Annotated in this window: 207 protein-coding genes and 1 tRNA gene (1 of these 208 only partly in view); 89 read left to right on the top strand and 119 right to left on the bottom strand. The window is 71.8% G+C overall.

Features of this window, described 5'->3' with window-relative positions; translation table 11 throughout:
• Window positions 1–128: 128 nt before the first annotated feature.
• Window positions 129–1,091, bottom strand: a complete 963-nt coding sequence (locus ACIBTU_RS15270; protein WP_399126585.1) for a heme o synthase — start codon at window positions 1,089–1,091, stop codon at window positions 129–131.
• A gap of 372 nt (window positions 1,092–1,463) precedes the next feature.
• Here ACIBTU_RS15270 and tkt point away from each other — a divergent pair, with 372 nt between their 5' ends.
• The 5 genes from tkt to pgl are packed head-to-tail and all read left to right on the top strand — an operon-like array spanning window position 1,464 to window position 8,069.
• Window positions 1,464–3,551 (top strand): transketolase, encoded by a 2,088-nt coding sequence (gene tkt / locus ACIBTU_RS15275; protein ID WP_399126586.1) that lies wholly within the window; start codon window positions 1,464–1,466, stop codon window positions 3,549–3,551.
• A gap of 34 nt (window positions 3,552–3,585) precedes the next feature.
• Window positions 3,586–4,704: a transaldolase gene (gene tal / locus ACIBTU_RS15280; RefSeq protein WP_399126588.1), complete on the top strand. Its 1,119-nt coding sequence runs from the start codon at window positions 3,586–3,588 to the stop codon at window positions 4,702–4,704.
• Between the two features lie 4 nt (window positions 4,705–4,708).
• Window positions 4,709–6,238, top strand: coding sequence for a glucose-6-phosphate dehydrogenase (gene zwf, locus ACIBTU_RS15285; protein ID WP_399126589.1), 1,530 nt, complete (start codon window positions 4,709–4,711; stop codon window positions 6,236–6,238).
• On the top strand, window positions 6,235–7,293 hold the full coding sequence (gene opcA, locus ACIBTU_RS15290; protein WP_399126590.1) for a glucose-6-phosphate dehydrogenase assembly protein OpcA: 1,059 nt from the start codon (window positions 6,235–6,237) through the stop codon (window positions 7,291–7,293). The genes zwf and opcA overlap by 4 nt, the downstream gene beginning before the upstream one ends.
• The gene (gene pgl, locus ACIBTU_RS15295) at window positions 7,290–8,069 is read left to right on the top strand and encodes a 6-phosphogluconolactonase (RefSeq protein ID WP_399126591.1); all 780 of its coding nucleotides are present in this window, start codon (window positions 7,290–7,292) and stop codon (window positions 8,067–8,069) included. The genes opcA and pgl overlap by 4 nt, the downstream gene beginning before the upstream one ends.
• A 58-nt stretch (window positions 8,070–8,127) precedes the next feature.
• On the opposite strand, the gene ACIBTU_RS15300 is transcribed toward pgl, so the two are convergent.
• The 11 genes from ACIBTU_RS15300 to uvrC all read right to left on the bottom strand — a co-directional run bounded on the left by ACIBTU_RS15300 (window position 8,128) and on the right by uvrC (window position 20,395).
• On the bottom strand, window positions 8,128–8,634 hold the full coding sequence (locus ACIBTU_RS15300) for a DUF2087 domain-containing protein (protein WP_399126592.1): 507 nt from the start codon (window positions 8,632–8,634) through the stop codon (window positions 8,128–8,130).
• 56 nt (window positions 8,635–8,690) lie between these two features.
• A complete protein-coding gene (gene pgi / locus ACIBTU_RS15305; RefSeq protein WP_399126593.1) occupies window positions 8,691–10,346 on the bottom strand; it encodes a glucose-6-phosphate isomerase in 1,656 nt (551 codons plus the stop codon).
• Window positions 10,347–10,502: 156 nt separating this feature from the next.
• Window positions 10,503–10,838 (bottom strand): RNA polymerase-binding protein RbpA, encoded by a 336-nt coding sequence (locus tag ACIBTU_RS15310; RefSeq protein ID WP_003976875.1) that lies wholly within the window; start codon window positions 10,836–10,838, stop codon window positions 10,503–10,505.
• Window positions 10,839–11,068: 230 nt separating this feature from the next.
• Window positions 11,069–11,299, bottom strand: coding sequence for a preprotein translocase subunit SecG (gene secG, locus ACIBTU_RS15315; RefSeq protein WP_399126594.1), 231 nt, complete (start codon window positions 11,297–11,299; stop codon window positions 11,069–11,071).
• A gap of 124 nt (window positions 11,300–11,423) precedes the next feature.
• Window positions 11,424–12,212, bottom strand: a complete 789-nt coding sequence (gene tpiA, locus ACIBTU_RS15320; protein ID WP_399126595.1) for a triose-phosphate isomerase — start codon at window positions 12,210–12,212, stop codon at window positions 11,424–11,426.
• A gap of 6 nt (window positions 12,213–12,218) precedes the next feature.
• On the bottom strand, window positions 12,219–13,430 hold the full coding sequence (locus ACIBTU_RS15325) for a phosphoglycerate kinase (protein WP_399126596.1): 1,212 nt from the start codon (window positions 13,428–13,430) through the stop codon (window positions 12,219–12,221).
• Between the two features lie 129 nt (window positions 13,431–13,559).
• Entirely contained in the window at window positions 13,560–14,567 is a 1,008-nt protein-coding gene (gene gap, locus ACIBTU_RS15330) for a type I glyceraldehyde-3-phosphate dehydrogenase (protein ID WP_399126598.1), read from the bottom strand.
• Between the two features lie 692 nt (window positions 14,568–15,259).
• A complete protein-coding gene (whiA, locus tag ACIBTU_RS15335) occupies window positions 15,260–16,249 on the bottom strand; it encodes a DNA-binding protein WhiA (RefSeq protein ID WP_399126599.1) in 990 nt (329 codons plus the stop codon).
• Window positions 16,240–17,277 (bottom strand): uridine diphosphate-N-acetylglucosamine-binding protein YvcK, encoded by a 1,038-nt coding sequence (yvcK, locus tag ACIBTU_RS15340; protein ID WP_399126600.1) that lies wholly within the window; start codon window positions 17,275–17,277, stop codon window positions 16,240–16,242. The genes whiA and yvcK overlap by 10 nt, the downstream gene beginning before the upstream one ends.
• Complete coding sequence (rapZ, locus tag ACIBTU_RS15345) at window positions 17,274–18,284, bottom strand: RNase adapter RapZ (protein WP_399126602.1); 1,011 nt, start codon at window positions 18,282–18,284, stop codon at window positions 17,274–17,276. The genes yvcK and rapZ overlap by 4 nt, the downstream gene beginning before the upstream one ends.
• 35 nt (window positions 18,285–18,319) lie before the next feature.
• Entirely contained in the window at window positions 18,320–20,395 is a 2,076-nt protein-coding gene (gene uvrC / locus ACIBTU_RS15350) for an excinuclease ABC subunit UvrC (protein WP_399126603.1), read from the bottom strand.
• A 101-nt stretch (window positions 20,396–20,496) separates the two neighbouring features.
• On the opposite strand from uvrC, the gene ACIBTU_RS15355 reads away from it, so the two are divergent.
• Window positions 20,497–21,528 (top strand): LacI family DNA-binding transcriptional regulator, encoded by a 1,032-nt coding sequence (locus ACIBTU_RS15355; RefSeq protein ID WP_399126604.1) that lies wholly within the window; start codon window positions 20,497–20,499, stop codon window positions 21,526–21,528.
• Between the two features lie 171 nt (window positions 21,529–21,699).
• Here the strand turns inward: ACIBTU_RS15355 and ACIBTU_RS15360 are convergent, their stop codons facing one another.
• Entirely contained in the window at window positions 21,700–23,325 is a 1,626-nt protein-coding gene (locus tag ACIBTU_RS15360) for a glycoside hydrolase family 32 protein (RefSeq protein ID WP_399126605.1), read from the bottom strand.
• Between the two features lie 199 nt (window positions 23,326–23,524).
• On the opposite strand from ACIBTU_RS15360, the gene ACIBTU_RS15365 reads away from it, so the two are divergent.
• From ACIBTU_RS15365 to ACIBTU_RS15375, 3 genes are read left to right on the top strand one after another with little or no spacing between them, the layout of a single operon-like run.
• Window positions 23,525–24,940, top strand: a complete 1,416-nt coding sequence (locus ACIBTU_RS15365) for an ABC transporter substrate-binding protein (RefSeq protein WP_399126606.1) — start codon at window positions 23,525–23,527, stop codon at window positions 24,938–24,940.
• On the top strand, window positions 24,937–25,866 hold the full coding sequence (locus tag ACIBTU_RS15370) for a carbohydrate ABC transporter permease (RefSeq protein ID WP_399126607.1): 930 nt from the start codon (window positions 24,937–24,939) through the stop codon (window positions 25,864–25,866). Before ACIBTU_RS15365 ends, ACIBTU_RS15370 begins: the two co-directional genes overlap by 4 nt.
• A 23-nt stretch (window positions 25,867–25,889) precedes the next feature.
• On the top strand, window positions 25,890–26,789 hold the full coding sequence (locus ACIBTU_RS15375; RefSeq protein WP_399126608.1) for a carbohydrate ABC transporter permease: 900 nt from the start codon (window positions 25,890–25,892) through the stop codon (window positions 26,787–26,789).
• Window positions 26,790–26,856: 67 nt separating this feature from the next.
• Here ACIBTU_RS15375 and ACIBTU_RS15380 read toward each other — a convergent pair whose 3' ends face one another.
• Both ACIBTU_RS15380 and ACIBTU_RS15385 read right to left on the bottom strand, forming a co-directional pair.
• Window positions 26,857–27,288: a Rieske 2Fe-2S domain-containing protein gene (locus ACIBTU_RS15380; RefSeq protein ID WP_399126609.1), complete on the bottom strand. Its 432-nt coding sequence runs from the start codon at window positions 27,286–27,288 to the stop codon at window positions 26,857–26,859.
• Window positions 27,289–28,005: 717 nt separating this feature from the next.
• Complete coding sequence (locus ACIBTU_RS15385) at window positions 28,006–29,436, bottom strand: glycoside hydrolase family 32 protein (protein WP_399126610.1); 1,431 nt, start codon at window positions 29,434–29,436, stop codon at window positions 28,006–28,008.
• A gap of 275 nt (window positions 29,437–29,711) precedes the next feature.
• Between ACIBTU_RS15385 and ACIBTU_RS15390 the strand changes: the two genes are divergently transcribed.
• Window positions 29,712–31,091 (top strand): oligosaccharide MFS transporter, encoded by a 1,380-nt coding sequence (locus ACIBTU_RS15390; RefSeq protein ID WP_399126611.1) that lies wholly within the window; start codon window positions 29,712–29,714, stop codon window positions 31,089–31,091.
• A gap of 128 nt (window positions 31,092–31,219) precedes the next feature.
• Window positions 31,220–32,161: a carbohydrate kinase gene (locus ACIBTU_RS15395; RefSeq protein ID WP_399127005.1), complete on the top strand. Its 942-nt coding sequence runs from the start codon at window positions 31,220–31,222 to the stop codon at window positions 32,159–32,161.
• Window positions 32,162–32,342: 181 nt separating this feature from the next.
• Here ACIBTU_RS15395 and uvrA read toward each other — a convergent pair whose 3' ends face one another.
• On the bottom strand, window positions 32,343–35,384 hold the full coding sequence (uvrA, locus tag ACIBTU_RS15400; protein ID WP_399126612.1) for an excinuclease ABC subunit UvrA: 3,042 nt from the start codon (window positions 35,382–35,384) through the stop codon (window positions 32,343–32,345).
• Between the two features lie 289 nt (window positions 35,385–35,673).
• On the opposite strand from uvrA, the gene ACIBTU_RS15405 reads away from it, so the two are divergent.
• The 5 genes from ACIBTU_RS15405 to ACIBTU_RS15425 all read left to right on the top strand — a co-directional run bounded on the left by ACIBTU_RS15405 (window position 35,674) and on the right by ACIBTU_RS15425 (window position 39,698).
• Window positions 35,674–36,399, top strand: coding sequence for a maleylpyruvate isomerase family mycothiol-dependent enzyme (locus tag ACIBTU_RS15405; protein WP_399126613.1), 726 nt, complete (start codon window positions 35,674–35,676; stop codon window positions 36,397–36,399).
• A 9-nt stretch (window positions 36,400–36,408) separates the two neighbouring features.
• A complete protein-coding gene (locus ACIBTU_RS15410; RefSeq protein ID WP_399126614.1) occupies window positions 36,409–37,065 on the top strand; it encodes an MBL fold metallo-hydrolase in 657 nt (218 codons plus the stop codon).
• A 133-nt stretch (window positions 37,066–37,198) separates the two neighbouring features.
• Complete coding sequence (locus ACIBTU_RS15415) at window positions 37,199–38,071, top strand: ABC transporter substrate-binding protein (RefSeq protein ID WP_399127006.1); 873 nt, start codon at window positions 37,199–37,201, stop codon at window positions 38,069–38,071.
• Entirely contained in the window at window positions 38,068–38,949 is an 882-nt protein-coding gene (locus tag ACIBTU_RS15420) for an amino acid ABC transporter permease (protein WP_399126615.1), read from the top strand. The genes ACIBTU_RS15415 and ACIBTU_RS15420 overlap by 4 nt, the downstream gene beginning before the upstream one ends.
• A complete protein-coding gene (locus ACIBTU_RS15425; RefSeq protein ID WP_399126616.1) occupies window positions 38,946–39,698 on the top strand; it encodes an amino acid ABC transporter ATP-binding protein in 753 nt (250 codons plus the stop codon). Before ACIBTU_RS15420 ends, ACIBTU_RS15425 begins: the two co-directional genes overlap by 4 nt.
• A gap of 40 nt (window positions 39,699–39,738) precedes the next feature.
• On the opposite strand, the gene aroQ is transcribed toward ACIBTU_RS15425, so the two are convergent.
• From aroQ to ACIBTU_RS15465, 8 genes are all read right to left on the bottom strand, one after another.
• A complete protein-coding gene (aroQ, locus tag ACIBTU_RS15430; protein ID WP_399126617.1) occupies window positions 39,739–40,212 on the bottom strand; it encodes a type II 3-dehydroquinate dehydratase in 474 nt (157 codons plus the stop codon).
• Between the two features lie 84 nt (window positions 40,213–40,296).
• Window positions 40,297–41,397 (bottom strand): calcium:proton antiporter, encoded by a 1,101-nt coding sequence (locus ACIBTU_RS15435; protein ID WP_399126618.1) that lies wholly within the window; start codon window positions 41,395–41,397, stop codon window positions 40,297–40,299.
• Window positions 41,398–41,492: 95 nt separating this feature from the next.
• On the bottom strand, window positions 41,493–41,813 hold the full coding sequence (locus tag ACIBTU_RS15440) for a hypothetical protein (protein WP_399126619.1): 321 nt from the start codon (window positions 41,811–41,813) through the stop codon (window positions 41,493–41,495).
• 129 nt (window positions 41,814–41,942) lie between these two features.
• A complete protein-coding gene (locus ACIBTU_RS15445) occupies window positions 41,943–42,932 on the bottom strand; it encodes a TerC family protein (protein WP_399126620.1) in 990 nt (329 codons plus the stop codon).
• A 241-nt stretch (window positions 42,933–43,173) separates the two neighbouring features.
• Complete coding sequence (locus ACIBTU_RS15450) at window positions 43,174–45,081, bottom strand: TerD family protein (protein WP_399126621.1); 1,908 nt, start codon at window positions 45,079–45,081, stop codon at window positions 43,174–43,176.
• A 10-nt stretch (window positions 45,082–45,091) separates the two neighbouring features.
• Complete coding sequence (locus ACIBTU_RS15455; protein WP_188339566.1) at window positions 45,092–45,670, bottom strand: TerD family protein; 579 nt, start codon at window positions 45,668–45,670, stop codon at window positions 45,092–45,094.
• A 148-nt stretch (window positions 45,671–45,818) separates the two neighbouring features.
• Window positions 45,819–47,951 (bottom strand): excinuclease ABC subunit UvrB, encoded by a 2,133-nt coding sequence (uvrB, locus tag ACIBTU_RS15460; RefSeq protein WP_399126622.1) that lies wholly within the window; start codon window positions 47,949–47,951, stop codon window positions 45,819–45,821.
• Window positions 47,952–48,023: 72 nt separating this feature from the next.
• Window positions 48,024–48,875 carry an MHYT domain-containing protein gene (locus tag ACIBTU_RS15465; RefSeq protein WP_399126623.1) on the bottom strand — a complete coding sequence of 284 codons (852 nt, stop codon included), beginning with the start codon at window positions 48,873–48,875 and terminating at the stop codon, window positions 48,024–48,026.
• A gap of 272 nt (window positions 48,876–49,147) precedes the next feature.
• Here ACIBTU_RS15465 and ACIBTU_RS15470 point away from each other — a divergent pair, with 272 nt between their 5' ends.
• The 3 genes from ACIBTU_RS15470 to ACIBTU_RS15480 all read left to right on the top strand — a co-directional run bounded on the left by ACIBTU_RS15470 (window position 49,148) and on the right by ACIBTU_RS15480 (window position 52,072).
• On the top strand, window positions 49,148–50,032 hold the full coding sequence (locus ACIBTU_RS15470) for a glycerophosphodiester phosphodiesterase (RefSeq protein ID WP_399126624.1): 885 nt from the start codon (window positions 49,148–49,150) through the stop codon (window positions 50,030–50,032).
• Between the two features lie 78 nt (window positions 50,033–50,110).
• Window positions 50,111–50,686, top strand: coding sequence for a methylated-DNA--[protein]-cysteine S-methyltransferase (locus ACIBTU_RS15475; RefSeq protein WP_399126625.1), 576 nt, complete (start codon window positions 50,111–50,113; stop codon window positions 50,684–50,686).
• A 183-nt stretch (window positions 50,687–50,869) separates the two neighbouring features.
• Entirely contained in the window at window positions 50,870–52,072 is a 1,203-nt protein-coding gene (locus tag ACIBTU_RS15480) for an MFS transporter (RefSeq protein ID WP_399127007.1), read from the top strand.
• Here the strand turns inward: ACIBTU_RS15480 and ACIBTU_RS15485 are convergent.
• Window positions 52,059–52,436, bottom strand: coding sequence for a cupin domain-containing protein (locus ACIBTU_RS15485; protein ID WP_399126626.1), 378 nt, complete (start codon window positions 52,434–52,436; stop codon window positions 52,059–52,061). The genes ACIBTU_RS15480 and ACIBTU_RS15485 overlap by 14 nt on opposite strands.
• Before the next feature lie 217 nt (window positions 52,437–52,653).
• Between ACIBTU_RS15485 and ACIBTU_RS15490 the strand changes: the two genes are divergently transcribed.
• Together ACIBTU_RS15490 and ACIBTU_RS15495 are read left to right on the top strand one after the other, a co-directional pair.
• Complete coding sequence (locus ACIBTU_RS15490) at window positions 52,654–53,559, top strand: pseudouridine-5'-phosphate glycosidase (protein ID WP_399126627.1); 906 nt, start codon at window positions 52,654–52,656, stop codon at window positions 53,557–53,559.
• Entirely contained in the window at window positions 53,556–54,497 is a 942-nt protein-coding gene (locus ACIBTU_RS15495; protein ID WP_399126628.1) for a carbohydrate kinase family protein, read from the top strand. The genes ACIBTU_RS15490 and ACIBTU_RS15495 overlap by 4 nt, the downstream gene beginning before the upstream one ends.
• Before the next feature lie 185 nt (window positions 54,498–54,682).
• Here ACIBTU_RS15495 and ACIBTU_RS15500 read toward each other — a convergent pair whose 3' ends face one another.
• A complete protein-coding gene (locus tag ACIBTU_RS15500) occupies window positions 54,683–55,483 on the bottom strand; it encodes a class I SAM-dependent methyltransferase (RefSeq protein WP_399126629.1) in 801 nt (266 codons plus the stop codon).
• A 179-nt stretch (window positions 55,484–55,662) separates the two neighbouring features.
• Here ACIBTU_RS15500 and ACIBTU_RS15505 point away from each other — a divergent pair, with 179 nt between their 5' ends.
• From ACIBTU_RS15505 to ACIBTU_RS15515, 3 genes are all read left to right on the top strand, one after another.
• Window positions 55,663–56,790 (top strand): magnesium and cobalt transport protein CorA, encoded by a 1,128-nt coding sequence (locus tag ACIBTU_RS15505; protein WP_399126631.1) that lies wholly within the window; start codon window positions 55,663–55,665, stop codon window positions 56,788–56,790.
• 62 nt (window positions 56,791–56,852) lie between these two features.
• Window positions 56,853–58,472 (top strand): serine/threonine-protein kinase, encoded by a 1,620-nt coding sequence (locus ACIBTU_RS15510; protein ID WP_399126632.1) that lies wholly within the window; start codon window positions 56,853–56,855, stop codon window positions 58,470–58,472.
• Entirely contained in the window at window positions 58,400–59,275 is an 876-nt protein-coding gene (locus tag ACIBTU_RS15515) for a PQQ-binding-like beta-propeller repeat protein (RefSeq protein ID WP_399126633.1), read from the top strand. The genes ACIBTU_RS15510 and ACIBTU_RS15515 overlap by 73 nt, the downstream gene beginning before the upstream one ends.
• A gap of 34 nt (window positions 59,276–59,309) precedes the next feature.
• Here the strand turns inward: ACIBTU_RS15515 and ACIBTU_RS15520 are convergent, their stop codons facing one another.
• Both ACIBTU_RS15520 and ACIBTU_RS15525 read right to left on the bottom strand, forming a co-directional pair.
• Complete coding sequence (locus ACIBTU_RS15520; RefSeq protein WP_399126634.1) at window positions 59,310–59,729, bottom strand: CBS domain-containing protein; 420 nt, start codon at window positions 59,727–59,729, stop codon at window positions 59,310–59,312.
• Between the two features lie 132 nt (window positions 59,730–59,861).
• Entirely contained in the window at window positions 59,862–60,494 is a 633-nt protein-coding gene (locus ACIBTU_RS15525; protein WP_399126635.1) for a uridine kinase, read from the bottom strand.
• An 86-nt stretch (window positions 60,495–60,580) separates the two neighbouring features.
• Between ACIBTU_RS15525 and ACIBTU_RS15530 the strand changes: the two genes are divergently transcribed.
• The 3 genes from ACIBTU_RS15530 (at window position 60,581) to ACIBTU_RS15540 (ending at window position 63,594) form a co-directional block, all read left to right on the top strand.
• Window positions 60,581–61,309 carry a DUF2293 domain-containing protein gene (locus tag ACIBTU_RS15530; RefSeq protein ID WP_399126636.1) on the top strand — a complete coding sequence of 243 codons (729 nt, stop codon included), beginning with the start codon at window positions 60,581–60,583 and terminating at the stop codon, window positions 61,307–61,309.
• Between the two features lie 208 nt (window positions 61,310–61,517).
• Window positions 61,518–62,003 carry a DUF1772 domain-containing protein gene (locus ACIBTU_RS15535; RefSeq protein ID WP_399126637.1) on the top strand — a complete coding sequence of 162 codons (486 nt, stop codon included), beginning with the start codon at window positions 61,518–61,520 and terminating at the stop codon, window positions 62,001–62,003.
• Window positions 62,004–62,103: 100 nt separating this feature from the next.
• On the top strand, window positions 62,104–63,594 hold the full coding sequence (locus ACIBTU_RS15540; protein ID WP_399126639.1) for a glutamate synthase subunit beta: 1,491 nt from the start codon (window positions 62,104–62,106) through the stop codon (window positions 63,592–63,594).
• Window positions 63,595–63,621: 27 nt separating this feature from the next.
• On the opposite strand, the gene ACIBTU_RS15545 is transcribed toward ACIBTU_RS15540, so the two are convergent.
• Entirely contained in the window at window positions 63,622–63,894 is a 273-nt protein-coding gene (locus ACIBTU_RS15545) for a DUF397 domain-containing protein (protein ID WP_399126640.1), read from the bottom strand.
• Window positions 63,895–64,764 carry a helix-turn-helix domain-containing protein gene (locus ACIBTU_RS15550; RefSeq protein WP_399126641.1) on the bottom strand — a complete coding sequence of 290 codons (870 nt, stop codon included), beginning with the start codon at window positions 64,762–64,764 and terminating at the stop codon, window positions 63,895–63,897.
• A 361-nt stretch (window positions 64,765–65,125) separates the two neighbouring features.
• Here ACIBTU_RS15550 and ACIBTU_RS15555 point away from each other — a divergent pair, with 361 nt between their 5' ends.
• Both ACIBTU_RS15555 and ACIBTU_RS15560 read left to right on the top strand, forming a co-directional pair.
• Window positions 65,126–65,527 carry an ATP-binding protein gene (locus tag ACIBTU_RS15555; protein WP_399126642.1) on the top strand — a complete coding sequence of 134 codons (402 nt, stop codon included), beginning with the start codon at window positions 65,126–65,128 and terminating at the stop codon, window positions 65,525–65,527.
• Window positions 65,528–65,640: 113 nt separating this feature from the next.
• Window positions 65,641–66,078: a hypothetical protein gene (locus ACIBTU_RS15560; protein ID WP_399126643.1), complete on the top strand. Its 438-nt coding sequence runs from the start codon at window positions 65,641–65,643 to the stop codon at window positions 66,076–66,078.
• Window positions 66,079–66,097: 19 nt separating this feature from the next.
• On the opposite strand, the gene ACIBTU_RS15565 is transcribed toward ACIBTU_RS15560, so the two are convergent.
• A complete protein-coding gene (locus ACIBTU_RS15565; RefSeq protein WP_399126644.1) occupies window positions 66,098–66,787 on the bottom strand; it encodes a DUF899 domain-containing protein in 690 nt (229 codons plus the stop codon).
• A gap of 226 nt (window positions 66,788–67,013) precedes the next feature.
• Between ACIBTU_RS15565 and ACIBTU_RS15570 the strand changes: the two genes are divergently transcribed.
• Together ACIBTU_RS15570 and ACIBTU_RS15575 are read left to right on the top strand one after the other, a co-directional pair.
• A complete protein-coding gene (locus ACIBTU_RS15570; protein ID WP_399126646.1) occupies window positions 67,014–67,865 on the top strand; it encodes a trypsin-like serine peptidase in 852 nt (283 codons plus the stop codon).
• Window positions 67,866–67,943: 78 nt separating this feature from the next.
• Window positions 67,944–68,498, top strand: a complete 555-nt coding sequence (locus ACIBTU_RS15575) for a 2'-5' RNA ligase family protein (protein WP_399126647.1) — start codon at window positions 67,944–67,946, stop codon at window positions 68,496–68,498.
• Here ACIBTU_RS15575 and ACIBTU_RS15580 read toward each other — a convergent pair.
• A complete protein-coding gene (locus tag ACIBTU_RS15580; RefSeq protein ID WP_399126648.1) occupies window positions 68,489–69,277 on the bottom strand; it encodes a nucleotidyltransferase domain-containing protein in 789 nt (262 codons plus the stop codon). The two genes, ACIBTU_RS15575 and ACIBTU_RS15580, sit on opposite strands and share 10 nt — an antisense overlap.
• A gap of 107 nt (window positions 69,278–69,384) precedes the next feature.
• Here ACIBTU_RS15580 and ACIBTU_RS15585 point away from each other — a divergent pair, with 107 nt between their 5' ends.
• A complete protein-coding gene (locus tag ACIBTU_RS15585) occupies window positions 69,385–70,185 on the top strand; it encodes a hypothetical protein (protein WP_399126649.1) in 801 nt (266 codons plus the stop codon).
• Here ACIBTU_RS15585 and ACIBTU_RS15590 read toward each other — a convergent pair.
• Entirely contained in the window at window positions 70,139–71,149 is a 1,011-nt protein-coding gene (locus tag ACIBTU_RS15590) for a glycoside hydrolase family 6 protein (protein WP_399126650.1), read from the bottom strand. The two genes, ACIBTU_RS15585 and ACIBTU_RS15590, sit on opposite strands and share 47 nt — an antisense overlap.
• 92 nt (window positions 71,150–71,241) lie before the next feature.
• The gene (locus tag ACIBTU_RS15595) at window positions 71,242–72,717 is read right to left on the bottom strand and encodes an NCS1 family nucleobase:cation symporter-1 (RefSeq protein ID WP_399126651.1); all 1,476 of its coding nucleotides are present in this window, start codon (window positions 72,715–72,717) and stop codon (window positions 71,242–71,244) included.
• A 194-nt stretch (window positions 72,718–72,911) separates the two neighbouring features.
• On the opposite strand from ACIBTU_RS15595, the gene ACIBTU_RS15600 reads away from it, so the two are divergent.
• Entirely contained in the window at window positions 72,912–73,568 is a 657-nt protein-coding gene (locus tag ACIBTU_RS15600; RefSeq protein WP_399126652.1) for a GntR family transcriptional regulator, read from the top strand.
• A gap of 49 nt (window positions 73,569–73,617) precedes the next feature.
• On the opposite strand, the gene ACIBTU_RS15605 is transcribed toward ACIBTU_RS15600, so the two are convergent.
• Window positions 73,618–74,196 (bottom strand): TetR/AcrR family transcriptional regulator, encoded by a 579-nt coding sequence (locus ACIBTU_RS15605; RefSeq protein WP_399126653.1) that lies wholly within the window; start codon window positions 74,194–74,196, stop codon window positions 73,618–73,620.
• 94 nt (window positions 74,197–74,290) lie between these two features.
• Here ACIBTU_RS15605 and ACIBTU_RS15610 point away from each other — a divergent pair, with 94 nt between their 5' ends.
• Entirely contained in the window at window positions 74,291–74,737 is a 447-nt protein-coding gene (locus ACIBTU_RS15610) for an anthrone oxygenase family protein (RefSeq protein WP_399126654.1), read from the top strand.
• A gap of 41 nt (window positions 74,738–74,778) precedes the next feature.
• Here the strand turns inward: ACIBTU_RS15610 and ACIBTU_RS15615 are convergent, their stop codons facing one another.
• Both ACIBTU_RS15615 and ACIBTU_RS15620 read right to left on the bottom strand, forming a co-directional pair.
• Window positions 74,779–76,014 (bottom strand): MFS transporter, encoded by a 1,236-nt coding sequence (locus tag ACIBTU_RS15615; RefSeq protein ID WP_399126655.1) that lies wholly within the window; start codon window positions 76,012–76,014, stop codon window positions 74,779–74,781.
• A 9-nt stretch (window positions 76,015–76,023) separates the two neighbouring features.
• Window positions 76,024–76,824, bottom strand: a complete 801-nt coding sequence (locus tag ACIBTU_RS15620; protein WP_399126656.1) for a uracil-DNA glycosylase — start codon at window positions 76,822–76,824, stop codon at window positions 76,024–76,026.
• Between the two features lie 58 nt (window positions 76,825–76,882).
• Between ACIBTU_RS15620 and ACIBTU_RS15625 the strand changes: the two genes are divergently transcribed.
• Entirely contained in the window at window positions 76,883–77,353 is a 471-nt protein-coding gene (locus tag ACIBTU_RS15625) for an RNA-binding S4 domain-containing protein (RefSeq protein WP_399126657.1), read from the top strand.
• Between the two features lie 30 nt (window positions 77,354–77,383).
• Here the strand turns inward: ACIBTU_RS15625 and ACIBTU_RS15630 are convergent, their stop codons facing one another.
• Window positions 77,384–77,842 (bottom strand): DoxX family protein, encoded by a 459-nt coding sequence (locus ACIBTU_RS15630; protein WP_399126659.1) that lies wholly within the window; start codon window positions 77,840–77,842, stop codon window positions 77,384–77,386.
• Between the two features lie 109 nt (window positions 77,843–77,951).
• Window positions 77,952–78,641, bottom strand: coding sequence for a class I SAM-dependent methyltransferase (locus ACIBTU_RS15635; protein WP_399126660.1), 690 nt, complete (start codon window positions 78,639–78,641; stop codon window positions 77,952–77,954).
• Between the two features lie 107 nt (window positions 78,642–78,748).
• On the opposite strand from ACIBTU_RS15635, the gene ACIBTU_RS15640 reads away from it, so the two are divergent.
• Window positions 78,749–79,021 (top strand): DUF6343 family protein, encoded by a 273-nt coding sequence (locus ACIBTU_RS15640; protein WP_399126661.1) that lies wholly within the window; start codon window positions 78,749–78,751, stop codon window positions 79,019–79,021.
• 16 nt (window positions 79,022–79,037) lie between these two features.
• Here the strand turns inward: ACIBTU_RS15640 and ACIBTU_RS15645 are convergent, their stop codons facing one another.
• The 5 genes from ACIBTU_RS15645 to rpsA form a co-directional block, all read right to left on the bottom strand.
• On the bottom strand, window positions 79,038–79,400 hold the full coding sequence (locus ACIBTU_RS15645; protein ID WP_399127008.1) for a tetratricopeptide repeat protein: 363 nt from the start codon (window positions 79,398–79,400) through the stop codon (window positions 79,038–79,040).
• A gap of 105 nt (window positions 79,401–79,505) precedes the next feature.
• The gene (locus ACIBTU_RS15650) at window positions 79,506–79,895 is read right to left on the bottom strand and encodes a DUF3592 domain-containing protein (RefSeq protein WP_399126662.1); all 390 of its coding nucleotides are present in this window, start codon (window positions 79,893–79,895) and stop codon (window positions 79,506–79,508) included.
• The gene (coaE, locus tag ACIBTU_RS15655) at window positions 79,892–80,500 is read right to left on the bottom strand and encodes a dephospho-CoA kinase (RefSeq protein WP_399126663.1); all 609 of its coding nucleotides are present in this window, start codon (window positions 80,498–80,500) and stop codon (window positions 79,892–79,894) included. The genes ACIBTU_RS15650 and coaE overlap by 4 nt, the downstream gene beginning before the upstream one ends.
• Window positions 80,501–80,543: 43 nt before the next feature.
• Window positions 80,544–81,482, bottom strand: coding sequence for a PAC2 family protein (locus ACIBTU_RS15660; RefSeq protein WP_399126664.1), 939 nt, complete (start codon window positions 81,480–81,482; stop codon window positions 80,544–80,546).
• A 335-nt stretch (window positions 81,483–81,817) separates the two neighbouring features.
• The gene (gene rpsA, locus ACIBTU_RS15665; RefSeq protein ID WP_399126665.1) at window positions 81,818–83,320 is read right to left on the bottom strand and encodes a 30S ribosomal protein S1; all 1,503 of its coding nucleotides are present in this window, start codon (window positions 83,318–83,320) and stop codon (window positions 81,818–81,820) included.
• A gap of 385 nt (window positions 83,321–83,705) precedes the next feature.
• Between rpsA and ACIBTU_RS15670 the strand changes: the two genes are divergently transcribed.
• Together ACIBTU_RS15670 and hrpB are read left to right on the top strand one after the other, a co-directional pair.
• Window positions 83,706–84,548, top strand: a complete 843-nt coding sequence (locus tag ACIBTU_RS15670) for a class I SAM-dependent methyltransferase (RefSeq protein ID WP_399126666.1) — start codon at window positions 83,706–83,708, stop codon at window positions 84,546–84,548.
• A 21-nt stretch (window positions 84,549–84,569) separates the two neighbouring features.
• Entirely contained in the window at window positions 84,570–87,083 is a 2,514-nt protein-coding gene (gene hrpB, locus ACIBTU_RS15675) for an ATP-dependent helicase HrpB (RefSeq protein WP_399126667.1), read from the top strand.
• Here the strand turns inward: hrpB and ACIBTU_RS15680 are convergent.
• The 3 genes from ACIBTU_RS15680 to ACIBTU_RS15690 all read right to left on the bottom strand — a co-directional run bounded on the left by ACIBTU_RS15680 (window position 87,073) and on the right by ACIBTU_RS15690 (window position 90,179).
• Complete coding sequence (locus tag ACIBTU_RS15680) at window positions 87,073–88,065, bottom strand: DUF3068 domain-containing protein (protein ID WP_399126668.1); 993 nt, start codon at window positions 88,063–88,065, stop codon at window positions 87,073–87,075. The two genes, hrpB and ACIBTU_RS15680, sit on opposite strands and share 11 nt — an antisense overlap.
• Window positions 88,066–88,110: 45 nt before the next feature.
• Window positions 88,111–88,245, bottom strand: a complete 135-nt coding sequence (locus ACIBTU_RS15685) for an SPW_0924 family protein (RefSeq protein ID WP_399126669.1) — start codon at window positions 88,243–88,245, stop codon at window positions 88,111–88,113.
• 158 nt (window positions 88,246–88,403) lie between these two features.
• Window positions 88,404–90,179: a lytic transglycosylase gene (locus ACIBTU_RS15690; protein ID WP_399126670.1), complete on the bottom strand. Its 1,776-nt coding sequence runs from the start codon at window positions 90,177–90,179 to the stop codon at window positions 88,404–88,406.
• A 249-nt stretch (window positions 90,180–90,428) separates the two neighbouring features.
• On the opposite strand from ACIBTU_RS15690, the gene ACIBTU_RS15695 reads away from it, so the two are divergent.
• Window positions 90,429–91,334, top strand: coding sequence for a DUF4184 family protein (locus ACIBTU_RS15695; RefSeq protein ID WP_399126671.1), 906 nt, complete (start codon window positions 90,429–90,431; stop codon window positions 91,332–91,334).
• A gap of 83 nt (window positions 91,335–91,417) precedes the next feature.
• On the opposite strand, the gene polA is transcribed toward ACIBTU_RS15695, so the two are convergent.
• Window positions 91,418–94,084, bottom strand: coding sequence for a DNA polymerase I (gene polA, locus ACIBTU_RS15700; RefSeq protein WP_399127009.1), 2,667 nt, complete (start codon window positions 94,082–94,084; stop codon window positions 91,418–91,420).
• Between the two features lie 216 nt (window positions 94,085–94,300).
• On the opposite strand from polA, the gene ACIBTU_RS15705 reads away from it, so the two are divergent.
• From ACIBTU_RS15705 to ACIBTU_RS15740, 8 genes are all read left to right on the top strand, one after another.
• Window positions 94,301–96,580 carry an FdhF/YdeP family oxidoreductase gene (locus tag ACIBTU_RS15705; RefSeq protein WP_399126673.1) on the top strand — a complete coding sequence of 760 codons (2,280 nt, stop codon included), beginning with the start codon at window positions 94,301–94,303 and terminating at the stop codon, window positions 96,578–96,580.
• A gap of 76 nt (window positions 96,581–96,656) precedes the next feature.
• Entirely contained in the window at window positions 96,657–97,118 is a 462-nt protein-coding gene (locus ACIBTU_RS15710; protein WP_399126674.1) for a PaaI family thioesterase, read from the top strand.
• Between the two features lie 103 nt (window positions 97,119–97,221).
• Window positions 97,222–97,860: a hypothetical protein gene (locus tag ACIBTU_RS15715; RefSeq protein WP_399126675.1), complete on the top strand. Its 639-nt coding sequence runs from the start codon at window positions 97,222–97,224 to the stop codon at window positions 97,858–97,860.
• Between the two features lie 424 nt (window positions 97,861–98,284).
• Window positions 98,285–99,508, top strand: a complete 1,224-nt coding sequence (locus ACIBTU_RS15720; RefSeq protein WP_399127010.1) for a branched-chain amino acid ABC transporter substrate-binding protein — start codon at window positions 98,285–98,287, stop codon at window positions 99,506–99,508.
• Between the two features lie 163 nt (window positions 99,509–99,671).
• Window positions 99,672–100,598 (top strand): branched-chain amino acid ABC transporter permease, encoded by a 927-nt coding sequence (locus ACIBTU_RS15725; RefSeq protein WP_399126676.1) that lies wholly within the window; start codon window positions 99,672–99,674, stop codon window positions 100,596–100,598.
• 5 nt (window positions 100,599–100,603) lie between these two features.
• Window positions 100,604–102,394 (top strand): branched-chain amino acid ABC transporter permease, encoded by a 1,791-nt coding sequence (locus ACIBTU_RS15730; protein WP_399126678.1) that lies wholly within the window; start codon window positions 100,604–100,606, stop codon window positions 102,392–102,394.
• An 80-nt stretch (window positions 102,395–102,474) separates the two neighbouring features.
• Window positions 102,475–103,293, top strand: coding sequence for an ABC transporter ATP-binding protein (locus tag ACIBTU_RS15735; RefSeq protein ID WP_399127011.1), 819 nt, complete (start codon window positions 102,475–102,477; stop codon window positions 103,291–103,293).
• Window positions 103,290–104,006 (top strand): ABC transporter ATP-binding protein, encoded by a 717-nt coding sequence (locus ACIBTU_RS15740; protein WP_399126679.1) that lies wholly within the window; start codon window positions 103,290–103,292, stop codon window positions 104,004–104,006. The genes ACIBTU_RS15735 and ACIBTU_RS15740 overlap by 4 nt, the downstream gene beginning before the upstream one ends.
• A gap of 70 nt (window positions 104,007–104,076) precedes the next feature.
• Here the strand turns inward: ACIBTU_RS15740 and ACIBTU_RS15745 are convergent, their stop codons facing one another.
• On the bottom strand, window positions 104,077–104,733 hold the full coding sequence (locus ACIBTU_RS15745) for an ANTAR domain-containing response regulator (RefSeq protein WP_399126680.1): 657 nt from the start codon (window positions 104,731–104,733) through the stop codon (window positions 104,077–104,079).
• A 105-nt stretch (window positions 104,734–104,838) separates the two neighbouring features.
• On the opposite strand from ACIBTU_RS15745, the gene ACIBTU_RS15750 reads away from it, so the two are divergent.
• Window positions 104,839–104,913, top strand: a tRNA-Leu gene (locus ACIBTU_RS15750).
• A gap of 106 nt (window positions 104,914–105,019) precedes the next feature.
• Window positions 105,020–105,790: a transcriptional regulator gene (locus tag ACIBTU_RS15755; protein WP_399126681.1), complete on the top strand. Its 771-nt coding sequence runs from the start codon at window positions 105,020–105,022 to the stop codon at window positions 105,788–105,790.
• Between the two features lie 8 nt (window positions 105,791–105,798).
• Here ACIBTU_RS15755 and pyk read toward each other — a convergent pair whose 3' ends face one another.
• Window positions 105,799–107,235, bottom strand: coding sequence for a pyruvate kinase (gene pyk / locus ACIBTU_RS15760; RefSeq protein WP_399126682.1), 1,437 nt, complete (start codon window positions 107,233–107,235; stop codon window positions 105,799–105,801).
• A 248-nt stretch (window positions 107,236–107,483) separates the two neighbouring features.
• Here pyk and ACIBTU_RS15765 point away from each other — a divergent pair, with 248 nt between their 5' ends.
• Window positions 107,484–109,298 carry a bifunctional metallophosphatase/5'-nucleotidase gene (locus ACIBTU_RS15765; RefSeq protein WP_399126683.1) on the top strand — a complete coding sequence of 605 codons (1,815 nt, stop codon included), beginning with the start codon at window positions 107,484–107,486 and terminating at the stop codon, window positions 109,296–109,298.
• A 25-nt stretch (window positions 109,299–109,323) separates the two neighbouring features.
• Here the strand turns inward: ACIBTU_RS15765 and ACIBTU_RS15770 are convergent, their stop codons facing one another.
• From ACIBTU_RS15770 to pepN, 3 genes are all read right to left on the bottom strand, one after another.
• A complete protein-coding gene (locus tag ACIBTU_RS15770; protein WP_399126684.1) occupies window positions 109,324–110,781 on the bottom strand; it encodes a lysine N(6)-hydroxylase/L-ornithine N(5)-oxygenase family protein in 1,458 nt (485 codons plus the stop codon).
• Window positions 110,778–112,178: a pyridoxal phosphate-dependent decarboxylase family protein gene (locus tag ACIBTU_RS15775; protein ID WP_399126685.1), complete on the bottom strand. Its 1,401-nt coding sequence runs from the start codon at window positions 112,176–112,178 to the stop codon at window positions 110,778–110,780. The genes ACIBTU_RS15770 and ACIBTU_RS15775 overlap by 4 nt, the downstream gene beginning before the upstream one ends.
• Before the next feature lie 368 nt (window positions 112,179–112,546).
• A complete protein-coding gene (pepN, locus tag ACIBTU_RS15780) occupies window positions 112,547–115,039 on the bottom strand; it encodes an aminopeptidase N (protein WP_399126686.1) in 2,493 nt (830 codons plus the stop codon).
• 86 nt (window positions 115,040–115,125) lie between these two features.
• Between pepN and ACIBTU_RS15785 the strand changes: the two genes are divergently transcribed.
• Window positions 115,126–115,329 (top strand): hypothetical protein, encoded by a 204-nt coding sequence (locus ACIBTU_RS15785; protein ID WP_399126687.1) that lies wholly within the window; start codon window positions 115,126–115,128, stop codon window positions 115,327–115,329.
• 25 nt (window positions 115,330–115,354) lie between these two features.
• Here ACIBTU_RS15785 and ACIBTU_RS15790 read toward each other — a convergent pair whose 3' ends face one another.
• Together ACIBTU_RS15790 and ACIBTU_RS15795 are read right to left on the bottom strand one after the other, a co-directional pair.
• Window positions 115,355–115,687 carry a chorismate mutase gene (locus ACIBTU_RS15790; RefSeq protein ID WP_399126689.1) on the bottom strand — a complete coding sequence of 111 codons (333 nt, stop codon included), beginning with the start codon at window positions 115,685–115,687 and terminating at the stop codon, window positions 115,355–115,357.
• Window positions 115,688–115,693: 6 nt separating this feature from the next.
• A complete protein-coding gene (locus ACIBTU_RS15795) occupies window positions 115,694–116,581 on the bottom strand; it encodes a helix-turn-helix domain-containing protein (protein ID WP_399126690.1) in 888 nt (295 codons plus the stop codon).
• A 137-nt stretch (window positions 116,582–116,718) separates the two neighbouring features.
• Here ACIBTU_RS15795 and ACIBTU_RS15800 point away from each other — a divergent pair, with 137 nt between their 5' ends.
• Entirely contained in the window at window positions 116,719–118,467 is a 1,749-nt protein-coding gene (locus ACIBTU_RS15800; protein ID WP_399127012.1) for a beta-galactosidase, read from the top strand.
• Window positions 118,468–118,564: 97 nt separating this feature from the next.
• Here the strand turns inward: ACIBTU_RS15800 and ACIBTU_RS15805 are convergent, their stop codons facing one another.
• Complete coding sequence (locus ACIBTU_RS15805; RefSeq protein ID WP_399126691.1) at window positions 118,565–121,672, bottom strand: endo-alpha-N-acetylgalactosaminidase family protein; 3,108 nt, start codon at window positions 121,670–121,672, stop codon at window positions 118,565–118,567.
• 386 nt (window positions 121,673–122,058) lie between these two features.
• Here ACIBTU_RS15805 and ACIBTU_RS15810 point away from each other — a divergent pair, with 386 nt between their 5' ends.
• Window positions 122,059–122,949: a hypothetical protein gene (locus tag ACIBTU_RS15810; protein ID WP_399126692.1), complete on the top strand. Its 891-nt coding sequence runs from the start codon at window positions 122,059–122,061 to the stop codon at window positions 122,947–122,949.
• 200 nt (window positions 122,950–123,149) lie between these two features.
• Here ACIBTU_RS15810 and ACIBTU_RS15815 read toward each other — a convergent pair whose 3' ends face one another.
• Window positions 123,150–124,604 (bottom strand): MFS transporter, encoded by a 1,455-nt coding sequence (locus ACIBTU_RS15815; protein ID WP_399126693.1) that lies wholly within the window; start codon window positions 124,602–124,604, stop codon window positions 123,150–123,152.
• Window positions 124,605–124,728: 124 nt separating this feature from the next.
• Here ACIBTU_RS15815 and ACIBTU_RS15820 point away from each other — a divergent pair, with 124 nt between their 5' ends.
• Window positions 124,729–125,238: a MarR family winged helix-turn-helix transcriptional regulator gene (locus ACIBTU_RS15820; RefSeq protein ID WP_399126694.1), complete on the top strand. Its 510-nt coding sequence runs from the start codon at window positions 124,729–124,731 to the stop codon at window positions 125,236–125,238.
• A 28-nt stretch (window positions 125,239–125,266) separates the two neighbouring features.
• Here ACIBTU_RS15820 and ACIBTU_RS15825 read toward each other — a convergent pair whose 3' ends face one another.
• Window positions 125,267–126,214, bottom strand: a complete 948-nt coding sequence (locus tag ACIBTU_RS15825) for an SDR family oxidoreductase (RefSeq protein WP_399126695.1) — start codon at window positions 126,212–126,214, stop codon at window positions 125,267–125,269.
• 1 nt (window position 126,215) lies between these two features.
• A complete protein-coding gene (locus ACIBTU_RS15830) occupies window positions 126,216–126,956 on the bottom strand; it encodes an SDR family oxidoreductase (protein ID WP_399126696.1) in 741 nt (246 codons plus the stop codon).
• Between the two features lie 97 nt (window positions 126,957–127,053).
• Here ACIBTU_RS15830 and ACIBTU_RS15835 point away from each other — a divergent pair, with 97 nt between their 5' ends.
• The 5 genes from ACIBTU_RS15835 to ACIBTU_RS15855 all read left to right on the top strand — a co-directional run bounded on the left by ACIBTU_RS15835 (window position 127,054) and on the right by ACIBTU_RS15855 (window position 131,509).
• Window positions 127,054–127,821: an enoyl-CoA hydratase family protein gene (locus ACIBTU_RS15835; RefSeq protein ID WP_399126697.1), complete on the top strand. Its 768-nt coding sequence runs from the start codon at window positions 127,054–127,056 to the stop codon at window positions 127,819–127,821.
• A 2-nt stretch (window positions 127,822–127,823) separates the two neighbouring features.
• Entirely contained in the window at window positions 127,824–128,681 is an 858-nt protein-coding gene (locus ACIBTU_RS15840; RefSeq protein WP_399126698.1) for a CoA transferase subunit A, read from the top strand.
• Window positions 128,678–129,442, top strand: coding sequence for a CoA-transferase subunit beta (locus ACIBTU_RS15845; RefSeq protein WP_399126700.1), 765 nt, complete (start codon window positions 128,678–128,680; stop codon window positions 129,440–129,442). The genes ACIBTU_RS15840 and ACIBTU_RS15845 overlap by 4 nt, the downstream gene beginning before the upstream one ends.
• Window positions 129,439–130,512, top strand: a complete 1,074-nt coding sequence (locus ACIBTU_RS15850) for an NAD(P)H-dependent flavin oxidoreductase (RefSeq protein ID WP_399126702.1) — start codon at window positions 129,439–129,441, stop codon at window positions 130,510–130,512. The genes ACIBTU_RS15845 and ACIBTU_RS15850 overlap by 4 nt, the downstream gene beginning before the upstream one ends.
• A 70-nt stretch (window positions 130,513–130,582) precedes the next feature.
• Window positions 130,583–131,509 (top strand): tyrosine-protein phosphatase, encoded by a 927-nt coding sequence (locus ACIBTU_RS15855; protein ID WP_399126703.1) that lies wholly within the window; start codon window positions 130,583–130,585, stop codon window positions 131,507–131,509.
• Window positions 131,510–131,683: 174 nt separating this feature from the next.
• Here the strand turns inward: ACIBTU_RS15855 and ACIBTU_RS15860 are convergent, their stop codons facing one another.
• The 7 genes from ACIBTU_RS15860 to hsaA form a co-directional block, all read right to left on the bottom strand.
• Window positions 131,684–133,264: a DEAD/DEAH box helicase gene (locus ACIBTU_RS15860; protein ID WP_399126704.1), complete on the bottom strand. Its 1,581-nt coding sequence runs from the start codon at window positions 133,262–133,264 to the stop codon at window positions 131,684–131,686.
• 110 nt (window positions 133,265–133,374) lie between these two features.
• Window positions 133,375–133,578, bottom strand: coding sequence for a cold-shock protein (locus ACIBTU_RS15865; protein WP_005318814.1), 204 nt, complete (start codon window positions 133,576–133,578; stop codon window positions 133,375–133,377).
• 141 nt (window positions 133,579–133,719) lie between these two features.
• A complete protein-coding gene (locus ACIBTU_RS15870; protein WP_399126705.1) occupies window positions 133,720–134,331 on the bottom strand; it encodes a TetR/AcrR family transcriptional regulator in 612 nt (203 codons plus the stop codon).
• A gap of 28 nt (window positions 134,332–134,359) precedes the next feature.
• A complete protein-coding gene (locus ACIBTU_RS15875; protein WP_399126707.1) occupies window positions 134,360–134,920 on the bottom strand; it encodes a flavin reductase family protein in 561 nt (186 codons plus the stop codon).
• A complete protein-coding gene (locus ACIBTU_RS15880) occupies window positions 134,908–135,822 on the bottom strand; it encodes a VOC family protein (protein ID WP_399126708.1) in 915 nt (304 codons plus the stop codon). Before ACIBTU_RS15880 ends, ACIBTU_RS15875 begins: the two co-directional genes overlap by 13 nt.
• Window positions 135,823–135,858: 36 nt before the next feature.
• A complete protein-coding gene (hsaD, locus tag ACIBTU_RS15885; RefSeq protein ID WP_399126709.1) occupies window positions 135,859–136,725 on the bottom strand; it encodes a 4,5:9,10-diseco-3-hydroxy-5,9,17-trioxoandrosta-1(10),2-diene-4-oate hydrolase in 867 nt (288 codons plus the stop codon).
• The gene (gene hsaA, locus ACIBTU_RS15890) at window positions 136,722–137,915 is read right to left on the bottom strand and encodes a 3-hydroxy-9,10-secoandrosta-1,3,5(10)-triene-9,17-dione monooxygenase oxygenase subunit (RefSeq protein WP_399126710.1); all 1,194 of its coding nucleotides are present in this window, start codon (window positions 137,913–137,915) and stop codon (window positions 136,722–136,724) included. Before hsaA ends, hsaD begins: the two co-directional genes overlap by 4 nt.
• 269 nt (window positions 137,916–138,184) lie before the next feature.
• On the opposite strand from hsaA, the gene ACIBTU_RS15895 reads away from it, so the two are divergent.
• Window positions 138,185–139,048 (top strand): IclR family transcriptional regulator, encoded by an 864-nt coding sequence (locus tag ACIBTU_RS15895; RefSeq protein ID WP_399126711.1) that lies wholly within the window; start codon window positions 138,185–138,187, stop codon window positions 139,046–139,048.
• A 166-nt stretch (window positions 139,049–139,214) separates the two neighbouring features.
• Here ACIBTU_RS15895 and ACIBTU_RS15900 read toward each other — a convergent pair whose 3' ends face one another.
• From ACIBTU_RS15900 to ACIBTU_RS15925, 6 genes are all read right to left on the bottom strand, one after another.
• Window positions 139,215–140,231: a 2Fe-2S iron-sulfur cluster-binding protein gene (locus tag ACIBTU_RS15900; RefSeq protein ID WP_399126712.1), complete on the bottom strand. Its 1,017-nt coding sequence runs from the start codon at window positions 140,229–140,231 to the stop codon at window positions 139,215–139,217.
• Entirely contained in the window at window positions 140,218–140,460 is a 243-nt protein-coding gene (locus tag ACIBTU_RS15905) for a hypothetical protein (protein WP_399126713.1), read from the bottom strand. The genes ACIBTU_RS15900 and ACIBTU_RS15905 overlap by 14 nt, the downstream gene beginning before the upstream one ends.
• Window positions 140,457–141,620, bottom strand: coding sequence for a Rieske 2Fe-2S domain-containing protein (locus tag ACIBTU_RS15910; protein ID WP_399126714.1), 1,164 nt, complete (start codon window positions 141,618–141,620; stop codon window positions 140,457–140,459). The genes ACIBTU_RS15905 and ACIBTU_RS15910 overlap by 4 nt, the downstream gene beginning before the upstream one ends.
• 89 nt (window positions 141,621–141,709) lie before the next feature.
• The gene (gene dmpG, locus ACIBTU_RS15915; protein ID WP_399126715.1) at window positions 141,710–142,744 is read right to left on the bottom strand and encodes a 4-hydroxy-2-oxovalerate aldolase; all 1,035 of its coding nucleotides are present in this window, start codon (window positions 142,742–142,744) and stop codon (window positions 141,710–141,712) included.
• Window positions 142,741–143,658 (bottom strand): acetaldehyde dehydrogenase (acetylating), encoded by a 918-nt coding sequence (locus tag ACIBTU_RS15920; RefSeq protein WP_399126716.1) that lies wholly within the window; start codon window positions 143,656–143,658, stop codon window positions 142,741–142,743. The genes dmpG and ACIBTU_RS15920 overlap by 4 nt, the downstream gene beginning before the upstream one ends.
• Before the next feature lie 31 nt (window positions 143,659–143,689).
• Window positions 143,690–144,475, bottom strand: a complete 786-nt coding sequence (locus ACIBTU_RS15925) for a 2-keto-4-pentenoate hydratase (RefSeq protein WP_399126717.1) — start codon at window positions 144,473–144,475, stop codon at window positions 143,690–143,692.
• A 178-nt stretch (window positions 144,476–144,653) separates the two neighbouring features.
• Between ACIBTU_RS15925 and ACIBTU_RS15930 the strand changes: the two genes are divergently transcribed.
• From ACIBTU_RS15930 to ACIBTU_RS15940, 3 genes are all read left to right on the top strand, one after another.
• The gene (locus ACIBTU_RS15930; protein WP_399126718.1) at window positions 144,654–146,210 is read left to right on the top strand and encodes a FadD3 family acyl-CoA ligase; all 1,557 of its coding nucleotides are present in this window, start codon (window positions 144,654–144,656) and stop codon (window positions 146,208–146,210) included.
• Window positions 146,207–147,241 carry an acyl-CoA dehydrogenase family protein gene (locus ACIBTU_RS15935; protein WP_399126719.1) on the top strand — a complete coding sequence of 345 codons (1,035 nt, stop codon included), beginning with the start codon at window positions 146,207–146,209 and terminating at the stop codon, window positions 147,239–147,241. The genes ACIBTU_RS15930 and ACIBTU_RS15935 overlap by 4 nt, the downstream gene beginning before the upstream one ends.
• Window positions 147,242–147,312: 71 nt before the next feature.
• Window positions 147,313–148,911 carry a flavin-containing monooxygenase gene (locus ACIBTU_RS15940; RefSeq protein ID WP_399126720.1) on the top strand — a complete coding sequence of 533 codons (1,599 nt, stop codon included), beginning with the start codon at window positions 147,313–147,315 and terminating at the stop codon, window positions 148,909–148,911.
• A gap of 74 nt (window positions 148,912–148,985) precedes the next feature.
• On the opposite strand, the gene ACIBTU_RS15945 is transcribed toward ACIBTU_RS15940, so the two are convergent.
• The 8 genes from ACIBTU_RS15945 to ACIBTU_RS15980 form a co-directional block, all read right to left on the bottom strand.
• Window positions 148,986–149,897: an alpha/beta hydrolase gene (locus ACIBTU_RS15945; RefSeq protein ID WP_399126721.1), complete on the bottom strand. Its 912-nt coding sequence runs from the start codon at window positions 149,895–149,897 to the stop codon at window positions 148,986–148,988.
• Window positions 149,894–150,688, bottom strand: a complete 795-nt coding sequence (locus tag ACIBTU_RS15950; protein ID WP_399126722.1) for an SDR family NAD(P)-dependent oxidoreductase — start codon at window positions 150,686–150,688, stop codon at window positions 149,894–149,896. Before ACIBTU_RS15950 ends, ACIBTU_RS15945 begins: the two co-directional genes overlap by 4 nt.
• Window positions 150,689–150,974: 286 nt before the next feature.
• A complete protein-coding gene (locus ACIBTU_RS15955) occupies window positions 150,975–152,549 on the bottom strand; it encodes an FAD-dependent oxidoreductase (RefSeq protein ID WP_399126723.1) in 1,575 nt (524 codons plus the stop codon).
• A complete protein-coding gene (locus tag ACIBTU_RS15960; RefSeq protein WP_399126724.1) occupies window positions 152,546–152,989 on the bottom strand; it encodes a nuclear transport factor 2 family protein in 444 nt (147 codons plus the stop codon). Before ACIBTU_RS15960 ends, ACIBTU_RS15955 begins: the two co-directional genes overlap by 4 nt.
• Before the next feature lie 99 nt (window positions 152,990–153,088).
• Window positions 153,089–154,246, bottom strand: a complete 1,158-nt coding sequence (locus tag ACIBTU_RS15965; RefSeq protein WP_399126725.1) for an acetyl-CoA C-acetyltransferase — start codon at window positions 154,244–154,246, stop codon at window positions 153,089–153,091.
• Between the two features lie 10 nt (window positions 154,247–154,256).
• Complete coding sequence (locus ACIBTU_RS15970; RefSeq protein WP_399126727.1) at window positions 154,257–154,874, bottom strand: TetR/AcrR family transcriptional regulator; 618 nt, start codon at window positions 154,872–154,874, stop codon at window positions 154,257–154,259.
• Window positions 154,871–155,668 (bottom strand): SDR family oxidoreductase, encoded by a 798-nt coding sequence (locus ACIBTU_RS15975; protein WP_399126728.1) that lies wholly within the window; start codon window positions 155,666–155,668, stop codon window positions 154,871–154,873. The genes ACIBTU_RS15970 and ACIBTU_RS15975 overlap by 4 nt, the downstream gene beginning before the upstream one ends.
• On the bottom strand, window positions 155,665–156,807 hold the full coding sequence (locus ACIBTU_RS15980) for an acyl-CoA dehydrogenase family protein (protein WP_399126730.1): 1,143 nt from the start codon (window positions 156,805–156,807) through the stop codon (window positions 155,665–155,667). Before ACIBTU_RS15980 ends, ACIBTU_RS15975 begins: the two co-directional genes overlap by 4 nt.
• Window positions 156,808–156,854: 47 nt before the next feature.
• Here ACIBTU_RS15980 and ACIBTU_RS15985 point away from each other — a divergent pair, with 47 nt between their 5' ends.
• The 7 genes from ACIBTU_RS15985 (at window position 156,855) to ACIBTU_RS16015 (ending at window position 163,368) form a co-directional block, all read left to right on the top strand.
• On the top strand, window positions 156,855–157,736 hold the full coding sequence (locus ACIBTU_RS15985) for an enoyl-CoA hydratase (RefSeq protein WP_399126731.1): 882 nt from the start codon (window positions 156,855–156,857) through the stop codon (window positions 157,734–157,736).
• A complete protein-coding gene (locus ACIBTU_RS15990) occupies window positions 157,733–158,872 on the top strand; it encodes an acyl-CoA dehydrogenase family protein (protein WP_399126732.1) in 1,140 nt (379 codons plus the stop codon). The genes ACIBTU_RS15985 and ACIBTU_RS15990 overlap by 4 nt, the downstream gene beginning before the upstream one ends.
• A complete protein-coding gene (locus ACIBTU_RS15995; RefSeq protein WP_399126733.1) occupies window positions 158,872–159,882 on the top strand; it encodes an acyl-CoA dehydrogenase family protein in 1,011 nt (336 codons plus the stop codon). Before ACIBTU_RS15990 ends, ACIBTU_RS15995 begins: the two co-directional genes overlap by 1 nt.
• Window positions 159,883–160,082: 200 nt before the next feature.
• On the top strand, window positions 160,083–160,889 hold the full coding sequence (locus tag ACIBTU_RS16000; RefSeq protein ID WP_399126735.1) for a rhomboid family intramembrane serine protease: 807 nt from the start codon (window positions 160,083–160,085) through the stop codon (window positions 160,887–160,889).
• 31 nt (window positions 160,890–160,920) lie between these two features.
• On the top strand, window positions 160,921–161,826 hold the full coding sequence (locus ACIBTU_RS16005; protein ID WP_399126736.1) for a chitosanase: 906 nt from the start codon (window positions 160,921–160,923) through the stop codon (window positions 161,824–161,826).
• A 103-nt stretch (window positions 161,827–161,929) separates the two neighbouring features.
• Window positions 161,930–162,439, top strand: coding sequence for a lamin tail domain-containing protein (locus ACIBTU_RS16010; protein WP_399126737.1), 510 nt, complete (start codon window positions 161,930–161,932; stop codon window positions 162,437–162,439).
• An 80-nt stretch (window positions 162,440–162,519) separates the two neighbouring features.
• Window positions 162,520–163,368: a hypothetical protein gene (locus ACIBTU_RS16015; protein WP_399126738.1), complete on the top strand. Its 849-nt coding sequence runs from the start codon at window positions 162,520–162,522 to the stop codon at window positions 163,366–163,368.
• 124 nt (window positions 163,369–163,492) lie between these two features.
• Here ACIBTU_RS16015 and ACIBTU_RS16020 read toward each other — a convergent pair whose 3' ends face one another.
• The 3 genes from ACIBTU_RS16020 to ACIBTU_RS16030 all read right to left on the bottom strand — a co-directional run bounded on the left by ACIBTU_RS16020 (window position 163,493) and on the right by ACIBTU_RS16030 (window position 170,633).
• A complete protein-coding gene (locus ACIBTU_RS16020; protein WP_399126739.1) occupies window positions 163,493–164,956 on the bottom strand; it encodes a glutamate synthase subunit beta in 1,464 nt (487 codons plus the stop codon).
• On the bottom strand, window positions 164,949–169,550 hold the full coding sequence (gene gltB, locus ACIBTU_RS16025; RefSeq protein ID WP_399126740.1) for a glutamate synthase large subunit: 4,602 nt from the start codon (window positions 169,548–169,550) through the stop codon (window positions 164,949–164,951). The genes ACIBTU_RS16020 and gltB overlap by 8 nt, the downstream gene beginning before the upstream one ends.
• Before the next feature lie 351 nt (window positions 169,551–169,901).
• Window positions 169,902–170,633: a VIT1/CCC1 transporter family protein gene (locus tag ACIBTU_RS16030; protein ID WP_399126741.1), complete on the bottom strand. Its 732-nt coding sequence runs from the start codon at window positions 170,631–170,633 to the stop codon at window positions 169,902–169,904.
• A gap of 360 nt (window positions 170,634–170,993) precedes the next feature.
• Between ACIBTU_RS16030 and ACIBTU_RS16035 the strand changes: the two genes are divergently transcribed.
• The 6 genes from ACIBTU_RS16035 (at window position 170,994) to ACIBTU_RS16060 (ending at window position 178,300) form a co-directional block, all read left to right on the top strand.
• Window positions 170,994–172,106 (top strand): ADP-ribosylglycohydrolase family protein, encoded by a 1,113-nt coding sequence (locus ACIBTU_RS16035; protein WP_399126742.1) that lies wholly within the window; start codon window positions 170,994–170,996, stop codon window positions 172,104–172,106.
• Window positions 172,107–172,529: 423 nt separating this feature from the next.
• Window positions 172,530–173,681 (top strand): ADP-ribosylglycohydrolase family protein, encoded by a 1,152-nt coding sequence (locus tag ACIBTU_RS16040; RefSeq protein ID WP_399126744.1) that lies wholly within the window; start codon window positions 172,530–172,532, stop codon window positions 173,679–173,681.
• Window positions 173,678–174,832 (top strand): ADP-ribosylglycohydrolase family protein, encoded by a 1,155-nt coding sequence (locus tag ACIBTU_RS16045; RefSeq protein WP_399126745.1) that lies wholly within the window; start codon window positions 173,678–173,680, stop codon window positions 174,830–174,832. Before ACIBTU_RS16040 ends, ACIBTU_RS16045 begins: the two co-directional genes overlap by 4 nt.
• Window positions 174,832–176,193 carry an ADP-ribosylglycohydrolase family protein gene (locus ACIBTU_RS16050; protein WP_399126746.1) on the top strand — a complete coding sequence of 454 codons (1,362 nt, stop codon included), beginning with the start codon at window positions 174,832–174,834 and terminating at the stop codon, window positions 176,191–176,193. The genes ACIBTU_RS16045 and ACIBTU_RS16050 overlap by 1 nt, the downstream gene beginning before the upstream one ends.
• Window positions 176,190–177,395: a CaiB/BaiF CoA transferase family protein gene (locus ACIBTU_RS16055; protein WP_399126747.1), complete on the top strand. Its 1,206-nt coding sequence runs from the start codon at window positions 176,190–176,192 to the stop codon at window positions 177,393–177,395. The genes ACIBTU_RS16050 and ACIBTU_RS16055 overlap by 4 nt, the downstream gene beginning before the upstream one ends.
• Window positions 177,392–178,300, top strand: coding sequence for an HpcH/HpaI aldolase/citrate lyase family protein (locus ACIBTU_RS16060; RefSeq protein WP_399126748.1), 909 nt, complete (start codon window positions 177,392–177,394; stop codon window positions 178,298–178,300). The genes ACIBTU_RS16055 and ACIBTU_RS16060 overlap by 4 nt, the downstream gene beginning before the upstream one ends.
• A gap of 4 nt (window positions 178,301–178,304) precedes the next feature.
• Here ACIBTU_RS16060 and lgt read toward each other — a convergent pair whose 3' ends face one another.
• The 11 genes from lgt to hisI form a co-directional block, all read right to left on the bottom strand.
• A complete protein-coding gene (lgt, locus tag ACIBTU_RS16065; RefSeq protein ID WP_399126749.1) occupies window positions 178,305–179,339 on the bottom strand; it encodes a prolipoprotein diacylglyceryl transferase in 1,035 nt (344 codons plus the stop codon).
• A 101-nt stretch (window positions 179,340–179,440) separates the two neighbouring features.
• Complete coding sequence (locus tag ACIBTU_RS16070) at window positions 179,441–180,211, bottom strand: DsbA family protein (protein WP_399126750.1); 771 nt, start codon at window positions 180,209–180,211, stop codon at window positions 179,441–179,443.
• A gap of 259 nt (window positions 180,212–180,470) precedes the next feature.
• Complete coding sequence (gene trpA / locus ACIBTU_RS16075; RefSeq protein ID WP_399126751.1) at window positions 180,471–181,286, bottom strand: tryptophan synthase subunit alpha; 816 nt, start codon at window positions 181,284–181,286, stop codon at window positions 180,471–180,473.
• The gene (trpB, locus tag ACIBTU_RS16080) at window positions 181,283–182,572 is read right to left on the bottom strand and encodes a tryptophan synthase subunit beta (RefSeq protein ID WP_399126752.1); all 1,290 of its coding nucleotides are present in this window, start codon (window positions 182,570–182,572) and stop codon (window positions 181,283–181,285) included. The genes trpA and trpB overlap by 4 nt, the downstream gene beginning before the upstream one ends.
• A gap of 140 nt (window positions 182,573–182,712) precedes the next feature.
• A complete protein-coding gene (gene trpM, locus ACIBTU_RS16085) occupies window positions 182,713–182,874 on the bottom strand; it encodes a tryptophan biosynthesis modulator TrpM (protein ID WP_399126753.1) in 162 nt (53 codons plus the stop codon).
• Between the two features lie 7 nt (window positions 182,875–182,881).
• On the bottom strand, window positions 182,882–183,691 hold the full coding sequence (gene trpC, locus ACIBTU_RS16090; protein ID WP_399126754.1) for an indole-3-glycerol phosphate synthase TrpC: 810 nt from the start codon (window positions 183,689–183,691) through the stop codon (window positions 182,882–182,884).
• A 130-nt stretch (window positions 183,692–183,821) separates the two neighbouring features.
• Complete coding sequence (locus ACIBTU_RS16095) at window positions 183,822–184,211, bottom strand: DUF2752 domain-containing protein (protein ID WP_399127014.1); 390 nt, start codon at window positions 184,209–184,211, stop codon at window positions 183,822–183,824.
• Between the two features lie 202 nt (window positions 184,212–184,413).
• Window positions 184,414–184,665 carry an HGxxPAAW family protein gene (locus ACIBTU_RS16100; protein WP_399126755.1) on the bottom strand — a complete coding sequence of 84 codons (252 nt, stop codon included), beginning with the start codon at window positions 184,663–184,665 and terminating at the stop codon, window positions 184,414–184,416.
• A 130-nt stretch (window positions 184,666–184,795) separates the two neighbouring features.
• Window positions 184,796–185,443, bottom strand: coding sequence for a TIGR02234 family membrane protein (locus tag ACIBTU_RS16105; RefSeq protein WP_399126756.1), 648 nt, complete (start codon window positions 185,441–185,443; stop codon window positions 184,796–184,798).
• A 54-nt stretch (window positions 185,444–185,497) separates the two neighbouring features.
• On the bottom strand, window positions 185,498–186,970 hold the full coding sequence (locus tag ACIBTU_RS16110) for an anthranilate synthase component I (protein ID WP_399126757.1): 1,473 nt from the start codon (window positions 186,968–186,970) through the stop codon (window positions 185,498–185,500).
• Between the two features lie 11 nt (window positions 186,971–186,981).
• Window positions 186,982–187,347, bottom strand: coding sequence for a phosphoribosyl-AMP cyclohydrolase (hisI, locus tag ACIBTU_RS16115; protein ID WP_399126758.1), 366 nt, complete (start codon window positions 187,345–187,347; stop codon window positions 186,982–186,984).
• An 83-nt stretch (window positions 187,348–187,430) separates the two neighbouring features.
• Here hisI and ACIBTU_RS16120 point away from each other — a divergent pair, with 83 nt between their 5' ends.
• Window positions 187,431–188,066, top strand: coding sequence for a TIGR03085 family metal-binding protein (locus ACIBTU_RS16120; RefSeq protein ID WP_399126759.1), 636 nt, complete (start codon window positions 187,431–187,433; stop codon window positions 188,064–188,066).
• On the opposite strand, the gene ACIBTU_RS16125 is transcribed toward ACIBTU_RS16120, so the two are convergent.
• The 10 genes from ACIBTU_RS16125 to hisD form a co-directional block, all read right to left on the bottom strand.
• Window positions 188,063–189,397, bottom strand: a complete 1,335-nt coding sequence (locus tag ACIBTU_RS16125) for an MFS transporter (RefSeq protein ID WP_399126761.1) — start codon at window positions 189,395–189,397, stop codon at window positions 188,063–188,065. The genes ACIBTU_RS16120 and ACIBTU_RS16125 overlap by 4 nt on opposite strands.
• Window positions 189,397–189,975 (bottom strand): ArsR/SmtB family transcription factor, encoded by a 579-nt coding sequence (locus tag ACIBTU_RS16130; RefSeq protein ID WP_399126762.1) that lies wholly within the window; start codon window positions 189,973–189,975, stop codon window positions 189,397–189,399. Before ACIBTU_RS16130 ends, ACIBTU_RS16125 begins: the two co-directional genes overlap by 1 nt.
• Before the next feature lie 162 nt (window positions 189,976–190,137).
• A complete protein-coding gene (gene hisF / locus ACIBTU_RS16135; protein ID WP_399126763.1) occupies window positions 190,138–190,893 on the bottom strand; it encodes an imidazole glycerol phosphate synthase subunit HisF in 756 nt (251 codons plus the stop codon).
• Window positions 190,890–191,300, bottom strand: coding sequence for a RidA family protein (locus ACIBTU_RS16140; RefSeq protein ID WP_399126764.1), 411 nt, complete (start codon window positions 191,298–191,300; stop codon window positions 190,890–190,892). The genes hisF and ACIBTU_RS16140 overlap by 4 nt, the downstream gene beginning before the upstream one ends.
• Window positions 191,297–192,034, bottom strand: a complete 738-nt coding sequence (gene priA / locus ACIBTU_RS16145; RefSeq protein ID WP_399126765.1) for a bifunctional 1-(5-phosphoribosyl)-5-((5-phosphoribosylamino)methylideneamino)imidazole-4-carboxamide isomerase/phosphoribosylanthranilate isomerase PriA — start codon at window positions 192,032–192,034, stop codon at window positions 191,297–191,299. Before priA ends, ACIBTU_RS16140 begins: the two co-directional genes overlap by 4 nt.
• Complete coding sequence (gene hisH / locus ACIBTU_RS16150) at window positions 192,031–192,678, bottom strand: imidazole glycerol phosphate synthase subunit HisH (RefSeq protein ID WP_399126766.1); 648 nt, start codon at window positions 192,676–192,678, stop codon at window positions 192,031–192,033. Before hisH ends, priA begins: the two co-directional genes overlap by 4 nt.
• A 10-nt stretch (window positions 192,679–192,688) precedes the next feature.
• The gene (locus ACIBTU_RS16155; RefSeq protein ID WP_188339444.1) at window positions 192,689–192,853 is read right to left on the bottom strand and encodes a hypothetical protein; all 165 of its coding nucleotides are present in this window, start codon (window positions 192,851–192,853) and stop codon (window positions 192,689–192,691) included.
• Between the two features lie 2 nt (window positions 192,854–192,855).
• Entirely contained in the window at window positions 192,856–193,449 is a 594-nt protein-coding gene (gene hisB, locus ACIBTU_RS16160; RefSeq protein ID WP_399126767.1) for an imidazoleglycerol-phosphate dehydratase HisB, read from the bottom strand.
• Window positions 193,446–194,546: a histidinol-phosphate transaminase gene (locus ACIBTU_RS16165; RefSeq protein ID WP_399126768.1), complete on the bottom strand. Its 1,101-nt coding sequence runs from the start codon at window positions 194,544–194,546 to the stop codon at window positions 193,446–193,448. Before ACIBTU_RS16165 ends, hisB begins: the two co-directional genes overlap by 4 nt.
• Complete coding sequence (hisD, locus tag ACIBTU_RS16170; protein ID WP_399126769.1) at window positions 194,543–195,868, bottom strand: histidinol dehydrogenase; 1,326 nt, start codon at window positions 195,866–195,868, stop codon at window positions 194,543–194,545. Before hisD ends, ACIBTU_RS16165 begins: the two co-directional genes overlap by 4 nt.
• 211 nt (window positions 195,869–196,079) lie before the next feature.
• On the opposite strand from hisD, the gene ACIBTU_RS16175 reads away from it, so the two are divergent.
• The 4 genes from ACIBTU_RS16175 (at window position 196,080) to ybaK (ending at window position 200,162) form a co-directional block, all read left to right on the top strand.
• Window positions 196,080–197,660 (top strand): oxidoreductase, encoded by a 1,581-nt coding sequence (locus tag ACIBTU_RS16175; RefSeq protein ID WP_399126770.1) that lies wholly within the window; start codon window positions 196,080–196,082, stop codon window positions 197,658–197,660.
• A gap of 180 nt (window positions 197,661–197,840) precedes the next feature.
• Window positions 197,841–198,854: a hypothetical protein gene (locus ACIBTU_RS16180; RefSeq protein ID WP_399126772.1), complete on the top strand. Its 1,014-nt coding sequence runs from the start codon at window positions 197,841–197,843 to the stop codon at window positions 198,852–198,854.
• 5 nt (window positions 198,855–198,859) lie between these two features.
• A complete protein-coding gene (locus ACIBTU_RS16185) occupies window positions 198,860–199,636 on the top strand; it encodes an LON peptidase substrate-binding domain-containing protein (protein ID WP_399126773.1) in 777 nt (258 codons plus the stop codon).
• A 19-nt stretch (window positions 199,637–199,655) separates the two neighbouring features.
• A complete protein-coding gene (gene ybaK / locus ACIBTU_RS16190) occupies window positions 199,656–200,162 on the top strand; it encodes a Cys-tRNA(Pro) deacylase (RefSeq protein ID WP_399126774.1) in 507 nt (168 codons plus the stop codon).
• A gap of 10 nt (window positions 200,163–200,172) precedes the next feature.
• On the opposite strand, the gene ACIBTU_RS16195 is transcribed toward ybaK, so the two are convergent.
• The 4 genes from ACIBTU_RS16195 to ACIBTU_RS16210 form a co-directional block, all read right to left on the bottom strand.
• Window positions 200,173–200,850 (bottom strand): DUF2567 domain-containing protein, encoded by a 678-nt coding sequence (locus ACIBTU_RS16195; protein WP_399126775.1) that lies wholly within the window; start codon window positions 200,848–200,850, stop codon window positions 200,173–200,175.
• Window positions 200,851–201,123: 273 nt separating this feature from the next.
• Window positions 201,124–201,951 (bottom strand): ABC transporter permease, encoded by an 828-nt coding sequence (locus ACIBTU_RS16200; RefSeq protein WP_399126776.1) that lies wholly within the window; start codon window positions 201,949–201,951, stop codon window positions 201,124–201,126.
• A complete protein-coding gene (locus ACIBTU_RS16205; RefSeq protein ID WP_399127015.1) occupies window positions 201,948–202,928 on the bottom strand; it encodes an ABC transporter ATP-binding protein in 981 nt (326 codons plus the stop codon). The genes ACIBTU_RS16200 and ACIBTU_RS16205 overlap by 4 nt, the downstream gene beginning before the upstream one ends.
• A gap of 247 nt (window positions 202,929–203,175) precedes the next feature.
• Window positions 203,176–204,429 carry an NYN domain-containing protein gene (locus ACIBTU_RS16210; protein WP_399126777.1) on the bottom strand — a complete coding sequence of 418 codons (1,254 nt, stop codon included), beginning with the start codon at window positions 204,427–204,429 and terminating at the stop codon, window positions 203,176–203,178.
• Window positions 204,430–204,663: 234 nt separating this feature from the next.
• Here ACIBTU_RS16210 and ACIBTU_RS16215 point away from each other — a divergent pair, with 234 nt between their 5' ends.
• Window positions 204,664–204,837 carry a hypothetical protein gene (locus tag ACIBTU_RS16215; protein ID WP_399126778.1) on the top strand — a complete coding sequence of 58 codons (174 nt, stop codon included), beginning with the start codon at window positions 204,664–204,666 and terminating at the stop codon, window positions 204,835–204,837.
• Between the two features lie 75 nt (window positions 204,838–204,912).
• Here the strand turns inward: ACIBTU_RS16215 and dnaE are convergent, their stop codons facing one another.
• The gene (gene dnaE / locus ACIBTU_RS16220; RefSeq protein WP_399126779.1) at window positions 204,913–208,452 is read right to left on the bottom strand and encodes a DNA polymerase III subunit alpha; all 3,540 of its coding nucleotides are present in this window, start codon (window positions 208,450–208,452) and stop codon (window positions 204,913–204,915) included.
• Window positions 208,453–208,654: 202 nt separating this feature from the next.
• Here dnaE and ACIBTU_RS16225 point away from each other — a divergent pair, with 202 nt between their 5' ends.
• From ACIBTU_RS16225 to ACIBTU_RS16245, 5 genes are all read left to right on the top strand, one after another.
• Complete coding sequence (locus ACIBTU_RS16225; RefSeq protein ID WP_399126780.1) at window positions 208,655–209,986, top strand: DUF2252 domain-containing protein; 1,332 nt, start codon at window positions 208,655–208,657, stop codon at window positions 209,984–209,986.
• Window positions 209,987–210,070: 84 nt separating this feature from the next.
• A complete protein-coding gene (locus tag ACIBTU_RS16230; RefSeq protein WP_399126781.1) occupies window positions 210,071–210,763 on the top strand; it encodes a hypothetical protein in 693 nt (230 codons plus the stop codon).
• A 54-nt stretch (window positions 210,764–210,817) separates the two neighbouring features.
• A complete protein-coding gene (locus ACIBTU_RS16235) occupies window positions 210,818–211,636 on the top strand; it encodes a thioredoxin domain-containing protein (protein ID WP_399126782.1) in 819 nt (272 codons plus the stop codon).
• Window positions 211,637–211,726: 90 nt separating this feature from the next.
• On the top strand, window positions 211,727–213,403 hold the full coding sequence (locus ACIBTU_RS16240; protein WP_399126783.1) for an alkaline phosphatase D family protein: 1,677 nt from the start codon (window positions 211,727–211,729) through the stop codon (window positions 213,401–213,403).
• 331 nt (window positions 213,404–213,734) lie between these two features.
• Window positions 213,735–214,751, top strand: coding sequence for a zinc metalloprotease (locus tag ACIBTU_RS16245; protein ID WP_399126785.1), 1,017 nt, complete (start codon window positions 213,735–213,737; stop codon window positions 214,749–214,751).
• Window positions 214,752–214,758: 7 nt separating this feature from the next.
• On the opposite strand, the gene ACIBTU_RS16250 is transcribed toward ACIBTU_RS16245, so the two are convergent.
• The 6 genes from ACIBTU_RS16250 to ACIBTU_RS16275 form a co-directional block, all read right to left on the bottom strand.
• Window positions 214,759–215,328 carry a dienelactone hydrolase family protein gene (locus ACIBTU_RS16250; protein WP_399126786.1) on the bottom strand — a complete coding sequence of 190 codons (570 nt, stop codon included), beginning with the start codon at window positions 215,326–215,328 and terminating at the stop codon, window positions 214,759–214,761.
• A 54-nt stretch (window positions 215,329–215,382) separates the two neighbouring features.
• Window positions 215,383–216,969, bottom strand: coding sequence for a Na+/H+ antiporter (locus ACIBTU_RS16255; protein ID WP_399126788.1), 1,587 nt, complete (start codon window positions 216,967–216,969; stop codon window positions 215,383–215,385).
• Window positions 216,970–217,054: 85 nt separating this feature from the next.
• Window positions 217,055–217,522, bottom strand: a complete 468-nt coding sequence (locus ACIBTU_RS16260; protein ID WP_399126789.1) for a GNAT family N-acetyltransferase — start codon at window positions 217,520–217,522, stop codon at window positions 217,055–217,057.
• A complete protein-coding gene (locus ACIBTU_RS16265; RefSeq protein WP_399126790.1) occupies window positions 217,519–218,460 on the bottom strand; it encodes an RluA family pseudouridine synthase in 942 nt (313 codons plus the stop codon). The genes ACIBTU_RS16260 and ACIBTU_RS16265 overlap by 4 nt, the downstream gene beginning before the upstream one ends.
• Before the next feature lie 74 nt (window positions 218,461–218,534).
• Window positions 218,535–219,158, bottom strand: a complete 624-nt coding sequence (gene lspA / locus ACIBTU_RS16270; RefSeq protein ID WP_399126791.1) for a signal peptidase II — start codon at window positions 219,156–219,158, stop codon at window positions 218,535–218,537.
• Window positions 219,159–219,221: 63 nt separating this feature from the next.
• The gene (locus ACIBTU_RS16275; protein WP_399126792.1) at window positions 219,222–220,169 is read right to left on the bottom strand and encodes a TraR/DksA family transcriptional regulator; all 948 of its coding nucleotides are present in this window, start codon (window positions 220,167–220,169) and stop codon (window positions 219,222–219,224) included.
• Window positions 220,170–220,452: 283 nt separating this feature from the next.
• Between ACIBTU_RS16275 and ACIBTU_RS16280 the strand changes: the two genes are divergently transcribed.
• Window positions 220,453–220,644 (top strand): DUF1059 domain-containing protein, encoded by a 192-nt coding sequence (locus ACIBTU_RS16280; protein WP_384616567.1) that lies wholly within the window; start codon window positions 220,453–220,455, stop codon window positions 220,642–220,644.
• A 381-nt stretch (window positions 220,645–221,025) separates the two neighbouring features.
• Window positions 221,026–224,163: an isoleucine--tRNA ligase gene (gene ileS / locus ACIBTU_RS16285; RefSeq protein WP_399126793.1), complete on the top strand. Its 3,138-nt coding sequence runs from the start codon at window positions 221,026–221,028 to the stop codon at window positions 224,161–224,163.
• Between the two features lie 195 nt (window positions 224,164–224,358).
• Here ileS and ACIBTU_RS16290 read toward each other — a convergent pair whose 3' ends face one another.
• The 4 genes from ACIBTU_RS16290 to ACIBTU_RS16305 all read right to left on the bottom strand — a co-directional run.
• Window positions 224,359–225,558 (bottom strand): DivIVA domain-containing protein, encoded by a 1,200-nt coding sequence (locus tag ACIBTU_RS16290; protein WP_399126795.1) that lies wholly within the window; start codon window positions 225,556–225,558, stop codon window positions 224,359–224,361.
• A gap of 55 nt (window positions 225,559–225,613) precedes the next feature.
• Window positions 225,614–225,898 carry a YggT family protein gene (locus tag ACIBTU_RS16295; protein WP_188339419.1) on the bottom strand — a complete coding sequence of 95 codons (285 nt, stop codon included), beginning with the start codon at window positions 225,896–225,898 and terminating at the stop codon, window positions 225,614–225,616.
• 75 nt (window positions 225,899–225,973) lie between these two features.
• Entirely contained in the window at window positions 225,974–226,615 is a 642-nt protein-coding gene (locus tag ACIBTU_RS16300; protein WP_399126798.1) for a cell division protein SepF, read from the bottom strand.
• Between the two features lie 132 nt (window positions 226,616–226,747).
• Window positions 226,748–226,902, bottom strand: partial view of a YggS family pyridoxal phosphate-dependent enzyme gene (locus tag ACIBTU_RS16305; RefSeq protein ID WP_399126800.1) — the 3' end only. Its footprint extends 592 nt past the window's final position; the window shows 155 of its 747 coding nt (coding positions 593–747); the start codon falls outside the window, past its right edge; the stop codon is at window positions 226,748–226,750.

Below are 226,902 nucleotides of genomic sequence, written 5' to 3' on the forward strand. Positions count from 1 at the left end.
AGGGCCCCCCGGGCCCCCCCCGCCCCCCCGCCCCCCCCCCCCCCCCCCCCCCCCCCCCCCCCGGCGGCGCCCCGCCCCCCCCCCCCCCCCCCCCCCCCCCCCCACCCATCGGGAAAAGTGCAGGGGGATCAGCGCAGGAACGGGTCCACGGCCACCGCCACGAAGAGCAGCGACACATAGGTGATGGACCAGTGGAAGAGGCGCATCTCCTTGAGCTTCCCCCCGGTGACCTCGGCCTTGGCGCGGTTCTGCAGACCGTGGGCCTCCCAGAGCCAGAAGCCGCCCGCGAGGAGCGCGACCACCGTGTAGAACCAGCCCGTGTAGCCGAGCGGCGTCAGCAGCAGCGACACCGCGACCATCACCCAGCTGTAGATGACGATCTGCTTGGCCACCACCTTGTTGGTGGCGACGACGGGGAGCATCGGCACGCCCACGCGCGCGTAGTCGTCCTTCACCTTCATGGAGAGCGGCCAGTAGTGCGGCGGCGTCCAGAAGAACATGACGAGGAAGAGGATGACCGGCGCCCAGGACATCGAGTTCGTGACCGAGGACCAGCCGATGAGGACCGGCAGGCAGCCGGCGATGCCGCCCCACACGATGTTCTGCGACGTGCGGCGCTTCAGGATCATCGTGTAGACGACCACATAGAAGAGGAGCGCGCCCAGGGAGAGCCACGCGGACAGCCAGTTGACCGCGAAGCCGAACAGGAGCGTGGAGATCACCGCGAGGGAGACGCCGAAGACCAGGCACTCCTTCGGGCTCACCATGCCGGTGACCAGTGGACGCTGCGACGTGCGCTCCATGAGAGCGTCGATGTCGCGGTCGTACCACATGTTCAGCGCGTTGGCGCCGCCCGCGGAGAGGTAGCCGCCGAGGCAGGTGACGAGCACCAGCTTCAGGTCCGGCACACCCTGCTCGGCGAGGAACATCACCGGAACGGTGGTGATGAGCAGAAGCTCGATGATCCGCGGCTTGGTCAGCGCCACGAACGCCTTGACACGGGCCCCGATCGGACGCCGGCCCCGGCTGCTGCCCGTGCTGCTCGTCCCGAGAGCTCCCGCTGGACGGGATTCGACGGCCGTCACGCACACCCCTGACAGAGACTCCAGCGAACCCCCGTTGCGGACCCCTTGAAGTGAAGTCCCGGTAAAGGCTCGCGCGTACCACGCCACTGTAGACGTTGCCTATACCCGGCCCTTCGCGGGGGTCGGGTCGTGTTGGGCCGCATGCCGTAACGCGAGCGTGTCGGCACGGAGAGAGGGGGAGTTGGTCGAGCCCTCGTTCGAGCGGCCTTCTTTTCACCTGAGAAGCCCCGTGGATCCCTGTCGGGAGGCGGACCCGACAGAGTCCCGGCAGTCTGTAATGACGCGAAAAAATGCGTGTTCCAGCAGGGGTAGGCTCGACCACGCCCGGTGAGACCGACATCACCGGCACTGACCTGTGGAGAGGAGCCCTGACTCAGGGTGAGCACCAAGCCGACCACCACTGACCTCGAGTGGACCGATGTGGACCAGCGGGCCGTTGACACCGCTCGTGTCCTGGCCGCCGACGCCGTACAGAAGGTCGGCAACGGCCATCCCGGTACGGCGATGAGCCTGGCACCGGCCGCGTACACCCTCTTCCAGAAGGTGATGCGGCACGACCCGGCGGACGCCGACTGGGTGGGCCGGGACCGCTTCGTGCTGTCCGCGGGCCACTCGTCCCTGACCCTCTACATCCAGCTGTACCTGGCCGGTTTCGGCCTGGAGCTGGACGACCTCAAGGCGTTCCGCACCTGGGGCTCCAAGACTCCGGGCCACCCGGAGTACGGCCACACCACCGGTGTCGAGACCACGACCGGCCCGCTCGGCCAGGGTGTCGCCAACGCCGTGGGCATGGCGATGGCCGCCCGCTACGAGCGCGGTCTGTTCGACCCGGAGGCGCCGCAGGGCACCTCTCCGTTCGACCACTACATCTACGCGATCGCCGGTGACGGCTGCCTCCAGGAGGGCATCTCCGCCGAGGCGTCCTCGCTCGCGGGCCACCAGCGCCTGGGCAACCTGATCCTGCTGTGGGACGACAACCACATCTCGATCGAGGGCGACACCGAGACGGCGGTCTCCGAGGACACCGTCAAGCGCTACGAGGCCTACGGCTGGCACGTCCAGCGGGTCGAGGCGAAGGCGGACGGCGACCTGGACCACGCGGCGATCTTCGCGGCGATCCAGGAGGCCAAGAAGGTCACCGACCGGCCGTCCTTCATCGCGATGCGCTCGATCATCGCCTGGCCCGCCCCGAACGCGCAGAACACCGAGGCCGCGCACGGATCGGCGCTCGGCGCCGACGAGGTCGCCGCCACCAAGCGCGTCCTGGGCTTCGACCCGGAGCAGAGCTTCGAGGTCACGGACGAGGTCATCGAGCACACCCGCAAGGCGCTGGACCGCGGCGCCCAGGCCAAGGCCGAGTGGGAGAAGTCGTTCCAGGAGTGGCGCACGGGCAACCCGCAGCGCGCCGCCGAGTTCGACCGCATCCAGGCGGGCGAGCTGCCGGCCGGCTGGGAGGAGAAGCTCCCGGTCTTCGAGGCGGGCCAGGGTGTCGCGACGCGTGCCGCGTCCGGCAAGGTCCTCCAGGCGCTCGGCCCGGTGATCCCCGAGCTGTGGGGCGGCTCCGCCGACCTGGCGGGCTCGAACAACACGACGATCGACAAGACGTCGTCGTTCCTCCCCGCGGACAACCCGCTCCCGGAGGCGGACCCGTACGGCCGCACGATCCACTTCGGCATCCGCGAGCACGCCATGGCCGCGGAGATGAACGGCATCGCGCTGCACGGTCACACGCGCATCTACGGCGGCACCTTCCTGGTGTTCTCCGACTACATGCGCAACGCGGTGCGTCTGTCGGCCCTCATGTCGCTGCCCGTCACCTACGTGTGGACGCACGACTCGATCGGCCTCGGTGAGGACGGCCCGACGCACCAGCCGGTCGAGCACCTCGCCGCGCTGCGCGCCATCCCGGGTCTGAACGTCGTGCGCCCGGCCGACGCCAACGAGACGGCCATCGCCTGGCGCGAGATCCTGCGCCGCGGCAAGAGGCAGTACGGCGTCTCCAAGCCGCACGGTCTGGTGCTGACCCGTCAGGGCGTGCCGACGTACGAGCCGAACGAGGACACCGTCAAGGGTGGCTACGTGCTCGTCGAGGCGTCCAAGGAGACGCCGGACCTGATCCTGATCGCCACCGGTTCCGAGGTGCACCTCGCCGTCGAGGCGCGCGAGACCCTGGAAGCGGAGGGTGTCGCCACGCGCGTGGTGTCGATGCCGTCCGTGGAGTGGTTCGAGGAGCAGGACCAGGGGTACCGGGACAGCGTCCTGCCGCCGTCGGTGAAGGCGCGGGTCGCGGTCGAGGCGGGCATCGGTCTGACCTGGCACAAGTACGTCGGGGACGCCGGTCGCATCGTTTCCCTGGAGCACTTCGGTGCTTCGGCGGACGGCAAGGTCCTCTTCCGCGAGTTCGGCTTCACTGCGGAGAACGTGGTGGCCGTGGCCCGGGAATCCCTCGACGCGGCCCAGCGCTGACGCTCGTACACGACCTGTAGGAGATGCAATTTCCATGACAGACGCACTGAAGCGCCTCTCCGAGGAGGGCGTCGCGATCTGGCTGGACGACCTGTCGCGCAAGCGGATCACGTCCGGCAACCTGGCCGAGCTGATCGACCAGCAGCACGTCGTGGGCGTCACCACCAATCCGTCGATCTTCCAGAAGGCGATCTCGAGCGGTGACGGTTACGAGCAGCAGCTCACCGACCTCGCCGCCCGCAAGGTCACCGTCGAGGAAGCCCTGCGCATGATCACGACGGCGGACGTCCGCGACGCCGCCGACATCCTGCGCCCGGTCTTCGACGCGACGGGCGGCCAGGACGGCCGGGTGTCGATCGAGGTCGACCCGCGGCTGGCGCACCACACGCAGGCGACCGTCGCCGAGGCCAAGCAGCTCGCCTGGCTGGTGGACCGGCCGAACACGCTGATCAAGATCCCGGCGACGAAGGCGGGCCTGCCCGCGATCACCGAGACGATCGGCAAGGGCATCAGCGTCAACGTCACGCTGATCTTCTCGCTCGAGCGCTACCGCGAGGTGATGGACGCCTACCTCTCCGGTCTGGAGAAGGCCAAGGCGGCCGGCCTGGACCTGTCGAAGATCCACTCCGTGGCCTCCTTCTTCGTGTCCCGCGTGGACACCGAGATCGACAAGCGGATCGACGCGATCGGCACCGACGAGGCCAAGGCCGCGCGCGGCAAGGCCGGTCTGGCCAACGCCCGTCTCGCCTACGAGGCCTACGAAGAGGTGTTCTCGGGCGACCGCTGGTCCGCGCTCGACAAGGCGCAGGCCAACAAGCAGCGTCCGCTGTGGGCCTCGACCGGCGTGAAGGACAAGGCGTACAAGGACACCCTGTACGTCGACGACCTGGTCGCTCCGGGCACGGTGAACACGATGCCGGAGGCCACGCTGGACGCGACGGCCGACCACGGCCAGATCACCGGCGACACGATCGCGGGCACGTACGACCAGTCCCGCGCCGAGCTGGCGGCCGTCGAGAAGCTGGGGATCTCGTACGACGAGGTCGTGCAGCTCCTCGAGGACGAGGGCGTCGAGAAGTTCGAGTCGGCCTGGAACGATCTGCTCGCTTCTACCGAGGCGGAGCTGAAGCGCCTCGCCCCTTCGGAGGGCTGATCCCTTGACCCCCCACGGAGCCAATCCGCTCCGTGACTCCGCAGACCGACGGCTCCCGCGCATCGCGGGGCCGTCGGGTCTGGTCATCTTCGGTGTCACGGGCGATTTGTCACGTAAAAAGCTGATGCCCGCGGTCTACGACCTGGCCAACCGCGGCCTGCTGCCGCCGGGCTTCTCGCTGATCGGTTTCGCCCGCCGTGAGTGGCAGGACGAGGACTTCGCGCAGGAGGTGCACGACGCGGTCAAGGAGCACGCGCGTACCCCCTTCCGCGAGGAGGTCTGGCAGCAGCTCATCCAGGGCATGCGGTTCGTCCAGGGCAACTTCGACGACGACGAGGCGTTCGAGCAGCTCAAAGCGACGATCAACGACCTCGACAAGTCGCAGGGCACGGGCGGGAACTTCGCGTTCTACCTCTCCGTACCCCCCAAGTTCTTCCCGCAGGTCGTGCAGCAGCTGAAGAAGCACGGTCTGGCGGACGCGCCGGAGGGCTCCTGGCGCCGCGCGGTCATCGAGAAGCCCTTCGGCCACGACCTCGCGTCGGCCAAGGAGCTGAACGCGATCGTGCACGAGGTGTTCGACCCGGACCAGGTGTTCCGGATCGACCACTACCTGGGCAAGGAGACGGTCCAGAACATCCTGGCGCTGCGCTTCGCCAACCAGATGTTCGAGCCGATCTGGAACCGCAGCTATGTGGACCACGTGCAGATCACGATGGCCGAGGACATCGGCATCGGCGGCCGCGCGGGCTACTACGACGGCATCGGCGCGGCCCGTGACGTCATCCAGAACCACCTGCTCCAGCTGATGGCGCTGACCGCGATGGAGGAGCCCGCCTCCTTCGACGCGGACGCGCTCGTCGCCGAGAAGGCCAAGGTGCTCGGCGCGGTCCGGCTGCCGAAGGACCTGGGCCGCGACACGGTGCGCGGCCAGTACGCGGCCGGGTGGCAGGGCGGCGAGAAGGCCGTCGGCTACCTCCAGGAAGACGGCATCGACCCCAAGTCGAAGACCGACACCTACGCGGCCATCAAGCTGGAGGTGGACAACCGCCGCTGGGCGGGCGTCCCCTTCTATCTGCGCACGGGCAAGCGCCTGGGCCGCCGCGTCACCGAGATCGCGGTCGTCTTCCAGCGCGCCCCGCACTCCCCCTTCGACCACACGGCGACGGAGGAGCTCGGGCAGAACGCGATCGTGATCCGCGTCCAGCCGGACGAGGGCATCACGGTGCGCTTCGGCTCGAAGGTGCCGGGCACGTCGATGGAGATCCGGGACGTGTCGATGGACTTCGCCTACGGCGAGTCCTTCACGGAGTCGAGCCCGGAGGCGTACGAGCGGCTGATCCTGGACGTCCTGCTGGGCGACTCCAACCTCTTCCCGCGCACGGAGGAGGTCGAGCTGTCCTGGAACATCCTCGACCCGATCGAGCAGTACTGGGACGGGCACGGCAAGCCGGCCCAGTACCCGGCCGGCACGTGGGGGCCCGCCGAGGCGGACGAGATGCTCGCACGAGACGGACGGAGCTGGCGCCGGCCATGAAGATCGACCTCACGGACACCACCTCCAGCAAGATCAACAAGGCGCTCGTGGAGGGCCGCCGCGCCATCGGCACCCCCGCCGTCGGCATGGTGCTGACCCTCGTCATCGTCACCGACGAGGAGAACGCCTACGACGCGCTGCGGGCGGCCAACGAGGCGTCGCGCGAGCACCCCTCGCGCACCCTGGTCGTCATCAAGCGCGTCTCGCGCACCCCGCGCGACCGCACGACGTCGCGGCTCGACGCCGAGGTGCGCGTCGGCGCCGACGCGGGCACCGGCGAGACCGTCGTCCTGCGCCTGTACGGCGAGGTCGTCCATCACGCGCAGTCGGTGGTCCTGCCGCTGCTCCTGCCGGACGCCCCCACCGTCGTCTGGTGGCCGGTGGACGCCCCGCTGGACCCGGCGAAGGACCCGCTGGGCGCGCTGGCCCAGCGCCGTGTCACGGACACCTACGCGACCGAGCAGCCGGTGCAGGAGCTGGAGGCCCGCGCGGCCGCCTACTCCCCCGGCGACACGGACCTGTCCTGGACCCGGATCACGCCGTGGCGCTCCATGCTCGCGGCCGCGCTCGACCAGGTCAGCTGCGAGGTCACCTCGGTCCAGGTCGAGGGCGAGGAGTTCAACCCGAGCTGCGAGCTGCTCGCGATGTGGCTCGCGGACCGGCTCGACGTGCCGGTGCGCCGCACGCAGTCCTCGGGCCCCGGGCTCACCTCGGTGCGCATGGAGTCGTCCTCCGGGCCGATCGTGCTCGACCGGGCCGACGGCACCCTCGCCACGCTCTCCATACAGGGGCAGCCGGACCGCGCGGTCGCGCTCAAGCGCCGCGAGACGTCCGAGCTGATCGCCGAGGAGCTGCGCCGCCTCGACCCGGACGACACGTACGCGGCCGCGCTGCGCTACGGAGTCCACCGGCTCGCGGACCCGGCGGACGAGCCCGCGGACAAGCCGGCGGACAAGCCGGCACCGGCCGACGGGGAACCCGTACGGAAGAAGGCCGCGCCCTCGGGCAGGGCGGCCGCGAAGAAGGCTCCGGCCAAGAAGGCGGCGGCGAAGTGAGCGCGGCACCCCAACTCGTCGTCCACCGCGACAAGGAGCTGATGGCGCAGGCGGCCGCGGCCCGGCTGATCACCAAGATCGTCGACGCCCAGGCCGCCCGCGGCTCCGCCTCCGTCGTCCTGACCGGCGGCCGCAACGGCAACGGACTGCTGGCCGCGCTGGCCGCCGCGCCCGCGCGGGACGCGATCGACTGGAGCCGGCTCGACCTGTGGTGGGGCGACGAGCGCTTCCTGCCCGACGGCGACCCGGAGCGCAACTACACGCAGGCGCGCGAGGCACTCCTGGACAGCGTGCCGCTCGACCCGCGCCGCGTGCATCCGATGCCGGCGTCGGACGGCCCGTTCGAGGCGGACGCGGCGGCCGAGGCCTACGCGGCCGAGCTGGCCGGCGCGGCGGGCCCCGAGGATCACGGGGAGGTGCCGACCTTCGACGTGCTGATGCTCGGCGTCGGCCCGGACACCCATGTGGCCTCGCTCTTCCCCGAGCTGCCCGCGGTCCGCGAGACCGAGCGCATGGTCGTCGGCGTGCACGGCGCGCCCAAGCCGCCGCCCACCCGCATCACGCTCACGCTCCCGGCGATCCGGTCGGCGCGCGAGGTGTGGCTGCTCGCGGCCGGTGAGGACAAGGCGAACGCCGCCGCGATCGCCCTGTCGGGCGCGGGCGAGATCCAGGCGCCGGCGGCCGGCGCGTACGGCCGCTCGCGCACGCTGTGGCTGCTCGACGCGGCGGCGGCCTCACAGCTGCCGTCCTCGCTGTACCCGCCGGCGATCGCCTGACGGTGGCCCCGTCGTCGAGGCCCCGCGCCCACTGGAGTCCGCTCCGGGGCGCGGGGCCTCACGCGTGCTGCGGCACCCGGTAGTCGGAGCCGTCCTTCGCGCGGACGAGCAGGCCGTCGATGACGCAGTAGCGGCGCAGGGCCGCGGTGTCGTCGTGGACGGTGCGCAGGGCCTCGTTGACCTCGGTCTCGCTGTAGGTGCGGTCGGCCTCGAAGAGGGTGTCCGTGAGGTGCACGAGCAGGTCGTGCCGCACGGTGGGGCGGACCGGGATCGCGGTGAGGCGGCCGCGTGCGAAGAAGCCGGCGAGGTGGCGCGGCACGCCGGTTGCGGACTCGGCGGTGCGGGCCCTGCGGAACACCTCGGGTCCGGCGCGCAGCGCACCGTCGTCGAGCCGCTCGACCAGGCCCGCCGCGAGGAGTTTGCCCAGGTGGCGGCGGGCCGTCGGGGAGTCGGCCTCGCTCGGCGGGAGATCGTCGAGCACGATCCGTGCGTACAGCTTCAGTCGTTCGGGATCGGCGAGAGCCGACATGAGGTGGTCCACGGAGGTGCCTCCCGGCAGGGTCACGGACCCGCAGTCTGGCTCGCCGGACGGCACTCCCGCACCCGATTAACCCAACTCCGTCAGCGCCCGCGCAGTTCCCGGTACTTGGCGACCAGGGCCTTGGTCGAGCCGTCGAGTCCGGGGACGTCCGCGCCCTGGCTCAGGGCCGGCTCGACGCGCTTGGCGAGGACCTTGCCGAGTTCGACGCCCCACTGGTCGAAGGAGTCGATGTTCCACACCGCTCCCTGGACGAACACCTTGTGCTCGTACAGGGCGACGAGCTGGCCGAGCACGGACGGGGTCAGTGCCGTGGCCAGGATCGTCGTGGTGGGGTGGTCGCCCTGGAACGTCTTGTGCGGGACCAGCTCCTCGGGCACGCCCTCGGCGCGCACCTCGTCCGGGGTCTTGCCGAAGGCCAGCGCCTGGGTCTGGGCGAAGAAGTTGGCCATGAGCAGGTCGTGCTGGGCGACGAGCCCGGGCTCCAGATCGGCGACGGGCTCGGCGAAGCCGATGAAGTCGGCCGGGATCAACTTCGTGCCCTGGTGGATCAGTTGGTAATAGGCGTGCTGCCCGTTGGTCCCGGGGGTGCCCCACACGACCGGTCCGGTCTGGTACTCGACAGGCTCGCCGTCGCGCTGCACCGACTTGCCGTTCGACTCCATGTCGAGCTGCTGGAGGTACGCGGTGAACTTGGACAGGTAGTGCGAGTACGGCAGCACGGCGTGCGACTGGGCGCCGTGGAAGTTGCCGTACCAGATGCCCAGGAGGCCCATCAGGAGCGGCACGTTGGACTCGGCGGGGGCGGTGCGGAAGTGCTCGTCGACGAGGTGGAAGCCGTCGAGCATCTCGCGGAAGCGCTCCGGGCCGATGGCGATCATCAGCGACAGGCCGATCGCGGAGTCATACGAATAACGTCCGCCGACCCAGTCCCAGAACTCGAACATGTGGGACGTGTCGATGCCGAACTCGACGACCTTCTCCGCGTTCGTCGACAAAGCGACGAAGTGCTTGGCGACGGCGTCCTGACCGGCCCTCAGTCCGGTCAGCAGCCAGTTGCGGGCCGAGGTCGCGTTCGTGATCGTCTCGATCGTGGTGAAGGTCTTCGAGGCGACGACGAACAGGGTCTCGGCCGGGTCCAGGTCCCGTACCGCCTCGTGGAGGTCGGCGCCGTCCACGTTGGACACGAAACGGACCGTCAGGTCGCGGTCGGTGAAGGAGCGCAGCGCCTCGTAGGCCATCGCCGGACCGAGGTCGGATCCGCCGATACCGATGTTGACGACGTTCCTGATGCGCTTGCCGGTGTGGCCCGTCCACTCCCCCGACCTGACCCGGTCGGCGAAGGCGGCCATCTTGTCGAGGACGGCGTGGACGCCCGGCACCACGTTCTCACCGTCGACCTCGATCACGGCGTCCGCGGGGGCGCGCAGCGCGATGTGCAGGACGGCGCGGTCCTCGGTGATGTTGATCTTCTCGCCGCGGAACATGGCGTCGCGGAGACCGAAGACGTCGGTCGCGGCCGCGAGGTCGCGCAGCAGGCGCAGCGTCTCGTCGGTGACGAGGTGCTTGGAGTGGTCGATGTGCAGGTCGCCGACCTCGAGGACGGAGCGTGTCCCGCGCTCCGGGTCGGCGGCGAACAGCTCGCGCAGCCGGACCTCGCCCAGCTCCTCACGATGCTTGACCAGCGCCTGCCACTCGGGCGTCTGGGTCGGTCCTGTCTGCCTGTCGGACGCGTTCATGTCTGACTTCAGCCTTCTCTCGTACCCGCGTGCGTGTGATGCCCCGCAACTGGCCACCAACCTAGTTGATCAGGGCGGTCCGGGCCTTCCGGCGGCGCGCTCCGGGGCATGCGAAGAGGGCCGGGCACCCTGTCGGTACCCGGCCCGTACGGCTGGTCAGATCTCGCCCCGCAGTTTCGCGAGCGCCTCGGCGAGGATCGCCTCGCCGTCCGCGTCGCTGCGCCGCTCGCGGACGTACGCGAGGTGCGTCTTGTAGGGCTCGGTGCGCGGCGGGTCCGGCGGGTTGTCCCGGTCCTGTCCGGCCGGGAATCCGCACCGCGGACAGTCCCAGGTCTCCGGCACCTGCGCGTCGGAAGCGAAGCTCGGCTGCGTCTCGTGCCCGTTGGAGCACCAGAAGGAGATGCGCAGGCGTGGCGCGGACTCGCCGCGCTCGGCCTCGCCCATCGGCCCCGCCCCGACCCGACTTCCTCGGATCGCGTTGCCACTTGCCACGGTCGTAACTCCCTGCCTGATGGTGCCGCGAAGCGTGTCGGCTCGCTTCGCCGCGGAGCGCCTCAGTCTACGTAAGGCCCAACGCGCGTCCAGTGATTGGAGTTACATCCCCTCGCACAGACGCAATGCCCCATGATAGGCCGCGCCGTTGAGCGCGCACCCTACATGGGGCATTGCGTGAGGAATGTGAGATGACGACCCGGTCGGGCCGAAGCCCTGGCGACCGAAGGTCAGTTGTTGATCTTCATCAGGATGCCGAGCACGACGATGCACGTGAACCAGAGCAGACCGATCACGATCGTGATCCGGTCCAGGTTCCGCTCGGCGACCGAGGAGCCGCCCACGGAGGACTGCATGCCGCCACCGAACATGTCGGAGAGACCGCCGCCCTTTCCCTTGTGCATCAGCACCAGGAGCATCAGCAGCAGGCTGAAGACGATCAGGGCGATCGAGAACCCCATAACCACAGCTGGACCAACTTCCTCGGACTTGTCAGGCGGACGGGGCCGGGTGGCAGCCACCCGGCCCCGCAAGGGTACGACGTAACGCCGCTAGCGCATACTCACAGGTCGCGCCGGGGCGCGATCACTGCTCGCGGAACCGGACGATCTTGACGAACTCGTCGGTGTCCAGCGCGGCACCGCCCACGAGGGCACCGTCGATGTCCGGCTTGGACATGATCTCCGCGACGTTACCGGACTTGACCGAGCCGCCGTACTGGATACGGATCTTGTCGGCGACGTCCTGCGAGTACAGCTCGGCGAGCTTGCCGCGGATCGCCGCGCAGACCTCCTGCGCGTCGTCGGCGCCGCAGACCTTGCCGGTGCCGATGGCCCACACCGGCTCGTAGGCGATGACGATCGTCTCGGCCTGCTCGGCCGGCAGGCCCTTGAGGCCGCCCTCGACCTGGGCGAGCGTGTGCGAGACGTGGTCGCCCACCTCCCGCACGTCCAGCTCCTCGCCGACGCACAGGATCGGGGTCAGGCCGTGCTTGTAGGCAGCCTTCACCTTCGCGTTGACGATCTCGTCGGTCTCGGCGTGGTACTGCCGGCGCTCGGAGTGGCCGATCGCGACGTACGTGCACTTGAGCTTCGCGAGCATGGCGCCCGAGATCTCGCCGGTGTAGGCACCGGAGTCGTGCGCCGAGAGGTCCTGGGCGCCGTACTTGATCTTGAGCTTGTCGCCGTCGACGAGCGTCTGCACGGAGCGCAGGTCGGTGAACGGCGGCAGGACGGCGACCTCGACGGCCTCGTAGTCCTTGTCGGCGAGCGCGAAGGCGAGCTTCTGGACGTGCGCGATGGCCTCGAGGTGGTTGAGGTTCATCTTCCAGTTGCCCGCCATCAGCGGCGTGCGGCCCTCTACGGGTGCAGTCATGCGGGGTCAGTCCTCCAGTGCGGCGAGACCGGGAAGCGTCTTGCCCTCGAGGTACTCGAGGGAGGCGCCGCCGCCGGTCGAGATGTGGCCGAATGCGTTCTCGTCGAAGCCCAGGGTACGGACGGCCGCGGCGGAGTCGCCGCCGCCCACCACGGTGAAGCCCGGAGCCTCGATGAGGGCCTGGGCGATCGCCTTGGTGCCCTCGGCGTAGTCGGGGTGCTCGAAGACGCCCATCGGCCCGTTCCAGAACACGGTCCCGGCGTCGGCGAGCTTCGACGCGTACAGCTTGCGCGTCTCGGGGCCGATGTCCAGGCCCTCCTCGTCGGCCGGGATGGCGTCCGCGGCGACGGTGGTGGGGTTGGCCGGGGTCTTGCCCTTGAGGTCGGGGAACTCGGCCGAGACCAGGACGTCCACCGGGAGCACGAGCTCCACGCCGTTCTTCTCGGCGCGCTCCATGTACTCGGTGACGGTCGGGATCTGGTCCTCCTGGAGGAGGGAGATGCCGACCTCGTAGCCCTTGGCCTTCAGGAAGGTGTACGCCATGCCGCCGCCGATGAGGAGACGGTCGGCCTTGCCGAGCAGCTGGTCGATGACGGCCAGCTTGTCGGAGACCTTGGCGCCGCCGAGCGCGACCACGTAGGGGCGCTTGACGTCGTCGGTGAGCTTCTTCAGGACGCCGACCTCGGTGGCGATGAGGTAGCCGGCGTAGTGGGGCAGCCGCTTCGGCAGGTCGTACACGGAGGCGTGCTTGCGGTGGACGGCGCCGAAGCCGTCGCCCACGTAGACGTCGGCCAGGGCGGCGAGCTGGTCGGCGAACTCGCCGCGCTCGGTGTCGTCCTTGCTCGTCTCGCCCGCGTTGAACCGCAGGTTCTCGATGACGGCGACCTGGCCGGGCTCCAGCCCGTTCACCGCGTCGTGGGCGGCCGGGCCGACCGTGTCCTGGGCGAAGGCGACCGGCTTGCCGAGGAGCTCCGCAAGGCGCTCGGCGGCGGGGAGGAGCGAGAACTGCGGGTCCGGGGCGCCCTTGGGGCGGCCCAGGTGCGAGGCGACGATCACCTTCGCGCCGGCGTCGGCGAGGGCCTTGACGGTGGGCAGGACGGCGCGGATGCGGCCGTCGTCGGTGATCAGGCCGTCGGCCAGCGGCACGTTGAGGTCGGCGCGGACGAACACCCGCTTCCCGTCGACCGATTCGGCGAGAAGTTCCTCAATGGTCTTCATGACTCGTTTCCTTGTGAGGGCTGAGGCTTGCGGCTGACGCGCGAAGGGTCCGGACGGTCGCGCGGCGTCGCGCGGGTCCGGACCCTTCGCTCACATCTGAGTGCCTTGCTGCTCTAGAACCTTAGAGGCTCAGAGCTGACCGCCGACGAAGACCGTCAGGTCGACGAGGCGGTTCGAGTAGCCCCACTCGTTGTCGTACCAGCCGATCACCTTGACCGTCTTGCCGTCGGCCATGGTCAGCAGGGAGTCGAAGGTGCAGGAGGCCGGCGTCGAGACGATGTCCGAGGACACGATCGGGTCGGCCGTGTAGTAGAGCTTGCCCTCGAGCGTGCCCTCCTGGGAGGCCTTCTCGAACGCGGCGTTGACCTCGTCCTTGGTGACCTCGCGGTCCAGCTCGACGACCAGGTCGGTGACCGAGCCGGTCGGGACCGGGACGCGCATGGCGAGGCCGTCGAGCTTGCCCTTGAGCTGCGGGAGGACCAGGGCGGTGGCCTTGGCGGCACCGGTCGTGGTCGGGATGATGTTCTCCGCGGCGGCGCGGGCGCGGCGCAGGTCCTTGTGCGGGAAGTCCAGGATGCGCTGGTCGTTCGTGTACGCGTGGACGGTCGTCATCAGGCCCTTGACGATGCCGAAGTTCTCGTCGAGGACCTTCGCCATCGGCGCCACACAGTTCGTGGTGCACGACGCGTTGGAGATCACGTCGTGCTTGGCCGGGTCGTACTTGTCCTCGTTGACGCCCATCACGATCGTGATGTCCTCGTCCTTGGCCGGGGCCGAGATGAGGACCTTCTTGGCGCCACCGGCCAGGTGCTTGGCGGCGTCCTCGCGCTTGGTGAAGATGCCGGTCGACTCGATGACGACGTCGACGCCCAGGTCGCCCCACGGGATGTCGGCCGGGTCGCGCTCCGACAGCACCTTGATGGTGTGCTCGCCGACGGTGATGGTGTCGGCCGTGTGGGACACGGGCTGCTTCAGCGTGCCGAGGATCGTGTCGTACTTGAGCAGGTGTGCGGTCGTCGCGGTGTCACCCAGGTCGTTGACAGCCACGATCTCGATGTCCGCACCCTGCTCGAGAAGTGCGCGGAAGTAATTGCGACCGATGCGGCCAAAGCCGTTGATGCCTACGCGGATCGTCACGAACCGATCTCCTCGTTGGTACGCCGGTTTTCGACGCCGGCGAGTTGTATGGGATGTCCCCGACCGCCTCCGACCCTACCTCCCATAAGCGATCTGAGTGACATCGAGCGCAGCTATAGCGGATCCGAGATTCTTACTCGCCGGTAACGTTCGGGCGGCGCTTATTCCGGGGATATTTTTCGGCCCCCTGGTCGCTAATTGAGCGCACACCCTTTCTGATGAGCGCTTTTTCGAGCGGCGACCCATCAAGGCAGGTCGCCCGTGGACTGCCCGTGCGCCGTACGGCCGTCCGGCCCATCACGAGGTTGCGGATTTCCTGGTTCCGGTGAAGCGGGCATGGCGCGCGAGCGACGGCCGGGAGTTCACCGGCCGCAGAAGCGGGAACCGGGGAGCACGGACCGAAGTCCGTCAATTCCCCGCCTCGGCCGCACCCTTACCAGAACCGGCCTGAAGGCGTCACAAAGCGCCACTGAAGCCCCTTCAGTCACTCTTGTCACGCTGTCATTCAGTCGCATCTGAAGGAATCTCCGCTCACTTGCGCACCATGGCGTGAATCGGCGGCCGCCACTCGCATGACGCCTCGCAAAGTTCGCAGACGCGAACCACGGAGCGGCGCGGGAACGCGAAAGCCGGTGGCGGCGCCCTCGTGGGGCGCCGCCACCGGCTCGTGGAGCTTCGGGGCCGCGGGAGGCTCAGCCCGCCAGGTTGTCCGCCATCTCCTCGGTCAGGTTCGACTCCGTGCTCGGGATGCCGAGGTCCTGCGCGCGCTTGTCCGCCATGGCGAGCAGCCGGCGGATCCGGCCCGCGACCGCGTCCTTGGTGAGCGGCGGGTCGGCGAGCGCGCCCAGCTCCTCCAGGGAGGCCTGCTTGTGCTCCATGCGCAGCCGGCCGGCCGCCGCGAGGTGCTCGGGCACCTCGTCGGCGAGGATCTCCAGGGCGCGCTGCACGCGGGCCCCGGCGGCCACGGCGGCCCGGGCCGAACGGCGCAGGTTCGCGTCGTCGAAGTTCGCCAGCCGGTTCGCCGTGGCGCGGACCTCGCGGCGCATCCGCCGCTCCTCCCAGGCCAGCACCGACTCGTGCGCTCCCATACGGGTGAGCAGCGCGCCGATCGCGTCGCCGTCACGGACGACGACCCGGTCCACGCCGCGCACCTCACGGGCCTTCGCCGCGATGGACAGCCGGCGGGCGGCGCCGACCAGGGCCAGCGCGGCCTCCGGGCCCGGGCAGGTCACCTCGAGCGAGCTGGAGCGGCCCGGCTCCGTCAGCGAGCCGTGCGCCAGGAACGCCCCGCGCCAGGCCGCCTCGGCGTCGCAGGTGGCCCCCGAGACCACCTGCGGCGGAAGACCGCGGATCGGGCGGCCACGGCCGTCCACGAGCCCCGTCTGCCGGGCCAGCTGGTCGCCGCCCGCCACCACACGTACGACGAAGCGCGAGCCTCGGCGCAGTCCGCCGGGGGCCATCACGATCAATTCGGAACTGTGTCCGAAGATCTCGAGAATGTCGCGCTTGAGCCGCCGGGCGGCCATCGCGGTGTCCAGCTCCGCCTCGATCACGATGCGGCCGCTCACCAGGTGAAGGCCGCCGGCGAACCGCAGAATGGCCGACACCTCGGCCTTCCTGCAGCAGGTCCGGGTGACGGGGAGCCGGGCAATCTCGTCCTTCACCGCTGCCGTCATCGCCATGGGCCGATCCTTCCATGCATCCGAAAAATACGGTCGTACGCGGCGGCCAACAGCTCCGGATCGTGCCTCGGAGTTCCGTCGGGCCTGGCCACCGGCGCCAGCTCGACCGCGGCACCGAAGCGCTCCTTGGCGGCGTCGGTGAGGGACTCACGATCGGGCACGGCGGCCTCGTCGGCCAGCACCACGTCCAGGGCGAGTTTAGGGGCGTGTCGTCCCAAAACCTCCAAATGACGCTGCGGTGAGAACCCTTCGGTTTCTCCGGGCTGCGGCGCGAGGTTCAGCGAGAGGACCCGGCGGGCCTTCGTCTCGACCAGCGCGTCCAGCAGTTCCGGCACGAGCAGGTGCGGGATCACCGAGGAGAACCAGGACCCCGGGCCGAGCACCACCCAGTCCGCGTCGAGCACCGCGGCGACCGCCTCCGGGACGGCCGGCGGGTCGTGCGGCACCAGGTGCACGGACTGGACCTCGCCCGGCGTGAGCGCGACCGTGGCCTGTCCGCGGACGGTGTCGATGTCGTCCGGGCGGTCCGGGTCGTGCCCCTTGACCAGGGCCTGGAGCTCCAGCGGCACCGCGGACATGGGCAGCACGCGCCCCTGCGCGCCGAGGAGCCTGCCGACCAGGTCGAGGGCCTGCACATGGTCGCCGAGCTGCTCCCACAGGGCGACGATCAGCAGATTGCCGACCGCGTGCCCGTTCATCTCCCCCGGCGACTGGAAGCGGTGCTGGATGACGCGGGACCAGGTCTGGCCCCAGTCGTCGTCGCCGCACAGGGCGGCGAGGGCCTTGCGCAGGTCGCCGGGCGGCAGCACGCCGAGCTCGTCGCGCAGGCGCCCGCTGGATCCGCCGTCGTCGGCGACCGTCACGACCGCCGTGAGGTCACCCGTGATGCGGCGCAGGGCGGCCAGCGACGCGGACAGGCCCATGCCCCCGCCGAGGGCGACGACCTTGGGCGTCGCGCCCCTGCGGCGGGCCGGCGTCGTGCGTCTGCTGCGCAGCCGGCTGGTGAGCCGCAGCGTACGTCCCGTCATTCGCGGCCCATGTCCCGGTGGACGACCACGGTCTCCACACCCTGCGCGGCAAGGCGGGCGGCGAGCTTCTCCGAGGTGGCGACGGAGCGGTGCTTGCCACCGGTGCAGCCGACGGCGATGGTCACGTAGCGCTTGCCCTCGCGGCGGTAACCGGCCGCGATCAGTTGGAGCAGCTCCGTGTAGCGGTCGAGGAACTCCTTGGCGCCGGGCTGCGAGAAGACGTAGTTCGACACCTCCTCGTTGAGGCCTGTGAAGGGGCGCAGCTCCGGGACCCAGTGCGGGTTCGGGAGGAAGCGCATGTCGACGACGAGGTCGGCGTCGACGGGCAGGCCGTACTTGAAGCCGAACGACATGACGGTGGCCCGCAGCTCGGGCTCCTCCTCGCCCGCGAACTGGGCGTCCATCTTGGCGCGCAGCTCGTGCACGTTCAGGCTGGAGGTGTCGATGACGAGGTCGGCGTCGCCGCGCAGCTCGCGCAGCAGCTCGCGCTCGGCGGCGATGCCGTCGACGATGCGGCCGTCGCCCTGGAGCGGGTGCGGGCGGCGCACCGACTCGAAGCGGCGCACGAGGGCCTCGTCCGAGGACTCCAGGAAGACGATGCGCCGCGTGACGTTCTTGGACTCGAGGTCGGCGAGGGAGTCGCGGAGGTTGTCGAAGAAGCGCCGGCCGCGGACGTCGACGACGACGGCGATCCGCGCGACGTTGCCCTGGGACCGGGCGCCGAGCTCCACCATGGTGGGGATCAGGGCCGGCGGCAGGTTGTCGACGACGAACCAGCCGAGATCCTCCAGGCACTTCGCCGCCGTGGAGCGGCCCGCGCCGGACATGCCGGAGATGATGACCAGCTCGGGGATGGCGGCCTCGGGGACGCCGGGCGCCTCCACGTGGTGGGCCGCGCCGGGAGTGTCGGTACCGGGGGTATCGACAGCGGGGGTGTCGGTAGCGGGGGTCTCGGTACCGGGGCTGTCCGTCCCGGCCTTGCCGTCGCTGGCGCCTGGGGTGCTCATGTCCGCTCCGCGCTCGTTCTGTGGGTGGTGCTCGCTCATGGTTCCTGCCCCCGTCGTTCTTCCGAGGTGCCCGCGGTGACGGGTCCCTCGCCGGTCGGCGCGTCCGTCGCGCCGGCCGGTGTGTGCTCTTCGTCTTCCAGGATCTCTCCGGTGGCCGTGTTCACCGCGGGCGCCGCCGGTGCCGCTTGCGCGAAGGCCACGAGGATCGTCTCGGCCGTCTTGCGGCCTATGCCCGGGACCTCGCAGATCTGGTCGATTGTGGCGGACCGTAGCCGCTTCACCGAACCGAAGTGCTTGATCAGTGCCTGCTTGCGCGCGTCGCCGAGTCCGGGTACGTCGTCCAGGGGGCCCGCCTTGAACCGCTTGGCCCGCTTGCTGCGCTGGTAGGTGATCGCGAAGCGGTGCGCCTCGTCACGGACGCGCTGCAGGAGGTACAGGCCCTCGCTGGTGCGGGGCAGGACCACCGGGTCGTCCTCGCCGGGCACCCAGACCTCTTCGAGGCGCTTGGCGAGGCCGCACACCGCGATGTCGTCGATGCCCAGCTCGTCCAGGGCCCGCTGGGCCGCCGCGACCTGTGGCTGGCCGCCGTCCACGACGACGAGCTGCGGCGGGTAGGCGAACCTCTTCGGCCGGCCGTCGTCCTCGGTGAGCCGGGACTCGACCGGGCCCTCGTCGTCGTCCAGCTCGGTGTCGGACCATTCGCCGGACTTCTCCTGGGCGGCCAGGTACCGCTTGAAGCGGCGGGTGATCACCTCGTGCATGGAGCGGACGTCGTCCTGCCCCTCGAAGCCCTTGATCTGGAAGCGCCGGTACTCGCTCTTGCGGGCGAGGCCGTCCTCGAAGACCACCATGGACGCGACGACGTCGTCTCCCTGGAGGTGCGAGATGTCGTAGCACTCGATGCGCAGCGGGGCGCTGTCCAGGTCGAGGGCCTCGGCGATCTCCTCCAGGGCGCGCGAGCGCGTGGTGAGGTCGGAGGCGCGCTTCGTCTTGTGGAGGGCCAGCGCCTGCAGAGCGTTGCGGTGCACGGTCTCCATGAGCGCCTTCTTGTCGCCGCGCTGCGGGATGCGCAGGGACACGTTCGACCCGCGGCGCTCGGTGAGCCAGGTCTGGACGGGCTCCACGGGGTCGGGCAGCGCCGGGACGAGCACCTCCTTGGGGACCGCGTCCCCGCTCTCCTCCCCGTAGAGCTGCTGGAGCGCGTGCTCCACGAGGTCGCCGCTGGTGACGGCCTCCACCTTGTCGGTGACCCAGCCGCGCTGGCCGCGCACGCGTCCGCCGCGCACGTGGAAGATCTGGACGGCCGCCTCCAGCTCGTCCTCGGCCAGGGCGATGAGGTCGGCGTCGGTGGCGTCGGCGAGGACGACGGCGCTCTTCTCCATGGCCTTGCGGAGCGCCTCGATGTCGTCGCGCAGGCGGGCCGCCCGCTCGTACTCCATCTCCTCCGCGGCCGCCGTCATGTCCTTCTCCAGGCGGCGGATGTACGTGCCGGTGCGGCCGGCCATGAAGTCGCAGAACTCCTCGGCCAGTTCGCGGTGCTCGTCGGGGGTGACGCGGCCGACGCAGGGTGCGGAGCACTTGCCGATGTAGCCGAGCAGGCAGGGGCGTCCGGTGCGGGCCGCGTTCTTGAACACGCCCGCGGAGCAGGTGCGGACGGGGAAGACGCGCAGCAGGAGGTCGACCGTGTCGCGGATGGCCCAGGCGTGGCCGTAGGGGCCGAAGTAGCGGACGCCCTTCTTCTTCTGGCCGCGCATCACCTGGACGCGGGGGAACTCCTCGTTCATCGTCACGGCGAGGTACGGGTAGCTCTTGTCGTCGCGGTACTTGACGTTGAACCGCGGGTCGTACTCCTTGATCCAGGAGTACTCCAGCTGGAGCGCCTCGACCTCCGTGGACACCACCGTCCACTCCACGGACGCGGCCGTGGTGACCATCGTGCGGGTGCGCGGGTGCAGGTTCGCCAGGTCCTGGAAGTAGCTCGCCAGGCGCTGGCGCAGGCTCTTCGCCTTTCCGACGTAGATCACCCTGCGGTGCTCGTCGCGGAACCTGTACACCCCTGGGGAGTCGGGAATCTGTCCCGGCTGGGGGCGGTAGCTGGAGGGGTCGGCCATGTCAGACACCCTACTGTCGGGCACGGACATCACCGGGGCAGACTAGGGAGCGCCCTGTGATCCCCACCGCTGGATCCCCCACCGCTGAAGGAGAACCCCGCGTGAAGCGTCCGACCGCCCGTGACGTGGCGGAGCTGGCCGGTGTGTCCCGTGCCGCCGTGTCCTTCGTCTTCAGCGGACGCGCCCAGGGCAACCTGTCGGCCGAGACGCAGCGGCGCATCCGTGAGGCCGCCGACGAGCTCGGCTACCGGCCCGACGAGGTGGCGCGGTCGCTCCGCGCACGGCGGACCGGGGTGATCGGGATGCTCAGCGACGAGATCGCCACCAGCCCGTTCGCGGGCCGCATGGTGCTGGGCGCGATGGAGGCGGCACGCGCGCGTGGGCATCAGATCCTGCTCCTGGAGTCGCGCCGGGACCCGGCCGCGGAGGCCGAGGCGATCGCCGAGCTGCGGGCCCGCCGGGTCGACGGTCTGGTGTACGCGTCGATGGAGCTGCGCACGACGGAGGTGCCGGCGGGGGTCGATCCGGCGCGGACGGTGCTCGCCAACTGCCTGCCGCGCGAGGCGGGTTCGTACGCGGCCGTGGTGGCCGACGAACGGGCGGGCGGGCGCCGCGCGGTGGACGCGCTGATCGCCGCCGGGCACCGTGACATCGCGCTGCTGGGCGGGGCGGTGGGCAACATCGCGGCGGAGGACCGCGCGCGTGGCTTCACCGACGGGCTGAGCGCGGCCGGCCTGGAGGTGCGCGAGGCGTGGATGCTGCGGGCCGGCTGGCAGATCGACGAGGGCCACGCGGCGGCGCTGCGGGTGCTCGGTGAGCGGGAGCGGCCCACAGGGATCGTGTGCGCGAACGACCGGGTGGCGGCCGGGGTGCTGCTGGCGGCGGCCCGGCTGGGGATCGCCGTCCCGGAGGCGCTGTCGGTGGTGGGCTACGACGACCAGGACCACATGGCCGACCGGCTCGTCCCGGCGCTCACCACGGTCGCCCTCCCCCATCACGCGATGGGGGCGGCGGCGGTGGACGCGCTGCTCGACGCGGTCGAGCGGGACGAGCCGGTGGCCGCGGGCGACGTGGTGCGTCTGCCGTGCCCCCTGGTCGAGCGGGCGTCGGTGACGAAGCCCGCCGGAGCCTGAACCGGCTCCGGACCACCCGGGCACCTCAGCCCCGGCCCCGGCTCCGACCACCGAGAAGTCGACCACCGAGCAGCAGCACGTCATACGTAACACGGGGCGCCCGGCCATCAGCGGCTCGGTCCGTCATACGTACAACGGCGCCCGTCGGTCCGGCTGCCCGGCGCCCGGGTGTCACCCGAGGTCGTACGTGATGACCCTGAGGTCCTCGAAGACGGCCGGGCCGCCGGAGGAGTAGAGGGCGATGCGGTCGTCTCCGGGGAGCGGGAAGGCCTGGTGGGTGTGGACGTGGCGGCCGTCGCCGACGAACAGTTCGACCGTGGTGCGGTCGACGAGGACACGCACGTCGAGGGAACCGGCGGCGGCGTCGACGGGGGTGTGGGTCTCGGCGGGGCCGCCCGGGGTGATGGTGCCGCCGCGGTTGACGTAGGCGAAGCCGCCGGAGACGTACACGCCGACGTCGATGTGGCGCAGCCCGCCGGGGGCCTTGCGGAGCTGGAAGCCGAGGTTCTCGGTGGTGCCGGGTGTCCAGCGCAGCCGGGCCCGGATCTCGTAGGCGGTGCCGGTGACGTCGAGGGTCTTGCTGCCGTCGACCGTGACGTCGCCGAGCTTCTTCGTGCCGGTGGCGTAGCGGTCGAGGGCCGGGGCGGGCTCGGAGGCGAGGTGGTAGGTGCCGTCGCCCGCGCGCTCCAGGGTGAGTTCGCGGGTGAGGGAGTCGGTGCCGTTGAAGCCGTCCGCGACGAGGGTCGGGGTGTTGTGCGGGTAGGTCCAGTTGTTGGTCCAGGCGAAGGCGTACCGGGCGGCGGGGTCGACGGTGCCGTCGGCGGCGCGCTTCTCGCAGGTGACGGCCGCGTAGAAGTCGGGCCCGTGGTCGAGCCACTGCGGTTCGGGGGCGTCGGGGCTGAAGGTGACGCCGTCGAAGTCGCCGGTCCAGTAGGCGTACGTGGCGGGCAGGCCGCGCTGCGTGCCGTTGGCGGAGGCGGCGAGGACCCAGTGCGTGGTGCCGTCCGCGGCCCGGATCTCGAACAGGTCCGGGCACTCCAGGGTGCCGAGGTCGTCGCGGGTGAATCCGCTGCGGTACGTCCATGAGCGCAGGTCGGCGGAGGTGTACAGGCCGATCTTGTGCCCTTCGGCCAGGGCCGCGACCCAGCGTCCGCGGGCCTCGTCCCAGAGCACCTTGGGGTCGCGGAAGTCCTTGCCGCCGGGGTTGGGGAGCACCGGGTCGTCGCTGTGGGAGGCGAAGGTGCGGCCGTGGTCGGTGGAGTACCAGAGGTACTGGGCCTGGGAGGCGGTGCCGGCGTCGGGCTCCATGGTGATCAGGGCGATGACGGCGCCCGCGCCGAACCCGGCGGTGTTCTTCTCGTCGACGACCGCGCTGCCCGACCAGACGTCACCGGCGGGGATGGCGTCCTTGGGGACGGCGACTCCCTCGTCCCGGTACCGGACGAGGTCGGTGCTGGTGGCGAGCCGCCAGGCGGTGCCCTCGGATCCGGTGAGGTAGTCGGCGTTGTAGAGGTAGTAGTACAGGTACTGGCCGTTCACCCAGATCGGGCGCTGCGGATCGTTCTTCCAGTTGTCGGGAACGGTGAAGTGGTAGTCGGCGCGGAAGCTGCCGAGGCCGGCCGCCTTCGGTGCCGCGGCGGCCGGACGGGACGGCAGTGCGGCCGCCGCGAGGGCGGTGGAGCCGGCGGACAGCAGCGCGGCGCGCCGGCTCAGCGAGCGCGCTCCGCCGGTGTTTCCGGCCGCGCCTTTCCCGTTTCTCGCGGGCGTCTCCTGCGCGGGCACGTCTCGTGCGGGCATGACGGACCGACCTTTCGTCCAAGGGAGCGTTCGAGTGGGGAACCAGGGAGGGAGGCCGCAACCCTAACTCGTGATAGGCCTTGCCGCGCAAGGGTCTTCATGGATTTCGAAGAACCCCGCGCAGCCCTCTTGACGGCGCCGTCGACGCGCTCCCATCATCCGGAGGCCAAGCCAACTATCACGAGTTAGGCCTCTCGGTATGACCCGCAGTCAACTCCCGCCGAGCCGTCGCACCCTGTTGCGCGCCGGTGGCTGGTCCCTGGCCGCCGGCGGTCTCGCCGCCACGGCGGCGAGCTGGGACCGGCTGACCGCCGCCGACATACCCGGGCGCGACGGTTCGATGCTCACCGTCGCGGTCCTCGGCGCCGCGATCGACCCGACCATGCAGAAGGTGCTGGCCGACGGCTTCCAGAAACTGCACCCGGACATCCCGGTGCGGCTGCTGGCCGTCCAGGCCAAGGACTGGAACGACTTCTTCGCGAAGATCCTCACGCAGATCGCCGCGGGCCGGGCGCCCGACGTGGTGTACGTCGCGACCGAGGGCGTCCAGCTGTTCGCCGACCGCCTCGGCGTCCCGCTGGACGCACACGTGAAACGGGACGCCGCCACGCTCAAGGAGTACTTCGCCGACGTCCACCCGTCGCTCGTCGAATCGATGATGTACGAGGGCTCGCTGTACCAGCTGCCCGTCGAGTTCAACGCCGCGGACATGTACCTGAGCGCCCCCGTCCTCAGGCGCACCGGCGTCGAACTCCCGCCGGACGACTGGGACCGGGACGAATTCACGCGGCTGCTGCGCGCCATGAAGCGCAAGGGCGGGGCGCACTTCACGCCGTTCTACTGGACCAATCGCCTGTGGGGCGGGGTGGTGCCCTGGCTGTTCGTCAACGACACCAACATCCTGCGCGAGTCCAGGGCTCCGGGCGGGGAGTGGCTGTGGAACTCCTTCTACGACGCCCGGCAACGCGCGGGCCGTGGCGGGGGTTTCCGCTGGACGACGCCGACCGCCACGGCCGACCGCACCGTCGAGACGTACGAGTATCTCGCCGGTCTCGTGCGTGACGGGCTCTGCTCACGGCCCGAGGGCGGCAGCGGCACGAACCTGGTCGGCGCCTTCTCCACCGGCCGGGTCGGCGCGACGCCCGCCGGCGGCTTCTGGGCGGGCGGACTGCACCAGGCGGGCGTGGCGCGCGACGCGTACGACGCCACGTACTTCCCTCGCTGGCGGACGCAGCGCCACCAGTTCGGCGGGGCGGGCTACGCGATCCTGCGCACCTCCCGGCGCCAGGACGAGGCCTGGGAGTTCGTGAAGTACTCGACCCGCAAGGACGTCATGGCCTCGCTGTTCGCGGCGAACACGACGACCCCGGCGCGTCGTTCCCTGCTCACCGCGCGGCGGTACGCGCGGACGGGCCCCGCCCACTGGGACGTCTTCTACGACACCTTCGACCGCTTCCCCACGACCGGCCCGATCCCCGCGCCTCCGCAGGTCGCCGCCGTGGAACTCGCCCTGACCAAGCACACCGCCACCGCTCTCGCCTCGCCGCGCAAGGTCGCGCCGGCGCTGCGGGCGATGCAGGCGGACCTGGAGCGCGCCATGGAGCGTGGGATATGAGCAGCCGTACGACGGACCGCGCCGCGGACGGGGTCGCGAGGGACCGGGGGTCGCAGCGGCGGCAGCGGTGGACCGCCTGGCTGTTCCTGGCGCCGACCGTGATCGGCGTCGTCGTGTTCACCGTGGTGCCGATCGCGGGCTCGGTGGTGCTGTCGTTCTTCCGGTGGAACGTGATCGACCCGGCGCGCTACACCGGCCTGGACAACTACCGCGCCCTGGCGACCGACTCCTCGGTCCGTGCCTCCTTCGGCAACACCCTCTTGTTCATGGTGGTCGCCGTCTCGCTGCAACTGCTCATCGCGCTCGTGCTGGCGCTGGCCCTGCAGGGCAGGATGCCGAACTGGGTGCGGCAGGCGCTGCGTTCGGCGTTCTTCTTCCCGCTCGTGCTGAGCGCGGCCTCGGTCTCCGTGGTGATGAAGTACCTGTTCAACCAGGACTTCGGGGTCGTGAACTGGCTGATCGGTCAGGCCGGCGCGTCGCCCGTGCCCTGGCTGACGGACGAGACATGGGCGCTGGCGGCCGTGGTCCTCGTCTACGTGTGGCAGCAGTTCGGCTTCTCGTTCCTCCTGTTCGTCGGCGGACTGGCGAACATCCCGAAGGAGCTCCACGAGGCCGCCGCCGTCGACGGTGCGACCGGGCTGCGCAAGCATCTGCGGATCACCCTGCCGCTGCTCTCCCCCACCTTCCTGGTGGCCTCCGTGGTCGGCGTGATCAACGCGCAGCAGGTCTTCGAGCAGCCCTACGTGCTCACGGACGGCGGGCCGGGCGATTCGACCCGGACCGTGGTGATGGTCCTCTACCAGACCGCCTTCGAGGAGCTCCGGTTCGGCGAGGCCTCGGCGGTCGGCGTCGTCCTGTTCGCCCTGATTCTCGTCGTCACGGCGCTGCAGTTCCGGCTCAGCCGCCGCTTCGTGCACTACCAGTGACTGGTTGGAGAGGTCGACCCGCGATGACTGCAGTTCCGTACACCGAGAAGACGCGGCGCCCCGCAGGCGGCGGCGTCACCGCGCGCCTGGGCTCGCTCACCACCCGCCGCCTGGGCGTCCTCGGGCGCGTCGCCGGGCTCGCGCTCGTGGCGCTGCTGACCATCGGGCCCGTGGTGTGGACGGTGTCCACATCCCTGCGCACGCCCGCCGAGTCCTTCGATCTGCCGCCGAGGATCATCCCGGCGCACGGCACGCTCGACGCCTACCGAGGCGTCTTCCAACAGCTCGACGTCTGGCTGATCGCGCTGAACTCCGCGCTCGTGACGGGCCTGATCGCGATCGGGCAGATGATCTCGGCGGCGCTCGCCGGGTACGCCTTCGCCCGTCTCGAGTTCCGCTTCAAGAAACCGCTGTTCGGGCTGGTCCTCGCCACGATGATGGTGCCGGTCCAGATCACCATCGTGCCGGTGTTCCTCATCCTCAAGGGGATGGGGCTGACGGACACGCTGCTCGGCCTGATCGTGCCGGCCGTGCCGACCGCCTTCGGGACGTTCCTGATGCGCCAGTACTTCCTGACGATGCCCAAGGAACTCGGCGAGGCCGCGATGATCGACGGGGCCGGACCCTGGCGGGTCTTCCGGTCCGTCTACGCACCCCTGGCCAGACCGGGTCTGGCCATCGTCGGGGTGCTCGCCTTCAACTATCACTGGAACGAGTTCTTCCGACCGCTGATCCTGGAGACCAGCAACGAGAACTTCACGATGCCGCTCGGCCTCGTCTCGCTCCAGGGCAACCTCGGCACCGGGTCGATCTCGGTGGTCCTCGCGGGGGTCGTGCTGTCGATGATCCCCGCGGTCGCCGTGTTCGTCATCGGCCAGCGACCGCTCCGCGAGGGGATCACGTCCTCCGGCCTGAAGGGCTGAGGTCAAGGGCTGAGGGTCGAGGCTGAACTTGGGCCTGAGGGTTGGGGCTGAGGGTTGGGCCTGAGGGTCAGGGCGAGACGATGAGCTTGCCGCCCTCGGCCTTCGCCTTGAGCTCGGTGAGCGGCACGGTCGCCGGCGCGTGCAGCACCTCGCCGGTGGTGGCGTCGAACTTGCTGCCGTGACAGTTGCAGGTCAGCTCCGTGCCCTTCAGCATCCGGATCGGGCACCCCGCGTGCGTGCAGACCGTGCTGAACGCCTTGTACGTCCCGTCCTCGGCCCGGCTCACCACCACGTTGTCGTCGTTGTAGAGCTTCGCCCCGCCCTTCGGGACGTCCTCGGCGCTGCCGAGGTCGACGGGCTTGCTGGGCGCCGCCGCCGAGCCGCCGTCCTCCGGCGAGCACGCGGTCAGCCCGAGCCCGACCGTCCCCGCTACGGCCACCCCGCGCAGCGCGGTACGGCGGGACAGGCGTGCACTGCTGGACAGGGGCGTGCCGGGCATCTGGGCTCCACGGTCGATGGCGGTTCGGTAGCAGGAAACCACCGCACGGTCGCCATGGCCGCCACCTCGGGCTCCAGGTACCGAACGGGGGTACGGATGCGACGATACCGGCGGGGAACGGGCCGCCCGACGGGCCCCCAGGTGACCTGGACGACATCCGTGCGGGGTGCGGCGGGGGGTCGATCGCGTGGCGGCACGGAACCGGGTGGCCGGTCGGCTGCGGTCCAGCGCGGAACCGTCTGGCGGAGCGGCTGCCGCCCGGCACAGAACAGACCGCCGGGCTACCGGCCGGCGGGCCACTGGTCGGCGGGCTACTGGTCGGCGGGCTCTGGGCCGGCAGGGCGGCTGAAGTCCTGCCTGGAACAGGCCGCCGGGCTACGCGCCGCCGGGGCGGCTGAAGAGCGGCGCGGAAGCAACGGCGGCGTGGCAGCAGTCCCCGCAGGTGCCCCTCATCGCGACCCGCAGCACGCGACCTGCGGCCCACGATCCGCGGTGCCGCCGCCCGACGCCCCCTCCGGCATCTGCCTCAGCCCCGCGGTGAGCGCCCCCGGTGGACGCACACCCGAGCGTCCACCGGGCCGAGACCGGCCGCACGCGCGAGGCCCGCCGCACGGAGCGGGGCCAGCCGCACGGAGCGGAGCCGGCCGCACCGCGCGGGGTCGGCCACACCGCGCGGGGTCGGCCTCCGGCCCTGCCAAGGAGCCGCCCTCCGCCTCCTCACACGCCCCCCGCCACCGCCGCCTCCCACGCGGACACCGAGATACTCCCCGCGCCCTGCACCACGTCCACCGACAGGGGCCCGCTCGGAGCGGGGTACACCTTTTCGGTCAGCACCACCCGGTCGTCCCAGAACGCCTCGATCAGCGGCCCGTCCACGAACACTCGCAGCCGTCCGCCCGTACCGCCCGACGCCGTCGCCGCGACCACCGACGAGGCGCGGGGGTAGGGGTGCGTGCCTGAGGCCGGCGTCGCCGAACGGTCCAGCGTGAGCGTGCCCCGGGTCGGATTGACCCGCAGCTCGGCCCCGGCCCCCAGCCGGACCGCGAGCTCCGTGTCGGGCTGCGCGACAGCGAGGTCGACCTGCACCTCGTACCCCGCCGGCAGCTCCTCCCCCACCGCGACGGCCCGCCCGCGCAGCCCCACAAGCTCACGCGCGGGCGCCACCCGCAGCGCACCGTCCGGATGCGCGCCGATCTCCCTCGGATACGTGAGGCACCCGGCCCAGCCCGCCGCGACGGACTCGGCCTCGCTCCGCGACTCCCAACTCCAGCCCCATACAAGGGTCCTGTCACCCTCGACGAGCGCGGTGGGCGCGTAACAGTCCCGGCCGTGGTCGAACAGGCCCCCTGCGGAGGGCACGAACCGCAGCCCGCCTCCGCCCTCCCCCTCGGCCCTCAGCTCACCGGTCAGGTAGGCCGTCGCGTAGGTGATGTCGTCGATCCACAGGGAGAGCAACAGCACCCAGCGCCCGTCCCCCGCCGGCAGCAGCGCCGGACACTCCCAGGCCGTCGCGGGCGCCGCGTGCCGCGCGGCGACGGGGTCGGCCGCGTCGAGCAGCGAACCGGCGTACGTCCACCGCGTCATCGAGTCCACGCGGTAGAGCAGCACGTCGGGCCGTCCGCCCCGGTGTCCCGCGCCGACGACCGCCCAGCGCCGCCCCGCGTGCGTGAAGAGATACGGGTCGCGGAACGCGATGAGGTCGAGGCCGGGCGGCGGACCGGGGACGACCGGTTCCGGTTCGGCCTTGAACGAGCCGATCGTCGGGTCCGTGGCCCGGGCCAGCATGACGGAGCCGATGCCGTCGCGGCGGTTCATTCCGGTGTAGACGGCGGTCGGGACGCCGTCGTCCACGACCGCGCACCCGGACCAGGCGCCGAGCGCGTCGGGCGTGCCCGGCGTGGGGGCCAGCGCGACACCGTGATCCGTCCAGCGCACAAGGTCCGGGCTGGAGGCGTGCCCCCAGTGAATGTCGCCCCAGACCGCCTCGTGCGGGTTGTGCTGGAAGAACAGGTGGTAGCGGCCGTCGTGGAAGAGCGGGCCGTTGGGGTCGTTGCACCAGCGGCCGGCGGCGGGCCGTACGTGCAGACGCGGAACGTCGCGGTCGACGGCGACGGCGGGCGGGTACGGACGAGTGGCCCGGTCGGACATGCGCCTTCTCCTTGCTTCTGCTGACTCCTGCCGACTCCACCGAGTTCCGGCGAGGTCTTGATTTCGCGAACCTAACACGTGATAGTTGTGCCGCCCTAGCACGTGACAGGAAAGGTGCCGGGGACTTCCGATCACCGCCCGCCGGAACACCGGGAACCGCCCGGAACTCCGCCGCCCCGCCCCCGGTCGCCGTCCGCGGCCGCACACGGACTCCAGGCGGAGCCATTCGTTCCGGCATCATGAACGGGCGCCACAGGCGCGAGGGAGCGCAGCACATGACCGACCAGACCACCGGGCAGAGCCCGACCACGGGGCATCACGGCGCCCCCGCGGTCGCCACCGGCCCGAGCCGCCGCCGGCTGAACTTCACGCTCGTCAGCGCGGCCCTGTTCATGTTCTTCGTGACCTGGTCGCTGTCCTGGTCACTCTTCTCCATCTGGCTGACCCAGGACATCGGCCTGTCAGCCGGCCGCAGCTCCCTCGTGATCAGCGCCAACGCCATCGGCTGCCTGGTCACCATGCCGGTCTACGGCTACCTCCAGGACAAGCTCGGCCTGCGCAAGAACCTCCTGTACTGGGTCTCCGGCCTGATGCTCCTCGTGGGCCCCATGTACATCTACGTGTACGGGCCGCTGCTGAAGACCCAGTTCGCCCTCGGCCTGCTGGTCGGCGCCGCCTATCTCGCCATGGCGTTCGCCGTCGCCGTCGCCACGCTGGAGAGCTACACGGAGCGCCTCGGCCGCTTCCACGGCTTCGAGTTCGGGCGCGCCCGCATGTTCGGCTCGCTGGGCTGGGCCGCGGCGACGTTCTTCGCGGGCCGGCTGTTCAACATCGATCCCCGCCTGAACTTCTGGGCCGCCTCCGTCTCGGCCGCCGTGTTCCTCGTTCTGATCGTCTCGATCCGGGTGACCGACGGGCGCCGCTCGGCCGCCGTGGAAGCCGCCGCCTCCTCCGTGTCGATGACCGACGTGCGGTCCCTGCTGCGCTACCCGGCCTTCTGGGGGCTGCTGCTCTTCGTCATCGCCGTGACCGCGACGTACAACACGTACGACCAGATGTTCCCCTCGTACTTCGCCTCGCTGTTCTCGACGGCCGGCGAGGGCAACCGGATGTACAGCGACCTCAACTCTGTGCAGGTCTTCCTCGAAGCCGGCGGCATGGCGCTCGCCCCCTTCCTCGTGAACCGGCTCGGCCCCAAGAAGTCCCTGCTGCTGTCCGGCTGCATCATGGCCGCGCGCATCGGCCTGTCCGGCCTCGTCACCGATCCGGCCGCCATCTCCGCGGTCAAGCTGATGCATGCCGCCGAACTGCCGATCATGCTCATCGCGATCTTCAAGTACATCAACCTGCACTTCGAGTCGCGCCTGTCCTCGTCGATCTACCTGGTCGGCTTCCAGCTCGCCGCGCAGCTGGGCGCGGCCGTGATCTCGCCCCTGGCCGGCCTCGGCTACGACTCCATCGGGTTCGCCCGCACCTACCTGCTGCTGGCCGGGGTCGTCGCCCTGTTCACCGCCCTCTCGGTCCTCACGCTGCGGCCCGACGCGAAGGCGCTCTCCGTGAGCGCGCTGCCCGATCCGGCCCTCGCCGCACCCGCTGCCCGCGAGAATCGGTCGGCGCCGGACAAGAGCGAGGCCCCGCTCCCCGCGAAGCTCTAGCCTGCCCACGGGTGGCGCCGGCCATATCCCCGGCGCCACCCGCCACGCCCGAAATCCGCACCGCCCACACCGCCCGCACCGCCCTGCACCACCCCCGAGGCACCCCGAACCACCTGAGAGGAACCACCGTGATCGTCGTCGCCGGAGAGGCCCTGATCGACCTCGTCCCGCAGGGGCCGGACGCCGGCGCCGGGCTGGTCGGGGACCGGGGCCGGCTCCCCGATCTCGCTCCGCGGCTGGGCGGCGGCCCCTACAACACGGCGGTGGCGCTGGGCCGGCTCGGTTCTCCCGTCGCCTTCTGTTCGCGCGTGTCCCGTGACTCGTTCGGCGAGGCCCTTCTCGGCGGGCTCCGGGAGGCCGGCGTGGACGTCTCCCCCGTACAGCGGGGCGACGAGCCGACGACGCTGGCCGTCGCCTCCATCGGCGTCGACGGCTCCGCCGGTTACTCCTTCTACGTGGAAGGCACCGCCGACCGGCTGTTCGCGGTGCCGGACGCCCTGCCCGTGGGGACGCGCGCGGTGTCGTTCGGCACCTGCTCGCTCGTGCTGGAGCCGGGCGCCACCGCATACGAGGAACTGATGCGCTCGGCCGCCGCCTCGGGGGTCTTCACGGCGCTCGACCCCAACATCCGGGCCGGTCTGATCCCTGACGCGGACGCCTACCGGGCCCGGTTCAAGAGCTGGCTGCCCTCGACGGCCCTGCTGAAGCTGTCCGAGGAGGACGCCCGATGGCTGGGCGGCACCCCACAGGAATGGCTGACCGCGGGCCCGTCGGCCGTGGTCGTCACCCGGGGTGGCGAGGGCCTGACCGTCTTCACCCGGGACGGCGGCACCCACGCCGTCCCGGGCGAGAACGTCGACGTCGTGGACACGATCGGTGCGGGCGACACCGTCAACGCGGCGCTGCTGCACGGGTTTTCGGCGCTGGACGCCCTCTCCCCCGCCGCGCTCGGGCAGTTGAGCGGCGACGACTGGGTCCGGTTGCTGCGCTTCGCCGCCCGCGCCGCGGCGATCACGTGCTCCCGGGCGGGGGCGGAGCCGCCGTACGCCGCCGAGGTCGGCTCCCTGTAGCCGCCTGCTCCCCGCGCGCCCGCACCCCCTTCTCACCCTTCCTCTCTCTGCTGTTGTCAACGTGCGTCCGGCGTCGGCCGGTTGATCAGTGAACGCACGGCGCCCCGCGGGGAGTTCCCACGGGGCGCCATAATTTTCACGGAGCGTGACGATCTCGCCACGCATCCGCACTCTGTGTCATTCAGGCCTTGCGCGTCCGGCTCGTCGCCTTCTTCGCCGCCGCCTTGGTCGTCTTGGCCGCCTTGGCCGCCTTGACCGGCTTCGTGGCCGTGGCCGTCTTCGCCGTCGCGGTCTTCTTCGCCGGGGCCTTGGCCGCCGCGGCTACGGCCTTCTTGGCCGTCTTGCGGGTCCGCGCCGCCGGTACCACGGCGTCGCTCACCCGGTCGGCACCCAGCACGTCCTGGAGGAACTTGCCGGTGTGGCTGGTCGGGACGGCCGCGACCTGCTCCGGGGTGCCCTCGGCGACGACGAGACCGCCGCCGTTGCCCCCCTCCGGGCCCATGTCGACGATCCAGTCGGCCGTCTTGATCACGTCGAGGTTGTGCTCGATCACGATGACCGAGTTGCCCTTGTCGACGAGGCCCGACAGGACCGTGATCAGCTTGCTGATGTCCTCGAAGTGCAGACCCGTGGTCGGCTCGTCGAGGACGTAGACCGTACGGCCCGTGGAGCGCTTCTGCAGCTCGCTCGCGAGCTTCACGCGCTGGGCCTCGCCCCCGGAGAGAGTCGGCGCGGACTGCCCGAGACGGACGTAGCCGAGGCCCACGTCGTTGAGCGTCCTCAGGTGACGGGCGATCGCCGGGACCGCCTCGAAGAAGCCGAGGGCCTCCTCGATCGGCATGTCCAGGACCTCGGCGATGGACTTGCCCTTGTAGTGGACCTCCAGGGTCTCGCGGTTGTACCGCGCGCCGTGGCAGACCTCGCACGGGACGTAGACGTCCGGGAGGAAGTTCATCTCGATCTTGATCGTGCCGTCGCCCGAGCAGTTCTCGCAGCGGCCGCCCTTGACGTTGAAGGAGAAGCGTCCGGGCAGATAGCCGCGTACCTTCGCCTCGGTGGTCTCGGCGAACAGCTTGCGGACGTGGTCGAACACGCCCGTGTACGTCGCCGGGTTCGACCGCGGGGTGCGGCCGATGGGCGACTGGTCGACGTGCACGACCTTGTCGACCAGGTCGTCGCCCTCGACCCGCGTGTGGCGGCCGGGGACGGATCGCGCGCCGTTGAGCTCGCGGGCCAGGTGCGTGTACAGGATGTCGTTGACCAGCGTCGACTTGCCGGAGCCGGAGACTCCGGTGACCGCCGTGAGGACACCCAGCGGGAAGGACACGTCGATGTCCCGCAGGTTGTTCTCCTTGGCACCGTGGACGGTCAGGCGGCGCGACGGGTCGACCGGTCGGCGGATGTCGGGGACCGGGATGGACTTCTTGCCCGACAGGTACTGGCCGGTCATCGATTCCGCGTTGCCCAGCAGCTCCTTCAAGGGGCCGCTGTGCACGACCTTGCCGCCGTGCTCGCCGGCGCCGGGGCCGATGTCGACGACCCAGTCGGCGACCTTGATCGTGTCCTCGTCGTGCTCCACCACGATGAGCGTGTTGCCCATGTCGCGCAGGCGGACGAGGGTCTCGATCAGCCGGTGGTTGTCCCGCTGGTGCAGGCCGATGGACGGCTCGTCGAGCACGTAGAGGACGCCGACGAGGCCGGAGCCGATCTGGGTGGCGAGCCGGATGCGCTGGGCCTCACCGCCGGAGAGGGTGCCCGCCGCGCGGTTGAGCGACAGGTAGTCGAGGCCGACGTCGACGAGGAAGCGGAGCCGCTCGTTGACCTCCTTCAGGACGCGCTCGGCGATCTTCTTGTCGCGCGCGTTCAGCGTCAGCTGGGCCAGGAAGTCGGCGCAGTCGCTGATCGACATGGCCGCGACCTCGGCGATCGACTTCCCCATGACCGTGACGGCCAGGACGATCGGCTTCAGGCGGGTGCCCTCACAGGTGGGGCAGGGCACCTCGCGCATGTAGCCCTCGAAACGCTCGCGGCTGGAGTCCGACTCGGCCTCGCTGTGGCGGCGCTTCACGAAGGGGACGGCGCCTTCGAAGGGCGTCGTGTAGACCCGCTCGCGCCCGTACCGGTTCCGGTAGCGGACCTCGATCTGGGTCTTGTGGCCGTACAGGAGCGCCTTCCGGGCGCGCTGCGGCAGCCCGGCGAAAGGGATGTCCGTACGGAAGCCGAGGGCGTCGGCGAGTGCCCCGATGAGGCGGCCGAAGTAGTCCTTGGTGTGGCCGTGCGACCAGGGGTGGATGGCGCCCTCGTCCAGCGACTTGTCCTCGTCGGGGACGATCAGCTCCGGGTCCACCTCCATGCGCGTGCCGATGCCCGTGCAGTCGGGGCAGGCGCCGAAGGGTGAGTTGAACGAGAAGGAACGGGGCTCGAGCTCCTCGAAGGACAGGTCGTCGTGCGGGCAGTACAGGTGCTCCGAGTACATGCGCTCGCGCTCCGGGTCGTCCTCGGCGAGGTCGACGAAGTCGAGCACGACCATGCCGCCGGACAGGCCGAGGGCGGTCTCCACGGAGTCGGTGAGGCGGCGCTTGGCGGAGTCCTTCACCGTGAGGCGGTCGACGACCACCTCGATGGTGTGCTTCTCCTGCTTCTTCAGCGTGGGCGGCTCGGAGAGCTGGATCGTCGTGCCGTCCACGCGCGCGCGGGCGTAGCCCTTGGTCTGCAGGTCGGCGAAGAGGTCGACGAACTCGCCCTTGCGCTCGCGCACGAGCGGCGACAGGACCTGGAAGCGGCTGCCCTCGGGCAGCTCGAGGACCTTGTCCACGATGGCCTGCGGCGACTGGCGGGCGATCGGGCGGCCGCACTGCGGACAGTGCGGCTTGCCGATGCGCGCGAAGAGCAGGCGCAGGTAGTCGTAGACCTCGGTGATGGTGCCGACCGTGGACCGTGGGTTGCGCGACGTGGACTTCTGGTCGATCGAGACAGCCGGCGAGAGGCCCTCGATGAAGTCGACGTCGGGCTTGTCCATCTGGCCGAGGAACTGGCGGGCGTACGAGGACAGCGACTCCACGTAGCGGCGCTGGCCCTCGGCGAAGATCGTGTCGAAGGCGAGCGAGGACTTGCCGGAGCCGGACAGACCGGTGAAGACGATGAGGGAGTCGCGCGGAAGGTCGAGCGAGACATTCCGGAGATTGTGCTCGCGGGCACCACGGACGATGAGACGGTCGGCCACGCCGGTCCGCACCTTTCTTGAGTGAAGTGACAGGGGCGGAGCCCCCGTCCCCCGAGGTCGGGCGTCCCGGGGCGGGCCGCGTCGCGGCGGACGCGGGAGGCCCGGGAGGACTGCCCTTACGAAGACTAGAGGGAGCCACTGACAACGCCGGTCGGATTCCCTGGTCGACAACAAACCCGGACCTTCAAGAATGCCCGACGCCGCACGCGAGCTTATAGCACGTACATTCGATTTTAGCGTGGAGCAGGCGACCTTCACCCGAACGTGTGGCCCGACTATCGTCGGCGTCATGAGTGATCATGTGCGCGACCTGGTGTCTGTACGCGAGGCGACCGACCGGCTGCTCGCCGCAGTCGCCACCCTGGACAACGCTGCTGTGACCGAGCCGTCACGGCTTCCCGGCTGGAGCCGGGGCCACGTCCTCGCCCATCTCTCCCGGAACGCGGACGCGCTCGTCAACGTTCTCGCGGGCCTGCCCATGTACGCGAGCGCCGAGGCGCGCGACGCCGACATCGTGCGTGACGCCCCGCGCGAGCTGCGCGATCAGGTGGCGGACCTGCGGGCGAGCGCCGAGCGGTTCCAGCGCAAGGGTGCCGAGGAGGCCGACTGGGCCCGCACCGTCGAGCTGCGCAACGGCGTCAAGGACGCGGCCGGCAACGTGCCGTTCCGCCGCTGGATCGAGGTCGACCTGCACCACGTGGATCTGGGGATCGGCTACGAGCTGGAGGACCTCTCCACGGAGTTCACCCAGCGCGAGATCAACTTCCTCGCCCGCCGCTTCCGCGACCACCCGGGCCTGCCGCCGGTCCTGATCAAGCAGGACGACGGCCGGATGATCTCCACCGGAGCGGTGCAGACCCCCACCGTGGAGGAGATCGAGGACGGCGCGGTGCCGCCGCTCGGCATCGTCGTGCGCGGACGCCAGGCGGACCTCCTGGGCTGGCTCTGCGGCCGCCGGGACGGCAGCGCCCTGACCGTCGACCGGGGCACACTGCCCGCACTGCCCCCGCTATAGGCTGAGTCCATGACGTACAGCGGAGCAGTGAAGGTCGGCGGCCCGGCGGACGTGCACGAGCTGCGGGACCTGATGATCTCCAAGGTCGCGGTCGGCCCGATGGACAACAACGCGTACCTGCTGCGCTGCCGGGCGACCGACCAGCAGCTCCTGATCGACGCGGCGAACGAGCCGGCGACCCTGCTGCGCCTCATCGGTGACGACGGCATCACCGCCGTCGTCACCACCCACCGGCACGGCGACCACTGGCAGGCGCTGGCGGAGGTCGTCGAGGCGACCGGCGCGCGCACGTACGCGGGGCGCGACGACGCCGAGGGCATTCCCGTGGCGACGGACGTGACCGTCGCCGACGGGGACGTGATCGAGTTCGGGAACGTGCGGCTCACGGCCCGCCACCTGGTCGGCCACACGCCCGGGTCCATCGCGCTCGTCTACGACGACCCGCACGGCCACCCGCACGTCTTCACGGGCGACTGCCTCTTCCCGGGCGGCGTCGGCAACACGTGGAAGGACCCGAAGGCCTTCGCCAGTCTCATCGACGACGTGGAGGCGAAGCTCTTCGACGTGCTCCCCGACGAGACCTGGGTCTACCCGGGGCACGGGAACGACACGACGCTGGGCGCCGAGCGTCCGGGCCTTCCGGAGTGGCGCGCCCGCGGCTGGTGACTCCGGGGCGCGCGCCCAAAGAGGAGCGAGTCGGCAGCTGTTCACAATGCAGCAACATCGTTCCACTATGCGGACAGTTGGCGGGCCGATCTCGACAGGTGAGGCCGCGCACTGTCAGTCTCCCGCCATGCCCATGCCTCTCGCCCGGCGCGCCGCGCGCCTCGCCGTCTGCTCCGCCGTCGTCCTCGTCACCGCTTCGGCCTGCGCCCCCGAGCCCGAGAAGAAGGCCTCGGGGAACGCCACGACGGCCGCCTCCTGCGCTCCGGGCGAGCTGGCCACCGTCGCCTCCGGCAAGCTCACCGTGGGCACGGACAAGCCCGCCTACGCCCCGTGGTTCGAGGACGACGACCCGGCCAACGGGAAGGGCTTCGAGTCCGCCGTCGCCTACGCCGTGGCGAAGCAGCTCGGCTACGACAAGGGCCAAGTGGCCTGGCAGACCGTGCCGTTCAACAGCTCCTTCGCCCCGGGCGCCAAGAAGTTCGACTTCGACATCAACCAGGTGTCGATCAGCGACCAGCGCAAGAAGGCCGTCGCGTTCTCGTCCGGCTACTACGACGTGCGCCAGGCCGTCGTCGCCCTGAAGACGTCCAAGGCCGCCAAGGCGAAGAGCGTCGCCGACCTCAAGAACGTGAAGCTGGGCGCCCAAGTGGGCACCACCAGCCTGGACTTCGTCAACGACCTCGTGAAGCCCACCCAGAAGCCGGCCGTCTACCAGAAGAACGACTTCGCCAAGTCGGCCCTCAAGAACGGCCAGGTGGACGCCATCGTCGTCGACCTGCCGACCGCCTTCTACATCACGGGCGCCGAGGTCACCGACGCCGAAGTGGTGGGACAGTTCGAGAACTCCGCGGGCACGCCCGAGCGGTTCGGTCTCGTGCTCGACAAGGAGAGCACTCTGACGTCGTGCGTCTCCGGCGCCGTGGACAAGCTCCGCGACAACGGCACGCTGGCCGCCCTGGAGAAGAAGTGGCTCTCCGAGGCCGTCGACGCTCCGGTGCTCAAGTGACCGTCACCAAGGAGGCGTCCGCCGTCGAGGACGCCTACGTCCCCTCGGAGCGCCGCCTCGCGCGCGAACGCCACAAGCGGGCCCGTGCGCGCCGGGCGACGGCCGTCGCGGCGGTGAGCACCCTGGTGACCGGCGCCGTGCTGTTCCTCGTCGTCGTCAGCTCCCCCGGCTGGGAGCGGACGAAGGAGACGTTCTTCAGTGCGCATTACGCGCGCGTGGCGCTGCCCCAGGTCCTGGACGGGCTGTGGCTGAACGTGCGCCTTCTTGTGGTGTGCGGCGCGTGCGTACTCGTCCTGGGGATGCTGCTGGCGCTCGCGCGGACGCTGCGCGGCCCGGTGTTCTTCCCGCTGCGCGCCCTGGCGACGGCGTACACGGACTTCTTCCGCGGACTGCCGCTCATCATCTGCCTGTTGCTGGTCATCTTCGGGGTGCCCGCGCTGCGCCTCCAGGGCGTGACGACGGATCCGGTGCTGCTCGGCGGCGCCGCGCTGGTGCTCACGTACTCGGCGTACGTGGCCGAGGTCTTCCGGGCCGGCATCGAGTCCGTGCACCCCTCGCAGCGGGCCGCCGCGCGCTCCCTGGGGCTCAGCAACCGGCAGACGCTGCGCCATGTCGTGATCCCCCAGGCGGTGCGCCGCGTCGTGCCGCCCTTGCTGAACGACCTGGTGTCGCTCCAGAAGGACACCGGTCTGGTCTCCATCGGCGGGGCGGTGGACGCCGTGTACGCGGCGCAGATCATCGCGAGCAAGGACTTCAACTACACGCCCTACGTAGTGGCGGGCCTGGTGTTCGTCGCCCTCACGATCCCCATGACCCGGTTCACCGACTGGGTGACGGCCCGGATGGACCGGCGCCGGGCGCAAGGAGGTCTCGTATGACCGAGCCGGTGCTGCGGATGGAGTCCGTCCGCAAGACGTTCGGCGAGACGGTGGTGTTGCGGGACGTCGACCTGGAGGTGCCGCAGCACACCGTGACCGCCCTGATCGGCGCGTCGGGTTCCGGCAAGTCGACCCTGTTGCGCTGCGCCAATCTCCTGGAGGAGGTCGACGACGGGGCGATCTGGCTGGACGGTGAGGAGATCACCGACCCGCGCACGGACGCGGACGCGGTGCGCCGGCGGATCGGGGTGGTCTTCCAGGCCTACAACCTGTTCCCGCACATGACCGTCCTGGAGAACGTGACACTCGCGCCGCGCCGGGTGCACGGCGTCCCCCGGGACAAGGCCGAGGAGCAGGCCAGGGGGCTCCTGGAGCGGCTCGGACTCGGGGCGAAGGCCACGGAGTACCCGGACCGGCTCAGCGGCGGCCAGCAGCAGCGTGCGGCGATCGTGCGGGCCCTGGCCGTGCGCCCCCGGCTGCTGCTGCTCGACGAGATCACGGCCGCCCTGGATCCGGAGCTCGTCGGCGAGGTCCTGGACGTCGTACGGGACCTCAAGGGCGAGGGCATGACCATGGTGCTGGCGACGCACGAAATGAGCTTCGCGCGCGAGGTCGCCGACCAGGTGTGCTTCCTGGACGGCGGTGTGGTCCTCGAACGGGGTGCTCCGGAGGCGGTGTTCGAGGACCCGCAGGAGGAACGTACACGGAAGTTCCTGCGCCGCATCGTGGAGGCGGGCCGTCTGAACTGAGCGCCTACGCGCGCGTGCCTCCGGCGTGCGCAGCCCCCGCTCAGGCCCCCGCGGCGCCGGGAGCGGCGAGGGCGGCGACCCGCTCCACGCCGAACGCGTAGCCCTGTACGCCGCATCCCGCGATCACGCCGTCGGCGCGCAGCGACACGTAGGAGTGGTGCCGGAACTCCTCGCGCTGGTGGATGTTGGAGATGTGGACCTCGATCACGGGCAGTCCGTCGCAGGTGTTGAGCGCGTCGAGGATCGCGACGGAGGTGTGCGAGTAGGCGGCGGGGTTGATGACGATGCCGACGTGGTTCTCGCGGGCCTCGTGGATCCAGTCGACGAGTTCGCCCTCGTGGTTGGACTGCCGGAAGTCGACGGTGGCGCCGTGCGCGGCGGCCGCCTTGACGCACAGGGCCTCGACGTCGGCGAGCGTGTCCCGGCCGTAGATCTCGGGCTGCCGCTTGCCGAGCAGGTTCAGGTTGGGGCCGTTGATAACCATGATCGGGGCGGTGGCGAGGGTGTGCGGCACGAGGACCTCCGTACGTCGGGCGTTTGCTCCCTGTGGGTCTATCACGCGGGCGCGCCGCCCTTCGGGGCGTATCGGTCCGCGGGATCAGGGCGTGACGGCGAGTTCCACGTAGGCGGCGAGGATGACCAGGTGGACGCCGCCCTGGAGGGGGGTCGCACGGCCGGGGACGACGGTCAGCGTGCTGACGATCAGGGTGAGCGCGAGCAGCACCATGTGCGTGGCGCCGAGGCCGAGGACGAGGGGGCCCGACAGCCAGAACGAGGCGATGGCGACGGCGGGGACGGTCAGGCCGATGCTGGCCATGGCGGAGCCGAGCGCGAGGTTGAGGCTGGTCTGCACGCGGTCGCGGCGGGCCGCGCGGAGGGCCGCGATGGTCTCCGGGAGCAGGACGAGCAGCGCGATGATCACGCCGACGACGGCGTGCGGCATGCCGGCCGCTTCCACGCCGTGCTCGATCGTCTTGGAGACGCCCTTGGCGAGACCCACCACGCCGACGAGGGCGAGGCCGAGCAGCCCGAGGCTGATCAGGGCGGTGCGGGTGGTCGGCACGTCGGCGTGGTCGTCCGCGTCGATGACCTCGCCGTGCTTGGTGATCGGCAGGAAGTAGTCGCGGTGCCGGACGGTCTGCGTCGCGACGAAGAGTCCGTAGAGGACGACCGCGGCGACGGCCGCGAAGACCAGCTGCGAGGTGGAGAACTCGGGGCCGACCTTGCTGGTGGTGAAGGTCGGCAGGACCAGGCAGAGGGTCGCGAGCGTGGCGACGGTGGCGAGTGCCCCGCCGGTGCCCTCGGACTGGAAGACGGCCACGCGGTGGCGCAGGGCGGCGGAGAGCAGGCTGATGCCGACGATGCCGTTGCAGGTGATCATGACGGCGGCGAACACCGTGTCCCGGGCGAGGGTGGCGCTCTTGTCACCGCCGTCGGCCATCAGGGTGACGATGAGGGCCACTTCGATGACGGTGACGGCGACGGCGAGGACCAGGGAGCCGAAGGGTTCGCCGACGCGGTGGGCGACGACCTCGGCGTGGTGGACGGCCGAGAGGACGGACGCGGCGAGGACGACGGAGGCGATCGCGACCACGCCGCCGGGCAGATCGCGCCCCCAGGTGAACCCGAGCAGCACGACCGCCACCACCGGGGCGACGACGTACCACTGTGTGGCGAGGGCCCGGAGTCTGGTGATCATGCCTCGATGGTGCCCGGGGGCGGGCGGGGGCGCGACTTCGGCGCGGGCTGTCGGGGTGGGTCAGGCGGCGGCCGGCGCGGGTGCGGCGGGCTGCCTCACTTCAGCTCGCGGGAGTCGGTCAGGTCGCAGTTGGTGAAGGCCGGCGGGCGCGTGCACAGGGCGACGAGCCGCTCGCTGAGCTTGTTGATCTCGGGCCGCTCGTTGTTGCGCATCGCGTCCTCGTACGACTCGAACTCCACGATCGCGAGGTGGCGGCCCTCGGTGTCCCGGTCCGCGAGCATCATGCGGTGTGTGGGCGCGCTGTCGGGGCGCGGCGACTGCGCCATCATCTGCTGCTCGAAGTCGAGGAGGAGCGCTCGCACCTCGTCGATCCGCTGCGTCTCGAAGTCGATGATTTGAACGAATTTCTGGCTCATGGGGTCCATCCCCGTCGTGCCGTGGCTCCCCGGAGCGGGGAGCCCTCATAGCCAAACAAGCACCGGGAGGCGCGTGCGGCAACCGGACGCCGCACCTCCCGGTGCTGGTGTTTTCTACGTCTGCCGCCGTCAGGCCTCGACGCTGTCCTTCGCGGACTCCTCGGCGGCTTCCCGCTGGGCCTGCTTCTTGGAGGCGATGAGGCTCGTGATCGTCGTGACGACGAGGACACCGCAGATGACGGCGAGCGAGACCGGGATGGAGATCTCGGGCACGTGCACCCCGGACTCGTGCAGCGCGTGGAGCACGAGCTTGATGCCGATGAAGCCGAGGATCACCGACAGGCCGTAGCTGAGGTGGACCAGCTTGCGCAGCAGACCGCCGATGAGGAAGTACAGCTGGCGCAGGCCCATCAGCGCGAACGCGTTGGCCGTGAAGACGATGTACGGGTCCTGGGTGAGGCCGAAGATCGCGGGGATCGAGTCCATCGCGAACAGCACGTCGGTCATGCCGATGGCGAGCATGACGACCAGGAGCGGCGTCATGACCTTCTTGCCGTGCTGCTGGATGAAGAGCTTGGTGCCGTGGTAGCGGTCCGCGACGCCGAACTTCTTCTCGATGGACTTCAGGATCCGGTTCTCCTCGAACTCCTCTTCCTCCTCGTCCGCCATGGCCTCCTTGATGAGCTTCCAGGCGGTGTAGATGAGGAAGGCACCGAAGAGGTAGAAGACCCACGAGAAGCTGGAGATGATCGCCGCGCCGGCCGCGATGAAGATCGCCCGCAGGACGAGCGCGATGAGCACACCGAAGAGCAGCACCCGCTGCTGCAGGTGGGACGGCACCGAGAACTTCGCCATGATCAGGATGAACACGAAGAGGTTGTCGACACTGAGCGACTTCTCGGTGATGAAGCCCGCGAAGAACTCGCCGCCGGCCTGTCCGCTGCCCCAGATCGTGATGCCGACGCCGAAGAGCGCGGCGAGCACGATCCAGACCACCGTCCAGATGCCCGCTTCCTTGATCGACACGTCATGGGGCTTGCGCCCGATGAAGAAGTCGACCGCGATGAGGGCACCCAGACCGAGAACGGTCAGTACCCAGAGAGTGATCGATACGTCCACTGCGCCTCCGGCGTCGTACGGCTACTGATCAGCGTCGTCGCTGCCGGAGGTCTCTTCCACCCGGGGCGCGGGAGCCGCGCCGCGGGCCGACGCCCCGGGATCCACGGCATCGGGCCGGGTCCGTATTGACGGGAACGTCGCGCATGGGGAGTACTCCCCTCCGCGTAAAGGAGAGTACCCGAATGCACCATGGAAGGTAAAGGTTTAAGTAAAGGAATCTCCAAGTGTGCAGGTCAGAGGTTCACAGTCCTCTTTCCCTTCGGAGGTCCGTACGGGCTCTGGCCACCTCGGCGAGGACCTGGCGCAGCACCGCGCTGCCCTGCGGGACGGTGGGCGGCTCGTACGTCCACGCGTGCCCGACCCAGGGATCGGCCAGATGATCGTCGGGCACGGGTGTCAGGCGGAGCAGCGCGCGCCACAGCGGGTCCAGGAGCGGCCCGTACTCGGCGGCGTCCTCGCGGTCGGCGACCAGCATCAGGTGGACGCCGACCCGGGGGCCCTCGTCCGCGAGATAGCGCAGCCGGGTGACGGCCCGGTCGTCGAAGCCGTGCGGGAAGTCGTGCACGATCAGGAGCTGCTCGGCGAGGTCCAGGTCGGGCGGGAGCGCGTCGGCGGCGCCGGCCCGGACCGCCATCTGCACGAGGTCGACGCGCTCGGTAAGCCGGGCGAGGGTCTCGGAGACACCGGCCGCTCCCCTGGCCACCGGTCCGGCGAGCACCCCGGCGTCGACGAGCGGGGCGAGGGCTCCCGCCGCCGTGCCCGCGGGGTCGACGATGTGGACGCCGAACTCGCCGGCGGGGTAGGCGGCGAGGAGCCGGGCCGCGTGCAGGACCGCGGTGTGGGCCGCGCGGGAGCGCAGCTCGTCGGCGTCGGTGAGCGCGTCACCGGCCGCGGCGCCGGAGTCGATCCACAGGCCGCGCTCCAGCGGCAGCCGCACCAGCATCGGGATGCCGATCCCGGCGGCGTCGCCCTCGGGCAGCCGCAGCTCGCCGAGTCGGACCGCCATGGGCATCTCCATGGGGCTGCGGTAGGCGTGCCAGCACGGGTTGTCCCAGCGGGCGTACGGGGCCGGGAGGGCGGGCTCGACGACGTCGGACTCGGCGGCGAGCTGGGCCAGGTCCCGGTCCAGGGCCTCCCGCGCTCGGTCGACGAGGGAGGCATGCTTGGCCCGGGCGGCCTCGCGCGCCGCGTCCGCCTGGCCGCCGATACGGCTGCGCGGGTCGGAGAGGACCTGGTCGAGCTCCTGCTCCCTGCGGGAGTCGGCGAAGTCGACGGCGCTGCGGTAGGCGGCGGTGCTGCGGGCCATGTCCTCGAACATGCCCCACACCTGGTTGTAGAGCCGCTCCTCCATGGACCAGCCGGTGGCGTCGCCCGCGATCGGGGTCGCGGGGCGGTCGGGCTCGGACGGCGCGGCGGCCGGTGGCGGCGAGGGTGCCTGGCGGCCCCGGTGGGTGTAGTCGATCGGGCCGCCGGTGGACGCGGCGCCGCTCGGGGGCGGCGCGGTGGGCGGCAGAACGCCCGTGGCGGCGCCGGCCGCCGCCGTCTGGCGGACCTGTGTCTCGTCGCTCGACCGGGGCGGCGGCGCGACCGCGCGGGCCAGTCCCCGGGCGACCGCGTCGTGGACGGCGCCGGCGAGGGCGGGCGCGTCGGTCAGGCCCTGGTCGGCGAGGAGTGCGGCGAGGCCGTCGGCGTAGCCCTGGCCGATGGCGCGTACCTTCCAGGCGCCCGCTCTGCGGTACAGCTCCAGGGCGACGACCGCCGATTCCGTGTCGAGGTCGGTGATCGTGTAGCTGGCCTGCTCGGTGCCGTCGAGGCCGGTGACGGCGAGGAACGGGGCCGCGACGGCGCCGAAGCGGGTCGGGCCACCGGTGCCGGGCGGCAGGGCGAGGAGGACGGTGACACGGTGCACGTCCTGCGGCATCGCGTCGAGGTCGACGGCGATGCGGTGGTCGGCCGCCGCCTGCCGCGGGACCTCCAGGCCCGGCAGTGAGGGCGCGCCGGGGTGGGCCACGCGGGCGGTGCCGTGCACGGCACCGCGGTCGTCGGCGAGCGTGGCGCCCGCGACGACCGGGTGCCCGGCCGACACCCGGATCTCCAGACGGGTCTCGGTGAGGGGGTGGTTCTGCCCCCTCACCAGTTCGGCCGCCATCTCGGGCCCGCTACAGGGCGGGCAGGATCGCGGGCATCAGGTCCTGGAACGTACGGCCGTTGGCCGCGTTGCCCAGGGCCGTCATCTTCCAGCCCGCTCCGGCACGGTGGACCTTGGCCATGATCTGCGCCGTGTACTGGCCGCCGCCGTCCAGCGTGTAGCGCGCGAGCTCCTGGCCGTTCGACTCGTCGACCAGGCGGCAGAACGCGTTCTGCACCTCCTGGAAGGTCTGGCCCGTGAACGAGTTGACCGTGAAGACGATCTGGTCGATGTGGACCGGGACGCGCTGCAGGTCGACGAGGATCGCCTCGTCGTCCCCGCCCTGGCCGACGCCGCCGACCAGGTTGTCCCCGGTGTGACGGACCGAGCCGTCGTCGCTGACGAGGTGACGGAAGAAGACCACGTCGACGGGCTGCTTGTCGGCGAAGAGCACCGCCGAGGCGTCCAGGTCGATCTCGCGGGTGCGCGAGCCGAACAGACCCCGGCGCGGGGCCGCCTGCCAGCCGAGCCCCATGCGCACCGCGGTGAGGGTGCCTCCGTCCTGCTTCTCCAGGCTGATGGCCTGACCCTTGGTCAAGTCGATGCCCACGCGCTGTCCCCTCTCGAACCGTCCCCTGTTGCCGCGGCCTGCGCTCGCGGTTGGTCCAAACCCTAGAGGGCGGCACCGACAGCGCCGCCACCTCGGGCGGGGTTTGTGTCGTTCTTGCAACACAGCAGGTGCCCCGCCCGGGCGCCGGTCAGGCGATGCCCGCCTCCCTCATCTGCCGCAGTTCCTTCTTCATCTCCGACACCTCGTCGCGCAGGCGTGCCGCGATCTCGAACTGGAGGTCCGCGGCGGCGGCCCGCATCCGCTCGGTCAGTTCCTCGATCTGCTCGGAGAGTTCGGCGGCGGGGCGGTCGGTGGGCTTCGCCGGCTCGGACCTGCCGCGCTTCTTCTTGGCCGCTTCCTTGCCGAGCGCGGGCACCGGGGCCTTGAGGCCCTGTCCGTCCTTGCCGCCCTTGCGGTAGCCGCTGCCGAGCAGCTCCTCGGTGTCGACGTCCTCGCGCGCGATGGACGCGACGATGTCGTTGATCTTCTTGCGGAGCGGCTGCGGGTCGATGCCGTGCGCCTCGTTGTAGGCGACCTGCTTCTCCCGGCGGCGGTTGGTCTCGTCGATGGCCTTCTCCATCGCCGGGGTGATCTTGTCGGCGTACATGTGGACCTGGCCCGAGACATTGCGCGCCGCGCGGCCGATCGTCTGGATGAGGGAGGTGCCGGAGCGCAGGAAGCCCTCCTTGTCGGCGTCGAGAATCGCCACCAGGGAGACCTCGGGCAGGTCGAGGCCCTCGCGCAGCAGGTTGATGCCGACCAGGACGTCGTACTCGCCGGCGCGCAGCTCGCGCAGCAGCTCGACGCGGCGCAGGGTGTCGACGTCGCTGTGCAGGTAGCGCACCTGGATGCCGAGCTCCAGGAAGTACTCGGTGAGGTCCTCGGCCATCTTCTTGGTGAGCGTGGTGACCAGGACGCGCTCGTCCTTCTCGGTGCGCTTGCGGATCTCGTGCACCAGGTCGTCGATCTGGCCCTCGGTGGGCTTGACCACGACCTCGGGGTCGATGAGGCCCGTGGGGCGGATGATCTGCTCCACGAAGCCGTCGCCCCGCGCGAGCTCGTACTTGCCCGGGGTGGCCGACAGGTAGACGGTCTGGCCGATGCGCTCCTGGAACTCCTCCCACTTCAGGGGGCGGTTGTCCAGGGCGGACGGCAGCCGGAAGCCGTGGTCGACGAGGGTGCGCTTACGGGAGGCGTCGCCCTCGTACATGGCGCCGATCTGCGGGACGGTGACGTGCGACTCGTCGATGACGAGCAGGAAGTCGTCCGGGAAGTAGTCCAGCAGCGTGTTCGGCGGGGAGCCGGGCTCGCGGCCGTCGAAGTGCATCGAATAGTTCTCCACGCCGGAGCAGGAGCCGATCTGGCGGAGCATCTCGAGGTCGTACGTGGTGCGCATGCGCAGCCGCTGGGCCTCGAGCATCTTGCCCTGCTTCTCGAGCTCGGTGAGGCGCTCCCCGAGCTCCTTCTCGATGTCGTTCGCCGCGCGCTCCAGGCGCTCGGGGCCCGCCACGTAGTGCGTGGCCGGGAAGACGTAGAGCGACTCGTCGTCGCTGATGACCTCGCCGGTCAGGGGGTGGAGGGTGGAGAGGGACTCGATCTCGTCGCCGAACATCTCGATGCGGACGGCGAGCTCCTCGTAGACCGGGAAGATCTCGATGGTGTCGCCGCGGACGCGGAAGGTGCCGCGGCTGAACGCCACGTCGTTGCGCGTGTACTGGATGTCGACGAAGCGGCGGAGCAGGTCGTCGCGGTCGATCTCGTCGCCGACCTTCAGCTGGACCATGCGGTCCACGTACTCCTGCGGGGTGCCGAGGCCGTAGATGCAGGAGACGGAGGCGACCACGACGACGTCGCGGCGGGTCAGCAGCGAGTTCGTCGCGGAGTGGCGCAGGCGCTCCACCTCCTCGTTGATCGAGGAGTCCTTCTCGATGTAGGTGTCCGACTGCGGGACGTAGGCCTCGGGCTGGTAGTAGTCGTAGTACGAGACGAAGTACTCGACCGCGTTGTTCGGCAGGAGCTCGCGGAACTCGTTGGCCAGCTGGGCTGCCAGCGTCTTGTTCGGCGCCATCACCAGGGTGGGGCGCTGCAGCTTCTCGATCATCCACGCCGTGGTGGCGGACTTGCCGGTGCCGGTCGCGCCGAGGAGGACCACATCCTTCTCACCTGCGCGGATGCGCTGGTCCAGCTCGGCGATGGCCGCGGGCTGGTCACCGCTGGGCTGGTAGGGGCTGACGACCTCGAAAGGTGCCACCGTGCGTTCGATCTTGGATACGGGCCGCATGGGATCCACCGTACGACCCACCACTGACAACCGGGTGCGAACCGGCGCCGAGGCGGGCGCCCGGCGCCGCGGTCACCAGCGCTGCGGGGTCCGGGAGGGCTGCTTGTCGGGGGCGCGGCGGGGGCGCGGGATCCGGGCGGCGGGGGCGCCCACCTGGCGGGCGGCGTCCCGGGCGTCGCGCCAGTCGGGGCGGCCCATGACCATCATCGGGTCGAACAGGACGACCACCCCGGCCAGCAGGAGGAAGCACAGGGGGCCGATCAGCATGGGGGCGAGGATGCCGGCGGCCGAGTCCCCGGCGGGGCTTCCGGTCGCGGCGCCGTGCAGCCGGACGCTGACGCCCGCCATCCCCATGTAGTGCATGCCGGACACGGCGAGCCCCATGACGAGGCTCGCGCCGAGGCTCCACAGGATGCCGCGCACCTGGACGGCCGCCCACAGGGCCGCGGTGGAGGCCACCATGGCGATCACCACGGAGGCCACGACGGTGTACGTGTTGTACTGAAGCGTCCCGTGGAGTCGCATTCCGGCCATGCCCAGGTAGTGCATCGAAGCGACCCCCAGGCCGGTGATCGTCCCTCCGGTGAAGAGGGCGGGGCCGGTCGCACCCTTGTAGCCGACGATGAAGACGCCCACGCCCACCATGACGACGGCGACGCCGAGGCTCGCGAAGGTCGTCGGTTTGTCGTAGTGGATCGGCACCCCGCGCACGGCGAAGCCCATCATCGCGATGAAGTGCATCGTCCAGATGCCGGAGCCGATGGCGGCGGCCCCGAGGCCGAGCCAGCCGGCCCGCCAGGTGTGCGCCACATGGAGGGATCTCGTGGTGCAGCGCAGACCGAGCGCGCCTCCCAGGCAGGCCATCAGATACGCCACCACCGGAGTGACGAGTCCATAACTGAAGCCGTCGACCGTGCCCTGCATACGACGCAGCCCTTCCACCCTTTTGCCCCTACATGTCCTGCACGTTCCCCTTCTGCCAACGGCCACCGGGGTGACCGTGGTTGAGGCTGAGAGTAGAACCCTCACAGGAACGTTCGAACGATTTTCCGGCAAAGACCTGGCGCGTACGTCATGGGGTGGGTCGCAGTTGGATAACGCCGTTCAACCCCTGACCATTCTTCGCCTGTTTGGCGTCGGCCCCGCGGTGTCAGTCTCATGCGAGTCCGTGATGTCACGACCCATGAGGAGCAGATGTGTACGCACGCGCAGCAGCCGCACTCACCTCGGTGACGGGATCCGTCGTCGTCGCCGTCCTGGTCCTTCCCGGCACCGCGCAGGCCGCCGACGGATCCGACAGACAGGTGGTGATCGCGCACCGCGGCGCCTCCGCCTACGCCCCGGAGAACACCCTGGAGGCCGTCGACAAGGCGGACGAACTCGGGATCTCCTGGGTCGAGAACGACGTCCAGCGCACCAAGGACGGCGCACTGGTCGTCATCCACGACAACACCCTGGCCCGCACCACGAACGTCGAGCAGCTGTACCCCGACCGGGCCCCGTGGAACGTACGGGACTTCACGGCCGCCGAGATCGCCAAGCTGGACGCGGGCAGCTGGAAGGGCGCCCAGTTCACCGGCGCGCGGATCCCGACGCTCCATCAGTACCTGGAGCGCGTCGACCACAACCGCCAGCGGCTGCTCCTGGAGATCAAGTCGCCCGAGCTCTATCCCGGCATCGAGGACCAGATCCTGCGTCAGCTCGGCCGGGACGGCTGGCTGCGGCACAGCCGGGTCAAGCACCGCCTCATCGTCCAGAGTTTCAGCGCGGACAGTGTGCGGACCGTGCACCAGCGCCGCCCCGACATCAAGACCGGCTTCCTCGGCACGCCCGCCGTGGCCGACCTGCCCGCGTACGCGAAGTTCGCGGACCAGATCAACCCCTCGCACACGACGATCTCCGCCGGCTACGTCGACGCGGTGCACGCGCTCAAGGGCCCGCACGACAAGCCGCTCGAGGTCTTCACCTGGACGGTGAACGACACGGCGAACGCGGTGAAGGCCATCGGGTTCGGGGTCGACGGGATCATCACGAACAACCCGGACGTCGTCCGCGACGCCGTGGACGCCATGTCGTACTGACCGCCGCCGGTCGGCTCCGACCGCCGGGTGAACGGCTCCGGCCGGGCGTTGTCAGTGCCCGGCCGTACCGTGGTCGGCATGGATTCCATCGGCCGCACCGGGCAGGACGGGCAGAACGAGAGCGCACGGGTCGTGTGGACCGTCGTGGGCAGCGACATCGGTCCGCTGCTGCTGGCGGCGACGGACGCGGGGCTCGTGACCGTGGGCTTCCACGCCACGGACACCGTGCGCGAACAGGTGCTCGGCCGGCTCGCCTCCCGCTTCGGGACCGAGCCGGTCGAGGCGCCCGACGCACCACTGCTCGCCGAGGCGAGAGCGCAGCTTGCGGACTACTTCGCCGGGCGCCGGCACGCCTTCGAGCTGCCGCTCGACTGGTCGCTCAGCGCGGGGTTCAACCGGGAGGTGCTGCGCGAGCTCGCGACCGGGGTGCCGTACGGGGCGGTCGTCGGGTACGGGGATCTGGCGCGCCGGGTCGGCCAGCCGGGGGCGGCGCAGGCGGTGGGCGCGGCGATGGGGTCGAATCCGCTGCCCGTCGTGGTGCCGTGCCACCGGGTCGTGGAGAGCGACGGGGGCCTCGGCGGGTTCGGGGGCGGCCTGGAGACGAAGCGCAGGCTGCTCGCGCTCGAAGGGGTGTTGCCCGAGCCGCTGTTCTGAGAAGGTCCCGGGGGCGGGACGCGGTGGTCGGTACGGGGTGTGCAGGGGGTGGGGTCGTTGGGTGCGGGGTCGCTGGGATCGGGTGAGACGCCGGGCGCGGACGAGGTGCGCGCCGAGCCGGCCGAGGCATCGGCGGGGCGGGCCGGCGGGGTCGGCGAGGCCGTTCAAAGGCGTACGCAGCGGGTGCTGGTCGCCTCGCAGATACTCGGCGGGCTCGGCACCGCCACCGGGATCGCCCTGGCCGCGGTGCTCGCCAAGAAGGTGAGCGGCGACGAGGCGCTGTCCGGACTCGCGTCCACCGCCAGTGTGGTGGGGACGGCGGTGCTGTCGATGCCGCTGGCCGCGTTGATGAACGCGCGCGGGCGGCGGGCCGGTCTCGTCCTCGCCTATCTGGTCGGCACGGCCGGGGCGCTGCTGACGGTGGCCGCCGCCGCGGTGGGGAACTTCCCGCTACTGCTCGTGGGCCTCGCCGGGTTCGGCGCCGCGTCCTCGGCCAATCTGCAGGCGCGCTACGCGGCGGCCGATCTGGCCGAGCCGGACCGGCGGGCGCGCGCCATCTCGACGGTGGTGTGGGCGACAACGATCGGCGCGGTCCTCGGGCCGAACATCGCGGCGCCCGCGGGCCGCAGCGTGACCGGGCTCGGCATCCCCGAGGAGGCGGGGCCGTTCGTGTGGGCGGCCGGGGTCTTCCTGGTGTCCGCGGTCCTCGTGCACCTGCTGCTGAGACCCGACCCCCTGCTGACCGCCAGGGCGCTGGCCCCGGCGGCGGAGCAGTCGGCCGAGGCGCGCTCGCTGCGCGCGGGGTTCGCGGCCGTGTCGGCGTCGCCCATGGCCCGGCTCGCACTCGTGACGGTCGCGGTCTCGCACACGGCGATGGTCTCGGTCATGTCGATGACGCCGGTGGACCTGGAGCACCACGGCGCCGGCATCGAGCTGATCGGGCTCGTCATCAGCGGTCACATCGCCGGCATGTACGCGTTCTCGCCGGTGATGGGGCGGCTCGCGGACCGGTTCGGGCGGCTGACCGTGATCGGGCTCGCCGTCGGGTTGCTGGCTCTGGCCGCCCTGCTCGCGGGGACGGCGGGCGGCAGCCATGTGCGCAGCGCGGCCGGGCTGTTCGTGCTGGGGCTCGGCTGGTCGGCGGGGCTGGTCGCAGGTTCCGCGCTGCTCACCGACTCGGTGCCGCAGGCCGCGCGCGCCGCCGCGCAGGGCTTGTCGGACCTGACGACGAGTCTGGCGGCGGGCATCGGCGGCGCGACGGCCGGTCTGGTGGTGGCGACGGCGAGCTACGCGTGGCTGAACCTGGCGGCGGCCTGTCTGCTGCTGCCGCTCGGCGCGCTCGCCCTGTTCACGAGACGGTTCAGCTCAGGCCTCAGCTCAGGCTGATCTGGTAGGCCTTGCGCAACGTCTCGTGCACCGTCCACGTCGTCCGGTCGCCCTCGCGCAGCACGGCGGCGGTGCCGGGGCCGAGCTCCAGGGTGTCGCCGCCCTCGATCTCGACGGTGGCGCGTCCGCTGACGACGACGAACAGCTCGTCGGCCTCGGTGTCGGTGACCACGCCCGGCGTGATCTGCCAGATGCCCCGCAGCTGCTTGCCGTCAGCGGACTCCCACAGCACCGCGCCGGTGACTTCGGGGGTGCCCGAGACGATCTGGGCGGGGTCGAGCGGCTCCGGCTCCAGGGTCACGTCGGGGACGTGGACGGCGAAGGAGGGGGCGGGGCCGGTGGTGGGCTGAGCGTTCGTGGTCATGGCCGGTCACCCTAGTTGACCTGCACCCCTTCGCTCACTGGACGCCTCGTAGCGTCCTGCGGCCGCCGACTGGACGGGCCGTCGAGCCGTGTGAGCGTCACGCGCGGAAGCCGGGGCGCGCGTGTCGCCGTCTCCCGGGGGTGTTTGAGGAGGAGGCTCGGCCGCCAGGGATCTCAGGGACGGCACATCCAGGTCCGACCGGCGGAGGGATGACGGCATGGTGGTCGTGGCGGACGAGGTTCGGGACGCGCTCGCACAGGGGCGTCCGGTGGTGGCACTGGAGTCGACGATCATCGCGCACGGGCTGCCGAGGCCGCGCAATCTGCAGGTCGCGGGCGGGCTGGAGCAGCTCGTGCGGGACGCGGGTGCGGTGCCCGCGACGGTCGCGGTGCTCGACGGGAAGCCGTACGTCGGCCTGGACAAGGGGCAGTTGGAGCGGGTCGCGAGCGAGGACGGCATCCGCAAGCTCAGTCGGCGGGACCTTCCGCTCGCGTTCGGCACGGGGGCGAGCGGGGCGACCACGGTGTCGGCCACGGCGCTGCTCGCGGCCCTCACGGGGGTACGGGTGTTCGCCACGGGTGGGCTCGGCGGGGTGCACCGGGGCTGGACGGAGACGCAGGACGAGTCGGCGGACCTCGGGCTGCTGGCGCGGACGCGGATCACGGTGGTGTGCGCGGGCGTGAAGTCCGTCCTGGACGTCCCGGCGACGCTGCAGCGCCTGGAGACGCTCGGGGTGTCCGTCGCGGGCTACGGGACGGACCGCTTCCCGGGCTTCTACCTGGCCGACTCGGGCGAGCCGGTGGACTGGACGCTGCGCTCGCCGGAGGAGGTCGCGGCGGTGATGCGGGCCCAGGACGAGCTGCCCGGCACGGACGCGGCGCTGATCGTCGCCAACCCCGTACCGGAGGCGGAGCAGTTGGATCCGGTGCTGCACGCGCGCGTGCTGGAGCACGGGCTGCGGGAGTGCGCGGAGCGTGAGGTGAGCGGGCAGGCGGTGACCCCGTTCCTGCTCGACTATCTGGTGCGGCACACGGACGGCGCGTCCCTGGAGGCGAACCTGGCGGCCGTCCGCGGGAACGTGCGGCTCGCCGGCCGGATCGCGGTCGCCTGGGCGGGGGTGTGACGGGGCGCGGGCTGCTCGTGGTCGGTGATGTCGTCACGGATGTCGTGGCGCGTCATCGTGGGCCTCTCGCCGCCGGGACGGACACGGCGGCCGCCATCCGTACGGTGCCGGGTGGCGCGGGGGCGAACGTGGCGTGCTGGGCGGCGTATCGGGGGTGCCCGGACGTCACGCTGCTGGGGCGGGTCGGGGCGGAGTCCGTGCGCTGGCACGAGGAGGCGCTCGTACGGGCCGGGGTGCGGCCGCGCCTCGTGGTGGATCCCGACGCGCCGACCGGGTCCGTGGTGTGTCTCGTGGACGCGGCGGACGGGGGTGAGCGGACGTTCCTGACGGACAGCGGGGCGTGTCTGCGGATCGGGCCCGAGGACTGGTCGGCCGGGCTGCTCGACGGGGTGGGCCGGCTGCACCTGTCCGGGTATCTGTTCTTCTCGGCGACCGGGCGGGAGCTGGTGGCGGTCGCGGTGCGGGACGCACGCGCGCGTGGCGTTCCCGTGAGTGTGGATCCGGCGTCGGCGGGGTTTCTGCGGGAGTTGGGCGCCGAGCGGTTTCTGGAGCTCGCGGAAGGGGTGGACGTGCTGCTGCCCAGCCGGGACGAGGCGGTGCTGCTCGCGAGCGGTGCCGGTGCCATTGCCGGCGACGGTGCCGGTGACGGTGGAGTGGGCGGGGCTGCGGCGGGGTTGAGCCGGCGGTTCCCCGTGGTCGTGGTGAAGGCGGGGGCGGACGGGGCGTGTGTGGCGTGGGGTGGGGTGGTGCGGGAGTGGGTGGAGGCGGTGCCGGGGGTGGTGGTGCGGGATGCGACGGGGGCGGGGGACGCGTTTGTGGGGGCGGTCGTGGGGGCTCTGGTTCGGGGGGCGTCCTGGGGGGCCGCATTGGGGGACGGGTGCCGGGCCGGGGCGGAGGCGGTCGGGGTGATCGGGGGGCGGCCGCCGGAGGGTTCGTAGGTTCGGGGGCTTCGGGCGCCGACCGAGCGGATCGGCCGTTCGCTTCGTCGGCGGCCGCCGGCCGGTGGGGCTTCTCGCGCAGTTCCCCGCGCCCCTGACGGCATGCGGCTTCGCCGCGCCTTCAGAAAGCGTGCGCACCCGGCGACGCGCCCCTGCCCGCCGGGCGAGGCCCGGTGGCATGAGGGTCAGGGCTTCTTGCCCCAGGCCGAGATCAGCGGGGAGGTCGCCAGGTCCATCGTGCCGTGGGAGATATTGGCGAGGTGGCGGTCGATCTCCTCGTTCGTGGCCAGGCGGGCCTGGACCAGGGACCCGCGGACCTGCTCGACCGTGGCCGTCTCCAGCGCCGTGCAGGCGGGCGAGGCGAGGGGGAAGTACGCGTCGGCCTCGACCTGGCGCAGGCCCGCCGCCCGCAGCAGCCCCGGAAGTTTGCGCCCGTACGAGAGATCCGCGCCGCGCTTGGCGAGCAGGGAGCGGAATCCGTGGCGCAGGCGGTTGGCGAGCTGCTCCTCGGGGCCGCGCTCGTCGGGGCAGAGCAGGGGCTGGAGCGCCGGGTCCGCGTCCTCCACGAGGAGCCGGCCGCCGGGCCGCAGGGCGCGGATCATCGACTGCAACGCCCGCTCCCGGTCGGGGACATGGACGAGGACGAGCCGCGCGTGCACGAGGTCGAAGGACTCGGCGGGCGGCTCGTCGGCGCCGATGTCGTGCCGGCGCACCTCGACGGGCGGGCGCGGCGTGCTGTGCTGCCAGGACGTGTCGATGTCGGTGGCGAGGACGCGTCCGGTCGGGCCGACCTTGCGGGCCAGCCAGGAGACGACGGAGGTGCCGCCGGCGCCGACCTCCCAGCAGCGCCAGCCGGAGCCGATGCCGAGCCGCTCGATGTGCCGGAACGTCGTGGGGTCGAACAGCGTCGACAGGGCGTCGAAGCGCTGCCCGGCCTCGGGCTGCTGGTTGTCCAGGAGGTACGCGTGGCCGCCGGATCGCATCATGACCCGATCATCGCAGCAGGCCCCGGCCACACCGGACATTTCGGAACGGAATCCTCCGTTCCCCCAGGCCCTGACGCGTGGTCGGCGTTCGCTGGCAGACTGGCCCGCCAGGTCGTCCTCGTCGCGAGGACGTCCCGGTCAGACACGAGTACGTGAGAATCCGGCGCGAGGAGCCGAGCATGTCGATGGCGGGCAATCTGCGGAAGGTCGGCAGCCTGCGCAAGGTGGGCGGGCTGCGCAGAGTGGCACGGCTGGCGCGCCGGCAGCCCCGGGTGGACCTGAGCCACCCGGCGCGCTCGCCGCTCGGGTCCGCGGTGGTCAACTGTGTGACGTACATCGACGGGCGGCGCGAGGCGGGCGACCACGACCTCCGCGAGGCCGTGCGGCGGGTGCGCAAGAGCGAGGAGGGCTTCGTCTGGCTCGGGCTGCACGAGCCGACGGAGTCGGAGATCGCCGAGGTCGCCGAGCTGTTCGACCTGCACCCGCTGGCGGTCGAGGACGCGGTGCACGCGCACCAGCGGCCGAAGGTGGAGCGGTACGGGCAGACGCTGTTCGCCGTACTCAAGACGGTCTGCTACGTCGAGCACACCCAGGTCACCGCGACGAGCGAGGTCGTCGACACCGGCGAGATCATGGTGTTCGTCGGCAGCGACTTCGTGATCACGGTGCGGCACGGGCGGCACGGCTCGCTGGGCCCGGTGCGCGAGGGCCTGGAGGCGGATCCGGAGCAGCTCGCCAAGGGTCCCGCGGCGGTGCTGCACGCGATCGCGGACGGCGTGGTCGACGACTATCTGACGGTGCTCGACGAGTTCCAGGCCGACATAGACGAGGTCGAGGAGGCGGTCTTCGCGCAGAACGGAGCGAAGGTCGACCCGGGCCGGATCTACCAGCTCAAACGCGAACTGCTGGAGCTGAAGCGGGCCGTGGTCCCGCTGTCCCGGCCGGTGCTCGAGCTGGCCGGGCGGCCGCTGCCGGCGGTGCCGCCGGAGATACAGGCGTACTTCCGTGACGTCTCCGACCATCTGCTGCGGGCGGCCGAGCAGATAGCGGCGTTCGACGAACTGCTCAACTCGATCCTGCAGGCCCATCTCGCGCAGGTGACGGTCGCGCAGAACGAGGACATGCGCAAGATCACGGCGTGGGCGGCGATCGTGGCCGTGCCGACGATGGGCTGCGGCATCTACGGGATGAACTTCGACAACATGCCGGAGCTGCACTGGCGCTACGGCTATCCGCTGATGCTGTCGGTGATCGCCGGGCTCTGTCTCGTCGTGTACCGGGGGTTCAAGCGCAACGGCTGGCTGTGACGTGACGCCGGCCGGCGCGCACTAGTCTGTACCGTCCATGTCAGCGCCCAGGGGGGTGAGCGATGCCTTTGCGGGAGGACGATCCCGAGTCGATCGGCGGCTACCGGATCGAGTCGCGGATCGGCACCGGCGGCATGGGGGTGGTGTATCGCGCCCGCACTCCGTCGGGCCGGACGGTCGCCGTCAAGGTGGTGCACGCGCAGTACGCGGACGACCCGGAGTTCCGGGCGCGGTTCCGTCAGGAGGTCAGGGCCGCGCGCCGGGTGAGCGGTGCGTTCACGGCGCCGGTCGTGGACGCGGACCCGGACGCGGCGCGCCCCTGGATGGCGACCGTGTACGTCGCCGGGGACACGCTCGCGCAGCGGGTCGCCGAGCACGGCACTCTGGACTGGACGCGGTTGCGCCGGCTCGGGGTGGAACTGGCGGAGGCGCTGCGGGAGTTGCACCGGGCCGAGGTCGTGCACCGTGACCTGAAGCCGAGCAACGTGCTGCTGCTCGGTTCGGGCAGGGGCGACGAGGGCGGCCCGGATCCGGACGGGGCCGCGGGTGCGGTGCGCGTCATCGACTTCGGCATCTCGCGGGCCGCGCAGAGCGATGTGCGCACACAGACGGGCATGGTGCTGGGGTCGCCGCCGTTCATGGCGCCCGAGCAGTTCAGCACTCCGCGGGACGTGGGTCCGCCGGTGGACGTGTTCTCGTTCGGGGCGCTGCTGGTGTACGCGGCGACGGGCCGCAGCCCGTTCGAGGCGGAGAACGCGTATCTGGCGGCGTACCAGACCGTGCATCACGAGCCCGAACTGGGCTCGCTGCCGGTCGAGTTGCGGCCCCTGGTGCTTTCCTGTCTCGCGAAGGCGCCGCAGGATCGGCCGACGCCGGACGCGTTGCGGGACGCGCTGGCCGCGCTGCCGGAGCGGGTGGCCGGTGACGACAGGACCGCGCCGGCGGGGACGCCGGGCGGTCCGACCCTGACGCTCGGCGGCGGTGACGCGACGGCGCCAGGTGTGTCCACGCGGGGCGGCAAGAGCGGCGAGAAGGACGAGAGCGGCGGCGCCGACCTCACCCCCGTCACGCCCCGCGCCGATCGCGGCGGCACGGCCGCGTCCTCCTCCGGCGGTGACACCCCGGTGGCCGCGGTGGGCGGGGCGGCGGCGGACAGCCCGGCCCCTCACCGGTCGAGGCGCCGCCGGATCGCCGTGGCGGCGAGCGTGCTCGCCGTGGCCCTGGTGGCGGCCGCCGGTATCTCCGTCGCGGTCCGGGGCGGCGCGGCCGGCGGGGCGTCGGTGGCGCGGCAGGACGCACCCGCGACCGTGGCGGGCTGGCGCCCCTGGACGACGTCGCTCACCAGGGCGCCGAAGGACGGCAAGGACGCGTCCGAGGTGCCGGACCCGCGCGAGCTGATGCCGGACTCGTACCAGTGCACGCCGTCGCGGCTCGGCGTCTACTGTTCGTCGTTCACCACGACGCTGATCAGGCTGGACCCGGCGTCCGGCAAGGTCGACTGGAAGGTGCCGATGGGCGACGCGGGCCGGTCGGGCGGCACGCTGACGAGTCGGTGGTGGCGGCCGGCGAGGGGCTCGTCTTCGCGTTCAGCGGGGACGGCACGCAGGGCGTGGACGCCTACGACGCCGACACGGGGCACCGGGTGTGGCGGAAGAAGGGCCCGCACGCCGAGTTCGCGCTGATGAGCGGCGTACTGGTCGTGCATCTGGGCGAGTTGGGGCCGTCCTCCGCGGCCGGCTACGCGGCGTTCGATCCGCGCAGCGGGAAGGAGCTGTGGCGGCGCACGCTCACCACGGACTCGCCGAGCCCGCTGTACGCCGGGGCCGACGGGACGCTCGTAGCGGATCTGCGCCGGGCGAAGGCGGGCGTGCGCACGGTGGAGCGGCTCGATGCCCGTACGGGCCGGACGCTGGGCCGGGCGCGGGCGCCGAGGGGCGATCTGTGGCTGGCGACGGTGCGGGGGAACCGGGCGTACTACGCGCGCTGGGAGGACGACACGGGCGTCTCGTCCCGCATCTTCGTCCAGGACCTCGTGTCCGGCCGGGTCCGCTCCGTGGACTTCCCCTGGGCCGTCGAGCCGGAGGCGCCGCCGCTGGTCGTGGGCGACACCATGTACCTCTTCGACTACGCGAACGAGATCGTGCTGGCGCTCGACCTCGAGCGCGGGAAGGCGCTGTGGACGACCTCGCGCGAGCTGCGGCTGTTCAGCGAGCCGACGGTGAGCGGCGACACCCTGTACGCGACGACGCCGGGCAACAGCGTGGTGGCCATCGACACCCGCACCGGCAAGGAGCGCTGGCGCACCCGGCCTCCCGTGGAGCCCGCCGGACAGCACGGGAAGCCCGGGAAGAACGGCGGCACGATCGACCAGCGGTCGCCCAGCGGGACCGGCCCGCTGCGGGTCGGTGACGTGTTCTACGGGGTGACCGGGGACGGCGCGTTCTCGGTGGCCGCGCCGGGGAAGGGAGCACGGCCACCGAGATGACGACGGCGCGGAATCCGCGGCGGATCGGCCCGGGTCAGGACTTCGCGTAGACGCTCTCGACCCAGGCGGCGATCTGGTCGTCGTTCAGGTGCATGGCCAGGTCGGCTTCGCTGATCATGCCGACGAGCTTCTTGTCCCTGATCACGGGCAGGCGGCGGATCTGGTGGTCCTGCATCTCGTGGAGGACCTCGCCGATGTCGGCGCCGGCATCGATCCAGCGCGGGGTGCCCTTGGCCATCTCGCCCGCGGTGACCTTGGCGGGGTCGTGCCCCATGGCGACACAGCCGACCACGATGTCGCGGTCGGTGAGGATGCCGCACAGCCGCTCGTTCTCGTCGCTGATGGGCAGGGCACCGACGTTCAGTTCACGCATCAACTGGGCGGCGCGGTCCAGGGTTTCGTGGGCGGGGATCCAGCGTGCGCCGGAGTGCATGATGTCCGCGGCGGTGGTCATGGTGGTACCTCCCGATGCCGGGTCGAAGGGGGGTTCCCGGCGCCGTCCCTCATTCTCGTCCCGGTCGGTACGGGGCGCATGTCATGGCTTTGACCTGCACCTTCGCACTCTTTGCGCCCGGTATCCCTCGGGTCAGCCGTTCCAGGCGGGGTGGCGGGGGTCGTCGGCGCGGATGACGACGTCGGCCGTGCTGCCCGGGCCGGTCTCGTCGTCGTAGCGGGTGAAGGCGGGGAGGGTCCACCGCTCGGACTCGGGGGTGCGGCGGCGCAGCGCGCCGGCGGAGAGGCTGATGTGCACCGTGAGGTCCAAGGGGAACCAGTGATTGAGAAGGAAGGGGCCGTGCAGCAACAGGGGGCTGCCGGGCGGGAGTTCGACGTAGTCGCTGCGGGTCGCGCGGTCGGTGGCCGGGTCCCACAGGTCGGGCAGGACGCGGCCGGTGCCGTCCGCTTCCAGGGGCCCGAAGACCTCGCGCCACAGGGCGCCGGTGTCGAGCCAGCCGCTGTAGTACGCCTCGGTGTCCTGGTGGCCGTACTCGAGGCGGATCGACGCGGGGCGCAGAAAGCCGTCCGCGGGCACGACCAGGGAGGAGCGGCCGCGGACCCGCAGGGCCTCGGCGACGCGGCCGGCGAGGTCGCCGGGGCGGGCGGCCGGGGCGCCGTCGAAGGCGATCCGCGGCCAGGCAGAGCCGTCGGCCGGGGCGAGGTCGAGCAGGCGCTCGGCGAGGGTGTCGCCGAGCCGTTCCCAGGTGATCGCTTGGAGTCGCACGGGTCCATGATGCCGGGGCCCTGCCGGGTGACCACGCGCGGTGCCGAGGGGGTGCCGGACGGTGCCCGGCCGGGCATGGAACGGGTATGAGCAGCGTCGTCCCGTCCTCGCCCCTCGCGGTGCGCGGCCCCCTCGTGTTCCAGCCCGTGCGGCGCCAGAGGTGCGCGGTGTGCCGGAGCGGGCCGCTGCGGCTGCTGGTCCTGGACGAGGGGCGGCCGCGCTGTCTGGACTGCGCGGATCTGGCGCATCTGGTGTTCCTGCCGCGCGGCGACACGGCGCTGACGCGGCGGGCGCGGGAGGAGAGCGGGCTCTCGGCGGTGGTGGTGCGCTTCCATCGGCGGCGTGGCCGGTACGAGCGGCAGGGGGTGCTGGTCGAGCCGGCCGGGCTGGCGCGGGCGGAGGCCCGCTGTCTGGCGGACGCGGAGGCGCGGGCGCGGCGGCGGGCGCGGGACGCGGCGCGGCGGGTGGTGCGGGACGAGGTGTTCGTGGCGGAGTTCGCGGCGGAGATCCGGCGGCTGTTCCCGGGGTGCCCGGCGGAGCGGGCCGCGGCGATCGCCGGGCACGCGGGGGCGCGGGGCAGCGGCCGGGTCGGGCGGACGGCGGCGGGCCGGGCGTTGTCGGAGGGCGCGGTGCGGGCGGCGGTCCGCGCGGGTGTCCGGCATGTGGAGACGCCGTACGACGCGCTGCTGATGTCCGGGGTGCCGTGGCGGGAGGCGCGGGCGCGGGTGGCGGCGCCGGTGGAGGCGGTGCTCGCGGTGTGGCGGGCGCGGGACGCGGAGCGCGAGCCGGCCGGGGCCGACCCGGAGGCGTCCTGAGTCCGTACCGGCCCGGGAACGCCCCGTCGGTACCGGCAGGCACTCCCCCTCCCCCGCACCCCCGAATCCTTGCGCCACATCCCCAGACCCCCGAATCCCTCCCCTCCCCTTAAATCCCTGCCGGTCTCCGCCGGACTGCGGCATGATCTCGGGGTCGGTGGCGGCGGGGCCGTACGGGGCCGGGGGCCGGCCGGCCGAGGGGGTTGGCATGATCGAAGGACCGTACTTCGTGCTCGTGGTGTTCGGGGCCCTGTGGTGCGGGCTCGCCGCAGGCGTCTTCGTCGCGTTCTCGACGTTCGTAATGCGCGGCCTCGGCGCCCTGCCGCCGGACCGCGCGATCGCCGCGATGAACGCGATCAACGTGGCGGCCGTGAACCCGGCGTTCATGGTCGTCTTCCTCGGCGCCGCGGCGCTGTGTGCCGTGATCGCCGTCGTGACGTTCGTGCTCTGGCCCGAGCAGGGCACCGTCGAGCTGCTGCTGGGCTGCGCGCTGTATCTGGTCGGGTCGTTCGGCGTGACGGTGCTGGCGAACGTCCCGCGCAACGAGGCGCTGGCGAAGCTGGCCGGTGACGAGGAGGCGGAGGCGAGCGCCACGTACTGGCGGACGTATCTGAGCGAGTGGTCGGGCTGGAACCACATCCGCAGCGGCGCCTCCCTCGCCGCCTCCGCCTCCTTCCTGCTCGCGCTGACCTGAGCGCCCGCGCCGACCTGCGCCGATCCGCCCCGGCCTGAGATGTCCCGCGGCCCGGGCGGACGTATCGTGGCGAAAAGAGCCGCGGCGTAGGGAGACGGCCATGGCCGACCCCAAGGGCTTTCTCAGGACACCCCGGCGGGAGGCGCCGCGCCGCCCCGTCGAGGAGCGCGTCCGGGACTGGGACGAGGTGTACGTGCCGGGCGGCCTGCTGCCGATCGTCGGCGGGCAGGCCGACCGGTGCATGGACTGCGGTGTCCCGTTCTGCCACGACGCGTGCCCGCTCGGGAACCTGATCCCGGAGTGGAACGACCTCGTCGCGCGCGACGACTGGCGGGCGGCGAGCGAGCGGCTGCACGCCACGAACAACTTCCCCGAGTTCACCGGCACGCTCTGTCCGGCCCCCTGCGAGGCGGGGTGCGTGCTCGCGATCAACCAGCCGGCCGTGACCATCAAGAACGTCGAGCTGGCGATCGCCGACCGCGCCTGGGACGAGGGCTTCGTGTCCGTGCGTCCGCCGGAGCGCCTGTCGGGCCGCAGCGTCGCCGTGATCGGCTCGGGACCCGCGGGGCTCGCCGCGGCCCAGCAGCTGACCCGCGCGGGCCACACCGTCGTGGTGTACGAGCGGGACGACCGGCCGGGCGGGCTGCTCCGGTACGGCATCCCGTCGTTCAAGATGGACAAGCGCCGGCTGGATCGCAGGCTGCGGCAGCTGGCGGACGAGGGCGTGCGGTTCCGTACGTCGACGGAGGCCGGCCGGGACGTCGGCGCGGCCGAGCTGCGGGCCCGGCACGACGCGGTGGTGATCGCCACCGGCGCCACCGAGTGGCGTGAACTGGACGTGCCGGGGCGGGAGTTGACCGGCATCCATCAGGCGATGGAGTACCTGCCGCCGGCGAACCGGGTGGGCGAGGGCGATCTGCCGGTCTCCCCGCTGCGCGCCGAAGGCCGGCACGTCGTGATCGTCGGCGGCGGCGACACGGGCGCGGACTGCCTGGGCACGGCGCTGCGCGAGCGGGCCGCGTCCGTCACCCAGCTCGACATCTACGGCAGGCCGGGCGACGAGCGCGACGAGGAGGCGGAGCCCTGGCCGACGTATCCGAAGCTGTACCGGCTGTCGGCGGCGCACGAGGAGGCGGACGCGCTGGAGTCGTCGCCGCTGGCGCACGCGGACGCGCGGCTGTTCGCGGCGTCGACGCTGCGGTTCACGGGGGACGAGCGGGGCCGGGTGCGGGAACTGCACCTCGTGGAGGTGGACGCGGGTCGGCGGCCGCGGCCGGGGACGGAGCAGGTGCTGCCCGCCGATCTGGTGCTGCTCGCGCTCGGGTTCCAGGGTCCGGAGCGGCGGCCCGGGGGCCTCGTGGACCAGTTGGGGCTCGAGGCGGACGAGCGGGGCGGGCTGGCCCGGGACGCGGGGTTCGCGACGCCGGTGCCGGGCGTGTTCGTCGCCGGGGACGCCGGGCGCGGGCAGTCGCTGGTGGTGTGGGCGATCGCGGAGGGCAGGGCGGTCGCGGCGGCGGTCGACCGGTGGCTGACGGGGGCGACGGTGCTGCCGGCCCCGATCGGGGCGTACGACCGGCCGATGACCGCGTGAGGCCCCCGAGGCCGTCCCCGCGGGGGTTCAGGACAGCAGGAAGTCCGCGTCGCCGGCCTTGGCGCCCTCGATGAACGCGGTGATCTCACCCGGGGTGTAGATGAGCGCGGGTCCGTCCGGGTCGGAGGACTGGCGCACGGCGACCCGGCCGTCGGCCAGCTTCATGGCCTCCACGCAGTTGCCCCCGTTGCCGCCGCTCCAGGGCTTGTGCCAGCCCTCGGTGCCGAGTTCACGCGCGGGCATGCCGTTGTAGACCGGCTCACCGTCCACGCCTCGTATCCGGTCCTTGATCCGGTCCATTCAGATCTCCTTGCGGAGATCGCTCAGGATCTCCTTGGTGCGTTGTGCCGTCGCGGCGTGCGCCGCCATGCGGTCCATGACCTCCAGGTGGGTGGCCACCTCGGGGCGCGCGTCGAGGTAGACGGCGCCGGTCAGGTACTCGCTGTAGACCATGTCCGGGAGTTCGGGCACGGCGAAGCGGAACAGGACGAAGGGTCCGTACGTGCCCGGGTGCGGGCCGGACGCGAACTCCGCGACCTGAAGCGTGACGTTGGGCAGCTCCATCACGTCGAGCAGACGGTCGATCTGGGCGCGCATCACGTCCGCGCCCCCGACCGGGCGGCGCAGCGCCGTCTCGTCCATGACCATCCACACGCGGGGCGCGTCCTCGCGGGTGAGCAGGGCCTGGCGCCGCATCCGCAGGTCGACGTGGCGGTCCACGACCTCCGGGTCCTCGACGAGCGCCCGGCCGACGGCCCCGGAGCGGAGCACGCCACGCGCGTAGTCCGCGGTCTGGAGCAGACCGGGCACGAAGTGCGGCTCGTACGACCTGATGAGGGAGGCGGCGCCCTCCAGGCTGACGTACATCGAGAACCAGCCGGGCAGGATGTCGTGGAACCGCTGCCACCAGCCCGGCTTGTTCGCCTCCTCGGCGAGCTGCACGAACGCGTCGGCCTCGCCGCGGGCGACGTCGTAGGACTTCAGGAGCAGCTGGAGGTAGGGGATCTTGAGGGCGACCTCGGCGGTCTCCATGCGCCGGATCGTCGCGGCGGTCACGCGCAGTACACGGGCGGCGTCCTCGCGCTTGAGCCCCGCGCCCTCCCGCAGGTCCTGGAGACGCCGGCCGAGCACGACCTGGCCGACCGTCGGCGCGGACCGCGGTTCGCTCACGCCCCTGCCCTCCCAGTAGTCCCTGTGTCGAGTTCCAGCCGCGGAAGAAGGCCGGGAACCATCAGGTCACCGGCCGATTCCCCGCGGTCCACCCTCATGGGGCGCCGCGCGACGAGCTGTTGGCAGCAGTGTGCCATGCCCGCCCGGAACGGCACACTGCACTCTGCACTTTTCAGAGTGGCTCTTGCCAAGTGTTCACGACGGGGAGATAGTGGCAAGCGTGACTCCGTCCGCGCCTTTAGGAACAGCAGCCCGCGAAGCTACGCTCGGTGACCTTTCCGGTACGCCGTTCGGGCCACCGGCCCGCCGCAGCAGCTTCGAACTGGCTCCCCACCCGGGCTCCGCCGCACAGGCCCGGCGCATGACGCGTGCCCATCTCACGGGGTGGGGCGCGTGCGAGGACACCTGCGACGCGGCGGCTCTCGTCGTGTCCGAGCTGGTCACGAACGCGATCGTGCACACCGCCAGCCGCCGTATCCACTGCGAGCTGCACGAGCTGTGCGACGACGCGGGCGAGCGCGTGCGGATAGCCGTGCGCGACGAGGGCCGGATGCCCGGCGACTCGGCTCCGGCGGGCCGGATCGCACCCGAGGAGGAGCACGGCAGGGGGCTTCTTCTCGTGGCCGCGGTCTCCAGCGCGTGGGGCGCCCAGGAGACCGGACCGGGCCTGGTCGTGTGGGCCGAACTGCCGCGCGACGGAGGGCAGGGCGCCGTCCCGGGCCCGATGGCCGGGGACTCCGGCCCCGCCGAGTGGTCCTGGTGAACGGCCGGTGCGTACAGCCGGCTTGAACGGCCGCACGGACGACCTGAACGTGCTGGTGAACGTCCGCCCCGAGCGGTCTGGCGGAGAACGACGAGCGTGCTGAGCGGGAACGGATGGGCGTGTTGACGACGAGGACGATGCACCTGGACTCGCTGGTCGGCCTCGCGCGGCGACGGCCGATATCGAGCCCCGTCCCACCGACCCTGCGCCTGGGCGTTCCTGACGGCATGACGGCACCGCTCGGCTGCGACGCCGTGTCCGTCCCCGAGGACTTCGCGCGCGCGATGACGCGCCGGCTGCCCCGCATGGGCTGTGTCTACGCGGACGGCGCGCACTGGTGGTGGATCGTGCCCTCGGACTCGGACGTGGCCCTGGAGTGGCCCGCGCCCGCCCGCTACACGACGGGTGCGCTGGTGCCGGACGCCCGGCGCACACCCGCGCTCATCCACTGCCCCGACGGGGCCGTGCCGTACACGCCGCCGATCCCGCTGTACCTGGCGCTGTGCCGGGTGACGGGGACGACGCCGTCCTGGTCGCGCTCGGCGGCCTGAGCGGGCGTCAGCCGGCCTGTCAGTCGGCGTACTCGTCGTGGTGGCGCACCGCCGCGCTGCCCGCCGGGGCGCCGAGCGCCGAGGACCGCCCCGCGGGGAGCTCCCACTCCTCCTGCCGCCCCAGTGCGGTGAGGTCCAGCAGGTTCGTGGTGAAGCCGATGCCGTCGAGGCCGCGGTCGAACGTCGAGTACGTGTGGAAGACCCGCTCGCCGTCGCGCAGGAAGCAGCTGATCGCGGGGCGCTCCTGGAGGCAGCCGCCGACCTCCACGGTGGTGCCGAAGTCCTGGTTGAAATCGCTGAGGTTCGAGGAGTACCAGGGCACCGTCCAGCCCATGCGGGCCTTGAACGGCAGGATCTTGGTGAACGGGGCGCGGGAGACGGCGGCGAAGGCGGTGCCGCGGGCGCGCAGGTGTGCCAGGTGCCCGATCTGGTCGAGGAATCCGGAGCAGCTGGGGCAGCCGGCCTCCCACTCGGGCGCGAACATGAAGTGGTGGACGACGAGTTGGGTCCGGCCCTCGAACAGGTCGAGCAGTTCGGCCTTGCCGTCCGGCCCCTCGAAGACGTACAGCTTGTCGATCTCGACCATGGGCAGCTCGCGCCGTCGCGCGTTCAGTGCGTCCCGCGCCCGGGTCGCCGCCTTCTCCAGTGCGAGCAGCTCCTCGCGGGCGGCGCGCCACTCCTCGTGCGTGACCACCTTCGGCAGCCCCATGGTTCCTCCTCGGATCGGGGTCTCTGGGAGGTGTGACCGGGGGTGTGCGCGGAACTCATCGCTGCCGCCGAAGATTTTTTCCGTCAATTCTCGTGGGGTTCCCGGGGGTTCCCCGAATGTTCGCTGAGGGTGCACTGTTGTCCGCTGAGCCTGACACCATCACAATGCTCATGCCAAACATGGCGCTCGGTGCACCACTCTCACCTCGGGAGAGGAACCCCCCACTATGAACAAGTCTCTCGTCGGCGCGCTCTTCGGCGTGCTCCTGCTGGGCGCGACCGCCGCCCCGGCCACGGCCCTCGGCGACTCCGCGACGTCCCAGCACACGGCGAAGGTCAAGCCCAGGGCCGTCAGCTTCGCCGGCACGGTGGCGCTCAGCAACTGTTCCGGCTCGGTCGTGCGGGTGCCCAACTCGCAGCCGACCGACCCGGCCCTGGTCATGTCGAACGGCCACTGCCTGGAGTCCGGCTTCCCCGGCCCCGGCGAGGTCGTCGTCGACCAGCCCTCGACCCGCACCTTCGGCCTGCTCAACTCGGCGGGCAGCAAGGTCGCGACCCTGCGCGCGAGCAAGGTCGCGTACGGGACGATGACCGACACGGACGTCTCGCTGTACGAACTCACCAGCACGTACCAGCAGATCGAGAGCTCCTACGGCATCAAGGCCCTGGAGCTGTCCGCGGATCACCCCACCCAGGGCACCGCGATCAGCGTCGTCTCGGGCTACTGGAAGAAGATCTACAACTGCTCGATCGACGGCTTCGCCTACCGTCTCAAGGAAGGCGACTGGACCTGGAAGGACTCGGTCCGCTACACCTCCGCCTGCGACACGATCGGCGGCACCTCCGGCTCTCCGGTGCTCGACCAGGCGACCGGCAAGGTCGTCGCGGTCAACAACACCGGCAACGAGAGCGGTGAGGAGTGCACGGACAACAACCCGTGCGAGGTGGACGAGAACGGCCAGGTGACCGTGCGCCAGGGCATCAACTACGCCCAGGAGACGTACGGGATCGTGCCGTGCGTCGGCATAGGCAACAAGATCGACCTGTCGGCTCCGGGCTGCGCCCTGCCCAAGCCGTGACCTGACCGGCCCGTTCTCGCGCCCCGCCCCACAGGGGGCGCGGGGACGGGCCTTCGGCACCGGTGTGACACTGGGCGCGTGACCAGGGACGACACCGCAGCGGACGCCACGCCGGCGGACCATGAAGGATGGCCGGATGTCGCGGGCGACACCGCCCTGACGATCCACGTCCCGGAGGCGGACGGGCTGGTGCGCACCCCGTCCCGGGCGCATGTCACGGTGCTCTATCCCTTCCTGCCGCTCCCCCGCCTCACCGGCGCCGCCGACGCGCGGCTGGCCGCGCTCTTCGCCGCCGTGCGCCCCTTCACCCTGACCTTCCATGAGCCGCGCCGCTGGCCGGGCGTCCTGTATCTGGCGCCGGAACCGGACAATCCGCTGCGCGCCCTGACGAAGGCGGTCCGCGACCACTGGCCGGAGGCCGTCCCCTACCGCGGCGTCTTCGGACACGAGGGGCTCGACCCGCATCTCACGCTGGCGAGCGGCGACGGTACGGACTCCCTGCCCACCCGCGACTTCAGCGCGGCCCTGCCTCTCCGGACCCGGGTCGGGGAGGTCCGGCTGATCGTGACGGACGGGCCCGGGACCGGCTGGCGGGACGTCCGCGCGTACCGGCTGGGCGCCGCTCAGTCCTGACCGCGCGCCGCGCGCACCGCGCCCTCCAGCAACTCCCGTGCCCCGTCGACGAGTCGGCCCAGGTCCGGCTCGGCCAGGACGTCGTCGACGCCGCGCAGCCCGGCACGGGCCAGCAGCCGCTTCTCGTTGGTGACCCATTCCCCGCGCGCGGCGAGCACGGCGTGCGCGGCCTGCATCGCGGCGATGCTCACGGCGCCGACGACCTCGGCCCGGCCGCCGTTCGGCACGTTGCCCGCGCGCGCGTACCCGAGCGTCATGGCGGCCTTGCCCCACCACTCCTCGGCGGCGGCCTCGCGCAGCGCCGGCGGGTAGCGGTCGACCGTGGGAGCCGTGCCGCGCAGGACACGGTTGAGGGCGAGTTCGGCGACGACGAGGTAGGTGGGGATCCCGGCGAGGTGGAACATGAGCGGCTCCCAACGGAACCGGCCCGCCTCCGCCTCCTTCACCTCGTGCTCGACCTCGTCGAGGTCCCGGTAGTGCACGTCGACCCGTCGACCGTCGACGACCAGCCAGGCCCCGCCGTTGAACACCCCGCCGCCCCAGCCGCCGATCTCCGACGCCTCGCCCTCCCAGCCGAGGTCCCGCAGGTCCTGCGGGTCGAAGGCGCCCCGGTAGTACACGGCGAGGTCCCAGTCGCTGGACTCCTTGTGCGTGCCCTGGGCCCGCGATCCGCCGAGGGCGACGGCGTGCACGTGCGGGAGGGAGGCGAGGCGGTCGGCCACGGAGTCGAGGAAGCCGGCGTCCTGGTCGAGGATGCCTTCGGTGCTCTTGGGGTCCATGAGGCAGCACGGTAGCGGGAGTTCGCCGCCGGTCGGACTGTCGGTGCCGCGCTGTACGGTTGCCGCAGTTCCAGCACATGATCCACATCCACGGGGGATGCGCAGCCATGAGTTCGACCTTGCGCGGGCCGAGTGCCCCGCACCCCGCCGCGCGGGCCGGGCGGCGGCCCGGGTGTCTCGCGGCGCCGTTCGTCCTCGCCGGCCGGGTCTTGCGGCCGACCCGGCCGGACCGGGTCACCGACGGTGCCATCGAGTCGGCGCAGATCGCCCGCACCGCGATCGGGATCGCGGCGACGCTCTGGCTCGTCTACGCGTACCCGATGCGCCAGTCGGTCGGTTCGTTCGCGATGGACAAGTTCGCGGAGACGCTGCTGAGCACGGGGGTCCTGGTGGTGGCGGGGCCGCTGGCGCTCGCGGTGTTCGTGGCCGCCGCGCGGCCGCCGCTGCGGGGCGTGTACCTGCGGCGGCTGACCGGTCCGCTGCGCGGCTTCGCGGCCCTGCTCGCGGCCGTACTCGCCCTGGCGCTGCCCTCGTTGACGAACGGGGGCACGGCGCTGGACGGTCCGCTGTACTACGTGTTCCTGATCGCCGGGCTGCCGCTCGTCCTGTTCGCGCTGCCGTTCGCGCTCACCGCGTGCGTGCTCTGCGTCCACCACGCGTTCCGCACCGCCGATGTGCACGAGGTGCTGCCGCCGCTGCTGTCCCCGCTGCTCGTGTGGGCCATGTTCGGGGTGCAGGTGGTCGACGACGCGCCGGTCGCCGCTCCCCTGCCGGTCCGGATCCTGTTCCTGATCGGTCCGCCGCTGTCGGTGACGGCGCTGTCCTGGTGGGAGCTGAGACGGCTGCGCACGCACTTCGGGATCACGCTGCGCGGGGCCCTGAACCGCGGGGCGCCGGCGCGCCCGTGAGCCGGGCCGGGCTGTTGCGGGCCAGCTCCAGCGCGCCGCTCTCCCACCACTGCCCCGCCGGGGGTCCGCCGCGGCAGGTCCCGTCGGACTCGCCGGGGCGCTTGATCCAGAGGTACGCGTCCAGGGCCGGGTCCGCCGACCCGGTGGTGGGCGGGGTGCCGAGGGCGCGGCCGGGCGGGTTGCACCAGGCGTCGGTGCCTTCGTAGGGGCCGTTGCCGTTGCGGCTGCTGTCGATGACGAAGTGCGGGGCGCCGCCGAGGGCGGCGAGGAGGCGGTGGCCGTAGGCGGACGTCTCGCTGTTCGTACGGTAGTTGGCGACGTTCAGGGCGATGCCGGTGGCCGCGGCGACGCCCGAGCGGCGCAGTGGGTCGACCAGGCGGGCGGGGTCGGGGATCCAGCCCGCGTTGCCCGCGTCGAGGTAGACGCGGGTGCCGGGGCGGGCGGCGAGGCGCTGGACCGCGTAGGCCAGGAGGGCGTATCGCTCCTCGATGTCGGCGCCGGGGCAGCCGGCGACGGCCGAGGCGACGGCGTCCGGCTCCACGACGACGTAGGCGCCGCCGCTGCCGAGGCCGGACACGAGGGAGTCGATGTAGGCGCGGTAGGCGGCGGCGTCGGGGGCGCCGCCCGCGGAGTAGGAGCCGCAGTCGCGGTGCGGGATGTAATAGGTGACCAGGACGGCGGTGCTGCCCGCGCGGGCGGCCGCTTCGGTGACGGCGCGGGCGGTGGGGCCGGGGTCGGCACCGCCCAGCCAGACCGCCTGGGGGCGGGTGGCGATGCGGTCGACGAGCGCGGCGTCCGCGGTGCGGCCCTGTGCGCGGTACGCCGCGGCCTGGCGGGCCGCCGCGCTGTCCGGGTCGACCCAGAAGACGGTGCCGGCCGGGGCCCCGTGCCCGGCGGCGGCCGGGGCGAGACTCAACAACGCCGCCAGCAGAGCGCCCAGTACCGGGCGCGAGGACTTGGCCATGGCGGGATGATGCTCGGCCCCCGCCCGCGCCGGGGCGCCCGAGGGCCCCGGCGCCGAAAGGTGCACCCGTTCGGCGGCGCGGCCCCCTGGGATCAGATCCCGGCCGGTTCCGTCTGCTCCGGCGTCGCCGACTCCGCTCGCTCCGCGCGGCAGATCAGCCCGTAGAGGAGCGCCGAGACCGCCGTACCGATGAACCACGAGTACCCGGCGACCGCGTCGAAGGTCGGGACGAGCGCCAGGACCACGGCCAGGCCGGCGGAGGGGACGAAGGCGGCCAGGGCCTTCGGGTTGACGCCGCCACGGTAGTGGTAGCGGGAGCCGGGGGTCGCGTCGAAGAGGGCGCGGTCGTCGATGCGGCCGCGCTTCACCCAGAAGTAGTCGAGCATGATGATGCCGAACAGCGGGCCGAGGAAGGCGCCGAGGCCGCCGAGGAAGTAGTTCACGACGGTCGGGTTGGAGTACAGGTTCCAGGGCGTGACGACGAGGGCGAGGACCGTCGAGATCGCGCCGCCGACCTTGAAGCTGATCTTCTGCGGCCACACGTTCGCCAGGTCGTAGGCGGGCGAGACGAAGTTGGCGACGATGTTGACGCCCATGGTGGCGACGGCGAAGGTCAGCGCGCCGAAGACGAGGACCCAGGTGTTGCCGATGCGGGCGACGAGGAGCGCCGGGTCCGTGATCGCCTCACCGAAGACCTCGACGCTGCCGGCGGTGACGACGACCGAGAGGACCACGAACGCCGTGGAGTTGACGGGCAGGCCCCAGAAGTTGCCGCGCCGCACGGTCTTGTAGTCGGGCGCGAACCGGGAGAAGTCGCAGAAGTTCAGCATCAGCGTGCCGTACGTGGCGAGGATCAGGCCGATCGCGCCGAACCACTGGCGGAACTGCTCGCCGGTGGAGACGGGGTGCGGGGTCGTGGTCAGGGAGATGGTCCAGCCGGCCTTGGCCCAGATCCAGATCGCGAGGGCGAGCATCACGATCCAGATCGCGGGTCCGCAGAAGTCCTGGAACTTGCGGACGGACTCCATGCCGCGCGTGATGATCAGCGACTGCACGAGCCACAGCGCGAGGAAGGACGCCCAGCCCAGGGCGTGCAGGCCGAGGAAGGAGTGCTCGGTCCAGGACTTCATCCCGGGGAAGGCGGCGAGCACCATCACGTTGACGGCGACGGAGGCCAGGTAGGTCTGGATGCCGTACCACATGATGGCGATGACGGCCCTGATCAGGGCGGGGATGTTGGCGCCCCAGACGCCGAAGCTGATGCGGCTGACGACGGGGAACGGGACGCCGTGGCGCTGCCCGATCCGGCCCATCGCGTTGCAGCCGGCGTAGATGAGGACGAAGCCGATGAGCAGGGCGCTGAAGACCTGCCAGGCGTTGAGGCCGAGGACCAGCAGACCGGCCGCGAAGGTGTAGTTGCCGAGGTTGTGGACGTCGGACATCCACAGGGCGAAGAGGTCGTAGACCTTCCATTTGCGCTCCACGGCGGGCGCGAGGTCCTCGTTGACCAGGCGCGGGTCGGGAGTGAAGGCGACGGCCTGCGTGGGCGTGGGTTCGGCCACGGGCATGGGGTACCTCCCAGGGTGCTGTGACGAGCAGGGTGCTGTGACGGGCAGAGTGCTGTGACGAGCAGCGAAAGGGGTTTGGTATACCAAAGCGGCGTCATCGTCCCGCCCCCGACGGCCCCCGGCAATGTCCCTACGGTTACGGCTCGGTAAAACCACGGCCCCAACTCCCGTGCCCGATCGGGGAAGATGGGCGCATGGCGACGGCGGAACCCCTGGGGGCGGTGCGCGAGCGCGTGCTCGCGACCCTGCGGCAGGACATCATCAGTGGACGGTCACGACCGGGCGAGCGGCTGGTCGAGCGGGAGCTCGCGGAGCGCTTCGGGGTCTCACGGGTGCCGGTGCGGGAGGCGATCAGGGCGCTGCTGACCGAGGGCTTCGTGACGTTCGAGACACCGCGGCGGGCCGTCGTGCGCACCCTGACCCGCACCGATGTGACCGAACTCTACGAACTGCGCGAGGTGTTGGAGGTGCACGCGGCCGGGCTCGCCGCCGAGCGGGCGGGCCAGGACGCTCTGGACCGGCTCGCGGAGCTGCTCGACGTGGCCGCGCGGGCCACGGAGCGGGACGACGCGGACACCCTGACGGACGTCAACTCCCGTTTTCACGACGCCCTGTTGGCGGCGGCGGGCAACAGCCTGCTGGTCGACGTGATGCACCCGGTCGGCGGCCGCCTGCGCTGGCTGACCCGGCGCAACGAGGAGTGGGCCCAGCAGCTCGCCGAGCACCGGGAGCTGTACGCGGCGGTGGCCGCCCGGGACGCGGAGCGGGCCAGAGCTGTCGCCCGGGCCCACGTCCGCATGAATCACCGCTCCACGGTCCGGCACCTGTTCGGCGAGGCCCCGGACGACTAGGGCCTCTCGTTCGGATCAGGCCGGGCTCGCGGGGCGCGGGTACCGCGGGTCAGAGGACGGCGAGCCGGTCCACCACGAGCTGGGCTCTGCGTTCGACGTCCCCGGCGGGGAGGCGGCCCGCCCGGGTCAGGGTCGCCTGGCCGTGCAGGGCCGCCCAGAACACCTCGGTGAACAGCCCGGGGTGCACCCCCTCCCCCGCGACCTCGCCGAGGGTCTCCATGAGGGCGGCGAAGGCGTCCTTCAGCGGCTCCGGCGTGTCCTCCTGCGCGTACGGGAGGCCGCCGTCGAGCTGGAACAGGGCGTCGTAGACCGCCGGGTTGCGAGCGGCGAAGTCGAGATAGGCGCGGGCAAGGGCGGTGACGCGCTCGCGCGGGCCGTCCGCGGCGGCGGTCGCCGCCCGCACGGCGACCGCGAGGTCGGCGGCACCCTGGAGGGCGACGGCGCCGATGATCTCCCGCTTGCCGCGGAAGTGGCTGTAGAGGACGGGCTGGCTGTATTCGATGGCCTCGGCGAGCCGGCGGGTCGTCACGGCGTCCCAGCCCTGCTGCTCGGCGAGCTCGCGGGCGGTGTCCACGATGAGGCGCTCGCGGTCCGCCCGTTCACGCTGCTTGCGTTCCTGTACCGACATGCTTCGATCCTAGCACCGCTAGACAATCGAGCGGCATTAGTACTAGCTTTGCCTCATCAGCTAGCAGCGCTAGAAAATAGTGGGAGGGGTCAGCATGCTCGCCGCACTCGAGGTCGTCACCACCGTGACCGTCGGCCTGATGGTCGGGGTCGAGTTCTCCGTCGCCTTCGTCATGAACCGCATCTTCGGCGCCCTCCCCGAGGACGCCGACCAGATGGCCCGCTCCCACGGCGGCCGCATGCTCGGCGCCCTCATGCCCTTCTGGTACATCGGCTCCGTCGCCCTCGTCGCCGTCTGGGCCTTCGCCGGACACACCCACGACGGCTTCGGCCTCGTCGTCACCGCCGGCGCCCTGCTCATCGTCAGCGTGATCATGTCGATCCTGCTCCTCGTCCCGATCAACAACCAGGGCAAGAACTGGACCCCCGAGACCCGGCCCGCCGACTGGAAAGACCAGATGAACCGCTGGGACCGCTACCACTACGCCCGCGTCACCGTCATCGTCGCCGCCTTCACCCTCCTCGTCACCGCCCTCGTCTGAACAGGAGCACGGCAGGCACGGGGCAGTGGGCACGGGGTGTCCTAGGGCGTCGTCTCTGCGGACACCGTCCGCATGCGCCCGTACGCGTACACGCAGCCGGCGAGCGCCAGGTCGGACAGGAGCATGAAGCCGATGCTGTACGAGTCCTTGGCGCTGTAGATGGCGCCCATGACGAGCGGCGGGACGAAGCCGCCGAGGCCGCCCATGGCGCCGACGATGCCGGTGACGGAGCCGACCTGGGACTGCGGGGTGACCTGCGAGACGAGGGCGAACACGCTGCCGCTCGCGGTGCCGAGACCGGCCGCCATCAGCATGAAGCAGACGGTGCCCATGGGGTTCAGGGCCGGGTCGAAGGCCTGCATGATGGCGAACAGGGCGACGACGGCGAGCGCGCACGCGGTGACCACGGCCGGGTGGATCCGGTCCGAGAGCCAGCCGCCGATGGGCCGGAAGACGACGGTGACCAGGGCGAATCCGGCCGCCTTCGTGCCCGCCTCGGTGGGGCTGAGCTCGTACCAGGTCTTCAGGTAGGTGGGCAGGTAGACGCCGAAGGCGACGATGCCGCCGAAACCGATCGCGTAGAGGGCCGACAGCTCCCAGGTCACGCGCAGCTTGCCGGCCGCGCCGAGCCGCGTGCCGAGCGACGTCGTGGGGATCTTGCGGTCGGGGTGGTCGGTGATCAGGAGGGCGGCGACGACCGCGTAGACGGCCAGAGCGACGGCGACCACGAGGAACGGCAGGTTCTCGCCGTGCTTGGCGATGCGCGGGGTGAAGTAGCCGGACAGCGCGACGCCGCCCATGCCCATGCCGAAGACGCCGAGTGCGAGCCCCCGGTGCGCGGGCGGGAACCAGGAGTTCACCAGCGGGATGCCGATGGCGAAGGTGGTGCCGCCGAGCCCGAGCAGGAAGCCCACGGCGAGCATCGCGCCGAAGCTGTGCCGGGCCGGGATGACGAGGAGCACCGGGACGATGGTGAGCGCGGAGATCAGCGGGAACAGCAGCTTGGCGCCGTAGCGGTCGGTGAGGGCACCGACCGGGATCCGTCCGAGCGAGCCCACGAGCACGGGCACCGCGACGAGGAAGGACTGGGCGAACGAGCTGAGGTTCAGGTCCGAGCCGAAGACACCGGCGAGCGGCGCGATCAGGTTCCAGGCCCAGAAGGTGAGCGCGAAACCGACGGTGGCCACGATGAGGTTGCGACAGGCGGCCGCCGAGGGCCCGCTCGCGGCCGGTGTTTCGGCCGCCGATCGCGTCGTGCGCGCGGAGGAAGTCGTCACGCCTTCACGCTAGGAATCGGCCCCCGCACCCTCCTGATCTGCTGCTCCGTTCGGGCGAACGGGCAGGCCCGCCTCCGTGGCCGCGGCGTGCAGCACGGCCCGCAGCATGGCCGGGGTGAGCCGCCCGGTGAAGGTGTTGCGCTGGCTGACGTGGAAGCAGCCGTAGAGGGCGGGCCCGTCGGCGAGAGCGACCCGGGTGCCATGGGCGAAGGCGGGGCGGGGGCGCGGCACGTCCAGGCCCGCCGCGGTGAGCGCGGGCAGCGTCGCCTGCCAGCCGAAGGCGCCGAGGACGACGACGGCACGGAGCGTGGGCCGCAGCAGTTCGAGCTCGGTGACGAGCCAGGGACGGCAGGTGTCGCGCTCGGCGGGGGTGGGTTTGTTGGCGGGCGGCGCGCAGTGCACGGGCGAGGTGAGGCGGACGCCGTGCAGGGTGAGGCCGTCGTCGGCGGCGACGGCGTCGGGCCGGGAGGCGAGCCCGAGGTCGTACAGGGCGCGGAAGAGGACGTCACCGGAGCGGTCGCCGGTGAACATGCGGCCGGTGCGGTTGGCGCCGTGCGCGGCGGGGGCGAGGCCGACGATCAGCAGGGCCGCGTCGTGCGGGCCGAAGCCGGGCACGGGCCGGCCCCAGTACGTCTGGTCGGCGAAGGCGGCGCGCTTGGTGCGGGCGACCTCCTCGCGCCAGGCGACGAGCCGCGGGCAGGCCCGGCACCGGACGATCCGCGCGTCGAGCCGCCCGATCCCGTCCAGGCCGTCCGGCCCGTCCAGTCCGTCCAGCGCGTCCGTCCCGTCCGTTCCGTCGGCCGCGTCCATCTCTCCACCGTAGGCGGGACCGGGGTTCGGCGACGGCGGGAGGCTCTAAGGTCGAGGCATGGCAGCGGAGAATGCGCGGAGTTCGGGATCGCCGGAGGCCCCCGGCGGCGGTGCCGGTGTGCGGGTCGACAGCTGGATCTGGGCCGTGCGCCTGGTCAAGACCCGCGCGGCGGGCGCGGCGGCCTGCAAGGGCGGCCATGTGAAGGTCAACGGGACGAGCGTGAAGCCCGCCCACACCCTGCGCGTCGGCGACGAGGTCCGGGTGCGCCGGCCCGGGGACCGCGAGCACCTGGTGATCGTCAAGCGGCTGATCCGCAAGCGGGTCGGCGCTCCCGTCGCGGTCGAGTGCTACGTGGACAACTCGCCGCCGCCTCCGCCGCGCGGGGCGATCGCCCCGGTCGGGGTGCGTGACCGGGGCACGGGCCGGCCCACCAAGCGGGACCGGCGTGAGCTGGAGCGGCTGCGCGGGATCTTCGGGCAGGGCCCGGGCTCCGACGACGACAGCGACCGCGACAGCGACGAGGCCTGAGGCCGGTCGGGAGACGGGTCAGGAGGCCGGTCAGGAGGCGCGTCGCAGCAGCGCGACCAGGTCGCGGTTGTGCGCACGGCGCGCCCACGCCAGGACGGCGAGCGGCACCATGAAGATCAGCGGCGTCACCGCGTTCTCCCCGTCGAACACGGTCAGTTGGATGATGAAGGCACCGACCAGCAGGCCGCACAGGGCGATCGGGGTGATCCCGAAGAGCACCGGGACCAACAGGCCGATCGCCCCGGCCAGTTCGAGCAGACCGACGGCGTACATGCCGGGCGCTCCCCAGCCGATTCTGTCGAAGGCCTCGACGGCCGTGGAGTGCCCGATCAGCTTGGGCAGGGCGCTCGCGAAGGCGAAGAACAGGGCGAGCAGCACGGTGACCGTGCGCAGCGCGATCCGGGCGGCGCGGGAGCGGGTCGGGGCGGTGACGCCGGCATTGACGGAGACGGAGGTTGCATTTACGGAGGCGGGGGCTGCGTTCGACACGGTGACTCCTCGGGAACTGACGTGCGGTGTTCTTACGCAGGGTCAGACCCGCCCGGCCACCAGAACTCATCGCTGTCCCCGCCCCTGATCACACGGGATTCGCCCGCGATCACACGGGAATCGCCCGCACCCACGACCCGTCCGGCGTCAGCAGCCGGTCGACCTTCAACCCGGCCTCCGCCAGCGCCTGTTCGAACTCCTCCGGGGTCAGCGGCCGGCACCGGTACGTCTGCGTCCAGACCACGTCCGGGAACACGTACTCCACCTTCACCGCGCGCACCCCGTCACCGACCGGCTCCGAGTACAGCTTGCGGATCGTGAAGCGGTCGTCGATGACCACCTCGCGCGGCAGGTCCTCGTGCGCGCCCGCCCGCTCGCGCTGGATCAGCACGCAGCCGTCGTCGGCGACATGGCGACGGCAGGCGGCGAGCATGCCGCGCCGCACCTCCGCGTCCCCCGTGTGCACCAGGATCGACGCGAGCATCACCACGTCGAACGTCTCGCCCAGATCGAGCCCCTCGATGGTCGAACGCACCGTGCGCGCGCCTGTGACCCGCTCCAGCATCTGCGGCGACTCGTCCACGGCGGTCACCCGGAAGCCCCGCTCGACCAGCGGGTGCGTCACCCGGCCCACCCCGCAGCCCAGCTCCAGGAAGGTAGCACCCGCGGGCACGGCGGCCGCGACGATGTCCGGCTCGTCCTCCACGGGCAGCCGCGCGTACAGCTCCACCGCGCATCCGTCGGGTGTGATGGCCCCAGGCCCCGTCGCCTCGTACCCCTCGCGCATCTCAAGGTCCATGCAGGGGGAACGAGCCGCCCGCCCACGCCGTTCCCGCTCCCCCGCTCCGCGCCGCGAAGAGGCACCATGGAAGGGGTACCTCTTCGTCGGCCGAAGGGAGGGTGACCATGCATCTCGCGCATCTGTCCCGCACCGGTGACGAGCCGCTCACGGCCCGCAGCCCGCTGCGCATGCGGCTCGGGCTCGCCCTGTTCGGCCTGGTCTGGACCGTGTTCGGCACCGTCGCGTTCCTGATCGCGCACCGTCCGTGGTGGGCGCTGGCCTGCGGGATCCTGTGGCTGATCACGACAATCGATCTCTACCTGATCGTCCGCCACATCCGGCAGGGCCCGCACTACCAGCCCGGGCGCGACGTGCCGCCGTACCACCACGCCCCGTGATCGACGGGTGCGCCCGTCAGTCGTCGAAACGGGCCGCCGCGACGTACTCGGGCTGCGGGTCGAGCGCGGCGGCCAGCCGGAAGTGCCGACGGGCCTGCTGCGGGCGCGCCCAGCGCTCGTAGGTCCTGGCCAGGGCGAAGTGCGCGAACGCGTTGTCCGGCTCGCGCTCCAGGACGATGGAGAACTCCAGTTCGGCGGCGCGCAGTTGGGCCGCTGCGAAGAAGGCGCGGGCTCTGAGTAGCCGGGCCGCCGTGTTCTCCGGGTGGGCGGCGATCACGTCGTCCAGAAGCTTCACCGCGCCCCGGGGGTCACGTGCGGCGAGGAGCTGCTCGGCGGCTCGGTAGTCGATGACGTGCGTCTCGGGGGTGGCGTCGGGCACGGTGAACTCCCTCCTGGTGTCGACCACGTCAACACCACGGACCGCAGGGCCTATTCCTGCCCAGCCACGCCCTACACGAACACGCGGCCGGCCCCCGGGGGCGCCTCAGGGCCCGCTCAGCGCCACCGCGAGCACCATCCCGACGACCACGAGCACGGCACCGGCGATCATGAACGCCCGGTCGACGCCGGGCCGCTCGGCCCCGAGCACCACGGTCTCGCGCGGATCGTCGACGTCGTACGCGACGCTGACCACGCCACCGGGCGGCAGCGGGCGCCGTCTGCTGGGCGGTACCGGCGAGGCGACCTCGACGACGCGTCCGTCACCGGTCTCGAACTGCAGCAGCGGCCGCCCGGAGCCCTGCTGGGGCGGCTTGACCAGGGCCTCGGCGATATTGGCCGCGCTCCGCAGCCGCCGGGTGCGCTGCAGCCCGTACGCCCCGGCGATCAGTGCGACCAGTCCGCCCATCGCGACGCACGCGGCGAGAAGGATCACGCCGTCGCGGTGTGCGCTCGCCGCACCAGCTCGGCCCACACGGTGTCGACCTGCTCCACGAGGCGCTCGCGCGGGCCGTCGTTGTCGATGACGAGGTCGGCGATCTCGCGGCGCTGCTCGCGGGTGGCCTGGGCGGCCATCCGGGCGCGCGCGTCCTCTTCGGTCATGCCGCGCAGCCGGGTCAGCCGGTCGAGCTGGGTCTCGGGGCTCGCGTCGACCACGATCACCAGGTCGTAGAAGGGTGCGAGGCCGTTCTCGGTGAGGAGCGGGACGTCGTGGACGACGACCGCGTCGGTGCCGGCCGCCGCTTCCAGCTCGGCCGACCTGGCCCCCACGAGCGGGTGCACGATCTTGTTCAGCACGGCCAGCCGGTCCGCGTCGGCGAAGACGATCGCGCCGAGCCCGGGCCGGTCCAGGGTGCCGTCGGGGGCGAGCACCTCCTCGCCGAAGGCCTCGACGACGGCCGCGAGTCCCGGCGTGCCGGGCTCGACGACCTCCCGTGCGATGCGGTCCGCGTCGATCAGGACGGCCCCGCGCTCCACCAGGAGCCGGGACACCTCGCTCTTGCCGGCGCCGATACCGCCGGTCAGCCCCACCTTCACCATGAGCGGAAGCTTAGGGCAGACCCCGGGCCCGCTCACCCGCCGGTCAGGAGTCGCCCTCCCGCTCGGCGAGGAACCGCTCGAACTCGAGGCCGATCTCGTCGGCGGAGGGGATGTCGACCGGCTCGGCCAGCATGTTCCCCCGCGACTGGGCACCGGCCGCGGCGTCGTACTGGTGCTCGAGGCCCTGGACGAGCGAGACGAGCTCCTCGTCGCCCTCCTGCACCTGGCGGTCGATCTCCGTCTGGGTGCGGTGCGCGGCGGTGCGCAGTCCGTGCGCGATGCCGGGCAGGACCAGGCCGGTCGCGCCGGTGATCGCCTCGAGGACGGTGAGCGCGGCGTCCGGGTACGCGGAGCGCGCGATGTAGTGCGGGACGTGCGCGGCGACCCCGAGGACGTCGAAACCGGCCTCGATCAGGCGGTACTCGATCAGCGACTCGGCGCTGCCCGGGACCTGCGCCTCGTCGAACGGGCTGCGGTGTCCGGGGACCAGCTCCGACCTGTTCCCGTGCGGGGTGAGGCCGACGGGGCGGGTGTGCGGGACGCCCATCGGGATGCCGTGGAAGTTGACCGCCAGCCGGACGCCGAGACGCTCCACTATCTGCTGCACGGCGGCCGCGAAACGCTCCCATTCCACGTCGGGCTCGGGCCCGGAGAGGAGCAGGAACGGGGCGCCGGTGGCGTCCTGCACGAGCCGCACGTCGAGCGAGGGCTCCTCGTAGTCGGTGAACCGCTCGCGGCGGAAGGTCAGCAGCGGGCGCCGGGCCCGGTAGTCGACCAGCCGGTCGTGGTCGAAGCGCGCGACGACCTGGTGGGGCAGCGAGTCGAGGAGCCGGTCGACGATCTGGTCGCCGGTCTCGCCCGCGTCGATGTAACCGTCGAAGTGGTAGAGCATGACGAGGCCTGCCGACTCCTGGGCGAGCGCCATGTCGACCACGGCAAGCCCTTCCGGCTCCCACGTATACAAATCCTGCGGATCCAGCACAGTGACCGCTCCTCCTCATCCTCAACAGACAGAAGAACAAGCAGAGCCACCCGGATCATTCCCACCCTGAGGACCAACAGCCCCTGGGCACACGAAGTGTGCCGTCAGGGGCGCGGGGCTGTACCGATCAGCGGCTCCGCCGCGGAGCGCGACCACCTGCCCCTGGGGGCGCACGAAGTGTGCCCTTCAGGGGCGCGGGGAACTGCGCGACCAGCCACAACAGCGCAGCACCCGCCAACAACGAGAAGCCCCCCACCCATTGGGCGCAAAAAAACAGTGGGCCCGCACCAAAAGGTGCGGGCCCACTGTTCAACTAGCTGCTAGCGCAGAGCGATTCAGCTCTGGCCGCCCGCCAGCTTCTCACGCAGCGCGGCAAGCGCCTCGTCCGAAGCGAGCGCACCCGAGTTGTCGTCCGACTCCGAGGAGTACGAACCGCCACCGGACGCGGCCGGAGCCGCACCGGCGCCGGCGACGGCACCCTCGGCCTCGGCCTGAGCGTCGGCCTCGCGGGACTTGATGACCTGAGCCTGGTGCTGCTCGAAGCGCTGCTGCGCCTCGGCGTACTGGCCCTCCCAAGCCTCGCGCTGGGTCTCGAAGCCCTCGAGCCAGTCGTTGGTCTCGGGGTCGAAGCCCTCGGGGTAGATGTAGTTGCCCTGGTCGTCGTACGACGCGGCCATGCCGTACAGGGTCGGGTCGAACTCGACGGCCGACGGGTCGGCGCCGAAGGCCTCGTTGGCCTGCTTCAGCGAGAGGCTGATGCGGCGACGCTCGAGGTCGATGTCGATGACCTTGACGAAGATCTCGTCGTTGACCTGGACGACCTGCTCCGGGATCTCCACGTGGCGCTCGGCCAGCTCGGAGATGTGGACCAGACCCTCGATGCCCTCGTCCACGCGGACGAACGCACCGAACGGAACCAGCTTCGTGACCTTACCCGGGACGACCTGGCCGATCTGGTGGGTACGGGCGAACTGCTGCCACGGGTCCTCCTGCGTCGCCTTCAGCGACAGGGAGACACGCTCGCGGTCCATGTCGACGTCGAGGACCTCGACGGTGACTTCCTGGCCGACCTCGACAACCTCGGACGGGTGGTCGATGTGCTTCCAGGAGAGCTCGGAGACGTGAACCAGACCGTCGACGCCACCCAGGTCCACGAAGGCACCGAAGTTGACGATCGAGGACACGACGCCGGAGCGGACCTGACCCTTCTGGAGGGTCGTGAGGAACGTCTGGCGGACCTCGGACTGGGTCTGCTCGAGCCAGGCACGGCGGGACAGGACCACGTTGTTGCGGTTCTTGTCCAGCTCGATGATCTTGGCCTCGAGCTCCTTGCCCACGTAGGGCTGGAGGTCGCGGACGCGGCGCATCTCGACGAGGGAGGCCGGCAGGAAGCCACGGAGGCCGATGTCGAGGATGAGACCACCCTTGACGACCTCGATGACGGTACCGGTGACGATGCCGTCCTCTTCCTTGATCTTCTCGATGGTGCCCCAGGCACGCTCGTACTGAGCGCGCTTCTTCGAGAGGATCAGGCGGCCTTCCTTGTCCTCCTTCTGGAGAACCAGGGCCTCGATCTCGTCGCCGACGGCCACGACCTCGTTCGGGTCGACGTCGTGCTTGATCGAGAGCTCGCGGCTCGGGATGACACCTTCGGTCTTGTAACCGATGTCGAGGAGAACCTCGTCCCGGTCAACCTTGACGATGACGCCGTCGACGATGTCGCCATCGTTGAAGTACTTGATCGTCTCGTCGATGGCGGCGAGGAAAGCTTCCTCGTTACCGATGTCGTTGACCGCAACCTGCGGGGTGGTGGCGGTGGTCTCGGTGCTGCTCGTCATGTGGGAAAGGGCTCCGGCGGACATTGAAAGTCGGTGGGTACTGCTACGCCGGGGACCTGTTTCGCACCGAAGAAGCCGGACAGCCTAGGAAGCGCCTGCCCGGAACCGGGGGCGCCTCGACAACCGAGGGGACATGCAACAGATGCGAGCACAGCCTGCTATGTCTGAGGTGCGCAGGCCCGCAGCGCAACTTGTAGCATACGGGGGCTGCCGGGCACGGTCAATGCGCGAAGGCGCACACCAGGGGCGGATCGCCGCAATCCCGGCAGAAATCCAGTCGCACGAGGCTACGAGGGCCGCAGCGAACGCTCGCGGCGCCCTCTTCCCGGCGGCGGGGTTACGGAAGAGTACGACGAGGGAGCTCATCATCCAAGAGTCCGGACGCATGCAAGAGCACGAGTCCCTGCCGGCGGCACCGGAGTCCTCCGTGGACGAGGATTCGACGGCGACCCGGCGCGACGCCGGCACGGGCGAGAGCTCCCGGGCCAACCGCGGCTGGTGGGACCGGAACGCCGACGAGTACCAGGTCGAGCACGGCACCTTCCTCGGCGACGACCGCTTCGTGTGGGGCCCCGAGGGCCTCGACGAGGTGGAGGCCGAGCTGCTCGGCCCCGCGGAGGAGCTGGCCGGCCGCGACGTGCTGGAGATCGGCGCGGGCGCCGCCCAGTGCTCGCGCTGGCTCGCCGCGCAGGGCGCCCGCCCGGTGGCCCTCGACCTCTCGCACCGCCAACTGCAGCACGCGCTGCGCATCGACGGCGGGAAGGTGCCGCTGGTGGAGGCGGACGCGGGGGCCCTCCCCTTCCTGGACGGCTCCTTCGACCTGGCCTGCTCCGCCTACGGCGCGCTGCCCTTCGTCGCCGACCCGGTGCGGGTGCTGCGCGAGGTGCGCCGCGTGCTGCGCCCCGGCGGCCGCTTCGTCTTCTCCGTGACGCACCCGATCCGCTGGGCGTTCCCGGACGAGCCGGGCCCCGAGGGGCTGAGCGTCGCCGCTTCCTACTTCGACCGCACTCCTTATGTGGAGCAGGACGAGGAGGGCCGCGCCGTGTATGTGGAGCACCACCGCACGGTCGGCGACCGGGTGCGGGACGTGGTCGCGGGCGGTTTCCGGCTCGTGGACCTCGTCGAACCGGAGTGGCCCGCGTGGAACACGCAGGAGTGGGGCGGCTGGTCGCCGCTGCGCGGGAACCTGATCCCGGGCACCGCCATCTTCGTGTGCGAGCGGGACTAGCCGGCACGAGACACTGGCGGCGTGATCCGTGACGCCGCCCTGGAGGCCCTCCCCGTCCGTTCCGCGCTGCCCGCGCTGCGTTCCGCGCTCGACGCGGGCGGGGTCGCGGTGCTCGTCGCCCCTCCGGGCACCGGCAAGACGACGCTGGTGCCGCTGTTCCTGGCCGGGCTGCTCGGCGGGGACGGGCCGGTGCGCCGGGTCGTGGTCGCCGAGCCGCGCCGGATCGCGGCGCGGGCGGCGGCGCGGCGCATGGCGTGGCTGCTGGGCGAGCGGGTCGGCGAGCGGGTGGGGTTCACGGTGCGCGGCGAGCGGACCGTCGGGCCGCGCACCGTCGTGGAGGTCGTGACCACGGGTGTCCTGGTGCAGCGGCTCCAGCGGGACCAGGAGCTGGCCGGGGTCGACGTGGTCCTGCTCGACGAGGTGCACGAGCGGCATCTGGACGCGGACACGGTGGCGGCGTTCCTGTGGGACGTGCGCGAGACGCTGCGGCCCGAGCTCGAACTGGTCGCGGCGTCGGCGACGACCGACGCGGAGGGCTGGTCGGCGCTGCTCGGGGGCGCGCCGGTGGTCGAGGCGGAGGGCGCCGCGTTCCCGGTGGAGACGGTGTGGGCGCCGCCGGCCCGGCCGGTGCGGCCGCCGCACGGGATGCGGGTGGATCCGGCGCTGCTGACGCATGTGGCGTCGGTGGTACGGCGGGCGCTCGCGGAGCGGTCCGGGGACGTGCTGTGTTTCCTGCCCGGGGTCGGCGAGATCGCGCGGGTGGCCGGTCAGCTGGGCGCACTGGGTGACGTGGAGGTGCTCCAGGTGCACGGGCGGGCTCCCGCCGCGATGCAGGACGCGGTGCTCTCCCCCGGTGCGCGGCGCCGGGTGGTCCTCGCCACGGCGGTCGCCGAGTCTTCGCTGACGGTGCCGGGGGTGCGGGTCGTCGTGGACGCGGGCCTGGCGCGGGAGCCGCGGGTGGATCACGCGCGGGGGCTGAGCGCGCTGACGACGGTACGGGCGTCGCGGGCGTCCGGCACCCAGCGGGCGGGGCGGGCCGGGCGTGAGGCGCCCGGGTTCGTGTACCGCTGCTGGGACGAGGCGGAGGACGCCCGTCTGGCACGCTTCCCCTCGCCGGAGATCAAGGTGGCGGACCTGACGGCGTTCGCGTTGCAGGCGGCGTGCTGGGGCAGCCCGGACGCGTCCGGGCTCGCCCTCCTCGACGAGCCGCCCGCCGGGGCGATGGCGGCGGCGCGGGAGGTCCTGACGGCGGTCGGCGCGGTGGAGCCGGACTCGGGGCGGGTCACCGACCGGGGGCGGCGCCTGTCCCGTCTCGGTCTGCATCCCCGGCTCGGCCGGGCGCTGCTCGACGCGGCGCCGGTGGTGTCGCCCCGGCGGGCCGCGGAGGTGGTGGCGCTGCTGAGCGAGGAGCCGCCGCGCGAGTACGGGGACGACCTGGCCGGGGCGCTGCGGGCGGCGCGGCGCGGGGGTGACGCGTACGCGGGGCGGTGGCGCCAGGAGGTGCGGCGGCTCGCGTCCCTGGCGGACGCCCCCGAGCGGGCTGCGCAGGGTGGCTCCCGCACGGACGAGTACGTCGCCGGGGTCGTGGCCGCGCTCGCGTTTCCCGAGCGGATCGCCCGTAAGGACAAGGGGTCCTGGCTCATGGTGTCCGGGACGCGGGCCGAGACCGGGGACGGGAGCGCGCTGCGGGACGCGGCGTGGGTGGCCGTCGCGGTGGCGGACCGGCCGGTGGGCGCCGGGCACGCGCGCGTGCGGCTCGGGGCCGTCGTGGACGAGGACGTCGCGCGGTGGGCGGCCGGCTCGCTGTACGGCGAGGGCGACGAGGTGGCGTGGGCGGACGGGGAGCTGGTGGCCCGGCACGTCGAGCGGCTCGGGGCCGTCGAGCTGGCCGTGCGTCCGATCAGGAAGCCCGCGCCCGGGCTCGTACGGGAAGGGCTGATGGAGGGGCTGCGGCGGGAGGGGGTCGGGCTGCTGCGGTGGGACCGGGACGCGCGGGGGCTGCGGGAGCGGCTGGCGTTCCTGCGGCATCGGCTCGGGGAGCCGTGGCCGGACGTGAGCAACGAGGCGTTGCTCGCGCGGGCCGACGAGTGGCTGGAGCCGGAGCTGAGCGCGGCGCGGCGGCGGGCGGATCTGGGGCGGATCGACGCGGGGCGGGCACTGACGCGGCTGCTGCCGTGGGCGGGCGGTGAGGCGGCGCGGCTCGACGAGCTGGCGCCGGAGCGGCTCGAGGTGCCGAGCGGTTCACGGATCCGGGTCGACTACGCAGATCCGGAGCGGCCGGTGCTCGCGGTGAAGCTGCAGGAGATGTTCGGGCTGCAGGAGACGCCGCGGCTGGCCGGGGTGCCGGTGCTGGTGCACCTGCTGTCCCCGGCCGGGCGTCCGGCGGCGGTGACGGCCGATCTGGCGTCGTTCTGGCGCGAGGGCTATCGCGCGGTGCGGGCCGATCTGCGCGGCCGGTACCCGAAGCATCCGTGGCCGGAGGACCCGGCGGGGGCCGAGGCGACCCGGCACACGAACGCGCGGCTCAGGCGCTGACCGGTTCGGGGTGCGGCACGGCCGTGCCCTCCGGGTCGCCGGGGCGCCGGCTGCGGGCCTCCAGCCACAGGGAGAGGGCGAGCAGGAGGATGCCGAGGCCGAGGAAGCCCCAGGGCAGGTACGAGGTGAGCAGGAGGACGAGGACGCGGTTGGAGTTGACGAGGTCGACGGTGGCCTGGATGGAGTCCTCGCGCATCTTGACGTGTCCCTTGAACACGGTGACCTTGTCGCGGCCGCCGAGCAGGGTGCCGCCGCGCAGCTCGTTCTCCATGATCTCCTCGCCGTAGACCGGGGCGCCGGTGGTGGGTTCGACCCAGAACTTGCGCGTGGTCGTGTACCAGCGGGTGGTGCCGGTCTTGGCGACGGACTCGGGTGTGATGCCGGGCACCGGCATGGTCTTGGGCAGCGGGACCTTCATCCAGGGGATGGTCTGCTCGAAGTAGTAGACCTTGATGCCGCGGAAGGTCGTGGTGCCCTTGTAGTGGATGGGGCGGGTGATGCGGGCCTGCGCGTCGAAGTACTCGTAGTCCCGCTTCTCGGCGAGGAAGGGCCACTTGAACTCGATGCCGTCGCGCCGGACCGGGTCGCCGTCGACCATCTCGCCGGTGGCGTGGACGGGTTCGGAGCTGTGGGCGTCGAAGATGTAGCGCTCGGGGATCTTGGAGACCATCTTGCCGTCGGGTCCGACGACGTAGGACAGGGCGTCCCAGACGACGACGTCGCGGCCGGCGCTGTCGCTGATCCGTTTCGCCTTCTCGACGTCGCCCTTGAGGGTCTGCACGATGCTGACCTTGGAGACCTTCTTGGCCTGCATGGTGCCGTAGTCGAGCAGCGTGGGGTTCTTGGCCTCCAGGACGACGTTCTGGTACTGGCTCGGCGGGATCTTCGCCAGGCGCGGGAACGCGTACCAGCGCATGAGCGGGGACATCGCCGTGAAGAACACGGCGAAGGCGAGCAGGATCAGGCTTGCCTTGCGGCGCATCTCGGCGGCCCTCCTCGGCGGTCCGGTCAGACGTGCGGGGTCGGTTCAGACGTGCTTGGGGACGGTGGTGAGCAGTGGTTTCGGCGAGGTCTTGCCCGCCGGGGCGCCGATCGCCGTGATCGTCAGTACGAGGGCGAGGGCCGCGGCCAGTCCGATCACGGCCGCGATGAGGGCGCGCATGTCCGACCTCCATATCTGATGGGGCGTCAGGCCTCTTGGGTCGGTGCACCGTAGCAATGCCGGGGGCAGATGAGAACAGGCGGAACAGGACGACCCGAGCCCCCGGCCTTCAGGGGCCGGGGGCTCGGGTCGTCTCGGGTCGTGCGGGGTGCCGCGCGCTACGCGGACGGGCTCGCGGAGGGCGACGGGGACTCGGAGGCCGTGGGCCTCTCGGAGGCGCCGCCGGTCGGGGCCGCCGTCACCTTCAGCTCCACGGTGAGCGTCGCGCCGCCCGTCGTGGTGACGCGGAGCAGGAACGTGCCGGTCGCGTCGTCCGCGTACAGCTTCGGCAGCACGAGCGTGCCGTCGTCGGCGGTCTCGAGCCCCTTGAAGGTGCGGATCGCCTTGCCGTCGGCGTCCTTGAAGTAGGGGCCCTTGTCGGCCTCGGTCGCGTCGTCCGCGGACTTGATCAGCGTGGCGGTGGCGGCGACGCCGTCGGCCGCCGCGCCCTTGTAGGTCGCCTTCACGGTGACGCGGTCGGCGAACTCCTGGCCGGCGACGCAGCTGAGCTCCTTGTCGCCGACCCGGGCCAGTCCGTCGGCGGCGCGCGCGGTGACGGTCGCCTTGTGGTCGGCGCCGGACAGGGAGCGGCCGACGACGGTGGCGCGGACGGTGAACTCGCCCGTCTTCTCACCGGCCTTCATGGCGGGCGCGGTGGCCACGCCCGAACTGTTCGTCGTCGCCACGGCGGTGGTGGCGCCGCCGGAGAACGTGGCATCGGTGTCACCGACGACCGCGAAGCGGATCTGTACGCCGCCGACGCCCCGGCCCTGCGCGTTCGTGGCGCGCGCGGCGGCCTTGTCGGTGAACACGTCGCCCGCCATGGCGCTGAGGTCGCCCGTGCCGGCGACGCCGAGCTTGGTGACGGTCTGGGCGGGGCTGGTGCTCGTCGGCGGGTCCGTGGGCTTGGTGGGGTCGGTGGGCTTCGTGGGCTCCGACGGGTCGGTGGGCTTCGTCGGGTCGGTCGGGGGCTTCGTCTGCTTCGGGGGCTTCGACGGGGACGGGCTCTTGCCGCCGCCGCCCGCTCCGGGCAGGGACGGGGAGGTCGGCGACGGGTTCGCGCCGACGCCGGTGCTCGGGTGGCGCGGGAGGACGCCGGTGCCGTCGGGGACCTGGTGCGCGCCCTTGCGGTAGAACTCCAGCCAGGACAGCACCGTGGCCAGGTAGTCCGACGAGTGGTTGTAGCTGAGGATCGCCTGGTTCAGGTCGCCCGCGTCGGACAGGTCGCGGTCGGCGCGGCACAGGTAGTGGCCGGTGGCGAGCGCCGCGTCGTAGATGTTGTTGGGGTCCTTCTTGCCGTCGCCGTTGCCGTCGCGGCCGGCCCAGGCCCAGGTCGTCGGGATGAACTGCATGGGGCCGACGGCCCGGTCGTACACCGTGTCGCCGTCGTAGAGACCGCCGTCGGTGTCCTTGATGTGAGCGAAGCCCTTGCCGTTGAGGGGCGGGCCGGTGATGGCCTTGATCGTGGTGCCGTTCGCGTCCACGTTGCCGCCGCCGGCCTGGCCGGACTCGACCTTGCCGATCGCGGCGAGCAGTTCCCACGACACGTTGCACCCGGGCTTGCTGCGGGCTAGTTCGGCCTCGGCCTTCTTGTACGCGTCGAGGACGGTCGCCGGTATGCCCGCCTCGGCGTCGCCCGGGGCGCCGCCGCCGGGGCCGGCGGTCGGGTCGTCGGTCGGGCTGTTCAGCTTCGGCAGGTCGGTGTAGTAGTCCGGGCCCGAGGCGCCGTCGGGGCCGGAGGCTTCGTCGGAACTGTCGGCCGCCGAGCGGCCGTTGTCCGGCTGGGGTGAGGGAACCCCCGGGGCCTGCGACGCGGAGAGCGCCGCCACCGCCGCGGCGGCGACCGCCGCGGTCACCGCGCCCCTGCGCAGCCGCCTGCCGAATACCGCCGCCATGCCGCGAACCCCTCCCAGTCGCCCGACTTCGCCCGTGTGCCCGGTCCGCCCCGGATCGCGGGACTTCGTGGAGCTTCGTGGACGCGTTCGCTCCGCGGCGCACGGACGCAGCCGACCCTACGACAACTTCCTGTGCGCAGACACCTGTTCGCGTCCGCTATTCACCGATTGATCGGGGAGATGTCCGCTGCCGTACGCTGCCTGGCTCAGTCGGTCCCGCCATCGGGTCCCGGACGGGGAGGATCTTTCGTGCCGTTCACTCTCAGCCATGCCGCGGCGGTGCTGCCGCTGATCCGGCGCGACGGTTCGGGGCGGGGTCCGTTCGTGCCGTCGCTGCTGGTCGCCGGGTCGTTCGCGCCGGACGTCACGTACTTCGCGGCGAGCGCGGTGCCGGGCGCGATGCGGTTCGGCGAGGTCACGCACTCCTTCCCCGGGGTGTTCACGGTCGACGTGCCGATCGCTGTCGCGCTGGTGGGGCTGTGGCGGCTGGTGGCCGGGCCGTTGACGGGGCTGCTGCCGGCGCGGGCACGCGGCCGGGTGCGGGCCCTGGCCGGAAGCGGGCCCCGCCGGCCGTCCGGATGGCGGGGCCTGTGCCGGTGGTACGTCTCGGCGGTGCTCGGCGCGCTGACGCACGTGGTCTGGGACGCGTTCACGCACCTGGACCGCTGGGGCATGCGCATCCTGCCGGTCCTGGGCGAGAAGATCGCCGGATCGCCGCTCTACTGGTACGCGCAGTACGGGGGTTCGGCCCTGGCGCTCGGCGTGATCGGCCTGTTCCTGTGGCGGGCGCTGCGCAAGGTGGGCTCGGGTGCCGTACCGGACGACGCCTCCCGCGCCGCCGCGCGCGGCCAGGCGCTGGTCCTGATCGGCGGCTGCGTGGGCGTCGGCGCGGTGCTGCGGGTCGCGCGCTGGCTGGCGTACGTGGACGAGTCGGGCCTCGAGTGGAAGCCCTGGGAGATCATCCCGACGCTGTGCTTCGGGGCCGGGGCCGGGCTGGTGGTCGGCACGGTGCTCTTCGCGGCGGTGCACCGACTGCGGGACCGCACTTCCCCGGACGCCGACGCAGACGCGCCCCGTCAGGGGCGCGGGGCTGTTCCGGTGTGCGGCTCGCCGCGTGGGCGCGACCAGCCACGACGGCGCGGCACCCGGCGATGAGGCAAAGCCCCCACGGCGCATGAGAACGGGGCAGGACCTCGTGGTCCTGCCCCGTCATGTCTCCGGGCACCCGGCGGAGCCGGTCAGTGGGCCGCCGACTCCCAGTCCGGGCCGAGGCCCACCGAGACGTCCAGCGGGGCCCGGAGGGTGACCGCGGCGGCCATCTCGCGGCGGACCAGTTCCTCCGCCGCCCCGGCCTCGCCGGGGGCGATCTCCAGGACGATTTCGTCGTGGACCTGGAGCAGCATCCGGGACGTGAGCTCCGCCTCGGTCAGCGCCTTGTCCACGTTCAGCATCGCGATCTTGACGATGTCGGCGGCGGTGCCCTGGATCGGCGCGTTGAGCGCCATGCGCTCGGCCATCTCGCGGCGCTGCCGGTTGTCCGAGTTCAGGTCGGGCAGGTAGCGGCGGCGGCCGAGCATCGTCTCCGTGTACCCCGTGGCGCGGGCCTCGTCGACGACGCGGCGCAGATAGTCGCGCACCCCGCCGAACCGCTCGAAGTACGTGTCCATCAGGGCGCGCGCCTCGCCCGCCTCGATGTTCAGCTGCTGGGAGAGGCCGAACGCGGACAGACCGTAGGCGAGGCCGTACGACATGGCCTTGATCTTGCGGCGCATCTCGGCGTCGACGGCGGTGGGCGCCACGTCGAAGACCTGGGAGGCGACCGTGTTGTGCAGGTCCTCGCCGGAGTTGAAGGCCTCCAGGAGGCCTTCGTCCTCGGACAGGTGGGCCATGACGCGCAGTTCGATCTGGCTGTAGTCGGCCGTCATCAGGGACTCGAAGCCCTCGCCGACGACGAAGCCGCGGCGGATGGCGCGGCCCTCGTCGGTACGGACCGGGATGTTCTGCAGGTTCGGGTCCGTGGAGGACAGCCGGCCGGTCGCGGCCACCGTCTGGTTGAACGTCGTGTGGATGCGGGAGTCGGCGGCGATCGTCTTGATCAGGCCCTCGACGGTGACGCGGAGCTTGGCCTGCTCACGGTGGCGCAGCATGATCACGGGCAGCTCGTGGTCGGTCTGCGTGGCGAGCCAGGCGAGCGCGTCGGCGTCCGTCGTGTACCCGGTCTTGGTCTTCTTGGTCTTCGGCAGGTCGAGCTCGCCGAAGAAGACCTCCTGGAGCTGCTTGGGCGAGCCGAGGTTGAACTCGTGGCCGACGGAGGCGTGCGCCTCCTTCACGGCCTGCTGCACGGCGCCCGCGAACATCTGCTCCATCGACTCGAGGTGCGCGCGGTCCGCGGCGATGCCGTGCCGCTCCATGCGGGCGAGCAGCGCGGAGGTGGGCAGCTCGATGTCGGTGAGCAGCTCGGCCGCGCCGACCTCCTTGAGGCGCTCGCCGAACGCCTCGCCGAGGTCGAGGATCGCGCGGGCCTTGATCATCAGCGCGTCGGCCTCGGCCTGCTCGTCCTCGTCCGTGCCGAAGGCGAGCTGCCCGTCGGCCGGGGCGGGGGCCAGCTCGCGGCCCAGGTACTCCAGGGACAGCGCGTCCAGCGCGAAGGAGCGGCGGCCGGGCTTGACCAGGTACGCGGCGAGCGCCGTGTCCATGGTGACGCCCTCGACGTGCCAGCCGTGCTCGGCGAAGACCCGCATGGCGCCCTTGGCGTTGTGCAGGACCTTCGGCTTCGCGGTGTCGGAGAGCCAGGCGGCGAAGGCCTGCTCGTCGGCCTCGTCGAGCGTCGACGGGTCGAACCAGGCGGCCTTTCCTCCGGCGGCGGCGAGCGCGATCTCGGTGACCGTGCCGGTGCCCAGCGACCAGCTGTCGACGCTGGCCAGGCCCAGGACGGCGGTCCCGTGCTCGGCGAGCCAGGGCGCGACCTCGCCGGTGGCGAGGACCGTGCCGTCCAGCTCGACGCCGGGCTCGGCCGGGGTCTCCTCGGCCTCCTCGGCGCCCGGGTCGACGGCGAACAGGCGCTCGCGCAGCGACGGGTTCCGGATCTCCAGGGTGTCCAGGATCATCGTGACCGTCTTGCGGTCGTACGCCTCGCGGGCGAGGTCACCGACCGTCTTGGGCAGCTCGACGTCGCGGACCATCTCGGTCAGCCGCCGGTTCAGCTTCACCGCGTCGAGGTGCTCGCGGAGATTGGCGCCGGCCTTGCCCTTGACCTCGTCGACGCGCTCGACCAGCTCGGCGAACGAACCGAACTGGTTGATCCACTTCGCCGCCGTCTTCTCGCCGACGCCCGGGATGCCCGGCAGGTTGTCCGACGGGTCGCCGCGCAGCGCCGCGAAGTCCGGGTACTGGGACGGCGTCAGCCCGTACTTCTCCTGGACCTTCTCCGGCGTGAACCGGGTCAGCTCGGAGACGCCCTTGGTCGGGTACAGGACGGTCACGTGGTCCGAGACCAGCTGGAAGGAGTCACGGTCGCCGGTGACGATGAGGACCTCGAAGCCCTCGGCCTCGGCCTGCGTGGCGAGCGTGGCGATCACGTCGTCGGCCTCGAAGCCGTCGACGGCGAAGCGCGGCGTGTGCATCGCGTCGAGGAGCTCGCCGATCAGCTCGACCTGGCCCTTGAACTCGTCCGGGGTCTTCGACCGGTTCGCCTTGTACTCGGTGAACTCCTCGGAGCGCCACGTCTTGCGGGACACGTCGAACGCCACCGCGAAGTGCGTGGGCGCCTCGTCGCGCAGCGTGTTCGCCAGCATGGACGCGAAGCCGTAGATCGCGTTCGTCGGCTGGCCGGTCGCCGTCGTGAAGTTCTCCGCGGGCAGCGCGAAGAACGCCCGGTACGCCAGCGAGTGCCCGTCCATGAGCATCAGCCGGGGGCGCCCCCCTGCACCGGAGCCCGTCGCCTTCGTCGCGCTTGTCTTCGCCGTCTTCGCTGCTGTTTCTGCCACGTCCCCGATCCTGCCAGACCCCACTGACACTCCGGTCCACCGCACAGCGGGCGGCCGCGCTGTCGGTGGCCCGTGCGAGGATCGGAGACACAGCTCACAGCCCGTCCGCAGCACCCGCTCGAAGGGGAGCAAGCCATGGCCAGCAAGCCGCCCGCGTCGGACCCGGTCCAGGACGCGCCGCAGGTCGCGGCGCCGCAGCACCACGCGGCCGGGCTCCCCGCCGTCAAGGAGTCCCTGCGGATCGCCCGCGAGCAGATGGGCGTACGGCGCACGGCGCTGACCCTGCTGCGGGTCAACCAGAAGGACGGCTTCGACTGCCCCGGCTGCGCCTGGCCCGAGCCCGAGCACCGGCACGCGGCGGAGTTCTGCGAGAACGGGGCGAAGGCGGTCGCCGAGGAGGCCACCCTGCGCCGGGTGACCCCGGAGTTCTTCGCCGCGCACCCGGTGGCGGACCTGGCGCGCCGCTCCGGGTACTGGCTGGGCCAGCAGGGCCGGCTCACCCACCCCATGTACCTGGCCGAGGGCGCGGACCGGTACGAGCCGGTGACCTGGGAGCGCGCCTTCGACATCATCGGCGAGGAGCTGACCGCGCTCGCCTCCCCCGACGAGGCGGTCTTCTACACCTCGGGGCGCACCAGCAACGAGGCGGCGTTCCTCTACCAGCTCTTCGCCCGCGAGTTCGGCACGAACAACCTGCCCGACTGTTCGAACATGTGCCACGAGTCGTCCGGCTCGGCCCTCACCGAGACGATCGGCGTCGGCAAGGGCAGCGTCCTGCTCGAGGACCTCTACAAGGCGGACCTGATCATCGTCGCCGGGCAGAACCCGGGCACGAACCATCCGAGGATGCTCTCCGCCCTGGAGAAGGCGAAGGAGGGCGGCGCCCGCATCATCTCGGTGAACCCGCTGCCGGAGGCGGGCCTGGAGAAGTTCAAGAACCCGCAGACGCCCAGGGGCCTCACCAAGGGCGCCTCGCTCACCGACCTGTTCCTGCAGATCCGTCTCGGCGGCGACCAGGCCCTCTTCCGCCTGCTCAACAAGCTGGTCCTGGAGACGGAAGGCGCCACCGACGAGGCCTTCATCGCCGAACACACCCACGGCTACGAGGAGTTCGCCGAGGCCGCCCGCGCCGCCGACTGGGACGAGACGCTGAAGGCGACGGGCCTCTCGCGCGCCGACATCGAGCGCGCCCTGGAGATGGTCCTCGACTCGCGCCGCACCGTCGTGTGCTGGGCGATGGGCCTGACCCAGCACAAGCACTCCGTGCCGACCATCCGCGAAGTGGTCAACTTCCTGCTCCTGCGCGGGAACATCGGCCGCCCGGGCGCCGGCGTCTGCCCCGTGCGTGGCCACTCGAACGTGCAGGGCGACCGCACCATGGGCATCTTCGAGCGCCCCGCGCCCGCGTTCCTGGACGCGCTGGAGAAGGAGTTCGCGTTCGCGCCGCCGCGCGCCCACGGGTACGACGTGGTCCGTGCCATCCGCGCCCTGCGCGACGGCGAGGCCAAGGTCTTCCTCGCCATGGGCGGCAACTTCGTCGCGGCGTCCCCCGACACCGAGGTCACCGAGGCCGCGATGCGCCGCGCCCGCCTCACCGTCCACGTCTCCACGAAGCTGAACCGCTCGCACGCCGTCACCGGCGCCCGCGCGCTGATCCTGCCGACGCTCGGCCGCACCGAGCGCGATCTCCAGGGCGGGGGCGAGCAGTTCGTCACCGTCGAGGACTCGATGGGCATGGTGCACGCCTCGCGCGGCCGCCTGGACCCGGCGAGCCGGCACCTGCTCTCCGAGCCCGCCATCGTGGCCCGCCTGGCCCGCCGCGTCCTCGGCGACGCCTCGCACACCCCGTGGGAGGAGTTCGAGAAGGACTACGCGACGATCCGCGACCGCATCGCCCGCGTCGTCCCCGGCTTCGAGGACTTCAACGCGCGTGTGGCGCACCCCGGAGGCTTCACCCTCCCGCACGCCCCGCGCGACGAGCGCCGCTTCCCCACCGCCACCGGCAAGGCCAACTTCACGGCCGCGCCCGTCGAGCACCCGCACCTGCCCGAGGGCCGCCTCCTGCTGCAGACCCTGCGCTCGCACGACCAGTACAACACCACGATCTACGGCCTCGACGACCGCTACCGGGGCATCAGGAACGGCCGCCGCGTCGTCCTCGTCAACCCGCAGGACGCACGCGACCTCGCGCTGGCCGACGGCTCCTACGTCGACCTCGTCAGCGAGTGGCGCGACGGCATCGAGCGGCGCGCCCCCGGCTTCCGCGTCGTGCACTACCCGACGGCCCGGGGCTGCGCCGCCGCGTACTACCCGGAGACGAACGTGCTGGTGCCGCTGGACGCCACGGCGGACGTGAGCAACACCCCCGCCGGGAAGTCCGTCGTCGTCCGCCTGGAACAATCGGCGACCGACTGAGCGTTCGCTCAGCCGAGACGTCACTCCGGACAGGGACGTCACTTCGGAACAGGTACGACGAACGGAGCCGGGCCCCATGGGCGAGCAGCACAGCGTGAAGTTCCCGCAAGAGGTCATCGACGAGTACGCCGCGCTCGGCGTGGACCTGCCCGCCCTGTTCTCGGCCGGGGACCTCGGCAGGCGCATGGGCATCGACATCAAGGAAGCCTCCGCGGACCGGGTCCTCGCCACGATGCCCGTCGCCGGCAACACCCAGCCCTACGGCCTGCTCCACGGCGGCGCCTCCGCCGTCCTCGCCGAGACCCTCGGCTCCGTCGGCTCCATGCTGCACGGCGGCTCCGGCAAGATCGCCGTCGGCGTCGACCTGAACTGCACGCACCACCGCAGCGCCCGCTCCGGCCTGGTCACGGGCGTGGCGACGCCGGTCCACCGGGGCCGCACGACCGCCACGTACGAGGTCGTCATCACGGACGAACAGGACCGCCGCGTCTGCACGGCCCGCCTGACCTGCATCCTCAAGGACGCCCCGACCCAGTAGTCAGGGCAGCACCTCGGGGCGCGGAGCCGTGACATCGGCGGCTCCGCGCCCCGAGGGGTTCCCACCCGTTGGCGGAGCCAACGCCTCCGGCTTACCGTCAACCATGACCGGCATCGGCCCCGTCGAACCAGTCGAGCCTCCAGCACCCCGAGGCCCCCACCACCTTCCGCCCGAACCCGGAGAAACGCTCGGCGCCGGCAACCCCGACCGCCGCACCCCCGCGGAGCACTGGGCCGCGCTCGAGCCCCGCACCCGCCGCACCGTCACGGCCGCCCTCGCCCTCGCCGGAGCCGTCACCGCCCTGCTCCTCCTGCGCCCGCCGCCCTCCGATCCGGCCGCGTCGTCCCCGTACCCCACCCAGACGACGAACCTGCACTACCAAGGCCCGGGCCCGGCGAAGAACACGTACCGGTTCCTGCTCCGCGTCGACACCGGCAGCCCCGTCACCGTCAGCCGACTGCGCCTGCCCTTCGCCGAGTTCGCCACCCGCACGACCCCGCGACTGCCACTGACGGTGAGCGCCGGCGACACCGCGCCGCTCACCGTGGAGATCCGCGTACGGCACTGCGCACGGCCCCCGCGCACGATCGATCTCCCCCATCTCGACCTGACCCTGCGCAACCAACGCGCCCTGCAGCAGCACAGCTTCCTGTTCGGCGGCGCCTTCCCGCACGCTCTCGCACGGCAGTTGAGCGCAGCGTGCCCGGCCGGCCACCCCGGAACAGACCCCGCCCGACGGTGACACACCGTTACATCTGTCGAAACACAGCAATGCACCGCAACACGAACACCGCACCCTGCCCACAGAACACCCACCACCAGCACCCCCACCCCCGCCGGAGCACCAGGTAAGGACCAAGATCCATTCAAGTTCCTTAGCGGAACAGGGCGTTCTCAACCACCGACCCCACCCGCAAGGCGCCCGAAAAGGTCCGATCATCCCTCCTGCTCCTCCTCATCACCACCCCGGCATAACAAGAGCGTCACAGCCTCTCCCACCCAGTGCCCCACTCCCCCACCTGCGCTTATAGTCACGGCCAGTCACCGCGCCGCCGGGCGCGTCACTTGCACGGCCCCTGTACCACCCCAGTACGGCCCGGCGAGACACACGGCCCCCGACCACGCGGGCCGCGCCAGGGAGAGGAATGATCGTGCGACACCGTTCTTTGCTCATACTCACCACAGTGCTCACCACCGGAGCACTGACCCTCACCGCCTGCGGTTCCCGCGACGAAGGCGGCGCCAAGGGCGGCGACAGCGGCGGCACCACACTGACCATCGGTGTCGACGCCCCTCTCTCCGGCGAGAACTCCACGACCGGCCTCGGCATCCAGTACGGCGCCCAGATCGCCATCGACGACGCCAACAAGAAGAAGACCGTCGACGGCGTCACCTTCAAGCTGAAGGCCCTCGACGACAAGGCCCAGCCCGCCACCGGCCAGCAGAACGCCACCGCGCTCGTCGGCGACAAGTCCGTCGTCGGCGCCGTCGGCCCGCTGAACTCCGGCGTCGCCCAGTCGATGCAGCAGGTCTTCTCCTCCGCCAACATGGTGCAGATCTCGCCGTCCAACACCGACCCCTCCCTCACCCAGGGCAAGGACTGGCAGGGCGGCACGAAGAAGCGCGCCTACAAGACGTACTTCCGCACCGCCACCACCGACGCCCTCCAGGGCGGCTTCGCGGCCGACTACGCCTACAACACGCTCAAGAAGAAGAAGGCCTTCGTCGTCGACGACAAGCAGACCTACGGCGCCGGCCTCGCCAAGATCTTCAAGGAGCAGTTCGTCAAGGCGGGCGGCAAGGCCGTCGGCACCGACCACATCAACACCGGCGACAAGGACTTCGCCTCCCTCGTCTCCCGGATCAAGGCCGCCAAGGCCGACATCGTCTACTACGGCGGTCAGTACGACGAGTCCCAGCTGATCACCAAGCAGCTCAAGGAAGCCGGCGTCAAGATCCCGCTGTTCGGCGGTGACGGCATGTTCGCCACCACCTACATCGAGACCGCCGGCAAGGCCGCCGAGGGCGACCTCTCCACCTCCGTCGGCGTCCCCGTCGACACCCTGCCCGCCGCCAAGACCTTCGTCGAGACCTACAAGGCCAAGGGCTACAAGGGCGACTACGGCGCCTACGGCGGCTACTCCTACGACGCCACCACCGCCATCATCAACGCGGTCAAGGCCGTCAAGGAGGCCAACGGCGGCAAGCTGCCCTCCGGCGACGAGCTGCGCTCCAAGGTCGTCGACGCCGTCCAGAAGTCCAACTTCGACGGCATCACCGGCAAGGTCGCCTTCGACGAGTTCGGCGACACCACGAACAAGCAGCTGACCGTGTACCAGGTCGAGAAGGGTGCCTGGAAGGCCGTCAAGACCGGCACCTACGAAGGCTGACCCACGTCGGCCCACCCTCGTGAGCCGGCCCCGGCCGGCTGAACCACGACCCCAGCACCACCACGGGCCGCGCGGCAGGACGACCCCGACCGCGCGGCCCGTTCTCACACCCACCCAGCACCCCATGGGTGCACACGACCACCAGCGACATGGAGGCCATGCGGTGAACACCCTGCCGCAGCAGCTGGCCAACGGGCTGCTCCTCGGCTCGATGTACGGGCTCATCGCCATCGGCTACACGATGGTGTACGGCATCGTCCAGCTCATCAACTTCGCGCACGGCGAGATATTCATGACCGGAGCGTTCGGCGCGCTCACGATGTCCCTGATCCTTCCCACCGGCACCTCGATGTGGATCCTGCTCCCCGCCATGCTGATCGGAGGCGGCCTCGTCGCCATCCTGATCGCAGTCGGAGCGGAACGATTCGCCTACAGACCCCTGCGCGGAGCCCCCCGACTGGCACCCCTCATCACCGCCATCGGCCTCTCCCTCGCCCTCCAGGAAGCGGTCCGCAACTTCTACCCGAAGGCCGACCGCCCCCGCACCTTCCCCGACCTCGGCGGCTCCCACGACCTCGGCAGCATCACCATCCGGGACGGCGACCTCTTCCTCATCATCGCCGCCGCCCTCTGCATGACCGGACTCGCCCTCTTCGTCCGCCGCAGCCGCACCGGCCGCGCCATGCAGGCCACCGCCCAGGACCCGGACACCGCCCAGCTCATGGGCATCGACACGAACCGCATCATCGTGATCGCCTTCGCCATCGGCGGCTTCTTCGCCGCCGTCGCCGCGATCGCCTACGGGTTCAAGTACGGCTCCATCGACTACCGCATGGGCTTCCTCATGGGCCTCAAGGCCTTCACCGCGGCCGTCCTCGGCGGCATCGGCAACATCTACGGCGCCATGCTCGGCGGACTCGTCCTCGGCATCGCCGAGACCCTCGCCTCCGCCTACATCGACGGCATCCCCGGCATGCAGCAGCTCGGCGGCTCCACCTGGGCCAACGTCTGGGCCTTCGGCCTCCTCATCCTCGTCCTCCTCTTCAGGCCCCAAGGCCTGCTGGGCGAACGCGTCGCGGACAGGGCGTGACCACCATGACGGACACCACCATGAACAAGACGGACGCCCCCACCCGCGGGCTCCTCCCCCTGCCGGCCACCGCGGCCCGCGCCCTCGTCCTCGCCGGCGGCATCGCCACCACGGCCTCCGCCTTCCTCGCCTGGACCTGGACCGCCGAATTCCCCGGTGACCTCACCATCACCGGCTACCCCGGCGGCCTGCAGTGGCTCACCCTCGTCGGCGGCATCCTCGTCGCCCTCACCGCCCTCGGCCACTACGGCGTCCCCGGACTCCGCGCCCTCGGCCACAACGGCAACAACGCACCCGCCGCACTCGCCGCACTCGGCGCCTTCGGCACCACCTGGTTCACCGTCATCGCCATCGCCGCCAAACTCGGCGGCCTCGCCAACCTCGAACCCGGTGGCTGGATCGCAGCCGTCGCCTCCCTGCTGCCCCTCCTCGGCGCCTTCGCCCTCCCCCAACCCGGAGCCGGCACCCACAGCGCCAAGGACACCTTCCGCAGCTACCTCGCCAAACCCGACCACCTCACCCGCATCGCGCTCCCCAGCCCCTGGATCCAGCGCCTGCTCATCACCGCCGCCACCATCGTCGGCCTCGCCGTCTTCACCTACGGCATCGACACCGAGTACGGCGAGCTGTTCATCGGCTTCCTCATCGTCACCGTCTTCGCCATCTGGGCCCTCCACACCGCAGGCCTGCTCGACGTGTTCTCCCGGCTCACCGCCAAGAACCGCCCGTTCACGCTCGCCATGGGCTTCGCCGCCGCGATCGCCTTCCCCTTCACCCAGACCGACGACCACTACGCCAACATCGGCGTCAACATCCTCATCTTCGGCACCGTCGCCCTCGGCCTCAACATCGTCGTCGGCCTCGCCGGACTCCTCGACCTCGGCTACGTCGCCTTCCTCGGCGTCGGCGCCTACACCGCCGCCCTCGTCTCCGGCTCCGAGTTCTCCACCTTCTCCGGCGTCCAGTTCCCCTTCTGGGCCGCCGCCCTCACCGGCGCCGCCGCATCCCTCGTCTTCGGCGTCCTCATCGGCGCCCCGACCCTGCGACTGCGCGGCGACTACCTCGCCATCGTCACCCTCGGCTTCGGTGAGATCTTCCGCATCGCCGTCAACAACATGGACGGCGACTCCGGCCCCGACCTCACCAACGGCCCCAACGGCATCCCCTCCATCCCCGACCTCAACCTCCTCGGCATCGACTTCAGCCAGAGCCACGAGATCGCCGGATTCACCCTGGGCCGCTTCGCCAACTACTACCTGCTCATGGTCCTGATCATGGCCATCGTCGTCCTCGTCTACACCCGCGCCGCCGACTCCCGCATCGGCCGCAGCTGGGTCGCCATCCGCGAGGACGAGACCGCCGCCACCGCCATGGGCATCAACGGCTTCCGCGTCAAACTCGTCGCGTTCGCCCTCGGCGCCTCCCTCGCCGGACTCGCCGGCACCGTCAGCGCCCACGTCACCTACAGCGTCGTCCCGAACCCCTACCAGTTCGCCGGATCGACCCCGCCCAACTCGGCGTTCCTCCTCGCCGCCGTCGTCCTCGGCGGCATGGGCACCGTCGCGGGCCCCCTCCTCGGCGCAGCCCTCCTCTACCTCCTGCCCGAGAAGCTCGTCTTCCTCCAGGACAAGTCACTCCTCGCCTTCGGCCTGGCCCTCGTCCTGCTCATGCGCTTCCGCCCCGAGGGCATCATCGCCAACCGCCGCCGCCAACTCGAATTCCACGAGACCGGCCAACTCGACGTACCGGAACAACGGCTGCCCGACGAACCGGCCACCACCAAGGCGGGGGCGTGACCACCGTGACCACACAGAACACGCAGAAGGCGCAGACCGCACCGACCGCGCAGACCGTCCTCGAAGCCCGTGACGTCACCATGCGCTTCGGCGGCCTCACCGCCGTCCGCAGCGTCGACCTCACCGTCCGCGAAGGCGAGATCGTCGGCCTCATCGGCCCCAACGGCGCCGGCAAGACCACCTTCTTCAACTGCCTCACCGGCCTCTACGTCCCCACCGAGGGCACAGTCGCCTACAAAGGCACCGTCCTGCCACCCAAGCCCCACCTCGTCACCCAGGCCGGCATCGCCCGCACCTTCCAGAACATCCGGCTCTTCGCCAACATGACCGTCCTGGAAAACGTGCTCGTCGGCCGCCACACCCGCACCAAAGAAGGCCTCTGGTCCGCCCTCCTGCGCGGCCCCGGCTTCAAGAAAGCCGAACGCGCCAGCGAAGAACGCGCCATGGAACTCCTCGAGTTCATCGGCCTCGAGCACAAACGCGACCACCTCGCCCGCAACCTCCCCTACGGCGAACAACGCAAGCTCGAGATCGCCCGCGCCCTCGCCAGCGACCCCGGACTCCTCCTCCTCGACGAGCCCACCGCCGGCATGAACCCGCAGGAGACCCGCGCCACCGAAGAACTCGTCTTCGCCATCCGCGACAAGGGCATCGCCGTCCTCGTCATCGAGCACGACATGCGCTTCATCTTCAACCTCTGCGACCGCGTCGCCGTCCTCGTCCAGGGCGAAAAGCTCGTCGAAGGCACCAGCGAAGTCGTCCAGGGAGACGAACGCGTCGTCGCCGCCTACCTCGGCACCCCCTTCGAGGGCGCCCCCGAGGACACCGCACTCGCAGAAGTCCAGGCCGCCGAAGCACAGGCCGCCACGGACAGCACCACAGAAGGAGACAACCAGTGACCGCGCTGCTGGAAGTCGAAGACCTCCACGTCGCCTACGGCAAGATCGAAGCCGTCAAGGGCATCTCCTTCAGCGTCGAAGAAGGCCAGGTCGTCACCCTCATCGGCACCAACGGCGCCGGCAAGACCACGACCCTGCGCACCCTCTCCGGCCTCCTCAAGCCCTCCAGCGGAAAAATCACCTTCGCCGGACAGCCCCTCACCTCCGTCCCCGCACACAAGATCGTGGCACTGGGCCTCGCCCACTCCCCCGAAGGACGCCACATCTTCCCCCGCCTCACCATCGCCGAGAACCTCCAACTCGGCGCCTTCCTCCGGAAGGACAACGCGGGCATCGAAAAAGACATGCAACGCGCCTACGAGCTCTTCCCGATCCTCGGCGAACGACGCAAGCAGGCCGCGGGCACCCTCTCCGGCGGCGAACAGCAGATGCTCGCCATGGGCCGCGCCCTCATGTCCCAGCCCAAACTGCTCATGCTCGACGAACCCTCCATGGGCCTCTCCCCGATCATGATGCAGAAGATCATGGCCACCATCTCCGAGCTCAAGACCCAGGGCACCACCATCCTCCTGGTCGAGCAGAACGCCCAGGCGGCCCTCTCCCTGGCCGACCACGGCCACGTCATGGAGGTCGGCTCCATCGTCCTCTCCGGCACCGGCCAGGACCTCCTCCACGACGAGTCCGTCCGCAAGGCCTACCTCGGCGAGGACTGACCCACACACGGCGAAGGCCCGCACCCCCATCATCCCGGGGTGCGGGCCTTCGTCACGTACGTCTACGAAGTCAGCCCTTGGCCGCCTTCTTCTCCTCGGCGTCCTCGATGACCGCCTCCGCGACCTGCTGCATCGAAAGCCGCCGGTCCATCGACGTCTTCTGAATCCACCGGAACGCCGCCGGCTCGGTCAGCCCGTACTGCGTCTGCAGCACCGACTTCGCCCGGTCCACCAGCTTCCGCGTCTCCAACCGCTGCGTGAGGTCCGCGACCTCCTTCTCCAGCGTCTTCAACTCCGTGAACCGCGACACCGCCATCTCGATCGCCGGCACGACATCGCTCTTGCTGAACGGCTTCACCAGGTACGCCATCGCACCCGCGTCCCGCGCCCGCTCCACGAGGTCGCGCTGCGAGAACGCCGTCAGCATCAGCACCGGAGCGATCGACTCCTCGGCGATCTTCTCCGCCGCGCTGATCCCGTCCAGCTTCGGCATCTTCACGTCCAGGATCACCAGATCCGGCTTGTGCTCGCGGGCCAGCTCGACGGCCTGCTCACCGTCACCGGCCTCACCCACGACGGTGTAGCCCTCTTCCTCGAGCATCTCTTTCAGGTCGAGGCGGATCAGGGCCTCGTCCTCGGCGATGACGACGCGCGTCGTCAGCGGCGGCACGTGCGACTGGTCGTCGTCGACAGCGTCGACAGGCTGGGGCGACTCGGGGGCGGTCACGGGGCGCTCCTTGGTTGAGCGGGGCGGGGGTAGTGCTCCCAAGAGCCTACCTAGCTGCGATATGGTGGTGTGCCGAGGGGGTGCCCGTTCCCCTTACTTTCTAAGGCCCCAGTACTCCAACTGGTTAGAGAGGCCGCTCTCAAACAGCGGACAGTGTGGGTTCGAATCCCACCTGGGGCACTTTTCCTAAGATTCCAAGGTCAGCGCCTGATAGCGGATGCTCACGTTCTCGTGAACATCCGCTTTTTGCTGCGCGGTGAGGCCTCCGCTCACTCAGAGTGCCCGTATGTACGACATGGACACACGGAAACGGGCACTCGCACTCGTTGCACAGGGCCGCAGCCTGAACTCGGTGAGCAAGGAGACCGGCGTCTCCCGGGCCGCCATCCGCGCCTGGCAGACACGCATCGACCCGTTACCCCTCATGCGGATCCAAGCCGAACCCTGCGTCCGCTGCGGACCCGAGCCCGAGCCGCCGACTGACCCAGCGGCGTACAGCTACCTGCTGGGCCTCTACCTCGGCGACGGCTGCATCAGCGCCGGCGCGCGCCCCGGATACTTCCTCCGGATCGCCTGTGCCAACGTCTATCCGGGCCTCATCGACCAGTGCACCACCGCCATGCGCGCCATCAACCCGAGCGGCAAGTCCGCCCGCGTGCAGGCCGTTGGATACGTCTCGGTCGTCGGCTACAGCCGACACTGGCCCTGCCTCTTCCCTCAGCACGGCCCTGGCATGAAGCACACCCGCGAGATCATGCTCCAGCCCTGGCAACAGGGGATCGTCGAAGCGCACCCCTGGGAGTTCATCCGGGGCCTCATCCACTCCGACGGGTGCCGGATCACCAACTGGACCGAGAAGATCATCGGCGGCGAGCGCAAGCGGTACGAGTACCCGAGGTACTTCTTCACCAACAAGTCCGATTGCATCCGAGACCTGTACACCGGCGTGCTGGACCAGCTCTGCGTCGGCTGGAAGCAAGCAGGGCGCTACAACATCTCCGTGGCCCGGAAGGCCGATGCCGCTCTGCTCGACGTCCATGTGGGGCCCAAATACTGAGCGCAGTGTTATTTGGGGCTGTCGTCCTCGCCGATGTGGTGGACGCGGACGAGGTTGGTGGAGCCGGGGACGCCGGGTGGGGAGCCGGCGGTGATGACGACGGTGTCGCCCTTGGCGCAGCGGCCGATTTTGAGGAGTTCTTCGTCGACCTGGGCGACCATGGCGTCGGTGGAGTCGACGTGGGGGCCGAGGAAGGTTTCGACGCCCCAGGTGAGGTTGAGTTGGGAGCGGGTGGCGGGGTCGGGGGTGAAGGCGAGGAGGGGGATGGGTGAGCGGTAGCGGGAGAGGCGTCGGACGGTGTCGCCGGACTGGGTGAAGGCGACGAGGAGTTTGGCGCCGAGGAAGTCGCCCATTTCGGCGGCGGCACGGGCGACGGCTCCGCCTTGGGTGCGGGGTTTGTTGCGTTCGGTGAGGGGTGGGAGGCCCTTGGCGAGGATGTCTTCTTCGGCGGCTTCGACGATGCGTCCCATGGTGGCGACGGTTTCGACGGGGTATTTGCCGACGCTGGTCTCGCCGGAGAGCATGACGGCGTCGGTGCCGTCGATGACGGCGTTGGCGACGTCGCTGGCTTCGGCGCGGGTGGGGCGGGAGTTGTCGATCATCGAGTCGAGCATCTGGGTGGCGACGATGACGGGTTTGGCGTTGCGTTTGGCGAGTTTGATGGCGCGCTTCTGGACGATCGGGACTTGTTCGAGGGGCATTTCGACGCCGAGGTCGCCGCGGGCGACCATGATGCCGTCGAATGCGGCGACGATGTCTTCGATGTTCTCGACGGCTTGGGGTTTTTCGATTTTGGCGATGACGGGGAGGCGGCGGCCTTCCTCGTTCATGATGCGGTGGACGTCTTCGATGTCGCGGCCGGTGCGGACGAAGGAGAGGGCGATGATGTCGGCGCCGGTGCGCAGGGCCCAGCGGAGGTCTGCTTCGTCTTTTTCGCTGAGTGCGGGGACGGAGACGGCGACGCCGGGGAGGTTGAGGCCTTTGTGGTCGGAGACCATGCCGCCTTCGATGACGGTGGTGTGGACGCGGGGGCCGTCGACGCGGGTGACTTCGAGGGTGACTTTGCCGTCGTCGACGAGGATGCGTTCGCCGGGGGTGACATCGGCGGCGAGGCCGTCGTAGGTGGTGCCGCAGGTCTGGCGGTCGCCCTCGACTCCTCGTTCGACGGTGATGGTGAACTGGTCGCCGCGTTCAAGGAGTACGGGTCCTTCGCTGAAGCGGCCGAGGCGGATCTTCGGGCCTTGAAGGTCGGCGAGGACGCCGACGCTGCGGCGGGTCTCGTCGGAGGCCTTTCGCACGCGCTGGTAGCGCTCCTCGTGTTCGGCGTAGGTGCCGTGGCTGAGGTTGAAGCGGGCTACGTCCATGCCGGCTTCGACGAGTGCCTTGATCTGGTCGTACGAGTCGGTGGCGGGGCCCAGGGTGCAGACGATTTTTGCTCGGCGCATGGTTCGAGCCTAGGGCTTACCGGTGGGTAGAGATTTGGTGCGACATGACGACTCAACAAGCTTTACCTGAAGGACTGTTGACAAGTCTTGTATCTGTGCGCGCGGCTGCTCTGATGAGCGGGTGTGGGGGGTGGGTCGGCTGCTGGTCATCGGATCGAAATGTGCGGGGGGTGTTGCGTGTTGGGGTTCCTGGTCCAGAATCTACGCGCGTCACCACTGTCGTTCGTCCGTAGGTCAGGAGCCCGTCCATGTCGTTGAACCGCAGATCCTTCCTGGGCAAGTCCGCCGCGACCGGTGCGGGTGTCGCGCTGGCCGGTGGTGTCGTGGCGCCGTCGGCGGAGGCGGCCGCGGCCGCTCCGGGGCGCGGGAAGCCGGGGAAGCGGTACGCGTTCACGGTGATGGGCACGACGGATCTGCACGGTCATGTCTTCAACTGGGACTACTACAAGGACGCCGAGTACAAGGACGCGGCGGGCAACGCGCGGGGCCTGTCCCGGATCTCGACGCTGGTGTCGCGGATCCGTGAGGAGGAGGGGCGCGGGAACACGCTGCTGATCGACGCGGGTGACACGATCCAGGGCACTCCGCTGACGTACTACTTCGCGCGCGTGGATCCGATCACGGCGGCGAACGGTCCGGTGCATCCGATGGCGCAGGCGATGAACGCGATCGGGTACGACGCGGCGGCGCTCGGCAACCACGAGTTCAACTACGGCATCGACACGCTGCGCAAGTTCGAGTCGCAGCTGCGTTTTCCGCTGCTGGGGGCGAACGCGGTGGACGCGAGGACGGAGAAGCCGGCGTTCGCCCCGTACGTGATGAAGACGCTGCGTACGCCGCACGGCAAGGACGTGAAGGTGGCGATCCTGGGGCTGACGAACCCGGGGATCGCGATCTGGGACAAGGCGTACGTGCAGGGGAAGCTGAAGTTCCCGGGTCTGGAGGAGCAGGCGGCGAAGTGGGTGCCGAAGCTGCGGTCGATGGGTGCGGACGTGGTGGTCGTGTCGGCGCACTCGGGTGCGTCGGGGACGTCGTCGTGGGGTGACCAGCTGCCGTACGTGGAGAACGCGGCGGCGCGGGTGGCGGCGAAGGTGCCGGGGATCGACGCGATTCTGGTGGGGCACGCGCATGTGGAGATCGAGCAGCAGGTGGTGACGAACGAGGAGACGGGCCGGCCGGTCGTGCTGGCGGAGCCGCTGTGTTACGCGGAGCGGCTCGCGCGGTTCGACTTCGAGCTGGAGTGGGTGAAGGGGCGCTGGACGGTGGCGTCGGTGACCTCGAAGCTCCTGAACTCGAACACGGTGCCGGACGATCCGGAGATCACGGAGCTGCTGGCGGCGCAGCACGCGCTGGTGGTGAAGTACGTGAATCAGGTGGTGGGTTCGGCGAAGGTCGAGCTGACGACGGTGGACGCGCGGTACAAGGACGCGGCGATCATCGATCTGATCAACAAGGTGCAGGCCGATGTGGTGACGGAGGCGTTGAAGTCGACGGAGTACGCGTCGTTGCCGGTGCTGTCGCAGGCGTCGCCGTTCTCGCGGACGTCGGCGATTCCGGCGGGTGAGGTGACGATCCGGGATCTGTCGAGCCTGTACGTGTATGACAACACGCTGGTGGCGAAGGTGATGACGGGTGCGCAGATGCGGGCGTACCTGGAGTTCTCGGCGGAGTACTTCGTGCAGACGGCGCCGGATGCGCCGGTGGACGTGGAGAAGCTGACGAACGCGGGGAACCGGCCTGACTACAACTACGACTATGTGTCGGGTCTGTCGTACGACATCGACATCGCGCAGCCGGCCGGTTCGCGGATCAAGAACCTGAAGTTCGGCGGTAAGGATCTGGACGACGCGGCGCGGTTCGTGTTCGCGGTGAACAACTACCGGGCGAACGGCGGTGGTGCGTTCCCGCATGTGGCGAACGCCCAGGAGTTGTGGTCGGAGTCGACGGAGATCCGTACGCGGATCGCGGAGTGGGTGACGGCGAAGGGTGTGCTGGATCCGGTGGACTTCGCGTCGGTGGACTGGCGGCTGACGCGGGCGGGGACGCCGGTGTTCGCCCAGTAGTCACGGCTGGTGGTGGCGGCCGGGGTCAGCCTCGGTCGAGGTCGTCCTGAAGTTCTACGAGAGCGCGCTCTCCGGGTCCGGTGTTCTGGTCCTGGGGGGCGCGTTCGTCGTGGGGGGTGAGGCCGAAGGTGGTGAAGGCGGTGCGGCGGGGCTGGGGGTAGGGGTCCTTGCCGGTGAGGCTGTTGAGGATGGTGGCGCTGCGCCAGGCGGCGAGGCCGAGGTCGGGGGCGCCGACTCCGTGGGTGTGGCGTTCGGCGTTCTGTACGTAGACGCGGCCGTCGGCGCCTTGGACGGTGTCGTCGAGGACGAGGCGGAACTGGTCGTCGATGCGGGGGCGGCCGGAGCTGTCGCGTCGGATGTGGGGGTCGAGGCCGGACAGGATGCGGCCGAGGGGGCGTTCCTTGTAGCCGGTGGCGAGGACGACGGCGTCGGTGGTGAGGCGGCTGCGGACGCCTTGTTCCTGGTGTTCGAGGTGGAGTTCGATGCGCTGGTCGGCGAGGCGGCCGGCGGTGCGGACGCCGATGCCGGGGGTGAGGGTGACGTCGGGCCAGCCGCCGTGGAGGGTGCGCTGGTAGAGCTCTTCGTGGATGGCGGCGATGGTGTCGGCGTCGATGCCCTTGTGGAGCTGCCACTGGGCGGGGACTAGTCCGTCGCGTACGGGTTCGGGCAGGGCGTGGAAGTAGCGGGTGTAGTCGGGGGTGAAGTGTTCGAGGCCGAGTTTGCTGTATTCCATGGGGGCGAAGGCCTGGGTGCGGGCGAGCCAGTGGAGGTTCTCGCGGCCGGTGGGGCGGCGGCGCAGGAGGTCGAGGAAGATCTCGGCGCCGGACTGGCCGCTGCCGATGACGGTGACGTGGTCGGCGGCGAGGAGGCGTTCGCGGTGGGTGAGGTAGTCGGCGGAGTGGATCACGGGGACGGCGGGGGCGTCGGCGAGGGGTTTGAGGGGGGCGGGGACGAAGGGTTCGGTGCCGATGCCGAGGGCGATGTTGCGGGTGTAGGTGCGGCCGAGGGCTTCGGCTTCGCCGTGGGTGTCGAGTTGGGTGAAGTCGACTTCGAACAGGGCGCGTTCGGGGTTCCAGCGGACGGCGTCGACCTGGTGACCGTAGTGGAGTCCGGGGAGGTTCTCACTGACCCAGCGGCAGTAGGCGTCGTACTCGGCGCGCTGGATGTGGAAGCGCTCGGCGAAGTAGAAGGGGAAGAGGCGTTCGCGGGTCTTGAGGTAGTTGAGGAAGGACCAGGGGCTGGCGGGGTCGGCGAGGGTGACGAGGTCGGCGAGGAAGGGGACCTGGAGGGTGGCTCCGTCGATGAGGAGGCCGGGGTGCCAGTGGAAGGCGGGGCGCTGTTCGTAGAAGACGGTGTCGAGTTCGGTGAGGGGGTGGGCGAGGGCGGCGAGGGAGAGGTTGAAGGGGCCGATGCCGATGCCGACGAGGTCGCGGGGTGCGTCGGTGGGGGTGTGTGGGGGCTGCGGTGCGGGCGCGGCAGTCATCGGGGGGTGTGTCCTTCCACCAGTTTCAGGAGCGCGGCGAGGTCGCCGGGGTCGGTGTGCGGGTTGAGGAGGGTGGCTTTGAGCCAGAGGTGGCCGTCGATGCGGGCGCGGCCGAGGACGGCGCGGCCTTCGGTGAGCAGGCTGCGGCGGATGTCGGCGATGTCGTCGTCGCTCGCGCCGGTGGGGCGGAAGAGGACGGTGGTGAGGGTGGGGGTGTCGTAGAGGTCGAGGCCGGGGTGGAGGTCGACGAGGCGGGCCAGGTGGTGGGCGAGGGCGATGACCTGGTCGACGAGGGCGGCGATGCCGGTGCGGCCGAGGGCTTTGAGGGTGACGGCGATCTTGAGGATGTCGGGGCGGCGGGTGGTGCGCAGGGAGCGGCCGAGGAGGTCGGGGAGTCCGGCTTCGGTGTCGTCGTCGGCGTTGAGGTAGTCGGCCTGGTGGGTGAGGGGGGCGAGGTCGGTGGGCCGGCGTACGGCGAGGAGTCCGGCGGCGACGGGTTGCCAGCCCAGTTTGTGCAGGTCGAGGGTGACGGTGTGGGCGCGGGCGAGGCCGGTCAGTTTGGCGCGGTGGCGGGGGCTGAGGAGGAGGCCCGCGCCGTAGGCGGCGTCGATGTGGAGGCGGGCGCCGTGGGCGGTGCAGCGGTCGGCGATCTCGGGGAGGGGGTCGATGAGGCCGGCGTCGGTGGTGCCGGCGGTGGCGGCGACGAGGTGGGGGCCGGGGAGGTCGGTGAGGGCCTCGTCGAGGGTGGCGGGGTCGAGGGTGCCGTTGGGGGTGGGCAGCACGATCGGTTCGGGCAGGCCGAGGAGCCAGACGGCGCGGGTGAGGCTGTGGTGGGCGTTGGCGCCGGTGATGAGTTGGACGGGGCGGGTGGTGCGGGTGGTCTCGCGGGCGAGGAGGACGGCGAGTTGGTTGGCTTCGGTGCCGCCGGTGGTGACGAGGGCGTCCGGGGCGGTGCCGGTGTCGGTCTCGGTGTCCGGGTAGACCTCGCGGGCGAGGGCGCTGGTGATGAGGGTTTCGAGGGTGGAGGCGGCGGGGGCCTGGTCCCAGGAGTCCATGGAGGGGTTGAGGGCGCTCGCGGCGAGGTCGGCGGCGGTGGCGACGGCGAGGGGCGGGCAGTGGAGGTGGGCCGCGCACAGGGGGTCGGCGGGGTCGGCGGCGCCTTCGGTGAGGGCGGTGACGAGGGTGCGCAGGGCGGTCTCGGCGCCGGTGCCGTGTTCGGGGAGCGGGTCGCCGGCCGCCTCTTCGACGCGGGCGGCGACCGTTTCGGGGCCGCCGGGTGGGAGGGGGCCTCCGCGGTTCGCTCCGCCGGTGCGCAGGGCGTCCAGGACGGTGTCGAGCAGGGGCCGCAGGGCGTCGGGGCCGTCTGTGCCTCCGGCCAGGGGCGGCAAGGTGCGCATGCGGGGCCCTTCGGGGACTGGGCGGTCATGTGGGTGCGGCCAGTCTTCGACGGGGCGGGAGCGTGCTCGGGGTGATCACGTGAAGTGGACCCGAAAGGGGGACGGGTGGGGGGTTTTGAGGGGCGGGTGTTGTATAGGGGGCTGGCGGTTTCGTTGCCGGGTGCGGGTTTCGTCGTGGCTGGTCGCGCAGTTCCCCGCGCCCCTGAAGGCGCACTTCGTGCGCCCCAGGGGCGGCGCACCTGGCGGCGGCGGTCGGTAGAAATCAAGCCCCTCCGGCGATTGAGGAGCGGGGGCCGGGGCGGAGCCCCTGGGGGTGCGTCAGGCTCCGGGCGCGAACTATGGCGCCGGACGCACCCCGTGCGGAGAGGTCAGGCGGCCCCGCGGACGCGTAGGGCGCGGGCCAGGTCGTCGAGTTGGTCGACGAGGCGGCGGCGCAGCGCGGGTGTCGGGTCGGACTCCGCGAGGCAGCGTTCGCCGAGGGCGAGGGTCTCGGGGGTGATCGCGGTGGAGGGGAACGCGTAGCGGCCGGCGGCTGCGGCGAGGGCGGCTCCGCGGCGTTCGGCGAGGGGGACGACGTCGGTGAAGTAGCGGGCGACGTAGCCGCGCAGCAGGTCGTTCTGTTCGGGTTGCCAGAAGCCCTGGGCGGTGGCGGCGAACAGGTAGTTGGACAGTTCGCGTGCGGGGTCGTCGGTGAACAGGGCGTCCCAGGCGGCGGCCTTGGCCTGCGGGTCGGGCAGCGCGGCGTGGCAGCGGGCGGCGCCCTCCTGGCCGGTGGCGCTGGGGTCGTGGGCGAGTTCGGCCTCGATGACGGCGTCGTCGACGGCGCCGAGGACGCTCATGCGGCCGAGGATGCGCCAGCGCAGTTCGGGGTCGAGTTCGGGTCCGCCGGGGACGCTGCCGCTGTCGTACCAGCCGCGGATGACGTCGGCGTGCTGGGCGGCGTCGATGAGGTGGCGGACGGCGGTGAGGCGCAGGCCGGGGCGGTCTCCGTCCTCGGTGCGGCGGACGATGTCCTCGCACAGGGAGGTGAGGAGGGTGAGGGCTTCGGGGCGCTGTTCGGGGGTGCTGTAGTGGTCGGCGACCTGGTGGTGGGCGAAGGAGAGGACGCCCTGGACGAGGGCGAGGTCGGTCTCCTCGGGGAGGTGGGCCTCGGCGGCGTGGAGGTAGGTGACGGCGTCGAGTTGTCCGTCGCGGACCATGTCGCTCAGCGCGTTCCACAGGACGGCGCGGGTGAGCGGGTCGGGGATGCCGGAGAGGCCGCGCAGGGCGGCTTCCTCGGAGGCGGGGTCGAGGCGGATCTTGGCGTAGGTGAGGTCCTGGTCGTTGGGGACGATCAGGGCGGGGCGGGGGCCGCGGAAGGTGACGGGGTCGCCGGGTACGTCGACGTCGACGCGTTCGCGCAGGACGAGGGTGCGGCCGTCGGCGGGGTCGCGGTCGTAGAGGCCGACGGCGATGCGGTGGGGGCGGCTGCCGGTGCGGTCGACGGTGAGGGTCCAGTTGTCCTCGGCCTCGGTGACGCGGGGGGTGAGGGTGTCGACGCCGGTGGTGCGGAGCCAGGCGTCGGCCCAGGCGTGGACGTCGCGGTCGGTGTGGTGGGCGAGGGAGTCGATGAAGTCGGCGAGGGTGGCGTTGGCGAACTTGTGGCGTTCGAAGTGGGTGTTGATGCCGGCGAGGAAGTCCTTCTCGCCGAGCCAGTTGACGAGTTGGCGCAGGGCGGAGGCGCCCTTGGCGTAGGAGATGCCGTCGAAGTTGAGGAGGGCGGAGGCGGTGTCCTCGACGGCTTCGGGGGCGACGGGGTGGGTGGAGGGGCGCTGGTCGGCCTCGTAGCCCCAGTTCTTGCGGGAGATGCCGAAGTCGACCCAGGTGTCGGTGAAGCGGGTGGCTTCGGTGAGGGTCTGGTAGCCCATGTACTCGGCGAAGGACTCGTTGAGCCAGATGTCGTCCCACCACTGGAGGGTGACGAGGTCGCCGAACCACATGTGGGCCATCTCGTGGGCGATGACCATGGCGCGGGTCTGGCGTTCGGTGTCGGTGACGGCGGAGCGGTAGACGAACTCGTCGCGGAAGGTGACGAGTCCGGGGTTCTCCATGGCGCCGGCGTTGAACTCGGGGACGAAGGCCTGGTCGTAGGAGTCGAAGGGGTAGGGCTCGGCGAACTTCTCGTGGTAGCGGTCGAAGCACGCGCGGGTGATGTCGAGGAGTTCGTCGGCGTCGGCGTCGAGGTGGGGCGCGAGGGAGCGGCGGCAGTGGAGGCCGAAGGGCAGGCCGCGGTGTTCGGTGCGGACGGAGTGCCAGGGGCCGGCGGCCACGGCGACGAGGTAGGTCGACAGGAGCGAGGTGGTGGCGGCCTGCCACTTCCCCTCCCCCAGGTGCTCGGTGACGCTGTTGGCGAGGACGGTCCAGCCTTCGGGGGCGGTGACGGTGAGGTCGAAGACGGACTTGAGGTCGGGCTGGTCGAAGGCGGCGAAGACGCGTTGGACATCCTCCATGAACAGCTGGGTGTAGACGTAGGTCTCGCCGTCGGTGGGGTCGGTGAAGCGGTGCATGCCCTCGCCGGTGTGCGAGTAGCGCATGGCGGCGTCGACGCGGAGCTCGTGCTCGCCGGCGGTGAGGCCGGTGAGGGGCAGGCGGTTGCCGTCGAGGGCGGCGGGGTCCAGGGCCTTGCCGTCGAGGGTGGCGGAGCGCAGCTCGGCGGGTTTGAGCTCGACGAAGGTGTCTCCCGCGGTGCGTGTGGTGAAGCGGATCGCGGTGCGGGAGTCGAAGGTGTCGGGGCCGCGGGTGAGGTCGAGGTCCACGGTGTACCGCTGGACCTCGATGAGCCGGGCGCGGGTCTGCGCTTCGTCGCGCGTCAGTACGGGCATGAGGGTCATCGTGCCCGATGGCTGCGGCGCCGGGACAGGGTGTGCGCGGCCGAGTACCGTGAGGGCCCTGGTCGTGAGGGGGCGCGATGGACAGGCGTGGCGAACGGGCGGGGCGGCATCCGGTGGCGCCTCGGGTGACGGGGTTGCCGTACCGGCGGCGCTCTGCGGGGCGCATGGTCCTGTGGGGCTGCGGCGCGGTGGTGGTCCTGCTCGCCCTGGCCGCGATCACCGTGCTGGTGCTGTACGCGTGGACCATGGGGGAGAACCACCACCGGATGTTCGGGGACTGAGCCGCCCCGCCAGGTCACCCCCGGGTCACTTCTTGGTGCCCTCGGCGATCTGCTCGTGGTGGCGGATGACCTCGCTGATGATGAAGTTCAGGAACTTCTCGGCGAACGCGGGGTCGAGTTTCGCGTTCTCGGCGAGTTGGCGCAGGCGTTCGATCTGGCGGGCCTCGCGGGCCGGGTCGGCGGGCGGCAGGGCGTGCTCGGCCTTGAGGTGGCCGACCTGCTGGGTGGCCTTGAAGCGTTCGGCGAGCATGTGGACGACGGCGGCGTCGATGTTGTCGATGCTGTCGCGCAGGCGGCCGAGCTGGGCGCGGACGGCGGGGTCGACTTCCGTCTGGGGTGCGGGGTCGCTGGTGGTCATGGGAGGTCAGCCTACGTGGAGCATCGGCGGGTGGTCGGGGTCGGGGATCTTGTCGGACCAGCCGCCGGGGACGGCGCGGCCCTGTTGTTCGCGGAAGCGGACGGGTGCGGTGCCGACGCGGCGGGTGAAGAGGCGGGAGAAGTAGGCGGGGTCGTCGTAGCCGACGCGGCGGGCGACGGCGGCGACGGGGAGTTCGGTGGCGGCGAGGAGTTCCTTGGCGCGGCCGAGGCGGATGCCGAGGAGGTAGTCCTTGGGGCTGCAGCCGGCGCCGCGGCGGACGGCGGTGCGCAGTTCGGCGGGGGTCATGCCGTGGCGGGCGGCGTGTTCGGCGACGGAGAGGGGCTGGAAGGCGTCGCGGGCGAGGGCCTGGAGGACGGGGTCGCCGTCGGGGGCGACGTCGGCGCGGGCGCGGCGCAGGGCGACGAGGAGTTCGTGGACGGCGGCGCCGGTCTCGACTTCGAGGAGGGGGTTGCCGCGGCGGGCGGCGCGGGCGATGCGGCCGACGGCGGCTCGGGCTGCGGCGGCGTCGGCGAGGGGGACGAGGGGGCGGTCGGGTTCTATGTAGCCGAGTTCGGTGTAGGTGGCGGCGGCGGGTCCGGTGAAGTCGACGAAGCACTCGTCCCAGCCGCTGTCGGGGTCGGCGCCGTAGTGGTGCGGGACGCCGGGGGTGAGCCAGATGAGGGCGGGGGCGGTGATGGTGGTGCGGCGGCCGTCGGTGTTCTGGAACCAGCCGGTGCCGGCGGTGATGACGACGGCGACGTGGTGGTCGAGGGTGCGGGGTCCGACGGTGGGCAGGAGGCCGTGCTGGAGTCCGACGCCGAGGCAGACGAGGCCGAGGCGGTGGTGGGCCGGGCTGGGTGTGAAGTAGCGCATCCAGGTGTGATATGTGGACATGTGTCCCCTCCTGTGGTGTTTCGCGCGCCTGGGTCGTGACCGCGTAGCCCCGTCCAACACCAGCCGATCTTTGTCCATGGACCCCGTTGCCCGCCAGAGGTGATGGTGGCCGCCTGTACGTGAGCGAGAGGGACCTGATGACCGAGTTCAGGGTGGGCGAGGACGACTTCGAGGTGGACGGTCGGCCGGTGCGGCTGCTGTCGGGGGCTCTGCACTACTTCCGGGTGCACGAGGAGCAGTGGGGGCACCGGCTGCGGATGCTGAAGGCGATGGGCCTGAACTGTGTGGAGACGTACGTTCCGTGGAATCTGCACGCGCCGCGTGCGGGTGAGGTGCGGGACGTGGCGGCGGTGGGCCGTTTCCTGGACGCCGCGCGGGAGGCGGGTCTGTGGGTGATCGCACGGCCGGGTCCCTACATCTGCGCGGAGTGGGAGAACGGGGGGCTGCCGCACTGGGTGACGGGCCGGGTGGGGGCGCGGCTGCGGTCGCGGGACGCGGAGTTCCTGTCGCTGGTGGAGGACTGGTTCCGGGTGCTGTTGCCGCAGATCACGGAGCGGCAGATCGACCGGGGCGGCCCGGTGATCATGGTGCAGGTGGAGAACGAGTACGGCAGTTTCGGCTCGGACGCGGTGTATCTGCGGGCGCTGGCGGATCTGCTGCTCGAACTCGGGGTGACGGTGCCGCTGTTCACGTCGGACGGGCCCGAGGACCACATGCTGACGGGCGGGTCGGTGCCGGGGATCCTGGCGACGGCGAACTTCGGCTCGCAGGCGCGCGAGGGCTTCGCGACGCTGCGCAGGCACCGTCCGTCGGGGCCGTTGATGTGCATGGAGTTCTGGTGCGGCTGGTTCGACCACTGGGGCGCGGAGCATGTCGTACGGGATGCGGGGGACGCTGCGGACGCGCTGCGGGAGATCCTGGAGTGCGGGGCGTCGGTGAACCTGTACATGGCGCACGGGGGGACGAGTTTCGGCGGCTGGGCGGGGGCGAACCGCGGGGGCGGGGCGCTGCACGACGGGGTGCTTGAGCCGGATGTGACCTCGTACGACTATGACGCGCCGATCGACGAGTTCGGGCGGCCGACGGAGAAGTTCTGGCTGTTCCGGGAGATCCTCGGCAAGTACGCGGAGGGTCCGCTGCCGGAGGTGCCGGAGCAGCCGGCGGGGCTCGCGGCGCCGGTGACGGCGGAGCTGACGGCGTTCACGGCGCTGGACGGGGTGCTGGAGGCGCTGGGCGGGCCGGAGTCGCGGTGGGCGACGCCGCCGTCGTTCGAGGAGCTGGACGTGGACCGGGGTCTGGTGCGGTACGCGGTGACGGTGCCGGGGCCGCGCGGCGGGCTGCCGCTGCGGGCGAACGGGCTGCGGGACCTCGCGGTCGTGGAGGTCGACGGGGAGCGGGTCGGGGTCCTCACGGAGGCGGAACCGGAGCTGCCGGTCCCGGTCGCGGGGCACGCGCGCGTGGAGCTGTGGGTGGAGTCCCTGGGGCGGGTCAACTACGGGCCGCGCACGGGTGAGCTCAAGGGCCTGACGGGCGGGCTGCTGCACGAGCGGCAGTATCTGCACGGGGTGACGGCGCGGGCGCTGCGCCTGGACGCGTTCACCGCGGAGGCGGTGGCGGGGCTGCCGTCCGGGGAGCCGGAGGAGGGGCGGCGCGGGCTGTTCCGGGGCGGGTTCGAGGTGACGGGCCCGGGGGACGCGGCGCTGGAACTGCCGGGCTGGGCGCGGGGGTTCGTGTGGGTCAACGGGTTCTGTCTGGGCCGTTACTGGCCGGCGGCCGGTCCGCAGGAGTCGCTGTACGTGCCGGGGCCGGTGCTGCGGGCGGGCGCGAACGAGGTGTGGGTGCTGGAGACGGACCGCTCGGGTCCGCCGCAGGTGCGCTTGTCCTGACGCTCCTGTTCTGACACTCCTGTCCTGACACCTCGAGGCGTGTGGAAGGGCCGGTCCCGGATCGCGGGGCCGGCCCTTCCTCTGGTGTCCGGGTGGGTCAGTCGAGCTCGGTCACGGTGAACCGGTCGATGACGACCGCGCCGCCGTCGGAGGCGTTCGAGGTCAGGCCCACCCACGCGTCGCCCTGGTCGGGCGCCGTGAACTCGTAGGCGAACTCGGCGGTGCCCTCGGTGGTCTTCGCGAGGGCGTCGGAGCGCAGGGTCCGTGCGGCCGGTTCGTCGACCGCGGTGGTCCAGGTGGCGGTGGTCTCGCTCTGGTAGAGGAAGGCCACCTTGTAGCGCTTGCCGGGGGTGAAGGGGACGGTCGCCGGGATGGTGCGGTAGACGAGGCCGGTGCCGGTCAGGCGGGCCTTGAGGGACCAGGTGCCGGTGAGCACGTCGTCGGTCTTCGTGCCGTTCCAGCCGGCCTGGGTGTAGGGCGCGTGCTTCTCCGCGAGGTGAGCGCGGCTCGTGGAGGCGATGAACGGGAAGATGCCGTCGGGCACGGCCTCGAAGTCCTGGTGCACGAGCGTGCCGGGCAGGGTGGCCGGGAGCGTGGCGCGGGCGACGCGGACGTTGTCGAACGCCACGCGCGCGTGGCCGTCGGCGACCTTCAGGGCGAGGGTGACGTCGCCGCCCTGTTCGGGGACGGTGAAGTGGACGAACATGCGCTGGAAGCGGGTGTTCAGCTTCAGGTCGCAGGACTGCTTGTTGACGGCCGTGGACGACTCCATGACCACCTTGCGGGCGCCTTCGGAGGTGGCGATCTCCAGGGAGGCGGTGCGCCGCTCCCCCGCCGTGTCGCCGACGAGCGCCTGTACGGAGGCGACGTAGGTCTGTCCGGGGCGCAGGCCGCGCAGCTTCTGGCCGAGGGACGCGGCGGCGCCGTCGGTGCCCGCCCAGGCCTCGTACTGGCCGGTGGCGCTGCGTTCGACGGTGCAGGCGCCGGTGACGGTCCAGCCGTGCAGGGAACCGGAGTTGAAGCCGGGGTCGTGGACCGGGGTGCCCTCGCCCCACACCGGGTCGCGGTCCAGGTCGGCGCGGTCCTTGTAGAGGACGTACGGCTGGTCGGCGTCCGCCTTCAGGGTGACGGTGCCGTCGCCGGTGACGGGCACGTACGCGACGAAGACGCGGCCCTGGTCGGTGAGCCGGTACAGGGCGACACGGGTGCGGGCGGCGGCCCACGCGCGCGGGAGGCTCCAATCGGTGCTGCCGCCCCCGGGGTTGTAGTGGTAGAGCTTCTCGGGGTCGAGGGCGCGGCGCGGGTCCCAGGGCAGCAGGTAGGTGTCGCCGGTGAGGACGGTGCGGCCGTCGGTGGTGACGGTGCGGGTGCCGTCGGCGGAGGTGGTGACCTTGGTGCCGCCGGCGCCGAAGAAGGTGATCTCGTCGTCGGCCCAGGTCTTGATCGCTCGGGCCTGGAGGTACTTGACGGGCAGGGTGTGGGACCAGATGAGGCGGTAGAAGGCGGTCCAGTCGGTCTTGTTCTGCCAGGCCTCGAAGTCGCCGAGGCGGGCGGTGCCGAGGAGGGGGAACTTGTCGGCGAAGACGTCCTTCTGGTGGTGGCGCATGAAGCGGATCAGCCGGGAGTTGATGCCGCGCGAGGAGTCGCCTCCGTAGGTGACGTCGTTGGCCCAGTGCGCCCACAGGGCGGAGCGTTCGAGGCCGTGGCCCCATTCGGTGGTGACCTGCCAGCCCTGGTCGCGCAGGATGCGCTGGAAGCGGTCGCCGATCCAGCCGGAGTCGCGGAACACGTCGACGTACAGGGTGTCGAGCCCGTCGTCGACCTCGTCGCGCAGCTGCTTCAGGCGCTTCTCGGTGCCGCCGCTGATCAGGTCCCAGCGGTTGTTGATCCGGTAGCTCTGGTCCATCCACGCCCACTGCTTGTTCGTCTTGTCGACGAGCTGCTCGGAGAAGGCGCGGGCCTCGGGGTAGGACTCGGTGAAGTTGATGTGGACCGCGAAGTCGCTGTCCCACTTCTTGCCGGTGCGCACCAGGGTGTTGAGGTCGTCGAGGCCGCCGGCGCGCTCGTTGTAGTGGCCGCCGTAGTCGGGGTGGGCGGCGTCGTGGCCCTCGGACTGGTAGCCCTTGAGGAGGGTGAACTGGCGCAGGCCGTCGGTGGCGAGGTGGATGCGCTTGACGTGGTCGAGGGTGACGAGGAACGGATTGCCCGCGACGGAGCCGATGTTGTACGTGATGTGGGCGACGACGCGCTGGTACTGGCGGTCGGCGCCGAGCGGGGTGTGGGCGATGTCGCGGAAGGCGATCGCGGCGTCCTGCCAGTCGACGACGCCGTCGCCGTTGCGGTCCCCGGTGATGATCACCTTGGCCCAGGGCAGGGGTTCGGTGTCGTCGGCGGCGGCGGTGTCGGCGCGGTAGGTCCACTGGCCGTTGCCGATGCCGCCCTTGACGTAGCCGTCGCGCTGGACGACCTGACGCCAGAAGCGTCCGTTCTCCCAGCTCGCGCCGGGGGTCTTGGACGGGTAGTCGTAGCTGACGTTGTTCTCGACGGCGGCGCCGAGTTCATTCGTGTGGGCGACGGCGTAGGCGATGCCGGCGGCCGTCTCGTCGGGCCGGCTGTCAGTGGTGACTCGTACGGTGGCATCGCCGCTCTTGGCCTTGTCGATCTCGACGCGGGCCGTGGTGAGGGTGGCGCTGTCCTGCGTCGAGCGCACGCTGACCAGCTGCAGTCCGGGGATCTGCAGGGTGCGGACGCGCAGGGCGTCGGTGTCGTGGATCGCGGTGATGCGGAAGGTGACGGTCCACTCCTCGACGGTGATCTCGGCGTCGAGGCGGGGGCCTTCGTCGAGGGTGAGGGTGTAGGAGATCCGGTCGGCCTCGGTGCGGCTGGTGACACGGGGGGTGTACGGGGTGTTGTTGACGAGGAGTTGGGTGACCGCGTCCTCCTGGGCGTACAGGGTGCGGTCGGTGGCGCGGGCCGTGTACGAGGCGATCCGCGGGAAGGCGGTGCCGACGCGGACGGTGAGGGCAGCGGAGCGGATGACGGCCTCGGTGTCGGCGGCGACGGGCGCCGCCGTCGTCTCCAGACTGGCGGCCCGGGCGACGCCTCCCAGTCCGAGCGCGAGCCCCGCTCCCCCCACGGCCCCGACGGCCACGACCGCCCTGCGGCTGGGTCCCTGCTTTTGCGGCGGCTGGCCGGTGGGCGGCACGGTTGCCCTCCTTCTCACGACGTCTCGACGTGCCGCTCACGATGCGCCGGGGGGCGGGTGCGGGCCCATGGACAAAGAAGCGGAAGGACTTGGACTAATGGGTTCCGGGGTGCGCGCGGGTGGGGTCCCGGGGCGGGCGGTGGTGGGGGATGTGACGGTTGGCGGGGGTGGTGCGCTGGAGGAGTACGGCCCTGTGCCCGGTCCGTCCCCGTCCCCCCGTGGGCGGCGGGGTGCGGGTGTCCGCCGCCTCCGCCCCGCTCCCCCAGCGGGCGCGGGGGCGGACTCGCGTGCTGTTCCGGGGTGGTGGGGTCGCCGTACGCTGGAGTGGCCGGGCCCGGGGGCCGTCCCCGGGGGGACACGGCCCGGCGGCCCCAGGGGGTGCGCGCGTGGCGAACGGCGGGCCGGTGGTGCACGGCTATCCGCATCTGGAGACGGTGCGTTCGGCGATCACCGCGCTGTACCGGCGGCTGTCGTACGACACGGTGCACACGTTCGCGACGAGTGTCGCGCCCGTCGACGTGGCGTTCTGCGACACGGACGATCTGTATCTGGGGACGCAGCGGGTGGCGCGGGAGCTGGTGCGGCACTACCGGCTGCCGGACGCGCGGATGATCGTGAGCTTCCGGGAGATGCAGCACGCGGCGAGTGTCGAACTGGCGGCGGGGCCCGAGTACTTCATCGAGCTGAACGACCGGTTCCGTACACATCGGCGGGACATCGGGGCGGCGCTGGCCCACGAGATCATGCATGTGTATCTGCACCGGCTCGACCTCTCCTTCCCGGGGACGCGGGACAACGAGATCCTGACGGACACCGCGACGACGTACCTGGGGGCGGGCTGGCTGCTCCTGGACGCGTTCCGGGAGGACCGGGCGTCTTCGCAGAAGCTGGGCTATCTGACGCCGGAGGAGTTCGGGTACGTGCTGGCGAAGCGGTCGCTGGCGTTCGGCGAGGCGCCGGAGACGTGGTTCACGAGCCCGCAGGCGTACACGGCGTACACGGAGGGGCTGGCGCGGGCCCGACAGGATGCGCGGCAGCCTCCGCTGACGGCGGCCGGCTGGGCGGGCCGGCGCCGCTACGCCAAGGATCGCCGCGAGGCCCAGTCCCAGGGGACCGGGCCCTCGCCCTCCGCCTCGTACACGTTCTCGGCGGGCCCTCCGGGGTTGCGGGTGGCGTTCCCTTGCCCGACCTGTCATCAGCGGATCCGGGTGCCGGTGCGCGGGCGGGTGCGGGCGCGGTGTGGGTTGTGCCGCACGGTTCTGGAGTGCGACACGTAGGGGGTGAGGCGGTTCGTCGCGGGGTGCGGCTCCGGTGGGGGTTGGTCGCGCAGTTCCCCGCGCCCCTGGAGATGCGCACTTCGTGCGCTATCTCCACAGGCGGCGCTGATGCGCCCCTGAAATGCGACCCGAAGGGTCTGCATTTCAGGGGCGCGGGGAACTGCGCGACCAGCCCCCACTCAGCCGCAGACGCCCCGCCGTCAGGCGTGCGGCTCCGTCAGGGCCGTGCGCGGAAGCAGCGCGCACAGCGCGGCGCAGAGGAGAAACCCGCCCACGACCCAGGGCGCCGCCGCCGAGAGGGCGCCCCCGAACCCGGCGCCGTCGGAGAGCCGCCCGAAGAAGATCGTGCCGATGACGGCGGCGCCGAGCGCCCCGCCGAACTGCTGGGCGGTGGAGAAGATGCCGGAGGCGCCGCCGGCGAGCTCGGCGGGGACGGCGGACAGGACGACGTTGACCAGCGGGACGACGAGGAAGCCCAGGCCCGCACCGGCGACGACGAGCCCGGGGACCATCGGCCAGGACCCGGTGTGGGTGGCGGCCGCCTGTTCGACGGCGTACCAGACCCAGCCGAGGCCGCCCGCCATGAGAAGCGCTCCGGCGCCGAGGACGAGCCGGCCGAACCGGACGGCGAGCGCGTCGGCGGCGGGGGCGGTGAGGAAGCCGCCGGCGGAGAAGGCGACGGTGAGGACGCCGGCCTGCATCGGCGTGTAGTGCTGACCGGCCTGCAGCCAGATGGCGAAGACGAGGAAGAAGCCCTGCATGCCGACGGAGAACAGGAGTTGGACGAGGACGCCGACGCTGAAGGCGGGCAGCCGGAAGGCCTGCGCGGGCAGCAGCGGCACGGTCCGCTCGTCGTGGCGGCGCTCGCGCCGCGCCTCGAACACCCCGAGCCCGGCGACGGCGCACACGCCCGCGGCGAGGCAGATCCAGCCCCACAGCGGCCAGCCGTCGCTGTGTCCCTGGACGAGGGGCAGCACGATCGCGACGAGTCCGGCGGCGAGCACGACGCTGCCGAGGACGTCGGGGCGGCGCGCGCCGCGCTCACGGGTGGCGGGCACGAGGATCCATCCGGCGACGAACGTGGCGACGGCGACCGGCACGTTGACGAGGAACACCGAGCGCCAGCCCAGGCCGAACAGGTCGGCGTCGGTGAGCAGTCCGCCCAGGAGCAGTCCGACGGCGGAGGCGAAGCCGGCGACGGCCCCGTACATGCCGAAGGCGGCGCCGCGTTCCTTGCCCTGGAACATGGTGCGGAAGGAGCCGATGACCTGCGGTACGAGCACCGCGGCCATGACGCCCTGGAAGGCGCGGGCGGCGATCAGCTGGCCCGGCGTCTGGGCGATGCCGCAGGCCAGGCCGGCGAAGCCGAAGCCGGCGGTGCCGGCGAGGAAGAGGCCCCGGCGGCCGAAGCGGTCGCCGAGGTGCCCGGAGACGATGAGGGTGGCGGCGAAGCCGAGGAGGTAGGCGGAGACGAGCCACTGCAACGCGCTTTCGGAGGCGTGCAGTTCGCGGCCGATGGACGGGATCGCGACGTTGACGATCGTCACGTCGAGGAGGTCCATCAGGGCCGCGACCATCATGACGACGGCGGCGGCCCAGCGGCGCGGGTGCGCGGGGGTCTCGGTGACGGCGGGCGGGGCGAGCGCGGCGGACATGACGCCTCCAGGTCGGGGCTCGGCACGAAGTATTTCGTTCGGACTAACGAAATACTTGCACCGGCACTCCCGTGATCGCAACCCTTTCTTTCGGGCGAACGAAATATTGGCTAGCCTGGACCGTATGACGAGCGACGAGAAGAGCGAGCGGACCGGGCCGGGGCGGGACGGCGACGAGGACCGGGAGAGCGTTCTCAAGGAGATGATGGAGACGGGGCGCGAGCAGAGCGCGGCGACGATCATGTTCCACACCGCCGTCGCCGCGTCGCAGGGCCTCAGCCCGACCGAGAGCAAGACCCTCGACCTGCTGGCCAAGCACGGGGCGCTCACCGCGAAGGACCTGGTGGAGTACACGGGCCTGGCCCCCGCCTCGGTGACGGGCCTGGTGGACCGGCTCGCCGCCAAGGGGTTCGTGCGGCGGGTCAAGCACGCCACGGACAAGCGGCGCGTGGTCGTGGAGCTCCAGCGGGAGAAGATCACCGAGCTCGCCGCGTTCTTCGACGACTGGGCGCGTGACGTCGTCGCGGCGTGCGAGGAGTTCAGCACGGCGGAGCTGCGGACCGTGACGCGGTTCCTGGCGGTGACGGCGGCGCTGCAACGCGACGCCGCCACCCGCCTCCCCCAGCCGGAGTGACCCGGCCGGCTCCGACGGACAGGGTTGATCAGGAGGCGCCGTACACCGCCCCCGGCGTCTCGGCGCGCGCGAGCAGGTCGCGTGCCGCGTCGCCCGCGCCGGACGGCGTCCAGCGCTCGGCCTTGTCGACGGTCGGGCCGGGGCGCCATCCCTCCATCACCGTGATGCGGCCGGCCTCGACCTCGAAGACGCGGCCCGTGACGCCGTCGCTGGCGGCGCCGGAGCCGAGCCAGACCACGAGCGGCGACACGTTCTCCGGAGCCATTGCGTCGAAGGCGCCGTCCTCGGGGGCGGCCATCGTGTCGGCGAAGGTGGCCTCGGTCATCCGGGTGCGGGCGGCCGGTGCGATCGCGTTGACCTGCACCCCGTAGCGCCCCATCTCCGCGGACGCGACCAGGGTCAGGCCGAGGATGCCGGCCTTCGCCGCGCTGTAGTTGCCCTGTCCGACCGAGCCCAGCAGGCCCGCCCCGGACGAGGTGTTGACGACGCGGGCGACCGGCGTGCGGCCGGCCTTGGCCTCGGCCCGCCAGTGCGCGGCGGCGGCCTGCAGGGGCAGGAAGTGGCCCTTGAGGTGGACGCGCATGACCGCGTCCCAGTCGTCCTCCGCCAGGTTCACCAGCATGCGGTCGCGCAGGAAGCCCGCGTTGTTCACCAGGGTGTCGAACCGGCCGAAGGCGTCGACGGCGGCGGCGACCAGCGAGGCGGCCCCCTCCGATGTCGCTATGTCGCCTCCGTGGGCCACGGCCTCGCCGCCCGCCGCGCGGATCTCCTCGACGACCAGGGCCGCCGGGCTGTCGGGGGCGGGCGCGCCGTCGAGGCCGACGCCCAGGTCGTTCACCACCACCTTGGCGCCCTCCGCCGCGAAGGCCAGCGCGTGCGCGCGGCCGAGGCCCCGGCCCGCGCCGGTCACGGCCACCACGCGCCCCGCGCACAGCCCGCCCGAACCCACCGCGTCAGTAGCCACAGAATCCGTCATCTCACGCCTCCTTGTTGACCGTTGCCGCGTCGAGGAACGCGGGGCGCTCGCCGCCACCGTGCACGAGCAGGCTCGCCCCGCTGATGTACGCGGCGGCGTCCGACGCCAGGAACACCGCCGCCTCGCCGATCTCACGGGGCTCGGCGAGCCGCCCCAGGGGCACCGTCGCGCCGACGGCGGCGATGCCCTCCTCGTCCCCGTAGTGCAGGGCCGACAGCTCGGTGCGGACCATGCCGAGCACCAGCGTGTTCACCCTGATGTCCGGGGCCCATTCCACGGCCATCGACCGCGCCAGGTTCTCCAGGCCCGCCTTCGCCGCCCCGTAGGCGGCCGAGCCCGGGGAGGGGCGGGTGCCGCTGACGCTGCCGATCATGACGATCGATCCGCGTGCCGCCGCGAGCTTCTCGCGGGCGGCCAGGGACGCCGTGAGCGGCGCCGTCAGATTCAGCTCGATCACGCGCGCGTGCCGCTCCGCGTCCGTCTCGCCGAGCAGCCGGTACGGGGTGCCGCCCGCGTTGTTCACCAGTACGTCCAGCCGCTCCAGGCCCCCGAAGAAGTCCTGTACGGCGGCCGTGTCGCGCAGGTCCACCGGCGCGAACTCGCAGCCCTCGACCGGGACTTCGGGAGGTCTGCGGGCGCAGACCACCACCTTCGCCCCGGCTCGGGTGAAGGCGCGCGCTATCCCCGCCCCCACCCCCCTGGTACCGCCCGTCACGACGGCGACCCGTCCGCTCAGATCCATCCCGGACCCCTTTCCCCGACCCATTCCGCCGGCCTCCGTCACCTGCTACGGTCATGACCTACCAAACAAACGTTAGGTGGAAAGGTAGCTGAACGCCATGGGTGTCTCCACCTCCTCACCCGAAAAAGGGATCTCCGTCGTCACGGTGGACTTCCCTCCGGTCAACGCACTGCCGGTGCAGGGCTGGTACGACCTCGCCGACGCGGTGCGCGCCGCCGGCCGCGATCCCGACGTGCGCTGCGTGATCCTCACCGCGGCCGAGCACAGCCGCGGGTTCAACGCGGGAGTGGACATCAAGGAGATGCAGCGCGAGACCGCGTCTCCCGGTGGTGGCCACCGCGCGCTGATCGGTGCGAACAAGGGCTGTTACGAGGCCTTCTCCGCCGTGTACCAGTGCGAGGTCCCGGTGATCGCGGCCGTGGGCGGCTTCTGCCTGGGCGGCGGCATCGGACTCGTGGGCAACGCGGACGCGATCGTCGCCAGTGACGACGCCACGTTCGGCCTGCCCGAGCTGGACCGCGGCGCGCTCGGCGCGGCCACGCACCTGGCCCGCCTGGTGCCGCAGCACCTGATGCGCGCCCTCTTCTACACCTCGCGCACCGCCACCGCGGCCGAACTGCACGCGCACGGCTCGGTGTGGCAGGTCGTGCCGCGCTCCGAGCTGCGCGAGACGGCCCTGGAGCTGGCGCGGGACATCGCCCGCAAGGACGGCTATCTCATCCGCCTCGCCAAGTCCGCGCTGAACGGGATCGACCCCGTCGACGTGCACCGCAGCTACCGCTTCGAGCAGGGCTTCACCTTCGAGGCGAATCTCAGCGGCGTCGCCGACCGGGTTCGCGACACCTTCGGACAGGGAGCCGAGTGACCATGACCGACAAGACCGACAAGCTCATGACGCCTGACGAGGTGGTCGGCCGGCTGCGCTCCGGCATGACGATCGGCATCGGCGGCTGGGGTTCGCGCCGCAAGCCGATGGCCCTGGTCCGGGCGCTGCTGCGCAGTGACATCACGGATCTGACCGTGGTCTCGTACGGGGGCCCGGACGTCGGGATGCTGGCGGCCGCGGGGAAGATCCGCAAGCTGGTGGCCGCGTTCGTGACGCTGGACTCGATCCCGCTGGAGCCGCACTTCAGGGCGGCCCGCCAGAGCGGCGCCCTGAAGATGACGGAGATCGACGAGGCGATGTTCATGTGGGGCCTGCACGCCGCGGCGAACAGGCTGCCGTTCCTGCCCGTGCGGGCCGGCATCGGCTCGGACGTGATGCGGGTCAATCCGGAGCTGCGCACGGTCACCTCGCCCTACGAGGACGGGGAGACGTTCGTCGCGATGCCCGCGCTGCGCCTGGACGCGGCGCTGGTGCACATGAACCGCGCGGACCGCCGGGGCAACGGCCAGTACCTGGGCCCCGACCCGTACTTCGACGACCTGTTCTGCGAGGCCGCGGACGAGGCGTACGTGTCCTGCGAGCGCCTCGTCGACGGGTTCGGTGACGAGGCGCCGCCGCAGTCGCTGCTGATCAAGCGGCATGTGGTGACGGGCGTGGTGGAGGCGCCGCACGGCGCGGACTTCACCACGTGCGCGCCGGACTACGGCCGGGACGAGGCCCTCCAGAAGCTCTACGCGAGCACGCCGTGGGCCGAGTTCGCCGAGCGGTTCCTGCCGCCCGGCGGTGACGAGAAGCAGTACCAGTCCGCCGTCCAGGCCTGGCACGAGGAGCAGAAGTGACCACCACCGAGACCGCCGCCCGGGCCGCGACCCGGGCCGAGTACTGCGTGATCGCCTGCGCCGACGCCTGGCGGGACAACGGGGAGGTACTGGCCAGCCCGATGGGCCTGATCCCCGGATTCGGGGCCCGGCTCGCCAAGCGGACCTTCTCCCCCGACCTGCTCCTCACCGACGGCGAGGCCCTGCTCGTCGGGCTCGACGGCGCGGCCGAGGGCTGGCTGCCGTACCGCCAGCACCTCACCTTCGTGACCGGCGGCCGGCGCCACGTGATGATGGGCGCGAGCCAGATCGACCGGTTCGGGAACCAGAACATCTCGTGCATCGGCGACTGGGAGCGCCCCGACCGCCAGCTCCTCGGCGTGCGCGGCGCTCCGGTGAACACGCTGAACAATCCGGTGAGTTACTGGGTGCCCAAGCACAGCCCGCGCGTGTTCGTCGAGAAGGTCGACATGATCAGCGGGGTGGGCTACGACAGCGCCGCCGCGGCCGGTCCTTCGGCGACGCGCTACCACCGCATCCCCCGGGTCGTGACGAACCTGGCGGTGCTCGACTTCGAGACGCCGGACCACACGATGCGGATCGCGTCCGTGCACCCCGGGGTCACGGTCGAGGAGGTGCGGGAGGCGACCGGGTTCGCGCTCGCGCTGCCGGAGGGCGGCGAGGTGCCGTTCACGCGGGAGCCGACGGCCGAGGAGCTGCGGCTGATCCGTGAGGTCGTCGACCCGAAGTCGCTGCGCGAGCGGGAGGTCCGGTCGGCATGAGCGACAGCGCGGATTTCACCCTCCCCACGGCGTTCACCAAGCTCACCGGGGTGCGTCACCCCATCGTGCAGACCGGCATGGGCTGGGTCGCGGGCCCCCGCCTGGTCTCGGCGGCGGCGAACGCGGGCGCGCTCGGCGTCCTCGCCTCCGCGACGATGACCGTCGACCAGCTGCGGTCGGCGGTGCGGGAGGTGAAGTCCCGCACGGACCAGCCCTTCGGGGTGAACCTGCGGGCGGACGCGGGCGACGCGCGCGACCGCGTGAAGATCATCGTCGACGAGGGCGTGAAGGTGGCGTCCTTCGCGCTCGCGCCCTCCAAGGAACTGATCGCCGAGCTGAAGGACGCGGGCGTCGTCGTCATCCCCTCCATCGGGGCGCGCCGGCACGCCGAGAAGGTCGCGGCGTGGGGTGCGGACGCGGTGATCGTGCAGGGCGGCGAGGGCGGCGGCCACACCGGGGAGGTGGCCACGTCGGTGCTGCTTCCGCAGGTCGTGGACGCGGTCGACATCCCGGTCGTCGGCGCGGGCGGCTTCCGTGACGGGCGCGGCCTGGTCGCGGCGCTCGCGTACGGGGCGGCGGGCGTCGCGATGGGCACCCGCTTCCTGCTGACCTCGGACTCCACCGTGCCGGACGCGGTGAAGGCCAAGTACCTGGCGGCCTCGGTCAAGGACGTGACGGTGACGACGGCGGTCGACGGGCTGCCGCACCGGATGCTGCGCACCGACCTGGTGGACGCGCTGGAGAATTCGGGGCGCGCTCGCGCTCTGCTCCAGGCCGTGCGCCGGGCCGCCGGGTTCAAGAAGCTCTCGGGTCTGTCCTGGCCGCAGATGGTGCGGGACGGGCTCGCGATGAAGCACGGCAAGGACCTGTCCTGGAGTCAGGTCCTGCTGGCGGCGAACACGCCGATGCTCCTCAAGGCGTCCATGGTCGAGGGCCGTACGGACCTCGGCGTGATGGCGTCCGGGCAGGTCGCGGGGCTCATCGAGGACCTGCCCAGCTGTGCCGAGCTCGTCGACCGTGTGATGGCCGAGGCCCGGCACGTGCTCGACACCCTGCCGACACCAGGGTGAACCGTGGGCCGCCCGGCGGCCCCGGTCGTGGGGTGCGCCGGACGGCCGCTTCCTGCAAGGGAGTTCACGTATGCGCGCTCCTCAGACAGTCGCACCCGGCCCCTCGCGGCGCCGGGTGCTCGGGGCCACGCTCGGCGTGGCCACCGCGGCGGCGCTCGTTCCGGCGGGCGCCGCCTTCGCGCACACCCGGCCCGCACCGGCGGCGCCGGCGATCCGGCAGATCCCGCTCCAGGGCGCGGTGAACGTCCGCGACCTCGGCGGGTACCGGGCCGGCTACGGCGGCCGGGTGCGGTACGGGTCCGTGTACCGGGCCGACGCCCTCGGCAAGCTGACCGACGCAGATGTCGCCGCGCTGGCGGGGCTCGGGCTGCGCCGGTCGGTGGACTTCCGGGTGCCGTTCGAGGTCCGGATGGACGGGGCGGACCGGCTGCCGCCCGCCGCGGCGGCGGTGGCCCGGCCGATATCCGACGGGGGGCTGTCCGCGACGATCATCGAGGCGATCGGGTCCAAGGACCCGGCGCGGCAGGAGGCCGTCCTCGGGGGTGACCGTGCGGCGGCGATGATGCGGCAGGTCTACCGGACGTTCGCGTCCGATGCCGCCGCGCGGGGCGCGTTCGCGGAGACCCTGCGGGACGCGGGGCGCGGGGACGGGCCCGTGCTGTTCCACTGCACGGCGGGCAAGGACCGTACGGGGTGGCTGGCGTATGTGCTGCTCAGCGTGCTCGGGGTGTCGTCGCGGGTCGCCGTGTCCGACTATCTGGCGTCGAACGGATTCCGGGCGGAGGCGGATGCGCGGACGCGGGCGGGTCTGAAGCAGGCCGGAATGATGGAGAACCCGGACCTCTTGATCCCGGTCCAGGAGGTCCGGGTGGAGTACCTGCGCGCGGGGCTCGACCAGGTCCGCGCGGACTTCGGCAGCCTCGAGCGGTACGTCGCCGTTGGCCTGGGCCTTGATCGCCGGGACCTCTGGGCTCTGCGGAGCCGGCTCGTGGACTGACCCGGTTCGTCGCCGGGTGCCGGCCCGGTGGGGCTTCTCGCGCAGTTCCCCGCGCCCCTGAGATGCGCACTCCGTGCGCCATCTCAGGGGCGCCTGTCATCGGGGAAATGCGACCCGGAGGGTCTGTATTTCAGGGGCGCGGGGCTGTGTCTACCCCACCGGCCCGCAGGTGGATCAGTCCGCGGCGGGACGCCGGGGGCGGCGGTTCCGGGGCGGGCGCGCCGCGGTGCCCGCGGAGGCACCGGCGCCCGAACCGGCCCCGCCGGAGCGGCGCCCCGCTCCCCCGGACGCCCCGGCGGAACGGCCACCGGCTCCACCGGCCGACCCATTGGCACGGCCACCGGCCCCGCCGGAGCGGCCGCCCCGACCGCCCCGCGACCGGCGCGGCTTCGCGGAGCCCGTCGGAGCCGCGGGTTCCGGCACGACGATGGTGACCGGCACCCCGGAGGGCTCCCGCGCCCCGGTGATGGTGACGAGTTCCTCGTCCGTGGAGCGGACCTGCGTGGTCTGCGGCCGCACTCCGGCGTCCCGCATGAGCCGCTGCACGTCGCGCTTCTGCTCGGGCAGGACGAGGGTGACGACGCTGCCGGACTCGCCGGCGCGGGCCGTACGGCCGCCGCGGTGCAGGTAGTCCTTGTGCTCGGTGGGCGGGTCGACGTTCACGACGAGGTCGAGGTCGTCGACGTGGATGCCGCGCGCCGCGACGTTCGTGGCGACGAGCGCGGTGACGCGGCCGTCCTTGAACTGCTCCAGGGTGCGGTTGCGCTGCGGCTGGCTGCGGCCGCCGTGCAGCGGGGCCGCGAGGACGCCGGTGCCGAGGAGCCGCTTGGCGAGCCGGTCGGCGGAGCGCTTGGTGTCGACGAAGAGGATGACGCGCCCGTCGCGGGCGGCGATCCGGGCCGTGACGGCCTTCTTGTCGGTCTCGTCGAGCACGTGCAGGACGTGGTGCTCCATCGTCGTGACGGCGCCGGCCGACGGGTCGACGGAGTGCACGACGGGGTCGGTGAGGAACTGGCGGACGAGCCGGTCCACGTTCTTGTCGAGCGTCGCGGAGAAGAGCATCGTCTGACCGCCCTGCGCGACCTGCTTGAGCAGCGCGGTGACCTGCGGCATGAAGCCCATGTCGGCCATCTGGTCGGCCTCGTCGAGGACCGTGATGCGCACCTCGCCGAGGGCGACGTCGCCGCGCTCTATGAGGTCCTTGAGTCGGCCCGGGGTGGCGACGACGACCTCGGCGCCGCGGCGCAGCGCGCCGGCCTGGCGGGAGATCGACATGCCGCCGACGACGGTCGCCAGACGCAGCCGCAGCGCGGTCGCGTACGGGGTGAGGGCGTCGGTGACCTGCTGGGCGAGCTCGCGGGTGGGGACGAGCACGAGGGCGAGGGGCAGCTTCGGCTCGGCGCGCAGGCCCGAGGTGCGGGCGAGCAGCGGGAGGCCGAAGGCGAGCGTCTTGCCGGAGCCGGTACGGCCGCGGCCGAGCAGGTCGCGTCCGGCGAGGGAGTTCGGCAGCGTCGCGGCCTGGATCGGGAACGGCTCGGTGACGCCCTGCTCACCGAGGGTCTTCACGAGGGCGACGGGCATGTCGAGCACGTCGAAGGACTCGGCCGGGGGCAGCGCGGGCGTGGAGCTCTCCGGCATGGTGAACTCAGCCGGCGGGCTGGGCTGCCGCCTGCGCTGCTGTTCGGGCGCGCGGCGCTGGCCACCCGCCGCGGGGCGGGGACTGCGTCGGCGGGACGGGCGGGGGGAGCTGGCCATGCGGCATGCCTTCCGGGGTCTGACAGAACAGGCCTGACAGGAACAGGCGGGGACAACGCGAACCGGGGCCCGCACCGCAAGGTGCGGACCCCGGCCCGTGTGCTGCGTGATCAGGCGGGGAGGATGTTCTCCGCCTGGGGGCCCTTCTGGCCCTGGGTCACGTCGAAGGTGACCTTCTGGCCTTCCTGGAGCTCACGGAAGCCCGAGGTGGCGATGTTCGAGTAGTGGGCGAAGACGTCGGCGCCGCCGCCGTCCTGCTCGATGAAGCCGAAGCCCTTTTCCGAGTTGAACCACTTAACGGTACCGGTGGCCATGTTGTTCTCCTTGAACAGGTAGCAGCTCCCATTCCGAGAACACCTCGGAAAACAATAATGCGCCTGAGGAACATTCCCGTCAGGCGCACATAAAGTCTATGGGTACCAAAACTGCAACGCCATCGACTCTAACACGCTCTCTCACCGTGTGGCGATCCCGTCCAGAACCATCGACAGGTACTGGCGGGCGATCTCCTCGGGACTGTGGTGTCCGCCCGGCCGGTACCACGACGCGGCGACCCACACGGTGTCGCGCACGAACCGGTAGGTGAGCCGGATGTCGAGGTCGGCGCGGAAGACGCCGTCGGCGACGCCCCGCTCCAGGGTCGTCAGCCAGGTCTTCTCGAAGCGCCGCTGGGACTCGGCGAGGAACTCGAAGCGGTCCTGGGTGACGAGGTGCCGGGACTCCTTCTGGTAGATCGCGACGGCGGGCCGGTGCCGGTCGATCTCCCGGAAGGACTCGGTGACCAGCGCCTGGAGCGTCTCCCGGGGCCCGAGGTCCGCGTCGAGCACGGTGTCGTAGCCGGACCACAGCTCGTCGAGGAACGTGCGCAGGATCTCCTCCAGCATCGATTCCTTGGAGTCGAAGTGGTAGTAGAGGCTGCCGGCGAGCATGCCCGCGTGATCGGCGATCTTGCGGACGGTGGTGGCGTTGTACCCCTGCTCGGCGAAGACCTCGGCCGCGGTCTGGAGCAGCTCGCCGCGCCGCTCGGGCGCGGCCGTCGTCGACTGGGGCTTCTTCTTGGTAGGCACGCGCCCATTGTCGTACCCGGGGGGACGCTCAGAGCCACAGGGCCGGATGTTCGTCCGTCAGTTCGCCGTGGCCGGCGCCGGTGAAGCGGCCGGTGCCGAAGCGGGAGCGGAAGTAGAGCAGCGGCCGGCCGTCGGGGCGCGGGGTGGTGAGGGCGGTGACGCGGCCGATGACGACCTCGTGGTCGCCGCCGTCGGCGATGCGCTCCACGGTGCATTCGAGGTGGGCGAGCGCGCCGTCGAGCAGGACGGTGCCGGGGTCGTGGCCGGTGTGCCAGTCGAGGTCGGCGAACTTGTCTGCGGAGCGGGAGCCGAGGGTGCGGCACTCGCCGCGCTGGTCCTCGGCGAGCACCGAGATGCCGAACCGGCCGGTGGGCCGCAGCCGGGCCCAGCTGGACGACGTGCGCGCGACGCAGAAGAGCACGAGCGGCGGGTCGAGGGAGAGGGAGGCGAAGGACTGGCAGGCGAGTCCTGCCGGGGCGCCGGCCTCGTCGAGGCCGGCGACGACGGTGACGCCGGAGGCGAACCGGGACAGGGCGTCCCGGAACTCCCCCGGATCGACGGGCGCCATGGTGGTGCTCAGCCGTTCCACTCGTGGCCCCACAGCGAGTCGGAGGTGATCTCCCTGGCGGTCCAGGTGGCGGGGTCGACGATCAGGCCGTCCCATCCGTACTCGACCTGGAAGCCGCCGGGCGCCTGGGCGTAGAAGGAGACCATGTGGTCGTTGGAGTGGCGGCCGAGCGACGAGGCGATCGGGATGCCGGCCTTCTTCATGCGGTCCAGGCCGTAGCCGACGTCGTCGAGCTCCTCCAGCTCGACCATGAAGTGGACGATGCCGGGGGGCAGGGCCCCGGGGTAGAGGCCGAGGCTGTGGTGGCGGCGGTTGGGCGACAGGAAGTACATGCGGTACGCGTCCTGGCCGGGCTTGCCGGTGGGGACGGCGACCGGGGGCAGCTGCATGGAGTCGCGCAGCTGGAAGCCGAGGAGGTTCTCGTAGAAGTCGAGGGCCTCGTCGATCTCGACGGCCGGCAGGACGACGTGGCCGAGGCCGAGGTCGCCGGTGGTGGGGCTGGTGGTGCCGGTGACGAAGCGGTTGCCGTAGGGGGTGCCGAGGGGGCTGTGGTCCTGGGCCTGGCCCCAGTAGATCTCCAGCGGGTTGCCGGCCGGGTCGCTGACGTGGAGGAGCCCTTGGACGCGGCGGTCGGCGAGGGTGGCGGCGTCGCCTTCCTTGACGGCGTGTCCGGCGGCCTCCAGCTCGCTCGCGACGAGGGCGAGTTCACGGGCGTTCGGCACCTCGAAGCCGGCGGCGACGAGGCGGTCCTGGGTGCCCGCGACGAACTGGAAGCGGTGGACGCGGTCGTCGATGCGGACGTTGAGCTGCTCGTCGGTGCTGCCCTGGGCCTCGACCATGCCGAGGATGTCCAGGACGTAGGTGCGCCAGGCGGCGAGGTCCGTCGTCTCGATGCGGAGATAGCCGAGTGAGCGGATGTCCATCCGTAACTCCCTTGGTTGTATGACCTGTTGAAGGGGTCAGTGGGTGAAGAAGTCGATGGCGAGGCGGTTGAACTCGTCGGCCTGCTCGGTCTGGGCCCAGTGGCCGCAGTGCGGGAAGACGTGGAGCCGGGCGTTCGGCATCGCCTTGAGGGCGACGAAGGCGCCGTCGATCGGGTTGACGCGGTCCTCGCGGCCCCAGGTGAGCAGCGTGGGGTGGGTGATGCGGTGGGCGTCGCGCCACAGCTGGGTGCGCTCGGTCCAGGCCGGGTTGGCGAAGGCGGCGCCCATGCGGGCGGCGCCGAGCTTGACCTCGGGGTCGAGGGCGCGCAGGTAGCGCTCCTCGACGAAGGCGTCGGTGACGATCGACCGGTCGTACGCGAGGACGGAGAGGAAGGCCCGCATCTGGTCGCGGGTCGGTTCGGCCGACATGTTGAAGTCGAAGAGCCGCTGGATGCCCTCGGTGGGGTCGGCGTGGAACAGGTTGAGGGTGACGCCGCCGGGGCCCATCAGGAGGAGCTTGCCGACGCGGTCGGGGAAGTCGAGGGCGAGCCGGGCGGCGGTGCCGCCGCCGAGCGAGTTGCCCACGAAGTCGGCCTGGCGGATGCCGAGTTCGTCGAGGAGGGCGACGGTGGCGCGGGCCGAGGCCGTCCAGTAGTCGGTGTCGAGCTCGGGCTTGTCGCTGTCGCCGAAGCAGAGCTGGTCGAGGAGGATCGTGCGCAGGCCGGCGGCGGCGAAGGGGGCGAGGTTGGCACCGAAGTTGGACCAGCCGGAGGCGCCGGGGCCGCCGCCGTGCAGCATGACGACGACGGGTCCGTCGGCGGGGCCCGCCTCGTGGTAGGCGAGGGCGTGGCCGCCGGCCTTGACGGTGCGCCGGGTGGAGTCGGCGGTGAGGGCGGGGGTCACAGCATCACGTCCTGGACGTCGAGGCCGAGGGCGTCCTGACCGAACATCAGCAGGGCACGCTCGGGGTCGTTGGCGGCGTGGCCGCGGCCGGTGTGGATGTCGCGCCAGGCGCGCTGGACACCGGCCGGGCCCGCGCCGGTGCGCATGGCGTTGCCGCCCGCGTTCTCCATCAGCAGGTCGACGGCGGCGGCGCAGCGCTCGGTGGCGAGGACCTGGTCGCGGCGGGCGCGGGCGCGCAGCTCGGTGCTCAGTTCGCCGCCGGCGCGCACGATGTCGTACATCTCGCCGATGTTTCCGCGCAGTTGGCGCCAGGCGGCGTCGATGTCGCTGGCGGAGCGGGCCAGGCGGATCTGGGCGAAGGGGTCCTCGGCGACCTTCTGGCCGTAGGAGACGCGGATGCGCTCGCGGGTGGCGGAGACGAAGCCGTCCCAGGCGCCCTGGGCGATGCCGACGATCGGCGAGGAGATGGTGGTGGTGAAGACGGCGGCGTACGGGAGACGGAAGACCGGCTCGGGGTTGATGTCGAGGCCGGGGGCGGCGAGGGCGGTGACGGGGCCGTAGGACAGGGCGCGGTGCTCGGGGACGAAGACGTCCTCGACGAGGATGTCGTTGGAGCCGGTGCCGCGCAGGCCGACGGTGTCCCACACGTCCTTGATCTCGTAGTCGGTGCGCGGCAGCAGGAAGGCGCGCATGTCGACCGGGTTGCCGTCGGCGTCGGGGACCAGGGCGCCCAGGATGATCCACTGGGCGTGGTCGCAGCCCGAGGAGAAGTGCCAGCGGCCGCTGAGCCGGAAGCCTCCGTCGACGCGGGCCGCGGTGCCGGTCGGGGCGTACGAGGAGGAGATGCGGGTGTCGGCGCGCTCACCGTTCTCGCCCCAGACCTCGTCCTGGGCGGCCTGCTCGTACAGCGCCACGTGCCAGGGGTGGACCCCGAGGACGGAGGCGACCCACCCGGTGGAGCCGCAGGCCTGGGCGATCTCCTTGACGCAGTCGTAGAAGACGGCCGGGTCGGCGCCGAATCCGCCGTACCGCTGGGGCTGCAGGAGCCGGAAGAAGCCGGTGGACGCCAGTTCCTTGACCGTGGCCTCGGGGATCCGGCGCAGCTCCTCGGCCTCGGCGGCGCGCTCGGCGACGGCGGGCAGGAGGGCGCGGACCGAGGCGAGGACTGCGGCGGTGGAGTCTTCGGTCATGTGAGGCACCTTCACGATGGGGCGGTGGGGTGAATGTGAGGGGACCGTAGGCGCGGCCCGGGGCGGGGCGACAGCGGGGGTTCCCGCTGAGCGGGAAGCGGTGGCGGGCGGGCCCGGAAAATCCATCGTGTCCGCTCTCTTCCCATGTCAGCCCCTGACGTGGCAAGGTCCCCTCAACGCTGAAGGACGACCGCGTCGTGGCGGTTCGTACCCCTTTGCTCTGTCCCGTTTGGGGGTGTGCTGTGCTCGAAATGGCCCCTGAGGCTGCCGTGGCTCCGCTGTCTCTGCTCGAGAAGGCCGAGAAGGTGCTCGCCGCGTTCGACGGCGGCCGCGGCCGGCTCTCGCTCACCGACGTCATCCACCGTTCGGGCCTGTCGCGCACCTCCGCGCACCGCATCCTGGACCAGCTGGTGCAGTTGCGCTGGCTGGACCGGGAGGGCCGGGACTACCGGCTCGGGCTGCGGATGCTGGAGCACGGCGGGCTGGCTGCGCACCACAACCGGCTGGTGCGGGCCGCCACGCCGCACCTGGACGCGCTGCACGAGGCGACCGGCAAGCAGGTGCACCTGTACGTCCTGGACGGGGCGACGGACGTCGTCTGTATGGAGCGGTCCGGTTCGCTGCCGTCGTCGTCGGGCGAACGGGCCGACCGTACGCACCAGGTGCGGGTCGGGGCGCGGCTGCCCGCGCATGCCACGGCCGCGGGGAAGGCGATGCTGGCGTTCGGTGACCAGGCGGACATCGAGCGGGTGCTCGCGGCGGGGCTCGCTCCGCGGACGGCGCGGACCGTGAGCCGGGCCTCGGTGTTCTGCTCGGAGCTTTCGCGGGTGCGGACGTCGGGGCTCGCCTATGACCGGGAGGAGTCGTTCCCGGGGCTCGTGTGTGTGGCGGTTCCGCTGCGCGGGGCGGGGCGGGCCGTCGCGGCCGTGTCCTTGTCGTCGCTGGGGCCGCAGCGGGGGCTCGAGCATCAGGAGGCCCGGCTGCGGGCCGCTGCGCGGGCCATCTGGCGGGATCTGCACGGGCCGGGTCGGGCGGCGCGGTTCGCTCAGGCGCCGGATGTCGCGCCGATGGGGCCCGGGGACCGGACCCTGCCGAACATGTTGAGCTGGGTGCGCCAGGACTCCTGGATGTAGCGCGTACGTCGGCGTCTGCGGGCCGGTGGGGGCTGGTCGCGCAGTTCCCCGCGCCCCTGAAAGGCTTGCGGCTTCGCCGCTCAGCCTTTCATCGATGAGGTGCGCCCGAAGGGCGTGCACCTCAGGGGCGCGGGGAACTGCGCGGCCCGCCCCCACCGGCCCGCACTCAATACTCGACCGACACCCGCGAACTGCGCGGCAGCGCCTGGCAGGCCAGGGTGTAGCCCTCCTTGAGGTCCTGTTCGTCGAGGACCTCGTTGCGGATCAGGGTGATGTCGCCCGTGACGACGCGGCACGTGCAGGCCGCGCACGCGCCCTCGCGGCAGGAGAAGGGGGCGTCGACGCCGGCCGCGAGCAGCGCGTCGAGCAGCGGGGTGTCCTCGGGCCAGGCCACCTCGTGGGTCTCGCCGTCGAGGCTGACGATCGCGGTGGAGACGGGGCCCGTACCGGCCGGGGCGGCGGGTGCGGGTGCGGTGAACACGTCGCCGGAGAGCGAGAAGTACCGCTCCCGGTGGACGGCGCCGGCGCCCGCGCCGCGCAGGGCCTCCTCGGCCGCGTCCATGAAGGGGGCCGGGCCGCACAGGTAGGCGGGCCGGTCGGCGTACGGGGCGAGGAGCGGGCCGAGGGCCGCCGGTGCGGGCAGGCCCTGGAGCGACTCCAGCCAGTGCAGGACCGTGAACCGGCCCGGATGGGCGGCGGCCAGGTCCTGGAGCGCACCGCGCAGGATGACGGAGCGCTCGTCCCGGTTGGCGTACAGCAGGGTGACGCGGCCGGTGCCGGCGGCGAGGACCGACGCGGCGATCGACAGGACCGGGGTGATGCCGCTGCCCGCGGCGGCGAGCAGCAGGTCGGTGTCGAGGTCGGCCGGGGTGAAGGTGCCGGCCGGGGCGAGCGTGGTGACGGTGTCGCCGGCCCGCAGCTGTTCGCAGACCCAGCGGGAGCCGGTGCCCCCGGGCACGTGCTTGACCGTGACCCGGGGCAGTTCGCCGGTGTGCGGAGAGCTGGACAGGGAGTAGCAGCGGGCGTGGCCGCCGGGCACCTGGAGGGTGAGGAACTGGCCGGGCGCGTAGGCGAGTTCCGGGGCGTCGAGGACGACGGTGACGGCGTCCTCGGTCTCCGGGACGATCTCGGCGACGCGCAGGCTCAGGGTGCGCGGGCCGCCCGGGAGGTCAGGGCTGCTCACGCCGGGTCACCTCCAGCCGGCCCGTGTCGACGGCGGAGTCGATCGCGGTGCGCAGGGCGGTGCAGTCCGGGACCCGTGCGGCGGGGGTCCCGGCGGCGCCGGCCGCCTGCGCCGCGATGCGCGGGCAGGCGGCGGCGGTGTCGGCCGTCCACTGGATCTGGAGGTGGGCCGGGCTGTACTTCTCGCAGAGCACCTGGTTGCCGCAGGTGTCGCAGACGACGGGGGTCATGCCCCGTCTCCTTCCGTGGGCTGGGCGGCGGCGCGGAGGGCCATGTTGGCCTCGGCCTCGGCGCGCCAGTTCTCGTTGGCGCGGCGGGTGTCGATCTCGAACTCGAAGCGGCGCACCATCTCGTCCTTGACGTCGGCGGCGTCCACGTAGAACTGCTCGTACCAGCGGCGCAGCTGGTAGACGGGGCCGTCCTCCTCGGTGAGGAGCGGGTTGTCGATGCGGGTCTTGTTCTTCCAGATCTCGACGTCCTGCTCGAAGCCGACGGCGAGGCCCTCGCTGGTGAGGCGGGCGGCCTCGGCGGCCTCGGTGTCGCTCATGCCGGGGAGCTTCTTGACCATGGCGCCGTACTGGAGGACGAAGCGGTCGGGGCCCACCGGGTAGTGGCAGTTGATGAGGATGGACTCCATCTCGGCGCCCGGCGCGACCTCCGTGTACAGCCAGTCGATCATGTACGAGGGGCCGAAGTAGGAGGCGTCGGAGCGGATGGCGCCGCTGGACAGGGAGCCGAGGTCGATGTCCGGGCGGGGCTCGGAGCGCATGTGCTGGGTGGCGACGTGCCCGTCGAAGATGTTCTTGAAGTAGACGGGGAACGAGTAGTGGATGTAGTAGAAGTGCGCCATGTCGACCACGTTGTCGACGATCTCGCGGCAGTTGGCGTCGATCGTGATCGTGTTCCACTGCCAGTCGGACCACTGGGCCCGCTCCTCGTCGGAGCCGTGGATGCCCGCGATCTCGGGGATGTCCTCCTCGGGGCGGGGCGGGTTGCCCTCGGGGTCGTGCCAGACGAAGAGCTGCCGGTTGCGCTCCATGGCGTGCCAGGTGCGGGTGCGGGCGCGCGGCGGGACGCGGCGGGCGTACGGGATGGCGGCGCACTTGCCGTCGCCGGACCAGCGCCAGTCGTGGAAGGGGCAGGCGACGGTGTCGCCCTTGACGGTGCCGTGGGCGAGGTTGCCGCCCATGTGGGGACAGTAGGCGTTGAGGACGTGGAGCTCGCCGTCGTCCTCGCCCTGGAAGACGACGAGCTTGGTGCCGAAGGCCTCGATCTCGTGCGGCTTCCCGTCCCGGAAGTCCGCGGCGAGGCCCAGGCAGTGCCAGCCGCGGGCGAAGCGGACCGGGGCGGTGCCGGCCTCGATGACACGGACGTCGTTGTCGGTGGTCATGTTCTTCACACCCTTCTCTTCAGGTCTCTTCGGATCACTTCATGTCTCTGCGGGTCTCTGCGGATCTGTTCCGGTGTCTTCCGGAGGTCTCAGGAGCGGGCCGCGAGGGAGACGGCGATGTCGATGAGCTGGTCCTCCTGGCCGCCGACGAGCTTGCGGCGGCCGGCTTCGAGGAGGATCTCGGCGCCGGAGACGCCGTAGCGCTCGGCCTGCCGGTCGGCGTGCTTGAGGAACGAGGAGTAGACGCCGGCGTAGCCGATGAGCAGGGACATCCGGTCGAGGAGGCACTCGTCGTCCATGACGGGCCGTACGACGTCCTCGGCCACGTCGATGATCTTCAGGACGTCGATGCCGGTGCGCCAGCCGGACTTCTCGGCGACGGCGGCGAACGCCTCGACGGGCGTGTTGCCGGCGCCGGCGCCGAAGCGGCGGGTGGAGCCGTCGATCTGGCGGGCGCCCGCGCGCACGGCGGCGACCGAGTTGCCGACGCCGAGCCCGAGGTTCTCGTGGCCGTGGAAGCCGACCTGGGCGTCGTCGCCGAGCTCGGCGACGAGGGCCGAGACGCGGTCGGTGACGTCGTCCATGAGGAGGGCGCCGGCCGAGTCGACGACGTAGACGCACTGGCAGCCGGCGTCGGCCATGATGCGGGCCTGCTTGGCGAGCTTCTCCGGGGTGGTGGCGTGGGCCATCATCAGGAAGCCGACGGTCTCCAGGCCCATCTCGCGGGCCAGTTGGAAGTGCTGCTCGCTGACGTCGGCCTCGGTGCAGTGCGTGGCGATGCGGCAGATGTCGGCGCCGTTCGCCTGCGCGGCGCGGATGTCGTCCTTGACGCCGAGTCCGGGCAGCATCAGGAACGCGATCTTGGCGCGCTCTGCGGCCTCGACGGCGGTCTTGATGAGCTCCTGCTCGGGGGTGTGCGAGAAGCCGTAGTTGAAGGAGGAGCCGCCGAGTCCGTCGCCGTGGGTGACCTCGATGACGGGGACGCCGGCGCCGTCGAGCGCGGTGACGATCGAGCGGACGTTCTCCACCGTGAACTGGTGGCGGTGGGCGTGCGAGCCGTCGCGCAGCGACGAGTCGGTGATACGGAGGTCGAGCTCCGCCGAGTAGGGCGCTTCGATGGTCACTTGCCACTCCCCTGCTGAACGCGGCGGGCGAACTCCTCGCCGACGCGGGTCGCGGCGGCGGTCATGATGTCGAGGTTTCCTGCGTAGGGCGGCAGGAAGTCGCCGGCGCCCTCGACCTCGAGGAACAGGGCGACGCGGGCCATGCCGCCGTTCTCGGGGCGGGGTGCGTCGAACTGCGGGTCGGCGCGCAGCCGGTAGCCGGGCACGTACTCGGCGACCTGGGCGGCGACCTCCTTGACGCTGCGCACGATCGCCTCGTGGTCGCAGTCCTCGGGGATCGCGCAGAAGACGGTGTCGCGCATGATCACGGGCGGCTCGGCCGGGTTGAGGATGATGATCGCCTTGCCGCGCTCGGCGCCGCCGATCCGCTCGATGCCGCGCGAGGTGGTGCGGGTGAACTCGTCGATGTTCTGCCGGGTTCCGGGTCCCGCGGACACGGAGGCGACGGACGCGACGATCTCGGCGTAGGCGACGGGCACGACGCGGGAGACGGCGTACACCATGGGGATGGTGGCCTGGCCGCCGCAGGTGACCATGTTGACGTTGTCGGCGTCGAGGTGCGCGGTGAGGTTGGCGGGCGGCACGACGCCGGGGCCGATGGCGGCGGGCGTCAGGTCGATGGCCCGGATGCCGGCTTCCTTGTAGCGCGGGGCGTTCGCGGCGTGCACGTAGGCGCTGGTGGCCTCGAAGACCAGGTCGGGCAGCTCGTCCTGGGCGAGGAGCCAGTCGACGCCCTCGTGGCTGGCGTCGAGGCCGGCCTCACGCGCCTTGGCGAGGCCCTCGCTGGCGGGGTCGACGCCGATCATCCAGCGGGGTTCGATGAGCTCCGAGCGCTGGAGCTTGTAGAGAAGGTCGGTTCCGATGTTGCCGGAGCCGACGATGGCGGCGGTCGCCTTCTTCCGTACGGTCGTCATACTCAGCCTCACTCGAAGGGTCAGTCGAAGGTCATTCGAAGGAAAGGGACACCGAGCCGAGCCCGGTGAAGTCGGCGGTGTAGGTGCGGCCCGGCGCGATGTCGACGGCGCGGGTGCAGGAGCCGGGCAGGATCAGGTGCCCCGCCTCCAGGCGCACGCCGAACCGGGCGACGGTGCGGGCCAGCCACGCGACGGACTCGGCGGGGTCGCCGAGCACGGCGTCGCCGCGGCCGGTGGCGAGCTCCGCGCCGGTGTCGTCGGTGAGCCGGGCCTCGACGGCCCTCAGGTCGAGGCCCGCGGGGGCGCGGCCGGCGCCGACGACGTAGCCGGCCGAGGAGGCGTTGTCGGCGATGGTGTCGCCGATGGAGATGCGCCAGTCCGCGATCCGGGAGTCGATCAACTCCAGGGCAGGGACGACGCGTTCGGTGGCCGCCAGCACGTCGGCGACGGTGCAGTCCTCGCCGGGGAGGCTCTCTCCGAGGACGAAGCCGATCTCGACCTCGATCCGCGGCGCGCAGTAGCGGGCGGCCGGGACGGGCGTGCCCTCGGTCAGCTCCATGGTGGACAGGAGGTGGCCGTAGTCGGGCTCGTCGACGCCCATCATCTGCTGCATGACGGGCGAGGACAGGCCGACCTTGTGGCCGTGCACCCGCTCGCCCGCGGCGACGCGGCCGCGGATCCCGATGAGCTGGATCTCGTACGCGTCGACGGCGGTGAGCCCCTGGAAGGTCTCCGTCAGCGGCGCGATCGGCGCGCGTGCCGCCTCCGCCGCGGCCAGCGCCTCGGCGGCCTTGTGCCGTTCCTGCTCGGTGAGCATCGCGCCCGCTCCTCACTGCTCGGTTGCCGGTGGCTGTTGCCCGGGTGCCGTGACCGTAGGCGGGGGGCGCGGCCCGCTGCGACGGTCACTTCCCGGTGAGTGGGAAGGGGCGGCTGCCGCACCGCCCCCGGCTCTGCGAACCTCCCCGGCGTACGGACTTCTGAGGAGGGTGCGCCGGATGGACGGGCCACTGACGATCGCCGGACTCGCGGACTGGGCGGCCGACGCCTGGGGCGACGACGAGGCCCTCGCGTACGAGGGCGAGAGCTGGACTTTCGAGGCGCTGCGGGACGCGGTCGACGAGGCCGCGCGGGCGCTGATGGCGCAGGGTCTCGCGCCGGGCGACCGGGTCGCGCTGTGGGCGCCGAACAGTGCGCGCTGGGTCGTCGCCGCGCTCGGCGCGCTCGCCGCGGGCGGGGTGCTCGTGCCGGTGAACACCCGCTACCGGGCCCGGGAGGCGGCGGACATGCTGCGCCGGGCGCGCTGCCGGGTGCTGTTCACCGAGACGGACTTCCTGGGCACCGACTACGCGCGGATGCTGACGGACTCCGGGGAGAAGCTGCCGGACCTGGACCGGGTCGTGATCCTGCACGACCAGGCCGCCTGGGCCGGGTTCCTCGGCCGCGCGTCCGAGGTGGACGGCGCGGCCAGGCGGGCCCGGACGGAGGCGGTGGGCCCGGACGACGTCGCGGACATCCTGTTCACGTCCGGGACCACGGGGCGCCCCAAGGGGGTGCTGACCACGCACGGGCAGACGGTGCGGGTGTACGCGGAGTGGGCGAAGGGCGTGACGCTGACGCGCGGGGACCGGTATCTGCTGGTCAACCCGTTCTTCCACACCTTCGGCTACAAGGCGGGGATCCTGGCCTGTCTGCGGGTGGGCGCGACGATGCTGCCGGAGCAGGTCTTCGACGCGGAGCGGACGCTGCGGCGGATCGCGACCGAGCGGGTGAGCGTGCTGACGGGGGCGCCGGCGGTGTTCCGCGCGGTGCTGGACCATCCGCGGCGGGCCGAGTTCGCCGTCGACTCGATGCGGATGGCGGGGACCGGCGCGGCCGGCATCCCGACCACGCTGATCGAGGAGATCCGTGAACAGCTGGGCGCGGGGCTCGTGTTCACCGCGTACGGGCTCACGGAGTCGGACGGCACGGTGGCGATCTGTCCGCCCACCGAGTCGGCGGAGCGGCTCGCGCACACCTCGGGCAAGGCGCTGCCGGGCACGGAGCTGCGGATCGACTCCGCGGTGCCGGGTGAGCCGGGCGAGATCCTGACCCGGGGCTTCCACGTGATGCGCGGCTATCTGGACGATCCGGAGGCGACGGCGGAGGCGGTCGACGCGGACGGCTGGCTGCACACCGGCGATGTCGGGGTCCTGGACGAGCGGGGCTTCCTGACGATCACGGACCGGCTGAAGGACATGTTCGTGGTCGGCGGGTTCAACGCCTATCCGGCCGAGATCGAGCAGGTGCTGCGCACGCATCCGCGGCTCTCGGACGTGTCGGTGGTCGGCGCGCCCGACCGGCGGCTCGGCGAGGTCGGGATCGCGTTCTGCGTGCCCGCGCACGGTGAACAGCAGCCGGACGACGCGGAGTTGACGAGCTGGGCGCGGGAGCGGCTGGCGAACTTCAAGGTGCCGCGCCGGTTCCTGCCGCTCACGGAACTGCCGCACAACGCGGCGGGCAAGGTCGACAAGCCGGCGCTGCGCGCGCGGGCCGCACAGGAGGTGGCCGGATGAGCGGCGCACGCACACCGGAACAGCGGGAGCTCGCGGCGGCGGTCCGCCAGGTGCTGGCCGCGCACGAGGGCGCGGCGGCCTGGGAGCCGCTCGCCGGGCAGATCGGCGTGGCGGGCCTCGCGATCCCGGAGGAGTACGGCGGCTTCGGCGCCGGGCCGGGTGAACTGGCCGTGGTGGGTGAGGAGTTGGGCCGGGCGCTGAGTCCCGTACCGTTCCTCGACAGCGCCGTGCTGGTGCCGGCCGCACTGCTGGCGAGCGGGGACACCGAGGTGTGCGCGGGGCTGCTGCCGGAGCTGGCGGAGGGCTCGCGCACGGCATCGCTCGCGTGGGCCGAGAAGGACGCCGAGTGGGACACCGCGAACCAGCGCACCAGCGCCTCGCTGCAACAGGGCGCATGGCGGCTGTCCGGCGTGAAGGAGCACCTGCCGGCGGCAGGCGACACGCTGCTCGTCGTGGCGCGCACCGAGCACCACGGGCCGAGCCTGTTCCTGGTCCCGGCCGACGCCGAGGGGGTCACCCTCACGGCGGTGCCGGTGATGGACGACAGCCGGCCGCAGTGGCGGCTCGAACTGAGCCGGGCCGAGGGCGTGCCGGTGGGTGAACTCGGCGGCGCCGCACCGGCGTTGGCCGCGGCCCTGGAGGCGGGCGCGCTGGTGCTTGCCGCGGACGCGGTGGGCGGGGCGTCCGTCGCGTTCGAGACGACGCTCCAGTACACCAAGGACCGGGAGCAGTTCGGCCGCCCGATCGGCTCGTTCCAGGCGGTCAAGCACCGGCTGGCCGACATGTTCACCTCGCTGGAGTCGGCGCGTTCGCTGCTGGCCGCGGCCGTGGACGGCGAGGTACCCGCGGGCGCGGCGAAGGCGGCGTGCTGCGAGAGCTTCGAGTGGATCGCCGGTGAGGCGATCCAGCTGCACGGCGGCATCGCGATCACCTGGGAGCACCCGGCGCACCGCTGGTTCAAGCGGGCGCACTCGGCGGCCCGGCTGCTCGGCTCCTCGTCCTGGCACCGCCGGAACCTGGCGCTGGTCTGACGCGCGCGGCGCCCCCTCTCATCCCCCTCCCCCTCGGACCTCTTTCCGAACGTCTCACGAAAGGACCCGTCATGCCTGAACAGGTGGACGTCGTCATCGTCGGTGCCGGCTTCTCCGGCCTCTACGCCGCGTACCGGATGCGCGCCCTCGGTCTCACCGTCGCCGGGTTCGAGCGCGGCGAAGGGCCCGGCGGCGTCTGGTACTGGAACCGGTACCCGGGCGCCCGCTGCGACGTGGAGTCCGTCGACTACTCGTACTCCTTCGACCAGGAGCTGGAGCAGGAGTGGGACTGGTCGGAGAAGTACGCGACGCAGCCGGAGATCCTGCGCTACGTCGAGCACGTCGTCGAACGCCACGATCTGCTGCGGCACTTCACGTTCGGCACCTCGGTCGTGTCGGCCGAGCTGGACGAGGAGCGGCTGCGCTGGACCGTGCGCACCGACGACGGCCGGGTCGTGGCGGCGCGGTACGTGCTGACCTGCGTGGGCTGTCTGTCGACGGCGCACACGCCGCAGATCGAGGGCGTCGCCGACTTCGCCGGGGCCTCGTACCACACGGGGCAGTGGCCGCACGAGGGCGTCGACCTGACGGGGCTGCGGGTCGGCGTGATCGGCACGGGGTCCTCGGGCATCCAGTCGATCCCGCTGATCGCCGAGGACGCGGCGCATCTGACCGTGTTCCAGCGCAGCGCCAACTACTCGATCCCGGCGGGCAACAAGCCGCTGAGCGACGAGGAGCGGGCGGCGCAGAAGGCCGGGTACGCGGAGCGGCGGGCCCTGTCGCGGCGCTCCGGCGGCGGCTCCCCGCACATGGCGCACCCGCTGAACACCCTGGAGGCGGCGGCCGAGGAGCGGCGGGCCGCGTTCGAGGAGCGGTGGCGGCTGGGCGGGGTGCTGTACTCCAAGACGTTCCCGGACCAGGTCACGAGCAAGGCGGCGAACGACGTGGCGCGCGCCTTCTGGGAGGAGAAGGTGCGGGCGGAGATCGACGACCCGGCCGTCGCGGATCTCCTGGTCCCCACCGACCACCCCATCGGCACGAAGCGCATCGTCACGGACGACGGCTACTACGCGACGTACAACCGCGACGACGTCCGTCTCGTGAACCTGAAGGCGACGCCGATCGAGCGGATCGAGGCGTCCGGTGTGCGGCTCGCCGGCGGTGAACTGGTCGAGCTGGACGTCCTCGTGTACGCGACCGGCTTCGACGCGATGACCGGTTCCCTCGACCGGATCGGGATCACGGGCCGCGAGGGGCGGACCCTGAAGGAGGCGTGGGCGGCCGGCCCGCGCACATACCTCGGGCTCGGTGTCGACGGCTTCCCGAACCTGTTCAACATCGCGGGTCCCGGCTCCCCCTCGGTGCTCGCCAACATGATCCTGTGCGGCGAGCAGCACGTGGACTGGATCGCGGACCTGCTGACGCATCTGTCGGAGCGGGGGCACGCGGGCGTGGAGGCGCGGACGCCGGCGGTCGACGGCTGGGTCGAGGAGTGCCGCAGGCGCGCGGACGGCACGCTGATGCCGGCGGCGAACTCCTGGTACCTGGGCGCCAACATCCCGGGCAAGCCGCGGGTGTTCATGCCGTTCGTCGGCGGGTTCGGCGCGTACGGGGACATCATCGAGAAGGTCGCGGCGGACGGCTACGAGGGCTTCGAGCTGCTGAGCTGACGGTCCCTGGGGGGCCTACGGCGAAGGGCCGGCGGGGTGCACCCCCGCCGGCCCTTCGCCGTGCTCGGCGCCCGTCAGTTCCGCAGCGCGGTGAACGCCTTGGCGCACGCGTCGCGCGCCTCGGGGATGGCCACCTGCGCGCTCATCGTCATGAAGCCGTGGAACGCCTCGTCGTAGCCGTGGTGCTCGACCGGCACTCCGGCGGCGGCCAGCAGTTCGGCGTAGCGGCGGCCCTCGTCCCGCAGTGGGTCGAAGCCGGCCGTGACGACGAACGCGGGCGGCAGCCCGGCCAGATCGCGGGCGGCGAAGGGCGTGGCCCGCGGGTCGAGCGCGTCCGCCGGGCCGGTCAGGTACTGCTCCCAGTACCAGCGCAGATGGTCGGCGGTGACGAAGTAGCCGAGCGCGTTCTCGGTGTACGAGGCGGTGTCGGCGGCCGGGTCGAGCATCGGGTAGTAGAGGTGCTGGGCGGTGAGCGCGGGGCCGCCCCGGTCGCGGGCGAGCAGCGCGGTGACGGCGGCGAGATTGCCGCCCGCACTGTCCCCGGCGACGCTCAGCGGGCGCCCGGGGTGGGCGTCGGCGGCCCAGCGCAGCGCGGTGTACGCGTCCTCGAAGGCGGCCGGGAAGGGGTGCTCGGGCGCGAGCCGGTAGTCGACGGAGACCACGGTCGCGCCGGTGCCCGCCGCGAGTTCGCGGCAGAAGCCGTCGTGGGAGTCGAGGGAGCACAGCACCATGCCGCCGCCGTGGAAGAACACGACGACGGGGGCGTCCGGGGCGCCGCCGGGTTCGTAGACCCGGACGGGCACGCCGTGCGCGTCGGTGTCGGTGACCCGGTCGAGCGCGGGGAGCCGGGGCGGCTCGGGCGCGGTGCGGGCGTCGAAGAAGGCCCGGACCTCGCGGATGTCGGTCATGGCCGTGCCGAGCGGCGGGAACGCGGCGGTGCAGGCGTCGATGAGGGCCCGCACGTCGGGGCGCGGGACACGGGTCATGCGTCGGCCTCCGTGCCCCTCTGGGCGAAGACCGGCATGCGGCCCGCGCTCGCTCCGCCGTCGGCGGTGATCTCGGCGCCGGTCAGGTAGGAGGCGTCGTCGGAGGCGAGGAACGCGACGAGGGTGGCGACCTCTTCGGGCCGGCCGATGCGGCCGAGCGCGGCGGCGGGGTGGTCGGTGGTGCCCAGGTGTGCGGTCATCGCGGTGTCGATGGCGCCGGGGAAGACGCAGTTGACGCGGATGCCGAAGCCGCCGAGTTCGAGGGCGGCGGTGCGGCTGAGGCCGCGCAGGCCCCACTTGGCCGCGCCGTACGCGCCGTGGCCGATGATGCCCTGGAGGCCGGCCTGCGAGGAGATGTTGACGATCGCGCCGCCGCCCGCGGCACGCAGGGCGGGCACGGTGGCCTGGAGTCCGAGGAAGGGGCCGACGAGGTCGACCTTGAGCAGGCGCTCCAGTTGCTCGGCGGTCTCGTCGAGGAGCGGGGCCGTCGTGTAGATCGCCGCGTTGTTGACCAGGATGTCGAGCCGGCCGAAGCGGTCGGTCGCGGCGGTGACGGCCGCCGCCCAGGAGCTCGGGTCGGTGACGTCGAGCGGCACGAACAGGGCCGCGTCGGTGCCGATCGACGCGGCGGTCTTCTCGCCCTGCTCGGTGAGGACGTCGCCGAGCACGACGCGGGCGCCCCGGGCGACGAGTTCGCGCGCGATCGCCTCACCCATGCCGCGGGCGGCACCGGTGACCAGCGCGACCTTCCCTTCCAAGCTGCCCCGTACCTGCCCTCGTTCATCGGACATCGTGTTCCGCCTCCTTGATACGTATGGCTGTACTGGTACCGGCCGAACCGGAAGCGCCCCACAAGGGACGCGGCGCTGTAGCCGAGGCCCGATGAATCGCGTACCCGGCGCCGGGGTGCCGCCTTGCCCACCCGTGCCGCCCCAGGCGGCAGACTGCCCAAGGCGGCGGCAGCCGGAAGGCGTGCCCAGGGCAGATGCGCCCCGTAAGGGGCGCGGGGAACTGCGCGAGCAACCACGACGGCGCGGCACTCGGCGAACGATCCCCGGTCCCAACGGCGGCGCCCCCTCAGGCGCCGCCGGCCATGTGGGTCGCGGCGCGGTGGCCGAAGACCATGCCTGTGCCGATGGGGGCGCCGGGGCCGGGGTAGACGGGCCCGGTGACGTTCGCCGCCGTGTTGCCGGCCGCGTACAGGCCCTCGATCGCGGAGCCGTCCCCGCGCAGGACGCGCGCGTGCACGTCGGTGCTGAGACCCCCCTTCGTGCCGAGGTCGCCGAGCACGATCCGCACCGCGTGGAACGGACCCCGCTCCAGCGGCAGCAGGCAGGGGTTCGGCGCGGTGGACTCCGGGTCGGTGAAGAAGCGGTCGTAGGGATCGTCGCCGCGCCCGAACTCGGGGTCGTGGCCCTCGGCCGCGTACCCGTTGAACGTCTTCACGGTCGCGGCCAGCGCGTCCGCCGGCACGCCGATCTCGGCGGCGATGCCCTCGATCGTGTCGGCGGTGCGCCACACCCCGGCCTGCTCGAAGGACTCCCGGTCGGTGGGGACGAGGACGATGCCGGGCGGCTCCTCGCCGTGCGCCGCGTCCCACACCCACCACACGGGCCGGTCGGGGCGGTCGCCGGCGCCCGCGGCCATCATGGCGCGGCCCATCCGGTCGTAGGACAGGCACTCGTTGGCGAAGCGGCGGCCCTGCGGGTCGACGAAGACGCCCGCACGGAAGCCGAGGGCGAACGCGGCGCTGCCGTCGGGGAACAGCACGGACGGGCACCACCAGCTCTCGTCGAGCATGGTGGACGCGGCGCCGAGGCCGGTCGCGGCGCGCAGCGCGTCCCCGGTGCCGCCGCCGGCCGGGCCCATGGTCCAGTCGGCGCCCGGCCCGTTGCCCCAGGTGCGGCGCAGGTCGGAGGCGCGCTCGTAGCCGCCGGCGGCGAGCAGGACGCCGCGCCGGGCCTCGATGCGGCGCGTCGCGCCGGACGCGGTGCGCACCTCGGCGCCGGTGACGCGGCCGGTGGCGTCCTGGACGAGGCCGGTGAGCGCGGTGTGGCGCTCGGCGCGGCCGCCCGCGCCGTGCAGGGCGAGCAGCAGCCGGCCGATCAGCGCCCGGCCGTCCTCCAACGGGCCCTCGGGAGTGGGCAGTCGCAGGCGCTCGGCGTAGGCCGGCGGCCGGACCGCGTCGAGCAGTTCGGCCGATCCCTCGGGGCGCTCCAGCGGTACGGGGAAGACGCCGCGGCCCGCGTCGAAGCGGCCGGGGCCCGGGTAGTAGTCGGGGAACGGCCGGTACTCGAAGTCGATGAGGTCGTCGCGCTCCAGGAACGCGACGAGCGGGCCCGCCCCGTCGAGGTAGGCGTCCTGCAGCTCGTGCGGGGTGGCATCGCCGACGAGGGAGCGGAAGTAGGCGCGGGCGAGGTCGGCGCTGTCCTCGACGCCGGCGCGGGCCTGTGCCTGGTTGCCGGGGAGCCACAGGCAGGCGCCGGCGTAGGCGGTGGTGCCGCCGAAGTACTCGGTCTTCTCGACGACGAGGGTGTCGAGGCCCTGGGCGGCGGCGCTGTAGGCGCCGGTGAGGGCGGCGCCGCCGGAGCCGACGACGAGGACGTCGACCGTCTCGTCCCAGGAGGTGGTCTGCGGGGTCTGTGCGCTCACAGGGTCTCGCTCCTCTCGTACCACTGGGGGAAGACGGCGCGGGCGGCGATCCGCCAGCCGTCCGCGGTGCGCTCGTACTCGTCCTCGTACCGGACGGGGCAGCGCAGGTCGCCGCCCTCGGCGTCGAGGTGGTGGGCGATGCAGTAGGTCACGCCGCGGGCCCGGTCGGGTCCGGTGATCTCGGCGACGTGGTTGCCGACCTGGTGGAAGGTGCGGGGGAAGACGGAGAGGTCGTCGAGGAGCTTGGCGCGCTCGGCGCTGCCGCCGCGCTCCCACAGGAGGCTGCCGTCGGCCTCGTGGGCGACGATCCGCGCGTCGGCGGTGAACTGGGCGTCGAACAGGGCCGGGTCGCGGGCGTCGACCGCGAGGGCGTAGTTCTCGGCGAGGCGCCGCAGCGCGAACGCGTCACCGGGCTCGGGAGGAACAGACGTACGGGTCATGGCCCACACCCTGTCCCCACCCGGCCCGGTGCTCCACGGTCCGTTCCCGCTCAGTGGGAGACGGGCCGTCACCGCACGGCGCCGCGGACGCCGGGGATGTCAGAGGCGCTCGATGATCGTCACGTTGGCCTGGCCGCCGCCCTCGCACATGGTCTGCAGGCCGTAGCGGCCGCCGGTGCGCTCCAGCTCGTGCAGGAGGGTGGTCATCAGCTTGGTGCCGGTCGCGCCGAGGGGGTGGCCGAGGGCGATCGCGCCGCCGTTCACGTTCACCTTCGCGGGGTCGGTGCCGGTCTCCTTGAGCCAGGACAGGACGACCGGCGCGAACGCCTCGTTGATCTCGACGAGGTCGATGTCCTCCATGGACAGGCCGGTCTTCTTCAGCGCGTACGCCGTCGCGGGGATCGGCGCGGACAGCATCCGGATCGGGTCCTCGCCGCGCACGGAGAGGTGGTGGATGCGGGCGCGCGGGGTGAGCCCGTGCTCGCGGACGGCGCGCTCGGAGGCGAGCAGCATGGCGGCGGCGCCGTCGGAGACCTGCGAGGAGCAGGCGGCGGTGATGGTGCCGCCCTCGACGACGGGCTTGAGGCCGGCCATCTTCTCCAGGGTGGTGTCGCGGCGCGGGCCCTCGTCGACGGTGACGTCGCCGTACGCGACGGTCTCCTTGGCGAAGCGGCCCTCGTCGATGGCGCGCAGGGCGCGCTGGTGCGACTGGAGCGCCCAGGCCTCCTGGGCCTCGCGGGTGATGCCCCACTTCTCGGCGATGAGCTCGGCGCCGTGGAACTGGTTGACCGGCTGGTCGCCGTAGCGGGCGCGCCAGCCCTCGCTGCCGATGTAGGGGCCGTCGGTGAGGCCGAGCGGCTCGGCGGCCTGCCGGGAGGCGAACGCGATGGGGATCATCGACATGTTCTGCGTGCCGCCTGCGACGACGAGGTCCTGGGTGCCGGACAGGACGCCCTGGGCGGCGAAGTGGACGGCCTGCTGGGAGGATCCGCACTGCCGGTCGACGGTGACGCCGGGCACTTCCTCGGGCAGGCCCGCGGCGAGCCAGGCGGTGCGGGCGATGTCGCCGGCCTGCGGGCCGACGGTGTCGAGGCAGCCGAAGACGACGTCCTCGACGGCGGCCGGGTCGACGCCGGTGCGCGCGACGAGCTCCTTGAGGACGTGGGCGCCCAGGTCGGCGGGGTGGACGGCGCTCAGTCCGCCCTTCTTCCGCCCGACGGGGGTGCGGACTGCTTCGACGATGTAGGCCTCGGCCATGACGGCTCCTTCATCCTTGCTGGGCTGGGGAATGGTCTGATCGGTCGGGTGCGGCGATGCCGTCCAGGACGGTCGCCAGGTACTGGCGGGCGATCTCCTCGGGGCTGTGCCGGCCGTCGGGCCGGTACCAGGACGCGGCGACCCAGACGGTGTCGCGCACGAAGCGGTAGGTGAGCCGGATGTCGAGGTCCGCCCGGAACTCCCCGGCGGCCACGCCGTCCTTCAGCGTGGTGAGCCAGGTCTGTTCGAAGGTGCTCTGGGACGCGGCGAGGAACGCGAAGCGCTCCCGGGCCGCGAGGGTCTTGGACTCCTTCTGGTAGATGGCGACCGCGGGGCCGTGCCGGTCGATCTCCCGGAAGGACTCGGTGACCAGGGCGCGCATCGTCTCGCGCGGCCCGAGCCCGGCGGCGAGCACCGTGTCGTAGCGGCCGGCAAGCTCGTCGAGGAAGCCGCGCAGGATCTCCTCGACGATCGAGTCCTTGGAGTCGAAGTGGTAGTAGAGGCTGCCCGCGAGCATGCCCGCGGCGTCCGCGATGCGGCGGACGGTCGTGGCGTCGTAGCCCTGGGCGGCGAACACCGCGGCCGCGGTGTCGAGGAGCTGGCGCCGCCGCTCGGGCGAGGCGCTCATGCGTGCTGGCTGCTCACGGACACGACCTCGCCGGTCATGTACGAGGAGTAGCCGGAGGCGAGGAAGACCATCACGTTGGCCACTTCCCAGGGCTCGGCGTAGCGGCCGAAGGCCTCCTTCTCGGTGAGCTCCGCGAGGAGTTCGGCGGAGGTGACCTTCACGAGGTGGGGGTGCATGGCGAGGCTGGGCGCCACCGCGTTGACCCGGACTCCGTACTCGGCGGCCTCGAGGGCGGCGCAGCGGGTGAGGGCCATGACGCCGGCCTTGGCGGCGGCGTAGTGGGCCTGGCCCTCCTGGGCGCGCCAGCCGATCACCGAGGCGTTGTTGACGACGACGCCTCGGCGGCCGGTGTCGCGGAAGGCGCGCAGGGCGGCGCGGGTGCAGCGGAACGTGCCGCCCAGGGTGATGTCGAGGACGCGGGTCCACTGCTCGTCGGTCATGTCGACGAGGGCGGCGGTGCCGCCCAGGCCCGCGTTGTTCAACACGATGTCGAGGCCGCCGTGGACCTCGGTGACGTGGGCGAACAGGGCCTGCACCTGCTCCTCGTCGGTCACGTCGCAGGCGAGCGCGGAGACGCGGTCGGCGCCGAACTCCTCGGCGAGGGCCTGCTCGCTCTCCTTGAGGCGGCGGGTGTGCGCGTCGCTGATGACGACGCGGGCGCCCTCCTCCAGGAAGCGGCGGGCCGTGGCGCCGCCGATGCCGGCGCCCGCGGCGGCGGTGACGACCGCGGTACGGCCTTCCAGGAGCCGGTGGCCGGGGACGTACTCGGGAACGCTGGACTTCGGCGTCGTCATGCACGCACCTCTTTCGGCAGGCCGAGCAGGCGCTCGGCGATGATGTTCCGCTGGATCTCGTCGGAGCCCGCGTAGATCGTGTCGGCGCGGGAGAAGAGGAACAGGCGCTGCCACGCGTCGAGTTCGTAGGGTTCGCCCTCGGCGAGCATGGAGGCGGCGCCGCATATGTCCATGGCGAGCTCGCCGAGGCCGCGGTGCCAGGTGGCCCAGTAGAGCTTGGCGACGGAGGGGTCAACGCCGCGCCGCGCGTTGGCCTCCATGGTGCGCAGGCCGGTCCAGGCGCGGGCGAGGCGGTCGCGGAGCAGGGGGTCGTCCAGCGTGCCGTTCTTCTCGGCGAGCGCGATCAGGTCCGTCAGCTCGCGGCGGAAGCCGATCTGCTGGCCGACGGTGGAGATGCCGCGCTCGAAGCCGAGGGTGGCCATGGCGGTGCGCCAGCCGTCGCCGACGGCGCCGACGACGTGCGAGGCCGCGGTGCGGGCGCCGTCGAAGAACACCTCGTTGAACTCACTGGTGCCGGTGAGCTGGACGATGGGGCGGACCTCGACGCCGGGCTGGTCCAGCGGCACGAGGAGGTAGGAGAGTCCGGCGTACCGGCGCGAGCCGGGCTCGGTGCGGGCGATCACGAAGCACCACTGGGCCTCGTGCGCGAGCGACGTCCAGGTCTTCTGGCCGTCGACGATCCACTCGGTGCCGTCCTCGCTGAGGGCGGCGCGGGTGCGCACGCCCGCGAGGTCGGAGCCGGCGCCCGGCTCGCTGTACCCCTGGCACCACAGCTCCTCGACCCGGCGGATCGGCTCCAGGAACCGGGCCTTCTGCTCCTCGGTGCCGAAGGCGATGAGGGTGGGGCCGAGCAGCTGCTCGCCTATGTGGTTGACCCGGGCGGGGGCGTCCGCGAGGGCGTACTCCTCGTGGAGGGCGATCTGCTGCGCGAGGCTCGCGCCGCGTCCGCCGTGCTCCTCGGGCCAGCCGACGCACGTCCAGCCGTGCGCGGCCATGTGCCGCTCCCAGGCGAGGCGCTCGTCGAACGCCTCGTGCTCACGGCCGGGTCCGCCCTTTCCCCGCAAGGAGGCGAATCCGCCGGAGAGTTCACGCTCCAGCCAGCCGCGAAAGCCGGTCCGGAAGTCCTCGACGCTGTCCATGCGCATAAGCTAACCTACCAAACACTTGTTAGGGAAGGATGAATCCGATGCCCGCACCGCAGCCCGACCTGTCCCACCCCACGGAGGACACCTCCTCGCCCGTCCTGTACGAGGTCAGGGGCCCGGTCGCGTACGTGACGCTGAACCGGCCCCGGTACCGCAACGCGCAGAACTCGGCGATGACCTACGCCCTGGACGCGGCCTTCTACCGCGCGGCGGAGGACTCCGAGGTGAAGGCCGTCGTCCTGGCAGGCGCGGGCGAGCACTTCTCCGCGGGCCACGACATCGGCACGCCGGAGCGGGACGCGCACCTCCCGTTCGAGCGGAAGGCCGGCCTGTGGTGGGACCACTCGGACAAGCAGGGGGCCGACTCCCGGTTCGCCCGCGAGTCGGAGGTCTACCTCGGCATGTGCCGGCGCTGGCGCGAGCTGCCCAAGCCGGTGATCGCCTCCGTGCACGGGGCCTGCGTGGCGGGCGGCCTGATGCTGGCCTGGGTGTGCGACCTGATCGTGGCGAGCGAGGACGCGTTCTTCGCGGACCCGGTCGTGCGCATGGGCATCCCCGGCGTCGAGTACTTCGCGCACCCGTGGGTGATGCCGCCGCGCATCGCCAAGGAGTTCCTCTTCACGGGCGAGCGGATGAGCGCGCGGCGCGCGTACGAGGTCGGGATGGTCAACAGGGTGGTGGCGCGCGACGAACTGGCGGGGCGCACCGACGAACTGGCACTGAAGATCGCCGAGATGCCGCGCCTGGGCCTCGCCCTGACCAAGCGCGCGGTGAACCAGGCGGAGGACCTCCAGGGCCTGCACACCGGCATGGACTCGGTGTTCGGCCTGCACCACCTGGCGCACGCGCACAACGCGGAGACGGCGGCGGACTCCCTGGGCGGCATGGACGTCCGGTCGATGAAGAAGGCGGGCACGCGATGAACCTGGACTTCACCCCCGAGGAAGACGCGTTCCGGGCCGAGGCCCGCGCGTGGCTCGCCGCGCACGTGCCGGCCGTGCCGCTGCCCTCCCTGGAGACCGAGGAGGGCTTCGCCGCGCACCGCGCGTGGGAGGCCGAGCTGCACGCGGACCGCTGGGCGGTCGTGTCCTGGCCCGAGGAGTTCGGCGGCCGCGGCGTCGACATCTTCAAGTGGCTGGTCTTCGAGGAGGAGTACTACGCGGCGGGCGCCCCGGGCCGCGTCACGCAGAACGGGATCAATCTGCTGGCCCCCACCCTCTTCGACCACGCGACCGACGAGCAGCGCGCCCGCGTGCTGCCCTCGATGGCGAGTGGCGAGGTCGTGTGGGCGCAGGCCTGGTCGGAGCCGGAGTCGGGCTCGGACCTGGCGTCGCTGCGCTCGCGGGCGGTGCGCACGGACGGCGGCTGGCTGCTCAGCGGCCAGAAGACCTGGTCCTCGCGGGCCGCGTTCGCCGACCGGGCCTTCGGCATCTTCCGTACGGACCCGGACGCGGCGAAGCCGCACCACGGCCTGACGTACCTGATGTTCGACCTGAAGGCGCCCGGGGTCACGGTCCGCCCGATCGGGCGGCTCGACGGGAAGCCGGCCTTCGCCGAGCTGTTCCTCGACGACGTGTTCGTCCCCGACGAGGACGTGATCGGCGAGCCGGGCAACGGGTGGCGGATCGCGATGTCGACGACGGGCAACGAGCGGGGCCTGACGCTGCGCTCCCCCGGCCGCTTCCTCGCCGCCGCGGACCGGCTCGCGGCGCTGTGGCGCGAGCGCGGCGCGGACCCGGCGGTCCGCGACCGGGTGGCGGACGCCCTGGTCGGGGCGCGGGCCTACCAGCTGTTCACGTACGCCAACGCGTCGCGCTTCGCCGCCGGTGAGCAGATCGGCGCCGAGTCCAGCCTGAACAAGGTGTTCTGGTCGGAGTACGACATCGCCTTGCACGAGACGGCGCTCGACCTGCTCGGCGCGGACGCGGAGCTGGCGGACGGCGAGTGGGCGGAGGGCTACGTGTTCTCGCTCGCGGGCCCGATCTACGCGGGGACGAACGAGATCCAGCGCGACATCATCGCCGAGCGGCTGCTCGGCCTGCCGAAGGGACGCCGCTGATGAGGTTCCTCCTGGACACGGAGCAGGCCGAGTTCGGCCGCACCCTCGACCGGATGCTCGGCGCGGCCGACACCCCCGCGGCCGTAAGGGCCTGGGCGGACGGCGACTTCGGGCCCGGCCGGGCGCTGTGGGCGCGGCTCGCGGAGACCGGGGTGTTCACCCTCGCGGTGCCCGAGGCGCACGAGGGGCTCGGCCCGCTGCCGGTCGAGCTGGCGGTGGCGTACGTGGAGCTGGGCCGGCACGCGGTGCCCGGCCCGGTCGTGGAGACGGCGGCCGCGGCGGCGCTGCTGGCGGAGCTGCCGGAGGGGACGGGCGCCGCGAAGGAGTGGCTGCCGCGGATCGCCTCCGGTGACGCGCTGGTCTCCCTGGCCTCGGGAGCCGCGGGCCCGTACGCGCTGGACGCGGACGCGGCGGACGCGGTGCTCGTCGCGGACGGCGACGCGATACGCCTGGCCGCCGGGCACGGGCCGCTGCGGGAGTCGGCCGATCCGGCCCGCCGCCTGTTCGTCCCGGAGGGCGGCGAGGTGCTGGCCCGGGGCCCGGAGGCCGCGTCGGCCCTGGCCCGCGCCGGCGACCTGGCCGCGTTCCTCACGGCGGCCCAGTCCCTCGGCGTCGGGCTCGAACTGCTGCGCAGGACCGTGGAGTACGTGGGCCAGCGCCGTCAGTTCGGGGTGGCGATCGGCACGTTCCAGGCGGTCAAGCACCGGCTCGCGGACGCGCTGGTGGGCCTGGAGTTCGCCCGCCCGCTCCTGTTCGGCGCGGCGCTCACCCTGAACGGGGAGGAGATCGCGGCGGCGAAGCTCGCGGCGGGCGAGGCGGCGTACCGCGCGGCCCGCGCCGCCCTCCAGCTGCACGGCGCGGTCGGCTACACGGAGGAGCTGGACCTCTCCCTGTGGCTCCGCAAGGCCCTCCCCCTGCGCGACGCCTGGGGCACCCCTTCACAGTGCCGGGCCCGGCTGGTCCCGGCGGCGGGCGGTCCGGTGCCGTGGAGGGCGTCGTCCGCGGGGTGACCGGGACGGGGGTCGCGGTGGGCGTGATCTCCGGGTTCGCTATTTTGAGCGGCGCCCGACGTTCATGACGTTGCTGACCTCAGGAGCCGGCCGTGGAACCCACGCCCCAGTCCGCCACGACCCCGACGTGCTACCGCCACGCCGGCACCGAGACGCACATCCGCTGCGCCCGCTGCGAGCGGCCGATATGCCCTCGGTGCATGCGGGACGCGTCGGTCGGCTTCCAGTGCCCGGAGTGCGTGGCCGAGGGCAGCCGCACCGTGCGTCAGGCCCGCACCGTCGCCGGCGGTCGGATCGCGGCCGTGCCACTGGTCACGTACGTGCTCATCGCGGTGAACGTGCTGGCGTACGTCGGCGAGCTGGTCCGCCCCGCGCTGGTCGACCGGTTCCAGATGCTGGGGCTCTGGATGATCGGGCCCGACGGCGGGGCGTACGTCTACCAGGATCCGCACCCGGCGGCCTACCACCCGGAGGGCGTCGCGGCGGGCGAGTGGTACCGGCTGCTCACCGGCTCGTTCCTGCACCTGCCGCCCACGGAGGGCTGGTACGGACTGCTGCACATCACGCTGAACATGGCGTCCCTGTGGAACCTGGGCCGGCTCGTCGAGTCCCAGCTCGGCCGGGTCCGCTACCTCGCCCTGTACCTGCTCTCGGCGCTCGGCGGCTCGGTCCTCGTCCTGCTGCTCGCCCCGGCGACGCCGACGGTCGGCGCGTCCGGCGCGATCTTCGGGCTCGCCGCCGCGTACTACGTGATCGCCCGCCGGCTCGGCTGGGACATGCGCGGGGTCAACCAGTTCATGGCGTACTTCCTGGTGTGGATGCTGATCTCCGCCGGGTTCGCGTCCTGGCAGGGGCACCTGGGCGGACTGCTCGCGGGCGCGGTCGCGGCGGTGGGCCTGGTGTACGCCCCGCGCGAGCGCCGCGTGGCCGTGCAGACGGCCGCCTGCGTCGGGCTGCTCGCCCTGCTCCTGCTGCTCACGGCGCTCAAAGCGGGAGCACTTGCCTGAACCGGCCGGGGCGCCGCTTACTCTGTCCCGCATGAAACGCGCCGGCTGTCTGGCCCTCTCCTTCCTCGCCGTGGCACCCCTCGCCACGGTCGCGGTATTCCTCATGTCCCCGGACGGGAAGACCGACGACTCGCCCGCCCTTTCCTCGTCGGCCTCGGCGCGGCCGTACGACAAGGACAAGTCGGCCGCCGAGCGCAAGGCCGACGACAAGCTGATAGCCGAGCTGCCGCCGGGCCTGGCCGCGCCCGCGAAGAAGGAGCTGGCGCAGCAGATCGTGGCGAGCGCCGAGAACTCGACGCTGGACTGGCGCGGCCAGTACGGCTACATCGAGGACATCGACGACGGCCAGGGCTACACGGCCGGGATCATCGGCTTCTGCACCGGCACCCACGACCTGCTGACCCTGGTGGAGCGCTACACCAAGGAACACCCGGGCAACGGGCTGGCCCGCTATCTGCCCGCGCTGCGCAAGGTCGACGGGTCGGACTCGCACGAGGGCCTGGACCCGGGCTTCACCGAGGCGTGGAAGGCGGAGGCCGCGAACAAGGCGTTCCGGGACGCACAGAACACCGAGCGGGACCGGTCCTACTTCGAGCCTGCGGTCCGGCTCGCCAAGCTCGACGGGCTCGGCACGCTGGGCCAGTTCATCTACTACGACGCGATGGTGCTGCACGGCCCCGGCACAGGACCGAGCGGTTTCTACGGTCTGCGCGAGGCCGCCATCAAGGAGGCGGACACCCCGTCGCAGGGCGGCAGCGAGAAGAACTTCCTCGACATCTTTCTCGACCTGCGGCGCAAGGAGATGAAGGCGAAGCGCGCGGACCGCGACACCAGCCGCATCGACACGGCGCAGCGCCAGTTCCTCTACGACGGCAACCTGTCGCTGAAGACCCCGCTGACCTGGCAGGTCTACGGCGAAACGTTCAAGGTGCCGTGATACAGGCCGATTTGGTCACGCGGGGACCGTTCCATCTGTGAAGATGACGTGTCGAACTCATGGCGCCCGCGTGTGCGCCGATCAACTCAAAAGAGGACAACACATGAACATACGCCCCACCTTGGCCACCGCCTCCGCGCTGTCCGTCTCCGCGCTGGCCGCCGTGGCCCTGCTGGGCGCGGCCCCCGCGTACGCCACCGAGTACAGCTCGGCGCTGAAGATCCGCGGGGTCCAGTACGACGCACCGGGCACGGACAGCAACCGCTGCTCGGGCGGCAACACCTCGCAGGAGTACGTGACGCTGAAGAACTACTCCAAGACCGCGACGATCAACCTCAAGGGCTACCTGGTCAAGGACGCCGCGGGCAACAGCTTCCGGTTCACCGCGAGCCACAGCCTCCAGCCCGGCGACTACGTGAAGCTGCGCGGCGGCAACGGCACGGACTCCGACGCCAACAACGTGGTCTACCGCGACAACTGCAACTTCATGTGGAACAACAGCGGCGACACGATCTACGTGTACAAGCCGTCCGGCCCCGGCTCGGACTCGCACAAGTACACGAAGTCCGGCAACGACGCCGACGGCAACGGCTACATCAGCTTCCACAGCTGATCCGCTGACTCGCTGATCCCCCACTGAGCACGCGCAGGGCCGCGCCCCACCCCGGCCCTGCCCCCTCGTACGCTCCCCTCATGTCACGCACCACTCCGCCCCGGCCCTTCGACGCCGAGGCCCTCTTCCCCGACCTCGCCCCGCTGCGCCGCACGGCGACCCGCCTGCATCCGCGGCCCGGTTCCCCTACGGCACAGGACAGTTCGGTCGGCGGGCCGATGTTGTGGCCCGCGCACGAGCCCTGGCCGGTGTGCCCGACCCCGCACAAGGGTGCCGACGGGCCGCTGCCGTTGATCGGCGTCGCCCAGCTGTACCGCCGCGACGTGCCCGGCCTTCCGCACCCCGAACTCGGCGACGTGCTCCAGGTGTTCTGGTGCGGCTTCGAAGGGCACACGGACGGCGCCTACGACCTGCACGCGGAACTCCGCCGGCGCCACGCCGACGAGGTGACGGAGACACTGGCCGAACAGCCGGTTCCGGACGTCGTCGGCCGCGAGGAACTCGTCCCGGACCCGTGCGTCCTGCACCCCGAAGAGGTCACCGAGTACCCGTGGTTCGAGGAGCTCTCCCCCGAGCTCCAGGAGCGCGTCGAGACCTGGGAGGAGGACGAGGGCGACGACGAGGAGGTCTACGTGTCGGACCTGTCCACCGCCCCCGGCTGGAAGACCGGCGGGCACATCGCGTGGAACCTCACCGGCCCCACCGACCTGCCCTGCGCCGAGTGCGGCACGGAGCTGTTCCCGCTCCTGACCGCCACCGACCGGGAGTGGGACTCCAGCACCACGAGCTGGATCCCGTACGAGGACCGCGACGGCAGCGATCTGCGGTACGCCTACGGCCCGACCGGGGTCCGGCCGTGGCGCAGTCACGTGGTCGTCGCCACCTGCCCCGGCGACCCGCGCCACCCCCTCCGGCTGATCACCCAGTAGCCGCGGTGAACGCACCGCGACGCCCGCCCAGTTCGTCCGGTCGGGGACAGTGAGGGCGAGCGTCGCGATCAGTTCCGTACGCCGTTGTACGGGACACCTGGTGGGGGCCCGTCGGGCCCGGCCGTCAGACCGTCAGGGCGCGGTCCGTCGGGCGGATCGGGGCCGGGAGCTCCGAGACGCCGGTCAGGAAGCGGTCGACGCCGCGGGCGGCCGAGCGGCCCTCCGCGATGGCCCAGACGATGAGGGACTGACCGCGGCCGGCGTCACCGGCGACGAAGACGCCGGGGACATTCGTCTGGAAGTCGGCGTCGCGCTCGATGTTGCCGCGCGCGTCGAGGTCCAGGCCGAACTGCGCGACCAGGCCGTTCTCCTGGTCGGTGCCGGTGAAGCCCATGGCGAGGGTGACCAGCTGGGCGGGGATCTTCCGCTCCGTGCCCGGCTTCGGGGTCAGCTTGCCGTCGACGAACTCGACCTCGGTGAGGTGCAGCCACTGGACGTTGCCGTCCTCGTCGCCCTCGAAGTGGGTCGTGGAGACGGAGTAGACCCGCTCGCCGCCCTCCTCGTGGGCCGAGGTGACCTTGTAGAGCATCGGGAAGGTCGGCCACGGCTGCGAGACCGGGTTCCGGTCGTCGTTCGGGCGCGGCATGATCTCCAGCTGCGTGACCGAGGCCGCGCCCTGGCGGTGCGCGGTGCCCACGCAGTCGGCGCCGGTGTCACCGCCGCCGATGACGACGACGTGCTTGCCCTCGGCGGTGAGGGGCGGCTGGACGAAGTCGCCCTCCTGCACCTTGTTCGCGAGCGGCAGGTACTCCATGGCGAAGTGGATGCCGTTCAGCTCGCGGCCCGGGACGGGCAGGTCGCGGGAGATGGTGGCGCCGGCGGCGACGACCACGGCGTCGTAGCGCTTGCGGAGCTTGGCGGCGTCGATGTCGCGGCCGATCTCCACACCCGTACGGAACTTGGTGCCCTCCGCGCGCATCTGCTCGATGCGGCGGTTGATGTGGCGCTTCTCCATCTTGAACTCGGGGATGCCGTAGCGGAGCAGGCCGCCGATGCGGTCGGCGCGCTCGTACACGGCGACCGTGTGGCCGGCCCGGGTCAGCTGCTGGGCGGCGGCGAGACCCGCCGGGCCCGAGCCGACGACGGCGACGGTCTTGCCCGACAGGCGCTCGGGGATCTGCGGGGCGACGTCGCCCCGGTCCCACGCCTGGTCGATGATCGAGACCTCGACGTTCTTGATGGTCACGGCCGGCTGGTTGATGCCGAGCACGCACGCCGACTCACAGGGCGCCGGGCAGAGGCGGCCGGTGAACTCCGGGAAGTTGTTGGTGGCGTGCAGGCGCTCCTGCGCCGCCGACCAGTCCTCGCGGTAGGCGAAGTCGTTCCACTCGGGGATCAGGTTCCCGAGCGGGCAGCCGTTGTGGCAGAACGGGATGCCGCAGTCCATGCAGCGGGACGCCTGCTTGCTGATGACGGGCAGCAGGGAGCCGGGAACGTAGACCTCGTTCCAGTCCCGGACGCGCTCGCCGACCGGGCGGGTCTGCGCGACCTCGCGGCCATGGTTGAGAAAGCCCTTGGGGTCAGCCATTGGTCGCCGCCTCCATCATCTTCTCGGTGATCTCGGTCTCGGAGAGACCGGCTCGCTCGGCGGCGTCCTTGGCGGCGAGCACTGCCTTGTACGTGCTGGGGATGATCTTGCTGAAGCGGGCGGCCGACGCGTCCCAGTCGACGAGCAGCTTCTCGGCGACGGTGGAGCCGGTCTCCTCGGCGTGGCGGCGCACGACGTCGTGCAGCCACTGCTTGTCGGTGGCGTCGAGGGCCTCGACCGCGCCGCGGTTGCCGACGTTGACCCGGTCGGTGTCCAGGTCGATGACGTAGGCGACACCGCCGGACATGCCGGCCGCGAAGTTGCGGCCCGTCTCGCCGAGGACGACCGCGTGACCGCCGGTCATGTACTCGCAGCCGTGGTCGCCCACGCCCTCCGAGACGACCGTGGCACCGGAGTTGCGGACGCAGAAGCGCTCGCCGGTGCGGCCGCGCAGGTACAGCTCGCCGCCCGTCGCGCCGTACGCGATGGTGTTGCCGGCGATCGTCGAGTACTCGGCGAGGTGGTCGGCGCCGCGGTCCGGGCGGACCACGATGCGGCCGCCGGACAGGCCCTTGCCGACGTAGTCGTTGGCGTCGCCCTCCAGGCGGAGCGTGACACCGCGCGGCACGAAGGCGCCGAAGGACTGGCCGGCCGAGCCGGTGAAGGTGATGTCGATGGTGTCGTCGGGCAGGCCCGCGCCACCGAACTTCTTCGTCACCTCGTGGCCGAGCATGGTGCCGACCGTGCGGTTGATGTTGCGGATGGCGACCTGGGCGCGCACCGGGCGGGCGTCGGCCTGGTCGTCGGCCGCGAGGGCGTCGGCGGCGAGCTTGATCAGCTCGTTGTCGAGCGCCTTCTCCAGGCCGTGGTCCTGGGTGACGATCTGGTGGCGGACGGCGCCGGCGGGCAGGTCCGGCACGTGGAACAGCGGCTCCAGGTCGAGGCCCTGCGCCTTCCAGTGGTCCACGGCCCGCTCGGTGTCGAGGAGTTCGGCGTGGCCGACGGCCTCCTCGATGGAGCGGAAGCCGAGCTCGGCGAGGAGCTCGCGGACCTCCTGGGCGATGAACTCGAAGAAGTTGACGACGTACTCGGCCTTGCCGGAGAAGCGGTCGCGCAGCGTCGGGTTCTGGGTGGCGATGCCGACCGGGCAGGTGTCCAGGTGGCAGACGCGCATCATGACGCAGCCGGAGACGACGAGGGGCGCGGTCGCGAAACCGAACTCCTCGGCGCCGAGCAGCGCGGCGATCAGGACGTCGCGGCCGGTCTTCAGCTGGCCGTCGGTCTGGACGACGATGCGGTCGCGCAGGCCGTTGAGCAGCAGCGTCTGCTGGGTCTCGGCGAGACCGAGCTCCCAGGGACCGCCGGCGTGCTTGAGCGAGGTCAGCGGGGAGGCGCCCGTTCCGCCGTCGTGGCCGGAGATGAGGACCACGTCCGCGTGCGCCTTGGAGACACCCGCGGCGACCGTGCCGACGCCGACCTCGGAGACCAGCTTCACGTGGATGCGGGCGACCGGGTTGGCGTTCTTGAGGTCGTGGATCAGCTGAGCCAGGTCCTCGATGGAGTAGATGTCGTGGTGCGGCGGCGGGGAGATGAGGCCCACGCCCGGCGTCGAGTGACGCGTCTTGGCGACCCACGGGTAGACCTTGTGGCCGGGCAGCTGGCCGCCCTCGCCGGGCTTGGCGCCCTGCGCCATCTTGATCTGGATGTCGTCGGCGTTGACCAGGTACTCGCTCGTGACACCGAAGCGGCCGGAGGCGACCTGCTTGATGGAGGAGCGGCGCGCCGGGTCGTAGAGGCGGTCCGGGTCCTCGCCGCCCTCACCGGTGTTGGACTTGGCGCCCAGCTGGTTCATGGCGATGGCGAGGGTCTCGTGGGCCTCGCGCGAGATGGAGCCGTACGACATGGCGCCGGTGGAGAAGCGCTTGACGATCTCGGAGACCGGCTCGACCTCGTCGATGGAGATCGCTTCGCGGCCGCTCTTGAAGTTGAACAGGCCGCGCAGCGTCATGAGGCGCTCGGACTGCTCGTTCACGCGGTCCGTGTACTGCTTGAAGATGTCGTAGCGGCGCGAGCGGGTCGCGTGCTGGAGGCGGAAGACCGTCTCCGGGTCGAACAGGTGCGGCTCGCCCTCGCGGCGCCACTGGTACTCGCCGCCGATGTCCAGCGCGCGGTGCGCCGGGGCGATGCCGGAGGCCGGGTAGGCCTTGGCGTGGCGGGCGGCGACCTCGTCGGCGACGACGTTCAGGTCCGCGCCGCCGATCTTGGTGGCGGTGCCGTTGAAGTACTTCTCGACGAAGGCCTCGTCGAGGCCGACGGCCTCGAAGACCTGGGCGCCGCGGTAGGAGGCGACAGTCGAGATGCCCATCTTGGACATGACCTTGAGGACGCCCTTGCCGAGGGCGTAGATCAGGTTGCGGATCGCGGTCTCGGCGCCGCCGTCCTCGTCACCGGTCAGGAAGGTGCCGGCGCGGACCAGGTCCTCGACGGACTCCATGGCCAGGTACGGGTTGACGGCCGCGGCGCCGAAGCCGATCAGCAGGGCGACGTGGTGGACCTCGCGGACGTCACCGGCCTCGACGAGCAGGCCCACCTGGGTGCGCTGCTTGGTGCGGATGAGGTGGTGGTGGACGGCCGCGGTGAGCAGCAGCGACGGGATCGGCGCGTGCTCGGCGTCGGAGTGCCGGTCGGAGAGCACGAGGAGGTGGGCGCCGGCCTCGATGGCGGCGTCGACCTCGGTGCAGATCTCGTCGATGCGGGCGGCGAGGGCGTCGCCGCCGCCGGAGACCCGGTACAGGCCGGACAGGGTCGCGGCCTTCATGCCGGGCATGTCGCCGTCGGCGTTGATGTGGATGAGCTTGGCCAGCTCGTCGTTGTCGATCACCGGGAAGGGCAGGGTGACGCTGCGGCACGACGCGGCGGTCGGGTCGAGGAGGTTGCCCTGCGGGCCCAGCGAGGAGCGCAGCGAGGTGACGAGCTCCTCGCGGATGGCGTCCAGCGGCGGGTTGGTGACCTGCGCGAACAGCTGGGTGAAGTAGTCGAAGAGCAGGCGCGGGCGCTGCGAGAGGGCCGCGATCGGGGTGTCCGTGCCCATCGAGCCGATCGGCTCGGCGCCGGCCTTGGCCATGGGCGCGAGGATGACGCGGAGCTCTTCCTCGGTGTAGCCGAAGGTCTGCTGGCGGCGCGTGACGGAGGCGTGCGTGTGCACGATGTGCTCGCGCTCGGGCAGGTCGGAGAGCTCGATCTCGCCGGCCTCGAGCCACTCCGCGTAGGGCTGGCCGGTGGCGAGGCCCGCCTTGATCTCGTCGTCCTCGACGATGCGGTGCTCGGCGGTGTCGACGAGGAACATCTTGCCGGGCTGGAGGCGGCCCTTGCGGACGACCTTGGCGGGGTCGATGTCGAGGACGCCGACCTCGGAGCCGAGGACGACGAGTCCGTCGTCGGTGACCCAGTAGCGGCCGGGGCGCAGACCGTTGCGGTCGAGAACGGCGCCGACCTGGACGCCGTCGGTGAAGGTGACGCAGGCCGGGCCGTCCCAGGGCTCCATCATCGTGGAGTGGTACTGGTAGAAGGCGCGTCGCTCCGCGTCCATGGAGTCGTGGTTCTCCCACGCCTCCGGGATCATCATCAGGACGCTGTGCGGCAGCGAACGGCCGCCGAGGTGCAGGAGCTCCAGGACCTCGTCGAAGGAGGCGGAGTCGGAGGCGTCCGGCGTACAGATCGGGAAGATCCGCTCCAGCTTCTCCGAACCGAAGAGCTCGGACGCGAGCTGGGACTCGCGGGCGCGCATCCAGTTGCGGTTGCCCTTGACGGTGTTGATCTCACCGTTGTGGGCGACGAAGCGGTAGGGGTGCGCGAGCGGCCACGACGGGAACGTGTTCGTGGAGAAGCGCGAGTGGACGAGCGCGACGGCCGAGGCGAAGCGGCGGTCGGACAGGTCGGGGAAGAAGGGCTCCAGCTGGCCGGTGGTCAGCATGCCCTTGTAGACGATCGTGCGCGCGGACAGGGAGGGGAAGTAGACACCCTCCTCGCGCTCGGCGCGCTTGCGCAGCACGAACGCCTTGCGGTCGAGCGCGATGCCCGTGGACGTGCCGTCCGCGACGAAGATCTGGCGGAAGGCCGGCATCGTCGAGCGGGCGCTGGCGCCGAGCAGCTCGGGGGCGACCGGGACCTCGCGCCAGCCGAGGACGTTCAGGCCCTCTTCGGCCGCGATCGTCTCGATGCGCGAGACGGACTCGGCGGTGCCGTGCTCGGGCAGGAAGGCGATACCGACGGCGTACGCACCCGCCTCGGGGAGGTCGAACTCGGTGACCTCACGCAGGAAGGCGTCCGGAACCTGGGACAGGATGCCGGCGCCGTCGCCCGAATCGGGCTCGGAGCCGGTGGCACCGCGGTGTTCCAGATTGCGCAGAACGGTGAGCGCCTGCTCGACCAGCGTGTGGCTCGCCTCTCCGGTGAGGGTGGCCACGAAGCCGACGCCACAGGCGTCGTGCTCGTTGCGCGGGTCGTACATGCCCTGGGCGGCAGGGCGAGCATCCATGTGCGACCAGTTCTGGCCGCTGGTGGAGTGCTGGGACGGCTGGCGCGGCGTACGCATCGGCTCTCCCGTCGTCGTCGTGGCATTTGCGTGCCGAGGGACGACGTTGGCCCTCTGCGAGGTGATGCTGCTGCAAAATTTCGTGCAGGTTACATGATGGGGTGCTTCTCGCGAAGTGGATACTGCGTTCCATCATGCGGACACCGCGGTGGCGGTGGAGAGAGGCCTCAGGGACAGATCGTCGACCGGGGCGGGATGTGCCGGGGGGTGCGCCGCGAGCTTCGTTGCCCGCAGCGCTTACGGCTCATGCCCCGCTGTCGCACTGCCGAAACCGAACGGTAACGACTACTTATGCAAGGACCTGTATAGCCATCTTCAGGGCCACATCTTCGAGCGGGAACCCGCGCCCCGTCAACCGGCAAAAGTGCCGAAGACGCTTCCCAGGAGATACGTCACACCCGCCGCGGCCCCGCCCAGGGCCAGCTGGCGCAGTCCGCTGAACCACCAGGAGCGGGCCGTCACCTTCGCGACGACCGCGCCGCAGGCGAACAGGCCGAGCAGCGCGAGGATCACGGCCGGCCACAGGGCGCTCGCGCCGAGCAGGTAGGGCAGGACCGGGATCAGGGCGCCGAGCGCGAACGAGCCGAACGAGGACACCGCGGCGACCATCGGCGAGGGCAGGTCGGACGGGTCGATGCCGAGCTCCTCGCGGGCGTGGATCTCGAGGGCCTGCTCGGGGTCCTGGGACAGCTGCCGGGCCACCTCGCGGGCGAGCTCGGGCTCGACGCCGCGGGACACGTACAGATCGGCGAGCTCGCGCTCCTCGTCGGCGGGGTGCTTGCGCAACTCCCGGCGCTCCACGTCCAGTTCGGCCTCGACCAGCTCACGCTGGGAGGCGACCGAGGTGTACTCGCCGGCGGCCATGGAGAAGGCACCGGCGGCCAGGCCGGAGAGGCCCGTGATGATCACCGTCTGCTGCGAGACGGCGCCGCCCGCGACACCGGCCATCAGCGCGAAGTTGGACACGAGGCCGTCCATGGCGCCGAAGACCGCCGGGCGCAGCCAGCCCCCGTTGACATCGCGGTGGGTGTGGTTGTCCCGGTGCGCGTCGTGGAGTGTCGCCTCGGTCTCGATGATCGCCATGCCTGTGTTCCCCGCTCCCCTACTACCGACCCGGACGTCTATTTCTGGACTTCATCCAGACCCGGATCGCTTCGATCTTTTGTCTACGCCCATGAAAGTACGCCTCCGGCGCGATCTCCGCTAGCAAGGAAGGCCGTACTTACCTGCGGTTTTGCGCCGCGCGGGGCCTCTCCGGCGGGGTTGAGGTCGGGCGATTCCGAGGACCCCGGATCTTCCCGGACTCACCCGTGAGATGGATCACGGGATCACTCGGGCGCCACACCGGGGAAGCATGGTCGAAATATCTGGAATGCGGCTTTTCTCCAGGAGTCTCGCGACTCCCGGGAAGGGACCCGCACCGGAAGAAAGCGCGGGCCCCTCATGAGCGTCAGCGTCGACCCGGATCCCCCGGCGGACGGCACGGCAGCGCCGCCCCGCAGACTGCGTACGGTCCCGCACCGCCGGCCGCCCGCGGTGATCTCGCTGCGCGACCGGGCGCGGGGCGCGCTGCTCGGGCTCGCCGTCGGGGACGCGCTCGGGGCGCCCGCCGAGAACCTGAAGCCGTCTCAGATCCGGGAGCGCTGGGGGCGGATCGAGGGTTTCGTCGCGGACGATCCGGCGGGCACGGACGACACGGAGTACGCGATCTTCTCGGGGCTGCTGCTGGCCGAGAAGGGCGCGGCGCTCACCTTGGCGGACGTCGAGGCGGCGTGGCACACCTGGATCGCGCCCCGGGACGAAGGGCCGTTCCGGGGCGCCGGGTTCAGCGAGCGCGGCACCCTCGAGAACCTGCGGCGCGGGCTCGCGGCCCCGATCTCGGCGCAGCACCGGCACGCGTGGAGCGACGGGCTCGCGATGCGGGCGGCGCCGTTCGGGGTGCACGCGGCGGGGCGGCCCGCCGAGGCGGCCCGGCTCGTCGCGATCGACGGGACGGTGTCGCACGACGGCGAGGGGATTCTCGGCGGGCGGGCCGTCGCCGCGGGGGTCGCCGCCGCGATGGTCAGCCACAATCCCGACGCGGTCGTGCAGGCGGCGCTGTCCGTGGTCCCCGACGACTCGTGGACGGCGCGCTCCCTGCATCGTGCGGTCCATGCGGCCCGGCTCGCGCGGCGTGACCCGGAGGCGACCCAGCTCTCCATGGAACGGGCGGTCCGCAAGGCCGTCGTCATCGGCGGCTATCCCTGGACGGATCTCGCGCCGGAGGCGGTGGGGCTGGCGTTCGGGGCGTTCGCGGTGGCGCGCGGGGATTTTCGCGGGGCCGTGCTCACCGCCGTGAACATGGGGCGGGACGCCGATACGACGGCTGCGGTTGCGGGGGCGCTTGCCGGTGCCCTGAACGGGGAGGGCGCCATCCCCTCTCCCTGGGCCCGCGCGATCGGTCCCGTCCGCGGCACCTGTCTTCCCCTGATGGCGGGCCGCCACATCCTGGACGTGGCCGACCGCCTGACCCCGACCCCGCCGCCGCCGCCGACGGGAAAGGGGGCGGCGGCATGAACGCGCCCCTGGCCGCGATCACAGGTCGACCCAGCCTTGGGCAGTCTGCCGCCTGGGGCGATGGGGGTACCCCCTGCTCGAGCGAAGCCGAGAGCTTGGGGGAGGGTGGGCAAGGCGGCACCCCGGCGCCGGGTGCGCGATTCATCGTGGCTCCGCTACAGCGCAGCCGCCGTAGGGGCCGAACACCGTCGCCGACTACCGCGCCGTCGTGGCTGGTCGCGCCCCGCGGCGAAGCCGCTGACGGATACAGCCCCGCGCCCCTGAAGGCGCACTCCGTGCGCCCCAGGGCCGTACCGATCGCGCCCCGCGGCAACGCCGCTGACAGAAGCCGCCCCGCACCCCGACCGGGCGCGTCCTCCCCGGCGCCGAGGAAGCACCGGCGGCCCCATCACCCGGTCGCCCCCAACCCCCCGGAGGCGCCCCGTGAATCCCGTTGAGGATCTCGTTCCGCGCCGCAGTCGCGTAGAAGGCCTGTTGCTCGGGGTTGCCGCCGGGGACGCGGCCGGGTGGCCCGCCGGGCGGCACCGCGCGGCGCGGCTGCCGGACTGGACGCGGCGGCTGACGCGGGAGCTGGACACGTTCGCCGAGTTGAACGCCACCACGACGCTCCCCGTGCCGATCGCCCTCAACCAGCCCCCGGAACCGCTCCGGCTCGGCCCGTCGGACGACGCCGAGTGGGCCGCGTTCACCGCCTGCGCGATCCTCGACGCGGGCCCCGACGACGTACGGACCGCACTGGCCCGCGCCTGGCACGCCCTCGCCGACGAGATCGCCGCCGCCGCGGCCCGGGCCGACGAGATCGAGTCGGCCAGGATCCCGCTGCGCGCCCGCATCTCGGTGCGGGCCGGGCTGGGCAATCTCGCCGCCGGGCTGCGCCCCCCGGCGACCGGCCACGACAACCCGCACTACTTCGACGACGCGGCCTGCGTCCGCGCCGCCGTCCTCGCCGTGGTCCACCCCGGCGAACCCGAACGCGCCGCGGATCTCGCCGAGTTCGACGCCCGCTACACCCAGGACGGCGACGGCGTGCACGGCGCCCGCGCCATGGCGGCGGCCGTCGCGGCGGCGCTCGGCGGCGCCCCGGTCGACGCCTGCGCGGACGCCGCGCTCGACCAGCTCCCCGAGGGCACGGAGATCCACCGCAACGCCCACCGCGCGGTCGGCCTGGGCCGCGCCGCCGCGGCCGCCCGCCCCGGCCTGACCGGCAACGCGTTCGCCCTCGTACCGGTCCTGGAGCACGAGATCGTCGACCACGTCTACAGCTACGGCATCGCGGCGGCGGAGACCGTCCCCGTCGCCCTGGCCGTCGCGACGGCCGCGGCGGGCGCGGTCTCCGAGGCCGTGCCCACCACCGCCTGTCTCTCCCGCGTCGCCGACTCGGCCCCCGCCCTGGCCGGCGCCCTCACCGGCGCGATCGGCGGCGCCGACGCCCTGCCCGACACCTGGCGCGCCGCCTGCCGCACCCTCGCCGGCTGCGCACTCCCCCGGTTCGCGGGCACCGACCTCGTCCAGCTCGCCGGACGGCTCGCCCGTACGTCGTTCAACTCACCCGCCATGGAAGGGACTTCACCATGAACACCCCCCGCCCGACCCTCGAGGACCGCGTCACCGGCACACTCGTCGGCGCCGCCGTGGGCGACGCGCTCGGCGGACCGGTCGAGGGCTGGCCACCGGAGGCCATCGTGGAACGGCACGGCGGCCGGGTCCGCGGCATCGTGGAGCCCTTCCACAAGGACGACTGGCGCACGGCCCGCCCCATCGCCCCGTACCACAAGGGCGACGGGCACGTCACCGACGACACCTTGATGACGCACGCGCTGGTCCGCGTGTACGAGAAGGTCCGCGACCACCTCGACGCGTACGCGGTCGCCGACCACCTGGTCCCCGATCTGATGACGACCCCGCGCTGGATCCCGGAACTGGAGGCGGAGGCCCTCCCCCTGCAACGGATCTTCCTCGCCGAGAAGTGGATCGTGACGCGGATCCACTACGGCCATGTGGACCCCCGCGAGGCCGGCGTCGGGAACATCGTGAACTGCGGCGCCGCGATGTACATGGCCCCGGTCGGCGCGGTGAACGCGGGCGATCCGAGGAAGGCGTACGAGGAGGCGCTGGACGTCGCGGGCGCGCACCAGAGCTCGTACGGGCGTGAGGCGGCCGGGGTGTTCGCGGCGGCCGTCGCCTCCGCGTTCAAGCCCGGCGCGACCCCGGACCGGGTGGTCGAGGACGCGCTCGCGCTGGCCAAGGACGGCACCCGCGCCGCGATCGAGGCGGTCTGCGACGTGGCCGTGAACCACGTCGACTTCGAGGCGGCGCTGGCCCCGCTGCGCGCGGCGGTCGCCCCCTTCGACACGGTCGGCCCCGAGTACCGCAGGCCCTCGCTCGGCGCCCGCCGCCCCTCCCGGCTGCACGCGATCGAGGAGCTGCCGGTCGCGCTCGGCATGCTGCTCGTCGGGGCGGGCGACTACCGGCACACCGTGCTCGGCGCGGTCAACTACGGCCGGGACTGCGACTCGATCGCCACGATGGCCGGGGCGATCGTCGGCGCGCTGCGCGGCGAGAGCGCGGTGCCGAAGGAGTGGAGCGCCGAGGTCGCCCGGGCCAGCCGTCTCGATCTGCACCGCCCGGCGGCGTCCCTGGCCCTGGTCGCCCGCGAGGTGCACGCCCGCGACCTGTCACGGCGCCGCGCCCACGAGGCGGCGTTCGCGTCGATCGCGGGCCTGTGATGCTGCGCCTGACCTGGGTGCAGCCCGAGGACCTGATCGGGCACGAGCTGCGCCAGGCCGCGCAGGACGGCCGGGACGCGGGCGAGGTGGCGCGGCGGTGGGCCGCGGCCGGCGGCCACCCCGCGCCGCTGCGCGCGGGCGCCTCACCCACCCGGGCGCGGCCCGAACTGCGGGCCCTGGCCGAGGAGTTGCTCGACGAGCTGGCCCGGATGCCGGCCCCGCTGGGCGGCACCGAACCGGCGGTCTTCCACGGCCCCGCGGGCCGGGCTCGGGGGACGGCGCCCCGGCCCGAGCGTGAGCTGGACCGGCTGCACGCCGCCTGGCTCGGCCGCGCGGCCGGCTGTCTGCTCGGCAAGCCGGTGGAGAAGCTGCCCCTGGAGGGCATCCGCGCGATCGCCGCCTCCACCGGCAACCGCCCGCTGCGCACCTGGTTCACCGCGCGCGGCCTCGACCCGGAGATCGCCCGCGCCCATCCGTGGAACCGCCGCTCGGCCGCCACCTGCCTCGCCGAGAACATCGACGGGATGCCCGAGGACGACGACCTCGACTACCCCCTGCTCGGCCTGCTGCTGCTCCGGCGCCACGGCCGGGACTTCACCACGGAGGACGTGGCCCGGCTGTGGCTGGACGAGCTGCCGGCCGGCCGCGCCTTCACCGCCGAGCGGATCGCGTACCGCAATCTCCTGGCCGGGCTCGAGCCCCCGCTCACGGCCACCCACCGCAACCCCTTCCGCGAGTGGATCGGCGCGCAGATCCGCGCCGACGTCTACGGCTGGACCACCCCGGGCGATCCGGCGCGCGCCGCCGAACTCGCCCGCAGGGACGCCGTCCTGACCCACACGGCGAACGGGGTCTACGGCGCCCAGTTCGTCGCGGCGGCGCTCGCGCACGCGGCGGGCCCGGGCCGTCCCACCGTCCACGAGGCCCTGCGCACGGGCCTCGCGCACGTCCCGCCCGACTCCCGCTACGCCCGCGCGGTCCGCTTCGGCATCGGTGCCGCGGAGGCCGAACGCACGGGCACCGCCGCCGGGTTCGAGACGGTCGTGGACCGGCTGCACGCGGCGTACGGCGATCACCACTGGGTGCACGTCCTGCCCAACGCGGCGCTGCTCGCCGCCGCGCTCACCCACGCCGACGGCGACTTCGCGGGCTCGATCTGCCGCGTCGTGTCCGGCGGCTGGGACACCGACTCGAACGGGGCCACGGCCGGCTCGCTCACCGGTCTGCTCGCCGGACATCCCGGCGCGCTCGGCGAGCAGTGGACCGCCCCGCTGAAGAACCGTCTCGCCAGCACGGTCGCCGGCTTCGACGGCATCGGTTTCGACGAACTGGCCCGGCTCACCCTGGAGGCCCGCGCATGACGCACCACCCGCCCACGGACGGCCCGCTCACCGGCCTCCGCGTCCTCGACCTGGCCACGCTGTTCGCGGGCCCGCTGTGCGCCACGATGCTCGGCGACTTCGGCGCCGAGGTCGTCAAGGTCGAACACCCGCGCCGCCCCGACCCCTCGCGCGGGCACGGACCGTCGAAGGACGGCGTCGGCCTGTGGTGGAAGCTCCTCGGCCGGAACAAGCGGAACATCACCCTCGATCTGTCCACGCCGGGCGGCCGCGACGTGCTCCTGAGGCTGGCCGCCGACGCGGACGTCGTCATCGAGAACTTCCGCCCCGGCACGCTGGAGCGCTGGGGCCTCGGCTGGGACGCGCTGAGCGCCGCCAACCCGCGCCTCGTCCTGGCCCGCGTCACCGGCTTCGGCCAGTTCGGCCCGTCCGCGCGCCGCCCCGGCTTCGGCACGCTCGCCGAGGCGATGAGCGGCTTCGCGGCGATCACCGGGGAGCCGGACGGGCCGCCGACGCTGCCGCCGTTCGGCCTCGCCGACTCCATCGCCGCGCTCGCCTCCTCGTACGCGGTGATGGCGGCGCTGCGCGGCCGGGACCTCACCGGGGGCGGGCAGGTCGTCGACATGGCGATCATCGAGCCGATCCTCACCGTGCTCGGCCCGCACCCCGTCTGGTACGACCAGCTCGGCTACGTCCAGGAGCGCACCGGCAACCGCTCCACGAACAACGCGCCCCGCAACACGTACCGCACCGGCGACGGGAGGTGGGTCGCGGTGTCGACGTCCGCCCAGTCGATCGCGGAGCGCGTGATGCATCTGGTCGGGCGGCCGGAGCTGATCGACGCGGAGTGGTTCGCGTCGGGCGCCGGCCGCGCCGCCCACGCGGACGAGCTCGACGAGGCGGTCGGCGACTGGATCGCGGCCCGCACCCGCGACGAGGTGCTGAGCGCGTTCGAGAAGGCGGAGGCGGCGATCGCCCCGGTGCACGACATCCGGGACGTGATGGCCGACGAGCAGTACGCGGCCCTGGACTCGATCGTCGAGCTGCCCGACCCGGAGCTCGGCTCCGTGAAGATGCAGAACGTGCTGTTCCGGCTGTCCGGGACGCCCGGCGCGATCCGCTGGGCGGGCCGCCCGCACGGCGCCGACACGGACGAGATCCTCGGCGCCCTCGGCCTGACGGGCACCGAGATCGGGGCGCTGCGCGAGGCGGGTGCGGTGTGACGCGCTTCCCTCGGAACCCGCTGTTCCTGACCTGGCTGTACGCGCCCGGGGACCGGCCCGAGGTGGTCGCGAAGGCGCTCGGTTCGGGGGCCGACGTGGTCCTGGTCGACCTGGAGGACGCGGTCGCCCCGGACCGCAAGGCCTACGCCCTGGACGCGACGGCGGAGCTGCTCACGGACCGGCATCCGGTGCCGGTGCACGTCCGGGTCAACGCGCTGGACGGGCCGCGCGCCGAGGACGAGGTACGCCGCCTCAGCGCGCTGCCCGGCCTCGGCGCGCTGCGCCTGCCGAAGGTCCACGACGTGTCCGACCTGGACCGGGCGCTGGGCTGGGCGGTGGTGGTGCCGCCGCTGTACGCCCTGCTGGAGTCGGCGCTCGGCGTCGAGCGGGCCTACGCGATCGCCGCGCATCCGGCGGTCCACGGCATCGCGCTCGGCGAGGCGGACCTGCGCGCCGATCTCGGCATCGCGGATCCGGCGGGCCTGGCCTGGGTGCGCGGCCGGGCGGTGGTGGCGGCCCGCGCGGCGCGGCTGCCGCCCCCGCCGCAGTCCGTCCACCCGGACATCCGTGATCTGACGGGGCTGGCCCGCTCCTGCGCGGCGGGCCGGGCGCTCGGCTTCCTGGGCCGGATGGCGATCCATCCGCGTCAGTTGCCGGTGATCGAGGCGGCGTTCCGGCCGAGCCCGGCGGAGGTGCGGGCCGCGGAGGACATCGTCGGGGCGGCGGCCGGTGACGCGGGGGCGCTGGCGCTGCCGGACGGGCGGTTCGTGGACGCGGCGGTGGTGGCGGGGGCGCGCCGGACGCTGGCCCTCGCGGCCCGGTGCGGGGAGACCCTGCGGGGCGGACACGCGAACGGGGGCGCCGGACCTGTGCGGTCCCGCGCCCCCGTCGACGTACGGAGCTGAGCGGTCAGCCCTTCTTGGCCCCGGCCTCGGCCTCGGCTCCGGCTGCGTCGGAGCCGGTGTCGCTGTCCGAGTCGGGCTTCGCCGCGTCCTCCGGCTCGGCCTTCTTCAGATCGGGCTTCTCGGTGGCGTCGGTGACGTCGGTGGTGTCGGCGGCGGGGGCCTCGTCCTCGGACGGCTCCTTCTTCGCGTCCGGGGCACCGCCCTCGTCGTCGCCGGAACCGTCGGCACCCGGCTCGACGACCTCCTCGCGGCCCGGCCGCGTCTTCGCCGAGATCACCATGTAGATCACGGCGAGCACGAAGACGAACAGCGCCGTCCAGTTGTTGAGCCGCAGGCCGAGGACGTGGTGGGCGTCGTCCACGCGCAGGTACTCGGTCCAGAACCGGCCCGCGCAGTACGCGGCGACGTACAGCGCGAAGGCCCGCCCGTGGCCGAGCTTGAACCGCCGGTCCGCCCAGATGACGAGCAGCGCGACGCCGATGCACCACAGGGACTCGTACAGGAACGTCGGGTGGTAGTAGCCCGGGACGCGCCCGTCGGTGTCGGAGGTGATGTGCAGCGCCCACGGAAGGTCGGTGGCCTTGCCGTACAGCTCCTGGTTGAACCAGTTGCCCCAGCGGCCGATGGCCTGGGCGAGGGCGATGCCGGGGGCGATGGCGTCGGCGTAGGCCGGGAGCGGGATGCCGCGGCGGCGGCAGCCGATCCAGGCACCGACCGCGCCGAGCGCGATGGCGCCCCAGATGCCGAGGCCGCCCTCCCAGATCTTGAAGGCGTCCACCCAGTCACGGCCCGCGCTGAAGTACAGCTCGTAGTCCGTGATCACATGGTAGAGACGCCCGCCGACCAGGCCGAACGGCACCGCCCAGACAGCGATGTCGGCCACCGTGCCGGTCCGGCCGCCGCGGGCGATCCAGCGCCTGTTGCCGAGCCAGACGGCCACGAAGACGCCGATGATGATGCAGAACGCGTAGCCGCGCAGCGGGACGGGTCCGAGGTAGACCACTCCGCGGGACGGACTGGGGATATAGGCAAGTTCCATGGCAGTGTCGACGCTACCGTGCCGGGCCGCACCCACGTCGGGCAGCCCGGCAACGGCTCCATTACGACTTGCCCCCGCTCCCCTGATCTCCCGCGCGTCCCCTACTTGTTCGCGTCCTCGACCATCTGCTTCAGCTTGGCGGGCGTCAGCGTGTTGTCGTTCATCAGGTTCTTGCCGTCGAGCAGGACGGTCGGCGTGCCGGTGTGGCCCGCGTCCTGGAACGCCTTGTAGGACTTCTGGATCCAGGAGTCGTACGTGCCGTCGTTCACGCACTTCTTGAACGTGTCCGTCGTCAGCCCGTCGACCTTGCCGGCCAGCTCGATCAGCTTCGCGTTCGACGCGTAGGCGTCGTCGCTCTCCTCCGGCTGGTTCTCGAACAGGACGTCGTGGTACTCGCGGAACCTGCCCGCGTCCTGGGAGCACGCCGCCGCGTTGCCCGCGCGCAGGGAGCCGCTTCCTCTCAGGTTCCCGTCGATCAGGGTGACGGTGTGGTACTCGGCGCGGAGCTTCCCGGCCTCGGTCAGCTCGTTGATCGTCGAGCGGTAGTTGTCCTCGAAGGACTTGCAGGCCGGGCAGCGGAAGTCCTCCCACACCGTGAGGGTGGACTTCGCCGAGGCCGGGCCGACGGGGATCGCCAGCTTGTCCTTGCCCGAGGCGCCCTTCGGGGCCGTCACGGGACCCGACGAGTCGCTGGAACTGTCTCCGGAATTGGCGGCGACCACGCCGATCACGGCGGCGAGGCCGAGCACGCAGACGACGGCGGCGCCCACGATCAACGTCCTGCGCCGCTTCTCCGCGGCCTTCTGCTTCTCGCGCTCTACGGCCAGCCGCTCACGGGCCGTGCGCTTTCCCTCACGGTTCTTCTCGCTCACACCCGCGCCAACGAACCGGGGAGGCGCAAACGCGCCTCCCCGACCCCACTTCCACCCGTACGGGTGAAGGGCCTGCCCGGCGGGTCCTGTCGCGGACGCGGGGTCTGGCACGCACATCTGCGGCGTTGTCGTCGGTTGCCAACGCTCCGCGTTGACGCCCTCCTCCGCCTTGCAGCTGCACGCGCCAGACCCCGCTCGCCGGCACAGAACGGCGCAGGCCACCGGAGTGCGACCTGACCCGCCGGGCAGGCCCTGCGTACTACCTGCCCGCCCTGACCCCTTCGGCGAGTTCCGCGGCGAGGGCGCGGACCCCGGCGAGACCGGCCGCCTCGTCCTCGGCGTCCAGCATCCGCTTCACGAAGGCCGAGCCGACGATGACGCCGTCGGCGAAGGAGGCGACCTCCCTGGCCTGCTCCGCGTTCGAGACGCCGAGGCCGACGCAGACCGGCAGGTCCGTGGTCGCCTTGGTGCGGCGGACCAGGTCCTGGGCCTGGCTGCCCACGGACTCGCGGGTGCCGGTGACGCCCATGAGGGAGGCGGCGTACACGAAGCCCGAACCGGCCGCCGTGATGGTGGCGAGCCGCTCGTCCTTGCTGCTGGGCGCGACGACGAACACGGTCCCGAGACCGTGCTTGTCCGCGTGCTCCCTCCACAGCGCCGACTCCTGCACCGGCAGGTCGGGCAGGATGCAGCCCGCGCCGCCGGCCTCGGCGAGCTCGCTGGTGAAGCGCTCGACGCCGTAGATGTAGATCGGGTTCCAGTACGTCATGACGAGGACCGGCTTGCCGGTGGCCTCGTGCGCCTCGCGGACGGTGCGCATGACGTCCTTGATCTTCAGGCCGCCGCGCAGCGCGATGTCGTCGGCGGTCTGGATGACCGGACCGTCGAGCACCGGGTCGGAGTGCGGCAGGCCGACCTCGACGACGTCGGCGCCGCCCTCGAAGGCCGCCTTGACGGCCTCGATGCCGCCGTCGACGCTCGGGAAGCCGGCGGGCAGGTAGGCGATGAGGGCGGCGCGGCCCTCGGCCCGGGCCTGCGCCAGGGTGTCGTTCAACAGCTGTACGTTGCCGCTCACTTGGCGTCCCCCTCGATCTCCGCGACGTCGGCGGCGTCGGCCGCCACCTCCGCGTCGGTGCCCTCTTCGTACAGGCCGAAGTAGCGCGCGGCCGTGTCCATGTCCTTGTCGCCGCGGCCCGACAGGTTGACGACGATCAGGCCGTCCTTGCCGAGCTCCTTGCCGACCTCGATCGCGCCCGCGAGGGCGTGCGCCGACTCGATGGCCGGGATGATGCCCTCGGTGCGCGAGAGCAGGCGCAGGGCCTGCATCGCCGCGTCGTCGGTGACCGCGCGGTACTCGCCGCGGCCGCTGTCCTTGAGGTACGCGTGCTCCGGGCCGATGCCCGGGTAGTCCAGACCGGCCGAGATCGAGTACGGCTCGGTGATCTGGCCCTCCTCGTCCTGGAGGACGTAGGAGCGCGAGCCGTGCAGGATGCCGGGCTCGCCCGCGGTCAGGGTCGCCGCGTGCTCGCCGGTCTCGACGCCGTGCCCGGCCGGCTCGCAGCCGATGAGGCGCACGTCGCTGTCCGGGATGAAGGCGTGGAACAGGCCGATGGCGTTGGAGCCGCCGCCGACGCAGGCGATCGCGGCGTCGGGCAGCCGGCCCGCCTGCTCCTGGATCTGGCGGCGGGCCTCGACGCCGATGACCCGGTGGAAGTCGCGGACCATCGCGGGGAACGGGTGCGGGCCCGCGACCGTGCCGAAGAGGTAGTGCGTGCGGTCGACGTTGGCGACCCAGTCGCGGAACGCCTCGTTGATGGCGTCCTTGAGGGTGCGGCTGCCGGACTTCACGGCGACGACCTCGGCGCCCAGCATGCGCATGCGGGCCACGTTCAGGGCCTGGCGCTGGGTGTCGATCTCGCCCATGTAGATGGTGCAGTCGAGGCCGAACAGGGCGCAGGCGGTGGCCGTGGCGACGCCGTGCTGGCCGGCGCCGGTCTCGGCGATGACGCGGGTCTTGCCCATGCGCTTGGTGAGCAGGGCCTGACCGAGCACGTTGTTGATCTTGTGCGAGCCGGTGTGGTTCAGGTCCTCGCGCTTGAGGAAGATCCTGGCTCCGCCGGCGTGCTCGGCGAACCGGGGAACCTCGGTGAGGCTGCTGGGGCGGCCGGTGTAGTGGACCAGGAGGTCGTCGAGCTCGCGGGCGAACTCCGGGTCGTTCTTGGCCTTCTCGTACTCGACCGCGACCTCGTCCACGGCGGCGACGAGTGCCTCCGGGATGAACTTGCCGCCGTAGGTGCCGAAGTAGCCTTCGGGGCTCGGGATCTGCCCCTCGGGGTCGGGGATGAAGTATTGGCTGGGCATGCGGTTGTACCTCACGGGTGATGAAGGTGCGGGCATGAAGGGGTACGCCTACGCGCCGTGAGTGGTCAGGAAACCGTGCGACAGCTGCGCCGTCGTGGCTGGTCGCGCAGTTCCCCGCGCCCCTGACGGGGCGCTCTTGCTCAGGCGGCGCCGTGAAAGAGCGCCGCCTGCCATCGCATGCCGTTGATCTGGCCCGGTTCCGAGCCGATGTGGTAGCGGACCCGGCGGCCGCGCACGCGTCGCGCAGGCGCCCGGCAGCCGCGGGGGCGGCAGCCGGGGGCGAGGCGGGCGGCGATGGACATGCTGGGGTCAGGCCCTTCCGTGGCGCAGCGCCGGGTGGGCGCCCGCGGCGACGAGGTCGGCGACGGCGGCCTTGGGGTCGCGGCCGGTGACGAGGGACTCGCCGACGAGCACGGCGTCGGCGCCCGCGTTGGCGTACGCGATCAGGTCGTGCGGGCCGCGCACGCCGGACTCGGCGACCTTGACGATGTGGTCCGGGATGTCCGGGGCGACGCGCTCGAAGGTGCCGCGGTCGACCGTGAGGTCCTTCAGGTTGCGCGTGTTGATGCCGATGATCTTGGCTCCGGCGTCGACGGCGCGCTCGACCTCGTCCTCGTCGTGGGCCTCGACGAGCGGGGTGAGGCCGATGGACTCGGCGCGCTCGATGAGGGACTCCAGGGCGGGCTGGTCCAGGGCGGCCACGATCAGCAGGGCGAGGTCGGCGCCGTACGCGCGGGCCTCCCACAGCTGGTACGAGGTGACGATGAAGTCCTTGCGCAGGACCGGGATGTCGACCTTGGCGCGGACGGCCTCGAGGTCGGCGAGGGAGCCGCCGAAGCGCCGCTGCTCGGTGAGGACGGAGATGACGGCGGCGCCGCCCGCCTCGTAGTCGGCGGCGAGTCCGGCCGGGTCGGCGATCGCGGCGAGCGCGCCCTTGGAGGGGCTGGACCGCTTGACCTCACAGATGACCTTGACGCCGTCGCCGCGCAGGGCCGCGACCCCGTCCTTGGCCGCGGGAGCCTTCGCCGCGCGCTCCTTGAGCTCGTCGAGGCTGACGCGCGCCTGCCGTTCCGCGAGGTCGGCACGGACTCCGTCGATGATCTCGTCGAGCACACTCACGCGAGCGGACTCCCTTCTGGCAGTTCCCCGGGCAACCGGCTGGTCACTGTGATGGTATCCGCAGGAGGGCGAAGCCTCCGCATCCGGTTGACTCCGGTCCCATTGGGTGGACATCGGGCGGACCGTGGGGTCAGGGGTGCAGGAAGGCTCCGAACGGCAGGTTGCGGGCCACGGTGAAGGCGAGAACGACGGTGCCGGCCGCCCACAGGTGCACCCTCCCGAGCCGCGGTGCGAGCGGTCTGCCGCGGGCCGCACGGATCACCCACACGGCCCACAGGACGGCGAAGAGGGCGTAGCCGGCGACCGCGAGGGCGTTGGCGTGCAGGGCCGCCGCGAGGTCGCCGTGGGCGAAGGCGTGGGCGCTGCGCAGGCCGCCGCAGCCGGGGCAGTAGGCGCCGGTGAGCTGGAGGAACGGGCAGGCCGGGTAGTGGCCCGGCTCGTTCGGGTCGACGGCGGCGACGTAGCCGAAGGCGGCGACGACGCCGGCGAGCAGGCCGACGGGGACGGCGGTCCGGCGCAGGGCGGCGAGGGCCGAGGTGCCGGGGGTGCCGGAGGGGGCGGCGGCCCGGGGTCCGCTCGTCCGGTCGCTCGCCGGTGCGCTGCTGTCGACGGTCACCCGTGCATTGTGGCCCGGCGGTGCGGGGCGCGCCCGCCCGGGAACGCGAAAGGGGCGGCCCGGCGCGCGTGTCGCGCCGTGCCGCCCCCGCGAGGCGTACCGGGGCTCAGGCCTCCGAGCCGGCGGTCTGCGGCGTGGCGACCGCGGGCATCTTCAGCTCGGCGCGGCGCGGCTTGCCGAGACCGGCCAGGTGCATCGCTCCACCGACGACGGCGGAGAGGGCCAGCAGTGCCATGCCGGCCCAGAATCCGACGACGCTGCCCATCACCATGAAGGCGCCGGCGACGATGAAGCCGACGAAGGCGATGATGACACCGGTCCAGGCGGCCGGGGTGTGTCCGTGGCTGGCATCCGCCATGGCTTGCTCCTCATTGCTGATGGGTGTTCTTACGGCCCATGCGCACGCAGGGCGTACGACGTTCAGGGTCCATTGTCCCGTACTCGCCATGCGGCGATGTACAGGGGGTCTGTGGGGTGCCCGCGGGGGTCTACGCGGTGCCGGTGGGGTCCTCGCCGCGGTCCAGGGCCTTCCACAGGTCCTCGGGGCGGTCCGGGTCGAGGGCCTTGGCCTTGCGGGCGCGCGGGGCGCCGGAGCGCTCGTAGCGGCCGCCCATCGAGGGCCAGGCCGCGCCGTAGACGACGGCGAGGATGCCGGCGATCAGGATGAGCGCTCCGCCGCCGGCCGCGACGTACGGCCAGGCGGTGTGGGAGAGGGCGTCGATCGTGGTGGACGCGTCGCCCGCGGCCTGGGCGGCCTTCTCGTCGAGCGCGGAGCTGTCGCCCGCGCCGAGCACGGAGGCGGCGACGGCCCCGGCGCCGCTGAGCGCGAGCAGCGCGGCGACCAGGACGCGGCCGACGCGGCGTACGGCGAACACGGCGACGAGGGCGGCGAGCCCGACGATCGCGAGGGCCGCGGGTACCCCGGTGACGTCGCTGCCCTTCGCGGTGAGCGGCAGTCGGCCGCCCGCGACGGCGGCGACGCCCGAGCACCATTCCTGGCGGGAGGCGAGCAGCGCGACGGCGGCGCCCACCGCGCCGAAGAGCAGCGCGACGCCGAGGCTGCGCCGGCCGGTCCGGTTCGGCCCGGTGTCGGCGGCTTCGGTGCGGGGGTGCGGTACGGCAGTCACGTACTCCACTATCGCCCCTCGGTCCAGGTGTGCGGGCGCCGGGGGTGGGAGTCGTGCGTCACTTCACAGCCGGTTCGCGGTGTGTACGGCGCGCAGCACCGCCGCCGCCTTGTTACGGCATTCGGTGTCCTCGGCGACCGGGTCGGAGTCCGCGACGACGCCGGCGCCGGCCTGCACGTACGCGGTGCCGTCGCGCAGCAGGGCGGTGCGGATGGCGATGGCGGTGTCGGAGTCGCCCGCGAAGTCGAGGTAGCCGACGCAGCCGCCGTACAGGCCGCGCCGGGACGGCTCGAGCTCGTCGATGATCTGCATGGCGCGGGGCTTGGGGGCGCCGGAGAGGGTGCCGGCGGGGAAGCAGGCGGTGAGGACGTCGAAGGCGGTGCGGCCTTCGGCGACCTGGCCGGTGACGGTCGAGACGATGTGCATGACGTGCGAGTACTTCTCGACGGACATGAAGTCGACGACCTCGACGGAGCCCGGCTCGCAGACCCGCCCCAGGTCGTTGCGGCCGAGGTCGACGAGCATGAGGTGCTCGGCGCGCTCCTTGGGGTCGGCGAGCAGTTCCTCGGCGAGGGCCTGGTCCTCCTGCGGGGTGGCGCCGCGCGGCCGGGTGCCGGCGATGGGGTGGACCATGGCGCGCCCGTCCTCGACCTTGACGAGGGCCTCGGGGGACGAGCCGACGACGTCGAAGCCGTCGAAGCGGAAGAGGTACATGTACGGCGACGGGTTGGTGGCGCGCAGGACCCGGTAGACGTCGAGGGCGCTCGCCGTGCACGGGGTCTCGAAGCGCTGCGAGGGGACGACCTGGAAGGCCTCGCCGGAGCGGATGCGCTCCTTGATGTCCTCGACGGCGTCCTGGTACTGCTTGCCGCCCCACAGGGCCGTGTACTCGGGCAGTTCGGAGGCCGGGAGCGCGGCGGGGGCGGACTCGACGGGCTTGCCGAGGTCGGCCTCCATCGCGTCGAGCCGGGCCACGGCGTCGGCGTAGGCCTCGTCGACGCCGGTGTCGAGGTCGTTGTGGTTGATCGCGTTGGCGATCAGCAGGACCGAGCCGTCCCAGTGGTCGAGCACGGCGAGGTCGCTGGTGAGCAGCATGGTCAGCTCGGGGAGCTGGAGGTCGTCGCGCTCCCCCGGGCCGATCTTCTCCAGGCGGCGCACGATGTCGTAGCCGAGATAGCCGACCATGCCGCCGGTGAACGGGGGCAGGCCCTCGTGGTGCGGGGTGTGGAGGGTCTCGACGGTGGCGCGCAGGGCGGCGAGCGGGTCGCCGTCCACGGGGACGCCGACGGGCGGGGTGCCGAGCCAGTGGGCCTGGCCGTCGCGGGCGGTCAGGGTGCCGGCGGAGCGCACGCCGACGAACGAGTAGCGGGACCAGGAGCGGCCGTTCTCCGCGGACTCCAGGAGGAACGTGCCGGTGCGCTCGGCGGCGAGCTTGCGGTACAGGCCGACGGGGGTGTCGCCGTCCGCGAGGAGCTTGCGGCTGACGGGGATCACGCGGCGGTCGGTCGCGAGCTTGCGGAAGGTCTCGAGGTCCATGGCCGCCGACCCTACTGGCTCACGGGGAGGACGTCGGAGTCGAAGCAGGTGCGCGTGCCGGTGTGGCAGGCGGCGCCGACCTGGTCGACCTTGACGAGCACGGTGTCGGCGTCGCAGTCCAGCGCCACGGCCTTCACGTGCTGGACGTGGCCGGAGGTGTCGCCCTTGACCCAGTACTCCTGGCGGCTGCGCGACCAGTAGGTGGCGCGGCCCGTGGTGAGGGTGCGGTGCAGCGCCTCGTCGTCCATCCAGCCGAGCATGAGCACCTCGCCGGTGTCGTACTGCTGGGCGATGGCGGGGACGAGGCCGTCGGTGCTGCGCTTGAGGCGGGCGGCGACGGCCGGGTCGAGGTCGCTGGGGCGGGAGGCGCTGGTCATGGGGACCATTGTGCCGCGCCGGGCGGCGTACACCGGGGGCGGTCCACTGTCCGGACGGTGGGGGCGGTCGTAGGCTGGCGGACATGTCGACCCATGCCAAGCGTGAACGGCTCCTGCTGGCCGATCTGTTGGAGGCCGCGGGCCCTGAGGCCCCGACCCTGTGCGAGGACTGGACCGCGCGGGATCTCGCGGCCCATGTGGTGGTGCGCGAGCGCCGTCCGGACGCGGCGGGCGGCGCGTTCGTGAAGCCGCTGGCCGCGCGTCTGGAGCGGGTGCAGGCCGAGTTCGCGGACAAGCCGTACGAGGAGCTGATCCAGCTCATCCGCACCGGTCCGCCGCGGTTCTCGCCGTTCTCGGTGAAGCAGATCGACGAGGCGGCGAACGCGGTGGAGTTCTACGTCCACGCGGAGGACGTGCGCCGGGCGCAGAAGGACTGGAGCCCGCGGGCGCTGGACCCGGTGTTCTCGGACGTGCTCTGGTCCCGCCTGGAGAAGATGGCGCGGGTGATGGGCCGCAAGCTGCCGGTGGGCCTGGTGCTGCGCCGCCCGGACGGCCGGACGGCGGTCGCACACCGCGGCACCCCGGTGGTGACGGTGACCGGGGAGCCGCCCGAGCTGCTGATGTTCATCATGGGCCGCCAGTCGTCGGCGAAGGTGCAGGTCGAGGGCGACGAGGCGGCGATCACGCGGCTGAGCGAGACGAAGGCGCTGGGGATCTAGCGGGGCGTCTCCACGGCGTCGCGCGCGTCGGTGGCCGGCGCCTCCGTGGCCGGCGGGGCCTTCGGGGTCTCGCGGGTGCGGAGCCAGAGCAGGGCTCCGGCGCTCACGCCCACGACGCCGGGCAGCCAGGCGGCGGGGCCGCCGGGCAGCACGCCCGCGACGAGGCCGCTGAGGGCGCCGACCAGCTGGAGGGCGAGCGACTGCACGGAGAGCGCGGTGGCCCGGCCGGAGCTGTCGGTGCGCCGGTGCAGGAAGTCGTTCAGGCAGGGCGAGGCGAGGCCCAGGCCGATGTAGACGAGGATGTATCCGGCGACGGCCGGGCCGACGGTGCGGGTCGCGGCGGTCGCGCAGAGCACGGCCAGGCCGAGCAGGACGATCAGTTCGGCCACGAGGATGGCCCGCTCCCCGCTCCGGGCGACGCGGGCCGTCCAGGGCGAGAGCCGGTTGCCGAGCGCGGTGGCGGTGAATCCGGCGCAGGCCAGACCGGCGTAGAGGACGGCGCCCGAGGAGGCGGCGCCGGTCGCGTCGGCGGCGCGGGACGGGGTGAGCAGCTCGACGACGCCGAGGGCGCTTCCGGCGGCGGCCATGGTGAGCATGATGCGCCGGACCATGACGTCGCGGGTGGCGAGCCGGACGCCGGCGCGGGCGGTGCGCGGCACGTCGGCGAGGACGGCGCGCAGGCCGACGGAGGGGCGGGCGGGCTCGGGCAGCGCGATCAGCACGTGGACGACGTAGAGGACGCTGCAGGCGGCGCCCGCGAGGAGCGGCACGGACAGCGGCGGGACGACGCCGCCCGTGGCGCGCTGCAGGGAGGCGCCGAGGTCGGGGCCGAGGCCGAGCAGCCAGGGCACGAGGCCGCCGAGGATCGTGCCGAGGGCGAGGGCGACGGAGGAGGCGGCGGAGCCGCGGGCCAGACCGTCGCGCAGGTCGGCGTCGGGGCCGAGGTCCGCGTGCACGGTGTCGACGTACCAGGCCTCGGCGGGTCCGCTGTTGAGCGCGCGTCCGGCGCCCTTGAGGACCATGGCGAGGGCGAACACCCAGGTGGCGGTGGCCAGGGCGGTCATGGCGAGCGCGACGACGGAGAGCACCCCGGAGGCGGCGAGGACGGCACGCCGGCCTATGACGTCGGAGAGCCCGCCGGTGGGCAGTTCGAGCCCGGCGGCGGTCAGGGAGTGCACGGCGAACAGGGCGGCGATCGTGGCGACGGACACGCCCCGGTCGGCGAGCAGCAGCACCTGTACGGGGATGTAGAGGCCGGTCGGGAACCAGAAGAGGAAGTTGACCGCGACGAAGCGGCGGCGGGCGGCCCGCGCGTCGAGGAGGGCGGCCATCACGCGTTCCTCAGCGGGAAGGCGTACAGGTGCACGGCGACGGTCTCGCGGCCCTCGGGGTCGGCGGCCTTGCCGGCCTTCACGTAGCGGTCGACGACGCCGTGCAGCTCGGCGGTCATCTCCTTCAGCTCCTCAGGGGTGAGCCGGGCGAGGAAGTCGGAGCTGTCGTGGGCGTCCTGCCAGTCGGCGCTCCAGCCGGCGCGCTGGTCGAGGAAGCGCAGGTAGTGGTCGCGGCGCTGCTCGTACATGACGCGGGACAGGGCGGTGTGGGCCGCGGTGCCCTCGGGGGTGTCGCGGAAGTCGGAGCTGTCGATGCGCAGGGCTTCCTGCGCGGGCTTCCACCAGCGCTCGCGGCCGTCGGCGCCCTCGGGCTCGGCGGGCTCGATGAGGCCGTGCTCGGCGAGCTTGCGCAGGTGGTAGCTGATGAGGGAGACCGCCGTGCCGTCGTCGAGGTCCTCGGCGAGGTGTGAGGCGGTGGCGGTGCCGCGCATGTAGAGCGCGCCGTAGAGGCGCATGCGCAGCGGGTGGCCGAAGGCCTTCAGCGTGGCGAGGTCGGTGATGCGGCGGTATTCCGTCATACCCACGACTCTAGATACGAAAGAAAACTTGCACAAGATAAGTTGCACAACTTTTCTTTCGCAATTACGGGTGCCCGTCGCCCGTCGGGTACCGAACGCGAAGCGCCCCCGAAGGCAGTGCCTTCGGGGGCGCTTCAGAGGCGCTTCAGGGCGCAGGGGCGCTTACCGGACCGGGTGGCCCGCCTCGCGCAGCGCCGACTTCACGTCGCCGATCCGCAGGTCGCCGAAGTGGAAGACGGACGCCGCGAGCACCGCGTCCGCGCCCGCCGCGACGGCCGGGGCGAAGTGCTCGACGCGTCCGGCGCCGCCGGACGCGATCACCGGCACGGACACGTGCTTGCGGACGGCCTCGATCATCTCGAGGTCGTAGCCGTCCTTCGTGCCGTCGGCGTCCATCGAGTTGAGCAGGATCTCCCCCGCACCCAGCTCGGCGGCCCGGTGCGCCCACTCGACCGCGTCGATCCCGGCGGAGCGGCGCCCGCCGTGGGTCGTCACCTCGAAGGCGCCCGCGTCGGTGCGGCGGGCGTCCACCGAGAGGACCAGGACCTGGCGGCCGAAGCGCTCGGCGATCTCCCGGATCAGGTCCGGCCGGGCGATGGCCGCCGTGTTGACGCCGACCTTGTCGGCGCCGGCCCGCAGCAGCTTGTCGACGTCGTCGGCGGTGCGCACGCCGCCGCCCACGGTGAGCGGGATGAAGACCTGCTCGGCGGTGCGCCGCACCACGTCGTACGTGGTCGCGCGGTCGCCGGAGGACGCGGTGATGTCCAGGAACGTCAGCTCGTCCGCACCCTCGGCGTCGTAGACCTTCGCCATCTCGACGGGGTCGCCCGCGTCGCGCAGGTTCTGGAAGTTGACGCCCTTGACGACGCGGCCGTTGTCCACGTCGAGGCAGGGGATGACGCGTACGGCGAGGCTCATGCTGAGGGTGCTCCTGAATCGGACCGGAACGCCTCCACCTCGACCTCGACGACCAGGCTGGGGTCGACGAATCCGGAGACGATGATCATGGACGCGGCGGGGCGGACGGAGTCGAACAGCTCCTTGTGGGCCCGGCCCACCTCGTCCGTGTCCCGCGCGTGGGTGACGTACATGCGCGTGCGCACGACGTCCTCGCGGCCGAGGCCGAGCTGCCCGAGGGCGTCGAACGCGACGGTGAAGGCGTTCATCGCCTGCTCGTACGGGCCGCCGGCGGCGATCACGCCGTCGACGACCGAGGTGCAGCCGGAGACCAGGACGAGACCGGTGGGCAGCTCGACGGCGCGCGCGTACCCGAAGGCCTCCTCCCACGGCGCCCCCGACTGCACGCGGCGCACGGCACCGGTCATGACGAGACCGCCGCCAGGGCTTCTTCGAGGGTGAAGGCCTTGGCGTACAGCGCCTTGCCGACGATGGAGCCCTCGACGCCGAGCGGGACGAGCTCGGCGATGGCCCGCAGGTCGTCCAGGGACGAGACGCCGCCGGAGGCCACGACCGGGCGGTCGGTGGCCGCGCACACGTTCTTCAGGAGCTCCAGGTTCGGGCCCTGGAGCGTGCCGTCCTTGGCGATGTCCGTGACGACGTAGCGGGAGCAGCCCTCCTTGTCGAGGCGGGCCAGCGTCTCGTACAGGTCGCCGCCGTCGCGGGTCCAGCCGCGGCCGCGCAGGGTCGTGCCGCGCACGTCGAGGCCGACCGCGATCTGGTCGCCGTGCTCGGCGATGATCTTGGCGACCCACTCGGGGTCCTCCAGGGCGGCGGTGCCGATGTTGACGCGGGTGGCGCCGGTGGCGAGGGCGGCGGCGAGCGAGTCGTCGTCGCGGATGCCGCCGGACAGCTCCACCTTGATGTCCATGGCGCGGGCGACCTCGGAGATCAGCGCGCGGTTGTCACCGGTGCCGAACGCGGCGTCGAGGTCGACCAGGTGCAGCCACTCGGCGCCGGCGCGCTGCCAGGCGAGGGCGGCCTCCAGCGGGGAGCCGTAGGAGGTCTCGGAGCCGGACTCGCCGTGCACGAGACGGACGGCCTGGCCGTCGCGGACGTCGACGGCGGGGAGGAGTTCGAGCTTGTGCTGGGATGCGGTCACAGTACGGAGATCCAGTTCTTGAGCAGCTGCGCTCCGGCGTCGCCGGACTTCTCGGGGTGGAACTGCGTGGCCCACAGTGCGCCGTTCTCCACGGCGGCCACGAACGGCTCGCCGTAGGTGGCCCAGGTGACCTTCGGTGCGCGCAGGTTCGGGTTGTGCACTTCCAGGTCCCACTTCTGGACCGCGTAGGAGTGCACGAAGTAGTAGCGCTCGTCGGTGTCGAGGCCCGCGAACAGCTGGGAGCCCTGCGCGGCGTCCACCGTGTTCCAGCCCATGTGCGGGACGACCTCGGCCTTGAGGGGCTCGACGACGCCGGGCCATTCGTCGAGGCCCTCGCTCTCGATGCCGTGCTCGATGCCGCGCGCGAACAGGATCTGCATGCCGACGCAGATGCCCATCACGGGGCGCCCGCCGGACAGCCGGCGGCCGACGATCCAGTCGCCGCGCGCCTCCTTGAGGCCCTGCATGCAGGAGGCGAACGCGCCGACGCCGGGCACGAGGAGCCCGTCGGCGTTCATGGCCTTGTCGAAGTCGCGGGTGATCTCGACGTCGGCGCCCGCGCGGGCCAGGGCCCGCTCGGCGGAGCGGACGTTGCCGAACCCGTAGTCGAAGACGACGACTTTCTTCTGAGGTGTGGCGGTCATGTCAGCCGGATCAATTCCAGTAGTCGAGCCGCAGCACGCCCGCGAGCAGGCAGAAGCCCGCGCTGACCGCGAGGAGCGTGATGACGCTCTTGCCGATGCCCTGCTTGACGAACGAGTAGACGCCGCCGAGCAGGAACAGGCCGAGGACGATGAGGACGGTCGCGAGGCCGTTCATGACTAGAGGGCGCCCTTCGTCGAGGGAAGGATGCCGGCGGCCCGCGGGTCGTGCTCGGACGCGTAGCGCAGCGCCCGGGCCAGCGCCTTGAACTGGCACTCCACGATGTGGTGCGCGTTGCGCCCGTACGGGACGTGGACGTGCAGGGCGATCTGGGCCTGCGCGACGAAGGACTCCAGGATGTGCCGGGTCATCGTCGTGTCGTACTCGCCGATCATCGGCGCCATGTTCTCGGGCTCGGTGTGCACGAGGTAGGGGCGGCCCGACAGGTCGACGGTGACCTGGGCGAGGGACTCGTCCAGCGGGACCGTGCAGTTGCCGAAGCGGTAGATGCCGACCTTGTCGCCGAGCGCCTGCTTGAAGGCGGCGCCGAGGGCGAGGGCGGTGTCCTCGATGGTGTGGTGCGAGTCGATGTGCAGGTCGCCTTCGGTCTTGACCGTGAGGTCGAACAGGCCGTGGCGGCCGAGCTGGTCGAGCATGTGGTCGTAGAAGCCGACCCCGGTCGACACGTCGACCTTTCCGGTCCCGTCGAGGTCGATCTCGACGAGGACGGAGGTCTCCTTCGTCGTGCGTTCTACTCGTCCTACGCGGCTCATGCGCCGAACTCCTTCATCACTTCACGGGCCGCGTCCAGGAACGCGTCGTTCTCTTCGGGGGTGCCGACGGTGACGCGCAGCCTGCCGGGCACGCCGTTGTCCCGGATCAGGACGCCGCGGTCGAGGACGAACTGCCAGACGGCGCCCGGGTCCTCGAAGACGCCGAACTGGATGAAGTTCGCGTCGGCGACGGTCACGTCGAAGCCGAGCGTCTCCAGCTCCGCGACCACGCGGTCGCGCTCGGCCTTCAGCTGCTCCACGTAGCTCAGGAGCGTGTCGGTGTACTCCAGGGCGGCGAGCGCCGTCGCCTGGTTGACGGCCGACAGGTGGTAGGGCAGGCGCACCAGCTGCACCGCGTCGACCACGGCCGGGTCGGCGGCGAGGTAGCCGAGGCGCAGTCCGGCCGCGCCGAAGGCCTTCGACATGGTGCGGGAGATGACGAGGTTCGGCCGGCCCTCGATCAGTTCGAGCAGCGAGGGGCCGTGGCTGAACTCGGTGTACGCCTCGTCGACGACGACGATCGCGCCCGGCCCGGCGGCCTCGTACAGGGCGAGGACGTCCTCGCGGGCGACCGCGTTGCCCGTCGGGTTGTTGGGGCTGGTGATGAAGACGACGTGCGGCTTGTGGGTGCGGATCGCCTCGACGGCCGCGTCCACGTCCAGCGAGAAGTCGTCCTTGCGCGGGGCGCTGACCCAGCCCGTGTTGGTGCCGCGGGCTAGCAGCGGGTGCATCGAGTACGAGGGCTCGAAGCCGAGGGCGGTCCGGCCGGGGCCGCCGAAGGCCTGGAGGAGCTGCTGGAGCACCTCGTTCGACCCGTTGGCCGCCCAGACCTGCTCGCGGGCGACCTCGTACCCGGTGGTGCGGGTGAGGTAGCGGGCCAGCTCGGTGCGCAGCTCGACCGCGTCCCGGTCCGGGTAGCGGTTGAGGCTGCGGGCGGCGTCGGCGACGCGCTCGGCGATCCGCTGCACGAGCGGCTCGGGCAGCGGGTAGGGGTTCTCGTTCGTGTTCAGCCGCACGGCCACGTCCAGCTGCGGTGCGCCGTACGGGGACTTGCCGCGCAGCTCGTCCCGTACGGGGAGGTCGTCGATCCGGGTCACTGGTTCTTCGGGACCTTCCACTCGAAGCGGGCCTTGATCGCCGCACCGTGGGCGGGCAGGTCCTCGGCCTCGGCGAGGGTCACCACGTGGTGGGCGACGTCGGCGAGGGCGTCCTTCGTGTAGTCGACGATGTGGATGCCGCGCAGGAAGGACTGGACGGACAGGCCGGAGGAGTGGCAGGCGCAGCCGCCGGTCGGCAGGACGTGGTTGGAGCCCGCCGCGTAGTCGCCGAGCGAGACCGGGGCCCAGGGGCCGACGAAGATCGCGCCCGCGTTGCGCACGCGCCCGGCGATCTCCGCCGCGTGCTCCGTCTGGATCTCCAGGTGCTCGGCGCCGTACGCGTCGACCACCTTGAGGCCGTCCTCGAGGGAGTCGACGAGCACGATCGCGGACTGCCGGCCCGCGAGCGCGGGCTTGATGCGGTCCTCGACGTGCTTGGTCGCGGCGACCTGGGGCTCCAGCTCGCGCTCGACGGCGGCGGCCAGCGCCTCGTCGTCGGTGACGAGGACGGCGGCGGCCAGCGGGTCGTGCTCGGCCTGGCTGATCAGGTCGGAGGCGACGTGCACGGGGTCGGCCGTGGCGTCCGCGAGGACCGCGATCTCGGTCGGGCCGGCCTCGGTGTCGATGCCGATGAGACCGGTGAAGTAGCGCTTGGCGGCGGCCACCCAGATGTTGCCCGGGCCGGTCACCATGTTGGCCGGGGCGCAGGACTCGGTGCCGTACGCGTACATGGCGACGGCCTGGGCGCCGCCGACCGCGTAGACCTCGTCGACGCCCAGCAGGGCGCAGGCGGCGAGGATCGTCGGGTGCGGCAGGCCGTCGAACTCGGCCTGCGGCGGGGACGCGAGCGCGATCGACTCGACGCCCGCCTCCTGCGCCGGCACCGCGTTCATGATCACGGAGGACGGGTAGACGGAGCGGCCGCCCGGGGCGTACAGGCCGACGCGCTCGACCGGCACCCACTTCTCGGTGACGGAGCCGCCGGGGACGACCTGGGTGGTGTGGCTGGATCGGCGCTGTTCGCGGTGGACGATCCGGGCCCGGCGGATGGACTCCTCCAGGGCCGCGCGCACGGCGGGGTCGAGGTCGGCGAGGGCCTTCTCCAGGGCCTCGGCCGGGACGCGTACGGACTCCTGCCGCACGCCGTCGAATTTCTCCGCGTACTCGATCAGCGCCGCGTCGCCACGATGATGCACGTCCTCGCAGATCGGACGCACCTTCTCCAGGGCGGCCGTGACGTCGAAGTCGGCACGGGGCAGCAGCGAGCGCAGGGCCTGGCCCTCGGGGAGGGCGGCGCCACGCAGATCGATTCGAGAGATCACGTATCAAGTCTCTCAGACGCCCCATCGTGACCGTCGTCGCGTTCCAGTGGCTGATACGCCCCGTGCCGGTCCCTGATACACGTCCGGATCCGGCCGTTGTCGGGTTTCCGGAGGTTGCCGTTCACCACTAGCGTTCAGACGCTCACGCAGCGGGCATCAGCCGCGTGGGACGACGGGGAAGCAGTGGGATGTACGGGGAGGCAGAACAGTCGTGGTCGACGACGTGACGACCGGCAACGGGGACGTGCCGGACGGACTGACCGCCACCGAGGTCGGCATGTGGCAGGCGTTCCGCAACGGGAGCGTGTACGACCTGCGGACCGGGGACCTGGCCGTGGACGATCCGCACGGCGGGCACGCCTGGGGACCGGAGCGCAGCGTGCGGGCGCGGATCGTGGCCTGGCTGCTGCTGTCCGGGCCGCCCGCGCTCGACGGCCGGGTGTCCTCGCTGAAGCTCCAGGGGGTGCAGATCACCGATGTGCTCGATCTGTCGGGCGGCACGATCGTCCCGTACGTCGAGCTGAAGCAGTGCCGCTTCGAGAAGGAGGTGCGGGTCCCGGAGGCACGGTTCACGACCGTGCGGCTCGTGGACTGCTCGGTGCCGCGGCTCGAGGGCGCCCGGGTGCACACCGAGGGCGACCTGCACCTGCCGCGCTGCCGGTTCCACAACGGGGTGCGGCTCTCGGACGCGCACATCGGCACGGACCTGCTGCTGAACCAGGCGGTGGTGTTCCGCGACCGGCACGGCAAGTCGATCAACGCGGACGGGATGACGGTCGGCCAGGACCTCCAGGCGGAGATGCTGGAGACGCACGGCGAGCTGAGCCTGCGCGGCGCCGTCGTCGGGGTGTCGCTCTCGCTGCGCGGCAGCCGGCTGAGCAACACCCACGGGCGGCGCGCCCTGAACGCCCCGCAGCTGACCGTCGAGCGCACCCTGTACCTGACCCCGGCCGGCGTCGGCAATCCGATCCAGACCAGCGGCTCGACCCCGGCCCGCGGCACGCGCGTGCAGCGCTTCGAGTGCGTGGGCGGGGTGCGGCTCGACGACGGTCGGTTCGGCGACGCGATCGACCTGGACTCGGCGCGCTTCACGCTGGAGAGCGACCAGGAGGTCTCGCTGCGCCGCGTGCAGACCCCCGAGCTGCGTTTTCGCGGGGAGCGGCCGCAGCGCGGGACAGTCGTGCTGTCCGGCGCCAAGGTCGTCAACCTGATCGACAAGGCGACCAGCTGGCCCGGCCCCGGCCAGCTGCGCGTGGGCGGCTTCGTCTACGAGAACCTGATCCCGTCCGGCACCTTCCCGCTCTCCCGCCGCCTGGACTGGCTGGCGGCCGCGACCGCGGAGTACAACCCGGAGCCGTACGAGCGGCTCGCCATGGTGCTGCGCAACAGCGGCGAGGACGCGGACGCCCGCGAGGTGCTGCTCGCCAAGCAGCGCCGCCGCCGCGAGACGCTGCCGGCCGCGGCGAAGGTGTGGGGCTACATCCAGGACTGGACGGTGGCGTACGGGTACCGGCCCGGGCGCGCCGCGGTGTGGATGGCGGTGCTCTGGGCGATCAGCGCGGTCGCTTTCAGCCATGCCGCGCACCCGCCGATCAAGGAGGGCGAGGCGCCGAACTGGAGCGCGCCGCTGTTCGCCCTCGACCTGCTGCTGCCGGTGATCGATCTCGGCCAGACCGGATACTGGCAGCTGCGGGGCGGCTGGCAGTGGGTGGCGGCGGTGCTCGTGCTGCTCGGCTGGATCCTGGCGACGACGGTCGCGGCGGGAGCGACGAGACTGTTGCGGCGCAGTTGAGTTCCGCGAAGCTGAACGCGTCGTAGGCGAGTGAACGCGTCGTAGGTCAGTGCGGGTCTTCCCCCGCAGCGGGGAATCGGCGCCGGCCGAGGCAACCTTCGGGTCGCCCAGGCCGTCCTCCCTGCGCAACCAATGAACCACCGGTCATCCGCCGGGTCACACACAAGGAGGACGCAGGGCATGTCCGTCCTTCGTGCCTTCGTCCGCACGGCGCGCATGATCCGTCACCTGGGCCCGCTCGGCGCGGGCCTGCCGCCGGACGACGAGCTGCTCCTCGACGCCCCGGACGAGCGGCTCGCCCCGGCCCTGGTCGCGGCGGGGCGCGGCGAGTACGACCCGGCCGCCAAGCTGCTGGCCCACACCCGGGAGGCGGCCGAGTGGGAGAACCGGGACCGGTACGTGCTGCGGTTCGCCACGTTCGCCGCCGCCCGCACCGAGTGGTTCGACGCCTGGCAGTGCGCGGCCCCGCACGACCCGGACCTGCTCCTGGTCAAGTCCGAGCTGGCCGTGGCCCGCGCCTTCGCCTCCCCCGCCCGCGCCGAGCTGCTGCGCGACGTGGCCCCGCTGATCGCGGCCGCCGCCGAGGCGGAGCCTGGCGATCCGGTGCCCTGGCGGATCGCCCTCGACCAGGCGCGCGGGGCGGGCGCCCCGCGCGGCGCGTTCGAGGAGCTGTGGGAGCAGGCGGTGCGCCGCTCCCCGCACCACTACGGCTGTCATGTCTCCGCGCTCCAGTACCTGTCGGCCGCCTGGTACGGCTCGCACGCCGAGTGCTTCTCCTTCGCCGAGCGCGCCGCGCGGGACGCGCTGCCCGGTTCGCTCCTCAAGGCGCTTCCGGTGCGGGCCGCGCTCGCCTGTCTGACCTCGGCGCGGGCCCCGCAGGACATCCCGCGGGCCCGGCTCGACGCGGCCGCCGACCTGGCCGTCGAGCTGTCACGCACCTACGAGGCGGCCGATCCGTGGCCCGCCGAGGTGCGCAATCTGCTGACCTGCGTCCTCGTCGAGCTGGAGCGCTGGCCGGACGCGCTCGAGCAGCTGCGGCTCATCGGCCCGTACGCCACGTCGTTCCCCTGGGACCGGCTCGTGGAGGACCCGCTGGAGCACTTCGTGGAGCTGCGGGCGACGGTGCGGCTCGAAGTCGCCGCGGTCTTGCCGCTGCTCGGCGGTCCCGGCGCGCCCGGCGCCCATTACGCTTGAGCGTCGTGACCACCGTCCGGCTTCCGCTCTTCCCGCTCAACTCGGTGCTGTTCCCGGGACTCGTACTCCCGCTGAACGTGTTCGAGGAGCGTTATCGCGCCATGATGCGCGACCTGCTGAAGGCAGCCCCCGAGATCCCCGACACCGACCCGGCCGTCTCCGACGAGCCGCGGCAGTTCGTGGTCGTCGCGATCCGCGACGGGCACGAGGTCGCCCCGAGCGCCGCCGGCATGCCGGACGACGTGACGACGAAGGAGGCGGGCGCGGGCCCGGCCGCCGGGTTCGGCGACGATCCGATCAAGGCTTTCCACTCCGTGGGCTGCATCGCCGACGCGGCGACGATCCGCGAGCGGCCCGACGGCGGCTTCGAGGTCCTCGCCACCGGCACGCGCCGGGTGAAGCTGCACTCCGTGGATGCCTCGGGCCCGTATCTGACGGCCGAGGTGGAGGAGCTGCCCGAGGAGGACGGCGACGAGGCGGGCGCCCTCGCGGAGGGCGTGCTGCGCGCGTTCCGCTCCTACCAGAAGCGGCTCGCCGGGGCCCGTGAGCGCTCCATGACCTCGGGCGCGGAACTGCCGGACGAGCCGTCGGTGGTGTCGTACCTGGTGGCGGCGGCCGCGGTGCTCGACGTACCGACCAAGCAGCGGCTGCTCCAGGCCCCGGACGCGGCGTCCCGGCTGCGCGACGAGCTGCGGCTGCTGCGCGCGGAGGCCGCGATCATCCGGCACCTCCCGTCCCTCCCGGCGACGGAACTGACCCGCCAGGCCACCAGCCAGAACTGACGCAGGAAGAAGCAGCACGTTGGCGAAGAAGGCCAAGAAGCAGCAGGCGCAGTCCGGGGGCACCCCCGCGACGGTCGCACTGACCACCGCGGGCACCGTCTTCACGGTCCACGCGTACGAGCACGACCCGTCCCACCCCTCGTACGGCGAGGAGGCCGCGGAGGCGATGGGCGTCTCCCCCGACCGTGTCTTCAAGACGCTGGTCGCGGACGTGGACGGCAGGCTGACGGTCGCCGTGGTGCCGGTGGCGGGCCAGCTCGACCTGAAGGCCCTCGCGGCGGCGGTGGGCGGCAAGCGGGCGGCGATGGCCGACCCGGCGCTCGCCGAGCGCACGACGGGCTATGTGCGGGGCGGGATCTCGCCCCTGGGCCAGCGCAAGAAGCTGCCCACGGTGATCGACGCGTCGGCCGGGTCCCACGCGACGATCTGCGTCTCGGCGGGCCGTCGGGGCCTGGAGGTCGAGCTCTCCCCGACGGACCTCGCGGCGCTGACGGGGGCGGTCCTGGCCCCGGTGGGCCGCGTCTGATCCCCCGGGCTCAGTGGGCCGGGGGCTGCTCCTGCGGCTGCGGCGTGTACGAGGTGTAGTAGCCGGCGTACGGGTCCGGGTCGCGCGGGCCGAAGAGGCCGGTCAGGGCCAGGTGGACGATCATCGCCGACAGCGGCCAGGCCAGCAGCGCGCCCTTCGCGTTCAGTTCCAGCGGGGCGTCGAAGACCACGCCCTTGCCGAGCTCCTTGGCGTGTGCGGCGACGTCCTGCGTGGGGCCGAGCCAGACGCCGAACCGCCAGGCCAGCACGCCGCCGAGCAGCGCGCCCACGGCGAGGCCGATGACCAGCGGGACGCCACCGCGCCGGCGCCACAGGAACACGGCGGCCGCGGTCACGACACCCAGTCCGAGCGCGAGCAGCGCGAACGTGCCGTCGGCGCCGATGGCCTGCTCCCCCTCGGTGTCCTTCAGGTACACCGCGGAACTGTCCGAGACGAGCGGCACGCGCGGCGCCAGCCACAGCCACAGCGCGCCGAGCACCAGCCCGAACAGCGCCACCCCGACCGTCACCACGGCCGCCTCGCGCAGCTCGGTGCGCAGCCCGGGTCCGTCCTCGCGCGGCGGCACGGGCGGGAGATGCCCGGTCATCGGGTCCGGGGCCTGCCAGGGGTCCTGGCGCCCGTCGTCGTGCGGGGGCTGATGCGGCGGCGGTGTCAGCGGTGCGGTCACCCTGACATCGTGCCAGGCCTTCCTGACACCCGCGTCACCGGACGCCACCCCCAACGATCTCCCCGGGGCAGAGCCTCGGTGCCAGGGGCACGGGACTGCATCCGATCAGCGACTCCATCGCAGGGCGCGACCAGCGGACCCCTGGGGGCGCACGAAGTGTGCCCCTCAGGGGCGCGGGGAACTGCGCGACCAGCCACGACGAACCCGCACCCGGCAACGACCCGGGAACCCGCAACGGCGCGCCCCCGAAGACCCCGCCAAGCCCAGCGCAGCTCAGCGCACTGCGGCCCGGCGATAGGCCCACGTCGCCACCCCCAGCGAGGCGACACCCACCACCGCGCAGACCCCGAGGTCGAGCAGAACAACCCCCCAGTCGGGCCGCGCGGCGAACGACCGTGCGAACGCCTCGACCCCGTACGTGGACGGCAACAGATCCCGCGCGTACTGGACGAACACCGGCATCCGCTCGGCCGGCAACACCCCGAGCAGCAGCGCGGCGGACATCCCGAGCTGCCCGAGCAGCGTCGCGAGCTCAGGCCGCGGCGCGAGCAGCCCGAGCGCGGCGCCGAGCCCGGCGAGCGCGGCCCCGGCCAGCGGGATCACGGCGCCCAGCACCCACAGGTGGGTGAGCGGCAGGTCGAACATGAGGCAGCCGCTGACCGCCGTCACCAGCGTCCCCGGCACCGTGAACGAGGCGTACGCCCCCGCGGCCCCGAGCACGACGGAGGCGGGCGGCACCGGCAGGGTCGCGTAGTGGTCGAGCCCGCCGGCCGCGCGGAGCTGCCCGAAGTACTGGGCGAGCAGGTTGAGCGCGACGAACGCGACGACCAGCACTGCGGACCCGGCGACGACCGCCCGCGCCTCCCCGCTGCCCTGATCGACGACCCCGCGCATCAGGATCATGATCCCGATGGACTGGAAGGTCGCCACGAACAGCAGCGGGATCCGGGCCACCCGGGCGCGGCTGAGCTGCGCCTTGTAGACGGCGGCCAGCGAGGGCAGGAAGCGGGCCCGGGGCGCGAGCGCCGCCGCACCGGAACCGGCCGCCGGCGCGGGCTGCGCCACGGCCCCCCGTACCGCCGCTGCGGGGACGACACTCATGCCTTCACCAGGCCCTTCACGCTGCTGCGGCTCCCGCCGAGCGCCAGATACACGTCTTCCAGGCTCGGCGTCGCGAGCGTGAAGTCGTCGAGGTAGTCGAAGGCCGGTCCGCCGGTGACGGCCGCGACGGCGGTGCGGGCGGCGTCCGGGTCGAGCCGCAGCGACCAGCGCCGCCCGGACTCGACGGCCCGCTCGCGCAGCCGGGCCACCTCGGGCAGCTGCGTGGGGGCCTTCTCCCGCCACACGAGCTCGACCCGCACCTCACCGGCGACGCGCTCCTTGAGCCCGGCCGGGGAGTCGCAGGCGATGACCCGGCCCTGGTCGAGCACGGCGACCCGGTCGAGGACGGTCTCGGCCTCGATGACGTTGTGGGTGACGAGCAGGACGGTCGTGCCGCGCTCGGCGCGCCGCCGGTCCACGGCGCCCCACACGGCGCGCCGGGCGACGGGGTCCATGCCGGTGGTCGGCTCGTCGAGCACCAGCAGGGGCCGCTCGCCGACCAGCGCGGCGGCGAAGCAGGCGAGCCGCCGCTGGCCGCCGGACAGCTTCTTCAGGGGGCGCCCGGCGAGCGGGGCGAGGCCGAGTTCGTCGAGGACGTCGTCGCGCTCGGCCCGCGCCTCCTTGAGGCTGAGCCCGCGCAGCCGGCCGGTGGTCTCGGCGGCGAGGGACACGGTGAGTTCGTCAAGGGCGGTCGACTCCTGGCCGAGGTAGGCGAGGATGCGCGCGGCCCGCTCGGGGTGGCGCACGATGTCGTGCCCGAGGAGGGTGACGCTGCCGGCGTCGGGCCGCATCAGCCCGGTGAGCTGGCGCACGAGGGTGGACTTGCCGGCCCCGTTCGGCCCGAGCAGTCCGAAGATCTCGCCGCGCCGGATGTCGAGCCGCACATCGTCCGTGGCCCGCACCTCGGGCGTGCCCGGGGCGCCGCGCCGCCCGCGCACGGCGGGATACGTCTTCCGCAGCCCCCGCACGGCACACACCACGGCGTCCCCGTCCGGATTCGGGTCAGCCACCTTGGTGCACGTATTCACGAGCAACGAGGGTACGGGGTCCCGACCCCACCCTCATGCCCGGGTCGGACAAAACGCGCCCCTGGGGCGCACGGAGTGCGCTTTCAGGGGCGCGGGGCCGTATCCGATCAGCGACTCCGTCGCGGAGCGCGACCAGCCACGACGAAACCCGCACCCGGCAACGAACCGCCGACCGGCAACGGCGGCCCCCCGCACCTCACTCCCCGGCGGAGCCCACCGCCCCGACCTGCTGCCCGGCGGAGCCGGTCCGCACATCGACCTCCCGCCAGAACCCGGCCCGGATCGCGTACCGGTCGTGCTCGTCGATCTGATCGTCCTTGTGCGCGAGGAGCCCGAACCGCGCGGCGTACCGCAGCAGCTCCCCGTCGATCCGATGCGGCACCCGGGGATACTGCGTGGCCAGCTTCTGGAGCGCCGCCGGATCCCCGAGCCGCCCCATCCAGCGCCGCGCGAACACCTGCCCCACCTCGTACGGGTCCCCGCCCACCGTCGTGATGTCCTCCTCACGGTCCGCCCAGCGCTGCTCGGCGGTGGTGAGCTGCGCCAGCGTCGGCAGCGAGGCGGCCTCCGGGGGCTCGCCGCCGCCGGAGGGCCGCTCGACCCAGCCCTTGTCGGAGGACCAGCGCAGCGTCGCGTTCGCGGGCTGCGGAGCGGGCTGCGCGGCGCCGGGCCCCCGCAGCGCGGCCAGGTCCTTCGGGGTCGGCACGCCCTTCGGGTGCCCGGCCCGCTCCTCCGCCTCGCCCTCGGCCCGCGCGGCCGGCGCGTGCGGCGCGGACGGCGCGGACGGGGCCTCGTCGGAGGGGCGCCCGGCGGAGGGCAGCGCGGATTCGGGCAGCGGCGCGGAGAGGATCGCGGCGATCTCGGGGCGCGGGACGGGCGGCGGCGCGCAGACCCCGCCGAGTTCCTTGGCGCGGACGGCCTTGGTGATCCAGGTCCGGTCGAGGACGCGCCGCTCGTCGGCCTCGGCGACGAGGTCCTCGGACTGGTTGTAGTCGCCGTCGGCGGCCTGGACGGCCCAGAGGTGGACGGCGACGCCGTGCTCCTTGGCGGCCATCATGCCGGGCAGCAGATCCCCGTCGCCGGTCACGAGGACGACGTCGGAGCAGGCGCGGTTGCGGGCGAGCTCGGTGAGCTCGGCGTGCATGGCGGCGTCGACGCCCTTCTGCGCCCAGCGCCCGTCGCTGCGGGTCAGGGCGCCCAGGCGGACCGTCACGCGGGGCATGACGCGGAGCCGGCGGTGCTCGGGCTGCGGCACCCGGTCGGGGGCGCCGTCGAACCAGTAGATGCGCAGGAGCGGCCGCTCGGTCTCCGTCTCGGCGCGCTCGCGCAGCCCCTGGATGAGTGCGGCGTGGTCGACGTGGATGCGGGAGCGTGAGGGCTCGCCGGCGAGGAGGCTCGCGGCTGCTCCCAGCAGGTATCCGGCATCCACCAGGACGATGCAACGGTCCACGCGATCCACCCTCTTTCGCCGACACGCCCGCGCGTTCGCTTGGGGTTTCCTTCGAGTCTGCCCGACCGCGCCGGGGTTAACGGCCCGAACTCGATCTTCGGCGTGGCGGACCCGCGCGGTCCGCGGCCGCACCCCCTGTCACACACCGTGAATCCCTGAAATGCGACCTTTGTCGACTTATGTGAGTCTGAACGCGGCCCTGGCCCCTAGATCCCCCGCAGGAGGCAGATCACCATGGCCAAGAACCGTAAGCAGAACCGAAGTCAGCAGAAGCAGTCCCAGGCGTCGTCGCCGCAGGAGCAGTCCCGGTCGCAGGCCATGGAGGCCGAGGCGAAGTCGGCTCAGCAGCAGGCGTCGCCGATGGACATGGCCCGTAAGCACCGGGAGCGTCGCTTCGGCCACAACTGATCCCGCCGCACGCGGCACGCGCGAGGGGCGCACCCGGAGGACCCGGGCGCGCCCCTCGCGGCGTGGTGCGGCGGCTCAGCCGGCCAGGCAGGACGGGCCGAGCAGCACCTTCAGGTCGCCGTAGAGCGCGGGGTCGGGCTTGACCCGGTGCCGGTCGAGCCGGAGCACGGTGGTCTTGCGGGGGCCCTGGAGCTTGATGCGGACCTCGCTGTCGCCCCGGTGGTTGGCGAGGATCTCGCCGAGGCGGCTGACCATCGGCGGGGTCACCTTGAGGGCGGGGATGGTGAGGATCACCGGCGCATTGGTGCCCGCGTTCGACAGGTCGGGGACCTGCATCTCCATGGCGACCAGGCGCGGCACGTCCTCGCGCTTGTCGAGGCGGCCCTTGACGAAGACGACGGCGTCCTCGACGAGCTGGGTGGACACCAGCTGGTACGTCGCCGGGAAGAACATGCACTCGATGGAACCGGCGAGGTCCTCGACGGTGGCGATCGCCCAGGCGTTGCCCTGCTTGGTCATCTTGCGCTGGAGGCCCGAGATGATGCCGCCGACGGTGACGACGGAACCGTCCGAGTAGTCGCCGCCGGTGAGCTGGCCGATGCCCGCGTCCGCCTTGTCGGACAGCACGTGCTCCAGGCCGAACAGCGGGTGGTCGGACACGTAGAGGCCGAGCATCTCGCGCTCCTGGGCGAGCAGGTACGTCTTGTCCCACTCGTCGGTGGAGAACTCGACGTCGAGGCCGAAGCCCGGCTCGTCGCTGTCCTCCTCCCCCATGCCGCCGAAGAGGTCGAACTGGCCCTCGGCCTCCTTGCGCTTGACCGCGACCACGTTGTCGATCATCGGCTCGTACTGGGCGGTGAGGCCCTTGCGCGTGTGCCCGAGCGCGTCGAAGGCGCCGGCCTTGATCAGTGATTCCGTGGTCCGCTTGTTGCAGGCCGCGGCCTCGATCTTGTCCAGGTAGTCGGGGAACGAGCTGAACTTCCCCTTCGCTTTGCGGGCCCGGACGATCGACTCCACCACGTTCGTGCCGACGTTGCGCACGGCCTCCAGGCCGAAGAGGATCACGTCGTCGCCCTGGGCGGCGAAGTTGTGCACCGACTCGTTGACGTCCGGCGGGAGGACCTTGATCTTCATGCGCCGGCACTCGTTCAGGTAGACGGCGGACTTGTCCTTGTCGTCCTTCACGGAGGTGAGCAGCGCGGCCATGTACTCGGCCGGGTAGTTCGCCTTCAGGTAGGCGGTCCAGTAGGTGACCAGGCCGTACGCGGAGGAGTGCGCCTTGTTGAACGCGTATCCGGCGAAGGGGACCAGGACGTCCCACAGGGCCTGGATCGCCGCGTCCGAGTAGCCGTTCTTCTTCGCGCCCTCCTGGAAGAGGACGAAGTTCTTCGCCAGCTCCTCGGGCTTCTTCTTGCCCATCACGCGGCGCAGGATGTCGGCCTCGCCGAGCGAGTACCCGGCGATGATCTGGGCGGCCTTCTGCACCTGCTCCTGGTACACGATGAGGCCGTAGGTCAGGCCGAGCGTCTCCTTCAGGGGCTCTTCGAGCTCCGGGTGGATCGGCGTGATCTCCTGCCGGCCGTTCTTTCGCTCCGCGTAGTTCGTGTGCGAGTTCATGCCCATCGGGCCCGGCCGGTACAGGGCCGAGACGGCGGAAATGTCCTCGAAGTTGTCGGGCTGCATCTGGCGCAGCAGGGAGCGCATGGGGCCGCCGTCGAACTGGAAGACGCCGAGCGTGTCACCGCGGCAGAGCAGTTCGAAGGTCTTCGGGTCGTCGAGCGGGAGCGAGAGCATCTCCAGGTCGATGCCCTTGTTGGACTTCACCATCTTGACGGCGTCGTCCATGATCGTCAGGTTGCGCAGGCCGAGGAAGTCCATCTTCAGCAGGCCGAGCGACTCGCACTGCGGGTAGTCCCACTGCGTGATGGTCACGCCGTCGGTGTGCCGCACCCAGATCGGGGCGTGGTCGACGATCGGCTCGCTGGACATGATGACGCCGGCGGCGTGCACGCCCATCTGCCGGACCAGGCCCTCGACGCCCTTGGCGGTGTCGATGACCTTCTTGACGTCCGGCTCGTTCTCGTACATCCCCCGGATCTCGCCCGCCTCGCTGTAGCGCGGGTGCTTGGGGTCGGTGATGCCGGAGAGGTCGATGCCCTTGCCGAGGACGTCGGCGGGCATCGCCTTGGTGAGGCGGTCGCCCATCGCGTACGGGTAGCCGAGCACGCGCGCGGAGTCCTTGATCGCGTTCTTGGCCTTGATCTTGCCGTAGGTGCCGATCATGGCGACCTTGTCGGCGCCGTACTTCTCGGTCACGTACCTGATCACCTCGACGCGCCTGCGCTCGTCGAAGTCGATGTCGACATCGGGCATGGAGACGCGCTCGGGGTTGAGGAACCGCTCGAAGATCAGTCCGTGCGTGATCGGGTCGAGGTCGGTGATGCCCATGGCGTACGCGACGATCGAGCCGGCCGCGGAGCCTCGGCCGGGGCCCACCGCGATGCCGTTGTTCTTCGCCCACATGATGAAGTCGGCGACGACCAGGAAGTACCCCGGGAACCCCATCTGGATGATGATGTCCATCTCGTACTCGGCCTGCTTCTGGCGGTCCTCGGGGACGCCGCCCGGGTAGCGGCGCTCCATGCCGACCCGGACCTCCTCCTGGAACCAGGTGACCTCGGTGTACCCGTCCGGGATCTCGAACTTCGGCATGAGGTCGCGCTTCTCGAACATGCCGGAGGTGTCGATCTGCTCGGCCACAAGGAGCGTGTTGCGGCAGCCCTCCTGCCAGGCGTCCGAGGAGTCGACGGCGTACATCTCGTCGGTCGACTTCAGGTAGTAGCCCGTGCCGTCGAAGCGGAAGCGGTCGGGGTCCGAGAGGTTCTTGCCGGTCTGGATGCACAGCAGGGCGTCGTGGGCGGTCGCCTCGTGCGCGTACGTGTAGTGCGAGTCGTTCGTCACCAGGGGCGGGATGCCGAGCTTCTTGCCGATGTCGAGCAGGCCGTCGCGGACCCGGCGCTCGATCTCGATGCCGTGGTCCATCAGCTCCAGGAAGTACCGGTCCTTGCCGAAGATGTCCTGGTACTCGGAGGCCGCCTTCAGGGCCTCGTCGTACTGGCCGAGGCGCAGCCGGGTCTGGAGCTCACCGGAGGGGCAGCCGGTGGAGGCGATCAGGCCCTCGCTCCACTGGGAGATCGTCTCCTTGTCCATGCGGGGCCACTTCTGCAGCCAGCCCTCGGCGTACGCGTCCGAGGACAGCTTGAAGAGGTTGTGCAGCCCCGTGCTGTTCGCCGCCCAGATCGTCTTGTGGGTGTAACCACCGGAACCCGAGACGTCGTCGCGCTTCTGGTGCGGCTGGCCCCACTGGATCTTCCGCTTGTTGCGCCGGGACTCCGGGGCCACGTAGGCCTCGATGCCGATGATCGGCGTGACGCCCGCCTTCTGCGCCGTGTGGAAGAAGTCGTACGCCCCGTGGAGGTTGCCGTGGTCGGACATCGCGATGTGCGTCATGCCCATCTCGTTGCACGCCTGGAACATGTCCTTCAGCCGCGCGGCACCGTCCAGCAGCGAGTACTGGGTGTGGACGTGCAGGTGCGTGAAGGGCGGCTTTGACACGGTTCGGGCCTCCAATGGCGAACACACGGCGACCGGCTGAAGACAGCGCGGAGATACCTCGGGGGACAGCTTGGAAGTCTACGACCGGCGACTGACAACCGACGGGCACTCGGGGGTACGGTCGGACGTTGGACGAGGCAGAGCACCTTGTTCTGCGTGTCGCACGAGCCCACGCACCACCCGTACCAGGAGGCACCCCGCGATGCCGGACCCGCAGCCCACCGCCGAGCAGCGCGGCGAGCAGATCCTCGCCGTCTTCGACACCGCGTTCGGCGAGCTGCTCGCCGCGGACCCCGCCGCGTTCCGGGTGAAGTTCCGCAAGATGGCCGCCTCGGCCTTCGCCTTCTACCGCGGGACGGCGTGCCTCTTCTACCACGACGTGGAGCGCGAGCAGCACGGCGGACCGTACCTGGACGACCGCACCAGCCGGGTCTGGATCCACGGCGACCTGCACGCGGAGAACTTCGGCACGTACATGGACGCCACGGGCCGCCTGATCTTCAATGTGAACGACTTCGACGAGGCCTACGTGGGCCCGTTCACCTGGGACCTGAAGCGGCTCGCGGCCTCCGTGGCACTGATCGGCTACTCGAAGGCGCTCTCCGACGAGCGGATCACCGACCTGGTGCGCACGTACGCGGAGGCCTACCGCGAGCGGATCCACGCGCTGGCGACGGGCGCGAAGAGCGACGAGGTGCCCCCGTTCACGCTGGACACGGCGGAGGGCCCGCTCCTGGACGCGCTGCGGGACGCCCGCGCGCTGACCCGCTTCGGGCTGCTCGACTCCATGACGGCGATCAGCGACTTCGAGCGGCGCTTCGCGGACGGCGGGGGCGCGATCGAGCTGGACGCGGCGACGCGCTACAAGGTGCTCGCGGCCTTCGACGGCTACCTGGAGACGCTGCCGGAGTCGTCCCTGTCCCGCCCGGACTCCTACCGGGTCAAGGACGTGGTCGGGCGCCGCGGCATCGGCATCGGCTCCGCCGGCCTGCCGTCGTACAACATCCTTCTGGAGGGCAACAGCGACGCCCTGGAGAACGATGTGGTGATCTACATGAAGCAGGCCCAGACGCCGGCCGTCTCGCGGCACATCACGGACCCCTCGATCCGCGACTACTTCCAGCACGAGGGCCACCGCACGGTGATCTCGCAGCGTGCCCTGCAGGCGCACGCGGACCCGTGGCTGGGCTGGACCGAGCTGGACGGCTCGGGGCAGCTGGTCGCCGAGGTGTCGCCGTACGCGGTGGACCTGGACTGGGGCGACATCGACGACCTGGAGGAGATCACGGCGGTCGTCGCGGACCTCGGCCGGGCGACGGCGACGATGCACGCGGCGGCGGACGACCTGTCGGGCCAGTCCCTCGTGCCGTTCTCCACGGAGCGGGCCATCGACGCGGCGATCGCGGCGGACGAGGACGGCTTCGCGGACCTCCTGGTGGACTTCGCGCACAGCTACGGCGCCCGCGCGCGTGCCGACCACCAGATCTTCGTGGACCTGTTCCGCAACGGGCGGATCCCGGGCCTCGCGGGCTGACCCGGGCCGTCCAGGCGGCGATTCCATAACGCACAGGAACCCTTTAGCCATCGCTTACCGCCACCCGTGAAACACTCCTCGGCGATGGACGACATATCCGGGACCCAGCTCAGAGCCGTGCGCGCGGCCCTCTTCACGGCACTCGTCGTGACGCTCTCCGCCGCGTCGCACGTCCTGCTGTCCCGGGCCCCGCTGCCGCTCACGACGGTCGCGGCGATCGCCGGCGGCGTCTTCGCGCTGGCGTACGCGCTGGCCGGACGTGAGCGCGGCTTCGGCCGGATCGCGGCCCTGCTCGTGCCGCTGGAGCTGGCCGCGGACACGGTCTTCACCACCGGCCAGCACGTCTGTTACGGCGACGCGGCGGGACCGGTCGCCGGTCCGCTGCGCTCGTTCGGCCTCGACGTGCTGTGCGCCGGCAGCGTCGGTTCGCCGCTCGCCCGGATGACCGGCGGCGGCACCGAGAAGGCCGCGGCCGCGGTCCTCGCGCACGGCGACCCGGCGGCCTCCTGGCTGCTGCTCGGCGCGCACGTCACCGTCGGTCTCCTCGCGGCCGCCTGGCTGCGCCGGGGCGAGCACGCGCTGGCCCAGCTCCTTCGCGCGGTGGCCGTCGGCACGTTCCGGCCGCTGCTGCTCGCCTGGGCCGCGGGCCGCACCGATGTCTCCGCCGCCGAGCGGGCGCCGCGGCAGCCCCGGCCCGCCCCGCGCGTGCGGGCCGCTCGCACCCGCCTGTGGGCGCACTCCGTGGGACGGCGCGGACCGCCGTGCCCGGTCTTCTGACCGGCACACGACAGTCCCCGTACTTCCCTTTCACGCACCCACGGAGTTTCGATCATGAGCAAGCGCAACACCCAGCAGGCCAAGAACGCGGCGCGCGAGCGGCTGCGCGTCGAGCGCGAGCGCCAGGCCAAGAAGGACAAGACGAAGCGCCAGGCGATCGTCGCCGCGTCCATCGTCGCCGTCCTGGCCGTCGCCGGCGGTGTCGGTTACCTGGTGATGCAGAACAACAAGCCCACCCAGTGGGAGGCCGCCAAGGACGCCTCCCTGGTGGCGCCGAAGAACACCTCGGGCAAGAACAACACGACGGTGATCCTCGGCAAGGAGTCGGCGAAGAAGACGCTGAAGCTCTACGAGGACTCGCGCTGCCCGGTGTGCGCCTCCTTCGAGCAGACGGTCGGCCCGACCGTGAAGAAGGACCTCGAGGCCGGCAAGTACAACATCCAGTACGTCGGTGCGACCTTCCTCGACACCAACCTCCAGGGCGAGGGCTCCAAGAACGCGCTGAGCGCGCTCGGTTCGGCTCTCAACGTGAGCCAGGACGCCTTCATCGACTACAAGGAAGCGCTCTACTCGAAGAAGTTCCACCCGGAGGAGACGGACGACAAGTTCGCGGACGACGCGTTCCTGATCAAGATCGCGAACACCGTTCCGGAGCTGAAGGACAACAAGACCTTCCAGAAGGACGTCAAGGACGGCACCTTCGACAAGTGGGCGCTCGAGATGTCCACCCTGTTCGACAAGAACAAGGACGGCGTCCAGGGCACCCCGTCGCTCATCATGGACGGCAAGAAGATCACCGGCTCCGACGGCGAGAACGCTCCGATGACGGTCGCCGAGTTCAACGCGGCGATCGACAAGGCGCTCAAGGCCTGACCCTCACGGCCTGACAGCTCGGCGAAGAGCGGGCGAACTCTTTCGGGTTCGCCCGCTCTTTGTGCGTACTGATGAGTAATGTGATCGCCCGTGACCAGTCGCATACCTTCAGACCGCAGACCTGCGGACCGCACCGCCGCGGACCGCACCCCGAGCCGCCGCACGGTCGTCAAGGCCGCGGCCGCCGGCGCCGTGCTCGCCGCCCCGCTCGCCGGCGCGGCGAGCGCCCACGCCGCCGAGGCGCCGGCCTTCCTGCACGGCGTCGCCTCCGGCGACCCGCTGCCCGACGGCATCCTGCTGTGGACCCGCGTGACGCCGAGCGCCGAGGCGACGCCCGGCTCGGGCAAGGGCCCCGACGTGCAGGTGGGTTGGGAGATCGCCGAGGACCAGGCGTTCCGCACCGTGGTGGGCCGGGGGACGGCCACCGCGAGCGCGGCCGGCGACCACACGGTGAAGGCCGACGTGCGGGGCCTGCGCCCGGCGAGCACGTACCACTACCGCTTCACGGTGGACGGCGTCCACTCCCCCGTCGGCCGCACCCGCACCGCCCCGGCCGCCGACGCCGCAGCCCCGGGCCTGCGCTTCGGCGTCGTCTCCTGCGCCAACTGGGAGGCCGGCTACTACTCGGCGTACCGGCACCTCGCCGCCCGCACCGACCTGGACGCGGTCTTCCATCTCGGCGACTACATCTACGAGTACAAGACCGGCGAGTACCCGGCGGCGAAGTACACGGTGCGGCAGCACCAGCCGGCGCACGAGATCGTCTCGCTGGCCGACTACCGGATCCGGCACGCGACGACCAAGACCGACCTGGACGTGCAGGCGATGCACACCGCGCACCCGCTGGTCGCGATCTGGGACGACCACGAGTTCGCCAACGACGCCTGGTCGGGCGGGGCGGAGAACCACACGCCGGGCACCGAGGGCGACTGGGCGGCCCGTCAGCAGGCCGCGAAGCAGGCCTACTTCGAGTGGATGCCGGTCCGCGCCTCGACCGCGGGCACGGTCTACCGGCGGCTCCAGTTCGGCAAGCTGGCCGATCTGCACCTGCTCGACCTGCGTTCGTTCCGCTCCCAGCAGTCGAGCGTGGGCAACGGGGACGTGGACTCCGCGGACCGCTCGATCGCCGGGCGGGCCCAGCTGGACTGGCTGAAGGCCGGCCTCGCCGCCTCGGACGCCCGCTGGAAGCTGGTCGGCACCTCGGTGATGATCTCGCCGGTCGCCTTCGGCTCGCTCCCGGCCCATCTGCTGGGCCCGCTCGCCGAGTTGCTGGGCCTGCCCAGCGAGGGCCTGGCCGTCAACGTCGACCAGTGGGACGGCTACACGCACGACCGCAAGGAACTGATCACGCACCTGCGCGAGCGGGGCATCCGCGACACGGTCTTCCTGACCGGCGACATCCACATGGCCTGGGCCAACGATGTGCCGGTCACCGCGGGCACGTACCCGCTGTCGCCCTCCGCGGCCACCGAGTTCGTCGTCACGTCGGTCACCTCCGACAACCTCGACGACACCCTGCACGTGGCGCCGAACACGCTGTCCGTCGTCGCCGAGACCGCGATCAAGGCGGCCAACCGCCATGTGAAGTGGGTGGACATGGACTCCCACGGCTACGGCGTCCTGGACCTCACGGCCGAGCGGACCCAGATGGACTACTACGTGATCTCGGACCGGGCCGACCGGAACGCGACGACCGCGTGGACCCGCTCGTACCGCACGCTCAGCGGCACGCAGAAGGTCGTCCGGGCGGACGCGCCCGTACGGTGACGGCCACCTGCCGGATACCTGTGCGCTGAATTCCGGCCACCGGCGCGCGCGTTAACAGCGGATGTCGCCGTTCACGGTGGGTGGTGCGGACGTGATCGGGCGTCGGCCCGAATACGGACACACCGCCCACCTCGGTGGCCCTGATCGTTACGGCGGTGTCTCAAACTCCGGACACCCGCCGAATTTCTTCTCCCTGTTGTCCTGGTTTGCCGGGCACATGTCCGCGATCAATGCGGCCAGTTACCCGCTCTTCCTGGCGTGACATGGCCACGTAATCTCCCCGCGGCGGCGAGGAAGTCCCTCCCGCCCGTGTCCGCGAGGAGCCCCCGCAATGACCCCTCACGCCCCATCGGCCCGCATATCCCCGCGCCTTCGCCGCCGCCTGCTCGGCACCGCGGTGATGGCCGGAACCCTGGCCCTGGTCCCGCTCTCCGCCCCCTCGGGCAGCGCCGCCGCCAAGACCACCCAGGCGGGCGCCTCCGCCGGGAAGTGCGCGACGGACACGAACGCGCTCGCCCGTGAGAAGGCGCCGGACGGGGCCTCGCACGCCGCCGAACCCAACGAACTGAGCGCGGCGCAGGCCAAGTCCATGGACGCGGCGCTGCAGAAGAGACTCGACAAGATGCGCGCCGACGGCTCGCTCGGGCGCGGTCTGAGCCTGACCGCCGCGACGACGATCCCGGTCTACGTCCACGTCGTCCACGACGGCGCGACCGGCAAGCTGTCCTCGACGTCGATCGCCAACCAGATCAGCGTCCTGAACGCCGCCTACGCCGGACAGGGTTCGGGCAACAACGACTCGGGCTTCCAGTTCCAGCTGGCCGGCACCGACTACACGGACAACGCCTCCTGGTACAACGGCGTCTCGCCCGGCTCGGCCGCCGAGAAGTCCATGAAGTCGACGCTGCGCAAGGGCGGCGCGAACGCGCTGAACTTCTACACGGCGAACCTGGGCGGCGGCCTGCTCGGCTGGGCGACGTTCCCGTCCTCGTACAAGTCGAACCCGTCCGACGACGGCGTGGTCATCCTCGACAGCTCGCTGCCGGGCGGCTCGGCCACCAACTACAACGAGGGCGACACCGGCACCCACGAGGTCGGCCACTGGATGGGGCTGTACCACACCTTCCAGGGCGGCTGTAACGGCAACGGCGACTACGTGGCCGACACCCCGGCCGAGAAGAGCCCGGCCTACGAGTGCCCGACCGGGCGCGACTCCTGCGCCAGCAAGACCGGGGTCGACCCGATCCACAACTTCATGGACTACACGTACGACTCCTGCATGACCCAGTTCACCGCGGGCCAGGTGACCCGCATGAAGGACAGCTGGACCGCCTACCGCGCGGGCTAGCCGACTCCTAGAGGGAGTCCAGGAAGCCGAGCGCCACCCGCCAGGTGGCCTCGGCGGCCTCCTCGTCGTAGTCCGGCAGCTCGGGGTCGGTGAAGAGGTGGCCGGCGCCCGCGTAGCGGTAGATCTCGACGTCGGCGCCCGCCTTGCCCATCTGCAGGTACCAGGTGTTCAGCCAGTCGTCGGTCTCGAAGGCGTCGGGCGAGGCGACGTGCAGCTGGACCGGCAGCTCGTCCACGGACGCGGTCTCCGCGATGTCCGAGGTGCCGTGCAGGAGCAGCAGCCCCTTCGCCTTGTCGTCGCCGAGGGCCAGCGTCTGGGCCGTGGCGGCGCCGAGCGAGAAGCCCGCGTAGACCAGGCCGCGCTCGGAGTAGGGCGCGGCCGCCAGGACGGCCCGCCGGAGCAGCTCGTCCTTGCCGACCTCTTCCTTGTACTCCATGCCCTCCTCGAACGAGTCGAAGGTGCGGCCGTCGAAGAGGTCCGGGGTCCACACCTCGTGTCCGGCGGCCCGCAGCCGGTCGGCCGCGGCCGTCACGGCGGGGCGCAGACCGTACGTCGAGTGGAAAAGCATGATGTTCATGAGCCCCATGGTGCCAGGCCCCGCGAGGCCGTGAGCACCGCGGCGTGACCAGCGCTAGCGCAGGCTGCGGACGTCGAGGTGGCGCAGGACGCGGTCGACGATCTCGGGGTCGGCGCCGGGTTCGCTGCGGGCGGCGAGGATCTCGTGGCGCGCGGCCGACATCATCTCGTTCTGGATGTGCCGGATCCGCTTGAGCCTGGCGAACCGTTTGGCCTGGGCCTCGCGGCGCTCCTCGGCCCCCAGCTCCGGGTTGATCCGCAGCCCGATGTCATAGGCGCGGCGCAGCAGCTGCTCCTGCACGTCCTCGGGAAGGTCCTCGACCTCCTCGATCTCCTTGAGCCGCGCCTTGGCGGCCCGCGCGGCGCGCAGGGCGAGATCACGCTCGTAGGACTGCTCGGCCTCGGTGTCGGCCGTCACCTTCAGCTTCCGCACCAGCCAGGGCAGGCTCAGGCCCTGGAGCACGAGCGTGGCCATGATGACCCCGAAGGCGATGAAGACGATCTCGTCGCGGGCCGGGAAGGGGGAGCCGTCGTCCATGGTGAGCGGGATGGCGAGGGCGAGGGCGACGGAGGCCACGCCACGCATCCCGGACCACCACATGACGACGGTCTCGCGCCAGCTGACCGGGATGTCCTCCTCCACGTCGCGCCGCGCGTGCAGCCGCTGGGTCACCCACGTCATGGGCAGCAGCCACAGCAGCCGTACGACGATGACGACGCCCACGACGGCGCCCGACCAGCCGAGCATCTCGGTCCAGTGGCCCTCGGCCGTGCGCACCACGTTGTGCACCTCCAGGCCGATGAGCCCGAAGGCGACGCCGGTGACGAGGGTGTCGACGACGTCCCAGAAGGCGCGGCCGGTGAGCCGGGTCATGACGTCGTCGGCGTCGAAGGCGTGCTCCACCATGAACATGGCGGTGGTGACGACGGCGAGCACGCCCGAGCCGTGCAGCTCCTCGGCCAGCACGTACGAGGCGTACGGCACGAGCAGGGTCAGGCCGACCTGGAGCGTGGCGTCGCCGAGGTAGTCCATGAGCTTGTTGGCGGTCCAGGCGAGGCCGAAGCCGACGGCGATGGCGACGACGGCGGACAGCACGAGGGTGAGCGCGGCCTCGGGGAACGAGAAGGTGCCGCTCACGGCGGCGGCGATCGCGACGTGGTAGAGCACGATCGCGGTCACATCGTTGAACAGGCCCTCGCCCTCCAGGATCGACACCATGCGGCGGGGCAGCCCCAGTTGGCCGGCGACGGCGGTCGCGGCGACCGGGTCGGGCGGCGCCACCAGCGCGCCGAGCGCGACGGCGGCGGCGAGGGGCAGACCGGGCACGACCGCGTTCGCGACGAAGGCGACGGCGGCCGTCGTGACGAAGACCAGGGCGACGGCCAGCAGGAAGATGGGTCTTCTGTTGGCCGCGAACTGGCGCCAGGAGGTGCGGTGCACGGCCGCGTACAGGAGCGGCGGCAGCACGATCGGCAGGATCAGGTCGGGCGAGATGTCGACATTGGGCACGGCGCTGATCAGGGCGAGCACGATGCCGAGCAGGGTCATCAGGACCGGCGAGGGCAGTCCGAGCCGGTCCCCGAGCGGAACGCTCAGGACGGCCCCGAGCAACAGCGCGAACAGCAGGGCCAATTGATCCACGGGGGCTCCGACCAGGCTCGACGATCAAGGATGTCAGGCCTCAAGGGTGCCACGCGTATCCGGCCGAACCGGACACAAGGGGGCGTCAGTCGAGCGGCTTGCGCATCGCCCGGTGCGGGATCCCCGCGTCGGGGAACTCCGGCCCGTACACCTCGTAGCCGAGCCGCTCGTAGAAGCCCAGGGCGTGGGTCTGCGCGTGCAGGTCCACCGCCGCGAGGCCCCGCTCGCGGGCCGCGTCCTCGATGGCCCGCACCAGCGCCGCGCCCACGCCGAGCCCGCGCGCGGCCTTGGTCACGGCGAGCCGGCCGAGGGCGCCGACATCCGCCGCGCCCCCGTTCTTCACCGCGGCGGCCTCGCCGGTCAGCAGCCGGCCCGTACCCAGCGGCACTCCGTCCGCCCGCACCGCGAGCACATGCACCGCGTCCGCGTCGTACGAGTCGTACTCCAGGTCCTCGGGCACGCCCTGCTCGCCGACGAACACGTCGCGGCGCACGGCGAAGCAGGACTCCCGGTCCGCCTCGGACAGCGCGACGCGGACGCCGAAGCCGCTCACGAGCTCTCTGCCCGGACCCGGTCGAGCGCGGTCTGCAGGTCCTCGGGGTAGGCGCTCTCGAACTCGACCCAGCGGCCGTCCGAGGGGTGCTCGAAGCCGAGCCGCACCGCGTGCAGCCACTGGCGCGTGACGCCGAGCCGCTTGGCGAGCGTGGGGTCGGCGCCGTAGGTCAGGTCGCCGACGCAGGGGTGCCGGTGCGCGGACATGTGCACCCGGATCTGGTGGGTGCGGCCGGTCTCCAGCTTGATGTCGAGCAGCGACGCGGAGCGGAACGCCTCGATCAGGTCGTAGTGCGTCACCGACGGCTTGCCCTCGGCGATGACCGCCCACTTGTAGTCGTGGTTCGGGTGGCGGCCGATGGGGGCGTCGATGGTGCCGCTCATCGGGTCGGGGTGGCCCTGCACGAGCGCGTGGTAGCGCTTGTCCGGAACGCGCTCCTTGAACTGGCGCTTGAGCGAGGTGTACGCCCGCTCGGACTTGGCGACGACCATCAGGCCCGAGGTGCCGACGTCGAGGCGGTGCACGATGCCCTGGCGCTCGGCGGCGCCGGAGGTGGAGATCCGGTACCCGGCGGCGGCGAGACCGCCGATCACGGTCGTGCCGGTCCAGCCCGGGCTCGGGTGGGCGGCGACGCCCACCGGCTTCGCGATCACCACGATGTCGTCGTCGTCGTAGACGATCTCCATGCCCTCGACGGGCTCGGCGACGATCTGCACCGGCGCGGCCGCCTGCGGCATCTCGACCTCGAGCCAGGCCCCGCCGTGCACCCGCTCGGACTTGCCCACGACCGAACCGTCGACCGTGACCTTCCCGGCGGCGGCGAGCTCGGCGGCCTTGGTGCGGGAGAAGCCGAACATGCGGGAGATGGCGGCGTCGACGCGCTCGCCCTCCAGGCCGTCGGGCACGGGCAGGGTTCGGATCTCGGGAATCGTGCTCACGCATCGAGTATGCCGGAGCGCGCCGACACTCCCGACCGCGAGGCCCCGGCCCGGGTCCGGGCAGGGCCTCCGGTTCAGTCCTTGTGCACGGTCCCGTCGGGGTCGATGCCGCGGAACGAGAGCAGCACGATCAGGATGCCGCCGCACACGATGGCGGAGTCGGCGAGATTGAACACCGGGTAGTTCTTCGGCGCGATGAAGTCGACCACCGCGCCCTCGAAGACGCCGGGGGCGCGGAAGATCCGGTCGGTGAGATTGCCGAGCGCGCCGCCCAGGAGCAGGCCGAGCGCGATCGCCCAGGGCAGGCTGTAGAGCTTCCTGGCGAGCCGGACGATGACGACGATCACAGCCGCCGCGATCACCGTGAAGATGATCGTGAAGGCCTCGCCGACGCCCCAGGCCGCGCCCGGGTTGCGGATCACCTCGAGCTGGAGCCAGTCGCCGAGGATCTGGATGGACTCCCGGTGCTCCAGCTTCGCGACCACGATCAGCTTGCTGACCAGGTCGAGGGCGTACGCCAGCGCGGCCACGGCGAACAGCACGGCGATGCGCCGCGCGCCCCGGGGCCGCTCGGCGGCCGTCTCCTGCTCCGGAGCCTCCTGCGGATCCTGAGCGGCGGCCTCGTCGGCCTTGTCCGGCTCGGCCGCCCCTGCCTCGGAAGAATCCGGCGTACCGATGATGCGCTCCGCCTCTGCCACGTGAGTCCCTCGACCTAGGTACCTGACTGAGGACGAGAGTACGTCACGGACCTCAGGAGCGGTTCAGTAGCGGCGCTCCTGCTTCTGCTTGCACTCCACACACAGGGTCGCCCTCGGGAAGGCCTGCATCCGGGCCTTGCCGATGGCTTTCCCGCAGTTCTCGCAGAGGCCGTAGGTGCCCGCGTCCAGGCGCTGCAGGGCGTGCTCGGTCTGCTCCAGCATCTCGCGCGCGTTGGCCGCCAGGGCCATCTCGTGCTCGCGCGTGATGTTCTTGGTGCCGGTGTCGGCCTCGTCGTCACCCGCGCCGTCACCGGAGTCCCGCATCAGCCCGGCCAAGCCCTCCTCGGCGTGGGCGATCTCGCTGCCGAGCCGCAGGGCCTCGCTCTGCAGCTCGGCCCGCGCCTCGGCCACCTCGTCCGGGGTCCAGGGCTCCTCGCCGGGCCTTACGGCCAGCTCTCCGGGCTCGACGGCGGTGCCCCTCGCCTTGGGAACCGCGCCGGGCTGCTGCGCCGCCGTGGCCGTGCCCTGAGTCTTCTTCGCAACCACTGTCGTGGCTCCCGTCGTCCTCGCGGTCTCGTCCGCGTCCTCGGCCGTCTTCTTCGCGCCCTTGCGTCCCGCGGCGGCGCCGGCCTTCTTCGCCGCCGCTTTGGTCGCCGTCTGCTTCGCCGCCGTCTTCTTCGTCGTACGTTTCCCCTCCGGGGCCCCGACGGCACCTGTGGTCGCCTTCTTGGCAGCGACCTTCTTGGTGACGGCCTTCTTGGTGGCGGCCTTATTGGTGGCGGCCTTATTGGTGGTGGCGCTCTTGGTGGCGCCCTTGGCCGCGCTCTTCGCGGCGGCGGACTTCTTGCCGGTGGCGGTCTCCTTCGGTGCGGCGGCGGACGCCGAGGCCGCGGTCTTCTTGGACGCGGACTTCACCGCCCTGTCCGTGCCCGCCCTGTCCGTGCCCGCCTTGCCGGTGCCCGTGGATCTGCCGGTCGCAGACTGCTGAACGGCGGTCTTCTTCGCCACCATGGCCGCGGCCCCTTCACAATTTGTGATCTTGCACGCGAATCGTGCTGGGACGATAAATCGACTCGGGGCCCGCGGCAACGGGACGGACACCCGGTGCACAGTGGCTCGAAACCGTTGTGCCCAGCTCCCCGCCCGGTAATCCGCCGCTCCGCGCGCAGCGCCCGGCCTCGCCATTCGGGTCACCCCGCTCCCCCGCGGCCGGCCCCGGGAGGGCCCGTCGCCGACCTCTCGCCCTCCGCCTCCCGGGCATAGAATGTGGCAAAAGCGGAGAAGGTGCATCATCATGCGCAAAGTAGCCGACTGTCGTGAGTTCCCCAGCGTGATGAACTGCACGCTGACCATCTCGGGCGAGGAGGAAGAGGTCGTGCGGGCCGCCGCCGAGCACGCCGTCTCCGTCCACGGCCACACCGACAGCCCCGAACTGCGGGAGCAGGTCCGCGGCAGCCTCAAGGACGAGGTCCCCCAGCACGCCTGACCCCGGCCGCCTCCGTCCCCGTCCCCGGCCCGCCGCGAATCCGGTCGGCCGCGCCCGCCCCGGCGCCGTACACTGGCCGGAGCGAAAGGCTTGGATGGGGACGAGTAGCGGCGTACGCAGCCATGAGCGACCCGGGGACGGTGGAAGCCCGGGGGCGAGCGCGAAGCGAAGATCACCCCGGAGCCGCCGGAAGAAAGCCGCAGCATCACCGCGGCCGGTAGACCCGGCGTCGCGAACCCAATGAGGGGGCTCACCGAGGCGCACACCGGCGCCGGAGCGGGCCAAGGAGGGTGGTACCGCGGGAGCGCGCCGCACACGGCGTTCAGCACACAGGCTCTCGTCCCTCCGACGGAGAGAAGCACGTCCGCCGGAGGAAGACTGATGACGCAGTACCGCCAGGTGCCCGCCCAGGTCGACCTGCCCGCCCTCGAGCACGCCGTGCTCGACTTCTGGCGCGAGCAGAAGATCTTCGCCAAGAGCCTGGAGCAGTCCGAAGGGCGCCCCGAGTGGGTGTTCTACGAGGGCCCGCCCACGGCCAACGGCATGCCGGGTGCCCACCACATCGAGGCCCGCGTCTTCAAGGACGTCTTCCCCCGCTTCCGCACCATGCGCGGCTACCACGTGGGGCGCAAGGCGGGCTGGGACTGCCACGGCCTCCCGGTGGAGCTGGCGGTCGAGAAGGAGCTCGGCTTCAGCGGCAAGAAGGACATCGAGGCGTACGGCATCGCGGAGTTCAACGCGAAGTGCCGTGAGTCCGTGACCCGGCACACCGACGCCTTCACCGAGCTGACGACCCGCATGGGGTACTGGGTCGACCTCGACGACGCGTACCGGACGATGGACCCGGAGTACGTCGAGTCCGTCTGGTGGTCGCTGAAGGAGATCTTCAACAAGGGCCTGCTGACCCAGGACCACCGCGTCGCCCCCTGGTGCCCGCGCTGCGGCACGGGCCTGTCCGACCACGAGCTCGCGCAGGGCTACGAGACGGTCGTGGACCCGTCGGTCTATGTCCGTTTCCCCCTCACCTCCGGTCCGCTGGCCGGTCAGGCCTCGCTCCTGGTGTGGACGACGACCCCCTGGACCCTGGTGTCCAACACGGCGGTCGCCGCGCACCCCGAGGTCCGCTACGTCGTGGCGACGAACGGCGAGGAGAAGCTCGTCGTCGCCGAGCCGCTCGTCGCCAAGTCGCTCGGCGAGGGCTGGGAGACGACCGGCGAGTCCTTCACCGGCGCGGAGATGGAGCGCTGGAAGTACCAACGTCCGTTCGAGCTGGTGGAGTTCCCGGCCGAGGCCCACTACGTGGTCAACGCCGAGTACGTGACGACCGAGGACGGTACGGGTCTGGTCCACCAGTCCCCCGCGTTCGGTGAGGACGACCTCAAGGTCTGCCGCGCGTACGGCCTGCCGGTGGTCAACCCGGTGCTGCCCGACGGCACCTTCTCGCCCGAGGTCCCGCTGGTCGGCGGCGTCTTCTTCAAGAAGGCCGACGAGGCGCTCACCGCGGACCTGGAGGCGCGCGGCCTGCTGTTCCTGCATGTCCCGTACGAGCACAGCTACCCGCACTGCTGGCGCTGCCACACGGCGCTGCTCTACTACGCGCAGCCGTCCTGGTACATCCGCACCACGGCCGTCAAGGACCGCCTTCTCGAGGAGAACGAGAAGACGAACTGGTTCCCGGACACGGTCAAGCACGGCCGCTTCGGCGACTGGCTGAGCAACAACATCGACTGGGCGCTGTCCCGCAACCGCTACTGGGGCACCCCGCTGCCCATCTGGCGCTGCGAGGAGGGCCACCTCACCTGTGTCGGCTCCCGCGCGGAGCTCTCCGAGCTGACCGGCACCGACCAGTCGGACCTGGACCCGCACCGCCCGTACATCGACGACGTGACCTTCACCTGCACCCACGAGGGCTGCTCCCTCGACGCGGTGCGCGTGCCCGAGGTCATCGACGCCTGGTACGACTCGGGCTCGATGCCGTTCGCGCAGTGGGGCTACCCGTACAAGAACAAGGAGCTGTTCGAGAGCCGGTACCCGGCCCAGTTCATCTCCGAGGCGATCGACCAGACGCGTGGCTGGTTCTACACGCTGATGGCCGTCGGCACCCTGGTCTTCGACAAGTCCAGCTACGAGAACGTCGTGTGCCTCGGCCACATCCTGGCCGAGGACGGCCGCAAGATGTCCAAGCACCTGGGCAACATCCTGCAGCCGATCCCGCTGATGGACCAGCACGGCGCGGACGCGGTGCGCTGGTTCATGGCGGCCGGCGGCTCCCCGTGGGCGGCGCGCCGCGTCGGCCACGGCACCATCCAGGAGGTCGTCCGCAAGACGCTCCTCACGTACTGGAACACGGTGGCGTTCCAGGCCCTGTACGCCCGTACGTCGAACTGGGCGCCCAGCGCCGCGGATCCGGCCCCGGCCGACCGTGGCGTCCTGGACCGCTGGCTCCTCTCCGAGCTGCACCAGCTCACGGACGAGGTCACCAAGGCCCTGGAGGCGTACGACACCCAGCGCGCCGGCAAGCTCCTGTCGGCGTTCGTCGACGACCTGTCGAACTGGTACGTGCGCCGTTCCCGCCGCCGCTTCTGGCAGGGCGACAAGGCCGCGCTGCGCACCCTGCACGACGTGGTGGTGACGGTCACTCAGCTGATGGCGCCGCTCACGCCGTTCATCACGGAGCGGGTCTGGCAGGACCTCGTCGTGCCGGTGACGCCGGACGCGCCGGAGTCGGTGCACCTGTCGTCGTGGCCCGAGGCGGACACCGCGGCGATCGACCCGACTCTGTCGACGCAGATGGCGCTCGTGCGCCGGCTCGTCGAGCTGGGCCGCGCCACGCGCGCGGAGTCGGGCGTCAAGACCCGTCAGCCGCTGTCGCGCGCGCTGGTCGCCGCGTCGGGCTTCGAGGCGCTGTCCCCGGAGCTGCACGCGCAGATCACCGAGGAGCTGAACGTCAGCTCGCTGGCCTCGCTCTCCGAGGTGGGCGGCTCGCTGGTCGACACGACGGCCAAGGCGAACTTCCGGGCGCTCGGCAAGCGCTTCGGCAAGCGCGTCCAGGAGGTCGCGAAGGCCGTGGCCGCCGCCGACGCCGCCGCACTGTCCCAGGCGCTGCGCGCGGGCACGGCGACGGTCGACGTCGAGGGCGAGACCGTCACGCTGACCCCGGACGAGGTCATCATCACGGAGACCCCGCGCGAGGGCTGGTCCGTGGCCTCGGACTCCGGCGCCACCGTGGCGCTCGACCTGGAGATCACCGAGGAGCTGCGGCAGGCGGGCCTGGCCCGTGACGCGATCCGGCTGATCCAGGAGGCCCGCAAGAACAGCGGCCTCGACGTCGCCGACCGGATCGCCCTGCGCTGGACGTCCACGGACCCGGCGGTGACCGCGGCGCTGACCGAGCACGCGGGCCTGATCGCGGACGAGGTCCTCGCGACGGACTTCGACCGGGCCGACGCGGACGACACCTACGGCGAGCCGTTCACGGACGAGGGCCTGAGCCTGGAGTTCCGCCTCAAGAAGGCGTAGGTCACACCCGGCACAGCCCGAAGGGCCGGCCCCGGCAGAGAAATCTGCCGGGGCCGGCCCTTCGGCGTTTTGTGCGCGAGCACACATGAACTCCCGCCCCGAGCGATACGAAAAGGCCCTGGCCCGGATCGCAGAAACGATCCGGGCCAGGGCCTGAACGAACGCCGACGCCTTCTCAGGCGCGCGGGGCGCCGCCTAGTTGTCGTCCTCGTCGATGAGGAAACCGCGCATCGGCGACGGGGCCTGCTGCATCGGCTGCGGGGCCTGCGGCCGCACCGGCGCCATCGGCTGCGTCATCGCGGGCGACATCTGCTGCTGGCCGCCGTAGGACGGACCGGCGGCCGGCGGGTTGCCGCCCATGGTCTGGTTGCCACCGTAGGACGGGGCACCCGCACCGGCCGGAGCCATCGACGGCGCCGGGGACGGCGGCAGCGAGGCGGCGGCCGGGTTGCGCGGCGGGGCCAGCGACTCGTCGCCCTGGCTCTCCAGCTGACGCAGCTGCGACTCCAGGTACGACTTCAGACGCGTGCGGTACTCGCGCTCGAAGCCGCGCAGGTCCTCGACCTTGCGCTCCAGCGTGGCGCGGGCGGACTCCAGGGAGCCCATCGCGACGCGGTGCTTCTCCTGCGCGTCCCGCTCCAGGGCGTCGGCCTTGGCACGGGCGTCACGCTCGAGACCCTCGGCGCGGCTGCGGGCCTCGCCGACGATCTTGTTGGCCTCGGAGCGGGCCTCGGCGATCGCCTGGTCGGCGGTCTGCTGGGCCAGCGAGAGGACACGCGCGGCGCTGTCGCCACCGGGACCCTGACCGGGCTGCTGCATCTGCGGGGGACCACCGTGGCCGCCCATGGGGCCGCCCATCGGGCCGCTCAGCTGGCCCTGGGGACCACCGAGCTGACCCTGGCCGAGCTGAGGCTGGCCCATCGGACCCTGCCCCATCGGACCCGGGCCCTGGCCCATCGGACCGGGACCCTGCGGGCCGGGTCCCTGCGGACCGTGGCCACCGGGACCGGCCGGAAGCTGCGGGGCACCGCTCGGCAGCTGCGGGGGGCCGCCCATGGGGCCACCCATCTGCTGCTGCGGCGGGCCCGATATGCCGGCGGGCACGGGGGCGCCGGGACCGCGCATACCCTGCGGCGGACCCTGCTGGTCCTGCGGACCGCCCTGGCCCTCGGGGCCGCCGGGGCCCTTGCGCATACCGCCCTGCTGCTGGTTCTGTGCAGCGGCACGGGTGGCTGCGGCGAGCTTGGCGCGCAGGTCCTCGTTCTCACGAAGGAGACGGGTCAGTTCGGCTTCGACCTCATCGAGGAAGGCATCGACCTCGTCCTCGTCATAGCCTTCTCGGAGGCGGACGGTCGTGAACTGCTTGTTCCGCACGTCCTCGGGGGTCAACGGCATCTCTTCACCTCAACGTTGTCGTCGGCATTCGGCAAGACCGTAATTGACATCGCGCTCACAGCCGGCTCACGACGGAGATCAGGATGTAGACGATGATCATCAGTACGAAGAAGGACAGGTCGAGCGCCACGCCCCCGAGACGCAGCGGCGGAATGAACCGCCGCAGAAGCTTGAGCGGTGGATCAGTGACAGTGTAGGTGGCCTCCAGAACGACCACCATTGCCTTGCCGGGTTGCCACGAGCGGGCGAACTGGAAGACATAGTCCATGACCAGCCGGAAGATCAGCACGATGAGGAAACACATCAGCGCGATGTAGACCACATCCAAAACCACGCCCATGTCGGTGGTTCCCTCTCCCCTGTGTCTCGTGCCTCGTGACTAGTACATAGCTAGCCGTTGAACTAGTGCTGCGTCTCAGCTCTGGTTGAAGAACCCGCCCTCTGCGATGCGGGCCTTGTCCTCCGCCGTGACATCGACGTTAGCAGGCGACAACAGGAACACCTTCTGAGTCACCCGCTCGATGCTCCCGTGCAGACCGAACACCAGACCGGCCGCAAAGTCGACAAGTCGCTTCGCGTCGGTGTCGTCCATCTCCGTCAGATTCATGATCACAGGAGTGCCCTCGCGGAAGTGTTCCCCGATGGTACGGGCCTCGTTGTAGGTCCGCGGGTGCAGCGTGGTGATGCGGTACGGCTCCCGCTCGGACACGACCTTGGGCATGATCACCGGTGCGTTCTTCTCCAGGCTCTGACGTTCAGGTGTGATGGATGCCACGGGGGCGATTCGCGCCGGACGTCCGGAATCGGCGCTCAGCGACGCGGGTTGGCGCACCGGCTCGCGCGGCGCGGGGGCTTGCACCACTCGCACCGATTCGTCCGCTTCTGCCGGTCGGGAGTTGTGTGACGAGTGCGACGGCTCGTGCCGTCGGCGGTCACGCTCGGGCTCGGGGTCGAGCTCGGGCTCGAAGTCGTCGTCGGGGTCGAACCCCCGGCCGTCGTACCCATCGTCCTCCACGAGGCCGAGGTAGACCGCCATCTTGCGCATCGCGCCGGCCATGCTCTGAGTCCTCCGCTCTGTGGTGGATCGGCTGAGGCTGACGTCAACCCATGCGCCCGCGATCCACGCGATCTCCCCGCCCATCAGCGAGAATGACCATATTTTCTGCTGTGGTCCGACTTCTTGGCGACGTTACCCGAGCCTGGGTCGGACTCCGAGGACCGCCGTACCGACGCGCACATGTGTCGCTCCGGCCGCCACAGCCTCTTCGAGGTCCGAACTCATCCCTGCCGACACCATGTTCGCAGCCGGATGGGCCGTGCGCAGGTGAGTCGACAAATCCATGA

It is taken from the genome of Streptomyces sp. NPDC050145 (assembly GCF_044460245.1).
Classification (GTDB): Bacteria; Actinomycetota; Actinomycetes; order Streptomycetales; family Streptomycetaceae; genus Streptomyces.

Coding starts and splice junctions, on each gene's coding strand:
- ACIBTU_RS15920 (WP_399126716.1), bottom strand. CDS start 143,658: ATGACGACCGTACGGAAGAAGGCGACCGCCGCCATCGTCGGCTCCGGC.
- ACIBTU_RS15605 (WP_399126653.1), bottom strand. CDS start 74,196: ATGTCGGTACAGGAACGCAAGCAGCGTGAACGGGCGGACCGCGAGCGC.
- ACIBTU_RS16215 (WP_399126778.1), top strand. CDS start 204,664: ATGGCCAAGAACCGTAAGCAGAACCGAAGTCAGCAGAAGCAGTCCCAG.
- ACIBTU_RS15530 (WP_399126636.1), top strand. CDS start 60,581: ATGAGCAGCGTCGTCCCGTCCTCGCCCCTCGCGGTGCGCGGCCCCCTC.
- ACIBTU_RS15790 (WP_399126689.1), bottom strand. CDS start 115,687: ATGACCACCAGCGACCCCGCACCCCAGACGGAAGTCGACCCCGCCGTC.
- ACIBTU_RS15930 (WP_399126718.1), top strand. CDS start 144,654: ATGGACGGGCCACTGACGATCGCCGGACTCGCGGACTGGGCGGCCGAC.
- ACIBTU_RS15775 (WP_399126685.1), bottom strand. CDS start 112,178: ATGCGCACCTTGCCGCCCCTGGCCGGAGGCACAGACGGCCCCGACGCC.
- ACIBTU_RS15685 (WP_399126669.1), bottom strand. CDS start 88,245: ATGCGCGCCCTCATCGCGGCCGTGATCGGACTGGCCGCGGCCCTCGCC.
- ACIBTU_RS16005 (WP_399126736.1), top strand. CDS start 160,921: ATGAAACGCGCCGGCTGTCTGGCCCTCTCCTTCCTCGCCGTGGCACCC.
- pyk (WP_399126682.1), bottom strand. CDS start 107,235: ATGCGCCGAGCAAAAATCGTCTGCACCCTGGGCCCCGCCACCGACTCG.
- ACIBTU_RS15580 (WP_399126648.1), bottom strand. CDS start 69,277: ATGGACCCCAAGAGCACCGAAGGCATCCTCGACCAGGACGCCGGCTTC.
- ACIBTU_RS15385 (WP_399126610.1), bottom strand. CDS start 29,436: ATGTCCGACCGGGCCACTCGTCCGTACCCGCCCGCCGTCGCCGTCGAC.
- hisH (WP_399126766.1), bottom strand. CDS start 192,678: ATGACCGCCACACCTCAGAAGAAAGTCGTCGTCTTCGACTACGGGTTC.
- ACIBTU_RS15950 (WP_399126722.1), bottom strand. CDS start 150,688: ATGTCCGATGAACGAGGGCAGGTACGGGGCAGCTTGGAAGGGAAGGTC.
- ACIBTU_RS16250 (WP_399126786.1), bottom strand. CDS start 215,328: ATGAACATCATGCTTTTCCACTCGACGTACGGTCTGCGCCCCGCCGTG.
- ACIBTU_RS15520 (WP_399126634.1), bottom strand. CDS start 59,729: ATGACCACCGCCGCGGACATCATGCACTCCGGCGCACGCTGGATCCCC.
- ACIBTU_RS15755 (WP_399126681.1), top strand. CDS start 105,020: ATGTACGACATGGACACACGGAAACGGGCACTCGCACTCGTTGCACAG.
- ACIBTU_RS16050 (WP_399126746.1), top strand. CDS start 174,832: ATGCTGCGCCTGACCTGGGTGCAGCCCGAGGACCTGATCGGGCACGAG.
- ACIBTU_RS15410 (WP_399126614.1), top strand. CDS start 36,409: ATGACGTACAGCGGAGCAGTGAAGGTCGGCGGCCCGGCGGACGTGCAC.
- ACIBTU_RS15680 (WP_399126668.1), bottom strand. CDS start 88,065: ATGCGCCGCAAGGCAAGCCTGATCCTGCTCGCCTTCGCCGTGTTCTTC.
- ACIBTU_RS15365 (WP_399126606.1), top strand. CDS start 23,525: ATGACCCGCAGTCAACTCCCGCCGAGCCGTCGCACCCTGTTGCGCGCC.
- ACIBTU_RS15360 (WP_399126605.1), bottom strand. CDS start 23,325: ATGCCCGCACGAGACGTGCCCGCGCAGGAGACGCCCGCGAGAAACGGG.
- coaE (WP_399126663.1), bottom strand. CDS start 80,500: ATGGTGAAGGTGGGGCTGACCGGCGGTATCGGCGCCGGCAAGAGCGAG.
- ACIBTU_RS15435 (WP_399126618.1), bottom strand. CDS start 41,397: ATGATCACCAGACTCCGGGCCCTCGCCACACAGTGGTACGTCGTCGCC.
- ACIBTU_RS15600 (WP_399126652.1), top strand. CDS start 72,912: ATGGCGACGGCGGAACCCCTGGGGGCGGTGCGCGAGCGCGTGCTCGCG.
- ACIBTU_RS15505 (WP_399126631.1), top strand. CDS start 55,663: ATGTCGATGGCGGGCAATCTGCGGAAGGTCGGCAGCCTGCGCAAGGTG.
- ACIBTU_RS15565 (WP_399126644.1), bottom strand. CDS start 66,787: ATGGGGCTGCCGAAGGTGGTCACGCACGAGGAGTGGCGCGCCGCCCGC.
- gltB (WP_399126740.1), bottom strand. CDS start 169,550: ATGCGTACGCCGCGCCAGCCGTCCCAGCACTCCACCAGCGGCCAGAAC.
- ACIBTU_RS15965 (WP_399126725.1), bottom strand. CDS start 154,246: ATGGCCGAGGCCTACATCGTCGAAGCAGTCCGCACCCCCGTCGGGCGG.
- ACIBTU_RS15540 (WP_399126639.1), top strand. CDS start 62,104: ATGGCCGACCCCAAGGGCTTTCTCAGGACACCCCGGCGGGAGGCGCCG.
- polA (WP_399127009.1), bottom strand. CDS start 94,084: ATGCTCATGGACGGGCACTCGCTGGCGTACCGGGCGTTCTTCGCGCTG.
- ACIBTU_RS16225 (WP_399126780.1), top strand. CDS start 208,655: ATGCCGGACCCGCAGCCCACCGCCGAGCAGCGCGGCGAGCAGATCCTC.
- ACIBTU_RS15935 (WP_399126719.1), top strand. CDS start 146,207: ATGAGCGGCGCACGCACACCGGAACAGCGGGAGCTCGCGGCGGCGGTC.
- ACIBTU_RS16280 (WP_384616567.1), top strand. CDS start 220,453: ATGCGCAAAGTAGCCGACTGTCGTGAGTTCCCCAGCGTGATGAACTGC.
- ACIBTU_RS15880 (WP_399126708.1), bottom strand. CDS start 135,822: ATGGACATCCGCTCACTCGGCTATCTCCGCATCGAGACGACGGACCTC.
- ACIBTU_RS15510 (WP_399126632.1), top strand. CDS start 56,853: ATGCCTTTGCGGGAGGACGATCCCGAGTCGATCGGCGGCTACCGGATC.
- ACIBTU_RS16125 (WP_399126761.1), bottom strand. CDS start 189,397: ATGGCCGCCCTCCTCGACGCGCGGGCCGCCCGCCGCCGCTTCGTCGCG.
- ACIBTU_RS15690 (WP_399126670.1), bottom strand. CDS start 90,179: ATGGCGGCGGTATTCGGCAGGCGGCTGCGCAGGGGCGCGGTGACCGCG.
- lgt (WP_399126749.1), bottom strand. CDS start 179,339: ATGGAACTTGCCTATATCCCCAGTCCGTCCCGCGGAGTGGTCTACCTC.
- ACIBTU_RS15770 (WP_399126684.1), bottom strand. CDS start 110,781: ATGACTGCCGCGCCCGCACCGCAGCCCCCACACACCCCCACCGACGCA.
- ACIBTU_RS15985 (WP_399126731.1), top strand. CDS start 156,855: ATGCCCGCACCGCAGCCCGACCTGTCCCACCCCACGGAGGACACCTCC.
- ACIBTU_RS15715 (WP_399126675.1), top strand. CDS start 97,222: ATGACCGGCATCGGCCCCGTCGAACCAGTCGAGCCTCCAGCACCCCGA.
- ACIBTU_RS15390 (WP_399126611.1), top strand. CDS start 29,712: ATGACCGACCAGACCACCGGGCAGAGCCCGACCACGGGGCATCACGGC.
- ACIBTU_RS16120 (WP_399126759.1), top strand. CDS start 187,431: ATGTCGACCCATGCCAAGCGTGAACGGCTCCTGCTGGCCGATCTGTTG.
- ACIBTU_RS16275 (WP_399126792.1), bottom strand. CDS start 220,169: ATGGTGGCGAAGAAGACCGCCGTTCAGCAGTCTGCGACCGGCAGATCC.
- ACIBTU_RS15485 (WP_399126626.1), bottom strand. CDS start 52,436: ATGACCACGAACGCTCAGCCCACCACCGGCCCCGCCCCCTCCTTCGCC.
- ACIBTU_RS15730 (WP_399126678.1), top strand. CDS start 100,604: ATGACGGACACCACCATGAACAAGACGGACGCCCCCACCCGCGGGCTC.
- ACIBTU_RS15415 (WP_399127006.1), top strand. CDS start 37,199: ATGCCTCTCGCCCGGCGCGCCGCGCGCCTCGCCGTCTGCTCCGCCGTC.
- ACIBTU_RS15795 (WP_399126690.1), bottom strand. CDS start 116,581: ATGTCCACATATCACACCTGGATGCGCTACTTCACACCCAGCCCGGCC.
- secG (WP_399126594.1), bottom strand. CDS start 11,299: ATGGGGTTCTCGATCGCCCTGATCGTCTTCAGCCTGCTGCTGATGCTC.
- ACIBTU_RS16100 (WP_399126755.1), bottom strand. CDS start 184,665: ATGGCGGATGCCAGCCACGGACACACCCCGGCCGCCTGGACCGGTGTC.
- ACIBTU_RS16230 (WP_399126781.1), top strand. CDS start 210,071: ATGGACGACATATCCGGGACCCAGCTCAGAGCCGTGCGCGCGGCCCTC.
- ACIBTU_RS15785 (WP_399126687.1), top strand. CDS start 115,126: ATGGACAGGCGTGGCGAACGGGCGGGGCGGCATCCGGTGGCGCCTCGG.
- uvrC (WP_399126603.1), bottom strand. CDS start 20,395: ATGGCCGACCCCTCCAGCTACCGCCCCCAGCCGGGACAGATTCCCGAC.
- ACIBTU_RS15825 (WP_399126695.1), bottom strand. CDS start 126,214: ATGACGGATTCTGTGGCTACTGACGCGGTGGGTTCGGGCGGGCTGTGC.
- ACIBTU_RS15820 (WP_399126694.1), top strand. CDS start 124,729: ATGACGAGCGACGAGAAGAGCGAGCGGACCGGGCCGGGGCGGGACGGC.
- ACIBTU_RS15995 (WP_399126733.1), top strand. CDS start 158,872: ATGAGGTTCCTCCTGGACACGGAGCAGGCCGAGTTCGGCCGCACCCTC.
- ACIBTU_RS16200 (WP_399126776.1), bottom strand. CDS start 201,951: ATGAGTGTCGTCCCCGCAGCGGCGGTACGGGGGGCCGTGGCGCAGCCC.
- uvrB (WP_399126622.1), bottom strand. CDS start 47,951: ATGCGGCCCGTATCCAAGATCGAACGCACGGTGGCACCTTTCGAGGTC.
- hisB (WP_399126767.1), bottom strand. CDS start 193,449: ATGAGCCGCGTAGGACGAGTAGAACGCACGACGAAGGAGACCTCCGTC.
- ACIBTU_RS16300 (WP_399126798.1), bottom strand. CDS start 226,615: ATGGCCGGCGCGATGCGCAAGATGGCGGTCTACCTCGGCCTCGTGGAG.
- rapZ (WP_399126602.1), bottom strand. CDS start 18,284: ATGAGCACCCCAGGCGCCAGCGACGGCAAGGCCGGGACGGACAGCCCC.
- ileS (WP_399126793.1), top strand. CDS start 221,026: ATGACGCAGTACCGCCAGGTGCCCGCCCAGGTCGACCTGCCCGCCCTC.
- ACIBTU_RS15625 (WP_399126657.1), top strand. CDS start 76,883: ATGGCAGCGGAGAATGCGCGGAGTTCGGGATCGCCGGAGGCCCCCGGC.
- ACIBTU_RS15705 (WP_399126673.1), top strand. CDS start 94,301: ATGGCCAGCAAGCCGCCCGCGTCGGACCCGGTCCAGGACGCGCCGCAG.
- ACIBTU_RS15910 (WP_399126714.1), bottom strand. CDS start 141,620: ATGACCACCGACAACGACGTCCGTGTCATCGAGGCCGGCACCGCCCCG.
- rpsA (WP_399126665.1), bottom strand. CDS start 83,320: ATGACGAGCAGCACCGAGACCACCGCCACCACCCCGCAGGTTGCGGTC.
- ACIBTU_RS16035 (WP_399126742.1), top strand. CDS start 170,994: ATGAGCGTCAGCGTCGACCCGGATCCCCCGGCGGACGGCACGGCAGCG.
- ACIBTU_RS15585 (WP_399126649.1), top strand. CDS start 69,385: ATGAGTTCGACCTTGCGCGGGCCGAGTGCCCCGCACCCCGCCGCGCGG.
- ACIBTU_RS16045 (WP_399126745.1), top strand. CDS start 173,678: ATGAACACCCCCCGCCCGACCCTCGAGGACCGCGTCACCGGCACACTC.
- ACIBTU_RS15440 (WP_399126619.1), bottom strand. CDS start 41,813: ATGAGCCAGAAATTCGTTCAAATCATCGACTTCGAGACGCAGCGGATC.
- ACIBTU_RS16020 (WP_399126739.1), bottom strand. CDS start 164,956: ATGGCTGACCCCAAGGGCTTTCTCAACCATGGCCGCGAGGTCGCGCAG.
- hisI (WP_399126758.1), bottom strand. CDS start 187,347: ATGACCAGCGCCTCCCGCCCCAGCGACCTCGACCCGGCCGTCGCCGCC.
- ACIBTU_RS15970 (WP_399126727.1), bottom strand. CDS start 154,874: ATGAGCGCCTCGCCCGAGCGGCGGCGCCAGCTCCTCGACACCGCGGCC.
- ACIBTU_RS15590 (WP_399126650.1), bottom strand. CDS start 71,149: ATGGCCAAGTCCTCGCGCCCGGTACTGGGCGCTCTGCTGGCGGCGTTG.
- ACIBTU_RS15975 (WP_399126728.1), bottom strand. CDS start 155,668: ATGACGACGCCGAAGTCCAGCGTTCCCGAGTACGTCCCCGGCCACCGG.
- ACIBTU_RS16295 (WP_188339419.1), bottom strand. CDS start 225,898: ATGGGCGTGGTTTTGGATGTGGTCTACATCGCGCTGATGTGTTTCCTC.
- ACIBTU_RS15620 (WP_399126656.1), bottom strand. CDS start 76,824: ATGGACGCGGCCGACGGAACGGACGGGACGGACGCGCTGGACGGACTG.
- ACIBTU_RS16140 (WP_399126764.1), bottom strand. CDS start 191,300: ATGACCGGTGCCGTGCGCCGCGTGCAGTCGGGGGCGCCGTGGGAGGAG.
- ACIBTU_RS16155 (WP_188339444.1), bottom strand. CDS start 192,853: ATGAACGGCCTCGCGACCGTCCTCATCGTCCTCGGCCTGTTCCTGCTC.
- ACIBTU_RS15940 (WP_399126720.1), top strand. CDS start 147,313: ATGCCTGAACAGGTGGACGTCGTCATCGTCGGTGCCGGCTTCTCCGGC.
- ACIBTU_RS15380 (WP_399126609.1), bottom strand. CDS start 27,288: ATGCCCGGCACGCCCCTGTCCAGCAGTGCACGCCTGTCCCGCCGTACC.
- ACIBTU_RS15555 (WP_399126642.1), top strand. CDS start 65,126: ATGACGCGTGCCCATCTCACGGGGTGGGGCGCGTGCGAGGACACCTGC.
- ACIBTU_RS16130 (WP_399126762.1), bottom strand. CDS start 189,975: ATGACGGAATACCGCCGCATCACCGACCTCGCCACGCTGAAGGCCTTC.
- ACIBTU_RS15465 (WP_399126623.1), bottom strand. CDS start 48,875: ATGCAGGGCACGGTCGACGGCTTCAGTTATGGACTCGTCACTCCGGTG.
- ACIBTU_RS16015 (WP_399126738.1), top strand. CDS start 162,520: ATGTCACGCACCACTCCGCCCCGGCCCTTCGACGCCGAGGCCCTCTTC.
- ACIBTU_RS15595 (WP_399126651.1), bottom strand. CDS start 72,717: ATGCCCGTGGCCGAACCCACGCCCACGCAGGCCGTCGCCTTCACTCCC.
- ACIBTU_RS16030 (WP_399126741.1), bottom strand. CDS start 170,633: ATGGCGATCATCGAGACCGAGGCGACACTCCACGACGCGCACCGGGAC.
- ACIBTU_RS15855 (WP_399126703.1), top strand. CDS start 130,583: ATGCGCGCTCCTCAGACAGTCGCACCCGGCCCCTCGCGGCGCCGGGTG.
- trpM (WP_399126753.1), bottom strand. CDS start 182,874: ATGTCCATCGCCGCCCGCCTCGCCCCCGGCTGCCGCCCCCGCGGCTGC.
- ACIBTU_RS15570 (WP_399126646.1), top strand. CDS start 67,014: ATGAACAAGTCTCTCGTCGGCGCGCTCTTCGGCGTGCTCCTGCTGGGC.
- ACIBTU_RS15670 (WP_399126666.1), top strand. CDS start 83,706: ATGCAAGAGCACGAGTCCCTGCCGGCGGCACCGGAGTCCTCCGTGGAC.
- ACIBTU_RS16110 (WP_399126757.1), bottom strand. CDS start 186,970: ATGGACCTCGAGACCTTCCGCAAGCTCGCGACCGACCGCCGCGTGATC.
- ACIBTU_RS15835 (WP_399126697.1), top strand. CDS start 127,054: ATGGGTGTCTCCACCTCCTCACCCGAAAAAGGGATCTCCGTCGTCACG.
- pepN (WP_399126686.1), bottom strand. CDS start 115,039: ATGCCCGTACTGACGCGCGACGAAGCGCAGACCCGCGCCCGGCTCATC.
- yvcK (WP_399126600.1), bottom strand. CDS start 17,277: ATGACGGGACGTACGCTGCGGCTCACCAGCCGGCTGCGCAGCAGACGC.
- ACIBTU_RS15500 (WP_399126629.1), bottom strand. CDS start 55,483: ATGATGCGATCCGGCGGCCACGCGTACCTCCTGGACAACCAGCAGCCC.
- ACIBTU_RS15865 (WP_005318814.1), bottom strand. CDS start 133,578: ATGGCCACCGGTACCGTTAAGTGGTTCAACTCGGAAAAGGGCTTCGGC.
- pgi (WP_399126593.1), bottom strand. CDS start 10,346: ATGAACGCGTCCGACAGGCAGACAGGACCGACCCAGACGCCCGAGTGG.
- ACIBTU_RS15640 (WP_399126661.1), top strand. CDS start 78,749: ATGCATCTCGCGCATCTGTCCCGCACCGGTGACGAGCCGCTCACGGCC.
- ACIBTU_RS16235 (WP_399126782.1), top strand. CDS start 210,818: ATGAGCAAGCGCAACACCCAGCAGGCCAAGAACGCGGCGCGCGAGCGG.
- ACIBTU_RS15490 (WP_399126627.1), top strand. CDS start 52,654: ATGGTGGTCGTGGCGGACGAGGTTCGGGACGCGCTCGCACAGGGGCGT.
- ACIBTU_RS15980 (WP_399126730.1), bottom strand. CDS start 156,807: ATGGACAGCGTCGAGGACTTCCGGACCGGCTTTCGCGGCTGGCTGGAG.
- ACIBTU_RS15735 (WP_399127011.1), top strand. CDS start 102,475: ATGCGCTTCGGCGGCCTCACCGCCGTCCGCAGCGTCGACCTCACCGTC.
- ACIBTU_RS15405 (WP_399126613.1), top strand. CDS start 35,674: ATGAGTGATCATGTGCGCGACCTGGTGTCTGTACGCGAGGCGACCGAC.
- ACIBTU_RS15925 (WP_399126717.1), bottom strand. CDS start 144,475: ATGCTCACCGAGCAGGAACGGCACAAGGCCGCCGAGGCGCTGGCCGCG.
- ACIBTU_RS15375 (WP_399126608.1), top strand. CDS start 25,890: ATGACTGCAGTTCCGTACACCGAGAAGACGCGGCGCCCCGCAGGCGGC.
- ACIBTU_RS15545 (WP_399126640.1), bottom strand. CDS start 63,894: ATGGACCGGATCAAGGACCGGATACGAGGCGTGGACGGTGAGCCGGTC.
- ACIBTU_RS15830 (WP_399126696.1), bottom strand. CDS start 126,956: ATGGATCTGAGCGGACGGGTCGCCGTCGTGACGGGCGGTACCAGGGGG.
- ACIBTU_RS15560 (WP_399126643.1), top strand. CDS start 65,641: ATGGGCGTGTTGACGACGAGGACGATGCACCTGGACTCGCTGGTCGGC.
- ACIBTU_RS15840 (WP_399126698.1), top strand. CDS start 127,824: ATGACCGACAAGACCGACAAGCTCATGACGCCTGACGAGGTGGTCGGC.
- ACIBTU_RS15945 (WP_399126721.1), bottom strand. CDS start 149,897: ATGACCCGTGTCCCGCGCCCCGACGTGCGGGCCCTCATCGACGCCTGC.
- ACIBTU_RS16055 (WP_399126747.1), top strand. CDS start 176,190: ATGACGCACCACCCGCCCACGGACGGCCCGCTCACCGGCCTCCGCGTC.
- ACIBTU_RS15450 (WP_399126621.1), bottom strand. CDS start 45,081: ATGGCGGCCGAACTGGTGAGGGGGCAGAACCACCCCCTCACCGAGACC.
- whiA (WP_399126599.1), bottom strand. CDS start 16,249: ATGGCGATGACGGCAGCGGTGAAGGACGAGATTGCCCGGCTCCCCGTC.
- ACIBTU_RS15815 (WP_399126693.1), bottom strand. CDS start 124,604: ATGTCCGCCGCGCTCGCCCCGCCCGCCGTCACCGAGACCCCCGCGCAC.
- ACIBTU_RS15990 (WP_399126732.1), top strand. CDS start 157,733: ATGAACCTGGACTTCACCCCCGAGGAAGACGCGTTCCGGGCCGAGGCC.
- ACIBTU_RS16245 (WP_399126785.1), top strand. CDS start 213,735: ATGACCCCTCACGCCCCATCGGCCCGCATATCCCCGCGCCTTCGCCGC.
- ACIBTU_RS15370 (WP_399126607.1), top strand. CDS start 24,937: ATGAGCAGCCGTACGACGGACCGCGCCGCGGACGGGGTCGCGAGGGAC.
- ACIBTU_RS15710 (WP_399126674.1), top strand. CDS start 96,657: ATGGGCGAGCAGCACAGCGTGAAGTTCCCGCAAGAGGTCATCGACGAG.
- ACIBTU_RS15800 (WP_399127012.1), top strand. CDS start 116,719: ATGACCGAGTTCAGGGTGGGCGAGGACGACTTCGAGGTGGACGGTCGG.
- tpiA (WP_399126595.1), bottom strand. CDS start 12,212: ATGACTGCACCCGTAGAGGGCCGCACGCCGCTGATGGCGGGCAACTGG.
- opcA (WP_399126590.1), top strand. CDS start 6,235: ATGAAGATCGACCTCACGGACACCACCTCCAGCAAGATCAACAAGGCG.
- hsaA (WP_399126710.1), bottom strand. CDS start 137,915: ATGACCGAAGACTCCACCGCCGCAGTCCTCGCCTCGGTCCGCGCCCTC.
- ACIBTU_RS16000 (WP_399126735.1), top strand. CDS start 160,083: ATGCGGGACGCGTCGGTCGGCTTCCAGTGCCCGGAGTGCGTGGCCGAG.
- trpB (WP_399126752.1), bottom strand. CDS start 182,572: ATGCCCAGCCAATACTTCATCCCCGACCCCGAGGGGCAGATCCCGAGC.
- ACIBTU_RS15535 (WP_399126637.1), top strand. CDS start 61,518: ATGATCGAAGGACCGTACTTCGTGCTCGTGGTGTTCGGGGCCCTGTGG.
- tal (WP_399126588.1), top strand. CDS start 3,586: ATGACAGACGCACTGAAGCGCCTCTCCGAGGAGGGCGTCGCGATCTGG.
- ACIBTU_RS15860 (WP_399126704.1), bottom strand. CDS start 133,264: ATGGCCAGCTCCCCCCGCCCGTCCCGCCGACGCAGTCCCCGCCCCGCG.
- ACIBTU_RS15325 (WP_399126596.1), bottom strand. CDS start 13,430: ATGAAGACCATTGAGGAACTTCTCGCCGAATCGGTCGACGGGAAGCGG.
- hisF (WP_399126763.1), bottom strand. CDS start 190,893: ATGAGCCTCGCCGTACGCGTCATCCCCTGCCTCGACGTGGACAACGGC.
- ACIBTU_RS15610 (WP_399126654.1), top strand. CDS start 74,291: ATGCTCGCCGCACTCGAGGTCGTCACCACCGTGACCGTCGGCCTGATG.
- ACIBTU_RS16180 (WP_399126772.1), top strand. CDS start 197,841: ATGTCCGTCCTTCGTGCCTTCGTCCGCACGGCGCGCATGATCCGTCAC.
- ACIBTU_RS16290 (WP_399126795.1), bottom strand. CDS start 225,558: ATGCCGTTGACCCCCGAGGACGTGCGGAACAAGCAGTTCACGACCGTC.
- ACIBTU_RS15905 (WP_399126713.1), bottom strand. CDS start 140,460: ATGACCCCCGTCGTCTGCGACACCTGCGGCAACCAGGTGCTCTGCGAG.
- ACIBTU_RS15425 (WP_399126616.1), top strand. CDS start 38,946: ATGACCGAGCCGGTGCTGCGGATGGAGTCCGTCCGCAAGACGTTCGGC.
- ACIBTU_RS15765 (WP_399126683.1), top strand. CDS start 107,484: ATGTCGTTGAACCGCAGATCCTTCCTGGGCAAGTCCGCCGCGACCGGT.
- ACIBTU_RS15850 (WP_399126702.1), top strand. CDS start 129,439: ATGAGCGACAGCGCGGATTTCACCCTCCCCACGGCGTTCACCAAGCTC.
- ACIBTU_RS15475 (WP_399126625.1), top strand. CDS start 50,111: ATGGATTCCATCGGCCGCACCGGGCAGGACGGGCAGAACGAGAGCGCA.
- ACIBTU_RS15635 (WP_399126660.1), bottom strand. CDS start 78,641: ATGGACCTTGAGATGCGCGAGGGGTACGAGGCGACGGGGCCTGGGGCC.
- ACIBTU_RS15960 (WP_399126724.1), bottom strand. CDS start 152,989: ATGACCCGTACGTCTGTTCCTCCCGAGCCCGGTGACGCGTTCGCGCTG.
- ACIBTU_RS16010 (WP_399126737.1), top strand. CDS start 161,930: ATGAACATACGCCCCACCTTGGCCACCGCCTCCGCGCTGTCCGTCTCC.